Annotated in this window: 215 protein-coding genes and 2 tRNA genes (2 of these 217 cut by a window edge); 141 read left to right on the top strand and 76 right to left on the bottom strand. The window is 43.6% G+C overall.

From position 1 onward, the window contains the following. From F7R58_RS06260 to F7R58_RS06270, 3 genes are all read right to left on the bottom strand, one after another. On the bottom strand, positions 1–240 hold the beginning of the coding sequence (locus F7R58_RS06260; RefSeq protein ID WP_158064079.1) for a DUF3575 domain-containing protein. Its footprint begins 333 nt before the window's first position; the window shows 240 of its 573 coding nt (coding positions 1–240); the start codon lies at positions 238–240; the stop codon falls past the left edge of the window. A gap of 127 nt (positions 241–367) precedes the next feature. Continuing rightward, positions 368–874, bottom strand: a complete 507-nt coding sequence (locus tag F7R58_RS06265; protein ID WP_187695274.1) for an outer membrane beta-barrel protein — start codon at positions 872–874, stop codon at positions 368–370. A gap of 131 nt (positions 875–1005) precedes the next feature. Further along, a complete protein-coding gene (locus F7R58_RS06270) occupies positions 1006–1965 on the bottom strand; it encodes a PhoH family protein (RefSeq protein ID WP_158064081.1) in 960 nt (319 codons plus the stop codon). A 138-nt stretch (positions 1966–2103) separates the two neighbouring features. On the opposite strand from F7R58_RS06270, the gene F7R58_RS06275 reads away from it, so the two are divergent. The 7 genes from F7R58_RS06275 to F7R58_RS06305 all read left to right on the top strand — a co-directional run bounded on the left by F7R58_RS06275 (position 2104) and on the right by F7R58_RS06305 (position 8774). Further along, positions 2104–2925, top strand: coding sequence for an S-adenosyl-l-methionine hydroxide adenosyltransferase family protein (locus tag F7R58_RS06275; RefSeq protein ID WP_158064082.1), 822 nt, complete (start codon positions 2104–2106; stop codon positions 2923–2925). A 68-nt stretch (positions 2926–2993) separates the two neighbouring features. Further along, the gene (locus tag F7R58_RS06280) at positions 2994–4310 is read left to right on the top strand and encodes a dihydrolipoamide acetyltransferase family protein (RefSeq protein WP_158064083.1); all 1317 of its coding nucleotides are present in this window, start codon (positions 2994–2996) and stop codon (positions 4308–4310) included. 164 nt (positions 4311–4474) lie between these two features. Next, the gene (locus tag F7R58_RS06285; RefSeq protein WP_158064084.1) at positions 4475–5872 is read left to right on the top strand and encodes a chloride channel protein; all 1398 of its coding nucleotides are present in this window, start codon (positions 4475–4477) and stop codon (positions 5870–5872) included. Between the two features lie 67 nt (positions 5873–5939). Further along, positions 5940–6281: a 30S ribosomal protein S6 gene (gene rpsF, locus F7R58_RS06290; RefSeq protein WP_158064085.1), complete on the top strand. Its 342-nt coding sequence runs from the start codon at positions 5940–5942 to the stop codon at positions 6279–6281. Between the two features lie 25 nt (positions 6282–6306). Beyond that, entirely contained in the window at positions 6307–6609 is a 303-nt protein-coding gene (rpsR, locus tag F7R58_RS06295) for a 30S ribosomal protein S18 (RefSeq protein WP_158064086.1), read from the top strand. A 76-nt stretch (positions 6610–6685) separates the two neighbouring features. Beyond that, entirely contained in the window at positions 6686–7210 is a 525-nt protein-coding gene (gene rplI, locus F7R58_RS06300; RefSeq protein WP_158064087.1) for a 50S ribosomal protein L9, read from the top strand. 205 nt (positions 7211–7415) lie between these two features. After that, on the top strand, positions 7416–8774 hold the full coding sequence (locus tag F7R58_RS06305) for an aldehyde dehydrogenase (RefSeq protein WP_158064088.1): 1359 nt from the start codon (positions 7416–7418) through the stop codon (positions 8772–8774). An 11-nt stretch (positions 8775–8785) separates the two neighbouring features. Here F7R58_RS06305 and F7R58_RS06310 read toward each other — a convergent pair whose 3' ends face one another. Then, positions 8786–9526, bottom strand: coding sequence for a TrmH family RNA methyltransferase (locus tag F7R58_RS06310; protein WP_158064089.1), 741 nt, complete (start codon positions 9524–9526; stop codon positions 8786–8788). Between F7R58_RS06310 and F7R58_RS06315 the strand changes: the two genes are divergently transcribed. Beyond that, complete coding sequence (locus tag F7R58_RS06315) at positions 9512–12091, top strand: BamA/TamA family outer membrane protein (RefSeq protein ID WP_158064090.1); 2580 nt, start codon at positions 9512–9514, stop codon at positions 12089–12091. The genes F7R58_RS06310 and F7R58_RS06315 overlap by 15 nt on opposite strands. Positions 12092–12096: 5 nt before the next feature. On the opposite strand, the gene F7R58_RS06320 is transcribed toward F7R58_RS06315, so the two are convergent. Together F7R58_RS06320 and F7R58_RS06325 are read right to left on the bottom strand one after the other, a co-directional pair. Further along, the gene (locus tag F7R58_RS06320; protein ID WP_229723861.1) at positions 12097–12717 is read right to left on the bottom strand and encodes a vancomycin high temperature exclusion protein; all 621 of its coding nucleotides are present in this window, start codon (positions 12715–12717) and stop codon (positions 12097–12099) included. A 13-nt stretch (positions 12718–12730) separates the two neighbouring features. Then, positions 12731–13867, bottom strand: coding sequence for a 2Fe-2S iron-sulfur cluster-binding protein (locus tag F7R58_RS06325; protein WP_158064091.1), 1137 nt, complete (start codon positions 13865–13867; stop codon positions 12731–12733). 29 nt (positions 13868–13896) lie between these two features. On the opposite strand from F7R58_RS06325, the gene F7R58_RS06330 reads away from it, so the two are divergent. The 18 genes from F7R58_RS06330 to F7R58_RS06415 all read left to right on the top strand — a co-directional run bounded on the left by F7R58_RS06330 (position 13897) and on the right by F7R58_RS06415 (position 34240). Further along, positions 13897–14457, top strand: coding sequence for a TlpA family protein disulfide reductase (locus F7R58_RS06330; protein WP_158064092.1), 561 nt, complete (start codon positions 13897–13899; stop codon positions 14455–14457). A gap of 46 nt (positions 14458–14503) precedes the next feature. After that, positions 14504–15478, top strand: a complete 975-nt coding sequence (locus F7R58_RS06335; protein WP_158064093.1) for an iron ABC transporter permease — start codon at positions 14504–14506, stop codon at positions 15476–15478. 29 nt (positions 15479–15507) lie between these two features. After that, the gene (locus F7R58_RS06340; RefSeq protein ID WP_158064094.1) at positions 15508–16431 is read left to right on the top strand and encodes an ABC transporter ATP-binding protein; all 924 of its coding nucleotides are present in this window, start codon (positions 15508–15510) and stop codon (positions 16429–16431) included. Positions 16432–16595: 164 nt separating this feature from the next. After that, a complete protein-coding gene (locus tag F7R58_RS06345) occupies positions 16596–17054 on the top strand; it encodes a MarR family winged helix-turn-helix transcriptional regulator (RefSeq protein ID WP_158064095.1) in 459 nt (152 codons plus the stop codon). A 42-nt stretch (positions 17055–17096) separates the two neighbouring features. Continuing rightward, the gene (locus F7R58_RS06350) at positions 17097–19490 is read left to right on the top strand and encodes a 3-hydroxyacyl-CoA dehydrogenase/enoyl-CoA hydratase family protein (RefSeq protein ID WP_158064096.1); all 2394 of its coding nucleotides are present in this window, start codon (positions 17097–17099) and stop codon (positions 19488–19490) included. 51 nt (positions 19491–19541) lie between these two features. Next, positions 19542–19895, top strand: a complete 354-nt coding sequence (locus F7R58_RS06355) for a four helix bundle protein (RefSeq protein ID WP_158064097.1) — start codon at positions 19542–19544, stop codon at positions 19893–19895. A 37-nt stretch (positions 19896–19932) separates the two neighbouring features. Beyond that, on the top strand, positions 19933–21111 hold the full coding sequence (locus tag F7R58_RS06360) for an acetyl-CoA C-acyltransferase (RefSeq protein ID WP_158064098.1): 1179 nt from the start codon (positions 19933–19935) through the stop codon (positions 21109–21111). A 59-nt stretch (positions 21112–21170) separates the two neighbouring features. Next, positions 21171–21524 (top strand): four helix bundle protein, encoded by a 354-nt coding sequence (locus F7R58_RS06365; protein ID WP_158064099.1) that lies wholly within the window; start codon positions 21171–21173, stop codon positions 21522–21524. 60 nt (positions 21525–21584) lie between these two features. Beyond that, a complete protein-coding gene (locus tag F7R58_RS06370) occupies positions 21585–23363 on the top strand; it encodes an acyl-CoA dehydrogenase family protein (RefSeq protein ID WP_158064100.1) in 1779 nt (592 codons plus the stop codon). Between the two features lie 422 nt (positions 23364–23785). Beyond that, positions 23786–24796 carry a helix-turn-helix transcriptional regulator gene (locus tag F7R58_RS06375; protein WP_158064101.1) on the top strand — a complete coding sequence of 337 codons (1011 nt, stop codon included), beginning with the start codon at positions 23786–23788 and terminating at the stop codon, positions 24794–24796. 34 nt (positions 24797–24830) lie between these two features. Then, entirely contained in the window at positions 24831–25553 is a 723-nt protein-coding gene (locus F7R58_RS06380; RefSeq protein ID WP_158064102.1) for a hypothetical protein, read from the top strand. A gap of 232 nt (positions 25554–25785) precedes the next feature. Then, complete coding sequence (locus tag F7R58_RS06385) at positions 25786–28434, top strand: N-6 DNA methylase (RefSeq protein WP_158064103.1); 2649 nt, start codon at positions 25786–25788, stop codon at positions 28432–28434. Positions 28435–28446: 12 nt separating this feature from the next. Then, positions 28447–29658, top strand: coding sequence for a hypothetical protein (locus F7R58_RS06390; protein ID WP_158064104.1), 1212 nt, complete (start codon positions 28447–28449; stop codon positions 29656–29658). Positions 29659–29944: 286 nt separating this feature from the next. Then, entirely contained in the window at positions 29945–30643 is a 699-nt protein-coding gene (locus F7R58_RS06395) for an exodeoxyribonuclease VII large subunit (protein ID WP_158064105.1), read from the top strand. Continuing rightward, positions 30640–30933, top strand: coding sequence for a hypothetical protein (locus F7R58_RS06400; RefSeq protein ID WP_158064106.1), 294 nt, complete (start codon positions 30640–30642; stop codon positions 30931–30933). Before F7R58_RS06395 ends, F7R58_RS06400 begins: the two co-directional genes overlap by 4 nt. A gap of 59 nt (positions 30934–30992) precedes the next feature. Then, a complete protein-coding gene (locus F7R58_RS06405; protein WP_158064107.1) occupies positions 30993–32249 on the top strand; it encodes an NERD domain-containing protein/DEAD/DEAH box helicase in 1257 nt (418 codons plus the stop codon). Positions 32250–32414: 165 nt separating this feature from the next. Then, positions 32415–33197: an ATP-binding domain-containing protein gene (locus tag F7R58_RS06410; protein WP_158064108.1), complete on the top strand. Its 783-nt coding sequence runs from the start codon at positions 32415–32417 to the stop codon at positions 33195–33197. Between the two features lie 101 nt (positions 33198–33298). Then, positions 33299–34240, top strand: coding sequence for a hypothetical protein (locus F7R58_RS06415; RefSeq protein WP_158064109.1), 942 nt, complete (start codon positions 33299–33301; stop codon positions 34238–34240). A 904-nt stretch (positions 34241–35144) separates the two neighbouring features. Here the strand turns inward: F7R58_RS06415 and galE are convergent. The 4 genes from galE to F7R58_RS06435 all read right to left on the bottom strand — a co-directional run bounded on the left by galE (position 35145) and on the right by F7R58_RS06435 (position 42196). Next, positions 35145–36161: a UDP-glucose 4-epimerase GalE gene (galE, locus tag F7R58_RS06420; protein ID WP_158064110.1), complete on the bottom strand. Its 1017-nt coding sequence runs from the start codon at positions 36159–36161 to the stop codon at positions 35145–35147. A 201-nt stretch (positions 36162–36362) separates the two neighbouring features. Then, positions 36363–37022, bottom strand: a complete 660-nt coding sequence (locus F7R58_RS06425; RefSeq protein ID WP_158064111.1) for a response regulator transcription factor — start codon at positions 37020–37022, stop codon at positions 36363–36365. A 43-nt stretch (positions 37023–37065) separates the two neighbouring features. Further along, entirely contained in the window at positions 37066–39792 is a 2727-nt protein-coding gene (locus tag F7R58_RS06430; protein ID WP_158064112.1) for a two-component regulator propeller domain-containing protein, read from the bottom strand. A gap of 187 nt (positions 39793–39979) precedes the next feature. Beyond that, a complete protein-coding gene (locus F7R58_RS06435; RefSeq protein WP_158064113.1) occupies positions 39980–42196 on the bottom strand; it encodes a DUF4838 domain-containing protein in 2217 nt (738 codons plus the stop codon). 120 nt (positions 42197–42316) lie between these two features. Here F7R58_RS06435 and F7R58_RS06440 point away from each other — a divergent pair, with 120 nt between their 5' ends. After that, the gene (locus tag F7R58_RS06440) at positions 42317–43585 is read left to right on the top strand and encodes a YaiO family outer membrane beta-barrel protein (protein WP_158064114.1); all 1269 of its coding nucleotides are present in this window, start codon (positions 42317–42319) and stop codon (positions 43583–43585) included. A gap of 31 nt (positions 43586–43616) precedes the next feature. On the opposite strand, the gene F7R58_RS06445 is transcribed toward F7R58_RS06440, so the two are convergent. The 5 genes from F7R58_RS06445 to F7R58_RS06465 form a co-directional block, all read right to left on the bottom strand. Continuing rightward, positions 43617–47030, bottom strand: coding sequence for a sulfatase-like hydrolase/transferase (locus F7R58_RS06445; RefSeq protein WP_158064115.1), 3414 nt, complete (start codon positions 47028–47030; stop codon positions 43617–43619). Next, positions 47027–48088: a HEAT repeat domain-containing protein gene (locus tag F7R58_RS06450; RefSeq protein WP_158064116.1), complete on the bottom strand. Its 1062-nt coding sequence runs from the start codon at positions 48086–48088 to the stop codon at positions 47027–47029. Before F7R58_RS06450 ends, F7R58_RS06445 begins: the two co-directional genes overlap by 4 nt. 2 nt (positions 48089–48090) lie before the next feature. After that, the gene (locus F7R58_RS06455) at positions 48091–48447 is read right to left on the bottom strand and encodes a response regulator transcription factor (protein ID WP_158064117.1); all 357 of its coding nucleotides are present in this window, start codon (positions 48445–48447) and stop codon (positions 48091–48093) included. An 8-nt stretch (positions 48448–48455) separates the two neighbouring features. Continuing rightward, entirely contained in the window at positions 48456–52352 is a 3897-nt protein-coding gene (locus F7R58_RS06460; protein ID WP_158064118.1) for a response regulator, read from the bottom strand. 84 nt (positions 52353–52436) lie between these two features. Continuing rightward, positions 52437–53573 (bottom strand): DegT/DnrJ/EryC1/StrS family aminotransferase, encoded by a 1137-nt coding sequence (locus F7R58_RS06465; RefSeq protein ID WP_158064119.1) that lies wholly within the window; start codon positions 53571–53573, stop codon positions 52437–52439. Between the two features lie 53 nt (positions 53574–53626). On the opposite strand from F7R58_RS06465, the gene F7R58_RS06470 reads away from it, so the two are divergent. Further along, positions 53627–55231, top strand: coding sequence for a S8 family peptidase (locus tag F7R58_RS06470; RefSeq protein WP_158064120.1), 1605 nt, complete (start codon positions 53627–53629; stop codon positions 55229–55231). Here the strand turns inward: F7R58_RS06470 and F7R58_RS06475 are convergent, their stop codons facing one another. Both F7R58_RS06475 and rsmG read right to left on the bottom strand, forming a co-directional pair. Beyond that, entirely contained in the window at positions 55232–57943 is a 2712-nt protein-coding gene (locus F7R58_RS06475) for a PD-(D/E)XK nuclease family protein (protein WP_158064121.1), read from the bottom strand. Between the two features lie 17 nt (positions 57944–57960). Then, a complete protein-coding gene (gene rsmG, locus F7R58_RS06480) occupies positions 57961–58596 on the bottom strand; it encodes a 16S rRNA (guanine(527)-N(7))-methyltransferase RsmG (RefSeq protein ID WP_158064122.1) in 636 nt (211 codons plus the stop codon). 91 nt (positions 58597–58687) lie between these two features. On the opposite strand from rsmG, the gene F7R58_RS06485 reads away from it, so the two are divergent. From F7R58_RS06485 to F7R58_RS06500, 4 genes are all read left to right on the top strand, one after another. Further along, positions 58688–59911 (top strand): pyridoxal phosphate-dependent aminotransferase, encoded by a 1224-nt coding sequence (locus F7R58_RS06485; protein ID WP_158064123.1) that lies wholly within the window; start codon positions 58688–58690, stop codon positions 59909–59911. A 98-nt stretch (positions 59912–60009) separates the two neighbouring features. Beyond that, the gene (locus F7R58_RS06490) at positions 60010–60648 is read left to right on the top strand and encodes a peroxiredoxin (RefSeq protein ID WP_158064124.1); all 639 of its coding nucleotides are present in this window, start codon (positions 60010–60012) and stop codon (positions 60646–60648) included. A gap of 20 nt (positions 60649–60668) precedes the next feature. Continuing rightward, positions 60669–60977, top strand: a complete 309-nt coding sequence (locus tag F7R58_RS06495) for a thioredoxin family protein (RefSeq protein WP_158064125.1) — start codon at positions 60669–60671, stop codon at positions 60975–60977. Continuing rightward, positions 60977–61225, top strand: a complete 249-nt coding sequence (locus F7R58_RS06500; protein WP_158064126.1) for a DUF6952 family protein — start codon at positions 60977–60979, stop codon at positions 61223–61225. Before F7R58_RS06495 ends, F7R58_RS06500 begins: the two co-directional genes overlap by 1 nt. A 76-nt stretch (positions 61226–61301) precedes the next feature. Here F7R58_RS06500 and F7R58_RS06505 read toward each other — a convergent pair whose 3' ends face one another. Further along, positions 61302–62336, bottom strand: a complete 1035-nt coding sequence (locus F7R58_RS06505) for an acyl-CoA reductase (RefSeq protein WP_158064127.1) — start codon at positions 62334–62336, stop codon at positions 61302–61304. A 227-nt stretch (positions 62337–62563) separates the two neighbouring features. Here F7R58_RS06505 and F7R58_RS06510 point away from each other — a divergent pair, with 227 nt between their 5' ends. The 5 genes from F7R58_RS06510 (at position 62564) to F7R58_RS06530 (ending at position 67723) form a co-directional block, all read left to right on the top strand. Next, on the top strand, positions 62564–62914 hold the full coding sequence (locus F7R58_RS06510; protein ID WP_158064128.1) for a 4Fe-4S dicluster domain-containing protein: 351 nt from the start codon (positions 62564–62566) through the stop codon (positions 62912–62914). 86 nt (positions 62915–63000) lie between these two features. Further along, positions 63001–64059, top strand: coding sequence for a 3-phosphoserine/phosphohydroxythreonine transaminase (gene serC, locus F7R58_RS06515; RefSeq protein WP_187695280.1), 1059 nt, complete (start codon positions 63001–63003; stop codon positions 64057–64059). A gap of 40 nt (positions 64060–64099) precedes the next feature. Continuing rightward, entirely contained in the window at positions 64100–65062 is a 963-nt protein-coding gene (locus F7R58_RS06520) for a D-2-hydroxyacid dehydrogenase (RefSeq protein ID WP_158064130.1), read from the top strand. A gap of 2 nt (positions 65063–65064) precedes the next feature. Next, complete coding sequence (locus F7R58_RS06525; RefSeq protein WP_158064131.1) at positions 65065–66306, top strand: DUF1015 domain-containing protein; 1242 nt, start codon at positions 65065–65067, stop codon at positions 66304–66306. A gap of 34 nt (positions 66307–66340) precedes the next feature. Continuing rightward, positions 66341–67723, top strand: a complete 1383-nt coding sequence (locus F7R58_RS06530; RefSeq protein WP_158064132.1) for a M28 family peptidase — start codon at positions 66341–66343, stop codon at positions 67721–67723. Positions 67724–67810: 87 nt separating this feature from the next. Here the strand turns inward: F7R58_RS06530 and F7R58_RS06535 are convergent, their stop codons facing one another. Together F7R58_RS06535 and F7R58_RS06540 are read right to left on the bottom strand one after the other, a co-directional pair. Next, positions 67811–68848, bottom strand: a complete 1038-nt coding sequence (locus tag F7R58_RS06535; RefSeq protein ID WP_158064133.1) for a peptidylprolyl isomerase — start codon at positions 68846–68848, stop codon at positions 67811–67813. Positions 68849–69034: 186 nt separating this feature from the next. Beyond that, positions 69035–70108 (bottom strand): branched-chain amino acid aminotransferase, encoded by a 1074-nt coding sequence (locus F7R58_RS06540; RefSeq protein WP_158064134.1) that lies wholly within the window; start codon positions 70106–70108, stop codon positions 69035–69037. A gap of 84 nt (positions 70109–70192) precedes the next feature. Between F7R58_RS06540 and mnmD the strand changes: the two genes are divergently transcribed. Further along, entirely contained in the window at positions 70193–70882 is a 690-nt protein-coding gene (mnmD, locus tag F7R58_RS06545; protein WP_158065412.1) for a tRNA (5-methylaminomethyl-2-thiouridine)(34)-methyltransferase MnmD, read from the top strand. 26 nt (positions 70883–70908) lie between these two features. Beyond that, positions 70909–71343 (top strand): NUDIX hydrolase, encoded by a 435-nt coding sequence (locus F7R58_RS06550; protein WP_158064135.1) that lies wholly within the window; start codon positions 70909–70911, stop codon positions 71341–71343. On the opposite strand, the gene F7R58_RS06555 is transcribed toward F7R58_RS06550, so the two are convergent. Then, positions 71325–72026, bottom strand: a complete 702-nt coding sequence (locus F7R58_RS06555; protein ID WP_158064136.1) for a DUF4294 domain-containing protein — start codon at positions 72024–72026, stop codon at positions 71325–71327. The genes F7R58_RS06550 and F7R58_RS06555 overlap by 19 nt on opposite strands. A 53-nt stretch (positions 72027–72079) precedes the next feature. Here F7R58_RS06555 and F7R58_RS06560 point away from each other — a divergent pair, with 53 nt between their 5' ends. The 3 genes from F7R58_RS06560 to F7R58_RS06570 all read left to right on the top strand — a co-directional run bounded on the left by F7R58_RS06560 (position 72080) and on the right by F7R58_RS06570 (position 74193). Further along, entirely contained in the window at positions 72080–73162 is a 1083-nt protein-coding gene (locus F7R58_RS06560; RefSeq protein WP_158064137.1) for a M28 family peptidase, read from the top strand. Between the two features lie 6 nt (positions 73163–73168). Further along, entirely contained in the window at positions 73169–73819 is a 651-nt protein-coding gene (gene rpe, locus F7R58_RS06565; RefSeq protein ID WP_158064138.1) for a ribulose-phosphate 3-epimerase, read from the top strand. Positions 73820–73893: 74 nt separating this feature from the next. After that, positions 73894–74193 carry a hypothetical protein gene (locus tag F7R58_RS06570; RefSeq protein ID WP_158064139.1) on the top strand — a complete coding sequence of 100 codons (300 nt, stop codon included), beginning with the start codon at positions 73894–73896 and terminating at the stop codon, positions 74191–74193. Between the two features lie 100 nt (positions 74194–74293). Here the strand turns inward: F7R58_RS06570 and F7R58_RS06575 are convergent, their stop codons facing one another. The 6 genes from F7R58_RS06575 to F7R58_RS06600 all read right to left on the bottom strand — a co-directional run bounded on the left by F7R58_RS06575 (position 74294) and on the right by F7R58_RS06600 (position 78991). After that, positions 74294–74710, bottom strand: a complete 417-nt coding sequence (locus tag F7R58_RS06575) for a nucleoside-diphosphate kinase (protein WP_158064140.1) — start codon at positions 74708–74710, stop codon at positions 74294–74296. Between the two features lie 182 nt (positions 74711–74892). Continuing rightward, positions 74893–75825, bottom strand: coding sequence for a ribosome small subunit-dependent GTPase A (gene rsgA / locus F7R58_RS06580; RefSeq protein WP_158064141.1), 933 nt, complete (start codon positions 75823–75825; stop codon positions 74893–74895). Positions 75826–75834: 9 nt separating this feature from the next. Further along, positions 75835–76914 (bottom strand): chorismate mutase, encoded by a 1080-nt coding sequence (locus F7R58_RS06585; protein ID WP_158064142.1) that lies wholly within the window; start codon positions 76912–76914, stop codon positions 75835–75837. Positions 76915–76934: 20 nt separating this feature from the next. Beyond that, entirely contained in the window at positions 76935–77453 is a 519-nt protein-coding gene (locus F7R58_RS06590; RefSeq protein WP_158064143.1) for a hypothetical protein, read from the bottom strand. 65 nt (positions 77454–77518) lie between these two features. Continuing rightward, the gene (dnaX, locus tag F7R58_RS06595) at positions 77519–78604 is read right to left on the bottom strand and encodes a DNA polymerase III subunit gamma/tau (protein ID WP_158064144.1); all 1086 of its coding nucleotides are present in this window, start codon (positions 78602–78604) and stop codon (positions 77519–77521) included. 150 nt (positions 78605–78754) lie between these two features. Next, complete coding sequence (locus tag F7R58_RS06600; RefSeq protein ID WP_158064145.1) at positions 78755–78991, bottom strand: YdcH family protein; 237 nt, start codon at positions 78989–78991, stop codon at positions 78755–78757. A 266-nt stretch (positions 78992–79257) separates the two neighbouring features. Between F7R58_RS06600 and F7R58_RS06605 the strand changes: the two genes are divergently transcribed. Together F7R58_RS06605 and F7R58_RS06610 are read left to right on the top strand one after the other, a co-directional pair. Further along, the gene (locus tag F7R58_RS06605) at positions 79258–81516 is read left to right on the top strand and encodes a cation:proton antiporter (RefSeq protein WP_158064146.1); all 2259 of its coding nucleotides are present in this window, start codon (positions 79258–79260) and stop codon (positions 81514–81516) included. Positions 81517–81519: 3 nt separating this feature from the next. Further along, positions 81520–81963, top strand: coding sequence for a phosphohydrolase (locus F7R58_RS06610; RefSeq protein WP_158064147.1), 444 nt, complete (start codon positions 81520–81522; stop codon positions 81961–81963). A gap of 15 nt (positions 81964–81978) precedes the next feature. Here F7R58_RS06610 and F7R58_RS06615 read toward each other — a convergent pair whose 3' ends face one another. Further along, positions 81979–83787, bottom strand: a complete 1809-nt coding sequence (locus tag F7R58_RS06615; RefSeq protein ID WP_158064148.1) for a TonB-dependent receptor plug domain-containing protein — start codon at positions 83785–83787, stop codon at positions 81979–81981. 252 nt (positions 83788–84039) lie between these two features. Here F7R58_RS06615 and uvrA point away from each other — a divergent pair, with 252 nt between their 5' ends. From uvrA to F7R58_RS06630, 3 genes are all read left to right on the top strand, one after another. After that, complete coding sequence (uvrA, locus tag F7R58_RS06620) at positions 84040–86826, top strand: excinuclease ABC subunit UvrA (RefSeq protein WP_158064149.1); 2787 nt, start codon at positions 84040–84042, stop codon at positions 86824–86826. A 1-nt stretch (position 86827) separates the two neighbouring features. After that, positions 86828–87730 carry a CPBP family intramembrane glutamic endopeptidase gene (locus F7R58_RS06625; RefSeq protein ID WP_158064150.1) on the top strand — a complete coding sequence of 301 codons (903 nt, stop codon included), beginning with the start codon at positions 86828–86830 and terminating at the stop codon, positions 87728–87730. 355 nt (positions 87731–88085) lie between these two features. Then, positions 88086–88157 (top strand) — tRNA-Arg (locus F7R58_RS06630). Between the two features lie 61 nt (positions 88158–88218). On the opposite strand, the gene F7R58_RS06635 is transcribed toward F7R58_RS06630, so the two are convergent. After that, complete coding sequence (locus F7R58_RS06635) at positions 88219–89223, bottom strand: M28 family metallopeptidase (protein ID WP_158064151.1); 1005 nt, start codon at positions 89221–89223, stop codon at positions 88219–88221. Between the two features lie 154 nt (positions 89224–89377). On the opposite strand from F7R58_RS06635, the gene F7R58_RS06640 reads away from it, so the two are divergent. Together F7R58_RS06640 and F7R58_RS06645 are read left to right on the top strand one after the other, a co-directional pair. Further along, positions 89378–90562, top strand: a complete 1185-nt coding sequence (locus F7R58_RS06640; protein WP_158064152.1) for an aminotransferase class I/II-fold pyridoxal phosphate-dependent enzyme — start codon at positions 89378–89380, stop codon at positions 90560–90562. Between the two features lie 303 nt (positions 90563–90865). Beyond that, the gene (locus F7R58_RS06645) at positions 90866–91216 is read left to right on the top strand and encodes a hypothetical protein (RefSeq protein ID WP_158064153.1); all 351 of its coding nucleotides are present in this window, start codon (positions 90866–90868) and stop codon (positions 91214–91216) included. A 481-nt stretch (positions 91217–91697) separates the two neighbouring features. Here F7R58_RS06645 and F7R58_RS06650 read toward each other — a convergent pair whose 3' ends face one another. After that, a complete protein-coding gene (locus tag F7R58_RS06650) occupies positions 91698–92027 on the bottom strand; it encodes a hypothetical protein (RefSeq protein WP_187695211.1) in 330 nt (109 codons plus the stop codon). 401 nt (positions 92028–92428) lie between these two features. On the opposite strand from F7R58_RS06650, the gene F7R58_RS06655 reads away from it, so the two are divergent. Together F7R58_RS06655 and F7R58_RS06660 are read left to right on the top strand one after the other, a co-directional pair. Beyond that, entirely contained in the window at positions 92429–92713 is a 285-nt protein-coding gene (locus F7R58_RS06655; RefSeq protein WP_158064155.1) for a hypothetical protein, read from the top strand. Between the two features lie 6 nt (positions 92714–92719). Then, complete coding sequence (locus F7R58_RS06660; RefSeq protein ID WP_158064156.1) at positions 92720–93148, top strand: hypothetical protein; 429 nt, start codon at positions 92720–92722, stop codon at positions 93146–93148. Positions 93149–93531: 383 nt separating this feature from the next. On the opposite strand, the gene F7R58_RS06665 is transcribed toward F7R58_RS06660, so the two are convergent. From F7R58_RS06665 to pdhA, 9 genes are all read right to left on the bottom strand, one after another. Continuing rightward, complete coding sequence (locus F7R58_RS06665) at positions 93532–96288, bottom strand: sodium-translocating pyrophosphatase (protein ID WP_158065413.1); 2757 nt, start codon at positions 96286–96288, stop codon at positions 93532–93534. A 150-nt stretch (positions 96289–96438) separates the two neighbouring features. Continuing rightward, positions 96439–97050 carry an inorganic pyrophosphatase gene (locus F7R58_RS06670; protein ID WP_158064157.1) on the bottom strand — a complete coding sequence of 204 codons (612 nt, stop codon included), beginning with the start codon at positions 97048–97050 and terminating at the stop codon, positions 96439–96441. A gap of 22 nt (positions 97051–97072) precedes the next feature. Continuing rightward, on the bottom strand, positions 97073–97600 hold the full coding sequence (locus tag F7R58_RS06675; protein WP_158064158.1) for a hypothetical protein: 528 nt from the start codon (positions 97598–97600) through the stop codon (positions 97073–97075). Positions 97601–97703: 103 nt separating this feature from the next. Then, the gene (locus F7R58_RS06680; RefSeq protein WP_158064159.1) at positions 97704–98471 is read right to left on the bottom strand and encodes a class I SAM-dependent methyltransferase; all 768 of its coding nucleotides are present in this window, start codon (positions 98469–98471) and stop codon (positions 97704–97706) included. Between the two features lie 27 nt (positions 98472–98498). Continuing rightward, positions 98499–99386, bottom strand: coding sequence for a GNAT family N-acetyltransferase (locus F7R58_RS06685; protein WP_158064160.1), 888 nt, complete (start codon positions 99384–99386; stop codon positions 98499–98501). Further along, on the bottom strand, positions 99383–100060 hold the full coding sequence (radC, locus tag F7R58_RS06690) for a RadC family protein (protein ID WP_158064161.1): 678 nt from the start codon (positions 100058–100060) through the stop codon (positions 99383–99385). Before radC ends, F7R58_RS06685 begins: the two co-directional genes overlap by 4 nt. A 74-nt stretch (positions 100061–100134) precedes the next feature. Continuing rightward, on the bottom strand, positions 100135–100803 hold the full coding sequence (locus tag F7R58_RS06695; protein WP_158064162.1) for an ABC transporter ATP-binding protein: 669 nt from the start codon (positions 100801–100803) through the stop codon (positions 100135–100137). A 93-nt stretch (positions 100804–100896) separates the two neighbouring features. After that, entirely contained in the window at positions 100897–102588 is a 1692-nt protein-coding gene (locus F7R58_RS06700) for a pyruvate dehydrogenase complex dihydrolipoamide acetyltransferase (RefSeq protein ID WP_158064163.1), read from the bottom strand. A gap of 73 nt (positions 102589–102661) precedes the next feature. Next, a complete protein-coding gene (gene pdhA, locus F7R58_RS06705; RefSeq protein ID WP_158064164.1) occupies positions 102662–103666 on the bottom strand; it encodes a pyruvate dehydrogenase (acetyl-transferring) E1 component subunit alpha in 1005 nt (334 codons plus the stop codon). A gap of 70 nt (positions 103667–103736) precedes the next feature. On the opposite strand from pdhA, the gene F7R58_RS06710 reads away from it, so the two are divergent. The 11 genes from F7R58_RS06710 to F7R58_RS06760 all read left to right on the top strand — a co-directional run bounded on the left by F7R58_RS06710 (position 103737) and on the right by F7R58_RS06760 (position 114565). Beyond that, entirely contained in the window at positions 103737–104375 is a 639-nt protein-coding gene (locus F7R58_RS06710; RefSeq protein ID WP_229723785.1) for a phosphatase PAP2 family protein, read from the top strand. A gap of 1 nt (position 104376) precedes the next feature. After that, entirely contained in the window at positions 104377–104820 is a 444-nt protein-coding gene (locus tag F7R58_RS06715) for a BlaI/MecI/CopY family transcriptional regulator (RefSeq protein ID WP_158064165.1), read from the top strand. Between the two features lie 20 nt (positions 104821–104840). Then, entirely contained in the window at positions 104841–106634 is a 1794-nt protein-coding gene (locus F7R58_RS06720) for a DUF4153 domain-containing protein (protein ID WP_158064166.1), read from the top strand. 158 nt (positions 106635–106792) lie between these two features. Further along, on the top strand, positions 106793–108253 hold the full coding sequence (locus tag F7R58_RS06725; RefSeq protein ID WP_158064167.1) for a right-handed parallel beta-helix repeat-containing protein: 1461 nt from the start codon (positions 106793–106795) through the stop codon (positions 108251–108253). Positions 108254–108298: 45 nt separating this feature from the next. Next, positions 108299–108694 carry an acyl-CoA thioesterase gene (locus F7R58_RS06730; RefSeq protein WP_158064168.1) on the top strand — a complete coding sequence of 132 codons (396 nt, stop codon included), beginning with the start codon at positions 108299–108301 and terminating at the stop codon, positions 108692–108694. Next, positions 108694–109254, top strand: coding sequence for a helix-turn-helix domain-containing protein (locus F7R58_RS06735; protein ID WP_158064169.1), 561 nt, complete (start codon positions 108694–108696; stop codon positions 109252–109254). The genes F7R58_RS06730 and F7R58_RS06735 overlap by 1 nt, the downstream gene beginning before the upstream one ends. A 76-nt stretch (positions 109255–109330) precedes the next feature. Continuing rightward, a complete protein-coding gene (locus tag F7R58_RS06740; protein WP_158064170.1) occupies positions 109331–111907 on the top strand; it encodes a copper-transporting P-type ATPase in 2577 nt (858 codons plus the stop codon). Positions 111908–112011: 104 nt separating this feature from the next. Then, on the top strand, positions 112012–112548 hold the full coding sequence (locus tag F7R58_RS06745; protein WP_158064171.1) for a type 1 glutamine amidotransferase domain-containing protein: 537 nt from the start codon (positions 112012–112014) through the stop codon (positions 112546–112548). A 13-nt stretch (positions 112549–112561) separates the two neighbouring features. Continuing rightward, entirely contained in the window at positions 112562–113164 is a 603-nt protein-coding gene (locus tag F7R58_RS06750; protein WP_158064172.1) for a hypothetical protein, read from the top strand. Next, positions 113154–113879 carry a DUF72 domain-containing protein gene (locus tag F7R58_RS06755; RefSeq protein ID WP_158064173.1) on the top strand — a complete coding sequence of 242 codons (726 nt, stop codon included), beginning with the start codon at positions 113154–113156 and terminating at the stop codon, positions 113877–113879. The genes F7R58_RS06750 and F7R58_RS06755 overlap by 11 nt, the downstream gene beginning before the upstream one ends. Then, positions 113876–114565 carry a Sir2 family NAD-dependent protein deacetylase gene (locus F7R58_RS06760; RefSeq protein ID WP_158064174.1) on the top strand — a complete coding sequence of 230 codons (690 nt, stop codon included), beginning with the start codon at positions 113876–113878 and terminating at the stop codon, positions 114563–114565. Before F7R58_RS06755 ends, F7R58_RS06760 begins: the two co-directional genes overlap by 4 nt. Positions 114566–114685: 120 nt before the next feature. On the opposite strand, the gene F7R58_RS06765 is transcribed toward F7R58_RS06760, so the two are convergent. From F7R58_RS06765 to F7R58_RS06780, 4 genes are read right to left on the bottom strand one after another with little or no spacing between them, the layout of a single operon-like run. After that, positions 114686–115330 carry a response regulator transcription factor gene (locus tag F7R58_RS06765; protein ID WP_158064175.1) on the bottom strand — a complete coding sequence of 215 codons (645 nt, stop codon included), beginning with the start codon at positions 115328–115330 and terminating at the stop codon, positions 114686–114688. Between the two features lie 4 nt (positions 115331–115334). Next, positions 115335–116108, bottom strand: a complete 774-nt coding sequence (locus F7R58_RS06770; RefSeq protein ID WP_158064176.1) for a sensor histidine kinase — start codon at positions 116106–116108, stop codon at positions 115335–115337. A 4-nt stretch (positions 116109–116112) separates the two neighbouring features. Next, on the bottom strand, positions 116113–116781 hold the full coding sequence (locus F7R58_RS06775) for a hypothetical protein (RefSeq protein WP_158064177.1): 669 nt from the start codon (positions 116779–116781) through the stop codon (positions 116113–116115). Between the two features lie 10 nt (positions 116782–116791). After that, positions 116792–117178, bottom strand: a complete 387-nt coding sequence (locus F7R58_RS06780; RefSeq protein WP_158064178.1) for a hypothetical protein — start codon at positions 117176–117178, stop codon at positions 116792–116794. Positions 117179–117248: 70 nt separating this feature from the next. Between F7R58_RS06780 and F7R58_RS06785 the strand changes: the two genes are divergently transcribed. The 3 genes from F7R58_RS06785 (at position 117249) to F7R58_RS06795 (ending at position 120652) form a co-directional block, all read left to right on the top strand. Continuing rightward, a complete protein-coding gene (locus tag F7R58_RS06785; RefSeq protein ID WP_158064179.1) occupies positions 117249–117914 on the top strand; it encodes a YggS family pyridoxal phosphate-dependent enzyme in 666 nt (221 codons plus the stop codon). Positions 117915–118016: 102 nt separating this feature from the next. Continuing rightward, a complete protein-coding gene (locus F7R58_RS06790; RefSeq protein ID WP_158064180.1) occupies positions 118017–119201 on the top strand; it encodes a sigma-54-dependent transcriptional regulator in 1185 nt (394 codons plus the stop codon). A gap of 62 nt (positions 119202–119263) precedes the next feature. Further along, on the top strand, positions 119264–120652 hold the full coding sequence (locus F7R58_RS06795; protein WP_158064181.1) for an MATE family efflux transporter: 1389 nt from the start codon (positions 119264–119266) through the stop codon (positions 120650–120652). Here F7R58_RS06795 and F7R58_RS06800 read toward each other — a convergent pair. Beyond that, positions 120642–122507 (bottom strand): endonuclease, encoded by a 1866-nt coding sequence (locus F7R58_RS06800; protein WP_158064182.1) that lies wholly within the window; start codon positions 122505–122507, stop codon positions 120642–120644. The two genes, F7R58_RS06795 and F7R58_RS06800, sit on opposite strands and share 11 nt — an antisense overlap. A 193-nt stretch (positions 122508–122700) precedes the next feature. On the opposite strand from F7R58_RS06800, the gene F7R58_RS06805 reads away from it, so the two are divergent. The 8 genes from F7R58_RS06805 (at position 122701) to infC (ending at position 129132) form a co-directional block, all read left to right on the top strand. Continuing rightward, positions 122701–123828 (top strand): acyl-CoA dehydrogenase family protein, encoded by a 1128-nt coding sequence (locus F7R58_RS06805; RefSeq protein ID WP_158065417.1) that lies wholly within the window; start codon positions 122701–122703, stop codon positions 123826–123828. 170 nt (positions 123829–123998) lie between these two features. Continuing rightward, entirely contained in the window at positions 123999–124454 is a 456-nt protein-coding gene (locus F7R58_RS06810; protein WP_158064183.1) for a hypothetical protein, read from the top strand. Positions 124455–124556: 102 nt separating this feature from the next. Further along, complete coding sequence (locus F7R58_RS06815) at positions 124557–125024, top strand: nucleoside triphosphate pyrophosphohydrolase family protein (protein WP_158064184.1); 468 nt, start codon at positions 124557–124559, stop codon at positions 125022–125024. A gap of 1 nt (position 125025) precedes the next feature. Further along, positions 125026–125562: a thioredoxin family protein gene (locus F7R58_RS06820; RefSeq protein ID WP_158064185.1), complete on the top strand. Its 537-nt coding sequence runs from the start codon at positions 125026–125028 to the stop codon at positions 125560–125562. A gap of 16 nt (positions 125563–125578) precedes the next feature. Next, a complete protein-coding gene (locus tag F7R58_RS06825; RefSeq protein WP_158064186.1) occupies positions 125579–126193 on the top strand; it encodes a DUF4230 domain-containing protein in 615 nt (204 codons plus the stop codon). A gap of 67 nt (positions 126194–126260) precedes the next feature. Further along, on the top strand, positions 126261–126458 hold the full coding sequence (locus F7R58_RS06830) for a hypothetical protein (protein ID WP_158064187.1): 198 nt from the start codon (positions 126261–126263) through the stop codon (positions 126456–126458). Positions 126459–126589: 131 nt separating this feature from the next. Further along, the gene (gene thrS, locus F7R58_RS06835) at positions 126590–128527 is read left to right on the top strand and encodes a threonine--tRNA ligase (protein ID WP_158064188.1); all 1938 of its coding nucleotides are present in this window, start codon (positions 126590–126592) and stop codon (positions 128525–128527) included. A gap of 86 nt (positions 128528–128613) precedes the next feature. Beyond that, complete coding sequence (gene infC / locus F7R58_RS06840) at positions 128614–129132, top strand: translation initiation factor IF-3 (protein ID WP_158064189.1); 519 nt, start codon at positions 128614–128616, stop codon at positions 129130–129132. A gap of 512 nt (positions 129133–129644) precedes the next feature. On the opposite strand, the gene F7R58_RS06845 is transcribed toward infC, so the two are convergent. Next, positions 129645–130646: an alpha/beta hydrolase gene (locus F7R58_RS06845; protein WP_158064190.1), complete on the bottom strand. Its 1002-nt coding sequence runs from the start codon at positions 130644–130646 to the stop codon at positions 129645–129647. A 313-nt stretch (positions 130647–130959) separates the two neighbouring features. Continuing rightward, positions 130960–132030: a hypothetical protein gene (locus F7R58_RS06850; RefSeq protein WP_158064191.1), complete on the bottom strand. Its 1071-nt coding sequence runs from the start codon at positions 132028–132030 to the stop codon at positions 130960–130962. A 372-nt stretch (positions 132031–132402) separates the two neighbouring features. Here F7R58_RS06850 and rpmI point away from each other — a divergent pair, with 372 nt between their 5' ends. From rpmI to F7R58_RS06865, 3 genes are all read left to right on the top strand, one after another. Continuing rightward, the gene (gene rpmI, locus F7R58_RS06855) at positions 132403–132600 is read left to right on the top strand and encodes a 50S ribosomal protein L35 (protein WP_158064192.1); all 198 of its coding nucleotides are present in this window, start codon (positions 132403–132405) and stop codon (positions 132598–132600) included. A gap of 116 nt (positions 132601–132716) precedes the next feature. Then, positions 132717–133061 (top strand): 50S ribosomal protein L20, encoded by a 345-nt coding sequence (gene rplT, locus F7R58_RS06860; RefSeq protein WP_158064193.1) that lies wholly within the window; start codon positions 132717–132719, stop codon positions 133059–133061. 77 nt (positions 133062–133138) lie between these two features. Next, positions 133139–134323 (top strand): M28 family peptidase, encoded by a 1185-nt coding sequence (locus tag F7R58_RS06865; protein WP_158064194.1) that lies wholly within the window; start codon positions 133139–133141, stop codon positions 134321–134323. A gap of 21 nt (positions 134324–134344) precedes the next feature. On the opposite strand, the gene F7R58_RS06870 is transcribed toward F7R58_RS06865, so the two are convergent. The 7 genes from F7R58_RS06870 to F7R58_RS06900 all read right to left on the bottom strand — a co-directional run bounded on the left by F7R58_RS06870 (position 134345) and on the right by F7R58_RS06900 (position 140662). Next, complete coding sequence (locus F7R58_RS06870; protein WP_158064195.1) at positions 134345–135457, bottom strand: glycosyltransferase family 4 protein; 1113 nt, start codon at positions 135455–135457, stop codon at positions 134345–134347. Continuing rightward, positions 135454–136041 (bottom strand): glycosyltransferase family 32 protein, encoded by a 588-nt coding sequence (locus tag F7R58_RS06875; protein ID WP_229723786.1) that lies wholly within the window; start codon positions 136039–136041, stop codon positions 135454–135456. Before F7R58_RS06875 ends, F7R58_RS06870 begins: the two co-directional genes overlap by 4 nt. A 90-nt stretch (positions 136042–136131) precedes the next feature. Continuing rightward, positions 136132–136944: a 2,3,4,5-tetrahydropyridine-2,6-dicarboxylate N-succinyltransferase gene (locus F7R58_RS06880; RefSeq protein WP_158064197.1), complete on the bottom strand. Its 813-nt coding sequence runs from the start codon at positions 136942–136944 to the stop codon at positions 136132–136134. A 56-nt stretch (positions 136945–137000) separates the two neighbouring features. After that, on the bottom strand, positions 137001–137432 hold the full coding sequence (locus tag F7R58_RS06885; protein ID WP_158064198.1) for a PH domain-containing protein: 432 nt from the start codon (positions 137430–137432) through the stop codon (positions 137001–137003). Between the two features lie 12 nt (positions 137433–137444). Further along, complete coding sequence (locus F7R58_RS06890; RefSeq protein WP_158064199.1) at positions 137445–137984, bottom strand: C40 family peptidase; 540 nt, start codon at positions 137982–137984, stop codon at positions 137445–137447. Between the two features lie 48 nt (positions 137985–138032). Beyond that, positions 138033–139457, bottom strand: coding sequence for an APC family permease (locus tag F7R58_RS06895; protein ID WP_158064200.1), 1425 nt, complete (start codon positions 139455–139457; stop codon positions 138033–138035). A gap of 98 nt (positions 139458–139555) precedes the next feature. Further along, complete coding sequence (locus tag F7R58_RS06900) at positions 139556–140662, bottom strand: M14 family zinc carboxypeptidase (RefSeq protein WP_158064201.1); 1107 nt, start codon at positions 140660–140662, stop codon at positions 139556–139558. 352 nt (positions 140663–141014) lie between these two features. Here F7R58_RS06900 and F7R58_RS06905 point away from each other — a divergent pair, with 352 nt between their 5' ends. From F7R58_RS06905 to F7R58_RS06940, 8 genes are all read left to right on the top strand, one after another. Then, positions 141015–142106: a TerC/Alx family metal homeostasis membrane protein gene (locus tag F7R58_RS06905; RefSeq protein ID WP_158064202.1), complete on the top strand. Its 1092-nt coding sequence runs from the start codon at positions 141015–141017 to the stop codon at positions 142104–142106. A gap of 151 nt (positions 142107–142257) precedes the next feature. Then, positions 142258–142806: a helix-turn-helix transcriptional regulator gene (locus F7R58_RS06910; RefSeq protein WP_158064203.1), complete on the top strand. Its 549-nt coding sequence runs from the start codon at positions 142258–142260 to the stop codon at positions 142804–142806. A 101-nt stretch (positions 142807–142907) separates the two neighbouring features. Further along, the gene (locus tag F7R58_RS06915; protein WP_158064204.1) at positions 142908–144095 is read left to right on the top strand and encodes a homogentisate 1,2-dioxygenase; all 1188 of its coding nucleotides are present in this window, start codon (positions 142908–142910) and stop codon (positions 144093–144095) included. Between the two features lie 269 nt (positions 144096–144364). Beyond that, positions 144365–145642 (top strand): acetyl-CoA hydrolase/transferase family protein, encoded by a 1278-nt coding sequence (locus F7R58_RS06920; protein ID WP_158064205.1) that lies wholly within the window; start codon positions 144365–144367, stop codon positions 145640–145642. 140 nt (positions 145643–145782) lie between these two features. Then, on the top strand, positions 145783–146913 hold the full coding sequence (gene hppD / locus F7R58_RS06925) for a 4-hydroxyphenylpyruvate dioxygenase (RefSeq protein WP_158064206.1): 1131 nt from the start codon (positions 145783–145785) through the stop codon (positions 146911–146913). Between the two features lie 3 nt (positions 146914–146916). Next, complete coding sequence (locus tag F7R58_RS06930) at positions 146917–147399, top strand: hypothetical protein (RefSeq protein ID WP_229723787.1); 483 nt, start codon at positions 146917–146919, stop codon at positions 147397–147399. A 71-nt stretch (positions 147400–147470) separates the two neighbouring features. Beyond that, complete coding sequence (gene fahA / locus F7R58_RS06935; protein WP_158064207.1) at positions 147471–148718, top strand: fumarylacetoacetase; 1248 nt, start codon at positions 147471–147473, stop codon at positions 148716–148718. Between the two features lie 24 nt (positions 148719–148742). Next, positions 148743–149564 carry a flavin reductase family protein gene (locus F7R58_RS06940; RefSeq protein ID WP_158064208.1) on the top strand — a complete coding sequence of 274 codons (822 nt, stop codon included), beginning with the start codon at positions 148743–148745 and terminating at the stop codon, positions 149562–149564. A 57-nt stretch (positions 149565–149621) separates the two neighbouring features. On the opposite strand, the gene F7R58_RS06945 is transcribed toward F7R58_RS06940, so the two are convergent. Next, on the bottom strand, positions 149622–150449 hold the full coding sequence (locus F7R58_RS06945; protein WP_158064209.1) for a TerC family protein: 828 nt from the start codon (positions 150447–150449) through the stop codon (positions 149622–149624). A 43-nt stretch (positions 150450–150492) separates the two neighbouring features. Continuing rightward, entirely contained in the window at positions 150493–151350 is an 858-nt protein-coding gene (locus F7R58_RS06950; RefSeq protein ID WP_158064210.1) for an alpha/beta hydrolase family protein, read from the bottom strand. Positions 151351–151386: 36 nt separating this feature from the next. Between F7R58_RS06950 and F7R58_RS06955 the strand changes: the two genes are divergently transcribed. Next, a complete protein-coding gene (locus tag F7R58_RS06955) occupies positions 151387–151872 on the top strand; it encodes a DUF3575 domain-containing protein (protein WP_158064211.1) in 486 nt (161 codons plus the stop codon). Between the two features lie 418 nt (positions 151873–152290). Here F7R58_RS06955 and F7R58_RS06960 read toward each other — a convergent pair whose 3' ends face one another. Next, positions 152291–154375 carry a M13 family metallopeptidase gene (locus tag F7R58_RS06960; protein ID WP_158064212.1) on the bottom strand — a complete coding sequence of 695 codons (2085 nt, stop codon included), beginning with the start codon at positions 154373–154375 and terminating at the stop codon, positions 152291–152293. 137 nt (positions 154376–154512) lie between these two features. Between F7R58_RS06960 and F7R58_RS06965 the strand changes: the two genes are divergently transcribed. The 9 genes from F7R58_RS06965 (at position 154513) to F7R58_RS07005 (ending at position 164617) form a co-directional block, all read left to right on the top strand. Next, entirely contained in the window at positions 154513–155544 is a 1032-nt protein-coding gene (locus F7R58_RS06965; protein ID WP_158064213.1) for a ligase-associated DNA damage response exonuclease, read from the top strand. Continuing rightward, positions 155541–157121 carry an ATP-dependent DNA ligase gene (locus F7R58_RS06970; protein WP_158064214.1) on the top strand — a complete coding sequence of 527 codons (1581 nt, stop codon included), beginning with the start codon at positions 155541–155543 and terminating at the stop codon, positions 157119–157121. The genes F7R58_RS06965 and F7R58_RS06970 overlap by 4 nt, the downstream gene beginning before the upstream one ends. Before the next feature lie 25 nt (positions 157122–157146). Beyond that, complete coding sequence (locus F7R58_RS06975) at positions 157147–159600, top strand: ligase-associated DNA damage response DEXH box helicase (protein WP_158064215.1); 2454 nt, start codon at positions 157147–157149, stop codon at positions 159598–159600. Next, positions 159597–160241, top strand: coding sequence for a ligase-associated DNA damage response endonuclease PdeM (pdeM, locus tag F7R58_RS06980; protein WP_158064216.1), 645 nt, complete (start codon positions 159597–159599; stop codon positions 160239–160241). The genes F7R58_RS06975 and pdeM overlap by 4 nt, the downstream gene beginning before the upstream one ends. A gap of 120 nt (positions 160242–160361) precedes the next feature. Beyond that, positions 160362–160880 carry a pyridoxamine 5'-phosphate oxidase family protein gene (locus F7R58_RS06985; RefSeq protein ID WP_158064217.1) on the top strand — a complete coding sequence of 173 codons (519 nt, stop codon included), beginning with the start codon at positions 160362–160364 and terminating at the stop codon, positions 160878–160880. Positions 160881–160890: 10 nt separating this feature from the next. Further along, positions 160891–161424 carry a lipocalin family protein gene (locus F7R58_RS06990; protein ID WP_158064218.1) on the top strand — a complete coding sequence of 178 codons (534 nt, stop codon included), beginning with the start codon at positions 160891–160893 and terminating at the stop codon, positions 161422–161424. A 191-nt stretch (positions 161425–161615) separates the two neighbouring features. Continuing rightward, positions 161616–162722 (top strand): MBL fold metallo-hydrolase, encoded by a 1107-nt coding sequence (locus F7R58_RS06995; protein WP_229723788.1) that lies wholly within the window; start codon positions 161616–161618, stop codon positions 162720–162722. A 74-nt stretch (positions 162723–162796) separates the two neighbouring features. Then, a complete protein-coding gene (locus F7R58_RS07000; RefSeq protein ID WP_158064220.1) occupies positions 162797–163558 on the top strand; it encodes a tryptophan-rich sensory protein in 762 nt (253 codons plus the stop codon). A gap of 57 nt (positions 163559–163615) precedes the next feature. Then, positions 163616–164617: an alpha/beta fold hydrolase gene (locus F7R58_RS07005; RefSeq protein WP_158064221.1), complete on the top strand. Its 1002-nt coding sequence runs from the start codon at positions 163616–163618 to the stop codon at positions 164615–164617. Here F7R58_RS07005 and F7R58_RS07010 read toward each other — a convergent pair. Together F7R58_RS07010 and fbp are read right to left on the bottom strand one after the other, a co-directional pair. Continuing rightward, positions 164600–165634, bottom strand: a complete 1035-nt coding sequence (locus F7R58_RS07010; RefSeq protein WP_158064222.1) for an o-succinylbenzoate synthase — start codon at positions 165632–165634, stop codon at positions 164600–164602. The two genes, F7R58_RS07005 and F7R58_RS07010, sit on opposite strands and share 18 nt — an antisense overlap. A gap of 64 nt (positions 165635–165698) precedes the next feature. Beyond that, positions 165699–166718: a class 1 fructose-bisphosphatase gene (gene fbp, locus F7R58_RS07015; protein WP_158064223.1), complete on the bottom strand. Its 1020-nt coding sequence runs from the start codon at positions 166716–166718 to the stop codon at positions 165699–165701. Positions 166719–166926: 208 nt separating this feature from the next. Here fbp and F7R58_RS07020 point away from each other — a divergent pair, with 208 nt between their 5' ends. From F7R58_RS07020 to F7R58_RS07050, 7 genes are all read left to right on the top strand, one after another. Continuing rightward, complete coding sequence (locus tag F7R58_RS07020) at positions 166927–168165, top strand: aspartate kinase (protein ID WP_158064224.1); 1239 nt, start codon at positions 166927–166929, stop codon at positions 168163–168165. 20 nt (positions 168166–168185) lie between these two features. Beyond that, the gene (locus F7R58_RS07025) at positions 168186–170036 is read left to right on the top strand and encodes a lysophospholipid acyltransferase family protein (protein WP_158064225.1); all 1851 of its coding nucleotides are present in this window, start codon (positions 168186–168188) and stop codon (positions 170034–170036) included. Between the two features lie 86 nt (positions 170037–170122). Then, positions 170123–170195, top strand: a tRNA-Phe gene (locus F7R58_RS07030). A 479-nt stretch (positions 170196–170674) separates the two neighbouring features. Next, positions 170675–171313: a T9SS type A sorting domain-containing protein gene (locus tag F7R58_RS07035; RefSeq protein WP_158064226.1), complete on the top strand. Its 639-nt coding sequence runs from the start codon at positions 170675–170677 to the stop codon at positions 171311–171313. A gap of 350 nt (positions 171314–171663) precedes the next feature. Further along, positions 171664–172836, top strand: a complete 1173-nt coding sequence (locus tag F7R58_RS07040; RefSeq protein WP_158064227.1) for a thioredoxin family protein — start codon at positions 171664–171666, stop codon at positions 172834–172836. Between the two features lie 5 nt (positions 172837–172841). Continuing rightward, on the top strand, positions 172842–173450 hold the full coding sequence (locus tag F7R58_RS07045) for a DUF3575 domain-containing protein (RefSeq protein ID WP_158064228.1): 609 nt from the start codon (positions 172842–172844) through the stop codon (positions 173448–173450). Beyond that, the gene (locus F7R58_RS07050) at positions 173450–173659 is read left to right on the top strand and encodes a hypothetical protein (protein ID WP_158064229.1); all 210 of its coding nucleotides are present in this window, start codon (positions 173450–173452) and stop codon (positions 173657–173659) included. The genes F7R58_RS07045 and F7R58_RS07050 overlap by 1 nt, the downstream gene beginning before the upstream one ends. A gap of 13 nt (positions 173660–173672) precedes the next feature. Here the strand turns inward: F7R58_RS07050 and F7R58_RS07055 are convergent, their stop codons facing one another. Both F7R58_RS07055 and F7R58_RS07060 read right to left on the bottom strand, forming a co-directional pair. Next, positions 173673–174830 (bottom strand): hypothetical protein, encoded by a 1158-nt coding sequence (locus tag F7R58_RS07055; protein WP_158064230.1) that lies wholly within the window; start codon positions 174828–174830, stop codon positions 173673–173675. Positions 174831–174841: 11 nt separating this feature from the next. Beyond that, on the bottom strand, positions 174842–176029 hold the full coding sequence (locus F7R58_RS07060; protein ID WP_229723870.1) for an exo-beta-N-acetylmuramidase NamZ domain-containing protein: 1188 nt from the start codon (positions 176027–176029) through the stop codon (positions 174842–174844). A gap of 4 nt (positions 176030–176033) precedes the next feature. On the opposite strand from F7R58_RS07060, the gene F7R58_RS07065 reads away from it, so the two are divergent. Together F7R58_RS07065 and F7R58_RS07070 are read left to right on the top strand one after the other, a co-directional pair. Then, on the top strand, positions 176034–177263 hold the full coding sequence (locus tag F7R58_RS07065; protein ID WP_158064232.1) for an ABC transporter permease: 1230 nt from the start codon (positions 176034–176036) through the stop codon (positions 177261–177263). 17 nt (positions 177264–177280) lie between these two features. Beyond that, on the top strand, positions 177281–178264 hold the full coding sequence (locus tag F7R58_RS07070; protein WP_158064233.1) for a PLP-dependent cysteine synthase family protein: 984 nt from the start codon (positions 177281–177283) through the stop codon (positions 178262–178264). Between the two features lie 103 nt (positions 178265–178367). Here the strand turns inward: F7R58_RS07070 and F7R58_RS07075 are convergent, their stop codons facing one another. Continuing rightward, on the bottom strand, positions 178368–178673 hold the full coding sequence (locus F7R58_RS07075; RefSeq protein ID WP_158064234.1) for a chaperone modulator CbpM: 306 nt from the start codon (positions 178671–178673) through the stop codon (positions 178368–178370). Then, positions 178670–179593 (bottom strand): DnaJ C-terminal domain-containing protein, encoded by a 924-nt coding sequence (locus tag F7R58_RS07080; RefSeq protein ID WP_158064235.1) that lies wholly within the window; start codon positions 179591–179593, stop codon positions 178670–178672. The genes F7R58_RS07075 and F7R58_RS07080 overlap by 4 nt, the downstream gene beginning before the upstream one ends. A 71-nt stretch (positions 179594–179664) precedes the next feature. On the opposite strand from F7R58_RS07080, the gene F7R58_RS07085 reads away from it, so the two are divergent. The 4 genes from F7R58_RS07085 (at position 179665) to F7R58_RS07105 (ending at position 184970) form a co-directional block, all read left to right on the top strand. After that, positions 179665–180888, top strand: a complete 1224-nt coding sequence (locus F7R58_RS07085) for a dicarboxylate/amino acid:cation symporter (RefSeq protein WP_158064236.1) — start codon at positions 179665–179667, stop codon at positions 180886–180888. Between the two features lie 81 nt (positions 180889–180969). Continuing rightward, the gene (locus F7R58_RS07090) at positions 180970–182487 is read left to right on the top strand and encodes a bifunctional GNAT family N-acetyltransferase/carbon-nitrogen hydrolase family protein (RefSeq protein WP_158064237.1); all 1518 of its coding nucleotides are present in this window, start codon (positions 180970–180972) and stop codon (positions 182485–182487) included. 62 nt (positions 182488–182549) lie between these two features. Then, a complete protein-coding gene (locus F7R58_RS07095; RefSeq protein WP_158064238.1) occupies positions 182550–182993 on the top strand; it encodes a hypothetical protein in 444 nt (147 codons plus the stop codon). Between the two features lie 744 nt (positions 182994–183737). Next, positions 183738–184970, top strand: coding sequence for a cation:proton antiporter (locus F7R58_RS07105; protein WP_187695213.1), 1233 nt, complete (start codon positions 183738–183740; stop codon positions 184968–184970). A gap of 196 nt (positions 184971–185166) precedes the next feature. On the opposite strand, the gene F7R58_RS07110 is transcribed toward F7R58_RS07105, so the two are convergent. The 5 genes from F7R58_RS07110 to F7R58_RS07130 all read right to left on the bottom strand — a co-directional run bounded on the left by F7R58_RS07110 (position 185167) and on the right by F7R58_RS07130 (position 190705). Then, entirely contained in the window at positions 185167–187674 is a 2508-nt protein-coding gene (locus F7R58_RS07110) for a M1 family metallopeptidase (protein WP_158064240.1), read from the bottom strand. 16 nt (positions 187675–187690) lie between these two features. After that, positions 187691–187918: a hypothetical protein gene (locus tag F7R58_RS07115; RefSeq protein WP_158064241.1), complete on the bottom strand. Its 228-nt coding sequence runs from the start codon at positions 187916–187918 to the stop codon at positions 187691–187693. Beyond that, positions 187915–189234: a serine hydrolase domain-containing protein gene (locus F7R58_RS07120; RefSeq protein WP_158064242.1), complete on the bottom strand. Its 1320-nt coding sequence runs from the start codon at positions 189232–189234 to the stop codon at positions 187915–187917. The genes F7R58_RS07115 and F7R58_RS07120 overlap by 4 nt, the downstream gene beginning before the upstream one ends. Positions 189235–189420: 186 nt before the next feature. After that, entirely contained in the window at positions 189421–190215 is a 795-nt protein-coding gene (locus F7R58_RS07125) for a thymidylate synthase (protein WP_158064243.1), read from the bottom strand. A 49-nt stretch (positions 190216–190264) separates the two neighbouring features. After that, on the bottom strand, positions 190265–190705 hold the full coding sequence (locus F7R58_RS07130; RefSeq protein WP_158064244.1) for a hypothetical protein: 441 nt from the start codon (positions 190703–190705) through the stop codon (positions 190265–190267). A gap of 295 nt (positions 190706–191000) precedes the next feature. Between F7R58_RS07130 and F7R58_RS07135 the strand changes: the two genes are divergently transcribed. The 5 genes from F7R58_RS07135 (at position 191001) to F7R58_RS07155 (ending at position 195607) form a co-directional block, all read left to right on the top strand. Next, positions 191001–191612, top strand: a complete 612-nt coding sequence (locus F7R58_RS07135; RefSeq protein ID WP_158064245.1) for a hypothetical protein — start codon at positions 191001–191003, stop codon at positions 191610–191612. A gap of 675 nt (positions 191613–192287) precedes the next feature. Continuing rightward, positions 192288–192689, top strand: a complete 402-nt coding sequence (locus tag F7R58_RS07140) for a hypothetical protein (RefSeq protein ID WP_158064246.1) — start codon at positions 192288–192290, stop codon at positions 192687–192689. Between the two features lie 217 nt (positions 192690–192906). After that, positions 192907–193761 carry a T9SS type A sorting domain-containing protein gene (locus tag F7R58_RS07145; protein WP_158064247.1) on the top strand — a complete coding sequence of 285 codons (855 nt, stop codon included), beginning with the start codon at positions 192907–192909 and terminating at the stop codon, positions 193759–193761. Positions 193762–194275: 514 nt separating this feature from the next. Then, positions 194276–194797 (top strand): SLATT domain-containing protein, encoded by a 522-nt coding sequence (locus tag F7R58_RS07150; protein ID WP_158064248.1) that lies wholly within the window; start codon positions 194276–194278, stop codon positions 194795–194797. 3 nt (positions 194798–194800) lie between these two features. Further along, entirely contained in the window at positions 194801–195607 is an 807-nt protein-coding gene (locus tag F7R58_RS07155) for an SMODS domain-containing nucleotidyltransferase (RefSeq protein WP_158064249.1), read from the top strand. A 358-nt stretch (positions 195608–195965) separates the two neighbouring features. Here the strand turns inward: F7R58_RS07155 and F7R58_RS07160 are convergent, their stop codons facing one another. Continuing rightward, entirely contained in the window at positions 195966–196295 is a 330-nt protein-coding gene (locus F7R58_RS07160) for a transposase (protein WP_229723789.1), read from the bottom strand. 432 nt (positions 196296–196727) lie between these two features. On the opposite strand from F7R58_RS07160, the gene F7R58_RS07165 reads away from it, so the two are divergent. The 4 genes from F7R58_RS07165 to F7R58_RS07180 are packed head-to-tail and all read left to right on the top strand — an operon-like array spanning position 196728 to position 200558. Next, positions 196728–197816 (top strand): glycosyltransferase, encoded by a 1089-nt coding sequence (locus F7R58_RS07165; RefSeq protein ID WP_158064250.1) that lies wholly within the window; start codon positions 196728–196730, stop codon positions 197814–197816. Next, positions 197813–198937, top strand: a complete 1125-nt coding sequence (gene glf / locus F7R58_RS07170; RefSeq protein ID WP_158064251.1) for a UDP-galactopyranose mutase — start codon at positions 197813–197815, stop codon at positions 198935–198937. The genes F7R58_RS07165 and glf overlap by 4 nt, the downstream gene beginning before the upstream one ends. Then, entirely contained in the window at positions 198934–200061 is a 1128-nt protein-coding gene (locus F7R58_RS07175; RefSeq protein WP_187695214.1) for a hypothetical protein, read from the top strand. Before glf ends, F7R58_RS07175 begins: the two co-directional genes overlap by 4 nt. Before the next feature lie 14 nt (positions 200062–200075). Further along, the gene (locus F7R58_RS07180) at positions 200076–200558 is read left to right on the top strand and encodes an adenylyltransferase/cytidyltransferase family protein (protein WP_158064252.1); all 483 of its coding nucleotides are present in this window, start codon (positions 200076–200078) and stop codon (positions 200556–200558) included. Positions 200559–200591: 33 nt separating this feature from the next. Here F7R58_RS07180 and F7R58_RS07185 read toward each other — a convergent pair whose 3' ends face one another. After that, positions 200592–200984 carry a hypothetical protein gene (locus F7R58_RS07185; protein ID WP_158064253.1) on the bottom strand — a complete coding sequence of 131 codons (393 nt, stop codon included), beginning with the start codon at positions 200982–200984 and terminating at the stop codon, positions 200592–200594. 190 nt (positions 200985–201174) lie between these two features. Here F7R58_RS07185 and F7R58_RS07190 point away from each other — a divergent pair, with 190 nt between their 5' ends. After that, the gene (locus tag F7R58_RS07190) at positions 201175–201459 is read left to right on the top strand and encodes a hypothetical protein (RefSeq protein ID WP_158064254.1); all 285 of its coding nucleotides are present in this window, start codon (positions 201175–201177) and stop codon (positions 201457–201459) included. A 5-nt stretch (positions 201460–201464) separates the two neighbouring features. On the opposite strand, the gene F7R58_RS07195 is transcribed toward F7R58_RS07190, so the two are convergent. Beyond that, positions 201465–202145 carry a DedA family protein gene (locus F7R58_RS07195; protein ID WP_158064255.1) on the bottom strand — a complete coding sequence of 227 codons (681 nt, stop codon included), beginning with the start codon at positions 202143–202145 and terminating at the stop codon, positions 201465–201467. A gap of 493 nt (positions 202146–202638) precedes the next feature. On the opposite strand from F7R58_RS07195, the gene F7R58_RS07200 reads away from it, so the two are divergent. The 6 genes from F7R58_RS07200 to F7R58_RS07225 all read left to right on the top strand — a co-directional run bounded on the left by F7R58_RS07200 (position 202639) and on the right by F7R58_RS07225 (position 209232). Then, complete coding sequence (locus tag F7R58_RS07200; RefSeq protein WP_158064256.1) at positions 202639–203394, top strand: SDR family NAD(P)-dependent oxidoreductase; 756 nt, start codon at positions 202639–202641, stop codon at positions 203392–203394. A gap of 40 nt (positions 203395–203434) precedes the next feature. Then, entirely contained in the window at positions 203435–203980 is a 546-nt protein-coding gene (locus F7R58_RS07205; RefSeq protein ID WP_158064257.1) for an NADPH-dependent FMN reductase, read from the top strand. A gap of 121 nt (positions 203981–204101) precedes the next feature. Next, positions 204102–206750, top strand: coding sequence for a cation-translocating P-type ATPase (locus F7R58_RS07210; protein WP_158064258.1), 2649 nt, complete (start codon positions 204102–204104; stop codon positions 206748–206750). A 31-nt stretch (positions 206751–206781) separates the two neighbouring features. Then, on the top strand, positions 206782–207849 hold the full coding sequence (locus F7R58_RS07215; RefSeq protein ID WP_158064259.1) for an AI-2E family transporter: 1068 nt from the start codon (positions 206782–206784) through the stop codon (positions 207847–207849). A gap of 65 nt (positions 207850–207914) precedes the next feature. Beyond that, a complete protein-coding gene (locus F7R58_RS07220; protein WP_158064260.1) occupies positions 207915–208586 on the top strand; it encodes a YceI family protein in 672 nt (223 codons plus the stop codon). Between the two features lie 436 nt (positions 208587–209022). Next, positions 209023–209232, top strand: a complete 210-nt coding sequence (locus F7R58_RS07225) for a PLDc N-terminal domain-containing protein (protein ID WP_158064261.1) — start codon at positions 209023–209025, stop codon at positions 209230–209232. An 83-nt stretch (positions 209233–209315) separates the two neighbouring features. Here the strand turns inward: F7R58_RS07225 and F7R58_RS07230 are convergent, their stop codons facing one another. After that, complete coding sequence (locus F7R58_RS07230; protein WP_158064262.1) at positions 209316–209909, bottom strand: DUF4142 domain-containing protein; 594 nt, start codon at positions 209907–209909, stop codon at positions 209316–209318. A gap of 198 nt (positions 209910–210107) precedes the next feature. Between F7R58_RS07230 and F7R58_RS07235 the strand changes: the two genes are divergently transcribed. From F7R58_RS07235 to F7R58_RS07275, 9 genes are all read left to right on the top strand, one after another. Further along, positions 210108–210440, top strand: coding sequence for an ArsR/SmtB family transcription factor (locus tag F7R58_RS07235; protein ID WP_158064263.1), 333 nt, complete (start codon positions 210108–210110; stop codon positions 210438–210440). A gap of 28 nt (positions 210441–210468) precedes the next feature. Then, positions 210469–210933, top strand: a complete 465-nt coding sequence (locus F7R58_RS07240; protein ID WP_158064264.1) for a DUF6428 family protein — start codon at positions 210469–210471, stop codon at positions 210931–210933. 52 nt (positions 210934–210985) lie between these two features. Beyond that, the gene (locus tag F7R58_RS07245; RefSeq protein ID WP_158064265.1) at positions 210986–211624 is read left to right on the top strand and encodes a low molecular weight phosphatase family protein; all 639 of its coding nucleotides are present in this window, start codon (positions 210986–210988) and stop codon (positions 211622–211624) included. Further along, complete coding sequence (gene arsB / locus F7R58_RS07250) at positions 211611–212675, top strand: ACR3 family arsenite efflux transporter (RefSeq protein ID WP_158064266.1); 1065 nt, start codon at positions 211611–211613, stop codon at positions 212673–212675. Before F7R58_RS07245 ends, arsB begins: the two co-directional genes overlap by 14 nt. Positions 212676–212757: 82 nt before the next feature. Further along, positions 212758–213381 (top strand): Crp/Fnr family transcriptional regulator, encoded by a 624-nt coding sequence (locus F7R58_RS07255; RefSeq protein ID WP_158064267.1) that lies wholly within the window; start codon positions 212758–212760, stop codon positions 213379–213381. 58 nt (positions 213382–213439) lie between these two features. Next, positions 213440–214237, top strand: a complete 798-nt coding sequence (locus F7R58_RS07260) for a sulfite exporter TauE/SafE family protein (protein ID WP_158064268.1) — start codon at positions 213440–213442, stop codon at positions 214235–214237. Positions 214238–214259: 22 nt separating this feature from the next. After that, positions 214260–214580 carry a rhodanese-like domain-containing protein gene (locus F7R58_RS07265; RefSeq protein ID WP_158064269.1) on the top strand — a complete coding sequence of 107 codons (321 nt, stop codon included), beginning with the start codon at positions 214260–214262 and terminating at the stop codon, positions 214578–214580. Continuing rightward, the gene (locus F7R58_RS07270) at positions 214581–215144 is read left to right on the top strand and encodes a YeeE/YedE family protein (RefSeq protein WP_158064270.1); all 564 of its coding nucleotides are present in this window, start codon (positions 214581–214583) and stop codon (positions 215142–215144) included. It begins immediately after the preceding gene. A gap of 11 nt (positions 215145–215155) precedes the next feature. Further along, complete coding sequence (locus F7R58_RS07275; protein WP_158064271.1) at positions 215156–215656, top strand: DUF6691 family protein; 501 nt, start codon at positions 215156–215158, stop codon at positions 215654–215656. 107 nt (positions 215657–215763) lie between these two features. On the opposite strand, the gene F7R58_RS07280 is transcribed toward F7R58_RS07275, so the two are convergent. Together F7R58_RS07280 and F7R58_RS07285 are read right to left on the bottom strand one after the other, a co-directional pair. Continuing rightward, entirely contained in the window at positions 215764–217899 is a 2136-nt protein-coding gene (locus F7R58_RS07280) for a catalase (RefSeq protein WP_158064272.1), read from the bottom strand. 24 nt (positions 217900–217923) lie between these two features. Then, positions 217924–218490 (bottom strand): ferritin-like domain-containing protein, encoded by a 567-nt coding sequence (locus F7R58_RS07285; RefSeq protein ID WP_158064273.1) that lies wholly within the window; start codon positions 218488–218490, stop codon positions 217924–217926. 221 nt (positions 218491–218711) lie between these two features. Between F7R58_RS07285 and F7R58_RS07290 the strand changes: the two genes are divergently transcribed. Next, a complete protein-coding gene (locus F7R58_RS07290) occupies positions 218712–219224 on the top strand; it encodes a YcxB family protein (RefSeq protein ID WP_158064274.1) in 513 nt (170 codons plus the stop codon). A gap of 217 nt (positions 219225–219441) precedes the next feature. Here the strand turns inward: F7R58_RS07290 and F7R58_RS07295 are convergent, their stop codons facing one another. Further along, a complete protein-coding gene (locus tag F7R58_RS07295; RefSeq protein WP_158064275.1) occupies positions 219442–220659 on the bottom strand; it encodes an aminotransferase class I/II-fold pyridoxal phosphate-dependent enzyme in 1218 nt (405 codons plus the stop codon). 150 nt (positions 220660–220809) lie between these two features. Between F7R58_RS07295 and F7R58_RS07300 the strand changes: the two genes are divergently transcribed. The 7 genes from F7R58_RS07300 to F7R58_RS07330 all read left to right on the top strand — a co-directional run bounded on the left by F7R58_RS07300 (position 220810) and on the right by F7R58_RS07330 (position 228356). Beyond that, on the top strand, positions 220810–221271 hold the full coding sequence (locus F7R58_RS07300; RefSeq protein WP_158064276.1) for an Lrp/AsnC family transcriptional regulator: 462 nt from the start codon (positions 220810–220812) through the stop codon (positions 221269–221271). Between the two features lie 79 nt (positions 221272–221350). Continuing rightward, the gene (locus tag F7R58_RS07305) at positions 221351–222103 is read left to right on the top strand and encodes a hypothetical protein (RefSeq protein WP_158064277.1); all 753 of its coding nucleotides are present in this window, start codon (positions 221351–221353) and stop codon (positions 222101–222103) included. Between the two features lie 126 nt (positions 222104–222229). Further along, on the top strand, positions 222230–222787 hold the full coding sequence (locus tag F7R58_RS07310; RefSeq protein ID WP_158064278.1) for a YdeI/OmpD-associated family protein: 558 nt from the start codon (positions 222230–222232) through the stop codon (positions 222785–222787). 96 nt (positions 222788–222883) lie between these two features. Continuing rightward, entirely contained in the window at positions 222884–224215 is a 1332-nt protein-coding gene (locus F7R58_RS07315) for an alpha-amylase family glycosyl hydrolase (RefSeq protein WP_158064279.1), read from the top strand. Positions 224216–224407: 192 nt separating this feature from the next. Then, positions 224408–225400 carry a 23S rRNA (adenine(1618)-N(6))-methyltransferase RlmF gene (gene rlmF / locus F7R58_RS07320; RefSeq protein WP_158064280.1) on the top strand — a complete coding sequence of 331 codons (993 nt, stop codon included), beginning with the start codon at positions 224408–224410 and terminating at the stop codon, positions 225398–225400. A gap of 117 nt (positions 225401–225517) precedes the next feature. After that, complete coding sequence (locus F7R58_RS07325; RefSeq protein ID WP_158064281.1) at positions 225518–226657, top strand: vWA domain-containing protein; 1140 nt, start codon at positions 225518–225520, stop codon at positions 226655–226657. Between the two features lie 244 nt (positions 226658–226901). After that, entirely contained in the window at positions 226902–228356 is a 1455-nt protein-coding gene (locus F7R58_RS07330) for a sigma 54-interacting transcriptional regulator (RefSeq protein ID WP_158064282.1), read from the top strand. Positions 228357–228435: 79 nt separating this feature from the next. Here F7R58_RS07330 and F7R58_RS07335 read toward each other — a convergent pair whose 3' ends face one another. After that, positions 228436–228882 (bottom strand): KTSC domain-containing protein, encoded by a 447-nt coding sequence (locus F7R58_RS07335; protein ID WP_158064283.1) that lies wholly within the window; start codon positions 228880–228882, stop codon positions 228436–228438. Positions 228883–229096: 214 nt separating this feature from the next. On the opposite strand from F7R58_RS07335, the gene F7R58_RS07340 reads away from it, so the two are divergent. Further along, positions 229097–230548, top strand: a complete 1452-nt coding sequence (locus tag F7R58_RS07340) for an FAD-dependent oxidoreductase (protein ID WP_158064284.1) — start codon at positions 229097–229099, stop codon at positions 230546–230548. A 17-nt stretch (positions 230549–230565) separates the two neighbouring features. Here the strand turns inward: F7R58_RS07340 and F7R58_RS07345 are convergent, their stop codons facing one another. After that, positions 230566–230686, bottom strand: the 3' portion of a protein-coding gene (locus F7R58_RS07345) for an alpha-amylase family glycosyl hydrolase (RefSeq protein ID WP_158064285.1). 1157 nt of this gene lie beyond the right edge of the window; only the last 121 of its 1278 coding nucleotides appear in the window; its start codon lies off the right edge, out of view; the stop codon is at positions 230566–230568.

Here is a 230686-nt window from a genome sequence, read left to right on the forward strand (position 1 = left end):
CTCATCAAAATAGTAACGTCCCTGAAGACCACCACCTAAACTTTCGTACTTGTAGCCACCCAGTTTAAAACCACCGATTCCGGCTCCGATAACACCGGTAATGTTGTCAGAAAGTTTTCTTTCATAAGTTACAAGGTCAGAACCACCCAAAAGTGCAGCAGGGTTAGCCTTAATAGAATTTTCCTGAGCGCTTACCGCACCACAAAGTGCTATTGCACCCAAAAATAATAATTTTTTCATGTTTTTTAGTTTGTTTTTAACGGCGGTAAATTTATAACTATTATTGATATATCAACTGTTTTTTAGAAAAATTAAAAAAAAAAAAAACCACCCTGAGCAGGATGGTCTTATTAGTGGTGTTAAATTATCAGAATTTATAAGTGATACCGAATTTTCCCCCGTTAAACACATTACCTACATTAGCCTCGGCGTTGAGACCAAAGTTATTGTTGAAGAAGTACCGGCCACCAACCTGCGCCGACACTCCGGCTTCGGAACGGTAAGGTTCTCTCCAATCCTTGTCATTCGGATGATTATAGTCGAAGGTGTTAAATCCAATTGTTGCACCTGCATAGAAATCAAAATTATTAGGTATCTGCATAATCCGGTTAAAGTGGTAGTTCCCGTTGAAACCTAATCCGAACCAGCGGCCGTCTACACCGTAACCATAATCCTTGGCGCCAAACCGAGCTTCCATACCCAAAGTAATATCGTTATGAATCCCATAATCCAGTCCTGCATAAAGCCCTACATTGTCCGCATAGCGGTGTGGAAATGCGATCCCTGCATTCACCTGTAAATCCCCTTTTTGAGCTCTTTGCCCAAAAGCTGATGCCGAAACCGCGACAACAGCGCATAATAATAGCTTTTTCATTTTATCCATTGTTTATTATTGATGGGCAAATATAATAATTGCCGCCTGTTTTGTGAAGTATTTTCCCGCTGCCAGGGTCAATATATAATAAATAATGGGCAGGATATAAGGTTTATGGCCGTACCTGAAAATTACTCTTCCTTCACCCGCTTTTCTTCGGTGGTGTAAGCATTGATGATCTTGCGCACTACCGGATGGCGTACCACATCTTCTTCGGTGAGATGCACAAAACCGATTTCCTTTACTTCATTCAAAATCCTCATAGCCTCTTTAAGACCTGATTTCTGACGCAGCGGCAGGTCTACCTGACTAGGATCACCTGTAATGATGAATTTCGCATTCATCCCCATTCGCGTAAGGAACATTTTCATCTGCGAGTGTGTTGTGTTCTGTGCTTCATCCAAAATCACAAAGGCCTCGTCCAGTGTACGTCCGCGCATAAAAGCCAGCGGAGCTACTTCAATTACCCGTTTTTCTATAAAACCCTCCAGTTTTTCGTGCGGAATCATATCCCGAAGCGCATCGTACAAAGGCTGCAGATAAGGATCCAGCTTTTCTTTAAGGTCGCCGGGCAGAAACCCCAGGCTTTCTCCGGCCTCCACCGCCGGACGTGTAAGGATAATCCTCTTCACTTCCTTATCCCGCAGTGCTCTAACAGCCAGTGCTACCGAAGTATAGGTTTTCCCTGTTCCGGCAGGACCGATAGCGAAGATCATATCTTTCTTTTCGCTTTCGCGTACCAGTTTTTTCAGGTTGGTGGTTTTGGCCTTGATCACCTTGCCGTTTACGCCCTTCACTATAATGTCAGTGTCAAAGACAAGTTGCTTTTCACTGTCGTCTTTAATATTGAGAATATTCTCAACATCCTTAAGGGTAATGGAATGGTTTTGCGAGATGAAATTCACCAGATCATCCAGCTTCGTGCGGAAAACATCCAGCGCCTCCTGGTTGCCCATGGCAAATATATGATGGTCGCGGCCGGTAATTTTAAGTGTGGGAAAGGTTGATTTTATCAGGTTAAAGTATTGATTGTTTACCCCATAGAATATTTTTGCATCAATACCTTCTAGTTCATAGTTCAGTTCAAACATTCAGTATATGTTATTATGGTTAAGAATCTAAATTTAAAATTATTTTTTATATCCCACCGTATTATTGCAACAATAGGACCCTCTTTAGGTATTTTTTGGCTAAATTTGCCCTTCACCTGATTTTTTCCGTACAAACCAATGTCCTTAATTACATTAACATCTGATTATGGCTATACAGATTATCGTGTGGCTGCGATAAAAGGCAGAATTCTTTCCCTTAATCCTGAAGCACGGATTGTGGACATCTCCCACGACATGCAGGCTTATAACCTGCAGCAAACGGCATACACGGTGAGCAATGCCTATCCCTTTTTTCCCAAAGGCAGCATCCATATTATTTCCGTGGACAGTTTTTTCCATAAAGACCGGAAATGCATCATTTACAGGGCAGACGGTCACTATTTCATTGCCGCGGACAACGGTGTGCTGAGTCTGATTTTTTCCGATATCCAGCCTGAGGCTGTATATGAAATAACGTACAATACCCGCTTCGATGATGTGGTGAGCTTTACTACGCTTGATGTTTTCGCTCCGGCAGCGGTGCATCTCCAGAACGGTGGCCTGCCGGAAGTCATCGGACGAAAATATCTTACGCCAAAAGAGCTGTCCCTGCCCAAGGCCGGCACCACGGACAACCTTATTTTTGGCGAGGTTCTTTACATTGATAACTTCGGAAATATCATCTCTAATATCAGCCGGTCTTACTTTGACGAAAATATGAAAGGTTACGATAGCTTTACCATAAAATTCAGGAACCTTGCCCTCTCACGGATCTACAAGAGCTATACAGACATTGTAACAGACTGGAATCAGGAGACAGAATATCATGGGAAACCAGCCGCTATCTTTAACAGTGCAGGCCTCCTGGAACTTACCATATATAAGGGAAACAGCAGCAATGGCGCCAAAACCCTCTTTGGTCTGAAGGTAGGTGAACGCATCTATGTGGAATATCATTAAGAGGAAATTACCGATTTCTTAAAATATTTGAATAATTTTATATATTTGTAAAAATCTAAATTTGAAAGATGGCAGAATATAAGTTGTTACTCCCCTCTATGGGCGAAGGCGTGATGGAAGCTACAATCATCAGTTGGTTGTTCAATGAAGGAGACACTGTAAACGAAGATGATTCTGTAGTGGAAATCGCTACGGATAAGGTGGACTCCGATGTGCCGACACCGGTTTCAGGGAAAATTGTAAAGATTCTGAAGCAAAAGGATGAAGTTGCCAAGATTGGTGAAGCCATTGCAATTATGGAGGTTTCCGGCGCCGGCGAGGCTGCTCAGCAACCTCAGGAACCTAAATCCCGTGAGGAAGTGGCAACAGAAATTCCGGAGCTGACGGAGCAGGAGGTTAAGGAGCTGGAAAAACCTTTAACCGCATCTGCCCACGAGTTTTCGGGAGACCTTTATCTTTCGCCTCTGGTAAAAAATATTGCTCAGCAGGAGAATATTTCTGAAGGCGAACTTAAATCAATAAAAGGTAGTGGCCTGGAGTCCAGGATCACAAAAGAGGATATCCTGGCTTATGTTGCCAACAGAAGTTCTGCACAACCACAGCAAGCCGAGACTCCGAAGGCTGCAGCACCCGAGAAAGCCGCGGCTCCAATTGCCGTTCCTGTAGCGGTAGGTGCCGGCGACGAGGTAATCCAAATGGACCGTGTGCGCAAAATCATTGCGGACGCTATGGTGAACAGCAAAAGAATTTCACCGCACGTTACTTCATTTATAGAAACGGATGTAACCAATGTCGTGAAGTGGAGAACAAAGCATAAGGATATCTTTGAGAAAAGAGAGGGCGAAAAACTGACATACATGCCGATTTTCGTGAGAGCTATTGTAAAAGCCATTCAGGATTTCCCGCTGATCAACGTTTCTGTAGATGGTGATAAAATCATCAAAAAGAAAAACATCAATATCGGTATGGCTACTGCCCTGCCGGACGGTAACCTTATTGTACCTGTAATCAAGAATGCAGACCAACTTTCCCTTTCAGGACTTGCCAAGGCCATCAACGACCTGGCTTACCGCGCAAGAAACAAAAAACTGAGACCGGAGGACACTCAGGGCGCCACCTATACGATTTCAAATGTGGGCGGATTCGGTAACCTTATGGGAACACCTATTATTCCACAACCACAGGTTGCAATTCTTGCTGTTGGAGCTATTGTGAAAAAACCTGCAGTTCTTGAAACCAAGGACGGAGACGTAATAGCAATAAGAAGCCTTATGTTTATGTCTCATTCTTATGACCACCGCGTAGTAGACGGTTCGCTGGGTGGAATGTTCCTGAAACATGTTCACGATTACCTGCAGAACTGGGATTTGAACACTGAAATTTAATTCAGAAAGTTAGAGATACAGGCCTCCGGTTTCCCGGAGGTTTTTTGTTAATGAATGGCGGAAGATGTTCCCCGTCCAAACGTCACTGCGGGTAACCTTTTGTATTTTACACCTATTTTTATTGCTGATAACAGTTCAAATTATTAAAAATATTCTGGTCTTTTATGGTCAAAAAACTTATACGGTACAGCCGTGTCCGGCTTAAACATATTTTTGACAATATTGAAAACCAACGGTTGAAGAGAAGCATGCTTCAGGCGGTTCCGTTCTGGATAGCCTCATTTCTGACCGGTGTGGCTGCAGTGATGTACGCCAAAATTTTTGAATGGGCCGAACACCTCCTACAGTTAATGCTTAAATGGAATGCCCTGTCCATATTTGCAGCGGCACCTGCAGCCTTCGTACTGTCGTGGTGGCTCGTACAGAAATACGCACCCTATGCCAAAGGCAGCGGCATCCCACAGGTGATGGCAGCAGTAGATTTGGCCACACCGGGACAGCGGCATAAGCTGAGGTTTCTATTAAGCTTTAAAATTGTATTAATTAAAGTCCTTTCCAGTACGGTGCTGGTCCTTGGTGGCGGCGCGGTGGGCCGCGAGGGACCCACCATTCAGATTGCGGGCTCAGTTTTCCGGTTCGTTAACCAGCTGCTGCCTAACTGGTGGCCGCGGATTTCCATCCGAAACATGATCATGACCGGCGCGGCGGCCGGACTTGCGGCGGCTTTCAACACGCCTATGGGCGGAATCGTTTTCGCGGTGGAGGAACTCGCCAAAATCCATCTTAAATATTTCAAGACCGCGCTCTTTACCGCTGTAATTATTGCCGGACTCACGGCACAGTGGCTGGCCGGTTCCTATCTTTACCTTGGTTATCCGAAAACCGCGGGAGTAACCGTGTCAATCATCTTTCCGGTAATTGCGGTCTCTGTGGTCTGCGGCCTGCTGAGCAGTAACCTGTCGGTCGTGATGCTGCGTATCAACAGGTGGAAACGGAAACTGAAGACGCCAACTCAAAATATAATATTCCTTATCATCAGTGCCTGGATCATTGCAGCCCTCGCCTACTTTGTAAACTGGGAAGTCCTGGGTTCCGGAAAAGGTATTATGGACAGGGTGCTGTTCTCCGACAATAAATCTGAAGCCTGGTATGTACCTCTCCTACGGATGATAGGACCGGCGCTGTCCTTTACCTCAGGAGGTGCGGGCGGGATATTTGCACCCGCCTTAAGTGCGGGCGCCAGTTTCGGAGCGTTCTTCTCGGGGATAATGGATTTGCAGAGCAACGAGACCAATGTCGTAATCCTGGCCGGCATGGTGGCCTTTCTTACCGGTATCACCCGTGCACCCTTTACATCCGCAATCCTGGTTCTGGAAATGACCGACAGACATTCGCTTATTTTTTACCTTATGCTGGCAGGCATGGTATCATCATTGATTTCAATGCTTGTAAGCCGGAAATCACTATATGACAGCCTTAAAATCGCCTACCTGCAGGAACTGGACAGCGATCCGGGCATTGACTTACAAAATATGCGGCGGAAAAAGAGAAAAACATTATGAATCTTTGTGTATTCAATAAAATAAACTAATTTTGCACCTCGAAATAATTAACAATATTTTTAACATTATGAACAACTACGAGACTGTTTTCATTTTAACTCCCGTTCTATCTGACGCACAGGTGGAGGAAGCAGTGAAAAAATTTGAAGATCTTCTGACTTCACGGAATTGCGAAATTGTTGCCAAGGAAAATTGGGGACTTAAGAAACTGGCGTATCCAATCCAACTGAAAAAGAATGGATTTTATACTTTAATTGAATTTAAAGGCGAAGGAGATGTAGTAGCTGATCTGGAACTGGCGTTTAAGCGTGACGAGAGAGTAATCCGTTTCCTTACCACTAAGCTGGATAAGCATGCGATCGATTATGCAGTTACAAGAAGAACTAAAGTGAAAACTGCGAAAGCTTAATTTTTAACCCTCAAAATTACAGGACATGGCAATAGACGATATGGCTAAACAAGCCTCAGCAGGAGGAGAATCAGAAGTAAAATTCCTTACCCCGCTTGATATCAATACAAAATCTCAGAAAAAATACTGCAGATTTAAAAAATACGGAATTAAGCATGTTGATTACAAAGATGCAGATTTCCTTCTTCAGTTCGTAAACGAGCAGGGGAAAATCCTTCCAAGAAGATACACAGGAACTTCACTGAAGTACCAGAGAAAAGTTTCTTCTGCGATTAAAAGAGCAAGACACCTGGCTCTTATGCCTTACGTAGCAGATATGCTTAAGTAAGACAGATCTATAATTATTACAAAAAACAATTGTTGGTTGCAGCCAACTGCACCTAACTTAAATACAAAGGACAACAATGGATATTATTCTAAAACAGGACGTTGAGAACTTAGGACTTGAGTTTGATACTGTAAGTGTGAAACCGGGTTATGCAAGGAACTTCCTTTTACCAAAAGGATATGCACTTCTGGCAACTCCAAAAAACAAAGCAGCCCTTGCTGAGACTCTTGAGTCCAGAAAAGAAGAGGAAGCTAAACTGGTAGCCGATGCTACAGCTAAAATTGAACAGCTGAAGAAAACTCAGCTTACCATCGCTACCAAAGTAGGTGCCGGTGATAAACTTTTCGGTTCCATTAACAATGCAAACCTTGCTGAAGAATTGGCTAAGGCAGGTGTTGATATCGACAGAAAATACATCAAGATTCCTGGTAACAACATTAAGAGAACAGGTAAATTCGCCGCTCAGGTGAGACTGCACCGTGATGTTGAGTATACTTACGAGTTCGACGTTGTTTCTGATGCACCTCCAGCTCCGGCAGCTCCAAAAGCTGAGCCTAAGAAAGTTGAAGCAGCAGCTGAAGAAACTTCTGAAGAAGCATAAACTGTACTTCGGTATAAATTATAACCACAGCGTTCGCGTTGTGGTTTTTTTTTATCTGTATCCTTTTGCTTAAAGTATTAAAACGCAGTGATTCATCAGCAAAGAGGTTTTATTAGTAGTCAGAAGAATAACTTCTGCACTAACAGCCTCCAACTGGCAGAAAATTTGCCTCCTTGATCTTATCTCTACGCAAAAAAAATTGTCCATGTTTGAACAGATTATTTTAAAACAGCGGGAATTTTTCCGCACCCATAAGACAAAGGATCTTGGCTTCCGGCAACATAAACTGGAGCAACTTAAAAAGTTGATTCAGAAAAATGATGAACTCCTGTATGAAGCAATTGCGAAAGATTTTGGTAAATCACGATTCGATACCTACACCACAGAGATTTCCTTTGTCCTGAAGGATATTGATTATTACCTGAAAAACCTGAAGCGCTTTGCCGGTCCCCGCACCGCAGGTACCAACCTGGTGAACCAGATTGCCACCAGTAAGATATACAGCGAGCCCTTAGGGAATGTGCTTGTGATCGGTGCCTGGAACTATCCTTATCAGCTGTCACTCTCTCCTATGGTCGCCGCTATTGCTGCGGGAAATACCTGTATAGTGAAACCCAGCGAGATTGCCGCTAACACGATGTCGCTGATGGCAAGACTGGTCAATGAAGAGTTTCCGGAGGAATATCTTTTTGTCGCTGAAGGCGGTGTCGAGGAAACCACTGAAATCCTTAGGCATAAATTCGACAAAATATTCTTCACAGGAAGCACGCGTGTGGGAAAGATTGTTTATGAAGCAGCCGCAAAGCATCTGACTCCTGTTACACTTGAACTCGGCGGCAAGTCGCCGGCAATCGTAACTCCAAGTGCCGACTTTGACGTAGCTGCCAAACGAATTGTATGGGGAAAATTTCTGAATGCCGGCCAGACCTGCGTTGCGCCTGATTATATTCTTGTTGACGAAAAGGTAAAGGATAAATTCCTGGAATATCTGCGTAATTACATAAGCAAATTTAAGTACTTCCCGGACGCAGCGCACTATACACGCATCATTAACCGCCGAAATTTTGACCGGTTAACTGCAATGATTGAAGCGGAGAAGATCTATCACGGCGGCGCCACTGATGCCGAAAATCTATATATTGAGCCTACGGTCCTTACCAATATCTCCTGGAATGACCGTGTGATGCAGGAAGAGATATTCGGTCCTTTACTGCCTGTTTTGACTTTTAAATATTACCGCGAGGCTATCAACATGGTGCTGGAGCAGGAAAAACCGCTTGCGGCCTATCTTTTTAGCAGCCAAAAAGACGAAAAAAAACTTTTCACCTCCCTGCTTTCCTTCGGTGGCGGCTGTATCAATGATGTGATCATGCATCTGAGCAATGACAACCTGCCTTTTGGCGGCGTAGGAAATTCAGGCATAGGCAACTATCACGGGAAATATGGGTTTGATACATTCTCACATCAGAAAGCGGTGATGGATCGAGCCACGTGGGGAGAACCTAACCTGAAATATCCGCCCTACACTGAAGACAAATTGAAATGGATCAACAGGTTGATGTAGCGACCCAGAATTTATTTTAAACCTTCTTTTGCGGAAAAAATCTGCCCTAATATAATTCCGGCTGCCATGGATACATTGAGGCTTTCAGTAGCTTTCGCCGTTCCAAAACGCGGAATGGTGATCTGGTGCCGGATTAAGCTTTCGGTTTCAGGTCTCATACCGCTGCCTTCATTTCCAAGCACGATGTTCATCCTTTCCGGAAAGACAAAGGAGTAAATACTCTCCCCTTCCATATCAGTGCCCAGATTTACGTTGGGAGATTCAGACAGAAAAGCCTTAATATCGGTATAAACCACATTGACCCTGCTAAAAGATCCCATCGCAGACATTACAGCTTTTGGATTATATTGATCTACAGTATCATCCGAACAGACCACCTGTTCTATTCCGAACCAGTCGGCTAAACGGATAATGGTGCCGAAGTTGCCGGGATCCTGTATACCGTCCAGCACGAGCTGAAGGTTAATGTCCGGCAAGAACTGAGCTTCAGGAATTTCGACCAAAGCAACAGAATCCCGCGGATGCTGCAGAAAACTGATCTTCCTGAGTTCCTGTTCGCTTATGGTTTCTACAGCCTGACCAGCCCACAGCAGCTCACTTGGATTTATGGAAAATATTTCTCTAATTTTATAGCGTGAACTCTGCAGTTCACGTATATTTTTGTTACCTTCAACCACGAATAAACCGTGCTTCTGCCGGTACTTTTTTTTGTCGAGGGACTGTAATATCTTAATTGTATGAGCCGTAACCATTCAGGAAAATATCTCCAAAAATATCATATATTTCTATCTTCTGCAACCGTTGTCCTTTTTCTCTATGCCTGCAGCACTACGCGCAAAGTGCCGGATGGTGAATACCTTCTCACAAAAAACAACTTCCGGTACGACGGGCCGGAAGTCCTGGCAAATGAACTGCCGGACTATGTGACCCAAAAACCAAATAAAAAGCAGCTGCTTTTCTTTCCTGCGGGTTTGTGGATGTATAACCTGGCCGATCCTAAATACGATACCATCCTGAATGAATACATGACCTACCCTTCTGACATGAGGGATCAGAAACTCAGGGATTCCCTGTTCATCAAATATGGTCATCCGGAATATGTGGGACGAAACCTTTTTATGAACCGTTTCTTTCATAATGTCGGGCAGCCACCGGTTATCCTGGACCCCAGTAAAAGTGAAAGCAGTGCCAATTCCATACGCAAAAGGTTAGTGTACCGCGGTTACTGGGATGCTGAGACTGCCTACAGTCACGATTTGGATTCGGCTGCTAAAAAGGCACAGGTCAATTATCTGATCACTCCAAAAGATGCCACGAAGATCAGTGAATATTATTACGATATCCCGGACGCCAGGATAAAATCCATCTACGAAGAAAACCTTACCGCCAGCACTATACGGTCCCGGACTACCCTGGATCAGGAAAAACTGGAAGCCGAAGTAAAGAGGATTAACGATCTGATGCGCAGCCGCGGTTATTATCAGTTCAACAGTTCCGGCCAGGAGATTTTCTTTATGGCAGATACCCTGAGCAGCCGAAAAAATGTACCGGTTACCATGGAAATACATAAAGATTCCTTGGATACCCCCTATAAAACCGCGACCATCGGTAATATTGATGTTGCAGTGGTTGAAAATGCAAATGATTTCCCTCAGAATACCGTTAAAGATTCATTGCGGGGCATCCGTTTCCATATGCTTGACGATCAGTTTAAAAGCAGCGCCCTGTGGCGTGCTGTAATCCTGAGAAACGGTGACCTTTACGACCAGAAAAATCTGGACCTTACAAGACGGAACTTCCAGGCAATGAACAATTTCAGCCTCATCAAGGCCCGTGACTCCCTGCGCCGTGGCGGAACTGCAGCACCTAACGACAGCATTGTGGATGTCCTTTATCTCCTTAAACCACTGCCTAAATATGAACTGAAAGTAGCGGCTGACCTTAACTATTCCCAACTGCTTAATCTGGCTGCCTCGCCTTCTGTGGACCTTACTACGAGAAACCTTTTTGGTGGTGCTGAAAACCTGAACACTTCGGTGTCCTGGATTGCAGGCCGTGTGCGCAACTCCAAGGATCTGGATACCCGTGTGTGGGCGCACGAATTTTCCGCAAATGCTAATTTAAGTTTCCCCAGACTGCTTTTGCCCTTCAGTTATTATAAACTGATTCCGAAACGGTACTCACCGTCCACATCCGTCAGTTTGGGGGCCTCATTCCAGAAAAACATAGGTATGGACCGTGTAAACTTCAATACGGGCCTTAATTATTTTGCAAACGTCAATGACGTGATTTCACACCGCCTCACCATCTTCAATACGCAGCTCAGTCTTACCCGAAATAAAGATCGGTATTACGAATACTTCCCACGTGATGGTGATGTCAGAAACTTCGTGTTCCAGAAATATTCGCCCTCACTTTACACCCAGTTTGAGCAGGGTGAGATTTCATCAGATGAATTTTCAGCAATCATCCTGAACGATCAGGCCTTTGTAAATTCATTGTCGCCCGACGAACTGAACACTTATAACACTTTCAGACAATCACTTGTCAACAAGGACAGACAAACGCAGGATGTCCTCATTTCATCATTCATCTACAACTTCATTTATAATGAAATAGGGAAAAAGGAATTTGAAAATCCGTTCTACTTTAATGGGAAAGTCGAAGTTGCCGGAAATTTACTAAGTCTGGTTGCCGGAACCGAAGCCGAAAAAGGCATTACGACGGGACAGCAGAAAACGCTTTTCAAACTTCCTCTTTCTCAGTTTGTGAAATTTGATATAGATGTTCGTAAATACCTGACTTTTGGCAAGCAAACACTCGCCATGCGGCAGTTTGTGGGATTGGGAGTTCCTTATGGTAACTCCAACCAGATGCCGTTTGTAAGGTCTTACTTTAACGGTGGTTCCAACGACATCCGAGCGTGGCGTCCTTTCGGTGGTCTGGGACCCGCCGATTCACAGCTTGATGAGCGCATCCGTACTTTTGTAATGGGCAATGTAAAGCTTACCTCAAGCGTGGAGTACCGCCTGCCGCTTACCGAAATGTATGAGGTTGCTGTATTTACAGATGCAGGAAATATCTGGAGCCTGAAGAATACCGGATTTGGTGATCAGTTTAAATTCAGCAAATTCCTGAAGCAGATGGGTGTAGGAAGCGGCTTGGGTCTTAGGATCAATGTGGCGTATATCACAGCCCGCATCGATCTTGCATATAAAATCTATGACCCGAATAAGCCTGAAGGCGACCGCTGGAGATTCAACAAGATACAGCCGCTGAAACCTACGTTGAACTTTGCATTCGGTTATCCGTTCTAAGTGATTTATTCCGGAGAAATTCCCAGAATAAAGTAAACGACAGCCAAAACGCGTGCAAGCACCTCCCGGGACTGGTTCCGGTAATAGCTTTCGGGCCGGGAAACGTCCTGGGCATCAAACCCGAGCGCGTTAAGGTTGTTGTTTCGGGCAAAGAAAAGCGCCCTAAGGTTATGGAAACCCTGGGACACAATGATCACATCATTCACCTTGTAAACATCTTTGCATCTGATAATGCTTCGGTGTGTATTATAACCTTTCGGGTCTTCAGTGATAATCTTTTCCGGAACTCCGCCTTCGTAGACAAGAAACCGTTTCATTGCTGCCGGCTCATCATACCCTTTACTCTTTTCGCCGCTTACAATAATTTTTTTCACCTTACCGTGATGATAAAGGAGCGCTGTAGCATCCATACGTTTTAAAAAATATGGATTTGCGGCGCCCGATTTCATTTTGGGCGAAGTTCCCAGTACGAGGGCCGTTTCACGGGGCGGAACCTTTGAGATCCTGTTGAAAGTGCGTCCGTCCGTCACCGAGAATACCCAGATATTAGCCAGTATCATCAGCAGAATCCCAACCTCCACGAGGGAAAAGAAAGTTCGCAATATGTTCAGGATTCTGCTCAACATTCAGGTGCTAGGTCTATGCTAACGGGGTTTCAAAATCAAAATTGAGTGCTATTTTTCTGCTCAGTGGTACAGCCATACAGGCTAGAATTTTACCGGACTGCTCCTCCTTTTCTGTCAGATATTCATTTTCCAGCAAATCGACTTCCCCTTCTTCAAGTGAACAGATACAGCTGCCGCAGATTCCCGATTTGCAGGAATAAGGTACCGGAAAACCCTGTATGAGCAGCTGTTGCAGTATTCTTGTCCGGTTATCAGGCAAATGAGTACTGTAGGTACGCCGGTTCATACGGAATTGAAGGTCAATGTCTTCAACCAGCGGAAAATCCTTTTCCTGAGGATAAATATCCTCATTATACTCTTCGAAAAGTTCAAAATGAATATTTCTTTTCTGTATCCCGTTTTGGTAACAGGCGTTGGCAAGAGCTTTTATCATTTCTCCTTTACCGCAAATAAGGACTTCATCCACGGCGTCCCAAATGGTGCTTTCTTCATCGGTATCATCAAGATGTAAGATCTGGTTGATGATCAGTTTCAGTTTATGCTCATCCAGCCGGCCTTTAAAAAGATTGTCCGCCGTCTGTTCCTGCGAAAAGAAATAAAAGACCTGCAGCCTGCCGCCAGATTGTTTTGCAAGAGAATCAAGTTCGTCCCGAAAGGCAATTTCTTCCGTGCGTCGGTTACCGTAGAAAAGAAAAAGTCTTGTACGTGGTTCCGTATAGAGGATATTTTTAAAATGACTGAGTAAAGGTGTGATGCCAATGCCACCCGCAAATCCGATGACAGTACGGAACTCATGTGGTTTGGAAGTCAGGGTGAATCTCCCCATGGGTTCGGAGACTTCCATTTCGTCACCTTCTTCATACTGTTCAAAAAGATCTTTGGTAGAACTGTCTTCAGAGTTGATTTTTATGCCAAGTGCCAGATCTGGCTCGTGCGGTGCCGAAGTCATGGAAAAATCGTTGATGAAATCCTGCTCGTTATGCCGGTACTTCAGAGTTACATACTGACCGGACCGATAGCGGAAATTCTCCTTCAGATGGGCAGGAACTGTAAACTCCAGCGCAAAGACCGAATTGGTCAGTTGCCGCTTTTTCTTTATTTTTAGCCGGTGAAAATCATAGTGCCTGGCGTAAGGTGATTGGTTTTCCATAATCTATATCCAAAAATAGTAAAAAAATTATGAAGAAGTTAGTTGTGATGGTGGTTTTGGCAGTATCCGTTTCGTCCTGTAATAAAAAAGAGCCCGTAGCAGACAATATTGATTATTCTGAAGACAGCATTACTGTACCGGAGACCAACGAACCGGCATTAATCTATAATCCTGTTGAATATAGCCCTGCACAGATCTCAGACTTCCTGGCGGAAAAGGACAATGACACCCTCTATGTAACCAATTTCTTCGCTACCTGGTGCGCACCCTGCATGAGGGAAATGCCTCATTTCAAAGAAAAAATGCAGGAGTTGAAGGGACAGCCCGTAAAGTTCACCTTCGTGAGCCTAGACCAGAAGACCGACTGGCCTACGGACGTGAAGAATTTTGCTGAAGTGAACGGCCTTACCGAGAATGTAGTTCTGCTGGACGGCAGCCTGCTTCAGGAGGATTTTTTCAGCAGTAATTTCAAAAACTGGGACGGCAGCGGAATCCCTTTTACCTTTATGCGCAAGCGCGGCCAGACCGACGAGTATATGAGTATGATGACTAAAGAACAGCTGGATACCAAGATTAACTCATTTAAGTAAAGCAGATTCCGGGCATTGTTTCAGTTGCCCGGTTTTTTACAGATATATGTTCCGTTTCAGCAACCTTTGCATCATTATCATTTCGGGTATCCTGATTTCCGCCGTAATCAACCTGAACATCGGCTATATTGATCTGGAATTATCCGATTTTATTAATCCTGATGCTTCAAATGCGCAGATCGCGCAGTTACGCATCAACAGAGTAATAGCCATGCTGCTTGCCGGTATTTCCATTCCCACATCGGGATTCCTGCTGCAGGAATACTTTCAGAATCCGCTGGCCGGACCGTCAGTTTTGGGTATTACGTCAGTGGCCAGTTTAAGTGTAGCCTTCTATATATTTCTATCCCGGGATTACCTCATTCCGGAATTCCTGCAGAACAGTTTCATCAGTATCTCTGCAATTGGCGGAAGTTTACTGCTGATGTTTGTTCTTTTGGCATTCAGCACGCGCTTTACCGACAAATCTTTCCTTATTATTTTTGGATTTCTGATTTCCGCCCTCGCAGGTGCGGTGGTGTCCGTACTTCAGCTTTACGCTGAAAATGAAAGCCTGAAAAGTTATATCCTTTGGAGTTTTGGCGCCAACAGTCAGGTGTCATCGCAGCAACTATGGGTGCTGGCAGGAATTGTCCTAATTGGCCTGGCATTAAGCTTCCAGTCTGTAAAACCACTTATAGGCAATGCGCTGGGCAGTGCCTATGCAAAAAGTTTTGGCGTGAACCTTGGCAGGCTCAAACTGCTCATCATTGTAGGCTCTTCCCTGCTGTCGGCTTCGGTTACCGCCTTTTTGGGACCCATCCTTTTTATCGGCATTGTGGTTCCGCATTTCAGCCGGATGATCTATAACCCTTCCCGGCTTTGGCAGCAGTGGATCCTTAATATGATTTTGGGAATTTTGGTGATGTCCGTATTTTCAATCGCCTCAGAACTCACCCTTTTTCCGCTGAATGTAATCACCTCCCTGTTTGGAATTCCTGTTATTCTGCTGATGCTGATGAATAAAAAAATAACAAGTTAATCCGAACAACAAAAAACCAAAAATTATTTATGTTTCTTCAGCTCGATAACTGTACAGTAGGCTATAAAACCCCGTTACTAAATGAGGTAACTGCTGAACTTGAGCTGGGCGAAATCTGTCTGCTTATCGGCAATAACGGTGTGGGAAAAACCACACTTATTAAAAGCATTTTGAATCAGACTCCCTTACTTGGCGGAGACATTCTGCTGGACAAGAGGAGTGTCAGATCTTTTTCAAAGCGGGAGTTGGCTGAGAAGGTTGCCGTTGTATTCTCAAAATCCCGTGTGCCGTCAAATTTTACGCTATCTGATCTTATTGCATTTGGTAAATACATACACTACCCTTATTATTTTGAATTAACAAAAGAAGATCAAGCTGAAGTGAATCAAATCATTGACAGTCTCCAGTTGGCACAATACCGCAATTTTCCCTTGCAGAGACTTTCGGACGGCAACCTTCAGAAGGCTTTTATCGGGCGGGCGCTGGCACAGAATTCACCTATGATTATCCTGGACGAGCCCACCACGCACTTGGATGAGGAAAACAAGATCATCATCCTCAAACTGCTCAGGAATCTGGCGCGGGAGCATCGGAAACTCATCCTTTTCTCTTCGCATGACTGGCGGCTGGCGAAGGAGTTTGCCGATAAGATGTGGCTGGTACATGCAGGACACATGGACAGCGGAATTACCGAAGAAATCCTGCTGAAACATGATGAATTACTGAATCCACAGCTTTTCCATATGAGCTCAGGTTTTGTACCTCCCCAAATCATTGCGCCTGCACTTCAAAAGGAAATGCTGTATTCCTACCTTCAGAAAAACTTCAAGGCCGACCTTTCACAATTTCATTTTACATTCTCTGGCTCAATTTGGACTGTTTCACATTCAAATAGTCAGGAAAAATGCTCCTCATTTAGCGACATCTCAGCATTTTTAAGAAAACAGCTCTGATTTAATATCCTTAGCTTTCGAATTTTGCTGTTTTTAGCGCCATTAATATGTTTGTCATATAAATTAACATATTGATGTCCAGTTGATTACATATTTTACAAAAATTTACTATGCATGCATAGTATATTTTCTTTATATTTGTGTAAAACCACATAAAGGGAGATATGGAAAACAAGAATATGGAAAAAGTAGAAAATGTAGATCTTATCCTCAAATCTACGTGGCTGGCCGTTTCAAAAATGTATTCAGAGCTGGCCAATCTTCATGATGCCACCGCTGTGCAGGCGCTTACACTTCTTAAGATTGACCCTAAGGAAGGAACCCGCAGCACCAACCTGGGCCCAAAAATGGCCATTGAACCTACCTCGCTTACAAGAATTATTAAACTGCTGGAGGATAATGGGTACATTTATAAGGAAAAAACGTCCAATGACAAACGCGAAGTCATTATTAAACTCACCGAGAAAGGTCTTCTGAGCCGCAACCTTTCAAAGGAAGCTGTGGTGAACTTCAACAAGGCAGTGATGGACCGCATTTCACCCGAAAAGATGGATATCTTCAAGGAAGTCATGAGTGACATCCTGATGATTGCCAACAATCTGAATAACAAAAAGCAGCTGTAAAAACAGTTGAATCCAAACAGAAGTTACACAAAACAAATTAATATGAAAAGAAGGATCAAACATGTGACGGTTCTTGGTTCTGGAATCATGGGCTCCGGCATTGCAGCACATTTCGCCAACATAGGTGTACAGGTGTTGCTGCTGGATATTGTGCCCTTTGAACTGAGCGAAGCCGAGCAAAAGAAAGGCCTTACTAAAGAAGACAGGTCTGTAAGAAACAGGATTGCCACTGAAAGTTTTGAGAAACTTAAAAAAGCAAATCCGGCACTTCTCTATTCACCAAAGTTCGCAGAACGTATTACCGTAGGTAATTTTGACGATGATCTGCCGAAAATCAAAAACACCGACTGGATCATTGAAGTTGTAGTTGAAAGACTGGACATCAAGAAATCGGTTTATGAAAAAATCGAGCAGTTCCGTAAGCCTGGAACTTTGGTATCTTCCAATACTTCGGGTATTCCAATCCATCATCTGGTGGAAGGCAGAAGTGAGGATTTCAAGAAGCATTTTGCCGGAACCCACTTTTTCAATCCGGTAAGATATCTGCCGCTTCTGGAGGTCATCCCAACTCCGGAAACAGATCCGGAAATTGTGCAGTTCTATATGGATTTCGGTGCCAAATTCCTCGGAAAAACCACCGTTCTTGCCAAAGACACACCGGCTTTTATCGCCAACAGGATCGGGGTATTCTCCATGATGAACCTGCTTCATGAAGTGAAAGGTCTTGGCCTTTCGGTAACCGACGTCGATAAACTTACAGGCCCTGTGATTGGCAGACCAAAATCGGCTACATTCAGGACCGCAGACGTTGTAGGACTGGATACTCTTGTGATGGTAGCAAATGGTGTAAGCGCCAGCGGAACCGAAGCTTCCAACTCGAATGATGTATTTAAACTGCCTGAGTATATCCAGGAAATGGTTGACAATAAATGGCTTGGGTCTAAAACGCAACAGGGCTTCTACAAAAAAATCAAGAATGCGGAGGGCAAATCGGAAATCCAAGGTCTGAACCTGGAAACCATGGAGTATGAGCTTCAGGAAAAAAGCAACTTCCCCACTCTTGAGCTTACCAAAAACATTGACAAACCCATTGACCGTTTCAAGGTACTGATTACAGGAAAGGACAAAGCTGGTGAACTTTACAGAAAGTCTCTGGGCGCGCTCTTCGGTTATGTTTCACATAAGGTGCCCGAAATTTCGGATGAAGTCTACAAAATCGACGATGCCATGCGTGCCGGTTTTGGCTGGGAAAACGGACCGTTTGAAATCTGGGACGCTGTTGGCGTGCAGAAAGGGATTGAGCTGGCAAAAGAAGCGGGCTACGAAGTCTCGGACTGGGTGAAGAATGTGGAAACTTTCTATAAAGTTTATGATGAAGGCCTAAGTACTTATTTCGACCAAAACTCCGGCGATTACAGAAATACTCCCGGAAAAGAAGCCTTTATCATCCTGGACAATATCAGGAAAAACAAAACGCTCTGGAGTAATTCAGGATCGGCTATTCAGGATTTGGGTGACGGTATTATCAATTTTGAAATCCGTTCCAAGATGAATTCGCTTGGCGGGGAAGTTTTGGATGGTTTAAACAGAGCCATTGACCTGGCCGAAAAGGAATATGACGGTCTCGTGATCGGAAATCAGGGTGCTAATTTCTCGGTAGGTGCCAATCTGGCCATGATTCTTATGATGGCGATTGAGCAGGATTGGGATGACCTGAATATGGCTATCGCCTATTTCCAGAAATCCATGATGAGAGTCAGATACTCCTCAATTCCGGTAATTGTTGCCCCTCACGGTATGACATTAGGCGGCGGCTGTGAAATGACCATGCATGCGGACCGAGTAGTTGCGGCAGCTGAAACTTATATCGGTCTTGTAGAAACCGGCGTGGGTGTAATCCCGGGCGGCGGCGGCACCAAGGAATTTGCACTGCGCACATCCAGAGAATTCCAGAAAGACGATGTAAAAAACAACCGCCTTCGTGATATGTTCATGAATATCGCTATGGGTAAGGTGGCCACTTCAGCCCATGAAGCTTATGACATGGGTATTCTGGAAGAACATAAGGACATTGTTGTGGTTGATAAGAACCGTCAGATCAGGACGGCCAAGATGCTTGCACTGAGTCTTGCTGAGCACGGCTATACCCAACCGATTGAACAGAATGTAAAAGTCCTGGGTAAAGATGCACTTGGAATGTTCTATGTAGGTACCGACCAAATGCTGACGGGAAAGTACATATCGGAACACGACAAACTCATCGCTGATAAACTGGCCAACGTGCTTGTAGGCGGAAATCTTTCAGAACCAACGGTAGTAACCGAACAGTACCTGCTTAATCTTGAACGGGAAACCTTCCTCCAGCTTTGTGGCGAAAGAAAAACCCTCGAAAGAATACAGTACATGCTGCAGAAGGGAAAGCCGCTTAGGAATTAATTGTACAATGTAAAAAGTACAAAGTAGTTAAATGTCTTAAGAAAAAGCGCTATGCATAATTTCAGGGAATTAGATGTTTGGAAAAAAGCGGTTGAACTTACAACAGCGTATTATAAGGTTTCAAAAAATTTCCCGAAAGAAGAAATTTTCGGACTGACATCACAATCACGCAGAAGCTTAATTTCAATTTCTTCAAATATTGCGGAAGGTGCAGGCCGGGATTCCAGTAAACAGTTTTTACAGTTTCTCTCTATCTCTTTAGCTTCTTCCTTTGAGTTTGAAACACAGATTATCGTAGCCAAGAATTTAGAATATTTATCGCAAAACGAATTTGAAAAGATATTCAATGAATTAAGACACATCCAAAATATGTTGGTAAAGCTTATTAATAAATACAAATCTTAAAAATCATTGTACATAATACATTGTACATATTACAGATATGAAAACAGCATATATAATAAAAGGTTTCAGAACGGCTGTGGGCAAGGCGCCGAAAGGCTCCCTTCGTTTCACCCGTCCTGATGTGATGGCCGCAACGGTTATTGAAAAACTGATGGCCGCGGTACCGCAACTCGATAAGAACCGGATTGACGACCTTATCGTCGGTAACGCAATGCCGGAGGCCGAGCAAGGCCTGAACGTGGCACGTTTGATTTCTCTCATGGGCCTTCATACCGACAAAGTTCCCGGGGTAACGGTAAACAGATACTGTGCGTCCGGCTCAGAGGCGATCGCGATTGCCTCCGCGAAAATTCAGGCCGGTATGGCCGACTGTATTATCGCCGGCGGTACGGAATCCATGAGTTATATCCCGATGGGAGGTTACAAACCGGTGCCGGAGACCGATATTGCTAAAACCAACCCGGATTACTACTGGGGAATGGGCTATACAGCAGAAGAGGTGGCTAAACAGTATAAGATTTCACGTGAAGAGCAGGACCGGTTTGCTTATGAATCTCATATGAAGGCATTGAAAGCCAACGAAGAAGGCAGATTTAAAAATCAGATTGTGCCAATTCCCGTGGAATACAACTTTCTGGACGAAAACCAGAAGATGCAGACCAAAAAATTCGATTTCTCAGTGGATGAAGGTCCGAGAAAAGATACTTCACTGGAAGGCTTAGCCAAACTGCGCCCGGTGTTTGCCAACGGAGGTTCTGTAACTGCCGGAAATTCTTCTCAGATGTCAGACGGCGCGGCATTCGTGATCGTGATGAGCGAAGAAATGGTGAAGGAATTAGGCCTGGAACCTGAAGCAAGATTGGTTTCCTACGCAGCGGCCGGACTGAAACCCCGAATCATGGGCATGGGACCGGTATATGCTATCCCAAAAGCGCTGAAGCAGGCAGGTCTGGAACTGAAAGTCATCGAACTGATCGAATTGAATGAAGCATTCGCCTCCCAGTCGGTGGCAATTCAGAAAGAACTGGATCTGAATCCGGAAATACTGAACGTAAATGGCGGCGCCATCGCGCTTGGTCACCCCTTAGGCTGTACCGGTACCAAACTCACCGTTCAGCTTCTTGACGAAATGCGCAGGCGCGGCAATAAATACGGAATGGTCACCATGTGCGTAGGAACCGGACAGGGAGCCGCGAGTATATTTGAACTCCTTTAATTAAAATAAGAAGGAAGAAGAAAGAAGAAAGAGAAAAGAGATAGATTAATGAGGAGAACATGAAACATAATTTTAAGAATCTGAATATTTGGAAGCTGTCACTTAATCTTGCCGATGATGTTTACAGCCTGACCGATAGCTTCCCTAAAGGCGAAGAGTTTGGTTTGAAATCCCAGTTAAGAAGATGTGCGGTTTCAATTGCCTCTAATATTGCAGAAGGCTCAAGCCGAAGTTCAGATAAGGATTTTAACCGCTTTTTGGAAATAAGTCTAGGATCCCTTTTTGAATTGCAAACACAGATAATAATCTCCTACAACAGAAATTTTCTTGACCCAGCACAACTGGAGATGCTTGAACTTAAAATAACAGATTTGCAAAAAATGATATCGGGATTTCAGAAAACCCTTCTCTAAATCTTTTCTCTTTGTTCTTTCTTCTTTTCTCTAATATAAATTTAAAATAAATCTAAAAATATGAACCCCACACCAAAAACCCTAATCGGCGGTGATTTCCTTATCAAGGAAACACCTGCTGCGGAGATTTTCACTTTAGAAGATCTTTCTGACGAGCAAAAGATGATGCGCGATTCTGCAAAGGAATTTATCGACCGCGAAATCGTACCGCATCACGAGAGATTCGAAAATAAAGATTACGCTTTGACGGAAGAAAGCATGCGCAAACTGGGCGAGATGGGCTTCCTGGGCGTTACCGTACCGGAACAGTACGGCGGTCTCGGGATGGGCTTCGTAACTACTATGCTTGCCTGCGACTATCTTTCCGGCGGTAACGGATCTTTGGCTACAGCTTTCGGTGCACACACCGGAATCGGAACTTTACCAATCCTTCTTTACGGTACTGAAGAGCAAAAAAACAAATATCTGCCCGACTTGGCTACAGGCACTAAATTCGGGGCTTACTGTTTGACAGAGCCGGATGCAGGTTCAGATGCAAACTCTGGTAAAACCAAAGCAAAACTGTCTGAAGACGGCAAACATTACATCATCAACGGCCAGAAAATGTGGATTTCAAATGCAGGTTTTGCTGAAATTTTCATTGTTTTCGCTAAAATTGATGACGATAAAAACATCACGGGTTTCATCGTAGAAAAAGAAGGTACAGAAGGACTTTCTTTCGGCGAGGAAGAACACAAATTGGGCATCCGCTCCTCTTCTACCCGCCAGGTTTTCTTCAACGACATGAAGGTGCCGGTTGAAAATCTTTTAGGTGAAAGAAACAACGGTTTCAAAATCGCTTTGAATGCACTTAACGTAGGCCGTATCAAGCTTGCTGCAGCCAACCTCGACGGACAGCGCAGAATTGTGGCGCATGCTGTGAAATATGCAAACGAAAGAAAACAGTTTGGTGTTTCCATTTCAACATTTGGTGCAGTTCGCAAGAAAATCGCGGAAATGGCAACCGGAATTTTCGTTTCAGAAGCCGGCTCTTATCGTGCAGCAAAAGATGTACAGGATAAAATTGACGAACTGGTTGCAGGCGGAATGGATCACCAGCAGGCAGAACTGAAAGGCGTGGAAGAATTCGCAGTGGAAGCTTCTATCCTTAAAGTTTTTGTTTCAGATCTTACGCAGCAAACTGCAGACGAAGGTTTACAGATTTACGGAGGTATGGGCTTCAGCGAAGATGCCCCAATGGAAGCGGCCTGGAGAGATGCACGTATCGGCCGCATATACGAAGGAACCAACGAAATCAACCGCCTTCTTGCGGTAGGAATGTTGATCAAGCGCGCCATGAAAGGTCAGCCAGACCTGATGTCACCGGCGATGGCCATCAGTAAGGAACTGATGGGAATCCCGTCTTTCGAAGTGCCGGATTACTCTGAACTGTTAAGCGAAGAAAAAGCCGTAATCGCCAACCTGAAGAAGGTATTCCTGATGGTTTCCGGAGCTGCCCTGCAGAAGTACATGATGGATATTGAAAAACAGCAGCATCTGTTGCTGAACGCCTCAGAAATCCTGAACCAGATCTATATGGCAGAATCGGCGGTGTTGAGGGCCGAGAAACATTTCGATGCCGGGTCAGTGGAAGTGGCTATGGCCCAGCTGAACCTTTATAAAGCTGTGGAAAAGATCATTATGGCTGCTAAGGAAGGCATTGTCTCCTTCGCCGAAGGCGACGAACAGCGCATGATGCTTTCAGGTTTAAGAAGATTTACAAAATACACGAACCAGCCTAACGTAATCGCATTGACTGAAAAAATCGCTGCCCACTTTGTAGAGAAAGGTCACTATTAAAATGTGACGTCGACTAACATTGACACCTGATTTACATTGAACGCCACGGGATTTCGTGGCGTTTTTTTTTGAATTCCCCGATCTAAATTAAATTTTGCGTTAAACTCCTAACTTTGAATATATAAATCTTCAATATGGATGCACCAATGGTAAATAAATACCCTGTATAATAATATTAAAGACGAACAGCTGGATTTATTATCGTTTTTCTCAAACATGTAAAGTCCGGACAAAACAACCTGGAAACAAAATCTCCACCCTTTATTATTTGCTTTTAAAGTATTCGTATTAAGACCTTTACTCAAAACCAAAAAATAAAAAAATCTTTTGTCCAAATTCACTTACTTACTTACTCCCTTTACGGATTCCTCTTTTGCTTTCAATTGCATTTTGTATATTTGAGATTAACACCAATTTATTGAATGGCCCAGAACAAAAATGCGCAAATAAGATACAAAGCTTTGGACAAATGCTTTGCAAACCAGTACAGAAAATTCTACATCGATGATTTAATTGATTATTGTTCCGATATTCTTTCCGACCACTATGCACAGGAAACCACTGTTTCCCGTCGCCAGATTTTTGACGATATGGATTTCATGAAGAGTGAGGCGGGATACGACGCACCAATCGAAAGTGTGAAGGATGGCCGCATGGTTTTTTACCGATATTCAGACCCTGAATTTACAATTCTTAAAAAACCACTAAACCCTGCAGAGATGGATTCCCTGCAGGCAGCCTTGGAAACGCTGAGTCGTATGAATAATATACCGGGTTTCGACTGGGTAAATTCTCTGCTGACAAAACTGCAATCTGGTATTAGTGCAGAAAAGCAAAAACAGCAAATCATAAGTTTCGAAGATAATGAATTCTTAAAAGGGCTCGAATTTCTCAATCCATTATTTCAGTTTATCCTTAATAAGCAGTGCTTGGCAATTACCTATAAAGGTTTTAGCGCAGAAAAGGAAAATATTTTTACAGTTTCTCCTTATTACCTCAAACAATACAATAACCGTTGGTTTCTCTTTGGTCACAACCACCATGTAGAAAAAATTCAGAATCTTGCACTCGACAGAATTATAAAATTGGATTCCTGTAATGAGGTATATGAAGAATGCTCAATGAATTTTGCCGAATATTTCAAAAATATCATCGGAGTCAGCAATGATCTTACTAAAGATGTTGTTGAAGTTAAAATTAAATTGAGTGATAATATCCTTCCCTATATTAAGTCCAAACCAGTACATGGCTCACAGGATGTAAAAGAAAACATCCTCACACTGAAAGTGAGATTGAATTTTGAACTGGAATCCACGATTCTCTTTCATGGTGAAAATATGACCGTCCTGGAACCGCCTGAAATGGTTGAGAGAATTAAAAAAAGATTAGTCGAAATGAATAATAATTATCTGTGCACTTCCACTGCACAATAACGTATTATCATTGCACCAACAAGAACACAACATCATGCAAAATTCATTTTCACAAGCTTCTCTCGCTCAGGCAAACTGGTATGATTCCATCGAAGAAGCTCGGGCGTTCATATGTGCCGCCACACTTGGTATGGAAGTCATAAGCCCCAAGACCCTCTATATCAACTACCCTGGCAATGTGAAATTTGTGGAATCCCTGGCATTCATTGAGCTTACAAAATTGATGAAGCATGAGTTTGTCATTAATGTTAGCAATGGCATTTTTGAAGTAAAAGAAAGTCGGGAAAGGCTAAACCTTTTCGATGAATATTGTCGCTGGGGTCACTTTGAAAAGTTTAAAAGCGAACTTAAAAAACCGGGTAACTCCAGATTGCGCTTGCAGGGTTTCCTCTCCGCGATCTATGGCGACCAGGCAGAGATTGTTGCATATTTCATACAACATACATTATTTCCTGTGGAGCGTCTTTACAATTCACCTCTCTATGAGTGCGTGCGTATGGATAGTGTAAACTCTTTCCACTTTTTAGCACAGCACTTTCAGCCCCAGGAACAACTGCTTCCTTACATTCTGGAAAGGGACGCTCTGGCAATCCTGAAATACATTCTGGCAACTCCATCTTTAATGGATAAAATGACCCAAATTTCTCAGGAAGACCTTACCCGGATCCAGAGAGACATGACCAAGCCGCGTTTTGACAACCAAACCATGAAGCTTTTTAAAGAAAAATTTCGCAGTGCACTTGCACTGCATAATTAATTCTCTATTTTGCATTATAAACCAAGACACAAATGATTCTGAAGACGACCATAGCACTCCCCGACAACGCCATCAATTTCCCATGGAACAGATTCAAACTCCCAAAAATTTCCTGGCTCGCACCGGCGAAGAAGAAAAAAAGGAAGTTAAAAAAGAAATAGATTTTTGAGGTACAATGCTGGAATTGAATAAATTAAATCTAAGAACACAAAAATAGTCTGAAATAATAACTATGAAAAATAATGATATTTCCAATTTCTATAAAAAGACCCTTGCGAAAATTGCAAGAGGACAATCTTCTCTAGATGACTTTGAATTTAGGAGATTGTTATTATCAGTTATTTTTTATCGTTTTTCACTTGCAACAGTTGATACTAATAAAACAGTAACTTTCAACCAGCAACTGAATAATGGTACCGAATTAGAAATATTAAATAGGCCTGACAAAGCGCTTTCTTATTTACAAGAATTTTTTGCAGAATTGGAGCGAAATAATTCGCATTTCAGCGCAGTCGAATCAAGAAATTTTTTCCAAATATTGGAGAATAAAAATAAGGATGGTAATATTTCTAAGCTCGTCTATGAAATTATTTATAGTTTTAACCTTTTCCCTCAATTTTACGAAATAGAAGCTACAGCTTCGGTTTTGACGGAACTTTTTGCGTATGTCCTCTATCAAGACGTCACTTTTCAAAAACAAATGGCAGGCTACTTTGGAACTCCTACATCTTTATCCACTTTAATAAGTGAGCTTATACCTTTATCACTGGTTAATAAAAACATTTCATTGTATGACCCAACTATGGGAGTAGGGAAACTCCTATTATCGGTAGGGACGAAATTTAGTCAAAAAGTCTCCTATTATGGTCAGGAAGTTCTGAGTGATATTTTACCTCTATCCATTATGAATTTTATAATCCATGGTATTGAAGACTTTTCATTTCAAAGTGGAGATACACTTGTAAAACCCGCCTTTACTAAAAACAAAGGGGTGTCTAAATTTGATGTCTTGGTATCAGAACCACCATTTGGTATTAGAAATTGGCGTCATAAAAATGACTTATTTGATGTTTACGATCGTTGGAATGATCTAACAGGTATTCCTTCTAATTCATCAGCAGACGGTGCCTTTATACTTCATGCATTATCGGCATTAAAAGATGATGGTATCGCGCTTATTATTGTTCCGTCCGGGTTTGGTTTCAGATCCAATTCAGATATGAAAATTCGTAAGTATTTAATTGAAAGTGGATTCCTGACCGCTGTGATTTCTCTACCGGAAAAAATTTTCCCTTCTTCCATAATTAGAACAGATATTTTAATTCTGCAAAAAAATCATAACAATCATAATAAAGGGGTTTTTGTGATCAATGCCAAAGATGAATTTGAATCTACAAGATTTGCCAATTACTTTAATGATGCGAATATCGCGAAGATTGCAGAATCATTCCAAAATAAAAATTGTATCGATGGATTTTCCAAATGGGTCAATATAAAGGAATTTAGGGTAAATAAATACAGTTTTCAAACTTATAAATATTTTCCCGTGCTACCCTTAACAGAAATCCCTGCAGACTACGAACTCTTGTCACTTTCAAAGATGATTAAGGTGTTTAAATTGGATTCATCAAATGCTAAGTTGGGTCATTATCTGCCAATTAAAGATATGGCCAATGATCCGTTTGCTTATGTCAAAGAAATCAATAGTATTGCGATTCAGGAATTGCCTAGAGGAGTTAGGAAGTTAGACAAACCCGCTCTTCTGCTTTCCAGATTAGGAATAAAATTAAAGCCCACTTATGTGCCGGCCTCTGAAAATAGTCCTGTATATGTATCACCTGATGTAGTTGCTTTGGAATTATATTCCGAGGATATAAACTTATCTTATTTGGTTAGTCAACTACATTCAGATTTGGTAGCAAAGCAAATCAATGAAAGGGCTATCGGAGCAGCACTTGTACGGTTGCCTATTGAGGACCTGGGTGAGATTCAAGTGCTAATACCTTCTTTACACGCGCAAAATTCGTCTTTGATTCAAAGAACAGCAGTAGAAGCAGCCCGCAGACAGGCTGATCTTGATAAGATCAAGAACTTTCAGTTAGAAGAGACGATTAATAAATTACTGCAAGAAAGAACAAACGATTTTCAATGGCAGTTGCATGACTTACGTAATGGCGAACTTTATGGCGTAGGATCCCAACTGGCCCTCCTTAAGAAGTATTGCGAGAAAAATCCTGCAGAACTCGTCCAGCCCCTGATTCCTGGTGATAAGGATTCTCTTAGGGACATAATAATGTCCACCTACAAAAACTTTGTTGAGTTGAGAACCAAATTGAATGAACTGTATTCCTCAAATGAATCATTTGGTTTGGTTGAAAAAATAGAATTACTTGATTTTCTAAACGACTACTTTAAAATTTCGCAGGAAAAATATAAAAACCTTTTTTCTTTTGTATTTCCTAATCTGGGAAATTACAAAAGAGAGAACAATATTCAAGGGATAATGATCTCCGCTAACAGACGGGATATTGAAAGAGTCTTTGACAATATTGTAGAAAATGCAATTACCCACGGAAGATTTAGAGATAATATTGGTGACAATAAATTCTTGATCGATTTGAATCTTAACTCAAAAGATTTCACTGTTACTGTGGAGATTCTTAACAACGGCAATCGTTCTGAGATTTCGGAATCAGATTACTTTTCCGATGGCGGTAAACAGGGAGCGCATGCTAAAACAGGCAAAGGGGGTAAAATTGTGAAAGAATTAATTATTCGCAACGGCGGAACTCCTTTTCAGTATAGTTATGATACTCCACTAGATGACGAATATACTTTTGGCGTTGGTTTCACATTTCCTTTAGATTCCTTAACCCTGTAAATATATCGTCCTATGAATTATAAAGTACTTTGGATAGATGATAAATTCGATGATGCGAATTTAAAGCATTTCAAAACGTTAGCGAAAATGGAAGATATTGAACTTATTGAAGAGCGCTTCCATTTTGATGGAATGGAAACTCTTAAAAGAGATCATAATTATGAAATTCAAGCTGTGATTTTAGATGCGACAGGCTATAACAAAACAACAGAGGAAATAGGTGAATCAAATATAGGTTTAAAAAACTCACTTAAAGAACTTCTTGAGCTACGTAAAAAAAGAGTGATTCCTTGGTTTGTATATACTGGTGCACCCCGCAATATTGATAATTTTGAGTTTCGGGAAGAGTTGAAATTATATCAGCAGGATATTGCCTTTGGTTCTAGTCCCACAACTTATTATACAAAGGTGAACGATGATGATTTACTCCTTCAGGATATTAAATTCGAAATTAACAAACTCATTAATACTCAAACAGAATTCAGGCACAAAGCTGTTTTTGATGCCTGTCGCAGAATCAACTTACCGCAAGCCGATAGCCAAACATTTTTAAATATTTTGCGGTCTGTGGAAACAAACGATTTCAAAGTGGAGTCATCAATTTATTTTAACACAATGCGGATCTTATACGAATATGTATTGAGAGATGCCGCTAAAAATGGTTTACTACATGAAAAATGTATTGACAATAGAGGAAAGATTAACTTAACGGACAGCCGAAGATTTCTTGCAGGTCAACCGGCGAAAAACTGTAAAGTGATCTGTAAAAAGGCACATCTGCCTAAAATTCTTGCTGACAATCTTAATAATTTTTTGCAAACAACAGGTGCTGCTTCTCATACTTCCGATGTAGATCAGACTGTAAATTACGATTATCAATCTTATAGACAGTCTGTAAATACACCATACCTCCTTAATACACTGGTTTTTATACTATGTGACTTTTTAATTTGGTATGATACATATCTCAAACAAAATGCCGACATTGAATTGAATAAATTACTTTGGCAAGACCTACCTTCTGAAGAGTGGATTGAAGGTTTTGTTAGTGCCGTGAAAGACAATGGTTGGGGAACTTTTGTTTCAAAATCGCGTAATATTACAGTCGGCATTCACTTTAATGAAATGAATAAGAAGAACCTTAAAAAAGATGATCCAGTAAAAGTTATTTTAAAGGAGGAAAACAATAAGCATATTAAAGAATTGGAAAAGCTAAATCCGTAAATTCCTTTTCATTCCTGCGGTTTAAAATGATTTAATAAAACACCAAACAGTTAAACTAATTACTTTATCAGATAATGACAAACGAACAACTCAAAAAACTGGAAAAAGACCTTTGGGATTCCGCAAATTCGCTTCGTGCTTATGGTGGTTTAAAAGCTGCCGATTACGCAGTACCCGCCTAAAAGGCCGTTACACCGCCGGTCAGGGAAAATCGTATGCCGGATACTATTACGATCTTTTTTATTCAGAATCAGATACTACCAGCATCAGTGTAAAATTATCCGGTATGCTGCGCTCCAAATTGGCAAATGGTGAAATCTATATTCTCAAAGGCTTTATTGAAAAAACTGTCCGGAACTCAAGCATTGATCTGCGCTTTGCAGCAGAAGAAATTGTACAGCAGGAGGAAAGACAGTTTTCCGAAGAAGATTTAAAAAGGTACGACTTAATCCAGGCAAAACTCGAAAAAGGATCTCGCGATTTGGAAACATTCATTCGTGAAAAGAAACTGCGTAACGAACCAGTAAGAATTGCAAATATTTACGGACATTCCGCCATAGTCCAGCATGATTTTAACGAAGGATTAAACATTTCTTCCAGTGAATTTGAAATCACAGATTTCACCTGCAATATCACTTCCGCAACTTCCATCCTTCAAAAACTGCAGGCATTGAAACCAATGCAGTTTGATATCATTGCTTTAGTGCGTGGCGGTGGCGACCGCCAAAGTTTTGATGTATTCAGTGATGTGGATCTTGCCAATGAATTTATTAATCTCGACAGCATTACCATTACTGCCTTGGGGCACACCGTCGATGAAAGTCTGCTCGATAAACTGGCAGACCGCAGATTCCATGTTCCTCACGACTACGGCGATGGCCTTCATAAAATCATCGAAAAACTGAAGGAGGAAAAATCCAACTCCCGCGCTATCCTTATCGACGAAGTTAAAAAGACATCACCAAACAGTTCGATGAACAGGTGAAAACACTGATAGAACAGTTAGGAACCAAGAATAAAGAATTCGGGAAATTCCAGGAAGAAACTGCCCGGCATATTACCCAGATCAATGAAAATAATCAGAAGCAGTTGAAAGCCCAGGCAGCTGAAACAGCAAAACATAAAGCAGAAATTGCAGCTTTATACGAGAAAAACCTGAAAGCTGCGATAAATTCCGAGACCGCTTCGCTGAATGCAAAAATAGAATGGTCAAATAAAGAAAATCAGCGGTTGCGGTCTGAACTGGAGAAAAAGAAATCAAATTTCGCACTCTAGTTTATTTTGATTCTCATAGGAATTATTGTGGGCTTCATCCTAACCAAAATCTAGAAAAAATGGCTGTTTTTTATCCTTCTATACAAGATATTCTACGTGGTAAAGTTACACCTGAACCGGGCGAATTGCATTTGCTAAATTTTCTGGAAAAAACGCTTAATGATGATTATGAGGTGTTTTTTAATCCATATATGAATGGTGATAGACCGGATGTAATTATCATCAAGCCAAATCAGGGGATCTTGATAATCGAAGTAAAAGATTACAACCTGAAACATTATGAAATCGATGCGAAGACAAAAAATTGGAAAGTGCTCGCTAATAATGGCAAATACCTAATTAAATCACCGGTTCAGCAGGTATTGAAATATAAAGATAACTTGTTTGACTTGCATGTTAATGAACTGCTTAGCTTAAAAGTAAGTGACATTAGGAATGCAAATATGATATCCTGTGCAGTTTACTTTCACAATGCTAATGAAGATGCTTTAGATAAATTATTGGTCCGTCCCTTCGAAAAAGACTCTAAATATCTCACTTTTTTAAAGTATAACATTCTGCTTCTGGGGTCAGACTCTCTAAATGATCAAAAATTTCTTTCGCTATTGCGCCGGCGACATCTTGCCCCTGGTCAGTTGACGAGCTACTTTCCGGAGCATTTACATACAAAGATTAAGCGCTTTATGCTTCCTCCCTACCACCAAAAAACAGATGGTAAACACTTTACTTATAATGGCGAGCAGCAAAAGTTGATATATGACACTGAACGGAAAAACATTCGTATAAAAGGTGTCGTCGGATCAGGAAAAACAACGGTCCCCGCTGCCCGCGCTGTGGAACTTCACAAAAGAACTGAAGGAGAAATTCTGATTCTCTCCTACAATATTACGTTAAGAAACTACCTGAAAGATAAGCTAAGCCAGGTACGGGAAAATTTTTCCTGGACCGCTTTTACGATCTTAAACTACCACATTTTTATAAATAACGAATTAAACAATCTGCAGGTTGATGTTACGGTCCCCGCCGAATTTAATGAATGGCCGGACAGTAGGACAGAAAGATATTTTGAAGATACATACTATTCCAACACGCTCCTCTTTGAAGAACATAAAGATAAACTTAAAAAATTTTCTGTAATCTTGATCGATGAAATTCAGGATTATAAGTCAAAATGGATGGAAATCCTCAAAACTTACTTTTTAGAAGAAGGTGGCTATTATATGGTACTTGGTGATGACAAGCAGAATATCTATGGCAATCCTGTATTAGGCAAGGAAATGCCTGTAAATGTGCAGGGGCGTCCTTCATTACTGTAGACATCCTATCGTTCGCAAAGCATAGTCAAAGAATTAATCTTTGAATTTCAGAAAGTTTTCTTGTCCGAGAAATATACCGCTGATGATGAAAAGGATTTTAAAGGGGTAGAAAGTAAAGTAGGCTCATTGGGGTTCGAGGAGCAGCTGGATGGAAGCATTAAATATATGTATTTACCATCTTCCGACGCCATTCCCAGCCTCTATACAATCATTCATGAAAACAGTCTTAATAAAGGCATTCACCCGAATGACATTACGATTTTGGGAACAAAAATTAAACTATTGAAGGATTTTGATTCACATTACCGTCACCGTACTGGTGAAAAAACCAACACCATGTTTGAATCTCATGAAGATCTGCTTATAGCCGGTATGAATTACAGCCAAACGGAAATTAAATACAATAGAGAGCACTGGATAAATGTTGCGCTTTTATTGCTGAACCATAAGAATGAAAAAAGCTTTAGTGACGGATTTAAAAGACTTGCAGAATTACTGATATGCAAAACACAAGTGGTCCAGTGGCCTGAATTCTTTGAAACGAGGTATACGGCCCTTTGTCGGAAAAACAAAATTAATCCTTCTGATTTTGATGCATTCGTAAGCAGGTACGATCGCGATATAAAGAATTTTATGAAGAGATACAGCGAAAATGCATTATCTTCTGATGCAAAAAGAATTCGGGATAATAAGAAAATTCATTTTTGGGCCAACAGAGGTACGGTAAAATTATCAACAATCCACAGCTTTAAAGGATGGGAATCGGATCTGGTATATCTTATTATTGAGAATGTCCCAGAAAGCATGGCGGAAACCTTCTTTGAATTAATCTATACCGGTATCACCCGGGCAAGATATAACCTTATAATATTAAACTATGGAAACGAAATTTTCCATCAGCAATTTTTACCGGTATATAATAAAGCGCTAAAGAAATTAGAAAATTAAATTTAATATAGATATGAAAGCTGGAAACTTATCTCAAGCAATTAAACTATAGAAGTAACCTTATACCATTTTTCTAAAAGTATTTTTAACCAAACCTCCCCATGTCCAAAAAACTCCTCATACTCAAAGCATTTGAAGACCTGGACGCAGATATGCTTGACGTCCTGCTGAATGATGGTCAGTCTTACCAGGATGTCCACAAGGAAACCTTTGTGACAGAACTAAAATCCTACTTTGAAGATCTTCGGAACAATCGGGATTACAAAACAGACTTTAAAGCAGTGCAGGGAATGTGTACCAATTGCAACAAGGGTAAAAAAGGTTATTCTTTTGTAAATTCTGAAGGCGAAAGTTTTACGAGCATGGTATTCGAAGAATCGGATGATGATTATACTGACATTTACAAATGCAGCAGCTTCAAAACTTTTGACAGGGAAATCACAGAAGAGTGGATTGGTATTCACTTTTATGAGGAGGACAAGGTAAATTATAGGCCTACAGAACTCCACATCCGGCAGCAGAAGGAGTCCGGCCGTGCGGTTAAAGCACTCGAAATGGAAATCAAAGCTGAAGGTATTCTGTCAAAAAATTTCTATGTTCCGTGGGTCAGCACTTATCGTCACCTTCACTCCATAGGAGACATTTTCACCCACAAATCCTACCGGTATAAAAACGAGGTCTCCCGCTACCTCTGGATTCTCGAACCTATGGCAAAGGTTCTCGAAAAATCTAACCTTGCCCGCGAACTCTGGCAAGAGTTCATTGCCTTTTCTTTAATTGACCGCGAGACCGTCCAGGATTGGTTGATCAGGGCGGATTACCATTTTCCTAATTACAAATTTGGCACTGAATATCAAGCAGATTACCTACAGGACTTCTTCGTGAGTGGGAGTATTAAAATAAGACTTTCAGAACACTTTTACCTCCACAATATTGCGCTCATCCTTCACAAATATTCCGATTGGCTTCCCGATTATAATCCTTTGAAAGAAGTTGAGGATTTTGCCTCAAGTGAGGAAGATGATGAAATGTTTCCTTTCTGAATATAAATGCACATAATTCTCAGCCACTTTAGTACTCAATGCACTGTTTTTCTTTATTTTGTGGCAGTAAAGGCAGTAACCACTTTTTGACAAAAAACTTTTTTATATTCTTTCCCCAAAAAACATATGAATACGGTTACTTCCAACACAAACTAAAACACCCATTCCTTATTCTGCCTTCTGCTTCCTTAGATTAATAGAAGATTTTTAACTAAATAACAAAAATTTTCTTTTGATGAAATCTGCTTACGTCCTTACACCACTTTTTTTTACACTAATTTTCTCTATTTTTCGTATAACTTTTAAATGCTGATATTTATAACAAGTCAGTAAAAAACCCGCCGAAGGCCTGGTTGGTCGATTCGAAAAAAGATAAAATAAAAATGAGGCAAATACCCATCGTTCGAGTGGCGGCAATAATGCTGAGAAACAATTCTGTTACCGCCCGATACCGTTAACGGTTCGCCGCTTCCATTAAAAAAAAACAAAATAAATTGGAGGCCGTAATGGGGATTTTATGGTTTTTGTTTATTCTTAGTCGAGCTTCAAATCTTGATCTTTTGGTACTTTTGCATCAAGGCAAAAGTAAAGAGGGTTAAATAACGATAATATAAGGAATTACTGATAGTAAATTTGCCACAATCCCCATGTGCCTGCACTCCATAGCATGTTATAATATCGTTCCCTGAGCATCTTAAGATAAAACAAATAATTACGCATAAATTTTGACATAATTCTGATCTCTTTTTTACAGACTGCGGAAATTCTCAAAAACAATTTTACTCGCTACTGCATTAATCACAGTCAATTTAAGCTTTCCATCCTTAATTTTTCGGAGATAGTAATTTTTAAGTTGAGGGCTATGTTGCACCTATGATACTAAGAATATAAAAAAATCCCTTTTTTAGAGACGTGATTCCAGGTACTTCTGCCATTGCCACGTGGTGCGCAGGGCTTCTTCGAGGGCCGTATCGGCTTTCCAGCCCAGTTCACGCTCTGCTTTGTTGGCATTGGCATAGGCGATGGTGATGTCGCCGGCACGGCGGTCACAGATCTGGTAAGGGACTTCTACACTGTTGGCACGTTCGAAAGCCTGAACGACTTCCAGTACGGAGGAGCCTTTTCCCGTACCCAGATTGTAGATGTCAATCACCTTTTGCTCAGGGCTTGAGATAAGTTTCTGAAGAGCCTTTACATGGGCTTTGGCCAGATCAACCACATAAATATAATCGCGGATCGCGGTGCCGTCTTCGGTGGGATAATCATTGCCCCAGATATTCAGTTTTTCGCGAATGCCCGAGGCGGTTTGTGTTACGTACGGTACAAGGTTGTTCGGGATGCCCAGCGGCAGTTCACCCAGAAGTCCGGAAGGATGCGCACCAATCGGATTGAAATAGCGGAGAAGCGATACTTTCCGGTTATGGGCTTCAGCAAAATCTTTCAGGATCTCCTCGCCCATCTGTTTGGTTTTTCCATACGACGATTCCGGCGTCTTCATTGGTGTATTTTCGTCAATAGGCTGCACATCGGCCTGACCATAGACGGTACAGGAGGAACTGAAAATAAAGTTGGTGATATTGCGGACTTTGAATTCCTGAAGGATATTGATTAATGTGAAAAGGTTATTCTCGTAATAGTCAATCGGTTTTTCCTGGCTCTCACCTACAGCTTTGTACGCTGCGAAATTAATACAGCCGGCGATTTCGTGGGCCTCAAAAACTTGTGCGAGCAGTTCTTTTCTTTTTAGGTCGAAAGGATAAAAAGCAGGTTTCTTTCCGCTGATCTGCTCAATGTTATTAAGGATAAACCGTTCTGAGTTGGACATATCATCCACTATAACGACCTCAAAATTATTATTTAATAGTTCTACTACGGTATGCGAACCGATATAGCCAAGGCCGCCTGTTACAAGAATGGTCATAAAATCAGTGCTTTTGGCAAATATACAAAAAGAAGTGTCCCGAAAAATTCAGGACACTTCTCCAAAAATAAAAAAATTGAAAAAAAATTACTCACCCAATTGGGTATATTTATCTGATTGGTTAAACAAATGTATCACCTGCATTTATTTCCTCCAATACGCATAATTACGTAATTTTTTTATTTATTATTTCATCACTGCTTAAATCCATTTATTTTTATAGGCAAGATTGATAATCTGGCTTCTGGAATTGAGATGCAGCTTTTTGTAGATATTATTTACATGGGTCCTCACAGTGTTGGGGCTGATGAAGAGTTTCTCGGCGATCTGTACCGGCGAAAGTCCCTTTACAATTTCTGTCAGAATCTCAGTTTCGCGGTCACTTAACTGGTAATCTTTTGGTGACTGCAGCGACTGATCCGGCTGGCTGCCCTCGCTTAACAGCTTCATAGCCCGCCGCGCAATGGCCGGACTCATGGGTATGCCGTCATACTCCACCACATTTCGTATGGCTTCAATGATGTTCACGCCCTTATCTTCCTTAAGCAGATAACCGCTGGCGCCGGCCTTGATGGCCTCAAAAATCCTTTCATTATCTTCAAAGATAGTAAGCACGATAAACTTAATTCCAGGATAGCGGATCACTGCGCTTGATATGGCAGCAATGCCGTCCAGCACCGGCATTTCCAGGTCCATCAGCACTACCTGAGGATAATCTGATGACGGTATGCGTTCCAGATGACCGAAGAAGTCGTCGCCGTTTCGGGCTTCAAAATCAATGACAATATTGCTGTTTGTAATTTTTTCCCTGATGGTATTTCGGTTAAGTGCATTATCGTCAACAATTGCAACTTTTATCATATCTGTGTTTTTATACTGCTAATATACTGCTTGTCCCCGATTATTATTGCTCTACTATCGTAATTTCTGTGCCTTCAGGCCCTGTTTTCACTTTCAGCTCAAAACCTATCTCGTTAGCCCGGGCCTTCATATTGCTGAGTCCAAAACCGTTGGAATGTTCTCTTTCGTTGAATCCTGTTCCGTTGTCCTTTACCGTTAGCGACATTTTGTCCGTTGATTCAAAATATATGTCTACCCTGTCTGCACCCGAGTGTTTCACTATATTATGCAGAGCTTCCTGCACAATCCTGAACACACTGATGGATTTGGACGATTCCATGCTGCGGTTTACGGCGATATTTTCAGAAATATTGAGCTCAATGTGGGGCACAGTCTTAAAATAGCGTGTACTGTAGCTCAGTAAGCCTTCATAACAGTTTTCAACAGTTGTTTCGCGCATCTTAAGTACCCAGATGGTTTGGCGCAGTAAACTCATAATATGATAGGATATTTCGCGGATTTCCTGCAGGTCAGCACTCCTGTCGCCATGCTTTTGTTCCAGGTTCTCAATCCGCATAATAAGACTGGTCGTGTACGCACCGATATTATCATGAAGGTCACGGCTGATGCGCCGGCGCTCTTCCTCAATTTCTTCGTTTACCCTGGAGTCATGCAGTTTACGCTCGTATTTCGTTCGGTAGTATTGATAAACTAAAAAACTGCTCAGTCCAATCAGCATAGTCACCATAAGGAGGATAAACCACCATTTACGGTAAAAAGGAGGCTGAACGTGGATTTCGATTACTCCAGGGTAGATTTCCTCATAACCGTCCCGGTTGCGGCTTTTGATCTGAAGCTGATGCGGGCCGGCGTTCAGGTGTGTAAGCAAGAGTTTATTACCGTTTGAAAAGGGGAGCCACCCGCCCGCACCAAGTTTATAATAAAGGCCGGACTGATCCAGAAAATCTTTGTCCACCGTCCGGAAAGTGAAGACAGTCTGCATATTGTCCGGTTCAAGTTCCACTTTCTTAAAATAATTTATGATGCGGCCATCCGCTTCAATATATTCCAGAGAAGGGGGCTGAACTTTTTTGCTGGGAATCATTTCGCTCATGGCAAAGACGGAAAGCCTCAATCTGGTTGCGATCACAAGTTCATCTTTTTCCGGAATATATTTTGCGTAGCTTATGTATGGGCTTCTGCCACCATGCCCTCCAAAGGAACCAAAAGGCTTCAGGCCCGTCGCTGTCTTCTCCATTAACAACGTATTGGTAACTACCCATAAGCGTCCCTGCCTGCAGCGGAATATGCTTTTCACAGAATTTCCTGAAAATCCCTGTTTCCTGCCCAGATTCAGAACCTGCCTGTTATTCACCCTGGCTGTCAGTCCGGAGGGTGATCCAACCCACAAAGTATCTTTTTCACTATAAATATAGTTGATATTGTTGGACTCCAAGCCGTTTTTCCTGCTTACACTGCGCGCTGTCCGGATTGCACTGTCGAACTCAATGAATCCGGATTCATAAGATGTGGCAAAAAAATTTCCCCCGTAACTTTCAAAAACATTTTCAATATTGTTAAAGACTGGTAGCCTGATATTTTTAAAGCCGCGGCCGTTTTCTTTAAAAAGTCCGTTGCCATAAGTTGAAAAGACCAGCTTACCATCGGGAGTTTTAAAGATCTTAGAAATGCCGTCGGTAATGTGAAACATCCTTTCCAGCTTAAGTTTTCCGTTATTGATGACATACACCTGCAGCCCGTTGAACGTGCCTGCATATAATCTGTTTCCGTCCACGAACAGCGTAAGCGCGTCCCTTCCAACCTCAAACCTGGATTCTATTTTCTTACCGTCCAGCACCAACACCTCACCCCGTGAAAGTACATAATACTTATTATTGCTGAACACAACAGATCTGACTTTGCCGTTTGCCAGCGGATAGGCTTTTCGCTGACCTTCATTGCGGATATAGGAAAAACCACCGCCCAACGTAGAAAAGTATAAATGACCTTCGGCTGTCTGATGAATATCCGTTAACATATGACTTTCGAGTCCGTTTCTCTCATTTATGGTGTCCAGGACTTTATCATTAATAGAACGGATGATGCCTGTTCCAAAAAGCACACGGTAAGTAATACCTTTCTGTACTGCCGGAGCTTTTTCGGTGCGGAAACGGTCGGTAGCAACCAAAAGTTCTTGTCCTTTCACTACCGCAAAATACTTCTTACTGCCTCCATTTTGCCTAATGTATGCTGGAAGAATTTTGTAGATCTTTGTCAGGTCATTTCTGCTCACTGCATAAATAAAATCTTCACTCTCACTGGAACATATGACGAAATCCGGATTCACATCCGATGGGAAAAGCCCGTAGATCAAACCTTTTTTCCCAATATGACGGTAACGGTGCGTCACCCTATTTCTTTCGGTATTAAAAAAAACCAAATCCTTCCCTGATGCCCAAACAAACATGCCCGATTTTTGGTCCGGCAACACATGATGGATATAATTCCCGGGCAACCCTCCATTTTCTGCATCATAAATCAGAAATTTGCCATTGGAATATTTCACCAGACCCTTATCTGTACCAAACCACAAAAAGCCATTGTGATCTTCTGTAATATTAAAGATATAATTGGTGGGTAGACCTTCATTCTCGGTAATATTTTCAATTACCGAGGCATATTGGGCATGAAAAAGAGGCGGCCACAGCATGAAAAGCACCAGCATTACAGCTACGAAAAGTTGGCGTCCGGATAATTTATTTGAGGGAGTAGCAATATTGCCGCTTTGCATAATTAAATTTAACAAAAATTGCGGACAATTAATATAAATTAACGGAAATTTGCTGCTGTTTTAACTTTACGGATACTATTTTACTTAATCGCTGAATAGAAATGCGTCTAACGAACCGGTAATATCGTTATAATCTTTTATAAACAAACGAATACAGCTGAATTTCAGCACTATCTTTTTTACTTAATTATTCTACCCAAATCTCATCTATGGCAACCAACGGGCTCTTGCTTGGGTGGCTTTTCCACTCGGGCAATTGGGGCAACGGATCAATAGAAATTTTTATGTATTTTATTTTTTTACCTGCAGTAAAAGTGACAGGATAGGATGTAACACTCTTCTTTTGCGTTACCGAGGATTGAAAAGAGGACAACTCATTATAGTGCAGGCCGTCCGCCGAAACAGTTATCGAGACTTTTCTAGGAAGAAAAATCCAGTGTCTCTGGTCTTCCAGAAAATTCGGAGTAATGGAAGTAACATATGTTTCTTGCCGAAGATCAAGAGTGATTGTATTGCTGCCTTCAAAAAGAAGCCAGTTTAAGCTGAAATCATGCATACCGTACATTCCGTCCGTTAAAGTCCGAGTTCCTTTTGCAGGATAATCTTGAATCCAGGGTTTCTCAAAACTAACCGCCGCACCGGTGGCCAGGGTGACCGGGATTTCTTTTTGAAATATCTGTGACCATTCTTCGATATATGATTGAGCAGTCTGTCCACCTTCTGATAGTTGGGTAATACCTGCGGATTTTAGACTAAGACCAAAGTCGTGCACTTTCTTTTTCAGACCAGACCTTATTTCCCATTTTCTGGCGTGACTTTGAGAATAAATCCCGTGGGCATCTTTCCCGAAGAATTTTGCCTGCTGAAGTCTGGTGTAGTCCAGCGAGAGCCGAAGCTTGCGAATACGGGCACGAATGGTTTTACTGACCGAAGCACTTTCAGCACGATCGAGAAGTGCCTCATACTGCGCCAGTTGCTTTGACGAAAGGTAAGCATCATGTTCTTTAACAGGATTACCATATATATCAAGCTTCCGGCCGGACTTCTCCACATTTGACCTTAAATTCAGAAGATAATCTCTGACAAAAACAGAGACTTCACCATAATATCCTTTAACAAATTCTTCAAAAAGCATCTCATTATCCAGTTCTTCATTCCATAGTTTTCGAGCAAGGATGTACGATTTCAGTTCAACCTGATCTACGTAATTTTGGTCTCCCAGTTGCGCAAAAACTCCTTTGATTTTATTTTTTTTGTAGAAATGAACATTGGAACCGGCATTGGGAAAATCCGGGAAGGGCGCGAGATAGTTGGTGAACTGCGTATAGTAATCCCACACGTACACATGAGGAGTGATCTGAAGCCAGTCTTTGAGATTGTTCCTGAAAGCAGCCGCCGATTTCCCTGTTTCGACCGGTTCATTCCTGAAAATTTCAATATTACTGAGCAGAATAATGACATTAGGAAGTGGTTTGGTACGAAGTGGTGCACGCGCTGTAGCCCCGTAAGAAATAGTGGTGAAGGTTTTTTCCGGATACCGGGCAGCAATAATATTTACAAACTGAATGAGGGTACCTTGCGGCCCTCCCTCTACCCTGTTTACAGTACTGCACAGTCCGCATTCGCAGTGACTGCTGTTATCATTGGGACTTATGGACCAGAATTTTTTATCAGGATTTTCTTTGAACAGTATTTCAAGTTTCTCAAGGGTAAGCTGCAGGACTTTTGGATGTGACAAACATAATTGCTGCAAAGTCCTTTTGCCTCTGGATAAAGAAAAATAGTCGGGATGCTTTTTAAAAAATATGTTGGGTACCAGGGTAGAAAAGGAATGCCCCCACAGGCCCCAGTAATCATCCAGGCGGTGAAGCTTGTACCAGTCCATATATTCCTCGTCCGATTCCGCTGTTGAATAAACCTCGCGGTAGTCAAACGAAGCCTTTTCAATTATATCTACCGGAAGGTTGATACGGATATCCCGGATTTTTGGACATTCCGCAGGCTCATTTGGCGCCCATTTACGGCATTTTAGATAGTTTTCTATAAAATGGTAAACCGCAAACAAAATACCGCGGTGGCCATTCCCCTCCAAAATTATATTTTTGCCGTTATTCGAAATTGAAAATGTATCGGTGGATAAAACTTCAGACTGAGAAACCGTACTGCCAATACTGATCGCAGGCTTATCTCCCGCAACAGTAGAAACAGGCAGTAGTGCACCAGTCACCTTTTGAAAATAACGTTGCAATATTCGCGCAGCTTTCTTTTCATTTTCCGAAGCCTCTGCCGGAATAATAATAACATATTCAGATTTGCCCGCTTTCACCACGTTGAGTGAGAATTGCTGTGCGGCAGAATTACCCCGCATCAGAAACAGGAATATAATAACATACAGAATTTTCATTTAAAATGCTAAGGGGCAAAAATAATATTATAAATGTTACCGGGCGAGAATATCATCGTGCGATACCATAGCTTCTACTATCCTAAAAGTTCAATATATTTGTTTCCGCAAAACACGCCCATGAAGTCATCTTATTTTTCATTTATTTCAGCTCCCAAAAAAACAATCGCCGTTGCTTCATTTTGTATGTTGCCTTTAAGTGCATTGGCGCAGCAACAGCCAAGTTCAGACGAACTTTTTATTCAGGCCCGCACAGCCGCATTTGAAGATAAAGACTATCCGAAAGCCATCTCCCTGGCAAAACAGGCTTTGGAAATCTCACCGGATTACACCGATATTTCCGTCTTTGTAGGGAGGCTCTATACATGGAATAAGAACGTAGATCAAGCGCGGGCTGTTTTTGCCGAACTTGAGCGTAAGCAGGAAGATGATGCCGATTTCTTTCTGGCATATGCCTCTCTGGAATACTGGAATGACAGTAATGGCCGCGCACTGGAAATCCTGGAAAAGGCCACTGCACTTCATCCTGACTCAGAAACATTATGGCTGCTGCAATCGAAAGTATACTTCAGCGAAAATCAGTATCTGAAAGCAGAAGAAGCGGCAAATAAAGTTTTAACAATTAATCCAGTAAATACTGAAGCACGGGAAATGCTTGTAAAGCTAAGAGATCTTACTGCCAAAAATGCGATCGGAATAACTTACAGCTACACTCATTTTGATAAACAGTTTGCTGAAGACTGGCATTTAACAGGTCTTAGCTACAAAAGGGTAACACCTGTCGGCTCCGTTATTCTGAAAGGAAATTTGGCTAATAAATTTGGCGATACCGGCACTCAGCTTGAACTGGAAGCTTATCCACGACTTTCTAAAACATTTTACCTGTATGTAGGCGCAGGATATTCAAATGACGTCGGCATTTTTCCAAAATACAGAACCGGCTTATCTCTGAATGCAAATCTGCCCAAAAGTTTTGAGGCCGAAATTGGTTATCGCCAGCTTTATTTTTCAGATAATATCTGGCTTTATACGGCTGCAGTAGGTAAATACTATAAAAATTTCTGGTTTAACCTTCGAACGTACATTACTCCGGACGAAAAGAATATTTCACATTCCTACACAGGAACCGTAAGATATTACACAAAAGGTGCTGACGATTATATCTCCGTACAGGCCGGAACCGGAATAAGTCCCGACGACAGCCGCAATAATTTGCTCGAGAGCGAAAACTATAAACTGAAAACCTTTAAAATTGGTGCAGACTATAATTTTGTAATAAACAAAACCAACGTTTTTTCAGTAGGAGCTATGTATTTTAATCAGGAATACAGAGCCAATACCCGTGGGAATCAGTTTGATCTTTCTTTAGGATATACCAAAAGGTTTTAATTAAAAGGCCCCGTTAATTTACGGGGTGGAATTACCGGTTTCTGAAAAAATTAGTCACTGTGCTGTCCGGCATTAGTTTGTTTGATGAGGTGAAACTACTGTTCATAGCCCGGAAATTATTAAAATAACTCAATATTCTTTTACGCTCTTTTGCATCATATACAGGGTCCTCCTGCATCTTTGTTAAGTGAAAAACCTGCTTGTCCTGCAAGTGATAGTTTCCGAAAACAAAATTCTGGAGTTGGTCCTTACTTTTCATGATAGGAATCCCCGCCGCATTTGTACTCTGAGTACTTTTAAGACCTTCACCTACCCATGCGACGGTGGACGGCGTTTTCAGGTTATAATTTCTGCGGTAATAGGAAAGCAGTGAGGGTGCCACATCAAAATGACTTACAATGGTATTAAAACGTTTAGGTTCTTTGATTAAACTTGAATAAATAACCAATGGAACACGGAACCGGTCAATTTTAGACTGCAGCATAATCTCCGGCATACTGTGATCTCCGGTAATTACAAAAATGGTGTTTGCAAAATCTGCACGTTTCTGGTACTCTTCAAAAAAACCTTTCAATGCATCGTCTGCATTCAGAATTGCGGTTAACTGTTTTTTATGCTCAGTGGCAAGTTGTTTTTGCTGCGGATTCAATTTTCCGGAATTCAAAATCCTAAAGAATTGCTTTTCATAATAGCCCGCCTTGTTAATGAGGAAAGGACTGTGTGTTGAAAGTGTAAATAGCGTATTAAAATAGGGACGGTTTTGTTCTTCCTGAAAGTGAAGCATTTTAGAAAATACGGCCTGATCCTCATAACCCCAGCTTTGCCCATTTTTTGATGGCAGTTTTAAATAACCCCGTCCAAAGGACTTTTCATCAATAATATGTTCTACTTCGCTATATTTTAGGTACTGGTCCATCTTGTCAAAATGACTGTCACCCCCATAATAAAACCCTGTACTGAAACCGTTCCGCTGCAATACATTATAAAGGTTAAAGTGCGGCGGTATTCTCTCGAGTTCCAGAAAACCGTTCTGCGCGAAAGGAAGTGATCCCGTGAGCGTGGGCAAAGCCGCAAATGTACGCCCGGAAGAACTGAGGGCATTTTCCCAGGATAGCCCTTTAGAAGACAGCTTGTCTAGAAAAGGTGCAAAATTACCAATATAACCTTCCGGCGAGGTATATGCATGACCAAACCCCTCCATTACAATTAGAACGAGATTGGGAACTTTTTCTGACTTATTTAGCAGAGGTCCCAGGAAATCCTGTGTATCTTCTTTTTTCCAAAACGGATAATTTTCATCCAGCATTTCTGAATGCAAATTAAACTTACCTCCATTGCCTAAGAGTTCTGAAATTTCAGGACGGGCAAGCACATTGTTCATATTTGAACTGAAGAAATATTCCCATTTACTCTTTGCGGCGGCTTGTCCGAATTCGTTAATTTTATCCGTATCGATAAGATGTCTGGGGATGAGGAACGAAACAAGTCCTACGGACAGAATTACAATACCGGCAAGCGGCGATTTAAAAGCAGTTCTGCCTGCTAAGTAAAAAGGGATTACCGCGATTACAGTAAGAATTAGCATCAGCGCCATATTCTTCATAGTGAGCATTCCACTGGCATCCAACGTTTGCTTCATTTCAGCCTTGGTGTAATACTGTACATCGGCACCAAGCATGTTGCCGGATTCCGAAAAATAAATAAACAGGACGAACTGGAAAATAATCATGGCACTGAAAAGAATCAGCGCGAGATTACGGGCCCATCCGGTTTTTACAAAATTTAACAGCAGATAAATAATACCAGTACCAAACAAGATTTTGAAAAGGAACAGCGTATTATCCAAAAGAAGACTCAGTACGATAAGATGCGATTCAAAACTTTCTACTGCATACCTGTACCAGGCCCATTCGGCAGCCACTGAAATTAAAAACATGAGTACAAACACAGCAGCAGTTACCCCCCAGGACCTTAGTCCAAATTTCAGGATAGCCAGCATCCTTTTTCCCCACGGAAGGTTTTTTGTTTCCTGACTGAAACCCTGCCTGGTCATTTCGCCCCATGAATGTGATTTTTTAAAATAATCGATAAAACCTTTAACACCTGCCTTCACTACAATAGGATGAAAGTAAAATGGTTCCAGAAGGGCCGTCCCTATTAAGGAAAGAAAGTCCTTTCGCTTGGTGTAGACCTGCCTGCTCACCAGATCAACAAGAATGGCATAGAATGAATAGAGGAATCCGGCTGAGATAACGAGAGCACAGAGAATCAGAAAGAATGACCAGTTGATAATGCCGAGGATGAGGAAAAGGATGAAAAAGAAATATCCCGCAAATTCAATGATTGGTCCTAAAAATTCAAAACTGAACCAATACGGAAGGCTTACCGTGCCTAATTTGCCGTACTTGGGATTGAACATCATCCGGCGGTGCTTCCAAAGTGTTTCCATAGTCCCGCGCATCCATCGGTTACGCTGTTTTACAAGAATTTCTTTGGATTCCGGAGCTTCGGTCCAGCACAGGGGGTCCGGAATGGTAATCACTTCATAAGGTTCATTGCGCTCCTCCATATACTGACGCATGCGCACCACAAGTTCCATATCTTCGCCCACTGTGTTCTTATCATATCCTCCACAGGCCAGAACAATTTTCCTGTCGAAAACGCCGAAGGCGCCTGAAATCAGAATAAGTCCGGAGGCTCGGGACCACGCCATGCGTCCGAGAACGAAAGCACGGATGTATTCCAGGACCTGTGTTTTACCAAGCAAAGTTCTCGGCAGATTGACTTCCACCACTTTACCGTTCTCAATCCGGCAGTTGTTGGCCAGACGGATTACTCCGCCGCAGGCGATGAGTTTCTTATCAGTTTGCTGAAGAAAAGGTTTCGCCAGTTTAAGTATTGAGTCCTGCTCCAGAATACAGTCTACATCAATACAAACCAGGTAATCTCCGCTGGAAATATTTACACCTACATTCAGCGCATCGGCTTTACCTCCGTTTGCCTTATCCACGACTATGAGTTTATGAAATGCCGGGTTTTTACTTTTATAGATTCCGCGCACCTCCGCCGTAGGTATATTGCCCTGAATAAAAAAAGCCACAGACTCAAGTTCATAGGCATCGATGAGTTTCTGAATGGAATCGTCCTTACTGCCGTCATTAACGATAATAATCTCAAGATTATGATAATACAGGGACAGCAGGGAACGAACATTTTCCACAATCGTCATCCCCTCATTGTATGCCGGGGCAATTAAGCTGAAAACAGGGGCATTGGGATTGGATGCAATAATATTGTAATCTGTAAATGTGTTTTCCCTCTTATAGCGCAGGATAGCTCCAAGTGCATATATTCCCATCCAACTGTACACCAGCAGAACGCCACATGCATAAAGCAGGAAAAACCATATTACAACCTCATAAACAATGTGGGAAAACTCTGTCATATTTTTTCCTGTAAAACGTGTTTAATAATTGAAACCAATTCTGAAGGGGAACAGGACTTTGAAGCTAAGGACTGCAACTCTCCGGACAGATTAAGTCCGTGTAGACCTTTTGCGGCACCAATCCTTGCTGCTACAGAGTCATTACCCAATAGTTTTTGCCTGAAAAAGTCGGCCGCGCGAATGTCGGACATTTTACAAATTGAATTTATGATTTCAACTTTCACCTCATCAGGCTGGGTTTCGTATGATGAAAAATAATCCGACAGTGTTTCTGCATTCTCCAGTGTTTGCAGAGTTTCCACGGCCTGAAGCCGGATTTGTATGTTTGGATGACTGAAAAGGGCTAATACATCAGCATACATATTAAGCAATTGATATTTGCTGATGATCCGCAGTACAAAAACAGTCACAGATGGATTTGCACTTTGCAGCCACTCGCGCAGCATGCCTTCAGAATCCGGCGGAACCTCCGGTATGGAATTGAGCAGCCGCAACTGCTGCCATTCCGACAGTATTCCCTGAGCATCATTTAAAAAATTCAGACCTTCAAAACCATTGAAAGTCACTACAGAATACTGTGCCTCCTGATACACCTGAGGTGACGGGTGATGCAGCAGCCGTGAGATGGCCGGCAAAGCCTTTCCTACCCTCATTGCGGTAAGCTCCAGTATGCCACCCGCAATAAGATGCGTCCGCTTTTGGCCAAGTTTACTTAAACTTTCCTTTTCCAAACCATTTTCATTAAAAAGCGACCGTATGATGAGGCCTGCGCCGCCGGAAAACTTCTTTTCGGCGCTGATTAATTTTTCCAGCATGAGCCTCCGGTAGGCAGGACGCTGGGCAATTCCGGAATTATTGATTCGACCGGGGACCTCGCCTCCATTTACAATCGCCCCGGCAATTACAGCGTCAATCTCTGCAGACCACGATTCAATGCTAACCTGCTTTCGGTACTGCAGCAATCCATAAAGCAGTACAGCAAAAATAAGCAGCAACACCACAGCAAGCAGGCTGATGAGTACTATGACGAGAAAATGGAGGGAAATACTAAGCAACATAATCAGGATGCCGCTAATCTCTTCACCCTAAGCATCAGTTCGTTAGGGCTAAAAGGTTTTACAATGAAATCGGCTGCTCCCAAACCAAAAGCGTTCAGGATTACATCTTCCTGGCCCATGCTGGAGAGCATAATTACAGGAATGTTCTTACCTGCGGATTTTATAGCTGCAAGTATTTCAACCCCGGAAGCAAAAGGCATCATAATATCACTAATGACAAGGTCTACATTCCTCTCCATAACTGTATCAATTGCCTCCTTTCCGTTTCTGGTGAGAATCACTTCGTAACCTTCCTTCTGCAGTTTGTGTTCAATAGTTCTTAAAATAAGTTCATCATCCTCAGCTATTAAAATAGTCATAGTCTGGTTTATTTTATTAATCTTTTTATTGTTTCTAATCCCTTTGTTATTGCCTTTGCGATCTCACTGTCCAGAGCGATGAAATCCGGATTACGGTCTACGGTATTTTCCCATCTGGCAGCGGTATCAGCGAGACTGAACAATCCGGCAGTGCCCGCGGTGCCTTTTAGTTTATGGAGAATCTTTTTTACTTCATCTGCGTTTCCTGCCCTACAGGCCTCAGCAAGTGCCTTTCCCGAAGTTTCCGTTTCCTGAATTACCAGATTAAGAAACATTTCACGAAAGTCTTTGTCATCCCCTATTTGCTGTTCCAGATGATTCATATCCAGATAGAGGTCCGATTCTTCCCCATTTTGCCAGTCTGCAGCCTTATCATAAATATGTGTTTTCAGTGCTTCCAGAAGCTCTGCCTGTCTTAACGGTTTTGTCAGGAAATGATCCATACCCGCGTCCAGGCATTTTTCCTTTTCACCCAAAACGTTACCGGCTGTGACGCCTATTATTACTGGCTGTTGGCCCGGCAGTTGCCGAATCATCCTGGTTGCCTCAATTCCGTCCATCACCGGCATCTGCACATCCATCAGGATGAGGTCAAAGAACTGACTGTGGCAGAGCTCTAAGGCCTGCTTACCGTCGGTAGCCTCAGTAAAAACCGCTTCAGGCACCAGGGACTGCATCATTCGGTTGTTGAGGACCATGTTCACGGGGTTGTCATCTACCAACAGTACCTTCAGACCTGACAGAGTTACCTCATCCTTTTCGGTTTTTACATTTACAGCCTGTTGATCCAACTGATGTACAGCCTGTTTCAGCGTATGATAAAGATCCCGGGATTTTATGGGTTTAAGCAGGCAGAAACTGTTCTCATTCTTTCGGAAGGAGTTAATCACTTCATGTTCCTCCGAAGAAGTATGAAGCACTACCAATGGCGAAACTTCTTCCTTTTCTTTAAAGAGTTCACGAATCTTGTCGATGGTTTCAATGCCCGATATTACCGGCATATGATAATCCATCAATATGACATCAAACCGTTCGCCTGCCATTAGAATCTGAAGCGCTTCCATCCCGTTCGAGGCAAGTCGGGAATTAATACCTTTAAAAGCGAGCATGTGCTGAAGGATCATCCTGTTGTTTTCGTTGTCGTCTACAATAAGTACTCGCTCAATACCCAGGGCGGCTATATCCTCCTCATCATTGATATTACCTTCCTCATACGGCACTTCTATATCAAAATAAAACTCGGATCCCTCTCCCAGGGTGCTTCTTAGTGACAGCGAAGTTCCCATATACTTCAGTATATTATTGGAAATAGTAAGTCCCAGTCCGGTACCTCCATACTTCTTGCTTACAGAACTGTCTTCCTGGGTGAAAGCATCAAAGATACGCTGCTGCTTGTGTTCAGGAATTCCGATACCGGTATCACGGACAGAAAATCTTAGTTTAATGCGGTCCGGATCTTTGTCCAGTTGCTGTACCTTAAGTTCAATTTCGCCACGGTCTGTGAATTTCACTGCATTACCCAGCAGATTGATAAGAATCTGGCGCACACGGGATTCATCCATTAAAACTATTTGTGGCAGCCCGGGCTCAATATTTAACAGCAGTTCAAGATCCTTTTTCTGGGATTGGTACAGGATAACGTTCATCACCTGACTAACCAGGTCGTATAATTGAGTCCGGTCAATCATAAGTTCCAGTTTGCCCGATTCAATCTTAGAAAAATCCAGGATATCATTAATGATAGAAAGCAAACTTTCACCCGACTCATTAATATAATTGAGGTATTGGGTCTGCATTTCATTCAGGGGCGTGCGCAGCAGGAGGTCGGAGAATCCAATGACACCGTTGAGTGGCGTTCGGATTTCGTGGCTCATATTGGCCAGAAATTCAGATTTTGCTTTGTTGGCAAGAATAGCAGTTTCTTTGGCAGTTTTCAGTTCCTGCGTAGTTTTAACCCGCTGGGTGACATTCTGTACGGTGACTATGATACCTCCAATTACCTCATCAGACAGGTACCAGGGTCCAACCTGCAGATTGTAATTCTGAGGTTCCTCTTTATTGGACACGGGAACGGTTAAATTTTCATTACTGTAGGATTTTCCGACAAGGGCTTCCTTGTAGATCTGTACACGATCTTCAGGAATGTTCGGAGAAATTTGAAAAATATTTTTACCGATAATGAAATTGGGGTCCATGGAAAATTCATCTGTCCAGCACTTGCTAACTGAGAGGTAATTGAGGTCATTATCGAACATCGCAATGGCTACAGGAACATCGCTGATAAAAGACTGTAGCATCGCTTCCTTCTTCTCAAGCTCCATATAGGTTCTTTTAGCCTGGTCTATATCCTGAACAATCCCGAAAACTTTACGGCAAACGCCGTTTTCAAATTCCGGAATACCTATGGACCGAATCCAAATGCACCGGCCCTGAGGCAGCTGGAGTTGCAGTTCCTCATCATAGGGTTCTCCCATACCCACAGCGCGGTTGAAGAGCGTGGTTGCTCTTTCCCGGCTTTCCTCCGTATAAAAAGCAAGTGCCGAATCCAGGTCCGGCTCGTAATCCGGTGGTACCATATGAATCTCCCGCGTGGTGTCGGACCAATAAGTTTTCTGTGTAATAATATTGACTTCCCAGCCGCCTACTCTGGCCGCGGCACTGGTCTGTTCCAGAATTTTCTTGGTATAAACAAGATCTTTTTCCAGGGCCATTTTATCAGTCACGTTCAATGCAGTACTAAGCACGTAGGGCATCCCATTCTCATCAGTCTCTACCATATTGTGGTACATCCAGATAAATTCCTGTCCCTCCCGGGAATGTAAGACCATGTAACCGGAATCTTCGCCGTTTTTCTTTATCCTGTCCAGATATTCGGAGAGCTCAACCCACCGCGTTTCGGGTACAAGGTCACGCAGGTTGAGTTTTTTCGCCTCCTCTGAACTGTAGTTTAACATCTGACGTCCTTTTTCATTCACCGCCAGAATATTTCCTTCCATATCATGCATGCTCATCAGGCCAATGGCATTTTCAAAGAAACTCCGGAACTTCTTTTCCGATTTTTCCAAACGCTGTTTCTCCTGAACAAGCTGTGTGATATTCCTGCCAAAACAGAAAACTTCTGTGCCGCTGTTGTTACTTTTAATCAGCCATTCAATAATGGTTGTTTCCCCGGAATCGGAGCGCAGGTAACCCCTGAAGGAGTATTCGCCGTTATCGTTAAGCAGCAAATCTTCTGGTAGGGGCCTACTGCCGTGCGCCTTCAGAATATCCAGAAAATTTTGACCCTTAACGTCGGATTTAAGCTCCAAAGTGCGGGAAAATGCCGCATTTGCATCCTTCAAAATATAATCATTGTCGGTAACGCAAATAAGATTATTTGTTACTGAAAACAATTGCTCGAAATACTCTGCATTTGTCTGCTTACGCCTGGCCATCAGCTGTACGGCAGCCGCCTGGCCAATCTTCTCCAGTGCCGCAACCTGACGGGCAGTCAATGTCCTGGGTTCAAAGTCAATAACACAAAGCGTTCCCAGTACAAACCCCTCATCGTCCAGAAGTGGAGTTCCTGCGTAGAATCTGATGCCCCCTGCGACAATCAGTTCGTTTGAAGACGTCCGTTCGTCGGAAAGCGTGTCATTAATCACAAGTGTTTTTCCGCTTTCAACGGTATACTGACATACGGTGTTCCGGCGGTCTACACACTGGAATTCAAGACCGACACAACTCTGTATGGTTTGTGCATCCCGCTCCATCATTCCAATAAGTGATGCCGGACAATCAGTAACAAGGCAGGCAGCCTCGGAAAACACATCGAGATCCTGATCTTTTGCCATATTAAGCAGATCATAATAGGCCAGTTTATTCAACCTTGCCTCTTCGTTTTCAGTACGGGGAAAATTTTTCATTTAAAATGGTTTGATAAGGCTACGCGGCCTGATATGACAGCAATTATGTGTCCCTGATTTCAATTATTTTACTATTGAGTCTGCCTAATCCTGAGCGGTTGACAGAAACTCCAGTACTGAATCGGTGATGAATTTGAGTTGCTCTTCCTCCAACTCGGTATGCATAGGCAGTGATAAAACCTGATCCAAAAGCAGGTCGGTGTTCACGAAATCTTCCGGATTGCTTTCCTGATAATAGGCTTTCTGTTTCCTTAACGCAACAGGGTAATAGATCATGGCAGGTATTTCTCTTTCAGCCAGGAACTGCTGTAACGCATTCCTCTGTCCATTCAGTATCCGGAGCGTGTACTGATGAAATACATGTGTGGAGTAATCTGTCCTTTTGGGTATAAGAATCTGTGGATGGTTGCCGAAGGCTTCATCGTAATAGTCTGCTGCTTTTCTGCGGGCTTCATTATATCCATCCAAATGCGGCAGTTTTTTGCGCAGAATGGTTGCCTGAACGCTGTCAAGCCTTGAATTAACACCTACTTCATCATGATAATATCTTTCATACATTCCATGATTTACGATGCCGCGGAGCTTATGCGCCAGTTCGTCACTGTTGGTAAAAACAGCTCCTCCGTCGCCATAGCACCCTAAATTCTTAGACGGAAAAAAGGAGGTTGTTCCCATCGTTCCCATCGTTCCCGCCTTGCGTACGCTGCCATCAGAAAATGTAAATTCAGATCCGATTGCCTGGGCATTATCTTCAATCACCTCCAGTTTATGGGCTCTGGCCACTGAAAGGATTTCTTCCATATTGGCACATTGACCAAAAAGATGTACAGGAATGATTACTTTGGTGCGTGGTGTAACAGCCGCCCTGAGCTTTTCTGTGTCAATTGTAAAGGTGTCATAATCTACATCTACCAGAACAGCCTTAAGTTTCAGCAGATGGATCACTTCAACGGTTGCGGCAAATGTGAAATCTGCGGTAATCACTTCGTCACCTTCTTCCAGACCTAACGCCATCAAGGCAATCTGAAGGGCATCCGTACCGTTGGCACAGGGAATTACATGTTTTACATCCAGATAGTTTTCCAGTTCAGTCTGAAAGGATTTAACCTCCGGGCCGTTAATAAACGCGGCCGACTCCAGCACATTAAGGACTGCATTGTCTACGTCGCTTTTTATTTTAAAATACTGCGTTTGCAGATCTACCATCTGAATTTTCTTCATACTAAATACAATATGGCGTAAATTTACATATATTTAAATATCTAAAGAAATTTATGAAAAAGTTTAGCTGTACCCTTATTTTGCTCCTGTCTGTCAGCATTTATGCGCAGTCCGAACTTGTTTTTGTATACTTTGCGGACAAGCCCAACAAAGCAACATTTTATGCCAACCCGCTGTCTGAACTCACGCAGAAATCCTTGGACCGCCGGCTCGCCCAGGGTATTGTGCTTAACGACCAGGATGCACCCGTGGAGCCCGCTTACCTGCAGAACATCCAGAACCTCGGATTCCCGATTTCAGATTATTCCAAGTGGCTGAATGGCGTTGCCGTGCTGGCCACTCCGGCACAAATCGCACAGCTTCAAACCCTGCCTTTTGTACAGTCTGTACAAAGTTTTGCCAGAAATGCTCATGCCACGGTAAAAGGCCTGGTACCTCAGGATAAATTCGCGACAACAGCAAAAACACCTGCCTTCAATTTTAATTACGGTACTGCACTGGTCCAGACAGAACAGATCAACCTCAAGAATCTCCATTTGGCGGGCTATACGGGTGCCGGAATCACAATTGCGGTTCTGGATACCGGATTTCCCAGCGTTGATACAGGTACAGCCTACCAAAGGCTTTGGACCAACGGTCAAATAAAAGGCGGATATAACTTCATCAGCAAGACTACCGATATTTATAATACTGCCCTAAACTCACATGGTTCCTATGTACTGGGTGTAATAGGTGGATATCTGGATCAGGCGTTTGTGGGCGCCGCACCGGATGCCGACCTTTATCTGTATGCCACAGAAGATGCCTCAGTAGAAATTCCGCAGGAAGAAATTTACTGGATTATGGCTGCTGAAGAAGCCGACCGTAAAGGTGTTGATGTCATCAACTCTTCCCTGGGTTACACTACTTTTGACGACCCCAGATACAGCTATACCTACGCCGATATGAACGGAACCACTTCCTTCATTGCGCGCGGCGCACAGATCGCGGCCGAGAAGGGGATATTCGTGGTTTCGGCCGCCGGCAATTCCGGTTCACAGACATGGCATTACATTGGGACACCGGCCGACAATCCGAAAGTTTTCACCATTGGCTCTGTAGATGCGAGTGGCAACCCCTCTCCCTTCTCTTCCTACGGACCCAACGCGGCGGGCGTGGTGAAACCTGATGCAAGCGCCCGCGGAACGGCCACGGCAACCGTTTACAACAGCAGCACAACTGCCGCAAACGGAACCTCCCTGGCCTCGCCCCTGGCGGCAGGTGGTGTTGCATGTTTGCTGCAGGCAGTCGCACCCGGTACCTCCCGTGAGTACCTGCGCACGCTTCTGAGGCAGACGGCCTCTCTTTACCCAAATACGAATGTACAGATGGGTTACGGAATCTTAAATTTTGGAAATGCCTTTCAGCAGTACCTGGCTACATCATCAGCACATTTGAATACTGTGAAACTCTATCCAAATCCTGCAACGGACCGGATCTATTTCAGCACTTCTGAAAAATTGCTTAGCGTGCAGATTTACGATCCCGCCGGGCGTCTGGTAATGACCTCAAATCCTATCCACAAAATTATGGACGTCAGCAGCCTGCAGCCCGGAGTCTATTTAATTACCGTAAAAACCGACAAAAGTCACTTTACGGAGAAACTTATCAAAAAGTAATTAAATCTCAAAAGTTTCATGCACCGATTCGGTAAAGGGAATTTCCGGATTTAAGATTTCAAGGATGAGATTCCGTATGGAAACCATGGCGTCCTGAAGTTCCCCTTTCTCAAAATGAAGCGGAATAACACCCTTACCTACTTCCGCAAAACTCCAGATGCCTGTTTGAATACTGCGCCCAGCAAACTGCGGGAGCCGCTGCATGACATAATTATATATGCAAAGCTGGAGTGCCTGTTTTTTGGAGTCATTAAAGAAGAAATCCTCGCGGTTTTTGTCTTCTATTGAAACTTTAAGCTCCTTACTCTTCCCTGTTTTGTAGTCAATGATTCTCAGCACGCCGTCCAGCTCATCAATGCGGTCGATAAACCCGTAAAAGGAAACTTTATCTGTTCTGTCTTCGTCCAGGTAGAAATCCACATCCTGAAATTCATGTTCCAGAGCTATAATACGCAGTTGACGGCCGCTTCTTATCAGTTCAAGATCGTGCTGCACCACCTTTTTCACCGCACGCAGGGCCACATTCTTATGGATATAGTTCATCCCTTTGTCGTAGAATTCAGGCTGATGGTTCAGATTTTCGATGGAGATATTAATCACTTCAAGAAACTGATCGTCTGTCAATGCCAGATCCCCCTCGTGAAGCACCTCATTGCCTACACCTTCATAAATGACCTGCAGGGCATAATGCACAAGGTTTCCGTAATTCATGACAGAAAGTTCTTCCTCAATCTGGCTGGCCTCCCTGGTCTTCAGTATTTTGGTCAGGTAAAAGTCAAGTGGATTATACAGATAACCCGTAAGATGAGTTGCTGAGATGCGTGTTTTCCAGACTTCAAGCTGATCCAGCACCGCCTGCGTCTTTTCAATGATAACCGGCTGCTTGCTCATGGGATTAGAAGCGTTCTCGATCACTACATGCTCAATCTGATGGAAGTGATCTTCAAATTCTAGTTGGGTGATAAACCTGCTTTTTTCGCCGGTATTCACACCGGAACTCAGCGCATTATACAGAAGATGTACATTTTCCGCATCCTGAAGCAAACGGTAGAAGTGATAAGCGTAAATACTGTCGTTTTCCAGAAAGGTGTGAAGGTTAAAATGAGTCCTTACATCAAAAGGCAGATAGGAATTCTGAGTATTTCCCAGCGGCAGTTTGCCCTCATTCACGGAAAGCAGAATAATATTTCTAAAATTGAGCAGCCTCGTCTCCAAAAGCCCCATTACCTGCAAGCCCTGTAAGGGTTCTCCCTGAAAATCGATAGCTTCCGAATTCACCAACTGATTGACCAACACCTCCAATGTTTCCATCTTTACCGGAAAACGGTAGGGCGCCAACTGGTTGCGGATCACACGGAAAGACTTTTCAAAATGGGAGATGTTTTCATACTGAATATCGTCCAGTTCGTTAAATTTAAGTTTAAAGCAAAACTCAATAATCAGGTCCAGAAACGCATTCACATCGGATGCGGGAAGGAAAAGCCCGAAATAAGAAAGGTTTTTCAGATGTTCGCTAACGAGTCGTCCGGACAGATAAACAATATTCCGGGACTCTACAAATGATTTGAAATCTGAAATTATTCTGAGGTCACCGTCGGAATTGGGCAGTTCCTCCAGAATTGAGAACAGGTCGTTATAGTAGTAAGAACCCGGTTTTGATTCCAGTTGCTTATGCAGATGGAAAAGGTGTTTCACCGCGTTACTGAAACCTAAATTTCTGAGCGGAAAACCCATAGTAATATTCAGGATCTCCACTTCAGCGAGTGCGTCCAGGGTGGCGGGCAAAAGATTTTCATCCAGCAGAACAACGGCGGTATCGGAAAGGTCTGTTTCTCGGTCTTTTATCCCACGCAGAATTCCCGGAAGGATTTTGGTTTGAGAAACATTTCCGGAAACTTCGTAAACTTTAATTTTTTTGGACTCCCGGAAATCATTTTCAATCCAGCGGAAATCACGGTTGTTATTGAATTCCTTCCATTTACGGTGCTCCCTCAGGAATTTTCCCGCTTCCTGTTTCTCATCATCCACATAATAGGCATCACCCTGGAAAAATACCTGACCCCTGTCCCACTGAAGCAGGCTGCGCACAAGCTGCTCCTCAACTTTTGTAAATGCATTGAAGCCACAAAACACAAATACCTTTGACGTTTCCTGCGCAAAGGGTTCAATCTTACTTCTCACTGCCTCATGTATCATACCGGATGTCGCCCAGTTCCGTTCGCGAAGTTTCTGCTTCAAGACAGGAAGAAACACATTCATATTCCTCCAGAAGGTGAGGTATTTCTTACGCGGCAATTCTTCCTGCTCACCCAAATCCTGAGCCCAGGCTTTTATGCGTTCCTCATCAAACATATACTCAAGTACTGCGCTGTCACTGTCGGAGAACTTCAGGATATCATCCCAGTCCTTCAGTACAGTAGGAAACCACTTCACGAAGCCTGCAAAATCGTCCTTCGGACTAAGGTTAAGTTCACTGTACACCTCGTAGGCAAAGAGCCAAAGACCAATGCCCTGCAAACGCTGCATCCCCGATATTTCAAGAATCAGGTCTTCTATGGTATGGAAAGCAGGCAGAAATCCTGAATAGCCTTTTTCCATCAGGATCCTTTTGATGAAAACAATTGGCCTTTTACCCGGCAGGACAATATTAAACCCTGATAAATCAGGGTTTTGTTCCAGAAGCTCTGTTAATATTTTATCCAAAAAGCGCATGTCAATGTAATCTAAAATCAGGAAGCAAAATTGCCTTTGGATAAATATACCACTTTTTTGGTCTCAAAGAATTCTTCTTCAAAATGGTCTTTCAAAGAATGGACTTCGCAGCGCAAACCGGCCAGTTCCTCGCCCAAATCGCCGCCTTTCAGATACAGTACGCCATTGTGTTTTCTGTTAAACTGCTCTTTTTCGAATTTACCCCGCAACCAGCGAAGGAATTCGGGCATCTGAGTGACCGCCCGGCTCACCACGAAATGAAATTTTTCTTTCAGTTTTTCGGCACGTTCATGAACTGCCGTCACGTTCTCAAGTTGCAGGGCTTCAGCAACTGCGCGCACTACAGTGATTTTCTTACCGATGCTGTCTATAAGTGTAAACTGAGTTTCGGGGAACAGAATAGCCAGCGGGATGCCCGGAAACCCTCCCCCGGTGCCGATATCCAAGACTTTGGTACCCGGGGCAAACTCCATTATCTTGGCGATACCCAGTGAGTGCAGCACATGTTTCTCATACAGCGAGTCGGTATCTTTTCGGGAAATCACATTGATTTTTTCATTCCATTCGGCATATAGGCCTTCCAGCTTTTCAAACTGCTTAATCTGAGTGTCAGTGAGATCCGGGAAATATTTGATGATAAGGTCTGCAGGCATTATTTATATTCTTCGCACAAAAATACTTTTCCTTTTGCGGCCGGCAAAATAATTTACAAAACCTATCTTTGTATGAACCACAAAATTTCCAATGGACAGACTATCCAACCGGCTTAAACGCCTGGGCTATTCCCAAACATTTGTAATGAGTAATAAGGCACGCGAAATGCGTGCAAACGGTACGGACGTCATAAGCCTCACCCTGGGTGAACCCGATTTTGATGTGCCTGAAAATATAAAACAGGCTGCACACGACGCGATCGACCAGAATTTCAGCCATTATTCGCCGGTACCGGGTTTTCTGGAACTTAGGGAAGCTATTGCTGCAAAACTTAAGCGCGACAACAACCTGGACTACAAGCCTACTCAAATTTGTGTGTCCAATGGTGCCAAGCAAGCCATCCTGAATGTGCTTGCTGCGGTACTGAACGAGGGCGATGAAGTAATACTGCCTGCACCTTTTTGGGTGAGCTATGATGAGATGGTGAAAATGATGGACGGAACATCTGTGATCATCAATACAGCCTACGAAAACGATTTCAAGATTACGGCAGAGCAGCTTGAAGAAGCGATCACACCCCGCACTAAGGTCCTGCTGTACAGTTCACCGTGTAACCCTTCAGGAAGCTATTACACTTATGATGAGTTACGTTCGCTGGCTGAAGTAATAGCCAAACACCCGCAAATCACCGTGATTTCTGATGAGATTTATGAATACATCAACTACGAAACCAGCACCAAATCAATTGCAGCTTTTGACGAAATTTATGATCAGGTAGCGGTCATCAACGGCATGTCCAAAGGATTTGCCATGACGGGGTGGCGCATAGGTTACTCCGCATGTCCCGAATGGCTGGCCCGTGCATGTGAAAAGATACAGGGACAGATGACCAGCGGACCCAATACCGTAGCTCAGCGTGCAGCCATGACTGCCCTGAAGACGGATCCTGCCGAATACAAATATATGATTGACGAATTCCGCAAAAGAAGGGATCTTTTTTATGATTTGATGAAAGAAATTCCGGGTTTCAAAGTTCTGTTGCCCAAATCAGCTTTCTATCTGTTTCCCGATGTATCATATTATATCGGGAGAACACTGAACGGTCGGAAAATTGAAAATTCAGACGACCTTGCCATGTATCTCCTTGAAAACGCACATGTGGGTTCAGTGGGTGGCGTATCTTTTGGCAGCCCAGATTGTCTCAGATTTTCCTACGCGGCATCAGAGCAGGATCTTAGAGAAGCGATGCGCCGGATAAAAAGATGCCTGGAGGAAACAGTGATAAGTTCAGTAGAAGAAATAAATCCTTCCTAATCACCTTGATAGTTTTTATAAATGAATATCTATTGTTTTAATAGACAAAACTGTGTACATTTGTATTACGAAATTAACAACAATAAATAATTAAAATTATGTCATTAGTAGGAAAAAAATTTCCAAGCATCACTGTAGATGCGATGTCTGAGATGGGTGATGATCTGAAGATCAACATTTTTGAAGAAGCTACAAAAAACAATGAGAAGATCCTGCTTTTCTGGTATCCGAAAGATTTCACTTTCGTTTGCCCTACAGAATTACATGCATTCCAGGATGCGCTTGGCGAATTTGAAAAAAGGAATACAAGAGTGATCGGTGCTTCCTGCGATACCAATGAAGTTCACTTTGCCTGGCTGAACACAGCAAAGGAAAACGGAGGAATTGAAGGGGTAACCTACCCGATTCTGGCTGATACGCACCGTCAGCTGGCTAATACTCTTGGAATTGTGGATCAGGATTTTGAATACGATGAGGAAGGTAACGAAACTTTCACAGGCTCTAATGTAACCTACAGAGCAACATATCTTGTAGATGAAACCGGGAAAATTTTCCATGAGTCCGTAAACGATATGCCTCTTGGAAGAAACGTAAAGGAATACATCAGACTTATTGATGCTTACACGCACGTACAGAAACATGGTGAAGTTTGCCCTGCCAACTGGGAGGAAGGTAAAGAAGCAATGAACGCCAACCGCGAATCTACTGCAGAATACCTGGCAAAGCACCAGAACTAATATTTTAAATTTTTGAAGACATGTATACAGAACTAACTGAAGACATCCTTCAGGAAAAAATTGCAGAACACGATAAAGTAGTAGTGCAGTATGGTGCCACATGGTGCGGTAACTGCCGGATTATGAAGCCTAAGTTTAAGAAACTGGCTGCTGAAAACGAAGACATTCCGTTTTACTACGTAGATGCTGAAAAACTGCCGGAGAGCCGGAAATTAGCCAAGGTGGACAATCTGCCTACTTTTGCGGTGTTCAAAGCTGGAGAGCTCGTTAATCAGGTACAGACTAACCAGCAGGACAGCCTAATTAACCTTTTTAAAGAATTAGCGTAATGAAACTACCGGTAATAAGACAGTTCTACCAGAATCAGACTCCTGAAAAACTGGAGGCCACACTGGAAGTCCTGGAATCTTTTTCAGAATTCAGAGGTACTTCCGAGGAGGACCTTAATGTAGTTGGGGAACTGATCACCAATATCTGCGGGGCTCTGGAAGCACATGCCAATGTTAAGAACGGTATGAGCGAGAAAGATGCACTGAACAGTTTTGCCCAGAAAGTGATGGGCTCAATCGATAAATAATTCACTTAAATAACAGAAAGAAAGGACTTCAGCGTTTGCTGAGGTCCTTTTTTAAATTTTTCAAAAGTAATTTAGTTTAGATAACCTCCAGAAAGCGCATTGTATCCACATTATCCGCATAGGTATCCAAACCCGGACTCTGTGCTTCGCCAAAACCAATTGAGTTAAGTCCCAGTTCTGCCTTAGCCACCACGGTCTGAATATCCTGCTCATTAGCGGCCAGGAACTTTTTTACTTCATCCAGATCAGAATAGCGGGAAACATTGATCACAGAAAGTGGCGAGAACAGCTTGTCGTCTTCCTTCAGCATAACAAAATTGTTGTCCCAGAACTTTTCGAGATTCAGCAGATAAACTGCACGGTTGTACTCGTAATTATTAGCGTACTTGTTATGGTTAATTACGTCACTGAAACCTATGAAATTTTCAAAAAGCCTGTCTACCATAAAACCTTCAGGCATCAGGATACGTGTTACATTACGGCACCCCAGACCATAGTAGCGGAAAATATCCTCTGCCAGAAGCTGAAGTTCTTCATCACTTTCATCCCCTTTCAGAACAGCTACAGAAGTGCGGTTCTTTCGGATGATGCTGAGGTGGTCTCTGAAATAATATTCAAGATACCTTGCCGTATTGTTGCTGCCCGTGGCAATAACAGCATCAAAATCCTGTAGTTTTTCTACTGTTTCATATTGCACCTCACCACCGGACTTCTTATTCCACAAACGAAGCAGGAACGGTAGCATCTGTCTGTCTTTAGAGGATAATTTGATTACGGGAATATGATTACTCAGCACAACGGCCAGTACATCATGAAAGCCAACCATTGGTATATTTCCTGCCAGAATAAGACCTACTCTTTTGGGTTGCGCAGCAACACGGTATGCCGAGAGCCATGCCCTTAATTTTGCTTCGGTCAGCAGCAAACTCCACTGCTTCATTGCAAAACGCTGATTTTCCTGTGTAAACCACGGATTTTCATTTTCTGATTTGCTCAGTACGGTTTCAAATTCGAGATCTGTTTCGTTAAAGGAGGCCGGATCCTTTTCCAAAAAATCCTGAATATATTTACCCACGGCACACAGTCCTGCAATCTGCTTCTCTTGATTCATTTTGATATTATTGCGGGGCCAAATAGTTTCAACCCGTTCCGGCTGCAAAAATAACCAATTTGAAGCGAAACGTTCGGAATTATAGCTTCAGTTTCCATCACAGTTTATTAAGCCTTATTAAAGTTACTTTGAGTAATGGTGAAAAATCAGCTGCACACTTTGGTTTTCCCCCGCGGTATGCGCTATTTTTTCTTAACTTTGCACCAAATTTAAAATAAGTAATAGCTATGGCTATCAAAATAACTGATGAATGTATAAATTGTGGCGCCTGTGAACCGGAATGCCCTAATAATGCAATCTATGAAGGAGCGGTGGATTGGAAGGCTTCCGAAGGAACTTCCCTTTCCGGCCGAGTGGTATTGAAATCCGGTCTTACTGTAGACGCTGATGCGCCCCAGGAACCGGTAAGTGATGATGTTTACTTTATTGTGACTGACAAGTGCACCGAGTGTATAGGCTTCCACGAGGAGCCCCAGTGTGCTGCCGTTTGCCCTGTAGACTGCTGCATACCGGATGAGGATCATGTAGAGTCGGAAGAAAGTTTACTGGAGAAAAAAGCTTTCCTGCACGGAGAATAATTACAGGCCCGCTCATTTTTGGTGGGCTTTTTTTAGCCCGCTCCAGCATTAAAGAAACATAAATACACAACCAAAAATACTAAATGATGAAAAAACATAACTTCAGTGCAGGTCCCTGCATTTTACCTCAGGAAGTTTTCACCAAATCAGCAGAAGCCATTCTGGACTTTAACGGTATGGGGCTTTCACTCCTTGAAATCTCACACCGCAGCAAAGAATTTGTAGCGGTGATGGATGAAGCAAGGGCCATCGTAAAAAGACTGATGAATTTGGGCGACGATTATGAGGTTCTTTATCTGGGCGGTGGTGCCAGCCTGCAGTTTGCAATGGTACCCTTCAACCTGATGAAGGCTGAAAATGGTAGGGCTGCGTACTTGGATACCGGAACCTGGGCAGCTGGAGCCATTAAGGAGGCAAAGAAATTCGGAACTGTAGATGTCATCGGATCATCCAAAGAGTCCAATTATTCGTTTATTCCAAAAGACTATACTGCCGACAGCAGTTATGATTACTTTCACTGCACCTCCAACAATACCATTTACGGAACTCAGATGAAAGAATTCCCAAAAGTGGACACACTGATGGTTTGCGATATGAGTTCTGACATCTTCTCCCGTGTAGTAGATTATTCCCAATTTGACCTGATCTACGCAGGGGCTCAGAAAAATATGGGTCCTGCGGGTGTTACGCTCGTTGTGGTTAAGAAAAGCATCCTGGGTAAAAGTGGTCGCGATATTCCTTCAATTCTCGATTATGAGCAACATATCTCAAAGGAATCCATGTACAATACTCCACCGGTTTTCCCGGTATATGCTACCATGCTTACGCTTCAGCATTTGGAGAACAATGGTGGTATAGCTGCGGCTGAGGCCCGAAACAACGCTAAAGCCGAACTGCTTTACAGTGAAATTGACAGAAATCCGCTCTTTGAAACGTTCTGCGTACCTGAAGACCGTTCGGTGATGAATGTTTCATTCAAACTTGTGGACGAATCCAAAAAAGAACAGTTCGACAGTGCCTGGAAAGCAGCCGGCATCAGTGGACTGAACGGCCACCGCAGCCTGGGCGGATACCGTGCCAGCATGTATAATGCAATGTCTTTGGAAAGTGTGCAGGTGCTTGTTGATGTAATGAAAAGCCTGTAAACACGATAAATTTTAACTTACCCTCTAATTTCCAAGAATAATGATAGTTTTAGCTAACGACGGAATTTCCAAGGCAGGAGAAAATAAACTGAAGGAAAACGGTATTGAGCTCTTAGATGCCAGGGTTTCACAGGAACATCTTAGCGGTTTTATTAACGAGAATAACGTGGATGTGCTATTGGTGCGCAGTGCCACTAAAGTAAGACAGGATCTAATTGATGCCTGCCCGTCACTGAAGATTATTGGACGCGGCGGTGTAGGCATGGATAATATTGATGTTGAATACGCAATTGAAAAAGGTCTGTACGTAATCAATACGCCTAACGCGTCTTCGCGTTCCGTGGCCGAACTCGTTTTTGCTCACTTTTTCAGCCTTGCAAGATTTCTGCACGAATCCAACCGGATGATGCCGCTGGAAGGTGATACACAGTTTAATGCGCTCAAGAAATCATACAGCAACGCCAGCGAGCTTGAAGGGAAGACCCTGGGCGTAATCGGATTTGGCGGCATCGGTCAGGAAGTGGTTAAGATGGGAATTTCCCTGGGAATGAAGGTGAAGGTACTCACCAGAAAGCCGCGGACGGAAACACTCAGCCTGAGTTTTTTTGACGGTCAAACTGTAAAATTTGAAATAACTTCAACAACTGATTACAGCGGGTTCCTGAAAGATACCGATTTCATCAGCATCAATACGCCGAAAACAGAGGGCTATGTACTGGATACGCCTCAGTTTGAGATGATGAAAGACGGTGTTTATATCGTGAACACTGCCAGAGGTGGTGTAATTAATGAAGTAACGCTTCTGGATTTCATTGAATCCGGCAGGATTGCCGGTGCAGCCCTGGACGTTTTTGAAAACGAACCTACACCTGAACTGCCGTTACTGATGAATCCTAACCTTTCGCTTACACCGCACCTTGGAGGCAATACACTGGACGCACAGGAAAAAATTGGCACTGAACTGGCGCAGCAGATCATCGCAATTAAGAACTCAATTGTCTAACGATGCCGATATTTAAGCCTTTTCGCGGTATACGTCCGCACCAAGACTATCTGGATGTATTTCCAACGCATCCGCTGGACAATTTTACACAGGAAGAAATCAACAGAAAAGCGCAGGAAGACTTTTCCTACGTACAGATGATCAAACCCTATGTGGTGAGTAAATCCAAAGATATAGACCGCAACCTCAGGAAAATAAGGACCAATTTCGAGGAACTCCTGGAGGATAAGAAACTCATACAGGACGCCTCCTCTTATTATTTGTATGAGCAGATCAAACCCGACAAAACCGTCTTCCGCGGTCTGCTCGGCCTGGTCTCTGTAGAGGATTTCTGGGACGGGAAAATCAAGAGACACGAAAGCACCATTCCGCAAAAGAAAGAAAAACTTGCCCAATACCTGGACAAAGTGGGTCTGCAGGCGGAACCCGTACTCCTGACGTATCCGGCCAATTCGAAAGTTGAACTCCTGATGAATCATGAGGAAAAGAATGTTCCCCTGCTTAATTATTATGACAGCCGCGGCATTCGTCATAAGGTTTGGAAAATAGACAACCGCCTGAAAATGCAGCAGTTTAAGGAAGTACTGGAGCAGATAGACTCTTTCTACATTGCCGACGGGCATCACCGTATAGGTTCCACCGCTCTGAACGCCAGAAATCATAAGGAGAAAAATAAGAAGCATAAAGGTACAGAGCCCTACAACTATATTTTCAGCTTCATTGTTTCCAACCAGTCCATTAAAATTCATGATTACAACCGGGTCGTTAAAGACCGTAACGGACTTTCGTCAGAGGAGATTTTAGCGAAACTGGAACAGTGTTTTGATATTCATGTTAAAGGTGAAGAACCGTACTATCCTTCGCAGAAATTTCATATTTCAATGTATATGGACGGGCTGTTCTACTCCCTGCATGTGAAGCACAGTTTACGCAATCCCGAGATTTCCAAAGACAACCTGGACCACCATCTGCTGGACAAATATATATTAAGAGACATCCTCGGAATAGAAAATACCGACAGCTCGGAGCAGATAAGATATGTGAAAGGGAACTCCTCAGTTGAAGGCATATTAAAAATGAAAGCCGAAGTTGACTTACATGAAGGTCAGATCGGATTCGGGGTATATCCTGTCAGCTTTAATGAGATGCTTAAAATTTCGGACAACCGGATCAGCATGCCACCCAAATGCACTTACATTGAGCCCAAACTCATTACAGCGCTGGTCATGTATGACATGAAGTAAATTTCTTATTTTTGAGTCCTGAAAGGAAATAAAAATGAAGAAAACCCTAATAATCATTCCACTCTTTTTGGGTGGAATTTTATTTTCTCAGCGTAAGCCTTCATCCCAGCCAAAAACGGATTTCGCCGGCGAATTCCGCAGGATTTCCGATGAAATTATGCTGAACAGCAATGCGTATGAGAACCTGCGCGAACTTGTGAAAGGAATTGGCCCCCGCTTTGCCGCGACGCCCGCCTACGACAAAGCTGTTGTTTGGGCCGAAAAAAAATTTGCAGAGAACGGCGGTTCCAATATTCGCAGACAGGATGTGATGGTGCCTGTTTGGGAGCGCGGCCGCGAAAGCGTTCAGATAAAAACGGCGGGCGGGAACTGGAAAAGCATACCGGCACTGGCTTTGGGTACCTCTGAGGGTACGGGAGGAAAAGACTTAACCGGTGAAATCATTTTCGCCAAAGACCTGGCAGAATTTTCACAGATGTTTCCAAGCGATGTAAAGGACAAAATTGTTTTCTTTAATTACGCGTTCGACCAAACTATCATTAACCCAAATGAAGCCTATCTTATTGCAGGCAAGTACCGCTGGTCCACACCCTCTCTGGCCAGCCGCAAAGGAGCCAAAGCAGTACTTACCCGTTCGGCAACCTCCGCTTCAGACGATCTGCCCCATACCGGAAGTGTATATTACGACGTACTGGACAAGAACAGGATTCCGGCACTGTCAATTGGTGCACGCAGCGCCGATGAACTGGAACAGTTAGTTAAGAAACAGCCTGTCATGGTTAAGATTAACACCACCTCCGCTACAAAAGGCGAAAAGATTAATCATAACGTGATTGCTGAAATTCCGGGGAATAAGGACAACAGTGTCATCGTGATAGGTGCACATCTGGATTCCTGGGATATTTCCGAAGGAGCACATGACAATGGTGCAGGTGTGGTGCAGGTACTGGAAGTACTTCGCGTCTTTAAAAAACTTGATATCAAGAACAGACATACTTTACGTTTCGTTCTTTTTGCCAATGAAGAAAACGGCGTTCATGGCGGCGAGACATATGCTGCTGCCGTTAAGAAATCAGGCGAAAAACATATCTTTGCGATAGAGAGCGATGCCGGCGGATATTCTCCACGCGGGATTTCACTGGACATGATTCCGCAGCGGCGCAGGCTGGTCTTTGCCTGGAAAAACTTTTTCCTGCCTTACGGAGTGTACGATTTTACGCAGGAAACTTCCGGACAGGACATAGCGCCACTGAAAAAGCTGGGTATACCTTTGGCAGAACTGGTTCCGGATATGCAGCGCTATTTCGATATCCACCATACCAGTCAGGATACTTTTGATAAAGTAAACCGGCGTGAATTAAACCTCGGCGCCGTGGCTATGGCTCAAATGGTTTATATGATCGACCAGAACTGGTAGATTACACAACTTCATTATCTTTTCAAATAATCAACAAAAAAAGGCTGTCTCCTTGCGGGACAGCCTGTATGTATTATTCTGTTCTGATTACTTGATCTTCACCAGTTCCACATCGAAAACCAACCATGCATTTGGCGGAATTACACCACCTGCACCGTTCGGTCCGTAGGCAAGTTCCGAAGGAATAAGCAGAGTGGCGGTTTCACCCTCCTTTAGCATCAGGATACCTTCGTCCCAACCTTTTATTACACGTCCTGTTCCTACCGGAAATTCCAGTGGCTGATTTCTTTTGTAAGAGCTGTCGAATTCTGTTCCGTCCACCAGGCGGCCGGCGTAATGTACGGCTACCATATCACCTGCTTTTGGCTCCTTGCCCGCAGCAGTTTTAGTGATCTTATAGTAAAGACCGGAAGCAGTTTTTTGCATACCGGCTGCCATCTCATCAACCAGTCTTTGCTGATTGGCTTTGAACTCAGCTTCTTTTTTTGCCTTTTCCTCCTCCATTTTGCTAAGGTAGACCTTGTTATTTTCCTGAATTTTATCCTTACCAGTTTCAAAAAGTTTTGCTGCATCGTAGTTCTTATAGCTGTCGCCTTTGCTGAAGATGGAAACTTTCTCCAGTACAACGTCTGTTTTAGGCTTATCCTGTGGTCCTTTTTCTACAGCTGCTATTGTATCTATCACTTCAACACCGTTCACTACTTTCCCGAATATGGTATGTTTACCGTCCAGCCAGGGTGTTGGTACCTGAGTAATGAAAAATTGAGATCCGTTGGTATTCGGACCGGAGTTCGCCATTGAAAGAACACCCTTCACATCATGTTTCAGATCGTTCTTCTCATCAGCAAACTTATAGCCGGGGTCGCCCATTCCTGTTCCCTGCGGATCTCCGCCCTGGATCATAAAATCTGAAATTACGCGGTGAAAAATGGTACCGTCGTAGAAAGGTACCCCTTTTCCTTTGGACTTGTTGGGAATGCTACCTTCTGCAAGGCCAACAAAATTAGCAACTGTTACAGGCGATTTTTCATCCTCCAGTTTTACAATCATGTTCCCTTTTGTGGTTTGAAGGTGCGCATAAAGCCCGTCATTCAAACCTTCGTACGTTTGTTTGTCTACATTCATCTTTTTATATATTGGTGTACAGCTAAATAGCGTTAATCCTGCTATTGCTAAAATTGAGTATTTTCTGAACATTACTGGTTTATTATTGTTAATGCGGTGAGCATGGCGAAAATACGGAATTCGCCCCAAATAATAAAACAAAAAGTCAGGCAACTAAGCCTGACTCTAATCTGTAAATTATATGGATTATACTGTCTGAAGAACGTCTTTTTCAACCTTCTCTCTCCAGCCAAACGGATCTTCGGCCGCATTGGTCTGAATATCAACAAGGGCTTTCTTAAGAGAAAGAGCATAACTCTCTTGTTCTGAAAGTACAGGAAGTTCAAAATTCCGGCCCTGATAACCGAAGGATTTGAATGCAGTCGTTACGACAGCAGTACCTACTCCCCAGATTTCCTTAAGCGTTCCGTCTTTGTGAGCCGCCAGAACATCTTTCACAGCGATTGGCTCTACCCTAACGTCAATTCCTTTATGCTTAGCCAGAGTAATGAAACTGTCTCTTGTAACCCCATCCAGGATTTTTTCAGATGTTGGAGGTGTATAGATGGTATCACCAATCCTAACAAAAACATTCATGGTGCCACTTTCTTCAAAATACTCATGCGTACTGTCATCGGTCCAGATAATCTGCTCATAACCTTCCTCATTAGCCAGCTGGGTAGGATAGAAAGATGCCGCATAGTTACCGGCCGCTTTGGCAAATCCAACTCCGCCACTGGCAGCACGTGAATAATAATCCGAAATCTTCACCGACACCGGTGCGCTGTAATAGCTGGTAGCCGGTGCAGCCACAATTGCGAACATATATTTGTTGGAAACCCTTGCTTTCAATCCTTCTTCGGTAGCGAAGATCAGCGGACGGATGTACAGTGATTTACCTTCTCCGGTAGGAATCCAAGCTCTGTCTATGTCCATAAGTGCTTTCAGACCACCAACAAAAACCTCCTCAGGAATCTCGGGCATCGCCAGACGCTTGGCTGACTTGTTAATCCTTTCAAAATTTTTATTTACACGGAAAAGATAAACTTCGTCATTACTGTCTTTATATGCTTTCATACCCTCAAAACAGGCCTGACCGTAATTAAACGCCATATTGGAAGGTGAAAAAGGCAGCGGACCGTAAGGCATGAGCTTCGCCTCACCCCAGGCACCATTTTCATATTCACATATAATCATATGATCCGTGAAGTGGTCTCCGAATGAGTAATTTTCTGGATCAAAGGAAGAAATCCTTGAATTTTCGGTTTTTTGGATTATCATTTCTTAATTTTTTTAAACGTGTTTTACAACTCTAAATAATTTTTTAAATATACATATTTTAGTTTAAATTTGAAAAAAAATAAGTTGAAAAGAGAGGTTAAAGTCACATCTGACGGCAGTAAGACACTGTTTATCAATGAATTGAATGAAGGCTATCATTCACATCACGGTGCGCTTCAGGAAGCAAAACACGTATTTATTGATAATGGACTAAAATTAGTTAATGATTACGAAATTAATATTTTAGAACTGGGTTTTGGAACAGGATTGAACGTTTTAGTCACTATTGATGAGTTTTTAAAAACTGACAAAAATCATAAAATAAACTTTTATACCCTTGAAAAATATCCCATAACTGAAGCGGAGATTAAAGAGTTGGACTACAGTGACCTTTTTTCAAACAGTGAACTGCAGGAAATGTACCTTAAAATTCATGAATCCGACTGGGAAGTTCCTGTTGAAATTCTGCCGAATTTCAGTCTTCAGAAAATACAGGTTGATTTCCACGCTTTGCCTTCGGTTGAAATCCCTAAAATCAATTTAGTATATTACGACTGTTTCGGCGCACGTGTGCAGCCGGATCTTTGGGAGGAATCTCTATTTGCATCTGTGGCCGAAAAAATGTCTGAAGGCGGACTATTAACGACCTATTCCAGCAAAGGTTCTGTGCGCCGTATCTTAAAGGCCCTGGATTTTGAAGTGGAGAAGAAAGCCGGACCGCCGGGAAAACGTGAGATGCTCATCGCCTGGAAAAACTCATTAACAAAAAAATAATGTATTTTTAATCCAAACTTCTATACATGATCAACAAAACCAACGTCCGCATCTATGCCTGTGCAGTTAAAGACCGAAGTGTACTTGTACTACATGAAGAGTACGCAGGCCAACACCTGATGAAGTTCCCCGGCGGCGGACTGGAGTATGGCGAAGGCGTTCTGGACTGCCTTCACCGCGAATTTGAAGAGGAACTGAATGCGAAGATCCGGATCATAGAACACTTATATACCCAGGAAAACTTTGAGGTTTCGCGGTTCCGCGACAATGAGCAGCTGCTTACCATCTACTACATCGTGGAGATAGTGGACGAAACTGACTTTCTTATTCTGGATCCCTGTATTGAAAAAGTGGAATGGTTGTCTATAGACTCGGAGAATATCTTCCCCCTGCCTATCGATAGGATTGCCTTTGAAAAGTTAAGGGAGAAAATGACCAGCAATCATTTTCTGACCTTATAATGTAGAGCACCGGGATAGGGCTGCAGGTAGCCGTAATTCCAGTTGGAATGCAGCAGTGACTCTATATACAAATCGGTACGGTTGCGGTAAGGGTCATAAGGCTCCTTTATATCAACTTCGGCAATATTGCCCTTCACATTCCACCAGAAGGCGCTCCAACCCCCGCGAAGTTCCTTAATAATCTCAAAAACCGTTTTTCCCGTGCCACGGTGCATCAGCTTCGCAAAAACACGACCTTCAGTGGTTGTCAGATCGCGCAGCTGCTTTTCGTACTGGTTTGCAAGATTCGACTGGCGTTCCCGGATATATTTCTTCTGTGAGTTCCGGTCCATGTTCGCGATATCACTCTGGATTCCATTGTACTGCGCAAGTGCTGTAACAAAAAGAGGATAGACGCGGGCCAGTTTCTTATTCAGGAAAAAGTAATAATTACGGTCCAGTTGATTGTTAAATCCGGGCCCCTTTCTCAGGACCAGTTCATCCATGATCACCACAGTTTCGCCGTTGATTTCATAAATTTTAGCCTTCTGCTTTTCATCATAGAAGTATTTCTGTCCGAATTCATCTACCTTAAGCTGATCCTGGGGATATTCACTTAAAGGCTTTACCATAACCGTATCCTGCGCCTTCACCGATACGGTAACAAAGAGAAGAAAGACCAAAAGGGTCTGATATATTTTCATTATTTTTACTGTCTCAAAAATCCACAAACTAACGCAAATTTTATTCCCTTTCAATGAATTTCAGCAAGAAATCTCTTAAGTTTTTAGAATCTTACCTAAACCAATCATCCCCAACGGGTTACGAACATGACGGGCAAAAAATATGGATGGACTACATAAAGCCTTATGTTGATAAAATTGATTTTGACCATTACGGAACCTGCTATGGCATCGTAAATCCTGAAGCTCCCTTCAAAGTTGTGATTGAAGCCCATGCCGATGAAATTTCCTGGTACGTTAATTATATCACTGACGACGGACTTATCTATGTAATCCGCAACGGCGGGTCGGACCAGATGATTGCCCCCTCCAAAGTGGTACACATTCACGGTGAAAAGGGAATAGTGAAAGGGGTTTTCGGATGGCCGGCTATTCACACTAGAGGTATCAGCTCAGATGAGCCGGTTCCAAAACTTGAAAATATATTCATTGACTGTGGTGCTACTTCGAAAAAAGAAGTGGAAGAACTCGGTGTTTTTGTAGGCTGTATGATTACCTATCCGGATGAATTCTTTGAGCTTAATGACCGCTATTTCGTTTGCCGTGCCCTGGACAACAGGATTGGCGGCTTTATGATCGCGGAAGTTGCTCGCATGCTGAAGGAAAACGGAAACAAGTTGCCCTTCGGTCTTTACATCACCAATTCAGTACAGGAAGAAGTGGGACTGTACGGCGCACATATGATTGCGGAAACACTGAAGCCCAACATCGCCATTGTAACAGATGTGACGCACGACACCACCACGCCGATGATTGAGAAGAAGAAGGAAGGTGACCAAAAATGTGGTGACGGACCGGTGGTATTTTATGCGCCAAGTGTTCACCACAACATCCGCCAACTTATTGTGGATACCGCCAAACTGAAGGAAATACCGTTCCAGCGTGCCGCTGCCAGCCGTGCAACAGGAACCGATACCGACGCCTTTGCCCATTCTAACGGTGGTGTACCGTCGGCTTTGATTTCTTTACCGCTGCGCTATATGCATACCACGGTAGAGATGGTATCTAAAGAAGATGTAGCCAATGTGATACAGCTCATCTACGAAACCTTACTCCGCATAGAACCTGAAATGAACCTGAAATATCACGCTAAGTAAAATAAAATGAAAAACAAGATGATTGCCCCTTCCCTGCTGTCCGCAGATTTCGGAAATCTGGAAAGGGATATTAATATGCTGAACAATTCCCAGGCAGACTGGCTGCATATCGATATTATGGACGGCCGCTTTGTACCCAATATCTCCTTTGGTTTCCCGGTGATGAAGACGGTGCAGCAGCATGCAAAAAAGTTTGTGGATGTACACCTGATGATTGTTGAGCCGGAAAAATATGTTGAAGAATTCATTACACACGGCGCCGACCTGGTTTCAGTACATTATGAAGCATGCGTGCATTTGCACCGTACCATCAGACTTATCCAGGACAGCGGTGCCAAGGCGGGCGTAGTGCTGAATCCCTCAACACCCGTTCTGATGCTGGAAGATATTATCTCTGAAGTGGACCTGGTATTGCTGATGAGTGTGAATCCAGGATTCGGCGGTCAGAAATTCATAGAAAACACCTACAAGAAAATTTCTGAAACCAAAGACCTTATTCTTAACAACAATTCCACAGCTCTTATTCAGGTAGACGGCGGTGTAAACCTGGACAATGCATCCAGACTGTTTGACGCTGGTGCCGATGTGCTTGTGGCCGGTAACGCTGTTTTCAGCAGTGAAAACCCTGAAAAAACGATAGAACTTCTGAAGATTTAGGACATCCTGTCAATGTAATGTTTTACACTGTAACTTAAACATTTGAACAAGCGTATAATCTATAAACAGGTCTTATGTTTGCTAAATTCATTGAAAGTTACTCCTTCTTCAAAATCGTTCTTTCACCATTAATTGCCGGAACTGTTTTGGGATTCGCGCTGTACCAATACCTGGACCAAGGCCAGACTGGAGCTGTAGTCTTTGGAATCTGTATCATTTTAGGCTTGATTGGAGGTATCATCTGGGCCATACAGATCAGCGGTAAATATGGCGCGCACCATTTTATCTCGCGCACTGAGGCAAGCGAAGATATAAGCGAGGCCGTAAGAGCAGACTCGGAAAAGAGCGAAACTGAAGACACAGACAAGCAATAAAGCAGATTAATTTTTCAGCATTTTGCCTGAATTTTATTGTCAAAAAAAAGCCGTACTGTTGATGGAGAACAGTACGGCTTTTTATTTACCAATTATTTACTTAGAATATTTCTCTGCCTGAAAAATGGAACTGAGCTTCAATAAGTGCATTTTCATCAGAATCTGAACCATGTACCGCGTTCTCGCCTACACTTCTTGCGAACATTTTTCTGATGGTACCTTCTGCAGCATCAGCAGGGTTGGTAGCACCAATAAGCGTTCTGAAATCTTCAACCGCATTATCCTTCTCCAAAACCGCAGCAACAATAGGACCTGAACTCATAAATTCCACAAGTTCTCCGTAAAAAGGACGCTCGCTGTGAACTTCGTAAAATTTCTTAGCATCACTCAGAGTAAGCTGAGTAAGCTTCAATGCTTTTATTTTGAATCCGGCTTCAGCAATTTTTCCTAAAATTGCGCCTATGTGCCCGTCTGCAACTGCATCTGGCTTGATCATCGTAAATGTGATTCCTGACATATATCTATATATTTATTTTCGAGTGCAAATTTACGCTTTTAATTAATTCCTGAGAAGAAAAGTTTATTTAAACGTTTTTCAACTTTTGGCACGCGACTTGCTTACTAAAATCAGATTCTCATGTTTAATTTGAGTTTTCATGGTTATTAGTTTTTACCCAGCTTCGGCTGGGTTTTTTTGTGCTAAAAACCTTCCTGCTCCAGCGCATCTGCTTCCTCCATGAGTTTGAGATAGGTGGAATACCTGGTTTCTTCGATTTCACCAGTCTCAAGGCCTGCTAAAACCGCACATTTTGGTTCATTGATGTGCAGACAGTTATAGAACTTGCATTCATCCGACTTCCGGAAGATATCCGGAAAATAGTGCTGCACCTCCTCCTTAAGTACATCAATCATAGCGAACTCCCGTACACCGGGCGTATCGATTACGCTTCCGCCAAAATCCCAAAAATGCATCTGTGCGAAAGTGGTCGTATGTTTACCTTTCAGATGAGTTTCGGAAATTTCCGAGGTTTTAAGGTTCAAACCGGGCTGAAAAGCATTGACTAAAGTAGACTTTCCGGCACCTGAATGTCCGAAGAATACCGAAACCCTGTCTTTAAGCCTCTGCTGCAGCAAATCCAGATTCAGTTTGGTATAAGAGGACACCTGAAGCGTTTCGTAGCCAATATTGTGGTACATCTCTTCAATGTTCCGGATTATTTCCGCTTCATCTTCGTTCAGGGTATCCATCTTACTCATCAGGATGAGTGGCTCAATATTATACGCTTCGCAGCAAGCCAGGAAACGGTCCAGAAAACCCAGGGATGTCTCCGGAAACTTTAGCGTATAGATAAAACAGGCAATATCAATATTGGATGCAATGATATGTGCTTCTTTTGAAAGGTTTACAGACTTCCGGATCAGGTAATTGCGGCGGGTTTCAATTTTTGTGATCCAGGCTACACTGTCCTTTTCCAGCTGAAACTCCACATGGTCCCCCACGGCCAAAGGATTCGTTAATCGTGTTTTTATGAGTTTAAACTTACCTCTGATCCGCGCCTCGTACACCTGCCTGGTGTCATGCTCCATCACCTGATACCAGCTGCCGGTGGATTTTATCACAAGTCCTTTCATACAATGCGTTTATTTGCTTTTCATGATGTCATTCTGCACCACTACAGACTGCTCATGAATGGTCTTGAATATGCGTTCGATAAATTCCTGCGACATTCCCGTTTCTTCAGCTTTCCTTTTAGCGTATTCTGTAACGGCTTTCCAGCGGTCAGGCTGAAAAACGGTCAGGTTATTGTCACTCTTCAGCATTCCGATTTTTTCAGAAAGTTTCATCCGTTGCGAAAGTAGATCAATGACCTGATAATCTACGTCAGAAATAAGGGTGCGGTACCTTTCAAGTTCCTCGTCAAAACCCGCACACTCCTCATTCCTGACAATAAGTCCTTTCAACAGCGCGGCGAGGGTTTCCGGTGTAATCTGTTGCCTCGCGTCGCTCCAGGCTTCGTCCGGATTGCAGTGAGTCTCGATCATCACGCCCTGATATCCCAAATTCAGGGCTTCCTGAGCTACTGACGACAGTCCGGTACGGTTACCGCAAATGTGGGAGGGATCGATTATCAGCGGAATATTGGGCAACTGGTTTTTAAAATCAAGCGCAATCTGCCAGTTGGGAATATTGCGGTAGTTTGTTTTCCTGTACGTGGAGAATCCGCGGTGTATAGCCCCAAGATGTTGGATACCGGCACCGGCAAGGCGCTCCAGCGCGCCAACCCATAGAGCCAGGTCGGGATTTACGGGATTCTTAACCAGCACGATCCGGTCTGTACCTTTCAAAGCATCGGCAATTTCCTGCACAGCAAAAGGATTTACAGTGGTGCGTGCGCCAATCCAAAGAATATCTACATCCGCATTTACGGCTGCCTGTACATGATGCATATTGGCCACCTCGGTTGCAGTCTTGTAGCCGAATTCTTCCTTTACTTTCCTCAGCCAGCCCAAGCCAATGGTTCCCACGCCTTCAAAGCCGTTAGGTTTGGTACGCGGTTTCCAGATACCGGCACGAAATACAGAGACCGAAGCCCCGGATTCTTTCATCCGGCCGGCAGTTTCCAGCATTTGGGTCTCACTCTCGGCGCTGCAGGGCCCTGCGATGATTAGCGGATGATTGAACTGTGAAATCCAGTCGTTATTTATATCGGTTAACTGCATGGGTTTGTAAAATGGGGTTATCAACTAAGGTCAAGTTTAAAGAGGTCATCAAGTTCTTTCAGTACCGGGTTAATCTGTACATACTTTTCGAAGAGACTGCGTTTGGTCACGATTTCTTTCTTCAGGTTTACCGCATCCATCTTATATTCCACACGGAATGTATAATTGTGTACTTTGTGCCGAAAGTGGTTCAGGAAATCATGGGATACTTTATCAAATTCAGATTTGGCAGTATCTGAAGGATAGAAGATGCGGATCAGGTCTTCGTCCTCCTTATGGACTTTAAAACCGCTGATGGCATTGTAAATGACAATATCTTTTTGCTGAATCTGATTCAGGAAGGCTTTCCATTCAGTCTGCAGATCGGTTTCCGTAAAGTGGCTGTTGGGAAGTTCTTCCTTATCTGCCTGAATCACCGTATCTTTCTCCTCCTCTTCCTCAACGGTAAGCTTGCGCGCAATGCTGAACCGCGAGGGCGTAGCCGGTTTGGACTTCACTACAGGAGTTACCGCCTTTTGAACGACCGCTGCTTCCGGCACAGCCGGTATCTCTTTTGGTTTTTCAGACGCGGGAGGCGGAAGCTGCTCAAGCCGGGGGGCTAAAATCAGGAATTTTTTTTTTTGACGGAATTATTTGCTGCGGTTAGGCTGGCAAGCTGCATCAAAGCAATCTCCACCATCAGCCTGGGATTCTTCGAATTTTTATAGTTAATATCTGCATGGTTACAGATTTCAATGCCGTCAATAAGCTGCTGCGGCGTCCATTTCTGGCTCTGGGCGCCGAAACGTTCCTTCGTCTTCTCGCCTACTTCAATAAGTGAAAGCGTAACAGGATTCTGCGCCATCATAAGATCGCGGAAATGGCTGCCCAATCCGGCGATGAAAAGATGCGGGTCAAATCCCTTTTTTACAATTTCGTTAAAGGCGGTGAGAATCTCAGGAATCTTATTTTCGTGCGCAAGGTCGGCAACAGTAAGATACTGGTCATAATCCAGGATATTAAGGACTTCAGCCGCTTTCTGGAGCGTAATATTTTTCTGGGTAAAGGTGGAGAGCCTGTCAAAGATGGATAATGCATCACGCAGGGCACCATCGGCTTTTTGCGCTACCAGGTAAAGTGCGTCGTCATCATACCGGATGTTTTCAGCTTCAGCAATCTTGCGAAGGTGCTGCTGGATATCCTCAATGGTTATCCTTTTGAAATCATAAATCTGACATCTGGATAGAATCGTCGGTATGATTTTATGCTTCTCTGTGGTAGCCAGAATAAAGATCGCGTGCGCGGGCGGTTCCTCCAGGGTTTTTAGGAAGGCGTTAAAAGCGGCAGACGAAAGCATATGCACCTCGTCTATGATATACACCTTGTAGGTACCAACCTGTGGTGCGAAACGTACCTGGTCTATCAGCTCGCGAATATCATCTACCGAATTATTGGAAGCGGCATCAAGTTCATGGATATTGTAGGTAAAGCCATCTTCCGAAGTGGCACCATCTCTTTCGTTGATCTTGCGGGCCAGAATCCTGGCGCAAGTGGTCTTGCCCACCCCACGCGGACCGCAGAAAAGCAGTGCCTGGGCAAGCTGGTTTTCTTCTATGGCATGCTCCAGTGTGTCCGTAATATGCGTCTGCCCAACAACAGTATCAAACTCCTGCGGACGGTATTTTCGGGCTGAAACAACGAAGTTTTCCATGGGGTCAAAAATAAGCGAAATAATGTGAAATACAAAACCCCTGGTAAAAAAGCGGTTGCTGGGAATTTCATGGTACGAATGCTCCGCATAAGTATAGTCATAAAAAAAGCGGCCTATGAAAGCCGCCTGAAATAATTGTAATCCGGAAAATCAATTGGTGTGCAGATAAGAATAAATATCATCCTTCAGATACAGTCTTCTCTTGCGAAGTTCAGTCAGGTGTTCATCTGTAGTGTGATTTACTTCGCCGTCTTCATAATGCTGAATAAGGGCATTCACCTCCTCATAGTTGACGTACATTTTACGGAATGTATCGTCATTTGTTTTCAGCTCTGCGATTTTCTGCACATACTCAGGAAACTCGTTAATAAGAATGTGGTTTTCCATGGTGTAAACTATTTGTGGATTATTACAGACTAAAGTTAAACACTTTTTAGGCGTCAGTCAATATGAAACATATCATCAGGAAAAAATAGCTGAATTTTGGGAGGACTCCGTAAAGTGCAGACTTCATGTACCGGATAACTGGTGAACCGCACTTCAACCCGAAAGCGGCGGACTTTAATGAAGTACTATAATGCAATTTTGGTGAATTAATCCTTTGAAAAACTTAAGCATTTTCTTACTTTTGGGAAAATACACATTTACGCCAAATGGGACACCTACCGAAACTGATAGAGGATTTAGCATTGATATTGATAGTGGCAGCTTTTGTCGTTATTATTTTCAGGAAAATCAAGCAGCCTCTTGTACTGGGATATATCATTGCTGGTTTCCTGGTGAGCCCAAACCTGAACATTTTTCCGTCCGTGGTGGACAGTGCCAATATTAAAACCCTGGCGGAGATCGGGGTGATATTCCTCCTGTTCAGTCTCGGACTGGAATTCAGTTTCAAGAAACTGATGAACGTGGGAGGCTCGGCCTCAGTGACAGCCTTTGTGGAGATTATTTTCATAACCATAGCCGGTTACTATACGGGGCGCTGGCTGGGCTGGAGCATCATGGACAGTATGTTTCTGGGTGGTATGCTGGCCAGCTCGTCTACCACCATCATTATCAGGGCATTCGATGAGCTTGGAGTGAAGACCAGGAACTTCGCAAAGACGGTCTTTGGTGTTCTGGTGGTAGAAGATATCGTGGTGATCCTGCTTATGGTACTTCTCTCCACCATTGCGGTGACAAAAGAATTTGAAGGCACACAGATCCTGTTTACTGTTGTTAAATTGCTGTTCTTTCTCATTTTATGGTTTCTGTTGGGCATCTTCCTGGTGCCTACCCTGCTCAAGAAAATAAAACCTTTGGTTGATGATGAAATCCTGCTTATCCTTTCCATCGGTCTCTGTCTGGGCATGGTGCTTATCGCGGTGAACGTTGGTTTCTCGGCAGAGCTTGGCGCTTTTGTTATGGGATCCATCATCGCTGAAACTACCGTGGCTGAAAAAGTGGAGCATACGTTGAAATCTGTAAAAGATCTTTTTGCAGCCGTGTTCTTTGTCTCGGTAGGTATGATGATAGACTATGAAGCCATGATCACCTATGCCTGGCCCATCTTCATCGTAACCATATTGACCATAGTGGGTAAACTTTTCAGTTCTGCGTTAGGTGCGCTGATCTCCGGACAGCCACTGAAACAGTCTATTCAGGTCGGGATGAGTATGGCGCAGATCGGTGAATTTGCCTTTATTGTGGCTACGCTTGGACTCTCACTGGGTGTAATATCGGATTTCCTCTTTCCGGTGGCGGTGGGTGTTTCGGCCATCACTACGTTCACTACACCTTATCTTATCAAACTCTCGGAACCGTTTTATAGCTGGCTGGTACGCGTGGTTCCGCCCAAATATATTGAGAAAATCAACCGCTATTCCTCCAACACGCAGAACATACAGGCCGAAAACAGCTGGAAGACGATACTTACAAACTATGTTCGGATTATCGTGATCAACGGAATCATCATCATGGCCATTTATCTGCTTTTTGCAAACTTTATCATTCCCGCCATCAACGATAACCTGGAAAGCAACAGTCTGAAAAACATCATTGGCAATGCCTTACCGGTGCTTTTCATCCTTCCCTTCCTATGGGCGCTGATGGTAAAACGGCCAAATTCCGTGGCTTACCGCGAACTGTGGACCAAGACCAAATACAGCCGCGGTCCGCTGCTGATTATAGAAATTATCCGTTTTTCAATCGGTATCGGAATCTTAGGCTTTTTTCTGGACCGGTTCGCCTCCACAACGATCTCTTTCTTCATCACCATTCCGGTGGCAATCGTGCTGATGGTCATCTTCTCCAACAGGCTCAACAAGTTTTACAGCCGTATCGAGAGCAGGTTTATCACCAACCTCAACGACCGTGCTGAAATGGGCGATGCGCAGGCGGTAACCACCCTTGCAGGCACTTCCAATATTAAAGAAAGCCTGGCAGCCTGGGATGTACATATCATTGAACTGGAAGTAAAACCACTGGCGGAATATATTGGAAAGAGTCTGGTAGACCTTCAGTGGCGGGAGAAATACGGCATTAACATCGGATATATACGCCGCGGCGGCAAACTTATCCATACGCCGGACCGCTATCAGGTGCTGATGCCTTATGACAAGGTTGGCATCATTGCGACCGATGACCAGTTCCAGATCTTTAAAGAAGTATTTGACAGTCAGGAAGTCATAGAAGAGGAAAATATTGACCATATTAAACTCGGCAAGATCCTCATCAATCATCATTCACCTAAAAAAGGACTTACCATACAGGAATCGGGCATACGGGATAAAACGGACGGACTTGTGATCGCCATCCGGCGGGGAGATGAGCGCATCCTGAATCCTGAATCATCTGAAATCCTGCAGCTGGACGATATTGTTTGGGTGGTAGGTAACCGTAAGAAAATTGAAAAACTGAATGTGGAAATCTAAGTGATGACGAAAGAAGAACTTCTGAATAAGGCGGTCAGGATTGCCACCAAAGCCCACCGTAACCAAACCGATAAATTCGGTGCACCCTATGTGGGCCATGTTATGCGGGTGATGGATTACGGTAAGACCTATGATGAAAAAATTGTAGGAGTCCTGCATGATACCATAGAAGACTGTCCGGAAATTACGCTGGATTACCTTTTGCAGGAAGGCTTTCCCAATCACATCGTTTTCGCAGTTGAATGTCTGACGAAAAATCCGCCGGATCAGGATTACACCGAATTCATAAAACAAACTGAAAAGTCACACTTGGCAGTGGCGGTAAAGCTCAACGATCTGCGGGACAATATGGACCTGCGGCGGTTCACCAGACCAATGACGGACAAAGATATGAAGAGGCTCAACAAATACCTGAAAGCCTACCTTTACCTAAAGGAAAAATACTGAATCTTTGAAAGCTGCTTATAAACCAATGCGGTAGTTAAACCCCAGCTGAAACCACCGTCCGGGCATAGGCACACCAAAGGTCTCCGTATACTTAGTGGAAGTAAGGTTGTTGATGGCCAGGAATAAATGTAAATCACTATAACGGTATTTCAGCTTGAGATCTATTAACTGGTAGCTTCCCGTAGAAACCCGCTCATTATACCGGTATACCCATTGTGCTGTGATTCCCTTCAGCAACCTGTTTTCCATTTTAGCTACCAGTTGATGCTTTAGGTTTTCCATCACATAGCGTGATAACAGATTTGCCGGTTGTTCTGCCCTGCTGTTCAGAAAAGTGTACCCCAACGACCAGGACTGAATAAATGATTTAAGTTGCTGCCGCAACTCAAGTTCCATACCTTCCGTATAGATGCTTCCAATATTTTCGGCACGCCAGAGTTCGTTTTCGCCGGCTTTAATCCAGTCAATTGAATTGTCTGAATCCCGCAAAAATCCGCTGATTTTAAGGTCCACACCTTTCCGGTGATACCGGTATCCAATTTCCGCCGAAACCGCCTCTTCAGGTTGCAGAGATGGGTTGCCTGATTCTGTTTTACTCAGGTAATAAAGGTCTGTAAAGGTAGGGATGCGGCTTACTCTGGACACGTTTCCGTATATTTTATGGTTTGGGTCCAGGTCAAATCCCACATCAATGCCCGGATAATAAAAATTTCCTTCGCGGTCATAAGCAGACCATGAAATTCCGGGTGAAACATCCAGCCTGTCATTAAAAAAAGAAAAATGATGCTCCAGAAAAAGTTGGGTAATAAAACGTTCCCGGTGGCCAAGGTTATTGCTGGCCAGAAATTCCTTACGGATTTCAGCGCCAACACCTGTTGTTCCTAATACCGAAAATAAGGTAGTGTTAATCTCGCCGCCAATATTATTGCCGATGTGAATATTGCGGTACACTTCAGGCTTTCCGCGTACATATTCGTAAATGTCCTGCCCTCGGCGCCAGTAAATATTGGAGTTCAGGGTCCAGCGGTCCCATTTCCTGTCGGCACTTAAGCTTACAACAGAGGCCTGGGTTTCTTCATACTGGTCTTTAGCTGCGGCAGTGGCGTAAAAACCGTTGGCGCCGAATTTCTTTTCCTGGATCCCGGCCTGAAAGCGCATATTTACATTTGCCGCACGAAATTGATTCTGATAAAAAATATTATTGATCGAATAATCAGTGTTGTACCTGTAGCCTTCGGAAACGGAAGAATTAATCTGGACGAAATGGCCCACCTGCTCTGAATTCAGATGAGCGCCCAGGCCCAGTGAATAAGCGGCGAAATCGCCGCCGCTGGCAGAGACGGTAGCCGCATCCTCTGCAGCAGGTTTTGTGACGATGTTAATTACTCCTGCATACGCATTCTGGCCGAACCTTCTGGCGGCGGGACCTTTAATGACTTCTATTCTTTCTACAGATGCCAGATCAAAAGGAACACTCATGGAGTTATGCCCCGTTTGGGAATCGTTCATCCGCACACCATTTACGAGGATCAATACCTGTTCAAAGCTGCTGCCACGCAGTGAAATATCTGCCTGCACACCGTTACCGCCTCTCCTTCTGATATCGAAACCTGTGATTTGAGCCAGAACTTCTTCCACACTTGTAGCTGGAGAACTGCGTATTTCTTCTCTGTTAATTACAGTAATGTTCTCACTCACCTTTGTAACCGGCAGATCCAGGAACTTGCCGTGGATGAAAACTTCACTTATTTCAGATTCTCCGGTTTGGGCTGAAATCTGGCTTATCATACCGAGGCACAGAAATCCAAAATATTTTAACCTCATTTTACACCTGCATTTATAATATAGTGACAGATTCCGCATCTTTACCTGCGGAACAGCCCTGAATTGGAAGCGGCAAAGATAAATAAAGTTGGGTGATCCTGAATACAGGAAATACCGCAGATATAAATTTAACAGTACTAATTCCCACCGAATTGGATACCGTTCCTGCGACGGTTTACCCTTTTCTGTTGCCTAAAGTCAGGAACGTTTACACCTAAATTTTATGTAATTTTGTAGTCCTCAAATTCATACATGGATACATCCGAAAATATAGATATCAAGAAAGAGATTTTTGTTAAGAATGCACATCTCAACAACCTAAAGCATATTGATGTACGCATTCCTAAAAACAAACTTGTGGTTATTACCGGAGTCTCGGGCAGCGGGAAATCTTCACTGGCTTTTGACACCATCTATGCCGAAGGCCAGCGCCGTTATGTAGAGAGCCTGAGCTCCTACGCCCGGCAGTTCCTCGGCAAACTGGAGAAACCCAAGATTGACAGCATTAAAGGGCTGGCACCTTCCATCGCCATCCAGCAGAAGGTCATTTCATCCAATCCGCGGTCCACAGTAGGGACATCAACCGAAATTTACGATTATATAAAACTGCTCTTTGCCAGGATAGGACATACATTTTCGCCGGTTTCGGGCCGGGAAGTGCGCAAAGACAGCGTAACGGATGTCATCAACTTTATAAAACAGGCTAAAGGTACTGCTTTTCTGCTTCGGGCACCCCTGCAGTTCAGTCCGGACAGTTTTACTCAAACCCTGAACTCGCTGAAAGTAACGGGTTTTACAAGGCTTGAAGTAAACGGCAATGTGGCTGGTATTGAGGATCTGGAGAGTTTCGGCTTCACGCCTGAGAAAGACATGGAAATCCATCTGGTGATTGACCGGTTTGTGTATGAGGAAGACGAACATTTCCTGCAGAGACTTGCCGACTCCATACAGATGGCTTTTTACGAAGGTCACGGTTATTGTTCACTTAAAAATATTGATTCCGGCGACGTATACGACTTCTCCAACAAGTTTGAGCTGGACGGAATGGAGTTTATGGAACCCAATGTCCATTTCTTCAGTTTCAACAATCCCTACGGTGCCTGTCCGCAGTGTGAGGGTTATGGAAAAGTGATCGGCATTGACGAAGACCTGGTAATTCCAAATAAAAATCTGTCGGTTTTTGAGGATGCTGTGGCGGCCTGGAAAGGCGAGAGCATGGGCGAATGGAAGAAATCCTTCATAAAATGGGTGGGCGGAGATTTTCCTATTCACAAACCATATCACCAGCTGACTAAAGAACAGCGCAATTTGCTCTGGAAAGGCGACGGTTCTGCCAATTTCCCATCCATCAACGCCTTCTTTGCAATGGTGGAGGGCAACCTTTATAAAATACAGTACCGTGTCATGCTCTCCAGGTACCGCGGTAAAACGCTTTGCCCTACCTGTGAAGGTCTTAGGGTTCGTGAGGAAACGCAATGGGTGAAAATTGACGGACACAATATACAGTCCATGATTGAACTGCCGCTGGACGAACTTTTGCCGCTGGTAAAATCGCTGAAACTAAGTGCCCATGATGCGGAAATCGCAAAAAGGCTGCTTTATGAAATTACCACCCGTCTGGAGTTCCTGGATAAAGTGGGACTGGGTTATCTTACGCTGAACCGGACCTCCAATACGCTCTCGGGTGGTGAGAGCCAGCGTATTAACCTGGCCACCAGTCTGGGCAGTTCACTGGTGGGTTCCATCTATATCCTGGATGAGCCCTCCATCGGTTTGCACAGTAAGGACACTGAAAATTTGATCGGTGTACTTAAGAATTTAAGGGATTTGGGAAATACCGTCATCGTTGTGGAGCATGACGAAGATGTGATGCGCGCAGCGGATTATATCATTGACATCGGTCCCGAAGCAGGTTATCTGGGCGGTGAGTTGGTTTTTGCCGGTCATTTTGACGAACTGCAGACCTCAGATTCGCTTACCGCGCAATACCTTACCGGCAAGCTGGAGATTAAGACACCCGCTAAACGCCGTAATGCCAAGGAGTTTATTGAGATAAAAGGTGCGCGGGAAAACAACCTGAAGAACATTGATGTGAGTGTGCCGCTGGAAAGTCTGGTGGTAGTTTCGGGCGTTTCAGGTTCAGGAAAATCGACTCTGATGAAGGAAATCCTGACCAATGAGATCCAGATCCAGTTGGGCATGGGTGGCAAGAAAGGCGATTACGACAGTGTAGACTTCCCCAAAAAGCTGGTAAAGAATATTGAACTCATTGACCAAAATCCGATCGGTAAATCGTCACGCTCCAATCCTGTAACTTACCTGAAAGCCTATGATGACATCCGTGAGCTTTTCACGAAGCAGAAACTTGCCAAAATGATGGGTTATAAGGCGAAGCATTTCTCTTTTAATGTGGACGGAGGCCGCTGCGAGGAGTGTAAAGGTGAAGGTGTCATCAATGTATCGATGCAGTTTATGGCCGATATTGAGCTGGTTTGTGAAAGCTGCAACGGTACCCGTTTCCGAAGTGAGATCCTGGAAGTAAAGTTTGACGACAAGAATATCTCAGATATCCTGAACATGACTGTGGATGAGGCGCTGGAATTCTTTACAGATAATAAAGAAACAAAAATTGTAACCAAGATACAGCCGCTGCAGGATGTCGGCTTGGGCTATCTTCAGTTGGGACAGAGCTCTTCTACCCTTTCCGGTGGAGAGGCGCAGCGTATAAAACTGGCTTCGTTTCTGGTGAAAGGATTTACAACGGATAAAACCCTGTTCATTTTCGATGAACCTTCCACCGGACTTCATTTCCACGATATCAATAAACTGCTGGTTTCACTTCAGGCTTTAATTGAACTGGGACACTCAGTCATCGTCATTGAGCATCAGCCGGACATAATAAAGTCGGCAGATTATATCATTGACATTGGTCCCGATGCGGGAAAGCACGGTGGTGAGGTGGTTTTCGCAGGCACGCCGGAAGACCTTGTAAAAGATAAAAAATCCCATACGGCCAGGTTTCTGAAGGAAAAACTGTAGAATGATAAACGATATAACCAAAACAATTAAGGCTTTTTTACATTTTTTAAAAAGTCCCAGGGACCGCTTTTCAGAGCCGGTAAATGCCACCGACCGCTACAGGATCTTCACGGTGCTGTTTTTTGCCGCGATTCTATTCAACGTAATTGTAATACTGCCGGTGCTCAGTCTGGTTGATTACTATGTGCTTGATGTTGAACATAAGGGAAGGCTGCGTCCACAAACAATTTGGTTTATGCTGTTTCTGGCAGCCGTTGCAGCACCTCTTTGGGAGGAATTTGTCTTCAGATTTCCACTGAAAACAGAAAGGAACTATCTGGTGCTCTTGGCCGATAAGATAGCGCGCCGACCTTTGTTCTCTTCCTTCTGGCAAAGGAATTTTAAAATCATTTTCTATCTGGTTGCTGTTTTGTTCGGCTTGATTCATTCATTAAATTTTGAAAATGAATGGAACTGGCTGTTTATCTTGCTGCTGCCCATACTTATACTTTCGCAGTCGGTGACGGGCCTCTTTCTGGGTTATATCCGTCTGCGTCTGGGATTCATCTGGGCTGTCATTTTTCACGCATGTTTCAATTTTGTTCTAATTACTGTACCCTATCTTGTGTACCAGAACACTGAACTCATCAACATCAAGACCGCCAATTATGAACTGCGCATAGAGGGACTTTTTTGTATGGACAGTGATACATCTTCTATAACACATGATAAGCATAATGATAAAATCTTCATGATCAAATCCACTAATACTGATTTACAATTTCTTATAGAGGCAACTATTGGTCAAGGATATGATGTTAAAGATGATGAACTTGTGCATTTTTATTTCAAATCTGAAAAAGGTATGACAGAACAGGAACTGATTAACCTTCTGAAGAAGGAATTTGAAATTTCGGAAAAATAATGCCTGTCGAAAATACAGAGTTATCCACAAAAAGTTGTTAGTAAAATGTGAATTTTAACACTTTGTTCATATTCCGTATTGATTTAAATCCTACATTTACAATAAATTAATAGGAAGTAGGAGCACCAGGCACTTTTTGGATTGAAACTATTAAACTTAATATATTTTGAGAGAAGCACCGTCGGCTTCTCTTTTGTTGTTGTCTAATTAAAAAATGAGATGTCTTTATCTGCTGAATCCGTTCCTAAAGAGCGGATTCTTCTATTTTGATATAAAGTTGGAGACCGCTGGTCGCAAACTTTAACCCGGAATGACACCTGCGTTTTCAAAACTTTTGTAAATTTGCGCTCCACACGGCCTCATAGTTCAACGGATAGAATAGAAGTTTCCTAAACTTTAGATCCAGGTTCGATTCCTGGTGAGGCTACAAACACAGAAGCCGTTTCAGCAAATGAAACGGCTTTTGTTTTTGAAATTGATATGGGCTTTTATTTATCCACCACAATCCTGTCCTCACGGTTGGCCAGTTCCCAGGCGGTTGCATACACCAGTTGGGTACGTTTACGCAGCAGTTTGTAATCAATCTTGTCTGCATCATCAGTTGGCTGATGATAATCTGCATGCACTCCGTCAAAATAAAAGGCTACAGGAATACCGTTTTTTGCAAAATTATAATGGTCGGAGCGGTAATACAAACGCTGCGGGTCATTAGGGTCGTCATATTTATAGTTAAGTTCAAGTTTCTGCGTGGCATTGTTGGCGGCCTCGTTTATCACCTTCAGCTGAGTTGACAGCATTTCGGAGCCAATGACATACACATAATCCTTTCCCTCATTATCCGGATCGCTGCGACCGATCATATCAATATTGAGGTTCACTACTGTGTTTGCCAAAGGGTATACAGGATTGTCGGCATAATATTTTGAGCCCAGGAGACCATGCTCCTCGCCGGTAACATGCAGGAACAGGACAGACCGTTTCGGCGATTTACCCATTTTCTGCGCTTTTTTAAAGGCCTCAGCAATTTCCATTAAAGCCACTGTACCGCTGCCGTCGTCATCGGCACCGTTGTAAATCTGGCCGTTCTTGATTCCAACATGGTCATAATGTGCGGAGATCACGATGATCTCTTCCGGCTTTTCGCTGCCTTTTATAAATGCCAGTATATTTTCAGAATCGGGCAATGTGCTGCGGCGGCTGTTCAGTGCCTCCTTGGGAACTTTCTGGTAATAATCCTTCAGCACCTCCGGATGAGACACTCCCATTTTCCTGTACTCTGCTATCATATACCGCCCGGCTTTTTTTTGACCTTCAGATCCTGTTTCGCGGCCTTCCATCTCGTCTGATGCAATAACATAAAGATGTCTTTTCAGATCCGCCTCAGTAATGGTTTCCGAGCTGCTCCTGAAGGCGCGCCCTTCATAGCTAAGATTTGCCGTGGCGCAGGAGGTAAGCACAAATGCTGCAAAAATTGCCGGGTAAGCTTTATTCATTGTCTTTAAATTTTTCTAAAGATAAAAAAATATCAGAAATCACATACGATGCGCAGCATAACTTCTGTATTGAATTCCAGGCAATTAGATGACTATAAATCAATCCGATTGAGATTTTTAACTACCTTTATAAGTAATATGAAAAAAATTTACTGTGGCCATTGAATTTAAGGACCGGCATTCGGGCAATGATCTGAATATTTTCTCGGAGCTTGCCGCGAAAGCAGAACAGCACGGCGCCATTAATCTTGCGCAGGGTTCACCTGATTATGCGCCGGACAGCAGGCTGACTGAATTTTTGCAGCAGGCCATCCATCATGATATGAATGCCTATGCTTCAGCCTGCGTACTGCCCCTTATGCAGGAGAACCTGATCAGGTTTAATCTGAGCAGGCCCAAACCAATTTCTGTTACCGAAGATGAAGTAACGCTGGTTCCGGGAGCCACCTACGGAATGTATGTGGCCTTTGCAAGCTTTCTGGAACCCGGCGATGAGGTGATCATTATTGAGCCCTGTTACAATACCTACGTTCCGGCGGTGGAAATCAGGCGCGCGCAGCCGGTTTTTGTACAGATGCCCAATTCAGAAATTCCCTGGGAGCTTATACAGCAAGCCATCACTCCCCGTACAAAAGCCATCATCGTCAATTCACCTAATAATCCGACCGGTAAGGTTTGGGATCCGACCGACTGGGATCTCCTTTGGGAGCTCATTAAGGATACGGATATCATTGTAATTTCTGATGAAGTGTATGACCTCTTGTGCTATGACGGCCGCGAATTCCTGAGTGCCTGGCACCATCCTGAAATTTCAAAACGGTGCTTCAGCATTTACTCCTTTGAAAAGATGTTTCATATTTCCGGCTGGAAGGCCAGCTACATCATCGCACCGCCAGCGTATATAACAGCCTTCAGAAAGATTCACCAATACCTCACATTCACAGTGAATGCACATGCGCAGTATGCGCTGGGAAGTTTTCTGGTAGTTTTTGATGCAAATAAAAACAGGGAATTGTTCCTGGCAAAGCGTGATCTGTTTTGTGAACTGCTTACAGGATTACCTCTTGAAATTATACAAAAAGCCGAAGGCGGTTATTTTCAAACCGTAAGTTTCTGCCGGCAAAAGTTTCCTTATACCGACCGGGAGTTTGCGGAACTGCTGATCCGTGAGGCAAAGGTGGCCTGTGTACCCTACTCCGCTTTTTATCATGACGGCAGGGACACGGGACACTTAAGGTTTTGCTTTGCAAAGAATGATGAGACGCTGATCCAGGCAGCAGAACAGCTGAAAATTTTCTTTGTGAAATATTTAAGCGCCGCAGCGATTGTAAAGCAATAAAAAGTATCACCAAAAAATGTGAAGCTTCTGATAGCCTGCTGACTTCGCGCTTTTAATAAACTGAGTTTCTGTAAAACAGAAAGGATTGACTTTGGGGAATCTTCGATTTTGCTGGGCAGCGGGAGATTTGTAACATTGTAGCCACGCGATAGGAATCGCGCCGCAGCGGGGGGACAAGATTGCTACAAATATTCGAATTTGTATAAATACGATGTAAATTATCGCTTGTTTTATTTAAAATAATTCTGAAAAAGTCTATCTTAATTATGGCTTCACTTTTTATTTTTGTTAAAAAGTTCTCTTATGAAAAAACTAATCTATTTCCTTATTGCGCTTTCCGTATTGGTTTTAATGGGCTACAAACTCTTCAATCAAAAAGAGTTTTTACGGTCTGATGTAAGTCCCCATGGATTATTTCGAGCGGATTTATATATTGAAAAACCTTTTTTTGCACTGCCCGGTGGAGGAGGAATAACTAGTAAAAAAATTTATATCGAAGTTTTTGATAAAAATGACAATTTGATAGGTGAAACTAATAATAAATGTAGTGTTTTTCTCTCAGATGTTGAAATACGATGGGACTTGAAGCGTAATATTTTAAGATTTGCACCTGCAAGAACAATTAATCTAACCAATGGGCGATGTGATTTATGACAAATAGTTTTGCTCTATTTTTCCTAATTGGAAAAGGCTTACCTCCCCGCTGCGCAAAGTCTGACTTCGTCGAATCTTCGATTTCCTGACTTTGAGCCGTTCCAAATGTCTTCTCACTTCTATACCTCATAATTGTTAAAATTTCACACTCATACTGGCCTTCCACTACGTGAAAAAGTTACGGATAATCTTCGATTTCATGTCTTAACCACGCGATAGGGTTAGCTTCATCTAATCTTCTATTACGCTTGGCAGCGGGGCTGTGCTTTGATCAAAGATAAACCTTTATGAAATTTTAAGGAGAAGAAATTTGCGCAAAGTCAGGAGACTTTGCGCAGCGGGATAGCGGGGATTCTACACAAACTAAAGAGCATTTTAAAATGCAAAAAGAAAATGATACAATTAAAATAATAGCATATAGATTGGACTTTGATGTTGTTCCAAAAAAATAAGAGTAACCAAATCCAGTTACTGTTATTTTTCAGTCTTCATAGCAGTGCCATTCATGGCTTATTATAGTGTCTTGTTTGTGAATATTAAAGGTCAGCTCTCCTTCCTTTTTGACAATTGTATCTCCTACTGCAATCTCATTATTATATTGATTCCACCAATTACTTACACTTTCACACTTTATTGATTTTTGAGTTACAGGATCATATCCTGTAACCTCGAATAATTTCGTATTGGGGGTTGGAAGACCTTTAACCACAATGATACACTTCTCTTTAGCAATCCCTTTAGTAAACTCTTTGCAATTAACACATGATGTTACAGTTAAAAATATTAGTAAATAGAACATAATTTTTGCCATACCTAAGGAAATTGCGGATTGTGTCTAATCCATCTGAATTGTAAAAAACGATTGAATGCAGGGGTTAAATCTTTGGTATTACCTCTTGTCATTCCTCCTTCATAACCCGCATTTAGATTGATACTTCTAACCGTTGTCCCGCTGCGCAAAGTCTGACTTCGTCGAATCTTCGATTTCCCGACTTTGAGCCGTTCCAATATCTTCTTACTATCTATAGTTCCTAATTGTTGTATTTTCGCATTCATACTGGCCTTGCACTACGTGAAATGGTAACGAATAATCTTCGATTTCATGTCTTAACCACGCGATAGGGTTAGCTTCATCGAATCTTCTATTACGCTTGGCAACGGGGCTGTGCTTTGATCAAAGATATGGTTTTATGTAATATTAGGCGATAAAATTTGCTCAAAGTCAGGAGACTTTGCGCAACGGGGGTTGATCACCTTAATGTTTTTGATCCAAAAGATCCAGTCCAAACCAGCGGAGGTAATTCTATTGTCATTGGGACAGGAAAACAAATGCCTTATACCGGAGAATTCGGCAAAGCAAAAAGAGTTTATAACACACCAAATACCACCAATATTGAAGTAAACAATCCGCAAGGAATGACAGGTGATTTTCACAATAGCCACAATAGGACGAATGATTGGCAAAAAAAGGTAGAAAATATTAACCATAAAAAGTAAAGGGTTATGAAAATGGAATCAAACTTAATGTCACATTTAGTATTGCTGTTATTATTTTGTTTTTCCTGCAAATCAGAAGTGAATATCGAGAATTTCTCTCACCGTGAATTGAAATATACACAATTACCTGTAGAAATTAAGATATTAATTCGTGATATCTCCGAAGGAGAGAATAATTTAATAGATAATAATCTTATAGTACTTGGGGAAACGACGAATTATGAATTGGAGGTGGTTAAGACTGGACCTTGGGTTGCCCATTCTTTACTTCACAAAAAGGGTCAAAATTCAGCAATTAAAATACCAAGAGGTTTTCCACATCCGTATATAATATATAATAATAGGCTGTACTTTCCTACAAATTATAATATCATAAGCCGTAATAATTACGAAAATATTATAAGTTCATCATATTTAGAGTATATGTTAGAATAACCATAATTAAAAATGTAGCTTTCCCCGCTGCGCAAAGTCTCCTGACTTTGAGCAGTTCCCAATGTCTTCTCACTTATATACCTCATAATTGTTATATTTTCACACTCATACTGGCCTTCCACTACGTGAAAAAGTTACGGATAATCTTCGATTTCATGTCTTAACCACGCGATAGGGTTAGCTTCATCTAATCTTCTATTACGCTTGGCAGCGGGGCTGTGCTTTGATAAAGATAAACCTTTATGAAATTTTAAGGAGAAGAAATTTGCTCAAAGTCAGGAAATCGAAGATTCGACGAAGTCAGACTTTGCGCAGCGGGTGTCGCAACGGGTTAAAAAAAGCGTCACCAAAAGTGACGCTCCTTAAACAATATTCAGTTAATTTTAAAGTGCCAGTGCACGGATATCTACCCTGCGGTTCAGCGCCTTACATTCGTCGCTGTCGTCTGTGGAACAAACCGGGAACTGAGGTCCGTAACCTTCTGTTTCAATACGGTCGGCAGCAATACCTAATTCCATCAGCTTCAGCTTTGCAGTATCGGCTCGGAGTTTAGACAGTCTCATATTCGTGTCTTCATTGCCGGTATTGTCGGTATAGCCGCCCATCTTGATTTTCAGATTGGGGTACGCTTCCATGATCTTGAAGATATTCTCAATGGCCTCCTGAGATTCCGGTTTTAAATCACTGCTGCCGCTTACGAAATACAGGTTTTCTACGGTAAACCAACGGTTTTCATCCAGCAAGGTGCGGTCATTTTGCGCGAGTCCCTGAGCAAAATAGTTCAACCGGCTGTTTTCACCCAAATTAATTACTTGGCCATTTGGTAAGGTTACCGGTGTGATGTTACCCGTATCATAAACAAAATCACCATCGGCATTAAGCATTCCTGTAGGCTCAGGCATTACGGCAACTACGCCCGGCGCTCCGGGCACCGCAGGTGCCACCACATGTGCGCCGTTAACAGCAGTACCGTTGGTGGCCAGTTGCAGTGCCTGTAATTTAGCCGCACGGTTATCGCGGATCTGATCGGCATGCATGGTTGCAAGTGTTGGTGCGATAACCAGCGAAACAATGGACATCAGTTTGATCAGGATGTTCATGGACGGTCCGGAGGTGTCCTTAAACGGATCTCCTACAGTATCTCCTGTTACGGAAGCTTTGTGCGGTTCCGAACCTTTGTAGAAAGTCTTACCGTTGATGTCAACACCTTTTTCAAACGATTTCTTGGCATTGTCCCAGGCGCCACCGGCATTGTTCTGGAACATTCCCATAAGTACACCGGAAACGGTTGCTCCCGCCAGGAATCCTCCCAAAACTTCAGGTCCGAAAATAAACCCTACCAGTAGTGGTGAAACAATTGCAATAGCTCCGGGAAGCATCATCTTCTTAATGGATGCATCGGTGGAGATCGCTACGCACTTCTCATACTCAGGCTCACTGGTACCTTCCAGGATTCCCGGAATTTCGCGGAACTGACGGCGCACCTCCTCCACCATCGCCATGGCGGCCTGGCCTACGGCTGTAATGGCAAGCGAAGAGAATATAAAGGGAATCATAGCGCCTACAAACAGACCGGCCAGTACGTCTGCACGGTAAATATCAATGCCGTCAATTCCTGCAATACCTACAAAGGCTGCGAAAAGTGCAAGTGCTGTAAGCGCGGCAGAGGCTATGGCAAAACCTTTTCCGGTAGCCGCAGTTGTGTTCCCTACGGCATCCAGTATGTCAGTTCTCTCGCGGACTTCCTTCGGAAGGTCACTCATTTCGGCGATACCACCGGCATTATCGGCAATTGGACCGAACGCGTCAATGGCAAGCTGCATAGCTGTTGTGGCCATCATACCGGCAGCTGCAATAGCTACACCGTAAAGTCCGGCACAAAGGAAAGAGCCGTAAATACCACCGGCCAGCACAATGATGGGCAGCAGCGTACTTTCCATACCTACGCTAAGACCTCCTATGATATTGGTTGCATGTCCGGTGGAGGATTGCCTTACGATACTGCTCACCGGGCGCTTGCCCATGGCGGTATAATATTCTGTGATGATGCTCATCAGCGTACCTACCACCAAACCTACGATGATGGCACCGAAAACACCCATCTTTGTAAACTCATGTCCACGCAATACCATCGTGTCCGGTAGAAGATAATTTACAAGGAAATAAGAGGAAATAGCTGTTATGACGATACTTCCGTAGTTACCCAAATTAAGAGCGCTCTGAACGTTGGAGGTAGATGCGCCGTCGTTATCGTTAATCTTAACGAACAATGTTCCCAGCATTGAGAAGATGACACCGGTACCGGCGATAAGCATGGGCAGTAAGATCGGTGCAAAACCACCAAAAGCATCCTGAGAGAAGGTTTCGCGTCCGAGAACCATAGTCGCAAGCACCGTGGCAACGTAAGAACCGAAAAGGTCGGCACCCATACCGGCCACATCGCCTACATTATCACCTACGTTATCGGCAATCGTGGCCGGGTTACGCGGATCATCTTCAGGTATCCCGGCTTCTACCTTACCTACTAGGTCGGCGCCCACGTCGGCAGCTTTGGTGTAAATCCCACCGCCTACTCTGGCAAAAAGTGCAATACTTTCGGCACCCAGGGAGAAACCTGTCAGTATCTCGATGGTACGTTCCATCTCGTGGCTGTCGACACCGGAATCGGGCGCAAATATCTGTCTTAGTATAATAAAAAGAGTACCTAAACCTAAAACGGCAAGTCCGGCCACACCCATTCCCATTACCGAACCACCGGTAAAGGAAACTTTAAGAGCTTTGGCAAGGCTGGTTTTGGCAGCTTCGGCAGTCCTAACGTTGGCTTTGGTAGCGATCTTCATTCCTATGTATCCGGCGGCAGCACTGAGTATGGCGCCAATTATAAATGAGATCCCGATGGTCCAGTGGGAATTACTGTTGGAAAAACCCATCAGTGCCAGAAGAATGGCCACAATAATTACGAAATAGGTTAAGATCCTGTACTCGGCATGCAGAAATGCCATGGCCCCATCGGCGATGTGGCCGCTGATCGTTCGCATGCGCTCGTTACCGGCATCCTGCCTGCTCACCCAGGTGCTCTGAAGAAAAGTGTAAATCAGGGCAATGATGCCGAAAATAGGCACCAAATAAAACAAATCCATCATACTTATTATTTTTAATGTTTGGTTAATAAGATTAAAGATAATAAAAACATGATAACAGTGGTATAATTCGTAAAAGATATGTGACGGCCAACCAATAAAAAAGACAGGCATAACACCTGTCTACAACTTATTCTATATGGTTAAAAATTAACCGCCAAACTTGCTGGCATAATCTCTTCTGGAAGCTTCCACCACTTCTTTTGCGTGTGCGGCTCCGTATACTTCCTGAATCCTGCACTTTGCCGGCTCATCCGGAAGGTTCTTATATGTTAGGAAATAGTGCATCAAACGCTTTACCTCGGCCTGCGGCAACTCCGCAATATCGCGGAAGTGACCGAAGGCGTGATCGCCCACCATCACAGCTACAATCTTGTCATCCGCTTCACCTTTGTCAATCATCTTGAAACCACCGATCGGAATGGCCTCCATCAGCATACCTCCGGCATGAATATTATGGGAGCTCAATACACAGATGTCCAATGGGTCATGATCGCCCATGGTAACGTCTTCAGCACCACTTTCCAGCGCCAGTTTCAGTACCTCATTATGACAGTAGGTCCGTGGAACAAATCCGTAAAGCGCGGGAATAATGTTTGAAAACTGCTGCGGACGGTCAACCTTCAGGTAACCGCTGGCCTTATCGACCTCGTATTTTATGGTATCACTCGGAACAATCTCTACGAAAACGTTTACAACGTTTGGAGCGTCGGCACCGGCAGAGATGCCATGCCATGGATGTGCTTTAAAATTTGGTATCATTATTAATTATCTTAATGTAGTATCAGGTCACCAGAAGAACTTCTCTTCTCAGTGCGTCTATATTTTCAGAAATGAAATCGGGACCGTTCATGTAATTCATGAGGAATACGGTCTTAAAATCCGACAGGTCAGCATTTTCACCTAAACTTTCATAAGTGTCATGCAGCATTTTCAGTATAGCATTTTTCGATGCTACCGTGTCCTGCCAGGAGTTGGCGGTGATGTAAATCTGTTGTGATGTATTGTACTCAAACTCTTCGTTAATGGATTTTTCCAGCAGGTAAAGGTATTCGTGCCTGGCCAGGCCGCTGTCAAATTTCGTCACCAGATTTGCAGGTTTCAGTCTTTCCAGAAAGAGTACCATACGCTCGTAAGCCTGGCTTTTGTTCTGGGCATTGCCTTTTACTGAAAGCATCTTGAGTTCCTGGTTCTTCATCTTAATATACTCAAATACGAACTGCCTGAGCAGAACGAGAAAAGGTATAGCCAGCACCACCGTAAACAGATAGGGAAAGTACGGTGAATTAATATAACTGCCGAAGTTGAACATCCATTAAATTTGAGACTGCAAAAGTAAGAAATAAATGGTAGATTTTACCAGATGTAATCGGTGAAAATTCGCAGGAGTATTATAATAGACAGAGGGCCGGCAATCATTCTTTTGTAACCAGATAAATCACTTCCCGCTGTCCGTTACCCAGCGCCATATGCTGCCTTTCAGAACCGGCAAAATGAAGCCGGTAGTCAATCCTCTCCACTGTCACTTCTTCTGCTGCAATCCTTTCTGAAAAATCATTTCCGTACAGCCTCTCCAGGTCCTTTTCACCATAATGGCGAAGTTTCTTTTCCGGGGTTTTGAATTCCGGATTTTCCACGGTGAGCTGCGCATCAGGATCCATAAGTGACATCAGGTATAAGCTTCCCCCACTTTTAAGGACACGGTAGAGCTCGTGCAGTGCCTTCCGCTCGTTTGGAACATGACCTAAGACGTGCGAACAGATGATAAAATCAAAATGATTATCCGGAAACCTAATGTCCGTAATGTCCATCTGATGAGTGGCCAGATTGGGATTGAGGTCCGCGTCTGTATAATTGGGATTCGCTGCAAAATGCACTTTAAGGGCGTCTTCGGGCGCAAAATGTAAAATAGAGGGATCATTCAGAAAGATATTGGTTTTATCTTTCAGATATAAATAAAGCAAACGGCTGCGTTCCAGCGAACCACAGTGCGGACAGACCGCATTGCTGCGAACTTCAATGCCGTTCCCCTTCTCCAGGAAGCGTCTGGCCGACTTACCGCAACAGGGACAGTAAAAGTTGTTTCCTGAAAGAAAAAATGCTTTGGCTTTCCGAAGACTGATATGGAAATTATAGCGCGTCTTCTCCGAAAATATCCTTTGATATAAAGATTTAATCATCATTTAACAGGTCTTAATTTGGCCATAAAATTACCTCACCAGCGATTTTATACAGTTAAGTGCCAGTTCTTTTTTTGAAAATTGAATTACCGGATACTCCTGGAGGTCCGCACCGAAGCTGCTGTTAAAGATGCCGATACTGCGAACATTGCTTCCCATGAAACTGAAATTGCGGCTGCCAATATACTTTTCAAGAATTTTATCAACCAAAAAAGAAGTTGGATTCTCATTCCTGAATTTTTCATCGGTAACCAGCGCCAGCAAATATACTGATGTTCCGTCGTCAATTAGTGCCGAAACAGTAAGTAGCTGCCCTTCAAGGTACGCACCATACAGCCTAAGCATATTTTTTTTCTCCAGAAAATTCATAAAACTGATCATTGTCTCCAGATCCGACTGCTTGGCCAGCCCTTTGTGGAATTTCCTCACAAAATTAAGGGTTTCACTGTTTTGTTCAACCTGTTTAAACTTTAGGTGGCCCGCGGACTTAACTGCGGATTTTCTGCCTTTCGAATATTTCCGGCGCTGCCGTTCATACAGACCGATGGGGATAAAATAGTTTTTTCTAAAAGTTAAATTTTTGCGTAAAGTGTTTCCTGTGTTAAAGGAGTACAGATAGGTTTTGTAATTCTGTAGGGTATAATCAAAAAACTCTTCGTTTATTTCCGGATTGTCATCGGGACCGAAAATCCCAAGTTGCTGACAAAAAATGGGACATGTAATAAATTTCTGACCCAAACGGCTTTTCAGGGGCAAAGGCATTACATACTTATAATCATCATACACCAGCAGTTCCCAGCTTTCACATAAAAAATCCAGGACTTCTTTTTGCGCAAAAACATTGCTTTGCAAAGCATCTGCAAGACATTCAGCATATTTAACAAAATCAATTTCGGGGTATGTAAGCCGTTTTATCATAATATACCCTCGTCTGAAAAGCTGAAATACGAATTTTGGTTGATGATTAAATGATCGATCAGGTTTACATTCAGGAGCTTACCCGCCTCAGCAACCTGTTTGGTAATTTTCTTATCCTCCTCACTGGGTCTCAGATTGCCCGAGGGATGGTTATGTGCTATGAATATCCCTGTGGCAAACTGTTCCAAAGCCGTTTTGAAAAGGATCCGTACATCTACCACCGAATAATTGATGCCGCCACTCGTTAGTTGGCAGAAGTGCAGCACTTTGTTGTTTTGGTTCACGAAAACGGCCCAGAATTCCTCCGTTTGCAAATCGCCAAGGTAAGGTTTAAGAAAAAGGAAAGCCTCGTGGCTGCTGGCCAATTGCTTACGGTCCGGAACTTCCTGCGCGGCACGCCTTCGTCCTATTTCGAGCGCCGCAGAGATTGAAATGGCTTTAGCCTCACCCACCCCATTGAATTTGCAAAGGTCAGCAATGCTCAGTCGGCTCAGGTCGTGCCAGTTTTCACCCACCGATTTCAGGATGCGTCTGGCGAGGTCTACAGCGCTCTCATCGCGGTTGCCACTGCCCATGATGATGGCCAGAAGTTCGGCATCCGAAAGGGCATTTTTACCTTTCAGCAGAAATTTTTCGCGCGGCCGGTCGTCTTCAGCAAGGTGTTTAAGAGACATTTTGTTGAAACCTGTAACTTAATTAAAGATATAAAGTTATCAAATTAAATCAAGTTTTGCGCGGTGTTTCAGAATTAATACAGGATTTGTCCGTCCTTCATAAGCAGTTTACGGTCTGTTATTTCCGCCAGGTTCGGGTTGTGCGTAACAATCACAAAAGTCTGGTTGTACTTATCCCGAAGGTCAAAGAACAGTCGGTGCAGATCATCCGCATTTTTGGAGTCCAGGTTTCCTGTAGGCTCATCGGCAAAAATAATCTTAGGCGAATTGATAAGTGCCCTCGCCACCGCGGCACGCTGCGCTTCACCGCCGGACATTTCACTGGGCTTGTGGTGAATGCGGTCTGCAATATGGAGGTCTTCAAAAAGTCTGTATGCTTTTTCCAGGCTCTCCTTTTCATTACGGCCTGAAATGCGTGTAGGCAGCAGTACATTCTCCAGCGCCGTAAATTCCGGCAGGAGCTGGTGAAACTGAAAAACGAAACCGATGTTCTGATTCCGGAAGCGCGAAAGTTCGCGGTCATTCATATTGATGTAGGACTGACCGTCCAGAGCGATCTGAGTACCGTATTTATCTGGCGACGAAGGCATATCCAGTGTTCCCAGGATTTGCAGAAGCGTAGATTTTCCGGCACCGGATTCACCGACGATGGAAACTACTTCTCCTTCCTTAATATGAATGTCTACTCCCTTTAAAACCTCCAGGTCGCCGTAGGATTTATGAATATTCTTTGCTCTGATCATGGTTTCAAAAATACTTATATTTTTTGGAATGTTTGTAAAAAACCCTCCAGGATAAGGAACCAGGAGGGTTTATAAGTTTATCTAAAATTACTTTTACAGCAGTAGAGTTAGCGGCTGCTCCAGATAAGTTCTCAGCGTTTGCAGGAACTGAGCTCCGGTTGCACCGTCCACAACCCTATGGTCACATGCCAGTGAAAGCTTCATTGTGTTTCCTACAACGATCTGTCCATCCTTCACCACCGGTTTCTCAATAATTGCCCCCACGGAAAGAATCGCTGAGTTCGGCTGGTTGATGATGGAGGTAAAGGTTTCTATACCGAACATTCCGAGGTTGGATACAGAGAAGGTGGAACCTTCCATCTCATTAGCTTTCAGACCTTTGGATTTTGCTCTGGATGCCATATCCTTCACTGCGGAAGATATCTGCAGATAGTTCATATGATCCGTGTTACGGAGCACAGGTACCACAAGACCGTCCGGAATTGCCACTGCCACGCCAACGTTGATGTCGCCATGGTGAATGATCTTGTCGCCGGCCCAGGAAGAATTGACCTGCGGATGCTTACGCAATGCCATAGCCGTAGCTTTGATGATCATATCGTTAAACGAAATCTTTGTATCGGGAAGTGAATTGATTTCCTTACGGGCTTCAATCGCTTTATCCATATTGATCTCCACCATCAGGTAATAATGCGGCGCCGAGAATTTACTTTCTGACAGACGCTTGGCAATGATATTACGAACCTGTGAGTTTGGAGTTTCAGTGGTCTCGCCTGAAACGAACTCAGCAGCCACTCTCGCTGCAGGAGAAGCCTGAGGCGCCGCTTTTTCCTGACCAGACGTAGACGGCTGTTTTGAAGGAGTGAAGGATTCCACATCCTTTTTCACAATCCTGCCGTTTTCACCGGATCCCTGAAGCTGTTTAAGGTCTATACCTTTCTCGGCCGCCATTTTTCTGGCCAGAGGCGAAATAGCCAGTCGGCTGCCATCATTATTCTGCGCTACTTCCGCTTTTACGGTTTCCTCTTTAATTTCCTGTGGCTTTTCAGCAGTTGGTTTATTTTCTGCTTTAGCCTTTCCTCCGGAAAGAATTGCCGAAACATCCGTTCCCGCAGGCCCGATGATTGCCAGTACGGAATCCACAGGTCCACCATTGCCTTCAGCAACACCCTGGTGCAGCAGTGTGCCGTTAAATTCGGACTCGAAATCCTGAACGGCCTTGTCGGTTTCAATCTCAGCAAGGATGTCGCCTTCCTTTACCTCATCGCCTACATTTTTATGCCATTTGGCCACCTTCCCTTCAGTCATGGTGTCTGACAGGCGGGGTACGGTAATCACTTCCACACCTTCAGGTACGTCGGCAGATGCTGAAGAAGCTTGCTCATTTGATGATCCGCTTTCCTTCTCAACCGGTTCTGAAGTTTCCACAGCTGTATTTTCATTTTCAGTCCTGAAATCTTCCGATATTCCTGATGCAGAACCGGATTCAGCCTTTTCAGATGATGGGTTGCTGTTTCCTTTGCCGGTTAATGAGGAAATATCTTCGCCAGGCTCACCAATAATGGCAAGTACGGAATCTACAGGTGCAGCCTGTCCTTCCTCAACACCTATATAAAGAAGAACACCTTTCACTTCCGATTCAAAATCCTGAACCGCCTTATCTGTTTCAATTTCAGCCAAAACATCACCCTCGTTCACGGGATCGTTGAGTTTCAGGTTCCATTTTGCAACTTTACCTTCCGTCATAGTATCGGACAGACGGGGCATTGTAATTACTTCTGCCATAATTATTTATGTGATATTTGTTGAAAGTGAAGGCCTGCAGGAAAAGCTGCGGGCTCACTTTATAGTCTGATTACTAGTTATTTTCCACCTTGTCCAGGAAAGGATAATCTTCCTGAGCATAAACATACTCGTAGATTTTTTCAGGATCCGGGTACGGTGAATTCTCCATGAACTCTATGCAGTCTTCCACGAAAGCACGGGATTTGTTGTCAATATCTTCCAGTTCCGCTTCAGTAGCCCAGTTCTTTTCAAGAATTCTCTGTCTGATCAGCTGTATCGGGTCGTCCTGTTTGTGAAGTTCCACCTCATCCTTGCTTCTGTAATGCTCGGCATCAGACATGGAGTGACCTCTGAAACGGTAGGTACGTGCTTCAATAAAAGTTGGACCGTCGCCTCTTCTGGCTCTTTCAATAGCTTCGTAAGCGATCTCGGCCACCTTTTCAGGATCCATAGCGTCCACCGCCATACACGGCATTTCGTAGCCCAACCCAAGTTTATAAATGTCCTCGTGGTTAGCCGTCCTTTTTACTGAAGTACCCATGGCGTACTGGTTGTTCTCTACAACAAATACCACAGGCAGCTTCCAGTTCATTGCCATGTTAAAGGTTTCATGCAGCGAACCCTGTCTGGCCGCACCATCGCCAAAGAAACAGATATTTACAGCCTTACGGTCAAAATATTTATCGGCAAAAGCAATTCCGGCTCCCAAGGGGATCTGACCACCAACTATACCGTGTCCGCCATAAAAACGGTGCTCCTTACTGAAGATGTGCATAGAACCGCCCATACCGCCGGAGGTTCCTGTAGCCTTACCGCAAAGTTCGGCCATAATCCTTTTGGGATCCACACCCATGGCCATGGGGTGAATATGACATCTGTATGCGGTAATCATGCTGTCCTTGGTAAGGTCCATGGCATGTGCAAATCCGGCAGGAATAGCTTCCTGGCCATTGTATAGATGTAAAAATCCTCTGATTTTCTGTTTTAGATAGAGTGAGCGGCATTTGTCCTCAAACCTTCTCCACATGGTCATGTCATTGTACCACTGCAGGTAAACTTCTTTTGAAAATTCTTTCATTATAAGCGAAAATTATCAGGCAAAAATAGGAAAAATCTTTGGCTCGGCATAACATTAGATTCACCGTAAAATGGTTAGTTTTACCAAGCAGTTCCATCCTATGACGCCACCCAACGCAAATACCCCGCCGCTGATCCTCATTTCCAGGTTAATATCCAATTTTTTCAATCCGCTTACCTCGCTTTTCCTGTATTATGTATATTACAGTTACCTGCATTACGGTTGGCAGCAGGCCTTATTGGAGTTCATGCCCATCCTTTTTATATTGATCCTGCCTGTAAGCATCTGGATTTACTGGAATTATAAAAAAGGGAATTACAGCAATATGGACGTTTCCAACCGTGAACAGCGTAAGAGTCTCTATATGATGATTGCGCTGGCGCTTTTGGTTTATCTTGCCGTAAACTACCTTTTGGACGGTCAGGTAGACCTCACGGTCCTCTTTCTTTTTGTGCTTCTTATATTGATGCAGATCAGCAACTTTTACATTAAAAGTTCCATGCATACTGCCCTTAATTTCTACACTGCTGCGCTTTTCTATACCTTCGATCCGCTGGTAGGACTTGTCTGGTGTGGGATTGCTGTGCTGGTAGGCGTAACCAGAGTGATCCTGAAAAGACATACTCCCAATGAGGTGCTGATGGGCGCAGTGCTGGCTATCGCCGTATCTTTTGCCTATCTTTATACCGACAACCTGCTTAGTAACTGATATGAACATAAACAGCCTGACCACTGCCGAGGAAAAACTGATGACCGTACTCTGGAAACTGGACTCCTTTTATATGAAAAATGTGATGGAGGATCATCCGGAGCCCAAACCGCATCAAAATACCGTATCCACCTATCTTAAAATACTTGTGGAGAAAGGATTTCTTTCTACAAGCCGGGAGGGACGGATCTTTAAATACAAGGTGGTAATCCCCTATGAAGATTACCGCAGATTTCTGTTAAGGAATTTCCTGACTCAGTTCTGCAATAACTCACCTGAAGAATTACTGAACCTTCTCCAGAAGGAAAAAATTCTGCAGCCACAATCCGTGAAGCCAATCGAGAAAGCAGATGTAAAACCTAAGAAGGAGAAAAAGAAGCAACGCTTTAAAATTGCTGAAGAAATACTAAAAACGGGAAAGAAGAAAAAAAAGAAAAAGAAATAATCTTTAAGTAAAATACGGTCATGAAAGGGAAACTCAAGGAAATTTATGCTCTTGCCGATGACACTTTATTCCGCTATCCGCTGATTATAGCTATGGCGGTAACCGCTGCAGCTTCTGCGGCAACGGCTATTGAACTTGGAGGTTCAGCAAACAGTTTCCGGGTCACCAAACTTATGCTCGTTTCATGTTTGGGAATTTCACTGCTGTTCAGTGCCAGGATGTTATCTCAACGTATCGGAAAAGGTTCACTTCTTGAAATGGCAGCACTCGTCCTTCTTTCAGGTTATTATTTTATTCTGCCGGAAAAGGAAAAGGATTTCACAGAGATGTATGCCTTCATACTGATTCCTACATTCGTCTTGAGCCATTTGCTGGTTTCCTTTACTGCTTTTATGGGTAAGGCTGATGAAATTCAGTTCTGGCAGTTTAATAAGAACCTATTTATAAATCTGTTTCAGACAGCGGTTTTCACAGGTGTCCTGGCCGGCGGCGTTATGCTGGCAATACTGGCTGTAGATAAACTCTTTGATCTTGAACTTGATGAATTGCTGTACCCCAAAACCTTCGCTGTTTTAGCAATTTTCGGCAGCTGCTTTATCTTTCTGCTTTTTAGCGGACGAGGGCTTTCCCAACTTGAGCAGGATGCTAAATATCCTCAGATCCTGAAATTTTTTACACAATATGTTCTCATCCCGCTCCTTCTGATATACCTGGTAATCCTTTATTTTTACTCCGCAAAAATTGTTATCAACTGGGAGTTACCGCGCGGCTGGGTATCCTACCTGATCATCGCTTACGCGGTAGTTGGTATACTGGCACTGCTTCTGGTGTTCCCGCTTAAGAATGAAGGCGGGAAGTCGTGGGTGAAAACTTTCAGCAGTGTTTTCTATTATACCCTTGTACCTCTTATCGTGCTGCTTTTTACCGCCATCTTTACACGCATTCTGGAGTACGGTTACACGGAGCCACGCTATTATGTACTTCTTATAGCTGTTTGGCTTACATCCGTTGCCGTTTATTTCATTATCTTTAAAAAAGCCGGTATCCTGTTCATACCAATATCCCTTTTTGTACTCATTTTTCTGTCTCTCACTTTGCCCTATTTTAATGCTTTGGCTGTATCAAAAAGAAGTCAGCAAAATGAACTTGCGCAACTCCTGGCCTCCAATCAGTTGTTGGTGAAGGGTAAGATTGACTTCAGCAGGCAAATACCTTCCAAACAGGTAAGTGAGATAGCCGATAAATTCAATTTCCTTTACCAAAGAAATGATGAAACTGGCCTGAAAAAATATCTGGACAGTCCGCATCTCCGTATTTTAAATAAATCAGCCGCAGGTAAGTCCTACCGGGACATCAGCGGCCCGATTGCAGGATTTTTTAAAAATGTGAAACCGGAATTAAATACATTCAGACGCTGGGAAATTTACGCTCCTGCACAGCCCTATTCAACTGAAGGTTACCAGTATGTTGTCAAATTGAACAGCTTTGAAAATCAAAATGAAACCGAGGCGCTGCAAGTTAACGGAGACAGGATTTCCTTCATCAACCGCTGGGACAGAAAAAGACAGGTTTTAGAACTCAAAGTCAACAGTGACGAAAGCTATAACCTTCTTCCTTTTATTAAAGGTATGGTGGCGAGCCACACTGCTCAAAAGGAACGCATTCCCGTAGGCGATATCTCAACCGTCGCTGATTTCAATAACTACCGGATCAAAATCATTTTCGCAAGCATCATTTATGATGAAGCGAATCCAAACCAATATTATTTTTCTGATGGATTCCTGCTGATTAAGGAAAAAGAAAACAGTAAGTAATACACTTAACACATTATACAGCAGTAGCTCCCGTGTCCGGGAGACTTGTGCTAAAATTCCTTATCTTTATTACCTGAATTTCATCACTGACGCACAGACGGCAGAATCTGCGCTCCAGCTTATACACAATCCCATTTCGGTCATTAAAACTTATCGTTATGAAAAGAATATCTTTACTTTTTACTTTTTGCCTTTCGCTCATTCTTAATGGGCAGTTCACCAGTCCGGGCACAGGAATAACCTACACTTTAACAAGTCTTTCGGCCGCTGCACCCACGGTACTCGTAAATAACGGTACTTCGTACACGATGACGGCCAATGTAACCATAGCGGGTGGAGATACCCTCCTGATGGACGAAAATACCACGCTTACCATCAATCCCGGAATAAAATTAACAGTAGCCGGAACCTATAATACCACAGCAACAAGTTTAACAATAACTTCTGGAAATGCTTTATCGGTGTTCAACGGAATTCAGTTTGATGCCGGTTCCACTGTGGCCATGCGTAATACTACCCTTGAATACGGCGGCGGAATACGGGTTTCAACAGGTAATTTCCTGATGGATAACTGCATCGTGCGGGATTTCAAGGCGGGATTGGTTACCAGCGGAACCATGTCATTCTCCACTGGAAGTCCCATTGTGCAGAATTCGCAGTTCCTTCAGAATGATTATCCGGCATTTTCGTCGGCTGCCAATGCTACAGTTTCTGCAGTTTTCCAGAATAATTACCTTTTCGGAAATTCAAAACTCAATACCAACAGACCGCAGATCAATATGGGTCCCGGTGGTGCCGATTCGCTTAAGATTATAAATAATACGATTTTGGGTAACCGTGCGCTTACGATGGTGGGCGGTATTTCGGCTTCTGCACTGATTGGAGGCACCAACAGGGTGAAAATCCTTAACAATACAATTAAAGACAACCGTTATGGCATCACGATGGCAGGAAGTTCTTCCGCAGGAATTATCAAGGGAAATATCATTGAGGACAATGACTCCCAAAACCTGCCTAACAGCGGCGGAAGCGGCATTTCGCTGTCTGCGACCAGTGACCAGCTTTATGTTACCCAAAATCAGATCCGAAGGAATCTTTGGGGCATTACCCTGCTCTCCAATGCTCAGGTGAATCTGGGCAGTGATGCACCGGGGAACATCAATCCGGGACAGAACATCTTTAAGGATAACGGTAATGGTGGAAACCTTTACGCTCTTTTCAATAACACACCGAATACCATCCAGGCCAAGTTTAACTGTTGGCGTGAAACGGAGCTGTCCACAGATGCCATGGTCGAAAGTGTAATTTCACACCAGGCAGATGATCCGGCACTTGGTCCGGTGATTTATTCACCCTATAACTGTGCCGTCCTGAAAGTTGCTGAACCGGAAAATATCAGCACCGCCCTGTATCCAAATCCGAGCAACGGCGATTTTATTTTTGAATCTGCCAAAGCCGGAAACCTTAATATTACCGACCTTTCGGGCCGTCTTGTTTATTCGGCATTGGTGCAGAAAGGAAAAAACAGTTACCGGTTGAATGTGCCACAGGGTGTTTATATGATTGTTTTCATTTCAGAAAGGCAAAAGATTTCGAAGAAACTTATAATCAGACAATAACAGCACAGGAACAGAGTAATAACCGGATCAATAAAATTTAAGACTGTGAACTATCATACAAGAAAATGGATTAAACCCGAGGACCTTAATCCCAACCATACCCTTTTTGGTGGCAGACTGCTGCAGTGGATTGATGAAGAAGCAGCGCTATATGCTATTGTGCAGCTGGAAACGCCACGGTGTGTCACCAAATATATTTCTGAAATTAATTTTATAAGTTCCGCAAAGCAGGGAGACATTATTGAAATCGGAATTGAGGCCATAAGTTTTGGCCATACTTCTATCACCCTGGCTTGTCATGTACGCAATATGATGACCCGCCAAACCATTATTACGATAGACAGGATCACCTTTGTAGGTGTTAATGAGGAAGGGAAGCCTACACGCCACGGAAAAACAAAAATAGAATACATTTCCGACCGCCTGAAGCTAAAAGAGTAATGCAGATTAATATTAAAAATATGGTTTGCGAGCGTTGTATAGCAGCGGTGAGGAACATTTTTGATCTTCTTGATGTAAAGCTGGAGAAAGTACAGCTGGGAGTGGTGGAAACTGTTAATGAACTCAGTCATCAGGATCTGGACCGTTTGGAGCAGGGATTGAAGACACAGGGCTTCGAACTTCTCAGGTCGCAGGCGGAAATACTGACCGGTCAGGTGAAAAACGAAATCGTTCTGCTGATTGCCGGACTGGACATCGCCGAAGACTTTCTATTATCCGGGTTTCTGTCTGCGCGGTTTCATAAACACTATACCGCCATTTCAAAAACCTTTTCACAGCAGGAAAACACTACGCTGGAACAGTATTTCATCCACCAGAAAGTGGAGAAAGTGAAAGAACTCCTGCTGTATGGCGAGTTGACGCTCACTGAGATCTCAGGTAAACTGGGGTATAAAAGTGTTCAGCATCTTTCTTCGCAGTTCAGGAACATTACAGGCTCCAGCCCAACCGACTTTAAGTCACAAAACCGCTCCGGCCGCATCCCGCTGGATAAAATCTGAATTTTATAAGCATAATCTATGTACTTGTAACTGCTTCCCGTCCAGTTTCAGGACCTTTGGTTTTCAAATAAATAAAATGGAAAACCTACATCATAAACCACAGCAAGTACCCCCTTCCGAAAGGATTTCGCCAAGTTCTGTATATTTCTGTCCGATGGAATGCGAAGGCGAAAAAGTATATTTCAGTCCCGGCAAACGGTGCCCCGTCTGCAATATGTTCCTCGTCCCTATAGAGGAGCGCGCCGATTATCGGGATAAAGCGCCCACCTTCTCAAAAACAAACCTCCCGGAAAGCTTCAGCACCAAAGTGGGTCAGTATTTCTGTCCGATGTTCTGCGAATCCGACAGGACCTACACCACGGATGTGGGCTGCCCGGTTTGCCATATGCACCTGGAAGAAATCACACCCGAATTTATTGCAAATGCACAGCCTGTACCGCATGGTCATAGGCCAGAGGTCCCCGAGCCTGAAAACCTGAAGGCTCATGCGGGAAAATACTATTGCCCAATGTTCTGCGAAGGTGATAAGGTGTATGACAGTAATGTGGGCTGTCCGGTGTGCGGAATGAACCTTGTACAGATCCCGGGTAAATCAGGAGCTGGGGAGGATAAAACTTATGAAAATCTCAGGAGGAAGTTCTTCACCGCACTGGCTTTTACAATACCTGTCTTTATACTGTCCATGGGAGGCATGATTTTCAGCTTTCCGTTTTCACACCGGATCCAGGGCATACTTGAACTGTTACTGACAATCCCTGTTCTTTTCTATTCAGGTTGGTTCTTAATGAAGCGCGGCTGGATCTCTTTCCAAACATGGAACCTCAATATGTTCAGTCTCATTGCGCTGGGAGTGGCGGCCGCTTTCCTGTTCAGTCTCGCGGCTCTGCTCTTTCCTGATATCTTTCCGCATGAGATGAGTCACAGCGGAAGTATTCCCCTGTACTTTGAAGCAGTATGTGTCATACTGACCTTGGTCATATTGGGTCAGCTGTTGGAAGCGGCAGCGCACAGGAAAACGGGTGGCGCCATAAAGGAATTGTTGAGCCTGTCACCCGATGAGGCCACACTCCTTATAAACGGCGCGGAGAAACGTGTACCGCTCTCAGAGGTAAAAATAGGCGACCTGCTGAAAGTCAAGCCCGGTGAGAAAATTCCTGTGGACGGAAAAATCACCAACGGTAGCTCTGCGGTAGATGAAAGTATGATCACCGGTGAACCCATACCTGTACAAAAAAGCGCCGGTGACCGTGTAAGCTCCGGAACGATTAACGGTAACAGTGTCTTTACCATGCAGGCTGAAAAAGTAGGCGATGAGACACTGCTTGCACAAATAATAAAAATGGTCCATGAGGCCAGCCGCAGCAAGGCACCCATACAAAAAATCGCCGACAGAGTTTCAGGGATCTTTGTACCTACTGTGATTGCAGTATCAATACTGACCTTTGTTGGATGGCTGGTATTTGGCGGCGAAAACAGGATGACAATGGCATTCCTCAATTCCGTAGCAGTACTTATCGTTGCATGTCCATGTGCGCTGGGTCTGGCCACACCAATGAGCCTTATGGTAGGCATTGGCAAGGGCGCAAAAAATGGGGTTCTCATCAGAAATGCCGAGGCGCTGGAGCAAATGCATAAAGTAGACGTACTTATTACGGATAAAACGGGGACCTTGACGGAAGGAAAACCTGGCCTGGAAGATATTTTCATATTTAATGGAGCCGGCAGAACCCAGGTTCTTGAACTGGCGGCGGCACTCAACAGCAATTCGGAACACCCTCTCGCTGATGCCGTATTGACCGCATTCAGTGATCAAAATACAGACAAGCCTGTTGGTCCGCCAGCTGTTCATAATTTTGAAAATATTGCCGGAAAAGGGCTTAAAGCAGAGTTAAATGGTTCTGTACTCCTCCTGGGCAATCAGGCATTACTTGAACTGTTTGATGTTAATATACCGCAAGCCGCGGCCGAGCACGCTGCGCAGCAGCAGGGATTGGCAAAAACAGTTTCCTTCCTGGCCAAAGATGCCGGTGTTCTGGCTGTTCTCAGTTTCTCAGACCGGATAAAGCCTTCGTCAGATTCAGCGGTAAAACATCTTCGCCAACATGGAGTGGAAGTAATAATGATGTCGGGTGACAATGAACATACCGCCGGCGCCGTCGCAAAAAAACTTGGCATCACTGAATTCTACGGCGCACAGCTTCCGGCAGATAAACTTAATAAAATTAAGGAACTGCAGCAGAAAGGTAAAATCGTGGCAATGGCAGGCGACGGGATTAACGACGCACCTGCACTGGCTCAGGCAGACGTAGGAATCGCAATGGGCACCGGTACGGATGTGGCTATTGAAAGTGCAGAGATCACGCTGCTGAAAGGTGATATCACAGGCGTTGCAAAAGCCCGCATCCTGAGCGGCCAGCTGCTGAAAAATATCAAACAGAACCTTTTCTTCGCCTTTGTATACAATGTTTTTGGCATTCCGATTGCAGCTGGTTTGCTTTATCCTTTTTTCGGAATATTACTCAGCCCAATGATTGCGGCCGCGGCCATGAGCCTGAGCTCGGTATCTGTCATTCTGAACTCTTTGAGGTTAAATTCGGTGGATATCAATGTAAAGGACTTGCACCACACCACTCCCAAAGGACGCGATTGCTGATTGCTACGAAAAAGGAATTGGTGATTCGACTATGTAAAAGTAAAAGTATCAGCCATAAAAAATAACGAACAATTAAACACCAAATAATATAAAATAATAAACCTATGTCAAATCTGGAAAAAAAGAAAATTGCTGTACTTGCAGCAGACGGTTATGAACAGTCTGAACTCGACAAACCTGTAGAAGCGCTTAAATCGGCAGGTGCCGACGTGAAAATTATTTCACTGAAACCCGGTAGTATAAAGGCGATGAAAGACCACGAATGGAGTACTTCCGTAGAGGTGGACCATATCGTAAAAGAAGTTAAGGCTGATGACTTCGACGCACTGCTGCTTCCGGGCGGAGTAATCAATCCCGACACTCTGCGTGCTGATGAAGTTGCCGTTAAGTTTGTGAAGGATTTCTTCACTCAAAACAAACCTGTGGCGGCTATTTGCCATGGACCTCAAACTATTATTGATGCTGAGGAAATAAAGGGCCGTAAGATGACCTCCTTTAACGCGATTTCGAAAGACCTGATTAACGCAGGTGCCAACTGGGTGGATGAGGAAGTCGTGACCGACGGAAATCTTACAACCAGCCGGAAACCGGACGACATCCCGGCTTTTAATGAGCGTATACTGCAGGAATTCGGTAAATAGTCAAATCTTACAGATGCACGAGAAGATACCACCGCAGCAAAAAGGTGCGAAAACGGATACTAAATCAGAGGTAAGCTTTGAAAGTCCTGATTTGGCACGTACCCATTTTCAAACTGTTAAAAAACGTTTTCTCGATATAAATTCCTGGGAACTTTTTGCAGGTGAGGAAAAAGCGGAGTTTGCGCTTCGCGATTCAAAAGGCACCCTCCTCCTCAGGGAACCGCTGGTCGGCGATTATATTACAATTAAGGTTCCGGGACTGCATAATACCGGACCTGACGGTTATGACTGGGTGCAGATTGAGGAGATTGATAATGAAACATCAGATATGAAAGACTGTGCTTATATCCGTGTACGGCCCGTTGCAAATCCAACCGTACCTGAAGATTCAACCGCTCATTTTTTCGGTCCGGAAGCTACTTCTAATTTCCTGATCTGGCGGGAAGACAAAACCGTTGGCGCCGAGGTTCATGGCAGAAATGAGATTCCCAATACAGAGGATGTAAGTCTGCTGGAGAAAATCCGAAACGGACTGGTGGCCATTGGTGGGATGTTTATTGCCAGCGAATTTCAGTGGAGTTCCTTTACTGACGGTCTCCTGAAATATGAGAAATAAAATTTATATAGGATGTGCGGGATTTACAGGCAGGAACTGGAAAGGGATCTTCTTCCCGGACTGCCTTGCCTCTAAGGAAGAGCTTTCCTACTATTCCACACGGTTCAATGCGGTAGAAATCAATTCCACTTTCTACCGCAAACCGCGTGTAACTACGCTGGAGAACTGGTATACACGGTCAGCAGAAGATTTCAGGTTTTTCGTTAAGATGCCAAAAACCTTTACTCATATTCAAAAACTGCAAAATTCGGCTCAAGATATTTTGGAGTTCTGCTCATATATCCGGACAGGATTAAAAGAAAAGCTGGCCGGCTTTCTTTATCAGTTTCCGCCAGGTTTCCATTACAGTCCTGAAAATCTGGAGACAGTCCTGAAAAACATTCCGCCGGGTTTTACGAGTGTTACCGAATTCCGGCATGAGTCATGGTGGCGCAGTGACGCTGCAAAAGTTCTGGCAGACCGGAGTATTGTGTTCGCAGGAGTCAGTTATCCCGGCAGGATTCCCAATGAGATAATCACAGTTCACCCGAAGATTGCCTATTACAGGCTGCACGGCGTGCCGGTTATGTTTAAATCGGAATACAGCGACCAATTCCTTTCAGCAATTGCAGAAGAGATTGAGGAAAGCGGAAGAGACTTTTACGTTTTCTTCAATAATACCTGGGGGACGGCCGCCTTGAAAAATGGTCTTGATCTCATGAAAATCATCCAATGAAAAAAAATCTTGTAGTTCTATCCGGCGCAGGCATCTCTGCTGAGAGCGGTGTGCGTACTTTCCGCGACAGTAACGGTTTGTGGGAGAATCACAGAATTGAGGACGTTGCCACACCTGAAGGGTTTGCTAAAAATCCGCAGCTCGTGCTGAATTTTTATAATGAAAGACGCCGCCAACTGAACACCGTAAAGCCTAACGAAGCCCATAGGATTCTGGTGGAACTGGAAAAGGATTTTCATGTTCAAATCATCACCCAAAATGTAGATGATCTGCATGAACGGGCCGGTTCAAGCCAGGTACTGCATCTTCACGGCGAACTGAAAAAAGTGAGACCGGTAAATTCCCAAAGTGATGCCATATTATGGGAAGGAGACCTAAATTTTGGTGATACAGATGCTTATGGAAATCAGCTGCGCCCTCACATCGTATGGTTTGGAGAAGAAGTACCGGCTATAGAAGAGGCACAGCATATTGCTTCGGAAGCCGACATCTTTCTCATTATCGGAACCTCATTGCAGGTCTATCCGGCGGCGGGTCTTTTGCACAGTATTCCTGACGGTTGCGAACTTTTCGTAATAGACCCTCACCTTCTAAACAGTTTCGCCGCAGAGGAAAATTTCTTTAAAATGAATGCTACGGAAGGGATGCGTTTGCTGCTTCCGCGACTGAATGCGATTGGCAGCTAATGAAAAGAAGCCAGCAAAGCCGGCCTCCATTCATCATTTGTGTTTTGGTGTTCTGTTTTCAAATTTAAATGAACTTCAGTACTTAGAAAAGAGGTAAACCACCTTAATACACTTTACTTTTTAAATCATATTATGTTTAAGGGCAAAGAGTACAAGTCCTACCCTACTTTTAACATCCATTTTCGCAAATACGCTGTCCCGGTAACCGTCTATGGTCTTGGGGCTCATGCACATTTTGTCTGCAATTTCCTTATAGGTTATTTCCGTACAAGCCAAACGTAAGAATTCCTTTTCTTTAGCCTTGAGTTCGTCCAGAATATTTTTAGCCGTATCTTCTTCATTCTTCACCTTCATCAGACGCTGAGTCAGATAATCCGTATAAAAACTGCCTTTACTGTACACCGTCTCAATGGCTTCGAACAGCAGCTCAGGTGACATATCTTTCAAAAGGTAACCCTTGGCTCCGGCACGCATCATTCTGATAATCGTATGCTCATTATCCTCCATAGTAAGCGCAATCACTTTAACTTTCGGTTTTTCGCGGTGCAGCCAGGCGGTAGTTTCAACACCGTCGCGAAACGGCATGTTAATGTCCATCAGAACCACATCGGGATCCACCTTCTGGCTGTTTAAGCTGGCAATGAAATCATCTCCGTTGCAGCAGTTATAAACCACTTCATATTTGGGATTGGCAGAGATCATATCTTCAATAGCTTTTGAAACCATTTTATGGTCATCAACGATGGCAATCTTAATCCTGTACATACTTTCAGTTTTTGGGATAAACAATTTTCACTTCGGTGCCTTTGTCCTTTACCGAATCTATTGAAAAGGAGGCATTTATTACTTTTGCGCGGTTGGTAATATTACTTAGGCCGCTGCCGTCTTTGCCGGTATTTTCGGGCAGTCCTATGCCCTGGTCAATTATGCTTATTTCAAGTGTTTTGGTGCAGTCGTCCAGGATTATGTCAAGCTTCTTGGACCGTGAATGCTTCAGCACGTTATTCAGGCATTCCTGTATGATCCTGAACAGAATCAGTGAATGTTTAGGATCGATTTGGATTTCCTTCACATTATGGATGTAATTTACTTCCATGAAATCCAGCTTCCTGATGCGGCCTACCTCACGTTCGATTGACTCAATAAGTCCAACGTGCTCAATATGATGAGAAATAAACGTCTTGGAAAGGTTACGGATATCGCTGATGCACTCGCCCAGCAGTTCATTGATTTCTCTCAGAAATTCCCTGTCACCGTTCTGCAGCTGTGAACTGAGTTTGTTATTAAGCAGTTTTGCTACAGAGAGTTTCTGGCCAATATCATCATGAAGTTCCTGACCCACATACCGAAGCGTCTGCTCCCGCATCTCAATCTGGGAAAGGGCCAGTTCCTGTGCAAATTTCAACTCCTTTTCCTGCTCCTGCAGGATGAGCTGCGATTTTTTCCTGAGGAACCCAACGTAAATCAGGACCATCATGCTGAGGACCATCAGTATAATAAGAGAAGAAAAGATAATCAGCAGTTCTGCACCTTCAAATTTCATTCTATTAAATTATACTTTTTTTTTGATTTTTCGCAAAAAAAATTCCGGCAAGCATAATTGAATATCCAATGATATTGATGGAATACAGCATAATATAGAAAATGAGCTTTTCTGTGTCCAGATCTATCCTGTTACTGAAAAAAAGAATGGGTACCAGACCAACATAGATAAAAGTAAGGCTTACAGCTACAAAAAAAGGGTAAAACGCCTTAATAAGCAGGATTTTATCAGAGTTAAAGGTGTCATTCAGAAAGATAAACAGCGAGACCAGAATCAGAAAAATACTCGTGAAATTGGTAATGTCCGGAAATACGTAAAAGAAATTCTCCACCAATACGGCAGACAAAGCAAAGTTTATTAAATGTGCTGCTACAATTCCAAGCTGTATCCTCCTGAGTTGGGGATTCTGCATCAGTTTATAAAAATAGACCAGAAACAGCAGGTATACGATGCCTATAATCCCAATTACATAATAAATAGTGGTAACCTGAACAATATGAAGACGCTGCAGAACGATCGTCGTTACCTCTGTAATAAATGTAACGCTCATTGCCGCGATTACGATTTCAATATGTTTACCCAGATATTTGCGGTAAACTACCATCAGCAGAATAATGGCCAGGTACAGCAAATTAACCGTGGTGCTGCCTAAATCTTTTATTAGATCCATCATAACTGTCTGTTTAGTAAGGAGGGCAAATGTTTGAAAAATCCAGTGCAGACAGCCCGTCTATTGGTGTACAGCTTCCGTTGGTACCGTCGTCACCACGCAGAAAAACAGTTTGATGACCGGTATTGCCAGGCTTCATTCTGGGGCTGAAATAACCGCCTGGGTACTGCCCAAAGCATACAGTTATACTGACGTTTGTAATGCCCTGTGCTTCGGCGTGGGATTTCACATAATCCAGGAACTGCTGTACAATGTCCAGTTCAAAACTGCATTCCAGCGTATCGGGAGAATTCTCCGGACGGTTGGCATTTATCAACGCATAATTCCCCTCCTTATAAGTGCTCACAAGTTGCTGCTCCTCCTCATCCGTTAGGAGGTGATCGTTTAAGTTACCCATCATTTGTGTTTTAGTGTTCAAAACAAATTTATGGTATATTTGGCGTTTGGAAAACAGGAAAAACACCTTTTTTATGAATTCTGATTCAATTGGTGACCGTTACTACAATGTTCGGACACAATTACCACCGGAAGTACAGTTGGTTGTAGTTACAAAAACCCATCCTGCAGATACTGTGCGGGAAATATATAATTTAGGTCACCGCCATTTTGGTGAGAATAAGGTACAGGAAATGCTGACCAAACAGATGGAATTGCCCGCTGATATCAAATGGCATCTGATCGGACACCTGCAGACCAATAAAGTGAAGCATATTGCAGAATTTATCCATCTCATAGAAAGTGTGGACAGTGAAAAACTGCTTCAGGAAATAGACCGGCAGGCGCAAAAACACAACCGCACCATCAATGTACTGCTTCAGGTAAGAATTGCTACTGAGGAGACCAAATTTGGCCTGGAAATTTCCGAAACCAGGGAGCTTTTCAGCCAGTGGACTCAGGGCCTCTACCCTAATGTAAAAATCTGCGGGCTTATGGGTATGGCCACCTATACAGATGATCAGGAGCAGGTAAAACGGGAATTCAGCACCTTAAAGCGGCTTTTCGATCAGCTGGCGGTCCAGAAGGAAATTCAAATCTTATCCATGGGTATGAGCGGTGATTACAAACTGGCCATAGAGTGCGGATCCAACTCAGTGCGTGTGGGTTCGGCCATCTGCGGTGCACGCGATTATCAGTGATAGACCGGAGGTTGAATTATTCCTGTCAAATTTACCGGCCATTGGGAACGGTTTTTGTTACATATCCAAACTTAATAATAAAATTAATCCAATCCAGCTCTTATGCAGAAAATCCTTATCGTAGAAGATGAAACCGCTATCTCCAGCGTGCTTCAAAGTATTCTGTCAGATGAATTGCCAACGTATGAATTTACTATAGCCGCCGATGGGCTTGAAGGCTTTAAGTATATTGAGAAAGAGGATTTTGACCTGATTATATCAGATATTAAGATGCCGAAGCTTTCGGGAACAGAACTGCTGAAACAATCGCTGCAGGTAAAACCGGATTCCACATTTGTAATGATTTCCGGCCATGCCGACATTGATACAGCTGTGGACTGTCTGAAAGAGGGAGCCTACGATTTCATCTCCAAACCAATTGACATCAACCGTTTGATAACCAGTGTTAAAAATGCGCTGGATAAGGAAAAATTGGCTAAGGAAAATAAAAATCTTCAGAAAGAAAATTCAACATTAAAGAAGAAGGTTAACAAGAAGTACCAGATGATTGGTGAGAGTCCCGCGCTCAGGAAAATCCACGAAATGATTGCTAAAGTTGCCACGTCAGATGCCCGCGTACTCATAACAGGACCTAACGGTGCTGGTAAGGAACTGGTAGCACACGCCATACATTCACAAAGTGAAAGAAGCCGCGGACCAATGGTAGAGGTGAACTGCGCGGCTATTCCTTCAGAACTGATTGAAAGTGAGCTTTTTGGGCACGTAAAAGGTTCATTTACCGGAGCCATAAAAGATAAGCAGGGAAAATTTGAACTTGCGAACAATGGGACCATTTTCCTGGACGAGATTGGCGATATGAGTCTTATAGCTCAGGCTAAGGTGCTGCGCGCCCTTCAGGAGAGTAAAGTTTCACCGGTTGGTAGTGACAAGGAAATAAAAGTGGATGTGCGCGTACTTGCCGCAACCAACAAAAACATGCAGAAAGAAATTGAAGCCGGCAGATTCAGGGAAGACCTTTACCACCGTCTTTCTGTCATTGAAATCTATGTACCCCCTCTGGACGAAAGAAAGGAAGACATTAAACTGTTGGTTGAATATTTCGCCAAATCCTTGGCAGACGAACAGGGAACCGCACCAAAAGTCTTTGAAGAGGGTGCCCTGAAAAGCCTGGAAGCATTTTCGTGGACCGGGAATATCCGCGAGCTCCGCAATATTGTTGAGCGTCTTATCATTCTGGGCGGAAGTACGGTTACGGCTGATGATGTGGCCGCCTTCGTACGAAAATAATTAGCCGTTACAAATCACTTTATAAACATAGTTTGCAGTAATTTTGCTGCAAACTTTTTTTAATGCTCCTTAACCGAAAATACACCAGAGAAGCGCTTATCCTTGCAGTTCCCGTGATGCTCACCCAATTGGGGCAGGTTTCTGTGCAGCTTTTTGACAATATCATCGTAGGTAACCTTTTGGGTGCCAAAGCATTGGCCGCAGTGTCGTTGGGAAATGCTGTTTTTTTCTCTGTATTCGTATTCGGACTGGGAATTTCATTTGCTATTCCGCCGCTTGTTTCAGAAGCACACGCGCAAAAGAAACACCACCGCATCAATTCAGTTTTTCGCCACGGATTTGTGCTTAACATCGCTGTAGGACTGCTCCTTATGTTGCTGCTTTTTGGTTTTATTCCCCTTCTGCCCTTCCTGAACCAACCGGCCGAAATCATTCCCGATACCCAGGACTATCTCTTAATGATGGCACTGAGTGTTTTGCCCTTCATGGCTTTTCAAACTTTAAGGGAGGTATCTGAAGGTTTGGGTTACACCGTTGGAGTTACCGTGGCTACAATTATTGCAAACGTTGTTAATATTGCCCTGAACTATATTTTAATAAAAGGATTGTTCGGATTTCCACCTATGGGGGTAAAGGGATCGGCGATTGCTACACTAATAGCCCGTGTTTTTATGATGATTTTGCTCTATTTCATTCTGCGAAAGCACGAAACAACAAGACGTTATGTAATCGCTTTCACTCTTAAGCTGAATGAATTGCGGGGCAAAATGTTCAGCCGGATGCTCAAACTGGGCTTACCTACCGCTTTCCAGATGTTTTTTGAAGTTACAGCGTTTGCCGGCGCCGCGTTTATCTGTGGACTTGTAAGCGCAACAGATATCGCCTCTCATCAGATTGCACTCAGCATGGCCTCATTCACGTTCAACCTCTGTATTGGTTTCAGTGTTGCTTCTACAGTAATGGTTGGCCGTAAAATGGGCGAAAAGAACTTTGTGGAACTGCGTGCTCTGGGTATTAACAACCTTAAACTTTCATTTATCTATATGACGGTTTGTGGACTGTTCTTTATCTTCGGCCGCGATGTGCTGCCCACCTTCTTTACCCGGAAAGAAGATGTAGAAGTTATAATGCTGGCGTCCCAACTTCTGATCATCGCAGCACTGTTTCAGCTGTCAGACGGTGTACAGGTTACGGCACTGGGAATCCTGCGGGGGATCCAGGATGTAAAAATCCCGAGTATTCTCACCTTCATAGCCTACTGGGTCATTACCATTCCACTGGGTTACATCCTGTGCGTCACCCTGGAAATGGGTGCTTTCGGGATGTGGATAGCTCTTGGTCTGGGACTCACGATCTCCGCGGTGATGCTGGTGGTCAGGTTTTTCAGATTATCCGCCAAAAAAATCAGGGAGCAGGCAGCCAGGAGGGACAATGGACTTCCTATTGCTTGATGAACCGGAAAGATTTTGTGTTTACCCTGATAAAATAAACCCCTGACGGCAACTCTGAGACATCAACACTTTTCTCCTTCTGGTTTGAGAACTTTAAAGTCCTGATTAGTCTGCCGGAAAGGTCAAAAATCTGCGCATGTGTGGCTTTATCACCTACATCCCTCAGATAAAGCAGGTCCCGCACCGGATTCGGATAAATTCCTGCCTCAGAGTTGGTGACTAAATTATCAGCGACAGTCAGAGTACCTAAATTCTGGCAGTAATCGGTTGGATAATTCTGCCATTCAGCAGGATTGAAAAGCGTATTGGGTTGATTTGCGTACTGCCTGTAAAGGGAAATATCTCCCAGACTGTTGAACGTGTCTTTTGTGCCAACGACATCTACAGTAGTGTTACCCTTGTAGGCAAGTTCCACATATTGCGTACCGGTGAAGGTAAGCGGATCTGAAGCAGTGACAAATTTAGCCTGTTCGTTGCTGTAACAGTTAAAGGTTGCGCGCGGATTCCGCACTACAAATGTTTCACCTGCTGCTGCTTTTCCTTCCAGTTGAAATGATTCGGAAAAATAGTAATTGCCGTTCACCGAATTGTAGAACTGTATCCTTAAGTTATAATTGTTCAGGTTTACCTCATGCCCTTTATTGTTACTGATCTCTACGGCATTGTTAAAACCGCTGCCGTCAATGAATTTGGTGATCATCAGATCCTTCGCGTAGGAATCGCTGTAAAGTGTCGTTGCTGAAACCGGATTGGTGACAGCTGATTCCAGATAACCTTTGTCAAAGGACCGAACTGTAAATGTATAAGCGGTATCAGGAGTCAGGCGGTCTACAGTAACTGTATTACCCTTAACTGTGGTGAAAGGAATCGGATTGCCGTTGATATAAACATGATATCCCAAAACATCAGCATCCGCACTGGGTGTCCAGGTTAAAGTTACAAAGTGTGCACCGGTTGCTGTTACCGCCAGACCGGACGGCGCTTGAGGAGGCAGCGCATCCGGAGTTTCGGACCATATTAAATCTACCCAGCCGGGATTGTCAATAAAGGGGTTTCTGTTTTTCTGGATGCTGTACACCGCGTTGTTACGTTCTGTTTCGCGCGTAGATACAGGATCACTGCTGTGCCACATTTTCAGCATCTCAAGATACCCCGGATCAAAAGCATATTCTGCTGTACCGTTCAGGACGCTGGTATCATTTGCCGGTCCCGAGCCCGCTAAATAATTGAATGACCGTAGCTTGGATTCGTACCTTACTGCAAAGTACAGGATCATTCGTGCCACATCGCCCTTGTACTCATCTACAGGTTCATACACCCTGCCGCTGTAAGCATAGCCGAGGGTGTTGTCACTACGGATCTTGGATGTGTTTGTAAAAGTGTAGAAAGTTGAACCTCCACCAACAGCATGCGGATAATTACTTCTAAGTTGGTTAATGCGTGCATCTGTGGGAACCACAAAGTGCAGGTCCGAATACATCGGATAATAACTGTCAAAAGTGCTTTGCGGAATGATGTGTTCACGGTTGTAGCCCACTCCTTCTGTTGATGCTGAGCCCGTCAGCTGACTGACCGTATACTCATACGCATCCGGTGCACCGGGAATTTCAGAATAAATATCGAGCAGGATATCATTGTTGGCTGACCCATGGTCGTCATACCTGTCCAGATCGGTTATACCGTAATAAGCGGGCAAATCGGCATAATTCCAGTTATAATTGCGTGATATTATTTCGTGCACTTTGCTTTTTAATGCATAACCTGAAAGGCCGGCAGTTCCGTTATAATAACCCGCAGGAACCTGCGCGAAAAGTACCGCTGGCGCAAAACAGGCAAAAAAGACAATTTTTTTCATTGAAAATTTAAAGGGGTAAAATTACTCATTTCAGCGATATAGCAGCTAAAAGATAAGACCGCAACCTTACAGCTTACGCTAAACTGTTTTTCAGCTTTAATACAAAAGGATAATGATTATACGGCAAATATAATTTCCTACTCGGCTACTTTTTAAGTATATTTGGCGACAAAACAAATTTATGGATATCCAGATGCAAGACAACATCAAAATGGTAGCAGAAACTGCAAGAGATTTTGCTGAAAAAAATATTAGACCAAATATCATGGAGTGGGATGAAAGTCAGACTTTTCCTGTTGAACTTTTTCACCAGCTTGGCGAAATGGGCTTCATGGGAATCGTAATTCCTGAGGAATACGGTGGTTCCGGTCTTGGCTACCATGAATATGTAACCATACTGGACGAAATCTCGCAGGTAGATCCTTCTATCGGCCTGTCAGTTGCAGCTCATAACTCACTCTGCACCAATCATATTTATGAATTCGGTAATGAGGAACAAAGACACAGATGGCTGCCAAAACTGGCTTCCGGTCAGGTTATCGGTGCCTGGGGCCTTACCGAGCACAACACAGGCTCTGATTCCGGCGGAATGAGCACAACGGCAGTAAAAGACGGTGACGACTGGATCATCAACGGAGCTAAAAACTTCATCACCCACGCCATCTCCGGCGACATCGCAGTTGTCATGACCCGTACGGGTGAGAAAGGAGCAAAAAACAACTCCACGGCTTTTGTTCTGGAAAAAGGAATGGCCGGATTCACTTCAGGAAAAAAAGAGAATAAACTGGGTATGAGGGCTTCCGAAACAGCGGAACTTATATTTGACAATGTGCGAGTACCCGATGCGAACCGTCTTGGCGAAGTTGGTTCCGGATTTAAGCAGGCAATGAAAATTCTGGATGGCGGTCGTATCTCCATCGCAGCGTTAAGCCTTGGTATTGCACGTGGTGCCTACAAAGCAGCCCTGAAATATTCTCAGGAAAGACATCAGTTCGGAAAGCCGATCAACAGTTTCCAGTCCATCAATTTCATGCTCGCTGATATGGCTACGGAAATTGACGCAGCTGAACTTCTGATCCAGCGTGCTTCCAACCTTAAAAATGCCAAAAAGCCGATGACCAAGGAAGGCGCGATGGCAAAACTTTACGCTTCTGAGGCCTGTGTACGTATTGCGAACAATGCAGTGCAGATTTTTGGTGGCTATGGATATACTAAAGATTTCCCGGCAGAAAAATACTACAGGGACTCCAAACTCTGTACAATCGGCGAAGGAACTTCTGAAATCCAGAGACTGGTTATTGGAAGAGAGATCTCCAAATAATAAAATCAGCTAAAACAGATATAAACACTCCTTCTTTGGGGTGTTTTTTTATGTATTAAAGAAAAACGCTCCATTTAGATAGAGCCGCATTTGTTGTTTAGATCAACTCACTATTTTAAAGGTTTTGAATTTCAAATAATTATTACATTTATATAGTAAAAGTAAATGCCATGGCAACAGAAAATATTTCCGGCAAACCCTCTCTGGCAGCTACAATTACTGCTATTGCCACACTGGTAACCGCGGTAGGTGGTTTTATCTATACGCTCAGATCGGGAAATTTAGGGGCAGAAAACAGTAAGGACAAAGTACAACCTGCAGTTACCGTACACGTACAGAAGGTGGAAAAGATCATGAACGGTACCGTAGGGAAAATGCAGGCAGTATTTACATTAACTTTTAATCCAAATAGTAGCACGGTGACGGGAACTTACTACAATAATGCAAAGCCCCGGAATATCTACGACCTGCGTGGTAGCATCAGCGGCAATAACCTGCATTTGAATGAGTATACAAATGGGGTACTAAGTGCAAAATGTGTTTTAGAGGCCGACGGCCGCGGCTGTTATACAGGAACCATGTATAATACTGACGGCCGGATATTCCCAATGCAGTTCTGCGAATGATACGTCGTCCGGTGTTAATGTAACCGAAACAGACTTATTAAATGGCAGTCAAACTATTTCAGGTACCTGCCGGAATCTTTACCTTTGGGAAAATTTAATTGAATGGATAAAATTGACAGTCTGAATATGGTAGCTGAGTTTCATCAAACGTTTAACGCACCGGTGCTGGACAAACCACAGATTCCTGCAAGAGAGCGGGCAGATTTACGCGTGGCTCTGCTCCAGGAGGAACTGAACGAACTTAAGCAGGCGATTGAAGATAACGATATAGTGGAAGTGGCTGATGCGCTTTGCGACCTGCAATATGTACTTAGTGGCGCGGTTTTGGAATTTGGTCTGGGCGAAAAATTTCCGGAACTCTTTGCCGAGGTGCAGCGCTCAAACATGTCCAAGGCATGTGCAGATGAAACCCAGGCATTGGAAACCGTGGCTTTTTACACAGAGAAAGGGGAAGATAGTTTTTATGAGAAGTCCGGCGATAAGTTTAATGTTTACCGTAAATCGGACAATAAAGTACTGAAAAACGTACACTACTCCCCTGCTGACCTAAAACGAATTTTAGAAAATTAAGATGAAACAGTTTATCACCTCTCTTTTTATAACAGGTGCCGTAATGCTGAACATTCAGGCTTGCCGGGCACAAACCAACCCTAAGTTAAATGTAGAAACCGTTACCGAACGAGACGGCAAAATTCTGCTCGGACCGCAGATGTTAACACAGTTTGACAATGCACCCTATAACGAGTGGTTCGGTAAGGAATATCTGGAATACGCCGTAGATACAAAGTCTCTTGACGAGCTCCGTGCACAGAACTGGGACAATACCAGCATGACTGTTTTCGTGGGAACATGGTGCCCCGACAGTCACAGGGAGTTTCCAAGACTTATTAAGATTCTGAATGAAATTAATTTCCCCAATGAAAAACTGACGATCATTGCCGCCGACAGAAATAAACATACGCCCGGAGGTGAACATGCGACCTATAAGATTGAAAAAGTTCCGACCGTAATTGTAAAAAAAGGTTCTGCAGAACTCGGGAGAATCACCGAATCCCCGATTTCCGGCTGGCTGGAGCGTGACCTGCTGCAGATCATGAAAGGTAAATAGATTAACATTTTTTATATTGAAAAATAATAATATCATTAAAGGGATCCTGATCGGAGCTGCCGCCATGCTGGTGCTCTTTCTCATGTTCCGGCGTTTCAGTACCGTTGTGGAAGAAAAAACCCGCAACGATTACTATATACTGAAAAACCAGATTACAAAGATGAATAAGATGGTGGTTATGGAACAGGATTTCTCCACAATGCAGAAAACCAAGGTAGCCTATGAGGTATTTGGGCGTAAGATGTCGGAAAACCAGATTCTGGCTTTCACCAGGACCAATGCCCAGGTTTCCTATAATCTGAACAAGCTGGTGATGGAAGTCGATTCGGTAAACAGAAAGCTGGTCATCAAAGAAATTCCGCCTGCCGATATCCGCATCACCCCGGTGGTGGAAATACAGGCTATGGACGATTCCTTTTTTAACAGGATTGACGACGTACAGATTAAAAAGGTTACCAAAGCAGCCAAGGACGATGCATACAAACGCGTAGATCAGAACAGGCTTCGCAGCGAGGGCCGGAAACAGCTGATGGATAATCTTAACTCAATATTTGTGCTGGCAAAAGCGCTGGATTACAGCATTGAAGATGAAACCCAAACTCTGGATCTCTCGGATTTTTCAAAGTTATAACTGAAATTTACAGTCAAATCAAAGATTGGCACCGAATTTTCAGCTTTTCAAACTTAAATGTATAACTATGGAAAAAGATAAAAACAACAGCGTATCCAAAGACGGCAAGGCAGATGTTAAGAAGGAAAATCAGGATTACCAGAACGTGCCCGCCTCTTCGGAAAAAGTAGAAAGTGGTGAAAGCATGAAAAAAGAAGTACGGGAGACCTCAAAAACACATAAAGACGGGAAAACCCACAATAATGATGAGCACAGCGGAAGTTAGTTTCCGCTTTTTTTATTTCCGCAGCCTGGCACTGTAAGTCGGCCTGCCTAACTGTATCGAATTTATCTGACTTCGGCAATGCACATGATGCGGATTTTCGTATTTTTGCATCTTAATTTTGTCTAAAGTATATGGTAAAGATCACTCTTCCGGACGGAAGCATCAGAGAATTTGAGAATGCGGTAACACCGCTCGAGGTGGCAAAATCTATTTCGGAAGGTTTGGCCAGAAACACAATTTCCGCGGTGGTGAACGGTACACAGGTTGAAGTTTCAACAACCATCGATGCCGACGCCACGGTTCAGCTTCTAACCTGGAATGATGATCTTGGTAAAAAAGCCTTCTGGCACTCCTCTGCTCACCTGTTGGCGCAGGCCATCCTGGATTATTACCCAAACGCGAAACTTACCATTGGTCCGGCCATTGAAAACGGCTTCTACTACGACGTTGATTTTGGTGATGAAACCCTGAGTGAAAAGGATTTTGAGAAGATTGAGAAAAAAATGCTGGAGAACGCCAAAAAGAACTCCACCTTCAGCCTCTATCCGGTTTCCAAAGCCGACGCGCTGAAGGAATATGCGGACAATCCTTACAAAACAGAACTGATATCCAACCTGGAGGACGGTCAGATTACCTTCTGCAGCCATGACAACTTCACAGACCTTTGCCGTGGCGGTCATTTACCGTCCACCGGAATCGTTAAGGCCGTAAAAGTACTGAACGCCGCCGGAGCTTACTGGAGGGGTGATGAAAAGAATCCTCAACTTACGCGTGTTTACGGAATTTCCTTCCCGAAACAGAAAAACCTTACCGAATATATGGAGAGGCTGGAAGAGGCTAAGCGCCGCGACCACAGGAAACTTGGAAAAGAACTTGGTATTTTTGCTTTTTCTGAAAAAGTAGGTGCCGGCTTGCCGCTGTGGCTTCCAAAAGGTGCCGCACTCCGGAAAAAACTGGAAAATTTCCTTTCCGACGCGCAGAAAAAAGCAGGTTACGAATTTGTAATCTCACCACATATCGGTTCCAAGGAACTTTACGTAACCTCAGGTCACTGGGATAAATACGGCGCCGACAGTTTTCAGCCAATCAAGACGCCCAACGAAGGTGAAGAGTTTATGCTAAAGCCAATGAACTGCCCGCACCATTGCGAAATCTATAAAGTGGGTCAGTGGTCTTATCGTGACCTTCCCAAGCGTTTTGCAGAATTCGGAACCGTGTACCGTTACGAGCAGTCCGGCGAACTTCACGGTCTGACAAGAGTGCGCGGATTTACCCAGGACGATGCCCACCTTTTCTGTACCCCGGAACAGCTGATGAGCGAGTTTGAAGGCGTAATTGACCTTGTACTGTATGTTTTCCGCAACCTTGGTTTCGAAGATTTTGTAACCCAGGTTTCACTCAGGGATCCGGAGAACAGGGAAAAATACATCGGCAGCGATGAAAACTGGGAAAAAGCCGAGCAGGCCATCATTACAGCCGCAAAAAACAAAGGCCTTAAAACCGTTGTAGAATATGGTGAAGCCGCTTTCTACGGTCCGAAACTGGACTTTATGGTGAAGGACGCCCTGGGCAGAAAATGGCAGCTCGGAACCATTCAGGTGGATTATAACCTGCCGGAACGTTTCGACCTGACTTATATCGGAAATGATGGCGAAAAGCACAGACCGGTGATGATTCACCGTGCACCTTTCGGCTCCATGGAACGTTTCATTGCCATATTGCTGGAAAATACGGCGGGCGATTTCCCACTTTGGCTGGCACCCGATCAGTTTATTATTCTTCCGATTTCAGAAAAATATTTAGAATATTCTAAAAAAGTTTCCCATTTGTTGGAAAATCACGATATTAGCGGCTTAATTGACGACCGTAACGAAAAGACCGGAAAAAAGATCCGCGACGCGGAAATCAACAAATATCCGTTTATGCTTATCGTAGGAGAAAATGAGGAACAGTCCGGCACGGTATCTGTAAGAAAGCGTGGCGAAGGTGACCTGGGGACGATGACCACTGAAGAGTTCATCACTTATTTTAAGAAGGCCTCGGCACTCAACGCTGAGTTCGGAGCGTAATTCCGGATATTTGAATAAAGAATAACTTAAAATTTAAAACAATAGCACAGAAATTTAATTACCGAGGTAGAGGCCCACAAAGACGGGTGCAGGAAGATTTGCATCAGATCAACGAAAAAATCCGGGCTCGTGAAGTCCGTTTGGTGGGCGATAACGTGGAACCGGGGGTTTATCCGCTGGCAAAAGCACTGGAAATTGCTAAGGAACAGGAACTGGATCTTGTTGTAATTTCGGACAAGGCAGAACCGTATATCTCGCGGATTCTGGATTACAAGAAATTCCTTTACGAGCAGAAGAAAAAAACCAAGGAACTTAAAGCCAAGCAGGTAAAAGTGGTGGTTAAGGAAATCCGTTTCGGACCACAGACCGACGACCACGATTACGAATTCAAGAAAAAGCACGCCGAGAAGTTTCTGGAAGAAGGTTCCAAGCTGAAAACCTATGTTTTCTTCAAAGGACGTTCTATCATCTTCAAGGATCAGGGAGAAATCCTATTGCTTAAGCTGGCCCAGGAACTGGAGCACGTAGGCAAGGTAGACCAACTGCCCAAGCTTGAAGGCAAGCGTATGATTATGATGATGAGCCCTAAGAAGCCGGCGAAATAAATTGGCTGTTTGCGGTTGGCCTTTGGCTGATTGCTAAAAAATACTAAAGAGACTTGAAGGAGTCTCTTTTTTTGTTTAAATGGATAACAGCACGAAATGAATCGCGGATAAATCTAGTTCTTTAAATAGGACTTTGTTCCAATCTTGTCTGTCAGTACATTATCTTCCGAAAGATAGTCGTTCCCGAATCTTCCAGAAACCTCTGTCAAAAATGTGAATCAATGAAGGAATTCACTGGGAGCGGGTCGCTTAATCTTACTTATCCTTTTCCAGGGAATCAAGGTCTCGTAAAAAAAGAATCCAGGAGGACTGTTCGATATAATCAATCTCCTAATCAGCTCCTGAATCCTTATATAGTAAGTCGTCTATGTTATTAAACGTCTGTGTAAAATTGCTCATTAAAATGTTTGAATAGGTTTCTGTAACCTTTCAAAAGTAGGAAAAAGTTTTGGGGTGGTAAATTATAAATTAAATTGTTTAATTCTTCTTGAGACAGGTTTTGACGCACCGGATTAAGGATTATTTGTGCTGATATTATACTCATTTAGCATCTTTATAAAACCATCATGACTTAGATATTTACTAAAACTATGACTTTCCAAACCAGACACGTCAGTCATGGCAAGCACTGGATAGTGTGGCTTCAGCGCTAAAAAAGCTTTCTTGTTAGACCCCAATAGAGTAGAATTAAAAATCTCGGGCTTATTTAAATATTTATTAAGTGTTTTGTCTGTATTATTTACTGTAATATGCATAGCTTTAATTTGGCGGGAAAATTCTCTATATTTATTTGGATTGCGTGGAACTGTAAAATCGATTTCGCCGACCGCAGGTGCTAAGAATATTGTAGTGATGTTGTTATTATTCTCTAATAACGGCTCTACATTCCATACATCAATTGAGTAAAACTCATTTGTTTCAGTAGCAAATTTTTCATTGTATGGTGGATTACTAAGAGCACTTAATATGACTGATGCACCTCTACTGTGTGATATCAAATAAATCTGTTTATTTGATATCTGGTTTAGCACTTTTCGCAATCCAAATTGTCCCGCCATTTGGCTGTAGCCCACTGCATTAAACCATATCTTGGTACTGCCTAAATTCTTAGCAATTAAACCATCCCAGTGAAACTCAATGAATAAATCTTTAGTTGAATTATTTTGAATGATTTGCTGCAATTTTCTGTAATTATTTTGAGCATCGTTTTCGTCATTATTATATCCATGCACAAGGATAAATATTCTTTCTTTGTTAGCACTAATTTGTTTTATTTTATTCAACACGCTCTCTTCAGTATCGATTAGGGTGGTTCCTAAATTATTACTTGAGGCTCGTAAAGGATAGTATGGTAAGGTTTTCCAGTTCACTGGAAAAAAATCACCATTTTTATCTACAAATATTCTGGCGATATTGGGTGGCACATTTTCATTTGGAATTTCACTTAGTGGTTTATTGTATCTCCAACATGAAGTTAACAAAAATAACAGGATGATCAGTTTTAAAGTTTTCATTTTGAATAGTTTTAGTTATGTTTTAATTTTTCTTTGTAAATGGATTATTATTTAGATTGAATGCAATACCAACAAAAGGGTTTACCCTGTAATATTCCTTATTAAGTTTATCACTGCCCAGGGATGGATCAGTAGCCTGTCCCACAGTGAACTCGGAGCCAGGCCTTAGTTCTTTAATAATAAGTCGTTATTATATTTAAAAGTCTGCGTAAAATAACTCAGTGAAATGGTTGAATAGCTTTCACTCAGTCGCGAAATTCATTTACTCTTTTTTATACTAGGTGTGGATTTATGTGATCGTAAAAAGGCATTCTTATATTTCTTCAATGATTTTCCTAATTTCTCCTAAGGAAATTTCAAGTGGGTGATCATTAATATTTTTATTTAGTACATAAGTATTGAACTTAGAAAAAGCACTAGTACGACCAATACTTCCACTTGCATTAAGTGTTGAATTAACATTACCAAAAATAAAATTATACGCCCCACTACCTTTCAACTCTGCTTTTCCATTAAAACTGGAATCACCTTCGTTGGAAGTTAAAATAACTTCATAATTTGAGTCCACTAGTACTTGTGTGCTATCGTTATATGTTTTAGGAATTTTATTTATTATAGACGCCAGCACTTGTTTTCGCAACACTTTATTTCCATTGAAAATTCCCTCATTTTTCAACGCTTGATATAAGGGTGAATACAATAAACCCTTGATTACAACCAGAGATTTTGTTATTTTTGCAGCTTGCGCTGCAGATGTTTTCATTTCCGCACTATTGACTCCCACAACTACGCCGATCACACCAGCTAGGTAGCCACTACAATCCATGCTATAGTATAAATTATCGTAGCCTTCATTTAGAACAACTAGATGGTTTAGAGAGTTGTAATTTTCGATAGTAGGAGATAAATTATTAAAGAAATTATCAGAAATTGTTCCGGTATTATCTTTTAATTTAAAGCTATGAACTAACACGTTTGATCCAGTACCCGCAAGATGTGCACCTTCTAATGTAATTGGAATATTTTTCCGTATTTCACTTGGTAGATAACCATTATTTTCCATTTTACGGATTTTTTCTTTAAGTTTTGGGGTACATCCACAATCAAACTCGTTGGGATCAAAAAGTTTAAGCAATTCCCTTGTCACATTTATTTTTCGCGGCTCTTCGAGATCAATATCAGTAGGTACAACCGTTTTCGTAAACTGATCTGTAAACTGCTCTAAGGTAAAAACATCTGAATATGATTCTTCAATAATATCAACTTCGTCCGTAATCATAGCGCTATCTCGATAAAAGTCTTCATCATAGGGCAGTGAATCTGCAGTCTCTGTTTTCTTGCATGATACGGATACAAATAAAATGAAAAGCAATAAATTTCTCATGGTTTGTGTTTTTAGGGTTCATAATTATTAGTTAATAACCAAGTTATAAAGTTCTACACTTACAACATACAGGAAAAACACCCTATTTCAGTTGCCAAATGAAACTCAGCAGGTAAACAGAAGGCGTTAGGAACATAACACCTGAAAACTGTTAGAACGCAATTCATTAGTCCGATGGTTTTTGGCGCGGCCTGAGGCCGCGCCAAACATTTCAATTAACAACCCTCCCTAAATATCCCTCCTTATTACCAATACCCTTTCCCATTACAACTAATTGTTGTACTTTTGCATTCTGAAAACTATGCCCTGCCCCGGCAGACATGGGAAACAGACCAAACAGATATTGATAACAAACAGATAAAATTAAGCAAAATGCCAAAATTAAAAACTAAATCAGGTGCTAAGAAGCGTTTTAAGCTTACCGGAACCGGCAAGATTAAAAGAAAAGGTGCTTACAAAAGCCACATTCTGACCAAAAAAGAAACCAAGCAGAAGAGAAATCTTACGCAAACTTCTTACGTGGCCGAGGTGGACAAGAACAGCGTACTTCGCCAATTAGCGTTAAAGTAGTTTTTATAAATCAAAGCGGTTTATAAGAATTCAAAAATTCAACAAATTTAACCCTGAAACGGTGCACCAAAGATCCGCCGCGGCGGACGCCCTTTTCAAAAAAAACATTTTAAATTATGCCAAGATCAGTAAACGCGGTGGCTTCCAGAGCCCGCAGAAAAAAAGTAATGAAGTTGGCCAAAGGTTATTTCGGAAGAAGAAAGAACGTTTGGACTGTAGCTAAGAATGCCGTAGAAAAGGCGATGCAGTATGCATACCGCGGCAGAAAAGAGAAGAAAAGAAACTTCAGAGCACTTTGGATTACCAGAATTAACGCTGGTGCAAGAGAACACGGACTGACTTATTCTCAGTTTATGGGTGCTCTTAAGAAAAACAACATCGAACTGAACAGAAAAGTTTTAGCCGATTTAGCAATGAATCACCCTGAAGCGTTCAAAGCTGTTGTAGATCAAATTAAATAATGTAAAATCTTGTTATCAATATCTGATCCCGAACCCTGTTCGGGATTTTTTTATATTTTTGCCTCACAATTTCATTCATGAAAAAAATTCAGTATCTATTTGTAATTCTGTCCGTTACATGGGCACAGGCCCAGACTTTCATACCCGCTTACGGTGCGCGCGTGAGCCAGGTTTCACAAAGCAACATTAACTCCGGATTACAGGACTTTGTAAGCTTTGGAACCAAAACTACGGGAAGTGCCAATAATGCCAATGCACTGAACTGGCTGAAAAGTAAATATACCTCCTTCGGCTACTCCATTTCCCAGGTTGTGGAAGATCCCTTCACCGTGGGCAGTCTCGCTTCAAAAAATCTGGTGGTCACCAAAACCGGAACCCTTTACCCGAATACCTACGTCCTGGTTATCGCACACTTCGATACCATCAACGGTGTGGGCGCCAATGATAACGGCAGCGGCACCAACGCGCTCCTGGAAATGGCGCGTATCCTGAAAGACGTACCTACGGAATATTCCATCAGGTTCATTCACTTTTCCGGTGAAGAACAGGGCCTGTACGGCAGTCAGCACTACGTAAACAATGTAGTGAACGCTACCAGCCCCAAGATGAACATCAGGCTGGTTTTCAACCTGGATCAGGTAGGCGGCACTGCGGGTCAGACACACAACACGATTTTCTGTGAGCAGGATACCAACAATTCTCCTGTGGGAAACAACGCCTCTTCGGCTTCTGTGACCCAACAGCTTAAGAATTGTGTGGCGTTATACTCGCCTCTGCAAACCAATACCGGCGTGGCTCCGGCGTATTCTTCAGATTATATGCCTTTCCAGAACAACGGCGAAGTGATTACAGGTTTCTACGAAGGTTATGGCAATACTAATCCCTATCCTCATACTTCAGGCGACATTATTTCCAATATGGATCCCGTATTCCTGTTTAATGTAACCAAGGCCGCCCTAGGGGCAGTCCAGCATTTTGCAGTGGCTTCTACCTCACTTTCCGTAGCAGAATCCACTTCCGCGAACGCAGGTTCTGACTGGACCGCCTATCCAAATCCCGCAAAGGACTATTTTGAAATTAAAACTTCAGGTTCAGAATCCGGTAAGATGACCTTTGAACTTACTGATATGACTGGTAAGGCTGTGCTTCAGACAGAGGACACCAAGAAAATAGATGTCACCGCATTACCTACGGGCGTTTATATAGGAAAGCTGCAGACCAAAGGTCAGAGTTCTTCAAAAAAAATAATGATTAAAAGATAAATAAAGAATCCTGAGTCTTGCTCAGGATTTTTTGTTGAGGAGGCTTTCGTAAGCATTTATAAGATCTTCCGCTACACGGCTGTCGGCGAACCTCCCGGCATATTCCCTGCCCTTTTCCGCCCGTCTCTCACGCTCGGCTTCACTGTTCCACAGGAACAGAATCTTGGACTTCAGGTCAGGCACGCTTAGTGGGTCTACATACATGGAGTCCAGACCACCGGCTTCCGGTAGTGAGCTTGTATTGCTGGTTATAGCTGGTGTACCTGAAAAAAGCGCTTCAATCACCGGTATTCCAAAACCTTCGAATAAACTTGGATAAACAAAGATGTCGGCCATTTTATAGAGTTCAGCAAGTTGGGACATATCCAAAACTTCCAGAAACAGGATTTGCTTCTCCATTCTATTTTTCCTGATGAACTTCTCCACTTTTTTATAATAACCCGTTTTACGGCCCACCACCACCAACGGAATTTCAGTGTTCTGAACAGCCGCTACCGTATTAAGCAGGTTCTTCCTGGCCTCGATGGTACCGACACTCAGAATAAAACGTTCTGGCAGCTGATGTTTCCCTCTTAATGAGCTTTGTAAATCTTCATCAGGCTTCGACTTAAAAGCCTCGTGGCAACCCTGATAGACTACTTTGATTTTTTCCGCCGGAATTTTAAGGTAACTGATAATGTCGCGTTTGGTTTGTTCGGAAATCGCGATGACGAGGTCAGCATTTTCTGCCGCTTTTTTAAATTTCCAGAAATGGATCTTACGGTCCGTCCACGAATAATATTTTGGATATCGCAGAAATATAAGGTCATGTATGGTCACTACCTTTTTTATGGCTGAATCAGAGTTCCACTTGAGGGGCAATTCTCCCGAAAGCCCGTGAAAAATTTCCGCGCCGGCCTGCTGAGCTTCCAGACCCATCTTAAGCTGCCTGGAAAGAAAACTCTTTTGCGTCTGCACAACCGAAACTCCCTGTAAAGCGGTGATTTCACTTCCCTTTTCGCTTGGCGCTTTATCCAGAAGAAAATAACTGTTTTCGGGATGATGGGTGGCTAAAATCCGCACAAGGTCGCGGGAGTAATTCCCTAAACCCGACGAATTGTGAAAAAACCGTTTGGCGTCAAAGGCTATTTTCATTCGCCTGAGGGTTTAATGATGTCCTGAGACATCTGCTTTTTCTTCCAGTGTTCTGATTTCCTGCCATAAAGAAAAATCCGGCCGAGTTTATATTTGAATTTCAGGTGACCGTTAAAATCTGTTCCAAGAAGTCGGTGCGGGGTATCAGGATTTTCTGCCAGCACTTCATTAATGGCTTCGGTATAAACAGTGGGTCCAGTCGTCCGGTGAACATCGTTCGGATAACGGTGCGTTTCAATATTATCAACCACTTTCTCTAAGGTTCTCTTCAGAAAAGGATGGTCCCTGGCCGAAATCAGTCCCCACTGACAGTAAAGTCCGGGATTTCCTTCATGGGTGATGATGAACTCATCAGATTCCTGCAGAAACCTGTCGAAAGGAGTTTTCACATAACTGTCAATATCCAGATAAACTCCACCATAACGGTACAGTACCGCATAACGGAAGAAATCGGCTTTGGCGGCTCCAATGGTCAGGCTCTTATAGGCTTTCAGATATCTCGGCGGAAATTCCTCTTCAAAGAAATTAAGGATGCGCCGGTCATCATAAAAATGATAATTCCAGCCCGGATTTTTCTTCCTCATCCGGGAAATATAAAACCGTGTGATCCAGGGAAGATCACCGGTTTTAAAAGTTTGAAAAATATTTTTCGGAATCGGCATAGAAGCTTGCAGTTAAACGGCTACGCTGTTATCCCTTAGAGCGTCATTCAGAGAAGTTTTCTTATCTGTACTTTCCTTTCGCTGACCAATGATGAGCGCGCAGGGAACCTGATATTCGCCTGCAGGATACTGCTTCGTGTAGCTTCCGGGAATCACTACCGAGCGGGCAGGAACTCTTCCCTTAATCTCAACAGGTTCCGTGCCGGTAACATCGATTATTTTTGTTGATGCTGTAAGTACCACATTTGCACCCAGCACAGCTTCTTTTTCAACATGAACGCCCTCAACCACAATACAGCGGGAACCGATAAAACAGTCGTCTTCAATGATCACCGGCGCAGCCTGAAGCGGCTCCAGCACACCACCGATGCCCACGCCACCACTCAGGTGAACATTTTTCCCAATCTGTGCGCAGCTGCCCACTGTAGCCCAGGTATCCACCATGGTTCCCGAATCTACATACGCGCCTATATTAACATAAGAAGGCATCATAATTACGCCGCTGGCTACAAAACTGCCGTGTCTGGCAATGGCATGAGGTACCACGCGCACACCCTTTTCAGCATAATTGGTCTTCAGCGGGATTTTATCGTGAAACTCGAAAGGTCCTACCTCAATGGTTTCCATTTTCTGGATGGGAAAGTACATCACTACTGCCTTTTTCACCCATTCGTTCACCGTCCAGCCAGTGGCTGTAGGTTCAGCTACACGCAGCGTACCTGAGTCAAGCTGTGAAACGACCTCGTGGATGGCCGCTTTACTTTCATCTTTTTCCAGCAACTCCCTGTTCGCCCAAATCTCTTCTATCGTCTGTTGTAGTGACATATCTTCGTTTATTAATTATTGCTGCAAAAATACAAATTGAATCTGCATTATTGAATTTAAAGCGCAAGTTTTGAGAAGATGTTCCTCTTTGGTTTACGGATGATTTCAATATTTGGATTGCTTGCGAGCAGTTCCTTCATAAATTCTTCAGTACGCACCGGCGAAATTATGATGCTGTCGAATTTGTTGTAGAAAATCTCCAGCCTGTCCAGTGATCCGGCCGGTGAACTTAAAGGATTGTTGGTTTCCCTAATCTTCCGGATGGCGGAAACCGGAATCTCGGTGCGGCTAAAATGGGATGTGTGAACGGTCAGATTGTCAGGGCTAACCGAATATCTTATTCCCGACAGGATAAAGCCAATGAACAGCGATACAGCCGCAAGTATGACTACAATACCCCATTCCGCAACATCCCAGATAATAAATCCGAACATAATAATGAGGAAAATAATGAGTTCCATTCCGTATTTAGTTCTGTAGCTTTTCATTCTCTGACCTTTTTAAAAAACCCTGCGGGCAAAGAGGTACGCCTGATTCCAGTATTTCTCATTCAGTGAAGAAATAATAACCCCTTTTGACGTGGAAGAATGGATGAAGTTGATCTCGCCGTCACTCAGGATACGGTGCACAATTCCTACGTGAGAAATTCGGCTACCACCTGATGTAGCAAAAAATAAGAGGTCGCCGGGCTGTACCATAGAAATATCAACCTCCTTTCCCTCTTTCCCCTGATCTTCGGAACGTCTTGGCAGTTTCATCTGATTTTCGTCAAAGACCTTACATACCAAACCCGAACAGTCAAAGCCAGTTGAAGTGTTTCCGGCATATTTATATGGAGCTCCTAAATATTTTTCCGCATCCTTAAGAAGTTCAGTGGTCTCTTTGGTCATCTTTCCGTTGTATTTTGATACAAGTGAACGCAGTTCGGGAGATTTTGCGACCGGTTTAACATAAGGATCAGGCCTCTTCACAGGTTTTTTAGCCGTACCACAGGAGATGATTATGGTGAGCGCCATAAGCAAGGACAATATCTGCTTCATTATTCTTCAGTTTTCAGCTCAAAAATAGAAAATTTGAACTGAAAACTTTTAATATAACTGTTCGGTTTCCTTTTTTCCCCTGTTGATATACCAGTACACGGGAAGTCCAATCAGGATGAGCAGGAAGCCTGGCCAGGTATATTGCGGTTTATAAATTATAAGCAATAGACAGAACAACGTACCGATAAGGAGGTAAACCAAAGGTGTCACCGGGTACAGCCATGTTCTGTACGGCCGCTCGAGATCAGGTTGTTTGAATCTAAGCCAGATCACCCCAAAAACGGTAATCATATAAAAGAGTACGATTACAAAAGAAATCATATCCAGCAAATCTCCGTACTGTCCGGAAAGTGCCAACACAGAAGCCCAGACTCCCTGCATCCACAGTGACTTTGCGGGTACGTCGAAGCGGTTGTTTTCTATTGCACTTTTAAAGAACAGACCATCTCTGGCCATTGTCTGGTAAACTCGCGCGCCGGCCAGAACAAGTCCGTTGATACATCCAAAAGTGGAGATCATCACCAATACCGCCATGATTACAGTTCCTACATTTCCAAATATGACTTCAGAGGCGGCAACGGCAGGACGGTTTTTATCAGCAAAAGCAATCCCATCGCGGTCCAGTGCATTCAAATAAACGAAATTGACGAGCATATAGAGCACCATCACCGAAACGGTACCCAAAACCATGGACCTAACTACATTCTTTTTTGGATTTTCCATTTCGCCGGACATAAAAGTCACGTTTTCCCAGGCTACGGAGCTGAAAACAGATCCCACCATGGCCGCGGCGATACCGCCCATCAAAGCCATGCCTCCAATTTCTGTCCATCCGGTTGGAAGCAGGTTGTTACCTACTTCTGTACCTAAATCCTGAAATGCCGCCCAGCCGAAATTCATATTTTCTGTCCACTGAGAATCTTTTATCAGTAAAAATCCGAAGATAATAAGTCCCAGAAGGGCTAAGATTTTGGAACCTGTAAAGACATTCTGCAGCAACTTTCCGTTTTTCACCCCACGCGTATTAATATAGGTGAGGAGAATGATGATGATAATGGCCAGGATCTGAACCCAGGTTATCTTAAATCCACCGTTTTGAAAAATAGGTTCAGAATCATTGAGCCACGGCACGAGGTAGGCCGTGAACTTGCCGAACGCCATGGCCACCGCCGCAATGGTTCCTGTCTGGATAACTGTAAAAAGGCCCCAACCGTATAGAAATCCCGGCATCTTACCAAAGATCCTTGAAATATAGGTGTACTGACCCCCGGCTTTGGGATAAATGGCGGAAAGTTCACCATAGGACAGAGCTGCGGCTACCGTCATTACCCCGGTGATGACCCATACCGCGATCAGCCAGTATCCTGAGCCCAGATTACGCATCATGTCCGAACTTACGATAAATATACCGCTGCCAATCATGGAGCCCATTACAAGCATGATGCCGTCCCACAGTTTCAGTTTTTTCTTCATTTGGTTTCCAATGTTTACTAAGGTAAATATAGAATTAAATGAAACCCGCAGGCAGATTTTCTAAAAACTTATATGAAAAATTTTCTGCAGAAAGCATTTTACAGAATTTCAAACTGAACTTCCTCCTCAACTTTCGGGTAGACAGTGGATGAAAGAAACTTTTTTCCGGTACAGTCAATCTCCTTCCAGCCTTTGCGGTCATTACAGTCACCAACGGCTGCTACAACCGGCATAAATGAAATTTCCCGGTCACCACTCCGGTAAACTTCCCGGTATTGGACGGCAATATCAAGAACGCAGTCGAATTTGGTATTAAGACGGACATTCCTGTAAATAACATCATAATGTGTTTCGCGGTTTTCGGGAATTTCGAAATAAGATTCATACCCAGATTCGTCGCCCTTCAGTCCGGCAATGGCATGCAGGGCCTCATAGAGTGCGGCGGCATAGTACTTCCTGCTGACCATCCGCAGGGGATCATTGGGATAATAACCTCCTTCAAATAAAATGGTAGGTATTCCTGCCTTACTGAAGTTATCTCCCACTGATGTAGGGTAAAACTCATCAGTATACCGGCCGATTCCCGAGGGTAGTTCAGCTTTCAGCGTACTATAGACCGCCGATATAACGGCCATAGACTTGCGGCGCACCGTTGTAACCTCTCTTTCGGCGCTCACTGAAGGAGAGAGGAAGGAAAGTGTGGCAGGATGGACCCCGTCAGTAGTAAAAATGGTCCTCTGTTCATGGAGATTTAGCGCAAAACCGTAATTGCCCGTTAGAGCAATATGCTTTAAAAGAGGCAATTCCACAGTTTCTAGCTTCAGGAAGTCTCGGTTAAGGTCTAAATCCAGTGCGTTCCGCCTTTCCCATGTTTCGGAGCCATCGGGATTAAGCATAAAGATGAAATCCAGTGTGATATTATCAAAGATATTGCTGTGGAGTAGGGGATGTTGTTTAATGGTTTCCAGCAGGTCGAGCATGGCGTGGGTGGAGTTGCTTTCGTTGCCATGCATCTGCGACCAGGCAAGGACCTTCACAGGACCACTACCAATTGTTGTCATATATATTGGCTTACCAAGGGTGGATTTTCCTATTTCAGCAGTGTAATCGCTGAGGTTTGCCTGCAGATATTTTTCCAGGCTGGAGGGCGGAATATAACGGTTAGGAAAATCAGGATTTATCCGGTAAGCATCTAGAAATTTCATTCAATCAAAAATTTACAATTCTCAAAAATAACTATTTTAAGGTGGAATTATGAGCTTTACAATTGTAAATCCATTAAACACCACCTATTGACAGTTTGTCTGTTGGTAAAAATGTTAATTGAATAATTAATAATACAATATCGTAATAAGCTACATTTCAGATACTTATTAGATTTATATAAATAGTAACTATAGGTGTTGTTTAAGTACATTAATAGCGTATTTCAATGGTTAATGAGTAAAAATATCAAACATGTAAATTGTGGAAAACTTGTGTTTTATTCATGTTTATACAATTGTAAATTATACACAGATTCAGTTTTTCGCTATATTTGAGCCCTTAAATAACTATATGAGTAACGAAACTTTATTCCTTGCGGGATTTCTGGTATTTATCCTGATTATCCTGGCGATTGACCTGAGCCTGGGCCGAAAATCCGGCGGTGTGGTAACCATGAAAAAAGCCGGTTTGATGAGCTTTTTTGTGGTAGCCCTATCAATGTGTTTCTATTTTGTTCTGATTACATACGGTCATCTGCTGCACGGTATAGACAGTATGGAGAAACTTCAGTCTGTGATCAGCCGGCACAGCCATCCCGTGAAGGTAATTCCCCAGGATCTGGATCATTCTATTAAACTTTATAACCAGAATCTGGGCCTTGAATATCTCACAGGTTATATTGTGGAGTATGCGCTTTCTGTTGATAATATATTTGTAATCATACTCATATTCACCGCATTTGGTGTTTCACCAAAAAACTATCACCGAGTACTCTTCTGGGGTATCCTGGGAGCTATTGTAATGCGTTTCATATTCATATTTGTAGGCGCGGCACTTATCGCTAAATTCAGCTGGATAATGTACGTATTCGGAGCCTTTCTGATCATTACCGGTGTCAAGATGTTCCTGGAGAAAGATAAGGACGAACAGATGGATACGCAGAACCACCCTATCGTTAAGTTCGCTAACCGTTATTTTAAAGTTCATAACCAGTTCGCGGGAAACCGTTTTTGGGTTACAATAGACGGCGTCCGTAAGATGACTCCCCTCTTCATCGTATTGCTCATTGTAGAAGCAACCGATTTGATATTTGCGGTGGACAGTATACCGGCTATATTTTCTGTTACTAAAGACCCTTATATTGTTTTCTTTTCAAACATTTTTGCCATTATCGGACTCCGTTCCATGTTCTTCCTGCTGGCTGGTATCCTGGATAAATTCAGATTCCTTAAAATCGGTCTTGCAGCACTTCTGACCTTTATCGGACTTAAGATGATTTTCCACAGCTATCTGGAAGTTTGGGGCTTTGAGACCTCCCATTCCCTGCTTATAATCGTTTCCATCCTTGCTTTAAGTATTGGCGCTTCATTACTCTTCCCGGAGAAGAAGAAGGAAAGAAAACTAAAATATGACCCGGAACATGATGATCATCAGAGGCACTAATTTACATTTATAATTCCTTAATATACTGAAAGCCAACCGATATAAGGTTGGCTTTACTTTTGTAATCCAGAACGCAAAACTCTTGTTTACAATTGTATTTTATATTTGTAACAATTATTATTTACATTTGTAATTGTAAATAGAGTTGTTTATGAATGAACTGAACGAGAGAATTTCGAAAATTATTGAGTATTCGGGTTATACTGCTTCAGAGTTTGCTGAAACGGTTGACGTGCAGCGCTCATCCATTTCACATATTACAGCCGGACGGAATAAGCCCTCCCTTGATTTTTTGGTAAAGGTCAAAGACCGTTTTCCTGAATTGGAGTGGGACTGGATTATTAAAGGTGAAGGCGAAATGCTCCGTCAACTTGAAAGTGCAGTAGCTTCGGAGGCAGATACTAAACCACGCACCACTTCCCTACCGGATCTCTTTAATATGATCGAAGGTGAATACCTAGGATCAACAGAAAGTGAAGATACGATTTTGGCCGCACCCGTTACAGGTTCAATTTTGCAGAGCGCCTCAGAATCGCAGATTCCTGACCAAAGTTCAACCGCGTCTGTTTTAAACGATTCTCAGCGATTAGCGCAGAACGAAGCACAGCAATTTCCGGAAAATACTGGTACTGAGCAGGATAAGGTAAAACGTATCGTCCTCTTTTATGAAAGCGGGAAATTTGAAAGTTTTGAACCCTGACGGCTGCTCCGAAGTGCATATGTTTGACAGCACTCAACAACAATGCTGCAGATTCATATGATGAATAATTTGTAAATTTACGGAAACCAAAAAAAGCAGCAATGAGATATATTCAGTCCGGCAATATACCATCCAAGAGACATACGGTCTTTAAATCCGGTGAAGGGAAATTCTATTACGAGCAACTCTTCGGAACCGAAGGTTTTCATGGGATTTCTTCTTTATTATATCATATCCACAGACCCACTCAGATCAAGAGCATCGGTACTCCAATAGATGTAACCCCAAAAATTGCGGTACAGAAAAATGTGACGCCGCGGATGTTCAAGGGTATGAATGTAACCCCGGAAGATGATTTTCTGGAAAGCCGGAAAATCCTGATGCTGAATAACGACCTTAAGATGGGTCTTTCCAAGCCGCGTAAATCGACTGACTATTTTTATAAAAATGCTGAATGTGACGAGATGCTGTATGTTCACAATGGTACAGGTGTATTGAAAACATTCATAGGAAATATAAATTTTGAGACCGGCGATTATCTGATCATACCGCGGGGAACCATTTATCAGGTAGAACTGCAGTCTGAAGATACAGTATTTATGGTTGTTGAAAGCCACTCTCCTATTTACACTCCCAAAAGATACCGCAACGAGTTTGGTCAGCTGCTGGAACATTCTCCCTTCTGCGAACGTGATATCGTTGCGCCCACCTTTGTACCACCGACCGATCAGAAAGGTGAATTCCTGATCAAAGTAAAAAAAGAAAACCAAATCTGGGATTTCATATACGCCACGCACCCATTTGATGTCGTAGGTTGGGACGGTTATTTTTATCCTTATAAATTTAACATTAAAAACTTCGAACCCATTACTGGCAGAGTTCATCTTCCACCGCCGATTCACCAGAATTTTGAAGCGCATAATTTTGTGGTCTGCTCATTTGTGGCCAGGATGTATGACTACCATCCGCTGGCAGTACCTGCGCCCTACAACCACTCGAATATCGATTCGGACGAGGTGCTCTTTTACACTGAAGGCGACTTTATGAGCCGTAACCATATTGATCTGATGGATTTTACGCTTCACCCCGGTGGAGTAGTTCACGGACCGCATCCGGGTGCGATGGAGAGGAGCATTGGCAAAAAATTCACTGAAGAATATGCCGTGATGGTGGATCCATTCCGACCTTTACAGCTTACTGAAGAGGCTCTGAAAGTAGAAGACCCTTCCTATCTGACCTCATGGCTGGAGACGGAGGAAAATCATCTGGAAGACCGAAGCCAGGAATAACAGTACAGAAGGCCATCTGAAAGGATTTGGCCTTTTTTATTTCATGCTTTAATCTCTCTAACAGTGATTTACGCTGTAGTGGTGTGAACATCAGCTGGATATCTCATAGATCTTTGTGGAGGGAAACTTATTACAGAAAATGGTAGGTTTAGCATCATTTATTAACTGTAAAACTTTAAAAAATTACTGAAAAACTGAGTTTACTCATTTCTCCTTTGAAGTGAAAAGGGTAAATTTGAGAAATATTCACAGCAACATAACTTTATTGTATGGTTCAATATGTAAGCGCTGAAGAAGCGGTGTCACTCATCAAAAGCGGTGACAGGATTTTCTCGCACGGAAGTGCATGTACCCCCAATCTTCTTATCGATGAACTGGCCAGACAGTCTCCCAGGCTCAGGGATGTGGAATTTGTGTCCATTACTCAACAGGGAAAAGTGGAAATTGCAAAACCGGAGTATAAAGACAGTTTTTATATCAATTCACTCTTTGTGTCAACCCCTGTACGTCAAGCAGTAAATTCCGATCAGGGGGATTTTGTACCCGTTTTCCTCAGCGAAATACCCATCCTATTCAAGAATGGTCATCTTCCTATTGATGTAGCTATGGTAACAGTGTCCCCACCGGACCAGCATGGATACTGCACTTTGGGAACTTCAGTTGATGTGGCCAGAAGCGCTGTGGATACGGCCAAAACGATCATTGCGCAGGTTAATCCGCGCATGCCGCGTACACATGGCGACGGTATGATACACTTCAGCAAAATACATAAGATGGTTTTGCATGAAGAGGAACTGCTGACCGTAGATTATGGTGCGAAAGTTGGCAATGAGGAACTGCTGATCGGTAAGAATGTAGCTGAATTAATAGACGACCGTTCCACACTGCAGATGGGAATCGGAACCATTCCTGATGCTGTTTTAAAATGTCTGCACAATCATAAGGACCTAGGCGTGCACACGGAGATGATCAGTGACGGAATTGTAGATCTGGTGGCCAATGATGTCATCAATAATAAATACAAAGGAACCCACCTGAACAGGACGATTACCAGTTTCGCTTTCGGGACCCGTAAACTTTACGATTATATAGACGATAATCCTTCTTTCGCCTTCATGGATGTGGAACATGTGAACTACCCCATCAACATTATGAAGAACAAAAAAATGGTGGCCATCAACTCCGCTATTGAAATTGACCTCACCGGCCAGGTTTGTGCAGATTCAATTGGGACCTATCAGTTCAGCGGCATCGGCGGGCAAATGGATTTTATGCGGGGTGCAGCACTGTCGCCGGGAGGTAAACCTATCATCGCCATATCTTCCCGTACAAAAAAAGGGGTCCCGAGGATTGTTCCTTACCTGAAACAGGGAGCCGGTGTAGTTACCACAAGAGGACATATCCATTATGTGGTAACGGAATTCGGAACCGCTTATCTATACGGCAAGAGCCTGAGGCAGCGCGCGAAGGCATTAATTGAGATTTCCCATCCCGATGACCGGGAAATGCTTGAACGTGCTACATTTGAAAGATTTAAATGTCTTTAAAGATAATAAGAGGTCCCGTTTCGTGCGGGACTTCTGCATTTATTAGGCTTACTTTTTAAACCTTACGCATCACTTTAAAAAACTGTAATTTTTGTAGCGTTTTAAAATTTCGTAAATTGGCATTTCAAAAATCAGAAAACATGTCAACACTTACTTTTGCGGAGAAAATAGCGCAGGCAGAGAATTTCCTGCCCATTAACGGAACCGATTATATTGAATTTTATGTAGGAAATGCGAAGCAGGCAGCACATTTCTATAAAACAGCCTTCGGTTTTCAGTCGGTTGCTTATGCAGGTCCTGAAACCGGTGTCCGGGACAGAGCTTCTTACGTAATACAACAGGGAAAGATCCGTTTGGTGCTTACTTCCGGCCTTAGTTCTGAATCTCCGATTTGCGAACATCAGAAAAAACACGGCGACGGAGTTAAGGTACTTGCCCTTTGGGTAGATGACGCTTATTCAGCATTCGAAGAAACTACAAAAAGAGGCGCCAAACCTTATATGGAACCCCAAACTTTGACAGATGAATTCGGTGAGGTACGGATGTCCGGAATTTATACGTACGGCGAAACCGTTCATATGTTTGTAGAGCGCAAGAATTACACAGGCGCGTTCATGCCGGGTTATCAGAAATGGGAAAGTGTATATAATCCTTCTGAAGTAGGTCTGCTTTATGTGGATCACTGTGTGGGCAATGTGGACTGGAACCGTATGATCCCAACTGTGGAATGGTATGAGAAGGTGATGGGCTTTGTGAACATCCTTAGTTTTGATGACAAGCAAATCAACACTGAATATTCCGCACTTATGTCCAAGGTGATGAGTAACGGAAACGGTTTTGCCAAATTCCCTATCAATGAGCCGGCAGAAGGTAAAAGAAAGTCTCAGGTTGAGGAGTACCTTGATTTTTATGAAGGCGAAGGCGTACAGCATATTGCCGTGGCTACCAAAGATATCATTCACACGGTTACTGAGCTTAAGGCGCGCGGGATTGAATTTTTACCTGCACCACCAGATGCTTATTATGATATGGTACCGGAAAGAGTGGGCAAGATAGACGAGGACATCAAAAAACTGTCGGAATTAGGTATCCTTATTGACTGTGATGAGGAAGGTTATCTGCTTCAGATTTTCACTAAACCGGTAGAAGACCGCCCTACCCTGTTCTTTGAGATCATTGAGAGGCATGGAGCCCAAAGTTTTGGTGCCGGTAACTTTAAAGCCTTATTTGAAGCACTGGAGAAAGAGCAGGAAAGAAGAGGAAATCTTTAATTTATGTCAAAAAATAAAACTTCAGGTTTGTTGAGGCTGTTTGTGGTGATGGCAGTGCTTTTTACAGTATCTGTGCAGGCTCAGTTTGCCACCATGAATAAAATTCTGGACCGCACTGCCGAACGCCGGCAGGCCAATAAAGACCTGAGCAAAATCACGCTGGATGGTAAAAAGTTTTTACTGATCAGGGATTTTCCGGATCATACGGAACGCAATTTCATTTCAGTGAACGGCGACCAACTCACCTTTGTAGAAGTTTTTGATGACAAACAAACCGGTCAGTCCTCATCCAATGTATTCTCAGGCGATGTGGTACGTACCCGTCACAACATGATTTCACTGCGGGCAGATAAGCTTGAAGGTGAAAGAATTGGACTCCCGCTCACGAAGACACTGCAGTTGGTGGTTCGTGACAAAACTCTGTACCTTAAGGATATCCATACCGGAGATTACTGGACAGAAGAGAGCCCTGCTAAACAGAAATAACTAATTTAAAAACAAAGGTTCCGAAGAATGAAGAAATTTATTTCAGGAACCTTTTCTTTAACTGATACATTATGACATCTTTTATAAAATACGCTGAAAACTCAGACTTCTCCATCTATAACATTCCGTTTGGAGTTGCGGTTTTCGGCCAGGAATATATAGCCTGCGCAACCAGGATCGGCGACATGGTGATTGATTTGGCCACCCTTTATGATTTCGGATATCTGAATGATATTGACGGTCTTACAGACAATGTTTTTGAAGCTTATACTCTTAATGAGTTCATAGAACTGGGAAAACCGGTAACATCGGCAGTAAGGCTAAGGCTTCAGGAACTGTTGCTTGAAGGTTCTGCACTTTCAGCTGATAACAAAAGTATTGATGAATGCTTTTATGCTCTGGATCAGGTGAAGATGATGATGCCTGTTCATGTACCTAATTACACTGATTTTTACAGCAGCATAGAGCACGCCACCAATGTGGGTAAGATGTTCCGCGATCCTGCAAACGCCCTGCTGCCTAACTGGAAGCACCTGCCTGTAGGCTACCACGGCCGTGCCTCTTCTATCGTGGTTTCAGGTACAGACATTATCCGTCCTAAAGGTCAGATGAAACCAGCGGATGCCGATAAGCCGGTGTTTGGTCCCTGTAAGCAGCTGGATTTTGAGCTGGAGATGGCATTTATCGTAAATAAGAATACCGAAATGGGCGAAAGTATCACCACAGCTCAGGCCGAGGATGCTATTTTTGGTATGGTCATTTTCAATGACTGGTCAGCAAGAGACATCCAAAGTTGGGAATATGTTCCGCTGGGGCCTTTCCTGGGCAAGAATTTCGGTTCGTCGGTATCACCATGGGTAGTTACACTTGAAGCACTTAACCGGTTCCGCACCGTTTCACCGGTTCAGGAACCAGAGGTTCTGGATTACCTGAAATTTGACGGCGATAAGAATTATGACATCAATCTGGAAGTCTACATTCAACCGGAAAACGGAACTGAAACTCTGATTTCACAGAGTAACTATAAATACATGTACTGGAATATGGCCCAGCAACTCGCACATCACACCGTAAACGGCTGTAACGTGGAAGTTGGAGACATGTATGCCTCCGGCACTATTTCAGGCGAAAATCCACGTTCTTTCGGCTCCATGCTTGAACTTACATGGCGCGGACAAAACCCTCTTGAGCTGGATAATGACGGCGAAAGGAAGTTTATAGAGGATAATGATACCGTTATCATGCGCGGCTTTGCTGAGAAGGACGGCATTCGTGTTGGATTCGGCGAGGTGACCGGTAAAATTTTACCCGCAATTTAGGAGTTAAGCATCACAAATTTCAGTATGAAAAGCATTACTCCTAATGAGCTTAACGGCGTACAGCTGCAGACGCTGCTGCAAACTGCCATCGCACCACGTCCTATAGCTTTAGCGTCAACTATAGATTTGGAAGGGAATGTAAACCTCAGTCCTTTCAGTTTCTTTAATCTTTTCAGTTCCAACCCGCCGGTAGTTATTTTCTCGCCGGCCAGGAGGGTGCGCGATAATACAACCAAACATACGCTGGAAAATGTTCTGCAGGTTAAAGAGGTAGTTATCGGTATTGTAAACTTTAATATCGTGCAGCAGATCTCACTTGCTTCCACAGAATATGAAAAGGAGGTCAACGAGTTTGTAAAAGCTGGTCTGACCATGAAAGAGGCTGACCTTGTGAAACCAAAACTGATTCAAGAATGCCCTGTAAACCTGGAGTGTAAAGTAATTGAGGTAAAACACCTGGGTACTGAAGGCGGCGCCGGAAACCTGGTGATTTGCGAGGTGATAAAAATTCACGTACGTGAGGAGTACCTCAATGATGAAGGAAACCTGGACCAAATGAAGCTGGACCTGGTGGCACGATTAGGCGGAAACTGGTATTCGCGTAATAACGAAAGCAACCTTTTTGAGGTTCCAAAACCATTGGTAACCAAAGGTATTGGTTTCGACAGACTCCCGGACAATATAAAATTAAGCCGCATCTTCAGCGGTAATGACCTTGGAATGCTGGCAAATACGGAAGAGTTGGCGGAAGGTAGCTATTCTGCTAATGAAGAAGTTCATTTAAAAGCACAGAAGCTGCTGAAGGAAAGTAAAGTTTCCGAAGCCTGGGAACTTCTTAAACAATAAAAGCAAAGCCGTTTTCACTGAGAAAACGGCTTTTTTTAGCATTGCATTCTTTAGGATCTACTCAAGATCTTCCCGGATACTGAGATCTTTATTAAGATCAGGATTGAGTTTCAGATATTTCTTTTTCTGATTGTCCCTGAAGCGGATGTTCAGCATTTCCACGATGAGGCTGAATGCCAGACAGGAGTAGATGATATTCTTACTTACATGCTGATGGATTCCTTCGGCCACAAGCATAACCCCAATTACTACAAGGAATGAAAGTGCCAGCATCTGCAAACTGGGATATTTGTTGATAAGGGCAGAGATCGGACCGGCAAAAGCCATCATAATTCCGATAGAGATGACCACTGCAATTATCATCAGCATCACATTATCCACCAAACCGATCGCAGTCAGGATGGAATCCAGCGAGAAAACCATATCAATGAGAATAATCTGCAGGATGATCATGGTCATCAGACCTGAAGCACCGGATTTAGGCTTTGGAACATCATCATGACCCCGCATCTTGGCATGAATTTCCATGGTACTTTTTCCGATCAGGAAAATACCTCCTGCAAGGAGGATTATATCTTTCCAACTCAGAGCCAAGGGTAAATCGGTGCCGGGTTCATTAAACCAACCCAGGTTGAGTACCGGTTCCTTAAGGCCGATAATCCAGCTGATCATCAAAAGCAGGATGATACGGAAGATCATGGCAAAAGCCAAACCGAGGTTCCGTGCGAAACGCTGCTTTTCTTTGGGCAGCTTATCTGCAATAATAGAAATAAAGATAATATTGTCCACCCCCAGAACGATTTCAAGAAACGTTAATGTGAGTAAACTGATCCATATTTGCGGATCGGCAAAATTCGGTAATTCGAGCAGAGAGAATAATTCCATATTTTATTTGTTTGATGCAAAAATAACCATTGGGGCCGGCGATTTATAAATTATTTTTTAAAAATTCGATTATTTTATCTGTAGATTTTAAAAGGTCAGGTGGTAATGTTTCCTTTGGCCATGGCTCGGTCGCGCCCAGGGTATGATTGGCACCGTTCAGTATAAACAATTCCGAATCCCTGCACCATTCGTTCAGCAGGTAGGCTTCCTTATCCTTCACCGCCACATCTTCAGTACCCTGAATGATCAACATTGGCTTCCCCAGATGCTGTGCGCTGTACTGTACCGAAAAACGGTCTTCATTTGCCTTATAATCTTCGTAAAACTGATAATAATGTGGCATCTGCTGTTTGGTGCGTGCATTTTCGGAATACATGACACCTGACTCCTGCCAGTTTGTAAGCCGGTCGCCGGAGGGAAAACGGTAGCCGAAATGGCTTACACCGGCCAGCGAAACAAGCGCCTTTACGCGATCATCTTCAAAAGCTTTAATTACCGAGATGCCGGCTCCCCTACTGTGGCCTATAAGTGCAACTTTCTCAGTATTGATTTCGGGTTGAACGATGAAATGGTTGATTACGGCATCATAATCGAGCATTTCCCTGCTGAAATTATTGTTTGCAAAGGCTTCCAGATCGGCAAATTCAGAAGGGTTGTCCAGCGTGGTGCCGTTATGCGAAAAATTGAATTTCACGAAATAAAATCCGGCTTGCGCTATTTTTTCAGCCATCAAATCCCAGGCGCCCCAGTCTTTATATCCTTTGTAGCCGTGGGCAAAAATGACCAGCGGAAGTTGGCCGGAAGTTTCCGGAAAGTAGGCATCAGCAAGGAAATTTCGAGTTGAGGAGTTTTCAATGATGATATTTCTATCGCCAATCACCTTTGTATTTTGTGTTTGCATTTAAAATTGAGTTAAATTTAAGAAATATTAAAGGTTATGAGAACTGCTGTTTTACTGTTTTTGCTGTATTCTTCTGCAATTATCGCGCAAAAGAATGAACTTAAAATTAATTTGTTGAAAATCGGTGAGGTAAGTTATGAGCGCCGGCTAAATGATCGTTTCTCAACCGGCCTGCATGCCGGAACGGGCTTATTTAAAATTGGGGATGAACAGAACCGGTTTACTATCAAAGGCTTTGGGCGTTATTATATGAGTAAAGATCAGAATTTCAGCAAGTTCTTTCTGCAACTGTCTTTTGTCTACAACCGTCATGAATATTTTCCTTCTTCAGATCCGGACATATGGCATCGAGTGGGCATTTATGATGAAGCTGGAATTCTGGCCGGGGTTGGCTATAAAGTCCTGCTAAACGAAAAGTTTACAGTTGATCTCTATATCGACGTTGGTCCTGAATTCCTCAATAGGAGCGCACTATTACCCGTTATGGCTGATGCAGGAATTAATGCGGGTTACCGCTTCTAGTTTTCGTAGTTTTAGCTAATAAAAATAAGTTAATACGCTGTGATTTCTACTCCGGATTATTAATCTATAGCGATACAATAGGCGATTCGGCAGGAATCGTATCTGTGTAGCTGACTGAAAATCTGTGGCAGCGAGTTCCGTAGGGACGCTATCTGTAATCCTCAAATCAACCAAAACCTCATGCTGTTGACTTCATCAGTGACTTTGATATATGGTGCAAATTCTACGAAGGGGAATTCCCCATGCGTGAGCGATGGCAGCGGAAATCCTTTCTTTTTTTGGGCGGCGGCTCCGCCGCCGCCCAAAAAAAGAAAGATTGGAGCGGACGTAGCGACCCTGGCAGCGGCGGCGAAGCCGCCGCTGCCAGGGTCACGCCCAAAAAAAATCACCCAGAGTTAAACTGAGTGATTCTAATTATTTACCAGATCTTTATCCTTTCTTCCGGTGCCCTGTAAAGCTTGTCACCAGGTTTTACATCAAAAGCCTTGTAGAAGGAATCCTGATTCACCAAAGGTCCGAAGGCCCGGAAATAACCCGGTGAATGAGGGTCGGTCTTCACCTGGTTGATCATATACTGCTCCGTAGATTTCGTACGCCATACCGTAGCCCAACTCATGAAGAAACGCTGATCCTGGGTGAAACCGCTGATAAGTCCCGGATTGCCATGGTCTTTCAGGTACATCTGAAGCGCCGTATAAGCCACAGCTACTCCTCCAAGATCACCAATATTCTCCCCGCTGGTAAATTTACCGTTTATGAATGTCCCCTTTACAGGCTCGTATTTGCTGTACTGATCAGCCAGCTGATTTACCTTGTTTTCAAAATTCTTAAGGTCAGCGGCAGTCCACCAATTGTTCAGATTACCGTCGCCGTCGAACCTAGAACCGGAATCATCAAAACCATGAGAGATTTCATGTCCGATTACAGCACCAATACCGCCAAAATTGACGGCGGGATCGGCTTTGAAATTAAAGAAGGGCGGCTGCAGGATGGCTGCCGGGAATACGATTTCGTTATTGGAACCGCTGTAATAAGCGTTAACAGTCTGCGGAGCCATACCCCATTCCGTTTTATCCACCGGTTTGCCCACTTTATCCAAATTCTTCGCATAGTTCCATTCGGTTACCTTCTGAAGGTTTTCGTAATAACTTCCGCCCTCGCCTGCAGGGGTTAATTCAAGTTTGGAATAGTCCTTCCAGGTATCGGGATAAGCAATCTTAACCCCGAATTTAGACAGTTTTTCCTGTGCTTTTACCTTGGTTTCCGGAGACATCCAGTCCAGATTGCTGATGTGCTGCTGGAAAGCCTTTTTTAAATAGGAAATATAGGTTTCCATTTGGGCTTTGGCTTCTGCCGGGAAATATTTTTCCACATAAAGTTTACCAAAAGCTTCACCCAAAGTACCGTTTACTACACCTAAGCCGCGTTTATCCATGGAACGCTGCTCTTTCTGGCCCTGCAGATACTTGGAGTAGAAATTAAAATTGATGTCATCCAGTGTTTTGTTCAGGTTTCCGGCATTTCCGGCCACCATCCTGGCTTTCATGTATTCTTTGATTAAGGGCAGATTCTTCGCCGTCATCCAGGAATCCATATTCTGGTAGTATTTAAGCTCAGAAACAATCACCCTGTCGGTCTTCACACCTACCTTATTCAGATAATCGGCCAGATTAATATTTTTTACCAGTTGCGGAAGTTCGGCTACGGTCTTAGGATTATAGCGCAGGTTAGCATCCCGGTTCTGCTCGTTGGTCAGAAGATTTTGGGCAAGTTTCTTTTCAAAATCAACGACTTTACCCGCCGTTTGCACAGCGTTTTGATGTCCTGCTTCGGTAAGAAGCTGAGAAACGTAATTTTTATATTCAGCCAGTGTCTTTGTATTGGACTCGCTTTCTTTCTGGTAATAATCGCGCCCCAGTCCCAGGCTCGGTCCGCCAAAGTAGACCGCATTCATGTTCGAATTTTTCAAATCCGGTCCTACCCTCCAGGCATAAAACGGATTGTCGCCGGATTTAGTGGCTTCTATCAGGTATTTCTGCAGGTCAGCAATAGATTTAATAGCATCAATCTTTGCCAGATCACCTTTAATAGGATTAAGGCCGTCCGCATTCCTTTTGTCCCAGTCCATAAATGTCCCGTACAAAGCCTGAATTTTCTGTCCTTCCGAACCCGCAGCAAAGCTGTCATTCAGGATTTGTTTTAAGATGCCGAGCGAAGCAACATCAACATCTTCCCTAAGCGCATTGAAACTTCCCCAGCTGGCTTTATCAGAAGGAATTTCGGCTGTTTTCACCCAATTCCCGTTCACATAACTGAAGAAATCATCCTGCGGACGTACGGAGGTGTCCATATAGGAAAGATTAAGTCCTTCTTCCTTCACCGGTTCGGATTTTACAGCTGCGGTAGTTTCAGATGCAGGAGTCTCAGCGGTCTTCGCTGTGGTACAGGAATTAAGAAATACGACACCGGAGAGAGCTAAAAGGCCTATACTTATTTTTTTCATTTGATAATATCTTTGATTGAACCGTCCAAATATAACGAATATTTTTGGGCAGAAATTATTAGTGATTTTGTGAAGGGTTCAGATTTTGCTCATGCCTTTGCAATCTTTTAATTCATATTAAACATTTAATCTAACAGATGGCCAGGAAAACCTTCATCCGCTTTACCGACAAAGGAATATACTGTGTGCCCGGCAAATTTTACCTGGATCCGTGGAAGCCTGTAGACCTGGCCATAATTTCACACGGTCACGGCGACCATGCCAGATGGGGAATGAAAAAATACCTTTGCCATGATTACAGTAAACCCATTTTGAAACACCGCATCGGACAGGATATTGAGATCCAGAGCCTGGGTTATGGCGAAGAAATTAACATCAATGGAGTGAAAGTTTCCTTTCACCCTGCCGGGCATATCGTCGGTTCGGCACAGATCAGGATGGAATACAAGGGTTATGTAATTGTTTTTTCAGGCGATTACAAAACCGATGACGATGGTCTGTCTACCCCTTTCGAACTGGTGAAATGTAACGAATTCATTACGGAAAGCACCTTTGGTCTACCCATTTATAACTGGCTGCAGCCTGCGGACTATGCGGAGCTCATGCAAACCTGGGTGAACCAAAACAGACAGAACGGTAAAACTTCCGTTTTCATCGGTTATTCCTTGGGCAAAGCCCAGCGCATCATGAAATCTTTGGAAGGCAGCGGGAAAATCTTCGTTCATCAGTCTATCGCCAGGCTTAATGAAGCCATGGAATCGGTTAATATTAAATTGCCGGAGTATGAAACCCTTGATTTTTTGGAAGGAGCCAAAGCGGCCAAAGGTGAAATCGTAATCCTACCACCGGCTCTGCTGGACTCCAATGTCATTAAAAAAATACCGGACCGGGCTACTGCCATCTGTTCCGGCTGGATGCAGGTTCGCGGATCCCGAAGGTGGCGCTCTGCAGATGCCGGTTTTTCCATTTCCGATCATGCCGACTGGAATGGTTTGCTGAAGACCGTGAAAGCCACGGAAGCCGAAAAGGTATACGTCACTCACGGACAAACCGCTGTTTTCTCGAAATACCTGCGCGAACTAGGAATTGATGCAGTGGAACTGCAAACTATTTTTGGCGATGAGGAAATGGAGGAAAAGGAAATCATAACCAATGAAGAAAGCCGATGAAGGATTTTGCGCTTCTTATAAATACGCTGGACAGTACCAATAAAACCAATGCTAAGATCGACGCAATGGTGCATTACCTGCAAACCGCCGATTCCAGTGACAGACTGTGGTTTCTGGCACTTTTTACAGGTAAACGGCCCAAGCGACCCGTCAATACCAATTTTCTTCGGCAGTGGGCGCTGGAACTTACCGGTTTGCCGGAATGGCTTTTTGTGGAAGCCTACTCTTCCGTAGGTGACCTTGGCGAAACACTTTCGCTGATCCTTCCCAATCCTGCAGAAACAGTTGAAAAATCGCTGACACAGTGGATGGTAGAACTCATAGCGCTGAAAGATTTTACAGAGGAAGAAAAGAAAGCTTATGTAATTGAGTCCTGGAACGGGCTGAACCATCTGGAGCGTTTTATATTTAACAAACTGATTGGCGGAAGTTTCCGTATTGGTGTCTCAAAGAAACTGCTTATTAACGCCCTGGCAAAATATTCCGGTATCGAAGCAAATATCCTGATGCACAGCATTATGGGCAAGTGGAATATTGATGAAGTTGATTTCGAAAACCTTATACAGGGCACTGATATCAACCCGGACGAATCCAAACCCTATCCTTTCTGCCTGGCGTATCCACTGGAAAAAGAAGTCCAAGACCTGGGCGAACGCGAAAGATGGCAGGCAGAATATAAGTGGGACGGTATTCGCGGCCAGTTCATTAAACGGAACGATGAAATATTTATATGGTCCCGCGGCGAAGAACTGGTTACCGATCAATTTCCCGAAATAGTTTCCGCACTTCAGGAAATGTCCGGCAACTTTGTTATTGACGGAGAAATTCTGGTTGTGAAGGATGGCAAAGTACTTAACTTCAACGAACTTCAGAAAAGACTGAACCGTAAAACCATATCAAAAAAAATGCTGGAAGAACTTCCCGTGCAGATATTTGTCTATGATATACTGGAACTGGATTATGAAGACCTGCGTGAAAAACCTCTGGCAGACCGGCGCGTCCTGCTGGAAGGGCTTATTATGAATAGCCCCACCGCCAATATTCATCTTTCTGAAGTTTTAGAAGCAGCAAGCTGGGAGGAACTCGCCAATATCCGTGAAAGGTCACGGGACAACAACTCGGAAGGTTTGATGCTGAAGGAGAAGGAATCGCAATACCACGCCGGACGTAAGAAAGGGGATTGGTGGAAATGGAAAGTGAGTCCGCTCACCATCGATGCGGTTTTAATTTATGCTCAAAAGGGTTCCGGAAGACGGAGCAGTTACTATACTGATTATACTTTCGGTGTGAAGAGCGGCGATTCTATTGTGACGATTGCGAAAGCCTATTCCGGACTTACAGATAAGGAAATTATGGAAGTTTCCAAGTTCGTGAATAAAAATGCAGTTGAAAAATTTGGCCCCGTGAGGACGGTGAAGGCCGAACTTGTTTTTGAAATCGCTTTTGAAGGAATTGGATTCAGCAAAAGGCATAAAAGCGGAGTTGCACTCAGGTTCCCCAGAATTGTCCGGTGGCGCCGTGATAAGACGGTAGATGAGATTGATGATATTGAGGAAATTAAAAAACTGATCCAATAATTCCGGCCGGTAATCCAGAAAACAGATGACAGAAAAATTCAAAAGCAGCAACGGATACCAAATCATAAAACGGTGGATGGAATCCCGGGATATGGAACCGTTTACCTTTCAGGCAGAAACCTGGTACAGGTACTCGCTTAAATATTCCGGTATGGTGGTCGCGCCTACAGGCTTTGGAAAAACCTTTTCTGTATTCCTGGCTGTGGTCATTGACTTCATGAACCATCCGGAAAAATACAATTCCGGGATGAAACTGCTCTGGATCACACCCCTGCGCGCACTGGCGAAAGATATTGCTAAAGCAATGAGTGAAGCGCTGGAGGACATAGGTCTGGATTGGGAAGTGGATGTGCGCAATGGCGATACGCCCAAAGATGTCCGTGCCCGCCAGACAAAGAAGATGCCTGACGTACTGATAATCACGCCGGAAAGCCTGCATCTGCTTTTAGCTCAGAAGAATCATCCCAATTTTTTTAAAAACCTGAACTGCGTAGTCATAGACGAATGGCATGAGTTGCTGAGCTCCAAACGGGGAGTCATGACCGAGCTGGCCTTAAGCCGAATCACAGCTTACAGCCCAAAACTCAGGATTTGGGGAATTACGGCTACGATTGGGAATCTGGATCAGGCGATGGAAGTGCTCATTCCCTACAATCTTAAAAAAACCAGGGTGGTTGCCCGTGAAAAAAAGAAAATTGAAATTCATTCTGTATTCCCGGACGATGTGGAGGTACTTCCCTGGGCAGGTCATCTGGGTACCAAACTTGTGGATAAGATTATCCCGATTATCATGGCCAGCAAAACAACCCTGATCTTCACCAATACCCGAAGTCAGGCCGAAATGTGGTATCAGGTTTTGCTGTCCGCAAATCCGGAGTTTGCAGGACAGTTGGCTATCCATCACAGTTCGGTGGATCGTGACATTCGGATATGGATTGAAGAGAATCTCTCCTCAGGTTATCTGAAGGCAGCGATATCAACCTCCTCACTGGATTTAGGGGTCGATTTCAAGCCGGTGGACACTGTCATTCAGATTGGGTCCAGTAAAGGGATTGCCAGGTTTCTGCAGCGGGCCGGCCGTAGTGGGCACTCGCCCTTTGAAACTTCCAAAATCTATTTCGTTCCTACACATTCACTGGAACTTATTGAGGTAGCTGCACTTAAAGAAGCAGTGAAGCAGAAACAGGTAGAGCCGCGCGAACCGCTTGTCCTCTGTTATGATGTCCTGATTCAGTATGTAATGACCTTAGCAGTAGGTACCGGTTTTGAGGAAGAAGAAACGTACCGCCAAATCTCACAAACCCACGCTTTCCGCGAATTCAGTCCCGCAGACTGGTCCTGGCTTCTGTCCTTCATTACCGTAGGAGGCAAACTTAAAAACTATGAGGAATACCATAAAGTAGTTATTCAGGACGGACTGTATAAGGTGACTTCCAGAAGGATCGCCATGCTGCACCGGATAAACATTGGTGCCATCGTGAGCGATTCCATGATGAAGGTTAAGTTCTTCGGAGGTGGTTATATCGGGATGATTGAGGAATATTTCATTTCAAAACTCAACAAAAACGATAAATTCGTGCTGGCCGGCCGTGTTTTGGAAGTTTCGCACATTAAAGAAATGACAGTGTATGTAAAAAATTCGTCCGGTAAAGCAATTGTACCCAGCTATTTAGGCGGGAGATTGCCATTATCATCTAATTTAAGTGGATTTTTGCGGGAGAAACTGTCCGAATCACTGAATGCCAAATCATCCGAAAAGGAGCTTACTTTCCTGCACCCGCTTTTGGTAAGTCAGCAGGAAAATTCGCACATACCCAATGAACATGAATTTCTGGTTGAAAAAATAAAGACCCGGGAAGGATTTCACCTGTTTATGTATCCGTTTGAAGGCAGGCTAATGCACGAGATCATAAGTGCCCTCGTAGCTTACAGGATTTCAAAAATTTCCCCAATCTCATTTTCGATGGCCATGAACGATTATGGTTTTGAACTCTTTTCCAAACTTGAAATCCCGGTAGATGAGGACAATGTTAATGACATTTTAAGCAAAGAAAATCTGATTCAGGACGTGCTGAGTTCAGTAAATTCAACAGAGATGGCCAGACGGAAATTCCGCGACATCGCAGTAATTTCCGGCATGGTGGTACGCAATTATCCGGGGCAGCAAAAGAACAATAAGAACCTTCAGGCATCAGCGGGTCTGATATTCAACGTACTGGAAGATCACGACCCTCAAAACCTGCTCCTGAAGCAGGCTTATGCAGAGGTTTTTTTCCAGCAGATAGATGAAGCACGTCTGGCCACCGCGTTTAACCGGATCCATGACAGCCAGATCATTCTAAAGGAGTCCAATACCTTCACCCCACTCAGTTTTCCCATAAAAGTGGACAGTTTGCGCCAAAGTTTGAGCAGCGAGGATCTCTCGGCAAGAATTTTGAGGCTTAAGGCGGAAGCCATGAAAAAACGGATGAGGAAATGAAGCTGAAATCGCTCACAAAGAAAATTCACAGTCAGACACTGATATTTACCAATCAAAGGGCGCTCTACTGGGCAGAGCGTCAGGCACTGATCATCAGTGACCTGCATATCGGTAAAACTGCTTATTTCCGCAAGAACGGTATCGCAGTTCCTTCCGGCATCCTGACTGATGATCTCACACGGTTGGCCGCTTTACTTATTCACTATTCCGCCAAAGAACTTATTATTGTCGGTGATTTCCTGCATGTGGGACGCAACGCCGATTTCCGAATCTTCGAAGTCTGGCTGCAGGAATTTTCGCAGCTGAAAATAATAATAATCAAAGGAAACCACGATCAGATCAAGGCTGAATTAATGTCAGTCCTGCCCGCCGAAATCCATGAGGAGCAGCTGATAATTGAACCTTTTAAATTTATTCATGTTCCGGATGAAGAGAGCGATAATTTCACTGTTTCCGGTCACATTCATCCCGGGGTCAGTGTAAAACTGGAAAGAAATAAATACATAAGCCTTCCCTGTTTCAGGTATACCGAGAGGCAGTTGGTGCTTCCGGCTTTCAGCAAATTTACAGGTCTTGATACAAAAAGCTGTGGCGACTTTCACTGCATCCCGTTTAATGACGATCTTATATTTGAAATGTAGATGTTTCAGAATTTCACCGGTTATTTGCATTATTTTCATACGGCATGACCATATTTCTTATTGGGAATATTAATTGTTGAGCAAGCATCAACCAAATCATTAACAATAAAAATTTAGAGTATGTCTGATGCTATTTCACCAAAAGAGAATTTATCCAATGAGGAAGCGATTAAAAAATTAAAAGAACTGGCCGAAGGTGCCGGGAACTGCTTTTTCACGACGAAGATTAACGAATCTACGCCTCACACGCGTCCAATGGCTTTGCAGGAAGTATGCGACCAGGGAAATCTATGGTTTATAAGCTCATCCGAAAGTCACAAGAACGAAGAAATCTCTGATGATGCCAGGGTGCAGCTGTATTTTCAAAATAACAGCAGCTATGAATACCTGTATGTGCTTGGTACCGCATCTATCCATAAAGACAAAGAGCTTATTGACAAATACTGGACTTCATTTGCCAATGCCTGGTTCGATGGAAAAGATGACCCGCGCGTTACCATAATTAAAGTGAAACCTATAGATTCTTATTACTACGAAACCAAGGACAACAAGGTTGTTGCAATGGCAAAAATGCTTTTTGTAGCTGCTACGGGTGCCAAAATGGAAGATGGCGGTGTAGAAGGAAAGCTTGAGGTTTAATATAAAAATTATGAATTCAAAGAAAATATTGATTCCCCTTTCTCTTGGCTTGATTGGATTATTTGTCTTTAACTCATGCAAAGCTAAAATACCTGCAGGTGCGGAGCCTGTAAGGAACTTTGACAAAGAGCGGTATCTGGGTAAGTGGTACGAAATTGCCAGACTGGATTTTACGTGGGAAAAAAACCTGAATAATGTAACCGCTGAATATGGCACCAAAGACAACGGAAATATAAGTGTCCTTAACCGCGGATATGACTATAAAAAGGACAAGTGGAAAGAATCTGAAGGCGAAGCAAAGCCGGTTGGTGACGCTACGGTGGGCAGTCTTAAAGTAGCCTTCTTCAAACCATTCTGGGCTGGGTATAATGTGATTGACCTCGAAGATTACAGATATGCCCTGGTTATTGGTGACAGTCTGGATAATATGTGGATCCTCTCCAGAGAAAAAACCATTCCGGACGATATAAAACAGAGATTTCTGGCTAAAGCCAAAAGTATAGGGTACCAAACTGAAGATCTTATTTGGGTAAAACACGATTAAGAAACTGTTAAAGTTATTGAGCGGCGTGCAGCAAATTGCACCCGCTTTTTTTTGCAAAACCGTAATTAAGAAAGAGGTTGGATCAGTTAATGAATTGTTGGTCTGTTTGAATTACTTTTGCAGGTTCACAGTGTGACACTTGTCTCATTCCGGCAAACCAACTCAAATAAATGAAGACCCTAAGCAAAATCATGATAAGTATATTGGTAATAACCGCCGCTTTGGTAGCAGCAGCCTTCATCATTATTAATCAGCCGAAATTTGGAAAAGCACCTACCGGAGCACGTCTGGAGCGTATACAGCAGTCACCGCATTATAAAAACGGCAGATTCGATAATCTGAACAAAACCCCGCAGCTGGCTGAAGACACTTCTATGCCGGAGGTCATGTTCCGCTTCCTTTTCGGAAAAAAAGACCAATTGAAACCTGCCCAGGCTTTTCGAATGACCAAAACCGAACTGAAATCACTAAAGCCCGATGAAAACGTGTTTATCTGGATGGGACACTCGTCCTATTATATGCAGATTGACGGCCTGAAAATCCTGGTAGACCCGGTGCTGAGCGGCAACGCTTCACCATTCACTTTTACGACCAAAGCTTTTGAAGGAAGTGACCTGTACACTGCAGATGATATTCCAACATTGGATCTTCTCATCATAACGCATGATCACTGGGACCACCTGGACTATAAAACAGTTAAGGAACTGCAGCACAAAACGCGGAGAGTCGTTACCGGACTGGGTACGGGCGAACATCTGGAATATTGGGGCTACAGTCCGGACCTCATAACGGAACTGGACTGGTTTGAGAATTCTGATCTGGGCAATGGTTTCAGAATATATTGTGAGCCGGCTCGCCATTTTTCAGGCCGGGGACTCAAGCGCGACCAGGCCATCTGGGCAAGCTTTGTACTGGAATCGCCCACGCAGAGAATCTATATTGGCGGCGACAGTGGTTACGATGATCATTACAAAAAAATCGGCGAAAAGTACGGCAGTTTTGACCTCGCCATTCTTGAGAACGGACAGTACAACAGGGACTGGCGGTATATCCATTTCCTTCCCGGCGAAAATATTAAGGCGATGAAGGAACTTAACGCCGAGAGAATGATTCCGGTTCACAATTCAAAATTCGCACTTGCTGTACATTCCTGGAACGAACCCCTGAAAAAGATAACAGAACTTAACACTGAAAATCTCAGGATAATCACCCCTGCAATCGGACAGAAAGTCCCCTGGCTGGACGACTCCAAAATCTATAAAAAGTGGTGGGAAGACTATGACACTCATTTGGAATGATTTTTTCTGCGTGATGAAGGGCTGATGCATCGGTGCCGGATTTTCCCGGCCAAACAGCTTTCAAACTTCTGAGTATGAAAAGAACATTACAGATTGCCAACGGCGTGGCTTTAGTGGCCACCATCATCTTCAACTACCTGAGTAACACCGGAATCTTCGACGGTAAAACCATAGGCGATGTTTCGGACCAGTACCACACCTCCATTACGCCGGCGGGCTACGCTTTCTCTATCTGGGGCCTCATTTATCTCCTTCTATTTGTTTTCGTGATCTATACAGGACGCGGCTTATTCCGGACTGATATAGATGATGCCGATGAAATCGTAGAGCGAATTGGATGGTGGTTTGTAGTTTCGTGCTTCGCCAATTGTGCCTGGATCGTGGTCTGGCTGAACGGCTGGAGTGGGCTGTCTGTTTTGCTGTTGGTAATTGCCATGATTTCGCTGACCAAAATTCTGCTTGAAACCAAACAATTTGCAGATACAGCAGGTAAAAAATGGATGGTGAACGTACCTTTCCAAATTTATGCGGGCTGGATGAGCGTTGCGCTGATAGTTGCCACGGCCGCCTGGCTGGGCAAGATCGGTTGGGATGGTTGGGGAATTTCAGGTGAAATATGGACAGTTATCCTGATTACAACTGCAACTGTGATCCATTTACTGATGACCTGGCGCCGGGACTCACCAATATTTGCACTGGTGGGAACTTGGGCGTTTGTTGCAATAGCGCAGGCTAATATTGACAATTCTTCAACGATATACATTTTTGCCCTGATCTGTGCTGTGGTTCTGTTCGGCAGCAGCCTTATCAATATCATCCGAAGAAAATCTGTTTAATGCCTTCCGGGCAGATTATTAAACAGATATTTGCGTCTAATTTTTAAGAAATTTCAAATGAACATCAAAATAATTCTGTTTTTAATATTTTCTTTTCTATCGGTTTTCATGAATGCGCAGGAACCGAAAGCTCTAAAGCCTTTGGATGCAGAACTCAGCACAGTTGCATATCCGTTTCCGGTCCAGTTTAAAGAACTGAAAAACCAGGGACAGAAACTTAGGATGGCTTATATGGATGTAAAGCCAGCAAAACCCAATGGTAAAACAGTTGTCCTTCTGCACGGAAAAAATTTTAACGGTTACTATTTTGAAGAAACTGCACGAGCCCTGACGAAAGAGGGTTACCGTGTAATAATGCCGGACCAGATCGGATTCGGGAAATCATCAAAACCTAAGCAGTTCCAGTTCAGTTTTCAGCAGCTGGCTGAAAACACAAAAAGCATTATGGATGACCTCGAAATCAGCACTTTTGTGGTTTTGGGCCATTCCATGGGTGGCATGCTGGCTACGAAAATGGCGGTAATGTATCCAGAAAAGGTAGAGAAACTCATTCTTGCCAATCCAATAGGTCTGGAAGATTACCGTAAATTTTCACCTTACCAGAATATCGACAAACTGTACGCCTCCGAACTCAGGAACACCTACGATAGTTACAGGGACTATCAGCTGAAATTTTATTACGACGGTAAATGGAAGCCTGAGTATGATAAATGGCTGAATTTACTTGCCGGTTGGACGATCCATCCTGATTTTCCGGTTACAGCCTGGAATGCAGCGTTAACCACTGATATGATTTACACGCAACCAGTTGTCGCTGATTTCGAAAAAATCACTTCTCCTACCCTCCTTATCATAGGCACGCGGGACCGCACGGCCATCGGAAAGCCTAACGCACCTAAGGAATTGCAGCCTCTGATGGGTCTCTACCAAAATCTTGGCAAGGAAACCCAGAAGAAAATCAAAGGATCAACACTGGTTGAGCTGGAGAATGTAGGACATTCACCACACATCGAAGTTTTTGACCTCTTTATTGCCCCCCTTCTAAAATTCCTGAAGTAGAGTAACCTTATCCGGATTAAAGGTCAGTGATTCACCATTTAAGATTAATGCGCTTTCAAAATTATTGGTATAGAGTCCGCCTGTACCCAGGCCCTGAGGCAAAGGACTATTCTTTGTAAAAGTGTACTGCGCAATAGCGTTCAGGCCTATATTACTTTCGAGCGCAGATGTGATCCAGTAGCCTATTCCCAAATTTTCTGACAGTTCAATCCATTCGTCGCAACCCGAAAATCCTCCAACTAGCGATGGCTTCAGAATGATGTACTGGGGCATGACCGCCTTTAACAGTGTCTCCTTATCTTGTTTATTCAATACACCGATAAGTTCTTCATCCAACGCCACCGGTGTAGGAGTACTCCGGCACAATCCGGCCATTTGTGAAACATTTCCCGCCTTGATGGGCTGTTCTATGGAATGGATATTCAACTCTGCAAGTTCGGCCAAAACTGTCTGTGCTTCTTCAAAAGAAAAGGCGCCGTTGGCATCAACCCTGATTTCAAGTTGCTCCTGCGGAAAAGCCGATCTTAACTGTTTCAATATTACCTTCTCAGTGAGCCAGTCTACACCGATTTTCAGTTTCAAACATGTAAAGCCTTTCTCCAACTTGTCTGAAATCTGCTTTCGCATATGTTCTGCATTTCCCATCCATATCAAACCGTTGATCCGAATGGCACCTACGCCCTCAGTAAACTTCGACGGAAAGTAGATATTTCCGCCAAATTCCAGATTACGGATGGCCTGTTCATATCCAAACCACACCGATGGAAAAGCCAGCAGTTCCGCTTTCAGGATCTCTTCAGTTTCATTGATATGTTCACAAAGCCAATTCAGTTTCTCCTCATAACCGGGCACATCATCGTAGCTAAGGCCCCTGAAAATACCGCACTCACCTACTCCTGCCTGACCGCCTTCGGATATTTTCAGAATATAGGTTTCTTTAGTATTTAAAACCCCTCGGGAAGTACCGCCCGGTGTCTCAAATTCCAGGACATGTTTGAAATATTCCGCCGTTTTCATAAAATTCGCCTTAAAAAGAAAGACGCGAAAAATCGCGCCTTCCTGTATGTTACAAATCTGCTTATTAGTCTTTTACAACATCAATGCGCATAAATTCTTCTGCCTTTTCCACCATTTCGGTGTTACCGCAAAAGAAAGGTGTGCGTTGGTGAAGTTCCGTTGGCTCAAGCTCCATAATCCGGTTGAATCCATCGGAAGCCTTACCACCAGCCTGCTCGGCAAGGAACGCCATAGGGTTACATTCGTACAGCAAACGTAATTTACCATTGGGTGCGTTGGCATAAGAAGGATAGATATAGATTCCGCCTTTTATCATATTGCGGTGGAAATCCGACACCAAAGATCCGATATACCGCGAAGTATACGGTCTGTCGCCCTCCATCATCTGACAGTATTTCAGGTAATTTTTCACTCCCTGCGGAAACTTGGAATAATTCCCTTCGTTGATGGAATAAATTTTACCTTTTTCAGGGAACCTCATATTAGGATGGGACAGATAGTAGGTCCCTAAACTTGGATCGAGTGTAAATCCGTTTACTCCATTCCCGGTGGTATAAACTATCATCGTAGATGAACCATAAACCACATAACCGGCGGCCACCTGGTCCACTCCCCGCTGCAGGAAATCTTCCAGCTGCACAGGAGTTCCCGGTTCCGTTACCCGGCGGTAAATGGAGAAAATCGTCCCCACTGAAACATTCACATCAATATTTGATGAACCGTCCAGTGGATCGATCAGTACCACGTACTTACTTAAATGTCCGTTAGGACCGCATTTGATATCAATAAAATCATCATTTTCCTCTGATGCGATACCGCAAACGACCTCACGCTGAGACAGTGCGGTAATGAAAATCTCATTTGCCAGTACATCCAGTTTCTGCTGCTGCTCCCCCTGGACATTGGTCATACCTACGTGACCTACAATATCTGCGATACCGGCCTTGTTTACATCGCGGTTCACTACCTTGGAAGCTAACCGGATGGCACTTAAGAGGCGGGAAAATTCGCCCGTAGAATACTGAAAGTCGTCCTGTTTATCAATTATAAATTCACCTAGGGTCTGTAATGCGTTTTCTGACATTTGTGGGTTTTTGATTTTGCACAAATTTCGGAAAATTCTTTGAATATAGCAGGCTAATTCAGCAAAATGATTCAGACCGGCAGACGGCATAAAACCCTGTGTTCAGGCGTTTTCATTTATCAGCCAAAATCACTAATTTTGAAAATTATTCCCATCGTCGTACTGCACCACGGTATTTTAATTTTTCAACTGATTACCAATACGTTAAATGAAGGTATTTAAATTTGGAGGCGCATCTGTGAAGGATGCAGAAGGAGTAAGGAATGTTGCCACTGTGCTGCAGCGCCAGGATGTGCATCCGTGTCTTTTGGTAGTATCGGCCATGGGCAAAACGACAAATGCACTGGAAGAAGTCATAAAACTCTACTTTGAAAAAGGTGATTACTTCTCGGCGGTGGATAAGATCATAAACAGTCATCTGCAAACGGCTGCTGAACTTTTTACAAAGGATGCTCCCATTATGCGTGAACTGCAGGAAATAGCAGATGATTTGCTGAATTTCCTCAGGAAGAACAAATCACCAAACTACAGCTATGTATACGATCAGACCGTAAGCACAGGTGAACTGCTTTCTTCCAGAATTTTGAGCGAATACCTGAACTCTGCCGGGTATTCCAACCAGTGGCTGGACGCGCGGGAATATATCAAGACCGACGAAAATTACCGCGAAGGTAATGTTCAGTGGCAGATCACCCTTGGCAATATCGGTGACCTGAACCGGAGTCAGAGCTATGTTACCCAGGGTTTTATAGGCTCGGATCCCAATAATTTCACCACCACGCTGGGCCGCGAAGGTTCGGATTACAGTGCGGCTGTTTTTGCCTATGGCCTGGATGCCGAATCGCTGACTATCTGGAAGGATGTACCCGGCGTGATGACGGGCGACCCGCGTAAATTCTCAGACGTTCAGCTGCTGGACAGCATCTCTTACGAAGATGCCATTGAAATGGCCTATTTCGGTGCCTCGGTAATCCACCCGAAAACCCTGCAGCCGCTTCAGAAGAAAAATATACCCTTTTACGTTAAATCTTTCCTGGAACCGGACCAAGCCGGCACCCGTGTAAGCGGCTCCGGCAACAGCAGCAACCTGCCGTCCTATATCCTGAAAGAAAACCAGTTTCTGGTGCACATCGCTACCCGTGATTTTTCCTTCATTGCAGAAGAGCATATCAGCCAGATCTTCAACCTTCTCGCCAAATACCAGATCAAAGTGTCCCTTATGCAGAATACAGCCATATCACTGGCCTTGTGCCTGGAGGATAAATATGGCCACCTCGAGGATTTCAACAGAGATCTGAACGCCGGATTCACAACGGAGATGACGGCAGGAGTGTCACTTTTTACCGTACGCAACGCAGGACCTGAGGATGTCACCAGGTATTGCGCAGACAAGGAAATTCTGCTGGAACAGATTTCTCACAATACCGTGCAGATGGTGATCCGATAACTAATTCCCCTTCGATAAAAATGAGCTTAATTTCCAAACAGGATCTGATAAATGCATCGGGCATGAGCAGACTGGGTTTCATAAAAAACCCACTTTCCGCCGCCATTATGCGTCTGACCAATATAGACAGGGTAAATAATCTTTATGATAAGGTAAAGAATAAAGAAGGCAAGGAATTTTTTGATGCTTTTGTACGGGAGCGAAACCTTAAATACATCGTATTTGCTGAAGATTTGGCAAAAATTCCCAGAACCGGCCCCTTTATCCTGGTAGCCAACCACCCCCTGGGAGCTATAGACGGCATCCTGATGACCAAGATACTTTCTGAGATACGGCCGGATTTCAAGATCATGGGAAATTTTCTGCTGTCGCGCATCAAGCCAATGGAACCTTATGTCATTTCCGTAAATCCGTTTGAGAACCGCAAAGAACTTCACAGCAGTTCCGGTGGAATGCGCGACACATTGCGTCACCTGGCTGAAGGCGGCTGTGTAGGCATTTTTCCCGCCGGTGAGGTTTCAAACAGAAACAATGCATTCAATGAAATAATGGACAAGGAATGGCAAAAACCTGCCATTAAGCTGATTCGGAAGGCGAAAGTTCCGGTGGTTCCGATGTACTTCCATGCCAAGAACAGTAAAGCATTTTACAGGCTTGCAAAACTGCATCCCAATCTGCAGACCATGTTGCTGCCGTCTGAAATGATGCATCATCGTGAAAAACCCATCCGGATGCGAATTGGAAAGCCAATTTCTGTAAAAGTGATTGAGGAGCAGGAAGATGCGGAAGAACTCGGCGAATTCCTGAAACGCAAGGTTTATATGCTCAAATCCTATTATGAGCGTCGTAAGTCCCTGCCGGATATCCTGAAACTGCCCAACCTGAACATTAAGTTTCCGCTGCTACTGAAGGAGGAAAACATTATCCAGAATATTATTGATGAAACCCCCACGGAAGACATCGTAAAGGAGATCGCCACCCTGCGGGCCAACGACAAGATGTTTTTCAGCAACGGAAACTATGAAGTCTATTTTGCGGCTTACGACGAGATCCCGTCCATTATGCGGGAGATCGGGCGCCAGCGTGAGCTTACCTTCCGTGCTATTGGCGAGGGCAGCAACCTGCCTTATGACCTGGACGAATTTGACCAGCATTACTACCATCTTTTCCTCTGGGACAGTGAGGCGAAGAAAATCGCCGGTGCCTACCGCATGGGTCTGGGCCGGGAAATTATGAAGAAACACGGCGTGGGAGGCTTCTATACCAATTCGCTCTTTGAGTTTGACCAGGAAATCCATCCTTTCTTCCGGAAGGTTATAGAAATGGGCCGTGCCTACATCCTGCAGGAATATCAGATGAAGCCCCTGCCCCTTTTCCTGCTTTGGCGCGGCATTGTGCATGTATGCCTCCGCAATCCTGATCATAAGTTCCTAATGGGAGGTGTTAGCATCTCCGATAAATTCTCGGATTTCTCCAAATCACTGATCATTGAATTTATGCGCTCCAATTATTACGACTCGGCAGTGGCCCAGTACATTCATCCCAAACATGAGTTCAAGATCAAACTCAGGGACCGCGACAAGCACCTTTTTCTGGACGAAGTGGAATCGGACCTGAACAAGCTGGATAAAATCATCGACGACCTGGAGCCGGAGCTCAGGCTGCCCGTACTGATTAAGAAATATATTAAGCAGAACGCGAAGGTAGTTGCCTTTAATGTAGACCCGAAGTTTAATGATGCCATAGACGGACTGATGTACATCCGGATAAGCGACCTGCCGGAAAGCACCATAAAGCCGGTTCTGGAAGAGATGAGTGAAGAAATGCGCAAGGAACAGGAAAATAATAAATCTGAAAATCAGGCAGTTTAGAAAAAACACGATAAAAAGCGCGAAAATACTTGCGCCGCATGCAAAAAGATTCTATTTTTGCAGCACTTAAAACAACAGAAGTTAACGGTTTCTTAGCTCAGTTGGTAGAGCAACGGATTGAAAATCCGTGTGTCCCTGGTTCGATCCCTGGAGAAACCACAAACCACTTACAGCAATGTAGGTGGTTTTTTTTATGCAGTTTTTTTCACGCGGCGGGACATGAAAGCGGCGATGTTCAAAAGTTGTGAAATGTGTTTGTATTTGACTTTTTTAAAGTCGCAGAGGTTAGACCTAAGAGCCAGTTAACCCCGCGGCACAAGTGGAACCGACGGTGATTTTTTAACATTCGATGAAGTAGTCGGTATTACGATTTAGGATCCCAATGCAGTTTTTAGAGAGACTTTTCATTTTAACGGTTTTATTGTTTTTTTTACCAAAATTCTAAACAGAAGAGAGGCAAGGCCGCGGTTGGTATTATTTAACATGCTACTTCTTTTAGCGGGAATGAAGGTAAATAATACGGCGATTTTAGTTATTATCCTTTTTGTTATCTTTACAAACACCGCTATCATAACCTTCTATTACAAAAATACCCGGCAGTTAGCTGTCAACTCCCAAGAAATACAAAAATTAATGATATGAAAGACAAACTAATGATCCTGTTTTTATTTATGACCATTGATCTGTCCTTCGCTCAACTAAATTGCTATCAGCAGAATAATGGTTTGTATCAGTATTATGCAAAATTGGAAAATATCCCAAATTTGAATTCAAATTTTAATAAAACTGATTTTATGAATTATGTGACAACATATGGTAATATGACCACTGGAAATCTTTCAACATTAAACACAAGCGTAATATTGGTTTCAAAATCCTTTCCTACTTCTCAAACACCTTTCTTGCAAAATGTTGTTAGTATAGATTCAGATTCAGACATTTATCCAATTATTCTAAACTCTAATAATTCTGTTACTACAATTGAATGCAGAAACAATCCGATTTTATTAAATGTTCAAAATTTTGAGAAGAAGAACCTTAAACTAACTATTACAAAAAACCCAATTGATGAAACTTCAAAAATCGTAATCGATCCTAAAGTCAGGTTTTTTAAAATTGTAATAACCAATACTGCTGGTCAAATTATCTACGAAAATCAATTTAAAAGTGTAGACAGCATTTTTCTGAATGAAATAATACTAGATCGTGGATTGTACATTTTAACTGTAACTGATCTAGATGACAATCAAACAGAATCAACTAAATTAATCAAATAGAGAGACTACACCTTATAGCTAAGCTTTCATTGGGCTTGGCAGACCAACAATGAAAGCTCGTTAAAAGGAAGTTTCGGCAGCTTTTTGACCGTCTGTGAAAGTTTCGATTTTAGAATTAAACCTATAAAGCAGTCTTTCAGAAGGATTTCTTTCTTTATTAACTCCGGATGTTGAAAAATTTCGACGTCGCAGTCCAGTCCAAAGGGACAAATGTTCCCTTACGCAATTCCTAAAGAGAGCTAACTGGAAGTTTATGCTTTCATGCAGTTGCCAATGCAAACTCAAACAGTTCAACTTATTTTTCCAAAAAATATTAATTATCTTCGCTCTCCAAACCTTTAAATCAGAGAATGAAAAATATATTTGCAGCTCTTGCGCTGCTTCTGTCCCTCAGTTTTTCCGCACAGGACGGCATACAGTTCCGGAAAAACACCTTCAGTGAAATGCTGGCGCAGGCCAAAAAAGAAAACAAACTTATTTTTATCGATGCCATGGCCGTGTGGTGCGGTCCCTGTAAGCTCATGGACAAGAATGTCTTCAGCCAGAAAACGGTGGGCGATTACTATAACGCCAATTTCATTAACGGAAAATTTGATATGGAAAAGGGTGAAGGCCTGGAGCTGGCAGCCCGTTACGGTGTACGCTCCTACCCCACTTTTCTCTTCATCAATGGTGACGGACAGCTGGTATCGCGAAACATGGGGTATATGCCGGAATCTACTTTTCTGGAGTTAGGAAAGGAAGCCCATTCAGCCGTAAAAAATATGGGTTCCATGAAAGCCCGTTTTGAAAAAGGCGAAAAAGACCCGCAATTCCTCATCAACATCATCAAACTGCATGCTGAGACCGACTATGATTTTGCAAAGCAGGCGTCGGAAAGGTATTTTAAAAACAAGATGACCCCAGAATTTACCAAGGAGGAGGTTGGATACCTGATGTTCGCAATCAAAAGCGTGGATGACCCCAATTACAGTGTCTTCAAGAAAAACCAGAGTGCATTACTGCAGCATTTTCCGGCGCAGACCTTTAAGCAGTTCGATAATCAGCTGAAAATCCAGAAGTCCTGGGAAACTTCAGTTGACATGAAAACCAAAACCGTGAACACGAGGCAGTTTTTAAAGGAAACTGAACCCCTGGTTGGAAAGGAAGCTGCCGAAAGGGAGCTGAACCGCCGTAAACTGGACTTTTACGAACAAGCCGACAATTTCGCGGCCTATCAGGCAGCTGCCCTGGCTTACTTTCAGAACAATACAAAGGCAGATCCTACTGAGCAACTGAAGGCGGCCTGGATATTTTCTGCAAAAGCCACTGACCCGGCCGCTCTGAAAGCCGCACAGCAATGGGCCGAGCGTTCGGTGCAGATGCGTGAAACTCCGGAAAACAGCTATATCCTGGCCAAACTTTACCAGAAATCCGGCAAGAAGGCGGAAGCAAAAATGTATGCTGAGGCTGCTGTAAGGCTGGCAAAACAAAAAGGGGCCGACAGCAGCGCGGCTGAAAAATTACTAACCGAGCTAAACTGAATTATTTGAAAAAACTATACTCCGCACTCCTTGTGTGTACTGTGGTGCTGGCTGCGGCACAGGATTCCAGAACGCTTTACATTAAAGGAAATGCACTCTTGCTGCCTGTAGGCGTAGTGAATGTGGGCGCAGAATACCAGCTCAGCGGGAAGTTTACAGTACAGGCCGATGCCCTGGTCTCACCCTGGAAATCTTTTTCGGGTCATCAGGCACAACTTTACATGGCAGGACTGGAGGGCCGGTATTACTTCAAAGGCGCTTTCAGCAAGTGGTATGTAGGTGCCAACATCAGCGGAATACGTTTTATTGCTCAAAAATGGAACCATTGGGGCGAAGGACCTTATCAGCTTACACCGAGTTCACCTGTCTACAACAAGGCAGAACTTTACCAGGATGGATATGGAATACTTTTGGGAGCCACAATTGGATATCAGCTGCAACTGTCTGACAACTGGAATATTGATCTTTTTGCGGGAGGTGGGAATGCGCAGTCAGTCTACAAAGGCTATCACGAAAGCCTGGGGGTCAGATATGATGAAATTACAGGCTGGAACCGCAGCGGCGAATGGCTGCCCTACCGCGCCGGCGTAATGCTCTCTTATAAAATAAAATAATGAATATTAAAAGTTACAGATTCCTGATCGTTGCTGCGATAACCTTTATCATCCTTTTTATGATGAATTATATAGGCAATCCTGAAACCGACAGACTGCAACGGGCACTGATGACGGCTGGGGCAGGTGTGGCGGGTCTTACGATAGGTATGTGGTTTGTATACCGCAACCGCAACGACGGCGACAGGCCGCCGCATGATTTTGATTAGAAAGAGACTGCAGCTAGCGTATGGATAACTCGTACGTCTTGCCTGTCTTCTGGTTTACCGCCCGAATGAGCTTTACACCGGCAAACAATCCGTCGCGGTTTTTCAGTGAGGTACAGAGATCCATGGGCAGCACCTCCACCTGATCCAGTGCCACAACATCGTCACCCACCGAAGCCGTTTTCAGGAGAGGCCCCCATAGGGAAGCGATTTTCAGCTTTTTTCCGTCGGCGACCGTGGCTATATTTCTCTTTTCGGCATACATCTGCTGGGGAGTGGCCAGCAAATAGACTTCTTTTCTTTCAAAATCAAAAATAGGGTTCAGTTTTTCCATGATCTCATTGCCTATCTTACTGTCATTGTCTTTGGAGATGAAAACATAATCGTCATGACGGGAAAGGCCGGCAAAGGTGAGAGGATTCTTCAGCCGTACGCGCATCAGGTTCTGGTCATCATTCTGTCCGAACAAAGAATATGCAACCGTACCGCGACCGGTCTCAGTTTCAGCAATCGCGTCCTTCTTCTGCAGTTTCTTACGGTCTGCTTCAGCAAGATAGACGGCACCGGAAAAGCCACTGTCCAGCAGGTAGTTCACCTCTACCGACCCCGAACCCTGATGGCCAAAATAAACAAAAGGGAGCAGCTGCCTGCTCTTGCTGTTCATGCGGAACAGGTTGTGCCTGCTAAGGTCCAGTTTGCTGCGGTCATTGGTTACAATAATGAGCTTCCGGCCAAAATCAATCTGTACAGCGGACTTTGCAAATGAATTAGGCCCGATAATACCTTTCACGCCGAAACATTTGCTAAGGATATTTTCTTCAGGATAATGAATGAAAGTCATGCCGTCAAAATCCAGACTGCCGATCCTGAACTGCTGAGCGGTGATCATGCCCGCCTGAACCTGGTTATTATTAGAGTCACGAATTTTGACAGATGTGCCGGATGCGCTGACGCTGCTTTCACCAAAAAGCACATTGGCAGCTCCCGTATCAAACAGGAATTTTTCAGTATTGTCCCTGTAAAGCACCTCAATAATGATAAACCGGTTTTCATACTCAAAGGGAATTTCCTCGTAATAATTTTCCGCCGTAATTCTGCCCGCATTAAGTGAGGTTTGTGCACTCAGGGCAAACCACTGCATAAAGACAAAAGAAAAGACAATTAAACGGCGCATAAACGGAAATTTTAATTGGGGTATAGAAGGTATCGGGTCCTGATTTTCTCAAATTCAGCCAGGCCCTCCTTCCAGCTGGCCCTGATCTCTTCTTCAGATTTTCCTGCAATGATCTGCCTGCGCAGTTCGTCTGTACCGGCAAGTTTATCAAAAAAGAGATTCTTCAGGAAGAAATCCTGCTGTGGGCTCTTATACTCTTTGTAAGCCTTCAGCAACCACTCCAGATTAATCCTGCGCAAAATTTCACTGTTATCAGATAAGTTCTCACCGTAGCAAAGTTTTCCGTTCAGGAAAGGGTCTTTGGCACCTTCGGTTGGCCGGGGTGTGAACTGATAAGGTAAACTTCTGGTCCAGGGCGAGCCATAGATCTGAAACGGCAATGCTGTACCGCGACCCACAGAAACCTGTGTACCTTCAAAAAAGCAGAGACTTGGATAGAGGTTGACCGCTTTTTCATTTGGAAGGTTGGGCGAAGGTTTTTCCAGCATACCGTAACGCTGGGTCTTATGATACCCCAGCATCGGAATAACGGTATATTTTGCCTTAACTCCGTTTTTCAGCCATTTTTCACCATTCACCATATTTCCGTATTCACCCATAGTAAGTCCATATACCACCGGAACCTTATGCATACCTACAAAACTCGTGAACTTTTCCTTCAGCACAGGGCCATCGGTATAACCGTCGTGCGGGTTGGGCCTGTCCAGCACGATCACTTCCACATTGTTTTCAGCACCTGCTTCCATTACATAGGTCAGTGTGGAGATATACGTATAAAAGCGCACACCGACATCCTGGATGTCGAAAAGGATAACGTCCAGACCTTTCATCTGGTCGGGTGTGGGTTTTTTATTGTTACCGTAGAGGGAAACGATGCGGATACCTGTTCTGGTATCTACTCCGCTCTTTACATGTTCACCAGCATCTGCAGTTCCGCGAAAGCCGTGTTCCGGCGCAAAGATGGACTTGATTTTAATGTCATTCTTTACCAGGAAATCCACAAGGTGTGTGCGGTCTTTCAGCAGGCCTGTCTGGTTGGTTACTATTCCTACATTTTTATTTTTAAGAAGAGGAAGATAGAGCTCATGCCTGTCGGCAGCAGCCAGAAAACAGTCTGTCTTTTGGGCACTTAAGGGGTTTATTGCTAAAAATATTAGGCAAATAAGAACTAAATCTCTAATTTTGGCAGCTAAAATTATCTGCTTGAAGTTTCCGTTATATTTTTCCAAAAAAATAGCTTTTTCCAAAGATAACAAAAATAATCTCTCACGGATTATCATCTTTATCGGCAGGCTTTCTGTAGCTCTCGGCATCATTGTCTCCCTGCTCACAGTTTCTGTAGGATTCGGCTCCAAGGAAGCCATCAAACTGCGGATGGCCGATTTCAGCGGACATATTAACATAAAATCCAAGCGCTCCAATTCTTCTTACGATTCCTCGGTTCTGGACAAAAACGGTCTCGACCTCAAGAAAATAAGGGCCAATCCCGATGTAGCTACAGCGCAGAACTATGTAAGCGCAAGCGGCATTCTTCGGAATGAGCACAACTTTGCCGGCGTGGTAATGAAGGGCATTGGAAAAGATTTTGATCACGACCGCTTCAGGAAATTCATCATTAGCGGTACAACGCCAAAGGTCACCGAAGATGGCTATAATAACGGTGTGGTAATTTCTGAGAAGATTGCCAGTGACCTGCATTTAGGTGTGAAAGACAGCATAGTTGCTATATTTTCAAAACAGAACCAACAGCCCATTTACAGGAATTTTGAGGTGGTGGGCATTTACAAGACCGACATCAAGATGATTGACGACCAGTTTATCCTGGGCGACATCAACCATGCGCGCAAAATCCTGGATATGAAAAAGGATGACGTGGGCGGCATTGATATTTTCCTGAAAAATGTTGATGACATTGAAAACGCAGCGCCCGAAATTGAACGCAGTGTAGGCCTGAAGAACTATACCGAAAAAGCTACTGAAAAATACCCGCAAATCGTAGACTGGATCAATATCTTCGACAATAATATCGCGGTAATCATCGTCATCATGCTCATTGTAGTGATCATTAACATCGTAATGGTGCTGCTGATCCTGATTATTGAAAGGACGAATTCCATAGGTTTGCTTAAGACTTTGGGTGCCAGCAACGCTCAGATCCGGATGCTATTCATTTATTACACCTTGCTGATCATGGTACCGGGACTGGTGTTTGGCAATCTGATCGGTCTGGTCCTGCTTGGGCTACAGGAGGTTTTCGGAATTATTGAGCTTAATCCGGAGAACTATTATATCAGTACAGTTCCGGTGGACCTTAATCCGCTGATTCCCCTGGTTATTTCGGCAGGAATCCTTTTGGTGTCGGCATTCGCTATGATATTCCCGAGCTATCTGATCTCCAAGATATCGCCGGCCAAATCCATTAAATACACATAAAAATAAAAAGTTCAGATATGAAATTTGCAAATAATATATTAGAAACCATTGGCAATACACCTCTGGTAAAACTCAATAAAGTTTTGGGCGAAGATTTCCCGGCTTTGGTTTTGGCGAAAGTGGAGACCTTTAACCCCGGAAACTCCGTGAAAGACCGTATGGCCGTAAAGATGATTGAGGATGCGGAAAAAGACGGCCGTCTGAAACCCGGCGGAACGATCGTGGAAGGAACTTCCGGAAATACAGGAATGGGACTGGCCCTGGCAGCAATCGTAAAAGGTTATAAATGTATTTTCGTAACTAACGACAAGCAGTCCAAGGAGAAATGTGATATCCTTCGCGCCGTAGGTGCCGAGGTGATTGTTTGCCCTACTGATGTGACGCCGGATGATCCGCGTTCCTACTACTCTGTTTCCAAAAGTCTGGCAGAGCAGACAGAAAATGGCTGGTACGTGAACCAATATGACAACCTTTCCAACCGCGAGACCCATTATGAACAAACAGCACCGGAAATCTGGGAACAGACAGAAGGTAAACTGACGCATTTTGTGGCCGGCGCCGGAACAGGAGGTACCGTTACAGGCTGCGGCAGATTCTTTAAAGAGCGCAATCCCAATATCCACATTACTGGTGTGGATACTTACGGTTCCATACTGAAGGAAATTCACGAAACCGGTGAAATCCATCCGGAAAATGCTTATGCCTATATTACTGAAGGGATTGGTGAAGACATTCTGCCGGAAAACTACGACATGAGCGTCATTGACCATTTTGAAAAGGTGACGGACAAGGACGGTGCCGTCTATGCCAGGAAACTGGCTAAAGAAGAGGGTATTTTCTGCGGCTATTCAGCAGGAAGCGCCATCGCTGCACTGAAGCAGATGCAGGATAAATTCACGAAGGACGATATCATTGTAGTGCTGCTGCACGATCACGGCTCCCGTTATGTAGGCAAGATCTATAACGACGACTGGATGAAACAGATGGGCTGGCTGGATTAATTTTAAGAAAACAAGATTTCATAATAAACCCCTTTGGCTTTTGCTTAAGGGGTTTTATCTTATGTGGTGATCTTTAATTAGCTGCAACTTCAGATCGACTAAGCTATTCTTCTTCATTTCCGAAAATGAAATTGTGTCCTTTCCGGTAGAAAAGGTTTCTTTTCTCTGCCTGCAGCGTTTCAATCTGGTCCAGCAAATGGCTGATGACTTCCAGTCCCGGCAGGTTCACCTCCAGGTCATAATGCCAGTTTACAAAGCGTTCAAACGCCGGTAAATCGTCATAATACAGGTATTTCACCTCGTCTTCAGTTTCCGTTTTCAACAGTCCGGATTCTTCAAGCTCATCAAAAAAATTGATTTCTATATTGTAGAGCGTTACAAGCTCCTCACGTGATATTCTCTGGCTCATTTCCTAAGTTTTTGAAGTTCTGCAAACAGTTCCTTTTCCCGCGCCGTCAGATTTTTCGGCAACTCAATATTGTAGCTAACATATAGGTCACCATATTGACCCTCTTTTTTGTAGACCGGAAATCCTTTACCTTTCAGCCGGGCTTTTGTACAATTTTGGGTTTCGGGTTTCACCTTCAGGTTTACTTCACCATCCAGGGTTTTCACCTTTACGTCGCCTCCTAACATCGCGGTATAAAGATCGATTGTAACCACAGCGGCCAGGTCATCCCCGTTTCGTGTAAAATGGGGGTCTTCCGCTATGGCGAAAGTGATATAGAGGTCGCCGCTGGGTCCGCCGTTATATCCGGGATTTCCGTGCCCGGCAAGTTTTATCTTTTGCCCGTCATGAACTCCGGCCGGAATGGTGATCCTGACTTTCTTACCGTTGATTTCAAACGTTTGCTGATGCGTTCGTGCGGCATCTCTCAAATGAAGCTGCAGTTCTGCAGAAATATCCTGCCCCCTGAATTTCCCGGAGGCAGAGCCACGCGCATTCCTGAAGCCTCCTCCACCGCCACCAAACATGCTCTGAAAGAAATCTGAAAAGTCTTCGCCCTCACCAAAATCAGCACCTGAAAATCCACCGAAATCACCGGTGCCCTGTGCCTGCTTTTGCCTGCGTTGCTGTTGCTGTGCTCTTTCGTACTCTTCGCCGTGCTGCCAGTGCTCGCCGTATTTATCATATTTTGAACGGTTTTCAGCGTTGCTCAGGACTTCATTGGCCTCATTGATTTCCTTAAATTTTCTCTCGGCCTCTTTATCGCCCGGATTCACATCCGGGTGATACTTGCGGGCCAGTTTTCTGTAGGCCTTTTTTACCTCCTCGGGCGTGGCTGTTTTGGCTATTCCAAGTATTTTGTAGTAATCTATATATGCCATTTTATGTGGGGCTTTCTTCAAAATTACAGATTTTACAACATAATTTCAATTAACTTTGAAAAAAAGTCTTTATGAATTCAGTGCTGAAAAACTATTCAGGCCTTCTGCTTTTACTGGCCGGGATAATTGCGGGCAGTCTTTTGGGCATTTTCTGGCCGCAGGCAGTAGAATATCTTAAACCGCTGGGCGATATTTTCCTGAATCTCCTTTTCGTAAGTGTAGTACCGCTGGTATTTTTCGCGGTGGCCAATTCCATTGCGTCACTGGAGCAGCAGTCGCGTTTCGGCCGCATTATTTTCAGCATGGCCGGTACCTTTCTTTTTACCATCCTTATTGCGGCTATTTTTACAGTAGGTGTGGTTTACTTCTTCCCTACCGAAGCGCTGCCTTCAACTGGGGAAGCTTTACCTGCTTCAGACGACAGCTGGAGCGACCGATTGGTCAGGTTTTTCTCAGTGGGCGAATTCACAGAACTCTTTTCCAGGCGAAATATGCTGGCGCTGCTCATCTTTGCCTTTCTTACCGGAATGGCAGCGCGCAAAAGCGGCGCGGCAGGCCAACCTTTCAGCCTTTTTCTGGCTTCAGGGTACGAGGTGATGAAGGAACTGCTGTTAATGGTGATGAAAGCTGCGCCAATAGGTTTGGGTGCTTATTTCGCCTATCAGGTAGCAACTGTTGGTCCTCAGCTTTTTGGGTTCTATGCGAAGCCACTCGGACTTTATTATGCCGCCGGTACTGTTTATTTCATTGTCTTCTTCTCCCTTTATGCATTTATGGCTATGGGTCCGGATGGTATCCGCAGATTCTGGAAAAACAATATCTATCCGGGTCTTACTGCAATTTCCACCTGCAGCAGTTTTGCAACGATGCCGGCTAACCTGCAGGCAGCATCAAGGATAGGAGTACCGGCTACCATAGCGAATATTGTGATTCCACTGGGCAGCACCCTGCACAAAGACGGTTCGTCCATGTCGTCCATCATCAAGATCTATGTGGCGTTCCTGATTATCGGGCAGGATTTTTTTGACCCAATTAACTTACTCTTAGCCTTAGGAATTACTGTCTTTGTTAGCATTGTTGCCGGAGGTATACCCAATGGCGGATATGTAGGCGAAATGCTGATGATTTCAGTATACCAGCTGCCGGTAGAAGCCATTCCCGCGGTTATGATTTTGGGCACACTGGTAGATCCGCTGGCTACGCTTTTGAATTCAACCGGCGATACAGTGGCCTCCATGCTGGTAACCCGAATTACAGGCGAGAAATTCATTGAAGGTGAGGAAATACCTCTTTAATCTGAAACTTCTTACGGAATAATTTTTGAGTGTCGGTGCGCAACCGTAAACGGAACCTAATTACACAAAAATATTTTTTTTATGCAGATAGACATCAGACCCCTGGCAATTGAAGACTATGACGAGCTTCGCGAAACAATGAAGAAGGCTTATCCTACCATGTCCGAGAGCATCTGGTCCAAAAAGAGCATACAAAAGTTGCTGCGAATCTTCCCGGACGGACAGATCTGTATCACCGTAGACGGTAAAATTGCGGCAGTATCGCTGGCACTTATCGTTCAGTATAAAATGTTCGGCGACGATCATACTTATAAAGAAATTACCGGCAACTATACATTCAGCACTCACTCGGACACGGGTGATGTGCTTTACGGAATTGAAGTTTTTGTGGATCCTGAGTACCGGAAATTAAGGCTTGCACGCCGGCTGTACGATGCACGGAAGGAACTTTGCGAAACCCGCAACCTGAAATCTATTATGGTGGGCGGACGGATCCCGAACTACCACCTGCACAGTGCCGAACTTTCGCCTCGTGAGTACATTCAGCAGGTGCGGAAAAAAGAAATTTACGATCCGGTCCTGAGTTTTCAGCTGTCCAATAACTTCCTGCCGGTACGCATTCTGAAAAATTACCTGCCGGAAGATTTGCATTCCAAGGAAAACGCGGTACTTCTGCAATGGAATAATATATACTACAGCAACAAGCCCAATACAATGCAGGATTCCGTTATCCGTCTGGGACTTGTGCAGTGGCAGATGAGACATTTCAAAACAGTTGATGCCTTTTATGAGCAGGTTGAATTCTTTGTGAATGTAATGGCCGATTATAAATCGGACTTCATTATGTTTCCTGAGTTTTTCAACACGCCGCTGCTGGCTCCTTTCAATCATCTTTCGGAAAGGGAAAGTATGTTTAAACTGGCGGAACTGACAGAAGAAATAAAGAATAAGATCTCCGAACTGGCCATTGGCTATAATATCAACATTATCGCCGGCTCCATGCCGATTGTGGAAAATGATGACCTGTACAATATAAGCTATCTGCTGCACCGAGACGGTCGGATAGACGAGCACCGAAAAATCCACATTACCCCTAATGAGAAGAAATTTTATGGGATGAAAGGCGGTAACGAGATTAAAGTAATTGACACCGACTGCGGAAAAGTTGGTTTGGTGATCTGCTACGACGTAGAGTTTCCGGAACTGCCAAGAATCCTGGCCGACCAGGGCATGAAAATCCTTTTCGTTCCCTACCTCACCGACACGCAAAACGCCTATACACGGGTGCGGCACTGCGCTGCGGCACGGGCGATTGAAAATGAGTGTTATGTGGCAATAGCCGGTTGTGTGGGCAACCTTCCGGGGGTTAACAATATGGACATCCAGTTTGGTCAGGCAGCCGTCTTTACGCCTTCCGACTTTGCTTTTCCGTCTAATGCCATTAAAGGAGAAGCTACCCCAAACACGGAAACGACCCTGATTGTAGATGTAGACCTCAATTTACTTAAGGAACTTCACCACTACGGCGCCGTACGTACCATGAGCGACCGAAGGACAGATCTTTACGATACGGTGAATTTAAAGGGTGAGGTGGACTGAAATCCCGGGACCATATGAGGAAATTTATAAAGGTCTGAATGCTGAAAATCTGAAAAAGGGGTATGACACTCAAAAGGAAAGAGGAGCGAACAGTTGGTAATTACGCAGGTTCTTATTTTGAGGTTGATCATAACATAAACAACTTGATTTTCTCAAAACATGTACTTGTTTATGGCGATGACAAATTTACTGTTATGATTAATGGAATTTTTCCTAAAGATTCTGTTGAGCTTGGCTGGCAAATCCATAACAGCATATTTAGTATCACTATTGACTCTTCGATAAATGTTGATCCGAGATCAGATTTGGACTATTCGTTGGATGAAAGTGGTACAAATCTTAGGTTTAAGTCAGTTATGGGGAATGGCATGCTGTTTAATCGGGACGGTAAAACTCCCACTGAATGTTATGATAAAGCTACCGTAATTACGGACAGGTCATTTGCAAAAATGACAATTGCAGACAAAAAACTTTTTTCCATAACGCGGTTAAAGAAATATCCCTGAAGATTATTCCGTAATCGTTTCGAAAGGAATTAATAAAATAGAGATTGGTGGCTTAATTGGATACGAACTTTTTGCGAAGAATAATGATAAACCTGAACAAGAAATCTACCAGGTAATACTATTCACGGAAGAAGGTCAGTATTATGTCTTTCTCGCGTCCTTTCTCGCATACAGTAAAGATGCAATACAGGACGTTAAAAAATTAATACAGTCATTTAGAGGAAAAAATTAAAAAAATAAGAAGGTGACTCGTTAAGAATTTCCTTTCCTGAAGCCGGCATGCCGGCATGAACAAGCACCCAATCGGACCCAGGAAAGCCTGTCATCATTAGATTTACAATCTGGTTCGTGTCATAAGCAACATATGGTGTCACTTTACGAAACTTCCCACTGTCCACGGAGTCATATGGATTATTTTAGGATCTCAACTATGTCCATAACGCTGATTTTCAGATGCTACGGCAAAATTACTGCCATGGCACCCTCTTTCAAACCCTATAATGAAGAAGTAGAAACCTTTCGGAACAGATCTTTTCAAAATTATTACTTTCTTTAATCACGAGATAAAAGTTGTATGACGGTAAGACGACGGCACTTCGTTTAGACCCCTGTGTCTGCGGGACGTATCGCGGGGGCAAAATAAGAGTATGGCAAGAAAAAATGCATGGTTTTTGTTAAAAGAAAGGCTTTAGCAGGAGTGGCATCAGCCGTTTGATGCATAACCCTAATCAAATAAAACTAACCATGACTGACCTGTTTGTTCTGGAACCCTATAATTATTTCCTGCTGGCCGCAGGAGTCATAACGTTGCTTGCGGCATTAATTCCGAACGTTTTCCGAAAGACACACCTTACACCCCCTATTGTTTATCTGGTGGTCGGAGCTCTGATTGCTTTTACCGGAAGGGAGTACACCGATTTTGACGTCATGCAGCATTCGGACATTATCCGGAGGTTATCGGAATTTGTGGTAATTGTCGCATTAACCAATGCAGGATTAAAGATAAGAGAACCATTTTCCTGGAAGAGTTGGAAATATGCCTTTCGGTTGCTTGTCATTACCATGCCACTTACCATCATTGGCGCAGCATATGCGGGTTGGTGGTTCATGGGTCTTGCGCCCGCTGCCGCTGTTCTCTTTGGTGCATTGATCTCTCCCACTGATCCGGTACTGGCCGCTGATTTACAGACCAGCCGTCCCAGCAAAAAAGATCTTTCACCTATCCGTTTGGGGCTTACTTCGGAGGCAGGGCTGAACGATGGCCTGGCCTTCCCCTTCACCTATTTCGCTATTTTTATGGCAGCACAGGGACTGGACTACACCCAGTGGATTTCCGAGTGGTTCTATATAGAAGTTCTGTACAAAATTGTAGCCGGAACACTTATTGGCGGCATTACGGGGTGGCTTTTGTATATACTGATTTTCACAATGACTTCTGATAATCATCATTCGCACATCAGCCGGGGAATACTGTCGCTGGCCGTTACGCTTATCCCCTATGGGATTACGGAGCTTATGGGCGGCTACGGATTTATTGCCGTTTTCGTAGCTGCATGCGTTTTCAGTTATCGTGAGGAGAAGGTAAAGCACATGGATAACCTGCACGACTTTACCGAGGAAATTGAACGCATCTTCGTAGCCCTGCTTTTTGTTGTCATTGGAATTTACGTCTATGCCACCTTTGAGAACCTGTTGGTTTGGAAAACGATTGTGACTGCTTTGGCAGTACTGCTGTTCATAAGGCCACTTGCGGGATGGATTGCCCTGCGAGGAACCGACCTGTCTGCTTTTCAGAAATTTGTCCTTTCCTTCTACGGAATCCGTGGCGTCGGGTCAATTTTCTACCTCATGTATGCGTTTGGCCAAGCAGATTTCCCGAATTCTACGGAGCTTATTCAGGTTACTACGGTAGTAATTGTTTTATCAGTGCTTATTCACGGTCTCTCGGCTGCAGCCATCCAGAAAAGGCTCAGTTAACGGAGTTGTTTTATAAAAGTCGATGTTGAAACGAATGGACTGACTGATCTAACTCTTTATAAGGATAAATTTATTATAATCCTGCCGAAGCGGAAGTTACAGGTTTTCCGTATCAAGCGATGGAATTGTAAGAAAACTGAATACTAAAAAAGGCTGCTCCCTGGGGAACAGCCTTCTGCGTTTATCTATATTATAATTACTTATAGGCCTCAATGGCTTTATTGATAAGATCTACCTGCTGATTGATGGTTGGGCTTGCCGGATTGGCTTTCAGCACACCCATCTTTTTCTGCAGCCCGTCCTTCAGCATCTGGCTGATCATCATTTTAGCCTGCGGGTTCTGGCCGATCTGCCCCTTGGCCTGCATCAGAATCTTGGTCAGGTTTTCGGTAGCTTTCAGATTGTCGGAGGTCATGATCCAGTTGAATCCTTCCTCCGCGCTGGTGCCCAACTGTGGATTCTGGAATTTAATAAAAGGATAAAAGGCCACTGTAGAAGCGATGGCGTGCATCTGCTTTTCTATCTTATTCTTTACGATCAGTGGCAGAAGCTCGGTCATCAGATCTTCCCCTGCGCTCTCCAGGTCAATTTTGTCGGCCAGGGCACCTACACGCGAAGGATCGATTCCGGCGATTGCGGCCAGTGAACTGGCTTTAACCGAATTGGAAACAGCGCTTATGCCTTTCTCGAATACCGGCAGGTACTTCTTGTTCTTTGTCTTTGCCAATGCTGAAATGGCCGCAGCCTGTACCAGCGTCTTCGGATCGTTTGAGGCCAGCTTTTCAACTTCGCCCAATGCAGCTTTACAGTGATCAGCTTTAGAAAGGTCCAGACCGGCCAGAGCGCGCATCCGGATTCGGAAGTTGGGATCTTTAAGTGCCGCAGTTATGGTTTTTAAAGATGCCGCCTGTGCGGAATTCTCTGCAGCATTATCTACGGCTTTATAACGGCTTAAAAACTCTTTGGAGCCGGAATACTGCATGAAATACTGCTCCGGAGTTTTGTTCTCAGTAATTTCCGCCAGCAGCACACCGTCCGCATTCAGATTGATGAAATCCGGGTTTTTCGCTACAGGAAAGCTGAAGATATTACGTGATTTGGCATTCACCCATACATTGCGGCGCGTGGGCTTTCCGTTTTCGTAAACATCAACCGCCAGTGGAAATTCGAAAGCGTCGCCTGCCTGGTTTTGGCTTAAAGTGACCGTTACCTGCTTTTTAACAGGCTCATACGTGGTTGTATAAGACAGTTTTGGATGTCCGCTGCCATAAAACCACTGATTGAAGAACCAGTTCAGGTCCTTACCCGAAACTTTCTCCAGCGAAAGTCTTACCTGTGAGGCTTCGCCGGTGCCATATTCATTGGTTTTCAGGTAATCATTTAGTCCAGCGTAAAAAGCGTCATCACCCAGATAATTCCTGAGCATATGCAGGATGGAACCGCCTTTATTGTAAGAAACACCGTCGAACATATCCTCTTTGGAGTGATAGTTAAATCGGACAAGGTCTTTGGTAATGTTGGCAGGATCCGCATAATAACCCTGAGCAGCCTTCATCAGCGTATAATCGGCGTAATCCTTCCCGTACTTATGCTCATTCCAGAGGTATTCCGAATAATTGGCGAAAGATTCATTCACGGTCAGGTTGCTCCAGCTTTCTGTGGTCACGATATTTCCGAACCAATGATGGAACGCTTCATGGGCAATCACATCTTCCCAGCGGTTTTCATCAATAAGGTCGCCGGGCTTCTGCTGGGCAGCTTCCTGGTGCAGCACAGCTGTGGTGTTTTCCATGGCACCCGATACATAATCGCGGGCAGTGATCTGTGCATACTTTGACCAGGGATAGTCATATTTAAGTTTAGTGGAGAAAAATTCCAGCATTTCCGGCGTATTCCCGAAAATCTGTTTTGCATAAGGCTCGTATTCCTTCTCCACATAATAATCTACGGCAATATTTCTCCATTTGTCTTTCACAATGGCATAATCGCCTACCCCCATAAAGAAAAGGTAAGGCGCATGCTTTTTGTCCTGCACCCAATGGTCGGTACGCATTCCTTTGCCGTCCTTGACTGAAGATTTCATCAGGCCGTTGGAAAGGGTCACATACTTATCAGGAACTGTCATGTAAATTTCCTGCGTGGTTTTCTGGTTAGGTTTATCCACGGTTGGGAACCAGGCGGAGCTGGCTTCGGTTTCACCCTGGGTCCAGATCTGCACCGGTTTATCTGGGTCAGTACCCTGTGCATTTACAAAATAAAGCCCTTTTGCATCAGTAATCGCGGCACTGCCGGTCTGTGTAACCTCATTGGGTCTGGCCGTGTACTTTATGTACATCGTATAATCCTGGGTCCTGTTGTAGCTTTTATCCAGATTGATCTTCAGTATATCATTGCTGTAGGTATATTTAAGCGGAGATCTGGCACCGCTTTTTTCCAGCGCAACTTCGTGAATGAGCATGGCTTTCGCGTCCAGGACCAGGGAGTCGGAGTTGTAAAAATAAGGAGATGCCGTAATCCAGGCCTCGCCGTTCATTTGCTCCTTTGCATAGTCAAAGTTTACGCGCAGTTTGGTATGCTTAAGTTCTGTAGATTTGGTATGTGTGGCACGGTAGATTTCATTTCTGCCTGAAGTTTCGGTCTGCGCGCGCAGCTGTCCCGTAAACAGGATTCCGAGCAGCGAAACCGCTACAATTAATTTCTTCATATAAAAATTGGTTGGATTATTTTGATTTTGGATGAATGAGGATGTCGAAGATGTCATTCACAATATCCTCGTACTGCCCTTTCTTCAGTTGCTCCTTACTCTTGTTGAATGCTTTCTTCAATTCACTCTCAGGGTTTTCCTCATCGACCGTTTCCACAGTTGCGACCCCTTTAATGTTGAGCAGGATTTCCTGAAGTTTGTCTGTGTCGTAATCATCTTCAGGAACGATTTTCAGGTACTTCATTTCTTGTCTTTTGTAAAAGGGATTTTCATTCCGGACTGCAGCAGGGTCATTTCATTTTTGGAGGTATTGAAATGCAGCTCGATACCGGCAGATTCAAATTTGAAAACGGTCGCGCTTTCAGCATCCAGCGCAAATTCGCTTTGACCGGTAGCCTGCGCAAACAGTTTGCCGTCTCTGGAACGAACGTCAATTTTCAGCGGAATCTGCGTAGACGAATATGTACCTGTAAGTTTATTCAGGTCATCTGTTTTTACAGCAACTGATTTAAATGTTGGGATGTCAAAATCCTTTCCGGTGGCGGCACTTAAGGCGGCGATGGCAATCCTGTTACTGTCGAAGGCACTGCCATTCGAAAGCATGACATAAGTGGTCTTGTTTCCAGGAAAATGATACAGAGCCGAGGTGAACCCGTCAATGCCGCCTGTATGGCCGTAGCCGGTAAGACCGTTGAACGGCACAGAGAAAAGCCCGTAGCCATAACCATCCGTCATCTTCATCATTTTCTCAAGACTTGCTGCTGAAACAACTTTACCGCCGAAGAGCGCGTTGGCAAACTTCAACAGGTCACCGGTTGTGGACACTACGGCACCGGCACCTGTGGGCACCGACATGTCCGTTTCGGCATCTTTAACAAAATTTTCAGCAAAGACATAGGAATAGGCTTCTTTGTTGGCGGGATCAATCGCTTTACCAAAATAGGTATTGTTAAGACCCAGTGGTTTTGTTATTTTCTCCTCAAGCAGTTTAGCATAGGTTTTCCGGTATGCTGTTTCCAGGATATAATTGAGCAGGATGTAATTGGAATTACTGTAACTCATTGACTTACCGGGTTCGAAGTCACTGCCGGCTGCTGTAATTTTGGCCACCATATCTTTTGGTGTAATTGCTTTACTGTTCCAGGTCAGATAATCGGGCAGTGCGGTCACGTTGTGAATTCCGCTCCGGTGGTTCAGCAGATGTTCCAGCGTGATTTTATCGGCATTTTTTATTTGAGGAAAGTATTTGGAAAGCTTTTCGTCAAGTTTCAGTTTATTCTCCTCCACTGCCTTCATGACCAACACGGAGGTAAAGGTTTTAGTGATGGAACCGATCCTGAATCTGGTTTCAGGTGTATTTTTTATCTTATTCTCCACATCAGCATCCCCGAATGCGTTACTGTAAACCGTCTTTCCGTTCTCTGCTACAGCAACAGTTCCCATAAATTTGCGGTTCTGGTCCAGAGCCTGCATAAAACTGTTCATTTTTTGGGTATTGAAACTCTGTGCAAATACCGCCGAAAAAGCAAACACGGCCGAAAGTGTAGCAATTTTATTCATAATGTGGATTTTTGATGTAGAATATTAGTCTGCAAGATCAACTTTAAGTTACAAACGAAAATCCTGAAAAATAACTACAATGACACAATAAGGTGATGAATAAACAGGTCAAACCGCCACAAACTATATCAAACCTTATTCGGGCATGATATTTCAAACTTACACCCGCAGGTACTTTATAACTGATTAAATGGCCACCGGCGCCTTAATACCCGGATAAGGATCGTAATTCTCCAGAGTAAAATCCTCAAAATCAAAACTGAAGATATCCATAACCTCCGGATTAAGCTTCATGATAGGCAAAGCACGGGGCGTGCGCGAAAGCTGTTTATTTACCTGTTCAAAATGGTTGTTGTAGATGTGAACATCACCAAACGTGTGTACATATTCCCCTACTTCCAGGCCGCAGACCTGAGCCACCATCATCTGCAGCAGGGCGTAACTTGCGATATTGAAAGGAACCCCCAGAAACACATCGGCACTGCGCTGATAAAGCTGCAGCGATAGCTTACCGTCGGCCACATAAAACTGGAAAAGGGCGTGACAGGGCGCCAGCGCCATATTAGGGATTTCGGAAACATTCCAGGCGGAAACGATCAGCCTTCGTGAGTCCGGATTTTTCTTTATCTGGTCAATCACCTCGCTGATCTGGTCCACCACTTTACCGTCGGCACCTGTCCAGCTGCGCCACTGTGCGCCGTAAACGGGACCCAGATCGCCATTTTCATCCGCCCACTCGTTCCAGATGGTAACGCCGTTGTCCGTGAGGTATTTGATATTGGTATCACCTTTCAGGAACCAAAGCAATTCGTAGATAATTGATTTTAAGTGAACTTTCTTAGTTGTCACCAACGGGAAGCCTTCGCTAAGGTCATAACGGAGCTGATAACCGAAAACACTCCTTGTACCCGTACCGGTACGGTCGGTTTTGTCGGTTCCGTGGTCGATGATATGCTGAAGAAGATCCTGGTAGTTACGCATGAGGAGGAATAGAATATTAGACTGTAAAAAACCTCAAAAATACGGAATTTCAATCGATACCAACAACCTTTTGAGTGCTGTTATTGAGTGAAAATGTATCGCCGGACCTGCAACCCTGCATGGCTTTTATCAGTGGGGCTTCCGGCGAAACTGTCATAATCTTTCTCCCCTCCAGCTCCAGCTGACCTACAGGCGCGGAAACATAAAACAGCCCGGCGCCGGTTTCCACAAGGGCACCAAGCTCCGCCAATTGACACGGAGCATTGTTAAGCCTTGCAAGTGCATCCATCTGGTTCCGGACCTCGCTGAGTTGGCTCTGCAGGTTACGGATTTCCTGGGCAACCATTTCGCGGCTGGTCTCGTACTTATCACCCATTGAGCTTTTGGTCTCCGAGTTGGCTTCCTGGGTTTGCCGGATGAGTTCATCAAGGGTCCCTGCCTTGGCTGCCAGGCGTTCCTTAACAGTTTTCACGAGTTTTGTTTTATCCATTATTTTGGAAATGAATTCTATTGCCTGGCAATTTAAGGATTTTTAAAATCATTAGGAAAATCACCGTCATTCAACCATTAGATGCGCATTTTGGATATGTTAAAATTTCCAAAAAAACCGGGTTTATCAATCGGAACAATACAAAATGCGGACTTCAAATATAAGCATATAGCCTTAATAATCGGTTAGGTATTGAAGTTTAATAATTTTTTAACAAATAACATTACGACATCAGATAATATACATATATTTACGTGTTATCTGCAATGTTAGAAAAAAACATAAAATATTTGACATGAAAAAAATATTCAGATTTTTACAAATTACTGTATTGATGCACATTTTGATGTCAACTGATTGTGGAGGATTTCCTGAAAATCTCAACACACAGGTTGAAAGTGAAACGAAAATTTATATGAATAATTCTATAAACTTTAAGATAAACGATACAATCTGGATTAATGGTTTTCGCTCTATGAAAAATTATGACACAAGTATTAGTGACTCTATTATTCAAAATTTTACGCCATATACAAATATAGGCATTTCAAAACTTGTTCATAATACTAATTATAATTTAGTTAGAGCAGCAAACAAATTTGAAATTATCTCAATCCAAATGTCACCAGAAGATTTTTGTGAAAACAATTCAATCAGAATAATGTCTTCAAACGATGATCTAAATAAACTTTTTAGATATAAAATAGGACTAATTCCTACAGAAAAAGGTGACTTTGTTATAAGTTTAAATGATAAATTTCTATTCCAAAACATTAATAAAAGAAATGATATTTTAGTAGATTATCCTATAAACGATCCATATAAAATGGTTTGGGAAATATGTAATCAAACTGTCCCTCGAAGAGATTTACTTAAAGGAGATATTTTTGTGAAAATTATTGAATAAACACTGCAGATAACATTGTATTTATGTTATGCGGGGTTGAATACTAAATATGAACATTTGTCAAAATAATTCCGCAAAAAATGCTTTTTCTTTTCCTAAGTTTCGTATTTTAGCAAAAGAAAAAAGCATTTTTGCTAAGGTTGGAAATCACTGAAAACCCAGTCATAGAAAGCCCGCACAACAAAAATACTTTTTCCGTTGTAGGTAACGCCACTGACAGTCTTGCCGCCGATAGTAAATCCCAAAAACACCCTTCTTTTCTCCCGAAACCGACCTGAAATCGACCAACCTCATGAGCTTAAACTGGATAGTCATGCAGCGCACTTTGCAGCCGGATTCAAGATCCTGAAAAATAACGCTACCTACAACACGGCATTTCTGTAACCGGGGCTGAAGTTTACCTCATGAAGACTTTCGCCGACTGTTCTTTTTGTTATATTTACAAAAACTTACCTTAAAAGTCCCGGCTACAGAAATGCCCGGGACGTTATAGCCAATGGTAGAAAGACGACATAGCAAATTCGGACAGACACACGTAAAAATAATTCGATGTGACAGTCCTTGATTTGAATTCCACAACTTATGGATAAAAAGTGGATACCAGCAACCACTCGAAAAAAACGGGGCGTATCCGAAAAGCCATACGAGTAGGACAAACAATTAAAATTCAAAAAAATGAGAACAATTAAAAATTTAGCAATTATCGGAGTTGTTGCACTAATGACATCTTGTGCATCAACCGCAAAGTTTCCAATTTCAAGCACTGTTCCTGCTGCTGATATCACAGCAAAGAAAAAGCAAGACAAGAACAAAAATTATATGATTGAAGTAACTGCAAAGAATTTAGCAGAGGCAATTAGATTAAACCCTCCAAAAAACAATTACAGTGTTTGGATAGTTGCAGAAAACGGAACCACTAAAAATTTAGGTCAATTAGTTAATAAAAATGCAAAAGAAGCATCTTTAAAAACAACCACTCCATTTAATGTAAAAGAAATTTTCATCACTGCTGAGGAACAAGGAAATTTAAACTATCCTTCGGGTATTGAAATCTCTAGGACTACTTTCAAAAAGTAGAACTGAAGATAAGATAACCACTGGCTATAACAGGGGTTTTGCAAAAAAGCGGCTTCAGTGCTAACTTAAACATTAGGAAGTCTAATAAACATTTGTGCAAAATTGAACATTTGTGCTTCTAATTCCGCTTCTTCGCAAAGCCCCTAGCCGTTAGCTACAATTTTATGAAAAAATTGTTCAAATTAGAAAACTTTAATACATTTGAAAAAAATATTTTATGAATAAAATTTTATTTTTTGGGATTATTGCAATACCTTTTCTGGGATTTTCTCAAGTGACTTTGAATCAAAAAGATGATTTTGAAAGTTACACGACCGCCAATTGGACTAAAGTTGCGGGGAGTACTTTATCTAATCAAAATGTAACTACCGGTGGTCCTTTGGGAATCGATGATAACTTTTTAAGAGTTCAAGCCAATGGTGGAACTGGAGCAGATTCACAGCTATTAACTTTTAATAATGCTCAATGGATGGGCGATTACATTACAGCTGGAATTACCTACATATCTATGGACGTCAGAAATTCTGGTTCAAATATTATTACTTTGCGATTATCCTTTCGAACAGATTGGACAGACAATGCTCAGTATAGCTCTACAACTCCAATAGCAGTAGTTCCAGGTCAAGGATGGAAAACCATTATCTTTCCTATTGATCAAAATTCTTTAACTAGAATAGGCAATTTTAGTGGTCCTCCTTATTACAACCAAGTTCTTGGAGATGCAAGTGAAGTACGTATTTTACATAATGATGCACCTAGTTGGACAGGAGACCCAATTGTCGGAGTATTAGATATAGATAATATTCAAGCTAGAAATACAAACTTAGATGTTGTTGACTTGGAAAAACTAAAAAATGATATCCTTCTTCATCCAAACCCTTCTTCCGATTTTTTAATGATTCAAGGTATTTCAAAAGAAGAAGATTATAAAATTGTCGATTTAACTGGTAAAATTGTAAAAAAAGGTATAATTAAAAGTTCGGAAAAAATTGATATTAAAGATTTGGGAGAGGGAGTATATTTTTTAAGTTTAAACTCAGGCAGAAATATAAAGTTCATAAAAAAACTGTAGCTAACATAGTATTTATGTTATGCGGGGTTGAATACAAAATATAAACATTCGTCAAAATAATTCCGCAAAAAATGCTTTTTTCTTTTCCTAAGTTTTGTATTTTAGCAAAAGAAAAAAGCATTTTTGCTAAGGTTGGAAACCGCTGAAAACTCAGTCATAGAAAGCCCGCACAACAAAAATACTTTTCTCGTTGTAGGTAACGCCACTGGCAGTCTTGCCGCCGATAGTAAATCCCGAAAACCCCCTTCTTTTCTCCCGAAACCGACCTGAACTCGACCAAACTCATGAGCTTAAACTGGATAAGCATTGCAGCGCACTTTGCGGCCGGATTCAAGATCCTGGAAAAATGGCGCTACCTACAACACGGCATTTCTGTAACCGGGGTTGAGGTTTACCTCATGAAGACTTTCGCCGACTGTTCTTTTTGTTATATTTACAAAAACTTACCTTAAAAGTCCCGGCTACAGAAATGCCCAAAACGTTATACGACATTTATTAAAACATTCCTAACCAAATGACAAATACAATTGAAATTTTAAAAAAGATAAAAGTTGATGCAGTATATGGCAAAAAAAAGCATTTTAACGCTGCTGACAGAAAACATAATTATAATCTTTGCTTAGGTATTCCAAACTTAATTCTAAACATTATATCAGGTTCTATTCTTTTTTATGTACTAACTGACGGTATCGATTCTTGGATAAAATATATCCCATTGATCTTGACATTAATAATTGCAATATTAGGAGGAATCCAAACATTTAATAATTACGAAAAAAAAATTGAAGGACATAAAAGAGTTGGTAACAAATATTTAGCAATAATGAAAAAATGCATTAGACTAGATAGTTATATTAAAGACAATGCAATTTCGAATGATAAACTTATAGAAGAAATTGAAATACTTTCTAAACAAATAGACGAAACAAATGTTGAAGCTGAAGCTTTTCCTACTAATCAAAATGATTATTTAAAGGCAAAAAAAGGAATAGAAAATGGAGAAGAAAGTTATACTATAGAAGAATTAAGTATTTAATTTATGGCAAGTTCTCTTAATAATTATTTAAGACAATTATCTTCTGATTATTATCTTAAAAATGACTCTACAGAATTAGCAAAAATTAATAGTTCTGTTGCTAATTTGTTTCAAAAATTAGATAAAGATTTAGGTCTCTTAATAAAACGAAAATTCATATTTGGTTCATTCGAAAGAGATACTATCTTACCAAGAAAATTTGATTCTGATTCTGATATTGATATTATGGTTGTATTTAATCATACAGAATATGAAAGAACACCTAATACATATAGAGCTTGGTTGAAAAATTTTGCTGATAAACATTATAAAGATAGATATGGTTCAGAAGTTTACAAATCATTTCCAACAGTTACAATTAAACTTAATAATATAAAATATGATTTAGTTCCAGCTAAGGAAGAAACATTATTTTTTAGTCCTCAACTTTATATCCCGAACGATTATGGTTGGATTAGTACTAATCCAAATGATGTAAAAGATAACCTTCTAAACATTAATAAAAAATATAATTATATTGTTAAGCCAATAATTAGATTACTCAAAGCTTGGAATAGTAAGGCTGGAAATCCATTAGATTCTTATAATCTTGAATTGCAAATTGCTAAAATGAATTTTTCAGGAGATAATATTGAAAGTGGCTTCTATTGGGCAGCAAAAAGATTGACAATATCAAGCTTAGCAGCTCAGTGGAAAAAAGATAAAATTTCACAATTATCTAAATCAATATATTCAATCGAAGAATACTTAGCTAAAGATCAACTGTTTAGTGCAAAACTAGAACTTCATAAACTTCTACCTTACACCTAAACGTAGTATAACATTGGTAATCGTTGCGCAACCTCAGATTTCAGCGGCAAGGTCTGAAAATTCAATAAAAAACAGCCTCTTTTAAAGCGATTTAAAGGAGGTCTTTGTTTTAGTAATGAAAAATTTCCGGGATTTTAGGTGGCCTTAAACAAAGGATATTGAAGCCGTGGGAAAGAGGTTCTGCCAAAACCAAAACTTCCCTTTTCGAAGGTTCATGATTTGAGCATTTCGGTACGCTTTTCGGGTGATGAATTTCAAGTATTTTTCAGGTTATAAGTGAGCGCAGCCATTAATATCCCGTCCGGAACGGGACAGGCTATGTTTGTTGGCCTGAGCCATGCCGCGCGAGTTGATTATTTTACTCACTAGTTTTTATTTCTTTATTGGTGTTCGTGAATGCTTCGCATTTCATGTTGTGATGGTTGATGAGGGTTCCCAGAACCGGTTCTACGCGCGAACTCCGGCGTTTGGTGAGAAAACGGGTGTATTTCTTGTCCCGGTTTAGTTTCTTGTGCATGGCATCGTAGAGCGGTTTGTGGATGCTGTCATCCAGTTTCTTGAACCTGGTGACCTTTCCGCAGCATTCAGCCCGTAACGGACATTTGCCGCAATCTTTTTCGCTGCTTCTGTAGATGTTCTTCGAGTAGCCTTTGCTGTAAAACTGAAAACAGCGCCGGTTACACCACACAGATTACACAGATTTGCACAGAAAATAAGCGCGGAATCAGCGGAATCAGCGGGAGCTTAAACAGTTTTTCCGCCAAAACACAGATTTCACAACCATGACCGATAATACGCATTATAGTATTTTATACTTCTCTAAACCGAAATTATCTTTTTTGTACTATTTAGGATTTATACTAAAGCAGCTAATGGTTTTTGGTTATTTTAACTAAACATTTGTTATCATAATGACTTTCAATTACAACTAAATATAACTGGCACTTTAATTGCTGGATATTATTTAAAGTTCTACCGTCGTCCTGCGATTTCTAGATCCAATTTTAGTCGACTTCGGATTTCCAGGATCACCCATTTTCGGACCGGTGGTTTTTTTTGTGCCTGAATTTTTATTCGTGCACTAAGAAGCATTAAACATTAAAACACTAAATATATTATTATGGTTAATCATGACTATCCGAAACCGGCAAACTACGATATGATCGTCTTTTGTCATCTGCGCTGGGATTTTGTCTATCAGCGTCCTCAACACCTGATCAGCCGTTTGGCAAAGGACTATAAGGTGTTAGTAATTGAGGAGCCCGTACCTACACGTCTGAACGGAAAAGGACCCTTTGAAATAAAGGAAGTTTATCCAAATGTGCATGTGTGCCGTCCACCGGTAAACAGTATGAACGACATTGGGCGCTACCTTCGTAAGAAACTCCCGAAGAACAGCTTCCGGGTGGGCTGGTTTTACTCTCCCGCATTCGTATCAGTATTGGAAGAACTTGATTTTGACACTGTAGTTTACGACTGCATGGACGAACTCACCCTTTTCCGTGGCGCTTCTCCCGAACTTGTAGGTCAGGAAAAAGCGCTGATGTCAGCGGCAGACGTGGTGTATACGGGTGGAAAATCACTCTACGAATCCAAAGCAAAAAAGCATCATAACGTGCACTGCTTCCCAAGCTCTGTTGATATTGAGCACTTCTCCGGTAAAAATGGTGTCCAGGCTGAAAAACCGGCTGATATGTTGGGAATTCCCGGAACAGTTGTAGGATATTATGGCGTTATTGATGAGCGTATTGACCTTAATCTCCTAAAAAAAACGGCCGCGCTGGCGCCTGAAATTTCCTTCGTAATGGTTGGTCCACTCTGCAAGATCAGTGAAAATGACCTGCCAAAAGCGGAAAACATTTACTATCTGGGTATGAAGTCATACGAAGAATTACCTGCCTATCTGCACCATTTCGACATTGCAATGATGCCGTTTGCGCTTAATGATTCTACGAGGTTTATAAGTCCAACGAAAACCCTGGAGTATATGGCAGCAAACAAACCTATTATCTCCACCCGGATTAAGGATGTGGAGAGAGATTACAGCCATTGCATTATGCTCATAGATAACGAACAGGATTTTCTGAAAGCGATTACAAATCCGGAGCGTAATTTCAGTGGCAGCTACGCTGAAATTCTTATGAACACCTCCTGGGACCGTACCGCAAAAAAAATGGGCGCAATCATTGAAAAAACACTGGCGGTATGAAGGCAGATATCCTGATCATAGGGGCAGGCATCTCCGGTGCTACATTAGCAGAGCGATATGCCAATGCCGGCAAAAAAGTGCTCATTATTGAAAAAAGAGATCATATAGCAGGAAACTGTTATGATCATTACGATGAAAACGGAATTCTTGTATCCAAATATGGTGCCCACCTCTTTCACACCAACGATGCGGAGGTTTGGGAATATGTAAACCGGTTTGGCGAATGGTACCCCTGGGAACACCGCGTAGTAGCACGTGTTGACGATAAAACTGTTCCAATTCCTGTTAATATTTCAACTGTTAATATCCTCTTTGGCGAAAACCTGGAAACAGAAGAACAAATGAAGCAGTGGCTGGAAGCGAACCGCATTCCGTTTGAAACACCTGCCAATGGTGAGGAGGCCGTCCTGAACCGCGTAGGTCCGGTGCTGTATGATAAAATGTTTAAACATTATACAAAGAAACAGTGGGACAAATATCCGGCAGAACTGCACGCATCCGTACTGGAACGGATACCTGTACGTTCAAGTTATGACGACCGCTACTTTTCCGACACCTACCAGGCACTTCCGAAAGGTGGATATACCAAAGTTTTTGAAAATATGCTCAGCCATCCAAACATTACCGTACTTCTGAATACAGATTATTTTGATGTGAAGGACCAGTATGACGGCTATGAGAAACTGTTTTACACGGGTCCTATTGACCGATTTTTTGAGTTTGAGGAGGAACTGACCGAAAAACTGGAGTACAGGTCCATCAACTTTGTAACAGAGCAGGTAGATGCAGAATATTTTCAGGAGAACTCCGTGGTGAATTATCCCGGACGCGAGGTGGATTTTACACGTATTGTGGAATACAAGTATTTCGGAAATCAAAAATCCGCTAAAACCAGTATAGTGAAGGAATTTACCGTGGATGAAGGTGAACCCTACTATCCGGTTCCCAACGAGAAAAACCAACTGATTTACGAGAAGTATAAAGCCCGGGCAGACCAGCTTACAGATGTTTACTTCGTAGGACGCCTGGCGAACTATAAGTACTTCAATATGGACCAGGCATTTAAAAACGCACTGGACCTTTACCGGACACTTGAGCACGCAAAAGCTGACGCCTTATGAGAAGTCCGCAGATTTTCAAAAGTTATTGGCAGGGCGGCTTTGAATGCGCAGACCATATCAACCGGCATGGCGACCGTGTAAACCTGCTGCAGGAAACCCAGCACGACCTGCGGGTAGCTGAAGATTACCGGCTACTGACCGATCTGGAAATATACACCGTAAGGGAAGGTATTTGCTGGAGTAATGTTGAAAAAACACCCGGCATCTATGATTTTTCAGAAGTTCTAAGAAGGATGAGGGCGGCGCAGGACTTGGGAATCCAACAGGTTTGGGACCTTATTCATTTTGGATACCCGGACGGACTGTTCCCCACCCATCCCCATTTTGCTGCAAGATTTGAACAGCTTTGCCGGGCTTTTGCACGCTTTTATAAAGAACACAGCAACGACACGCTCTTCGTAGTACCGATCAACGAGATTAGTTTCCTTTCGTGGATGTCCGGCGAAAACAGAGGTACAGTTCCGTTTGCAGCACATAACGGCTGGGACATCAAGTATCATTTGTGCAACGCGGCCATCCGCGGAATCCGTGCATTGAAGGAAGAGGTGCCGGAATGCAGGATCGTGCTTGTGGAACCGCTTATTCGCATTCACAGTCATGGCGGCTGCGAGCTGGATCTACAGCGCAGGAATGAGTATCAGTTTGAGGCAATGGACATTATCGGAGGACGTATGTGTCCCGAACTGGGAGGTGAAGAAGGTTTCCTGGACATACTCGGTTTCAATTATTACTGGAACTGCCAGTGGCGCGGTGAAGGCGAAAGTCTGTGCTGGCCGGATCTGACTGATGAAAGAATTCCTCTTCATCAATTGCTCCTACAGGCCTATGGCCGGTATAAGAAACCAATATTTCTTTCGGAAACGGGGCATTTTGGTGAGGGCCGCGCTGAATGGATAAATGAAATTGCCAATGAAACCCGTATGGCAGCTGAGATGGGTGCCGATTTTCACGGAATATGCATTTATCCTGTAACCGACCGGCCGGACTGGGACAACCTCTCCAACTACAGCAATTGCGGCCTTTTCGATTTGGATGAACAATGTAACCGCATAGCCCACACGCAATCTATAGCTGAACTCCGGCAAATTATGGAATTACAGAACACCCCGGAACACGTTAACTAATAAACAAATCTACAATGGAAAATTCAAAAACTATAGGTATTACTTTCAGCTGTTTCGACCTGCTGCATGCGGGTCATGTACGGATGCTCGCCGAAGCGCGTGCTCAGTGCGATTACCTTATCGTAGGCCTGCAAACGGATCCCACCATAGACCGGCCGGAGAAAAACAAGCCCACACAGACAGTGGTTGAGCGCTATATACAGCTGAAAGGCTGCAGGTATGTAGATGAGATTATCCCCTACACCACCGAAAAGGACCTGGAAGATATACTTCAGCTGTACTCCATAGACGTACGGATTGTGGGCTCCGAATATAAGGACAAAGACTTTACCGGTAGGGATTATTGTGACGAAAACAACATCGTTCTCTACTTCAATGAAAGGCGGCACCGCTTTTCCAGCACGAATCTGCGGAAGGAAATCTACCGTATGGAAAACCAAAAAGTACAAGAAAATTTACCGGAACTGAACGGCGTACACCGCAAAGCCCTTTCATAAACCGGAGCGCAGGAATATTCCTGCGCTCCGATTTTATATAAAATGTTTCTGTTCAGAATCGTCTTCATCATCATCTTCATCATCAAGGTCTTCCAGATCCCATTCATCATAACCAAACTCATCATCTTCATCCAAAGTCCAGGAATCCTGTTCATTAGCCATATTTTCCATCACCAACTCATGAAACTCCTGAAAACGGAAGTTGTAAGTTTCGTCCAGTAAGGCCAGTTCATTTTCAACATCGATTAGGAGATCCTCGTCTTCGTCCGTTAATTCTTCAGGGGCGGCCACGTTATACAGCCAGATCTTATCTCGCTGGAGGATGCAGTATACTTTGTATATTACCTTTTCTGCCGTGGTACGGTCCGAGCCGATTAATTCATCAAATGCGGTGAGGTTTTCGAGATAAAAATTTCTGTCAATCATTTATTTTGGAATAACAAACATTGGGATGCATCAGTACCAACGGTGCATGAAATGTCTTTGCAAATATACTAAAGATTAAAGACAGCAGCACTTAGCAGCAGCTCAGTGATGGGTTTTATGAAAGGGTAAGACAATTCAGCGCGCGATGGTCACATTTTTGCATAATTTTCTCCAAATCAATTTACGAGTAATGAAAAGAAAATCCGTGCTTGTAGGCCTGGCCACAGCTACTCTATTGCTGGCTTCCTGCAAAGAAAATGAAGTGGACCGTTTACGCCAGGAGAATGAAGAACTGAAAGAAACGAAGGGACTTACGCGCTCCGATTCTGTGGAAATTTACAATGCCATACAGCATGACAGCAAGAGGCGTTTTGCCACAGGATTTCTGGACAGCATTAAAAAGCGCGACATCAAACTTTACGAGGCTTTCATAGAGGAAGCAGAATCACGCAACACGTTGCTTTTGCCGGATTAGTCGGTTTATTTATCCCCCTTTTTAAGGAATTTAGCATTCACATACTCCCACACCATGGGTAACAGAGAGATTCCTATAATTGCGAAGATTACTGTTTCAAAATTTTCCTGCACGACGGGAAGGTTGCCGAAGAAATAACCCATCAGCGTCAGGCTCCACACCCAAACAAAAGCCCCAATCACATTGTACTTGATAAAGGTTGAATAGTTCATGGATCCAATTCCGGCCACAAACGGTGCGAACGTCCGCACAATAGGTACAAACCGGGCAATGATGATTGTTTTTGGACCATTTTTGCTGTAAAACGCCTGTGTTTGCTCAATATACTTTGGGTTTACAAGCTGCTTATCTCCTAATTTAAAGCTCAGCATCCTGAGTCCCACATTTTTTCCAAGATAGTAATTCAGCGTATCCCCCAGGATGGCCGCTATAGTGAGCAAGGCCAGAATAAGCCAAAGGTTGAGACTGGCAGTTTCGCCTGTGGCTCCAATTACCCCCGCACAGAAGGTTCCGGCAGCGAAAAGCAGTGAATCGCCGGGAAGGAATGGCATCACTACCAGTCCGGTTTCCACAAAAATAATCAGGAAGAGGATGAGGTAAATCCATAATCCATAATCCAAAATCATGGTGTACAGATGCTTATCGAGGTTCAGGAAAAAATCAAGTACAGTTTGTAAAAACTCCATATTCAGTGCAGGTTTAGATGGCTGCAAAAATACGGTAAAGAATTGAAGGTAAAGATACTTCCGCACGACAAATATGCAGCTATTAATAATTTCCTATACCTTCCGGTCCGTTCGTGATGAAGGGCTGATTGCATTTTGCTACATTCCTTAAAGGCCGCCAACTTCCCTATTGTTTTGGGTTTCAAAAGTTGAATTAGATCCCCGCTTTGCTGAATTTCATTGAAGACACCGGCTCAAGCCGGTAAATTGCAACCGTAAAAGGTAATCCAAAACTTCACTGTTTATCCGGTTATCATTTGATATTGCAGTCCAATCGCATCAGCAAAATTATTACAGACTGAGAACTGTTGAATTTTATGCCGACTTCAGCACCTAAGTGGTAGGTCCCGGGAATCCGTTGCCAATTACTTGATCTAATCAAGATATTCCAGAGCTATTATTATTAAATTTGATACACCAACGAAATCAAAACCAATCAATAAAATTTAACAGAATGAAAAAATTAGAGAACAAAGTAGCAGTGATCACGGGCGCAGGATCCGGTATCGGAAAGTCAACTGCGCTTCTTTTTGCACGCGAAGGTGCCAGAGTAGTTGTAAGTGACATCAACGCTGAGCATGGCAATCAGGTCGTGTCAGAAATTGAAGGTATGGGCGGTGAAGCTTTTTTTGTAATGGCAGATTCGTCCAGCCCCGGAGACAATGAAAGGCTGGTATCGGAAACGGTGAAAAAATACGGCAGACTGGACATTGCGGTAAACAATGCGGGTATCGGCGGAGAAATAAACAAGGCCGGAGACATGACCGTTGAGGGTTGGAAAAAAGTGATTGACATCAACCTTTCCAGTGTATTTTACGGCGTAAAGTACCAGGCTCCCCAAATGGTGAAAGACGGTGGCGGCAGCATCATCAACATAGCCTCAATATTGGGTCAGGCGGGATTTGCTAGCTCCAGCGGATATGTGGCAGCCAAGCATGGCGTGGTGGGATTGACAAAAGCTGTAGCCTGGGAATATGCCAAGGAGAATGTCCGCATCAATGCGGTAGGTCCGGGTTTTGTATACAGTGGAATGGTGAACGAAGAATCCATGGGCAAAGAAGCACTCACTTTTCTGGAAACCAAGCATGCTTTCGGCAGATTAGGACAACCAGAAGAAATAGCGGCCATGCTGCTGTTCCTGGCCTCAGATGATGCCTCCTTTGTGACCGGATCCTATTATCCTGTAGACGGCGGCTATCTTGCTGTTTAAAAACAGGTGCAATCCTTAACTACTAATCAATCACTATATTATGGCAAAAAAAATCGCAGTAATTGTAGGTTCTCTCAGGAAAGAATCCTACAACAGAAAAATCGCTCAAGAAATGATCCGGCTTTCCGAAGGTAAACTGGAGATGAAGATCGTGGAGATCGCAGACTTACCGCTTTATACGGAGGACCTTGACCAGAATCCACCGGAAGCGTGGACTTCTTTTCGGGAGCAGATTAAGGGTGCAGACGGCCTGCTAATTGTCTCGCCGGAGTACAATCGTACCATTCCGGGAGCACTAAAAAATGCAGTTGATGTGGGCTCGCGCCCTTACGGCAGTTCCGTCTGGCCGGGAAAACCGGGAGCTGTAGTGACCTCATCTATAAGTTCGCTGGGTGGTCTGGCCGCCAACCATCATATCCGTCAGGCTTTTGTATTTGTAGATGTACCCTTGATGCAACAGCCCGAAGCCTATATCGGAAATGCAGCTGAAATATTTAAAGAAGACGGTAAAACGCTTGTTGCCGATACCGAAAAATTCCTCAGCGATTTTATTGATGCCTTCCATCAATGGGTTATGAAATTTTAACATCTTCATTCACGGTATTCAAGGCCTTATTCTTCGTAATAAGGCTTTTTTATGTCCGAACAACCATCGCTGTTTTCATAATTATGCCTAATTTTAAGGTGTCATCCCCGAACAGCAGAATATGTGGTTTACAAAATCAATTGATGAAACTTTAAATGAACTGAATGTAAATCCTGAATCCGGTCTCACCGGCGCTGAAGCTGAGGCCCGCCAAAAATCTTTCGGACCCAACCGCCTTGAGTCCAAAAAAAAGAAATCCATTCTTCAGATTTTCATTTCGCAACTCAATGACTGGCTGATTTATGTGCTCTTTGCCGCAGTGATAATTACTTTTATTATGGCGGAATATATTGACTCGGTAATCATCCTGCTCGTGATACTTATCAATGCAGCTATCGGTGTATTTCAGGAAGTTAAAGCGGGCCTGGCCATAGACGCCCTGAAACAACTTTCGGTACCCAAAGCCCTGGTAAAGCGCGATTCGCACGTTTCCGAAATCAGCAGTGTAGATCTTGTACCTGGTGATATTGTCATTCTGGAAGCAGGAAGAGTTGTTCCTGCCGACCTCAGACTTATAGAAGCGGTAAACCTGCAGACTGAAGAATCGGCACTTACCGGTGAATCTCTTCCCGTTACGAAAGATGCTGCCGCAGTTCACACAGATTCCGCAACTCCGCTGGGTGACAGGAATAATCAGGCTTTTATGTCGTCTACAGTAACGTATGGGCGCGGAACTGGAATTGCCGTAGCCACAGCAATGGATACAGAAGTAGGAAAGATCGCACACCTCATAGGAAATGAAGCTGAATCCAAAACGCCACTTGAAAAGAGGCTGAATGAGTTGGGGAAAATGCTGGGTAAAATTGCTGTCGCCGTTTGCGTTTTCATCTTTGTACTTTCGTGGCTGCAGGGCCGGAATCTGGGTGAGATGTTCCTGACGGCGGTTTCCCTGGCTGTAGCTTCCATCCCCGAAGGACTGGCTGCAATTGTGGCCGTCGTTCTTTCCATTGGTGTTACTGCAATGTCCCGGAAAAACGCGATCATCCGCAAGCTGCCGGCTGTTGAAACGCTGGGATCTGTAAATATCATCTGTTCCGACAAAACCGGCACATTGACCCACAACAAAATGACGGTTACACAGGTCTATACCTCAGAAGGTCTCTATGATTTGGAAAAGGACGGCACAGATGCTGCAAGCGACACAGTGAAGTTTGCAGCAACAGCAATGATCCTTTGTTCCGATGCCACGCTGCAGGACGGTGAGGCTACCGGTGACCCTACAGAAGTCGCCTTGCTTGCGCTGGGCGACAGTATCGGTATAGACCGGACGCACTTGGCTCATATTACATCCCGAAAAGATGAAAAAGGATTCGATAGTGACCGGAAAATGATGTCGGTACTCGTGCGCACTGAAGATGATTATAAAGTCTTCAGCAAGGGAGCGTTGGGAAGTCTGAAAAAACTGGTTACACATGTCTGGGCCAACGGGAAAAGCCGCGAAATTACTGATGATGACCTGCAGAGTTTCAGTGAGGCTGCACGGCAGATGTCAGATTTGGCACTCCGAACACTGGCAGTAGCCTATAAGCCTGCCAATTCCGGTACCGGCCAGGAGGAAATGGAGAAAGACTTGGTACTGCTGGGGCTTGTGGGGATGATGGATCCGGCACGGGACGAGGTAAAACCGTCCATAAAAACAGCTAAGGAAGCAGGCATAAAAACAGTGATGATTACCGGTGACCACAGGAATACCGCTTTGGCCATAGCCAAAGACCTTGATATTGCTACGGGGTCGGCGCAGGTTATTACAGGTCCCGAAATTGAAAAGCTGACCGGGGATGAGCTGGAAGCCATGGTAGACAATTACTCGGTTTTCGCCCGCGTTTCGCCTGAGCACAAAGTTCGGATCGTACATGCGCTGAAAGCCAAAGGAAACATCGTTTCAATGACCGGCGACGGCGTAAATGATGCCCCTTCTCTGCAGGCTGCAGATATTGGCGTGGCCATGGGAATCACGGGGACTGATGTAGCCAAAGGTGCTGCGGACATGATTCTTACCGACGATAATTTTTCCACCATCGTGAAAGCCATTGAACAAGGCCGGAACATCTACAACAATATCAGGAAATCGGTCATTTTTCTTTTAACCTGTAATCTCGGAGAGGTAGTCCTGATGGTGGCTGCATTGCTTGCAGGCTGGCCCTCCCCACTTATTGCAACGCAGCTGCTTTGGATTAACCTTCTTACAGACACCCTGCCCGCCATCGCTCTGGGCATGGACAAGGGCGATCCGGAAGTGATGAAGGAAAAGCCGCGCCCGGTAGATGAGAGTTTTTTCTCAGACGGTGCCGGCAAATCTGCCGTAATAGGTGGAATCTTCATTGGACTTATTACCACCTTTGGTTACTGGTATGGCTACCATGAACTCGGTTATATGCCTTGGGATGACCAGGTGCCGGATGAAGTGGTGAAAAATGCAAGAACGCTGGCCTTCATGATACTCGTATGTTCACAGCTTTTTTATTCACTGGGCATGAGAAACCGGAAAAAACTCCTTTTTAAGTCAGGAATTTTTGGCAATAAGTATCTGATTGGTGCCATCGGGCTGGGCCTGCTGTTACAGGTGATGGTCATTTTTATTCCGGCGCTGCGCGATGCTTTTAAATTACATATGCTGGATGCGAGGGGCTGGATCATGGCAGTTGCGTTGGGTCTTTTGCCTTTAGTTGCTCTCGAAATCAGCAAAATTATTCGGCATCTCAAAAAATAATTGTATTTCAATTTACCTAACTCACTTTTTTATGCAAAAACTGTTCAGCAAAATAAGCGTGCAGAAAGCGCTTCTCTTCATCTCACTCTTTCTTGTTGGGATTATCCTGTTTGAGTTAAAATACTTTGTGTCCGGAATTATGGGTGCGGTCACACTTTATATACTGACCCGGCGCTTTTACCTGAATCTTACCGAAAAAAAGAAATGGAACAGCAACCTTACCATAACACTTATCCTGTTTATGATAGTCATCTCCTTTGCAGTGCCGCTTTGGATCCTTATCGAAATCCTGATTCCTAAGATCAATGAACTGATTAACGACCATGATGCAATTATTGAAAACTACAATACCGTACGCAAATTCCTGGAAAACAACGAATTTCTGAAACGTTTTGACCTTCAATTCTCTGATCAAAGAATCCTGCAGCTCGTCAATAAGGTTATTTCCTACATTCCGTCTACATTAAACTGGGTAGGTCAGACATTTGGAAATATTTTCGTAGCTCTGTTCATTCTGTACTTTATGCTGAGGCAGTCCCGGGAAATGGAAGAGCGGCTGAAGGAACTGCTTCCACTTTCACGCGGGAGCAAAAAGTACCTCATCCGTCACACTGCAGCACTTATCAGGTCCAATGCGTATGGTGTTCCTATCCTGGGTTTCAGTCAGGGTGTCATAGCCATGGTGGGCTATTATATATTTGGTGTGGAGAATGCCATATTTTGGGGCCTTCTAACAGGTGCCGCCTCAATTGTACCGGTTCTGGGTACCATGCTCATCTATATGCCTGTCTGCATTTATCAGATTGCCACCGGCGATGTGCAAGGTGGACTTCTCCTTGCTTTGTACTGTCTTGTTTTGGTTGGCGGTATTGATAATGTGCTGCGTTTTACACTTTTAAAGAAGATGGCGGATATCCATCCGCTCATTACCGTATTTGGAGTAGTGCTGGGACTTCAGCTGTTTGGTGCAATGGGACTTGTCTTTGGGCCTGTCCTGCTTTCCCTGCCGGGAATACTGTACCGTGTTTTTGAAATGGAGCGGAGTTTAAAGGACCTGCAGGAACATGGCGGCCAGGATGCCGAAAATCACATTTCTTAACATAGGTCAAGCCGGTCCGAAGAGCTTCCACTATATCTTTGCCGAAAATTTAACAAGTAAAGACAATGAAAAATTTATCAATTCTCGCACTTAGCGCAGTTCTTACACTGGCAGCATGTAAGGAATCCAAGACAGACACCGCCACCACTTCCGGCGAACAAACCGTAGCTGCTGCTGTGGGTGACACTTTTACCGTAAATACAGCAGCCAGTACAGTGAAATGGACAGCTTACCACAAGGGAGGTCTGAACCCGCGTTTTGGAACTACGCAGGCTACCGGAACGTTTACCGTGGAAAACGGTGCACTTACGGCCGGTTCCCTTACTTCAGATATCAATACACTTACAACAGATCCAAAGGCTGTAGATCCTGCATTGAGTGATGGAAAAACATCCGCAGACCTGGATGCGCACCTGAAAAATGAGGATTTCTTCGATGTTGCGAAATATCCTTCGGTGAAATTTGACATCACGAAGGTAGAAGATTTAGCTGCCGGAACGGAAAGCAAAGTTGCCGGTGCCAATAAAACCGTGAGCGGCAATCTTACCATTAAGGACAAAACAGTGAACGTTTCTTTCCCGGCGAAAGTAGAGGTAACCGAAAACGGTCTCACAATGGTATCAAGCTTCACCATCAACCGCCAGGACTGGGGACTAACCTACGGTACTGAAGGTGATGCTAAAGACTGGATGATTTCCCAGGAAGTGGATCTGGAACTGAACATAGTTGCTTCATAGTAATCATACTTACTCACATACGAGACAGGCCGCAGTATTGCGGCCTTCTTTATCTTACAGATATATGACAATATCTCTTAAACACTTTAGCGTCCTTTAGTATACCTACAAAAATAAAAACCCCAAAGTAAAGTTACTTCGGGATTCCTATTAATATGGTTATTAGTTTCAATAGGTCTTCACGGTTATTGATCCTATACAAATGTACTTACATGCCTTTATTTGTACAACAGGAAAAACACCCTTTTTCAGTTGCAAATTTGAGTTAATTGAAAGCGGCATCAACTGAACTTCCAGCGTATGTTAAATTTTATCTAAGCCGCAGATTTCAGTTAAAATAATTAAAAATAGCAGACAGAATTTAGATTAATATCAATATTTAATCTTAAATTTGATACAGTACTGAACCCTTTGTGTAATAATAAAAACAGATGTGATGACTATTTCAGATTGGAGTACGGTTGTAATTTTCGGTTTACTGTTATTTATCTGGCTGTTGCCGTTCATTATCATCCTCTCATCAAACAGGACACATGGTAAGGAAAAACTTGCCTGGATTTTAGCGGTCATTTTTATCTCATGGTTTGCCTGGATCTTCTACCTGCTGCTTGCACCGGTCTCCAGACAAAGGACCCGTGTGGATTAAGTGACTTACCATGCTCAAACAATCCTGATAAAAAAAATCCCCGAAAGTATTTTCGGGAACCTGTGACCTGTAAAATAAAAGTCCTATTTTACTGCATCCATCGCAGCTTTTGATTCCTGAAGATGACGTTCCAGTGTTGGCAGCGTCTTTTCAGCAAAAGATTTGAGTGATGCATCACTGCCTCCTGAAATCTGCTGTTTGAATTTCTCAATCGATTGCGTGTGATGTTGGACCATCATGTCGGCATAGGAGCGGTCAAACTCAGCACCCGACTTTGCCTGCAGGTCATCATGCTGTTTCTTTTGATTATCATCAACCGCAGCAGGCAGAGTGAAGCCTGCACCCGTAGCCCATGATTTAAGTTCGTCACCGGCGGCGGTATGATCGCGCACCATCATATCGGCCAAAGCCTTAACCTTCGCATTCGTGGCCTTTCCAGCGGCCATATTTCCTAACATAACTTCCATCATACTTCCTTTTGCTGCATCGTTTGCAAATGTCCTGTCCTGTTCATTCATTTGCATACTTCCGGCCACCATTGCTGTATCCACCGTAACAGAATCTACAGGATAAGCCATATCCATACTGTCCGTGGACGTATCGGTTACAGTGGTTTCATTTTTTTTGCAGGCTGTTAAAGCCGCGACACAGAATAACGCTAAAACAGAATTCTTCATAATAAAATATTTTGTGGGATTAATGTTAGAGTGCTGATTTATAAGCACATCAACAATTCTGCCAAATAAAAAAGCAGTATATAGAGACAAATTTATCAGGTATAGACAGTAATTAATTGTAAACTTTTAAAAAAAAAGCCTGCAACTCATCCATTGTTTAAAATACATATCGTAATATTGCAATATTAAATATTGAAAATGGGAGTTACGAAAACGGAGCATTATACGGACGCACAAAATGAAACAGCCAACCTGCTTAAAGCCATTGCCCACCCCGCCAGAGTGGCAATCATTGAATTCCTGATCCAAACCAATTCCTGCATCTGCAACGATATCGTAGGCCATCTCCCTCTCTCGCAGGCCACGGTTTCGCAGCATTTAAGGGAATTAAAGAATGCCGGGATCATCCAGGGGACTGTGGAAGGTAAGGCGATTAACTATTGCATAAACAAAGAAGCGGTTCAGAAACTGGAACTCTATTTCAGCGGTATTTTTCGCGCAGCGGCCAAGCTGGAAAACCGTTGCTGTTAAAATTAACAACACTTTTAAACTAAATAAAATGAAACTTTCAGAAATCAAGGACATCCTAACAAACTTACAGGAACTGCATTTCGTACTGGAAAATGGCGAACAGGTTCCTGAACATTTCCATGTAACCGAAGTGGGCCAGATCAACAAGAGGTTCATTGACTGTGGCGGCGTTATACGCGACGAAAAGGCCATCAACTTCCAGCTTTGGTTTTCTACCGATAATGACCACCGCCTGGAGGCCGAGAAACTAAAAAAAATCATTGCCCTTTCCGAGGACCAGCTGGGCCTGGAAGATGCTGAAATTGAAGTTGAATACCAGCAGTCTACCATCGGTAAATTCGGTCTCGAGTTCAACGGAAGTGCCTTTGTTCTCACCAAGAAAACCACTGCCTGTCTGGCGCAGGATGCCTGTGGAGTGCCTCAGGAAAAACCTAGGGTAAAACTTTCCGATCTTCAATCCTCAAGCTGTGCTCCGGGATCCGGTTGCTGCTAGAGTTTCAGATCGCTGAAAACAGTATTAATCTGCTGATATTCTTAATAAAACCATGTTCAAAAAAATCAAGCTAAGCATTGAAGACATTGCCGTAATGCCCGTTTCCGAAGAGCGAAAGGAAATCCTGCAGCCTCTTGCTGAGTTTATAATGAAAAAAGCAGATGCGGGGGAAAGGATTAACCTGAACTTCATCTGTACCCACAATTCGCGAAGAAGTCATCTTTCCCAGATCTGGGCACAGGTGATGGCGGAACATTTTAGCCTTAAAAACGTATTCTGCTATTCCGGGGGAACCGAAGCCACTGCCATGTTTCCGAAAATAGCCGAGACCCTGCACACTCAGGGAATGGAAATCCAGAAACTCTCTGAAACTGATAATCCGGTATATGCTGTTAAATATTCAGAGAACGCCCATCCTGTGATTTGTTTTTCAAAAAGATATGATGATTCTTTTAATCCGGTTTCCGGTTTTGCCGCGGTGATGACCTGCTCGAACGCCGATGCAGGCTGCCCTTTCATAGCAGGTGCAGAAAAGCGCTTTGCCGTGAAATTTGATGATCCGAAATCCAGCGATGGCACCCATAAGATGGACCGTGTTTACTTTGAGCGAAGCCTGGAGATTGCGGCTGAAATGTATTTTGTTATGAATCTTGCGTCAGGCCCAAATCAGAATACCGATGGCAGCAAATAACTGCGCACCTCATGAAAGAAAAAAGCTTTCTTTCCTGGATAAAAACCTTACGCTCTGGATCTTCCTGGCCATGTTCCTGGGAGTGGCGATAGGATATCTTTTTCCTGATTCCTCTACCGTGATCAATACCTTTTCCTACGGTACTACAAATATTCCGCTGGCGATCGGTCTTATCCTCATGATGTATCCGCCCTTTACCAAAGTGCGGTACCGTGAGCTTCCGAAAGTCTTTAAAAACACGAAAATCCTGGGGATTTCCCTGCTGCTGAACTGGGTGATAGGTCCTGTTCTTATGTTTGCATTGGCCATCATTTTCCTGCACGATTATCCCGAATACATGATCGGATTAATTCTGATCGGCCTTGCCCGCTGCATCGCTATGGTAATGGTCTGGAACGAGCTGGCTGATGGTAACCGTGAATACGCCGCCGGCCTTGTAGCCATAAACAGTATTTTTCAGGTGGTTTTTTACAGTTTTTATGCCTATCTTTTCATTACAGTTTTGCCTCCGCTGTTCGGAATCACCGGCTCTGAAGTAGATATCACCATCGCTCAGATCGCCGAAAGTGTAGCAATTTATCTGGGTATTCCTTTCGCCCTGGGATTTCTGACCCGATATTTTCTGCTGAAAGCCAAAGGTGAGGAATGGTATAACGGTGTCTTCATTCCAAAGGTCTCTCCAGTTACTTTAATCGCGCTGTTGTTCACGATTGTTATCATGTTCAGCCTGAAAGGGGAAATGATCGTTCAGATTCCATTTGATGTGCTTCGCATCGCAGTGCCTCTGGTGATTTATTTTGCACTTATGTTTCTGCTGAGTTTCTTTGTGGGAAAAAAACTGGGCGCCGATTATTCCAGAAACGCAGCCGTTTCGTTCACCGCGGCGGGTAATAATTTTGAGCTGGCCATTGCCGTAGCCATTGGCGTTTACGGTATCAATTCCGGACAGGCATTTGCGGGTGTGATTGGCCCACTGGTCGAAGTTCCCGCATTAATTGCCCTGGTAAGCATCGCATTCTGGCTGAAAAAAAGGTGGTATAAAAACAGTTAGTTTCAGATGAACCCAATGCTTTTCCCGGAATTACGAAAAAGGAAGAATATCATAAGCTCCTGAAATTAGTTATCTTTGATGTATGCAATCACTGGAACAGATAACTGAACTTAAGAATTCCCCCGAACTAATTTCAAAACTGACACAGTACGGGGCAGTACGGCATTACAAAGCCGGCGAAATGATTCTGGACGAAAACTCACACATCCGCGCCATCCCGATTGTTATAAGCGGAACTCTGAAGGTGATGCGCACCGAAGAGGATGGCCGCGAAATTCTTCTTTACTATATCAAAGCGGGCGAAAGCTGCATTATGTCTTTCCTGGGCGGCCTGCACGACGAAACGAGTAAGGTACGTGCCGAGGTGGAGGAAGATGCAGAAATCCTTTTCCTCCCCGTGGAGAAGGTCTCGCTTTTCATCCGTGAATACCCGGAATGGCTGGACTATATTTTCAGGCTTTACCATAAACGATTCGAAGAACTGTTAGAGATCGTAAATGCCATCGCTTTCAGAAAAGTGGACGAGCGCTTATTGGATCTTCTTCAGAAAAAGAAACTGGTTTCGGGCAGCAACACCCTACAGGTCACTCATGAACAGCTGGCCAATGAATTGGGAACCGCACGTGTAGTGGTCTCCAGACTGCTCAAACAGCTGGAAGAAAGGGGCCAGCTGCAGCTGGGCCGGAACAGAATCACGCTATTGTAACCTAAGTAGCGGTGTGCGTTTCTCCTTTGATGCAATTTTGCAGCATCAAAAAATCATCATGGAAATACTGGGTTACGCAGCATCACTTCTTATCGGAATTTCATTAGGGCTTATCGGCGGAGGAGGCAGTATACTTACCGTACCGGTACTTGTCTATCTCTTCCGTGTGGATGCAGCCCTGGCTACTTTTTATTCCCTCTTTGTGGTAGGGATCACCAGTCTGGTGGGTTCGGTTTCATTTTTCCGGAAAGGCCAGATTGATCTCCGCACCGCAGTGATCTTCGGAATTCCCTCTGTCGTTACGGTGTACCTTACCCGGCTATATATTTTTCCCGCCGTACCGGACACAATCATCTCCGCCGGCAACTGGGTACTCAGTAAGGATATGTTCCTGATGGTCACTTTTGCCGTCTTAATGGTAGCAGCATCCTACAGCATGATAAAAAAATGTCGTGGCGCCAACTGTGACGAGGAGAAGACGATCACCAAAAAAACCTTACCTGTTCTGCTCTATGGTGCCGCTACAGGACTGATTACTGGCATGCTGGGTGCCGGTGGCGGCTTCATCATCATTCCAGCACTGGTTACGCTGCTGGGGCTGGACATCCGAAAAGCCATTGGCACTTCCCTTTTTATCATCGCCGTCAATTCGCTAATTGGATTCAGCGTCTCAATCACACAATTCAGCATAGAATGGGCCTTCATCATTAAAATCGCCTTACTGGCCGTAGCCGGACTTTTTGCGGGCATGTATATTTCGGCCAGAACTGACGGCAAAAAATTAAAACCTGCCTTTGGTTATTTTGTCCTGGTGATGGGCGTCTATATTCTCCTTAAAGAAATCTCAAACTTTTAACTAAAAAATAAATAATTAAGATATGTTCAATTTACTAAAAAACCTTTTTTCAGCACCGGATCAGACGGAGCTTTTGGAAATCATGAAAAACAAGCCTTTCCTTGTGGATGTACGGTCGCGCGAAGAATTTCAGGGCGGCTCTGTGCAGGGTGCAGTAAACATCCCGTTGAGTTCTGTTTCCCGGGATTTAAAGCGATTTGCCGGAAAGAATAACATCGTGGTATTTTGCCGCAGTGGCAATCGCAGCAGCCAGGCTAAAATGATCCTGGAACAGGCGGGCATTTCCAATGTCTATAATGGCGGCAGCCTTCAAAATGTTCAAAACACCTTAAACAAAATTTAAATGACGGAATTATTATCATCCCCCTGGCCCTGGTATGTAGCCGGACCGCTTATTGGACTTACAGTGCCTGCACTGCTTATACTGGGAAATAAATCATTCGGAATTTCCTCTTCATTGCGGCACATCTGTGCCTCCTGTATGCCGGCAGGCATCCCGTTCTTTAAATACAACTGGCAGAAGGAAATATGGAATCTGGTTTTTGTACTGGGTATCCTTATCGGCGGGATTATCTCGGTTACGTTATGGTCCAGCTCTCAGCCAGTGAATGTGCATCCGGATTTGGCTCAGGAACTCGCAGGTTACGGCATTACGGATTTCAGCAATCTGGTACCGCTTGAACTGATGAACTGGGAATCGCTGTTCACAGTCCGTGGTCTGATAATGATGGTGGGCGGCGGCCTTCTGGTAGGTTTCGGAACGCGTTACGCAGGCGGTTGCACCAGTGGGCATTCCATTATGGGTATTGCTAACCTTCAGTTGCCAAGCCTGATCGCTACCATATTCTTTATGATTGGTGGTTTCATTATGGCCAACTTCATTTTACCTCTCATTTTATCACTTTAAATTAAATGAAAATGCAAAAACCAACAGACAATAGTGCCGACCTGGAAGTGCGGTCGCTGGACACAATGTGCGTGAATGAAAGTGCCCTGGAACACCGCTGGTACCACAACCTAAAGTATTTGCTTGTAGGAATTTTCTTCGGCATTGTTTTTATTAAAGCTGAAGTGATCAGCTGGTTCCGTATTCAGGAGATGTTCAGGCTGCAGTCCTTCCATATGTACGGCATCATAGGCTCGGCGATACTTGTCGCCATGGCTTCAATATTTCTGATTAAGAAATTCAGGGTAAAAACCGTTTATGGTGAGGAAATCATATTTCACGATAAGAAATTCAATAAAGGACAGATTTATGGAGGATTGATTTTCGGATTTGGCTGGGCCCTTACCGGCGCCTGTCCCGGACCGCTCTTTGCGCAGATAGGCACCGGCGCTACTGCTGTCGCAGTAACCCTTTTAAGTGCCATTGCGGGAACATGGATTTACGGATATTTCCGCGATAAACTGCCGCATTAATCGGATTGCCGCAGATAAGAAAATCCGGGCACCATCTATTTTTACATTCAGTCAAAAAAATCCGCCTCACCTTACAGTGAGACGGATTTTTTTCATCAGTTTTCTTATCAAACCGGCAACGGATTCATCTCGCGGTCCCAGAATCTGTGTAGAATAATGTCACTCACAAATTCGTCCAGGTTTCCGTCTGTAACAATACCGTCTTCAGGATCATTAAGTCCGGGAATTGCCTTTTTAAGTAATTCGGCGCCGTTATCATCTGCGCCGATAGGCTTGCAGTGTTTATAGGCCTCAGCTACAAAATGAACCGCACCGGCATGCTCCATCAGGGTTTTCACACTGTCGCCACCTGCCACATAAACCGCATCAAATAAAACAGAATCTGCAGTAAGCAAACTGTCGTCAACAGGGTATTCATCACCTTTTTTAGTAGTTACAAAACCATGTCGTGGTGCAATTACGTGCACTACTGCACCCAATTCACATAGAACTTTCTGTGTTTTTGTAAATGCCTCATCGTTCACTCCGTTGGCGGTAAGCAAAGCGATGCGGCGTGCTTTTATATTAGTAGGAAGTTTATTGGCCATACTTACAGACGGTGCTTCTGAAATAGGAAGTTCCACTTCAATTGAGTGATAGTCCGCGGGGTTCCCATCAGCAGGAATAGCACCTGTAATAGGCTGTGGGAGTCTGCTGGGCACAAGTCCCAGATGCTCACCTACTTTCTTTGCCAGCTCCTCATCAATCTCAAGCAACATGTCTACCATACGCTGTCTGATTGCTACAACCTGTACCTTGCCAAGTTCAAATGAAAATGCGTTCTGGATATGCCGCTTTTCATGCATTGTCATACTGTTATAAAACAGCTTTGGCTGACTGAAATGATCGAAGAAACTCTTGCTTCTTCTACGAATTTTTCCGGCGTCAATGCGTTCTTCAAAAGAAGTAAAGCCGCCTTCTTTCATCATGGCCTGGAAGGGACACCCTTGCGCGAGTGTGTTCGGATTGTAAGAAACCCGTCCTTTTGGAATTTGCATACGGTGTATACCATCCCGCTGGTTATTGGTAACGTCCGGAATGGAGCGGTTAATCGGGATTTCATGGAAATTGGGTCCGCCAAGACGTGAAAGCTGGGTATCTGTGTATGAGAAAAGTCTGCCCTGAAGCAGAGGATCATTGGTAAAATCGATACCGGGCACAATATGACCGGGATGGAAGGCGATCTGTTCAGTTTCGGCGAAGAAATTGTCAGGATTCCTGTTCAGGGTCATCTTGCCAATAATTTCCACTGGAACAAGTTCTTCCGGAATCAGTTTTGTGGGATCCAACAGGTCAAACGGGAATTTATGCTCGTCTTCCTGCTTAACAATCTGTACACCCAATTCCCATTCAGGATAATGACCGTTGTCAATCGTTTCCCATAAGTCACGGCGGTGAAAATCGGTATCCTTACCCGCCAGCCTTTGCGCTTCGTCCCAGGCCAGGCCGAGGACGCCTTGAAGGGGCTTCCAGTGAAACTTAACAAAATGTGACTCACCTTCTTCGTTGATAAACCTGAAAGTGTGGATTCCGAATCCTTCCATAGACCGTAAAGTTCTTGGTATCCCGCGGTCACTCATTTTCCAGATCACGTTGTGCATGGTTTCCGGCATCAGGGAGACAAAATCCCAAAATGTGTCATGTGCAGAGGCCGCCTGTGGAATCTCGTTATGAGGCTCCGGCTTTACAGCATGCACCAAATCCGGAAACTTCATGGCATCCTGGATGAAAAATACCGGCATATTATTACCTACGAGGTCATAATTACCTTCCTGTGTGTAGAATTTCACTGCAAAACCGCGTACATCCCGTGGTAAGTCAGTAGACCCCCTGCTTCCCTGCACGGTAGAGAACCTTGCAAAAACCGGAGTTTTAACGGTGGTATCATTCAGGAATTTGGCCCTCGTATACTTGGCCATAGATTTATAGAGCTGGAATTCACCATGAGCCCCGGAACCTCTGGCATGTACAATTCTTTCCGGAATCCTTTCATGGTCAAAATGAGTCATCTTCTCACGGAAGATAAAGTCCTCCAGCAGGGAGGGACCTCGCTCACCCGCTTTCAGGGTATTCTGGTCGTCGTTGATCTTTACGCCATGGTCAGTGGTCATAAATTCGCCTTTGTCATCTACTGTATATTTACCCAACTGTTCGAGCTTGGGATTCGCACCATTCTCAAATGGTTCCTGTTCGTTCGCTTTCATAAGATCTGTAATTGGTTTTTATGGTTATACGGCGTTCAGGTCTTTGGACTGATGTTTACCTGCTGCAGCCTGCGAGTTGAGGTTGGTATCAGCAATTGATGACAGAAGGCAGTCGGATTTTTTCTCTTCGCCCAGGGTACGAAGAAGCAGATCCAGTGCAGGCCTTTCATTTAGTACTTTTGCATAGGCGCATAGTGTACCATAGCTGGCAATCTCGTAATGTTCCACTTTTTGTGAACTGCCTATAATTGCGGCATCGCGTACAGGACCCTCAGCAGCGCTAGCCACTGTTTCACGTCCTTCTTCCAGAATTCCCTCAATAGCCGGGCATTTCTTACCTTCGGCTTTCATATCCATTGAGGAAAACACTTCCTCCAGACGTGCAACCTGCTGCTGGGTCTGTAAAAGATGATCCTTGATGGCAGTTTTGAGTTTGTGGTTAGATGCTTTCTCATACATTTCCGGAAGTGCTTTTACAAGAGCATTTTCAGCATAATAGATGTCCTTCAGACCATCTGTGAAAAGATCGCGCAGCTGCATGGCATCAGCCTTCGCAGTCTCGTGTTCTGACTTTGTTTTTTTCTTGTCCATTGATTTAATATTTAGTTAATGTTGGTGTTCAGTTTATACGGAGCATCAGCCGGATTTCAGCAGAAAAGTCGCGTGCCCCAACCGCATCAATTATTAAACCAAAAAAACATCCCGAAAATCCTGCAAAACAATGTCATCATATCGATACCGGCAGGATCCAAATAACTGATTTTCTGCGGAACAATACTTGCAATAGGCAGGTGGACCACCATAAATTGAGCATGAAACTTAAAACCAACGTAACATTTAAGCAGTATCTGCAGCTGATGTTTAAACTCACCTATCAGAAAATCATGTTTCGCATTCTGGTGGGTATTGCCGCGCTTCTCTTTCTCTGGATTATCTTTTATCAGCTCGATCTCTTCGGACTCCCGCAGCCCATCATCTATCAGTATATCACGCTGGGTCTTATTGGATTGGTGCAGCCTGCTATCGTTTTCAGCACGGTGCACCGCAATTACTACTCCAGCAATCAGCTTAGGAAAACACTGGAAATGGAACTTACCGAAGACCGTATTAAAATACACGGCGAAACATTCTATATGGAAATCCTGTGGAAGCAGATTCACCGCTTCAGTGAACTTACCAGATGGTTTATGATCTATCAGAATAATCTTTCAGCCATTATCATCCCCAAAAGAAGTCTTACAACCGACCAGATCCATGAACTACGGATTGTTTTGGCTGAGGCTGAGGAAAACTGTACAAAATACCGCAGGGAAGTCGGGGTTTAACCTTAGAAGAAGACCTTGAAACGATTATAAGTTGACAATTTAGATAAAACGGGAAGTTCACGCTAACTAAGAATATTGCAAAAACTACCAAAAAAGTTTTACCATTTTACTGTATGGTTGATGTATTATATACCTGTCAATACAGAAAGGCTGTCCCACGGTTTTGAGGACAGCCTTTTCTTTGTACTTTATCGTGTTGCGCCGGGCGCGATAGGTATTAACTGTTTACGGCCTGCAGTACGCCGGTCTTCTCCATGCACCCGCGCATCTTCATATAAGTACGCTCAATATCCTGATCCAAACCAATGGAAAAACGGATAAGCCCCGGCGACAGCCCCATTTCTTTCTGCTCATCAGTAGGGATTTCGGACGAAGTTGATGTGCCCGAAGCACAGAAAAGCGTTTTGTAAAAGCCCAGACTTACGGCCAGATAGCCTATATTTTCCGCCTGCATAGCCTCCATCAGCTCATTGGCCTTCTCCACTGTTTCTACATCCAGAGCAATCAGTCCTCCGTAACCGAATTCATCATTCATCATTTCCGAAAACAGTGAATGCTGCGGATGACTTTCAAGACCCGGATATTTTACTTTTAGGCCGTCCTCCTGCCATCTTTCCGCCAGGTACTGTGCATTCTCACTGTGTTTTTTCATCCTTAAATGGAGGGTGCGCAGGTTTTTCAGGATACTTGCGGCACGCAGGCTGTCCATGGTGGGTCCCAAAAGCATGCAGGCACCACTGTTTACATCCTTCAGACTGTTGATGAAATCGGTGGTACCACAAATCACTCCACCTACGGCGTCGCTGCTGCCGTTGATGAATTTGGTAAGACTGTGAATGGTCACATCGGCTCCTAACCTTGTCGGAGAGACCATCAGTGGCGAAAAGGTATTATCTACCACCAGCTGTAAATTATGCTTTTTGGCAAGCTTAGAAAGTGCGGCGAGGTCGGCAACTTCAAGAAGAGGGTTGCTTACCGTTTCACAGTAAATCATACGTGTGTTTTCGGTTATAGCAGCCTCTACGGCGGCCAGGTCAGTGATATTCACAAAGGAACTACCGATCTTCAAACCGGGCAGAAAATTTTTCATAAAGGCATAGGTTCCACCGTAAATAGTTCGGCTGGAAACAATATGATCGCCCGACTTACAGATCTGAAGCAGAACTGAAGTGATGGCACCCATTCCCGAAGCAGTCACATTGGCACTTTCCGTTCCCTCCATCTGAGCCAGGGCTTCAGACAGATAAAGATTGCTGGGCGAGGTATGCCGTGAGTATAGATAATATCCTTCGGTCTGACCTTCAAAGGTGTCGGACATTGCTTTGGCGGTTAGGAAGGTGTAGGTGGAACTGTCGGAAATCGAAGGGTTTACACCACCAAATTCTCCAAAAAACTGCAGGTCCTGAATTTTGTTTGCTGCACTGAATTCTTTCATATCTTTTTATTTTCCATAAAAGTGCCGATAATCCGCCAAATAAACAATCAATGCGCTTTAATTCAGAAAATAACCACAACATACGGGCGTCTTATAAATTTTTATTCTATTTTTGAAAAAGATAGAGTAACAAATCCAAATTATTTTCTGATGAATCTGGATGTAAAGGACCGGCAACTCCTGAATTTACTGCAGGAAAATTCCAAAAGAACCACAAAAAGTCTGGCAGCCGAACTGAATCTGTCCGTCACTGCTGTTTTTGAGCGTATTAAAAAACTGGAAAAACAGCAGGTCATTGGCAGTTATGTGGCCATGGTAAACCGCCAGAAGGTAGACCGTGATTTTTTGGTCATCTGCCACGTAAAACTCATTCAGCACAGTAAGGAGTACATCACCCAGTTTGAGCGTGAAATTTGCCGGTTTCCGGAGGTGTTGGAATGTTTTCATGTAAGCGGCGATTACGACTACATCCTCAAAATCATAGTGAAAGACATTGCAGAATACCGAGATTTTATGGTGACCAAATTAACCAACCTGCAGCATATTGCCAGTACACAGAGCGCATTCATGATCAAGGAAGTGAAAAGCACCACAATTGTAGGCCTGGAATAAGGTATGCCTTCCTGTGCATTTCATAGTGCCTACCCAATATGAAATCTTATTTTTGCAGGCTTAAATACAAAACCAACAATTGACTAGATTTTTCTCCTCCCAGCTCTTCATCAACAGCAATCCCACCAGGTCCAATATGGCATTGGCCGGATGGCTGTTCCTGATACTTACCCCTCTGGTTCTCTGGCTGGATTCTGATTTTTTCCTGAATGATTACGGCTTCAACGGGCGCTGGCTGGCAAATGCATTTACAATAGCATATTTCCTGTGGCTTTTCTATGTGTCGGGCACTGAGCTTCGGAAGCTGATGTTTACAATGGTTATCATCTCCTATATCGGTGAACTTATTTTCTGCAGCCTTCTAGGCATGTATCATTACCGAACGGTGCACATACCGCTTTACGTGCCGCTGGGACATGCCATTGTGTATGCGTCGGGCTATATTTACGCCAATACGTTATGGGTGGTGAAAAACAAAACCGCGCTCAAAAAGGCATTCCCTGTCTTATTTATATTGATTTTCCTGATACCCGTTATTTTTTTCAATGACATGTTCACACTGATTTTCAGTGTATTTTTCTTAGCCATCCTGCGCAGAAAGAAAGGCGATCCGCTTTACTATTTTATTGCATTGTGTGTGATTTACATTGAACTGCTGGGTACGGGTTTCAACTGCTGGAAGTGGGTTCCTGAAACCTTCGGTCTCATCCCTGCTGCCAATCCGCCCATGGGTGCCGTATTTTTTTATGCGGGTGGCGATGTGATTATCGCTAAACTGGTTAGTATTTGGGAAAACAGAAAAACGAGCCCAATTACTGAAATCGCTGATTAACTGCTCGAAAGCAAATTCTCATCTTTCAGCTGAATCTGGAGAACCTGGCCTATTTAAAGACTTATTATCACATAATCCGGCCATCAGATCCTCTGTTTTTCCTTAGATTTGTCTGAAATCAGGCAAATGGAACCCGTATTTTTTGAAACTCCGGCTCTTTTCCGCGAATGGCTGGCTAAAAACCACGCTGCAGAAAACGAACTCCTGGTTGGATTCTACAAAGTGAACAGCGGCAGACAGTCCATCAGCTGGTCCGAATCAGTGGATCAGGCGCTCTGCTTTGGCTGGATAGACGGCGTCCGGAAATCACTGGACTCTGACAGCTATACGATACGCTTTACGCCGAGGCGGCCCAAAAGTATTTGGAGTGACATTAATGTTAAAAAAGTAAAAGAGCTGAAAGAAGCGGGTTTGATGGAGCCCGCAGGATTAGAAGCCTTCAGCAAAAGGACAGCAGGCCGCTCCGGTATCTATTCGCATGAAAAACCTGCTGAGCAGCTTGCACCTCAATATGAAAAAACATTCAGCTCCCATCCTGTTGCCTGGGAATTTTTCTGCAAACAACCACCCTCCTACCGTAAAGTCATCATTCATTGGATCATGTCGGCCAAACGGGAAAACACCCGCTATGACAGGCTTCAGAAAGTAATTGACAGCAGTTTAAATCAGGAAAGGCTGCAATAGAATTTACAATTTATTGCACTGTAATTTATCACACTGACATAACCTGATCATTTTTGCCCGAATTTTGATAGGTTAGATTGCCCCAGCCTGCTATATATGAACCAGTTACCACCGCATCCCTATCAGCCAAAAAAGTACGTCCAGATTGATAATCCGGACTGGGTGAAGAACGCCACTGTGTACGAGATGAATATCAGGCAGTTTTCCGCTGAGGGAACTTTTAGAGAAATAGAGAAACAGTTGCCGCGACTGAAGGAAATGGGGATTGATATAATATGGCTGATGCCCATACATCCAATAGGAGAACTGAACAGAAAAGGCAGTCTTGGCAGTCCTTACTCAGTGAAGAATTTTAAGGGAATAAATCCTGAATTTGGAACGGAAGCAGACTTCCGGAATCTGGTTCAGGCTGTTCATCGTCAGGGCATGTATGTAATTCTGGATTGGGTAGCCAACCACAGCAGTCTGGACTGTAATCTTGTGGCCGAACATCCGGAGTTTTACAAAAAGTCCCGCAATGGCAGGTTCCGGCCGACGCCCTGGCGCGATTATGATGATATTATTGAATTAGACTATGACCAGCCTGAACTACGGAAATACATGACGGAAGCGATGAAATATTGGGTCAGAGAATTTGACATTGATGGATTTCGCTGCGATATGGCCAGTTTTGTTCCGCGTGATTTCTGGGAAAATGTTCGCACAGAACTTGAAACCTTAAAACCTGTTTTCATGTTGGCTGAAGCAGAGGACCGCGACCTTCACAGCAAAGCTTTTGATGCCACCTACAACTGGGCCTTGTGGAACCAACTGCATGCCATTGCTCAGGGGCGCAGTAATGCCAAGACCCTGGCCGAAGCATATCTGGCGGAGCATGTTTCCATTTTTCCAAAGGAGGGCATCAGGATGAATTTCATTGACAACCATGACAAAAATTCCTGGGAAGGTAATCCGGTCTCCAATTTCGGCAACGCCCTGGAAGCTGCCACTGTCTTTACAGTATTGATAGACGGGATGCCGCTCGTGTACAACGGTCAGGAATCCGGACTGAGCCGTTCGCTCAAATTTTTTGACCGCGACCCCATTGAATGGAAAACACACCGCAACACCAACCTTTACACTACCCTGTTTAATTTAAAACATAGAAACCGCGGGCTTTGGAACGGCAGGTACGGCGGTGAAATGGAGCGTATGACCAACGACTGCATGGAGCATATCATTTCGCTTGTTCGGGAGAAAAAGGGCGACAAGGTGCTGGCGGTCTTTAACCTCAGCCCCAAAAAAGTGAATGTCACCCTGGACACTTCGGAGCACGCAGGCACCTATACCGAACTTTTCAGCGGTTCAGATAAGATTCTGCTAAAAAGTTGTCACCTTGAACTGGAGCCCTGGGGATATTTGGTCCTGTTCAGATCCAACTTACGGTAATAAACTATAATCTCTGTCTGATTTCTGACATCTGACATCTGACATCTGACATCTGACATCTGACGTCTGAAATCTGAAATCTTTAGATCTTACAAAATTCCACGAGCTATTAATCTTCCGATCGGAACCGCTGGGTCGGACAGTGTTTTTTAATTATTAAGCCTCATCTTTGCAGAATTAAATATTCAACCCATGTCTACAGAAAAAACAAGACTTCATATACGCAATAAAAACCGTGAACGTTACGACCTGAATGCCCTCAAAGAGGCTGAACCGGCACTCGGGAATTATATTAAACCCAATAAATACGGTGACGATTCGGTGGAATTTGCGAATCCTGAAGCGGTTAAGTTGCTCAACAAAGCATTGCTGAGCCATTATTACGGAATAAAGCACTGGGACTTCCCGGCCGATAATCTCTGCCCTCCCATTCCGGGCCGTGCCGATTATCTGCATTATATGGCAGATTTGTTGGGTCAGAGTAATTTTGGGAGTATTCCGGAAGGAGAAAAGATCACTGTACTCGATATTGGCGTGGGTGCCAACTGCATTTACCCCGCCCTAGGCGTGAGTGAGTATGGCTGGAAATTCGTAGGTTCGGATGCGGATCCAAACTCCGTAGCTTCCGCGGGCAAAATTGCGGAGTCCAACGAACAGTTAAAGGACAATGTTGAAATTCGCCTCCAGCCTGATGCTGATTCTGTATTTCATGGCATAATCGGCGATGGTGAGCGCTTCGACTTCACGCTTTGCAACCCTCCTTTCCATTCCTCGGAAGAGGAGGCAGAAAAGGGTACACAGCGGAAAGTCCGCAACCTCACCGGAAAAAAGGCTGCAGAAGCGGAACTGAATTTTTCCGGAATCAGTCAGGAACTTATCTATCCCGGGGGTGAAATAGCCTTTATACGCAAAATGATTAAGGAGAGCCGTGCCTTTGGCAAAAACTGCTACTGGTTTACGACGCTGGTTTCTAAAGAGTCCAACCTGAAAAAGGTGTACAGCGCACTGGAAGAAGCCCAAATCGTGTACAGAAAAACCATTCCGATGGGTACCGGCAATAAGGTGAGCCGCATTGTAGCCTGGACTTTCCTGACCCGGGAGGAGCAAATGCAGTGGCGCGAAGACAGATGGAAAGTAAAGACAACGGACGAAAAACAAAAACAGCAGCCGGATAGCAGGGTTTAGTTGGCCGCGGAATGCAATGGACCCACTAATCCATAACGGTGATACCTAGTATCTATATTTCTGCGGAAAAAATGGAATGAATTTTCCATACCTTGGCTGAAGATTAGCCATTAAGTAATGAACCTCAGCAACTTTAACAGGAAAGGATTTACTTTTAAAAATCATACTCCGGAAGAGGTGTCTCACTTCGAGCGGATTTTTGATGTGTTTAAGGATCTACTGACACACACTTCAGGTGATCTGGAAGAGGCTTTTGAGTGGCTGGAAATGCTGGATAAGGAGTATGATATCTTCACCGATGAGTATACAATTGCCGATTTCGAAGAAGATCTTAAAAAACGCGGCTACATTAAAGAAGAGATCAGACCCGAAGAAGGCAGTACGAGCAGCGGAAAGGGCCGGAATATTGTTACGCCCAAACTTGAGAAGGCACTCCGGGAATTTGCCCTGGACCAGATTTTCGGCAAACTGAAAAAGACGGGGATTGGCAACCACCGGACCTCCAAAGCGGGTGTGGGTGACGAAAGAGACGGCGAAAACCGCAGTTTTCAGTATGGCGATGAGCTATCGCACATCAACATGACTGAAAGCCTTAAAAATGCACAAATCAACAATGGTATCACAGACCTAAGGCTTACGGAAGATGATTTGATGGTGGAAGAAACGCACCACAAAGCCCAGATGAGTACCGTACTTATGATTGACATAAGCCATTCGATGATCCTCTACGGTGAGGACCGTATCACTCCGGCTAAAAAGGTGGCCATGGCGCTTGTTGAGCTTATTAAGCGGAAATACCCAAAAGACTCGATAGATATTATTGTTTTTGGAAATGAAGCCTGGCCCATCAAGATCAAAGATCTGCCCTACTTAAATGTTGGGCCCTACCATACAAATACAGTGGCCGGACTCGAGCTTGCCATGGATATCCTCCGGCGAAAGAGAAACACCAACAAACAGATATTTATGATCACCGACGGCAAACCAAGCTGTATGAAACTTGCAACGGGTGAGTTGTATATGAACAGCGTGGGCCTGGATGAGACTATAGTGAACCAATGTCTTAACAAAGCGGCTCAGGCGCGCCGTCTCAAAATTCCGATCACCACTTTCATGATTGCTCAGGATCCTTACTTACGGCGTTTTGTAGAAGCCTTCACGGCTCAGAACCAGGGCAAAGCATTCCTTACCGGACTCAGCAACCTGGGTGGGATGATTTTCGAGGATTATGAAAGGAACAGGATCAGAAGAATTTAGTTTAAGATGTCAGATGGCAGAGTTCAGATATCAGACAATAGGGGTAAGAGGTTAGAGGTTGGAAGTTATGAGTCAGAAGTGTAAAGATGAAAAAAAATTAAAACTCTGGGTTACCGGGAGGAAACAGTTGAATGTTTATGAATTGATTTTAAGATCTAAACTCAAAAGTCTGAAATCTGATATCTGACATCTTGGCTCTTGTCTCTACTGTACAGCATCTGCCCTCAAAAAACATTAAATAACAATGAAAGAAAGTACAACTTTTGGCGAACTGAAAAAATCAGGATATGCCCATAAAACCATTTCCAAGGAAATTCAGCAAAACCTTATCGCAAAAATCAGGGCGAAAGAGCCTGTATTTGAAGGCCTTTGGGGTTATGAAGACACTGTTATTCCTCAACTTAAAAAAGCATTGCTGGCGGGACATCACATTAATCTGCTGGGATTGCGCGGACAGGCAAAAACACGTATTGCGCGAAGTATGGTAAGTCTGCTGGACGAATATATGCCCATCGTGCAGGGGTCAGAAATCAACGACAGTCCCTTTCAGCCCATATCAAAGGTGGCGCGCGACCTTGTTGATGAGCTGGGTGATGAAACTCCAGTATCCTGGGTACACCGCAGCGACCGCTTCTTTGAAAAACTCGCTACTCCGGATGTGAATGTAGCCGATCTCATTGGCGATATCGATCCTATTAAGGCCGCCACGCTGAAACTGCCTTACTCCGATGAGCGGGTTTTGCATTATGGGATGATTCCAAGGGCCAACCGCTGTATTTTCGTACTGAATGAACTGCCGGACCTTCAGGCACGTATTCAGGTTTCACTGTTCAACATCCTGCAGGAAGGTGATATCCAGATTCGCGGTTTCCAGCTCAGGATGCCTTTGGATATCCAGTTTGTATTTACAGCAAATCCCGAAGATTACACCAACCGCGGAAGCATAGTTACCCCGCTGAAAGACCGTATAGGCTCTCAGATCTTCACCCATTATCCTCAAAACATTGCCCTGGCCCGGCAAATCACGGAGCAGGAAGCTCGCATTTCTGCTGAAGACAGCGCAGTAATTGAAGTTCCCGATTATGCAAAAAACCTGCTTGAAGAGATCGCTTTTGCTGCGCGGAACAGCGAATTTGTAGATACCAAAAGTGGTGTGAGCGCCAGGCTAACCATCAGCGCCATGGAAAATCTGATGGCTGCCGCCAAACTTCGCCTTATTGAATCTGATCTGGACCGTACAGCCGTTCGTTTACTTGATATTCTGTCCGTAATTCCGTCTATTACAGGAAAAATCGAACTCGTTTATGAAGGCGAACAGGAAGGTGCGGATCATGTGGCCAGAATCCTTATTGACCAGGCAGTAATGAATCAATTTGAAAATATATTCCCAAAGATTGGCAAACTGGAGAAAGAAGGCGTGAAAACTCCCTATACCGACATTGTCCGGTGGTTTGATGAAAACCAACTTCACCTGAATTATTTGGACAAAGATCTAGACTACCGCAATAAACTGAACAGCATAAAACCGTTGGTATCACTTGTAGATGAAAATACCGGCGATCTAGGCGACGGCGACCGCTACTTCTGTATGGAGCTGGTTCTGTGGGCACTTACCGTGAGCAGGAAATTGGATAAATCCGAAAACGAAAGTAGTTTCACCTATGATTCGCCCGGCATCGGCAAATACTACAGCAGATAAAAAAGGTAGCCCATTAAAAAAACAAACCTCTCCGGTATATTTCCGAAGAGGTTTTTAATTTTCATAAAAAGCATCAGGCCTAGTCAGCCATTGCCTCACCTGCCTTGCGGTGGATAAAATTACCATAGATATGGCGCCTGGCAAACCTGCTTGGCGAATCTGCATTTACCATCTTAATATAAGTGTTGCGCGGAACACCAATGTACTCGTACATTTTACCATTCACATGCTGTATTTTTAGGATCTGTTTTTCATAGTCAAAATCCTGAATATTGGATTTGGAAGTGGTTTCGCTGTATTCCTCTTTGTACTTCTCCTGCGTTTCGGGATTGATGCTCACCAGAAAATGATAGGCTTCAATCACCGATTTACTGGTGGCTTCAGCCTCGGTACGTCCCTCCTCGTCATTTACAAATTTATCCGGATGCGCTTCCTTCATTGTATTTCTGTAAATGGTTTTCAGTTCTTTCAGGGTCACCGTCTTGTCTACGCCCAGCAGTTTGCGGTGTTCGCCAATTCTTTTCATATAAAATAATATTTTGATTCAGGAAATAGAAAGGCATTCGGCTTAAAAAATAATAAGCATCATCCTGTCTGAATTTCGGGGTGCAAAATTAGGCTTTTAATTTTTAATATGAAGAGTGATAATTAATTACAGATTTATTTTCGCAGAATGAATACCTTTGCGCCCTGTTTTAACCTATAAAAGTGCAGGAAGGATGCGCTTCTTCAGATATTGAATGGATTCGGAATTAAGATGCCGGACCGCCTGTGGTGAGTGTGGCGGAATTGGAAAGAAAAAGCAGCGCCTTCGCAAAAGTGTGCGTCTCCGTTATGAAAAAGCTTTGAAGACATGGCATTCAGATGGTGCCATAGGTCCCGTACCCTTAAAACCAAAGCCTCATTACACCACTTGCAGTGTATGTTCCGGCAGTGGGCTGATACCTTCTGAAAACTATCCTGGACCCGATACCCAGAGATTCCCGCATCTGGCCATCATTGGTGGCGGCATTGGCGGAACTGCACTCGCGCTTGCCTGTCTGCACCGCGGCATCCCGTTCACTCTGTACGAAAAAGACAACAGTTTCAGTGATCGTGCCCAGGGTTATGGACTTACATTGCAGCAGGCCAGTAAAGCCATGGTAGGCTTCGGCATTAATAATCTCGAAGATGGCGTGGTTTCCACCAAACATATTGTACACACACCAGACGGTAAAATTGTGGGCGAATGGGGAATGCGGAAATGGCTGGGGAACAACAGTAAGGCCGGCAGCCGGCGAACCAATATTCATATTGCCAGACAGATATTACGGTCGGTACTTCTGAGACCACTGCAAAACAGCGGTTCTGTAAAATGGGGTTATGAACTTCTGCAATTTAACCATTGTGATGATCACAGCCTAAACCTGAAATTCCGGGTGAATGATGATGTGGTTGTGGAGAAAGCGGATTTGGTAATAGGCGCTGACGGTATAAGGAGTATTGTAAGGCGACAAATTTTAGGGGAAGAAACGCTCCCGCTCCGTTACCTGGGCTGCATGGTAATCCTGGGAATCTGCAGGCTCAGTGAAATTGGCGAATGCGACCGCTCCCTCCTGGATTCGGCTACTGTCTTTCAGACAGCCAACGGTCATGAACGCATCTATATAATGCCTTACGACGACGTATCGGTAATGTGGCAGCTTAGTTTCCCTATTCCACAGGAAGAGGCAATTGCTTTACGTAACAGAGGTAATGAAGCCTTAAAACAGGAAGCTATCCGAAGAACCCCCTGGCACGACCCCATTCCGCAAATTCTGAACGCTAGCGACCCATCAAAAATTTCCGGTTATCCGGTGTATGACCGTGACTTGCTCACTTCTGAGCTTCTGAATACCTCAGGCGCTTCCACACTGATTGGTGATGCGGCACATCCCATGAGTCCGTTTAAAGGTCAGGGAGCCAATCAGGCCCTGCTGGATGCACTGTCACTGGCGCGGGAAATAACAAAAGGATGTTCAAATCCAAACGACTGGCAGGATAAAGACATTAGGGAAATCATTCTAAACCGTTTTGAAGCAGAGATGTTGCAGCGCAGCGCCATCAAAGTGGAAGATTCGGCAGCGGCAGCGGAATACCTGCATTCGGAACTGGCACTGTTTGAAGCGGATGAACCTCGCGGTAAGGTCATCAAAAGAAAGCACAAAGAATAGAATTCGCGATAGTAGCTCTACTTTTGAAAAACCGCAAATCCTCCGGGTTCCAAAGAAAAATGGGCTCCGTTGGTGAAATCACGCGTTGAAAGTGTAAAAACACAGGTATAAACTCCGGATAGCGATTCTTCTGTAATC

The sequence above is a fragment of the Chryseobacterium sp. genome (assembly GCF_008831505.1).
In the GTDB taxonomy this organism is placed as follows: domain Bacteria; phylum Bacteroidota; class Bacteroidia; order Flavobacteriales; family Weeksellaceae; genus Marnyiella.

Excerpts from the sequence above, each read along its gene's own strand:
- hppD (WP_158064206.1), top strand. The coding sequence starts at position 145,783 with ATGTCAACACTTACTTTTGCGGAGAAAATAGCGCAGGCAGAGAATTTC.
- F7R58_RS06625 (WP_158064150.1), top strand. The coding sequence starts at position 86,828 with ATGATAAACGATATAACCAAAACAATTAAGGCTTTTTTACATTTTTTA.
- F7R58_RS06330 (WP_158064092.1), top strand. The coding sequence starts at position 13,897 with ATGAAGAAGTTAGTTGTGATGGTGGTTTTGGCAGTATCCGTTTCGTCC.
- F7R58_RS06320 (WP_229723861.1), bottom strand. The coding sequence starts at position 12,717 with ATGTTGAGCAGAATCCTGAACATATTGCGAACTTTCTTTTCCCTCGTG.
- F7R58_RS07325 (WP_158064281.1), top strand. The coding sequence starts at position 225,518 with ATGAACCTCAGCAACTTTAACAGGAAAGGATTTACTTTTAAAAATCAT.
- F7R58_RS06615 (WP_158064148.1), bottom strand. The coding sequence starts at position 83,787 with ATGAGGTTAAAATATTTTGGATTTCTGTGCCTCGGTATGATAAGCCAG.
- F7R58_RS06720 (WP_158064166.1), top strand. The coding sequence starts at position 104,841 with ATGAAAGGGAAACTCAAGGAAATTTATGCTCTTGCCGATGACACTTTA.
- F7R58_RS06785 (WP_158064179.1), top strand. The coding sequence starts at position 117,249 with ATGAATTCTGATTCAATTGGTGACCGTTACTACAATGTTCGGACACAA.
- F7R58_RS06475 (WP_158064121.1), bottom strand. The coding sequence starts at position 57,943 with ATGCGCTTTTTGGATAAAATATTAACAGAGCTTCTGGAACAAAACCCT.
- F7R58_RS07265 (WP_158064269.1), top strand. The coding sequence starts at position 214,260 with ATGTTCAATTTACTAAAAAACCTTTTTTCAGCACCGGATCAGACGGAG.
- rlmF (WP_158064280.1), top strand. The coding sequence starts at position 224,408 with ATGTCTACAGAAAAAACAAGACTTCATATACGCAATAAAAACCGTGAA.
- F7R58_RS07185 (WP_158064253.1), bottom strand. The coding sequence starts at position 200,984 with ATGATTGACAGAAATTTTTATCTCGAAAACCTCACCGCATTTGATGAA.
- F7R58_RS06700 (WP_158064163.1), bottom strand. The coding sequence starts at position 102,588 with ATGGCAGAAGTAATTACAATGCCCCGTCTGTCCGATACTATGACGGAA.
- F7R58_RS07270 (WP_158064270.1), top strand. The coding sequence starts at position 214,581 with ATGACGGAATTATTATCATCCCCCTGGCCCTGGTATGTAGCCGGACCG.
- F7R58_RS06540 (WP_158064134.1), bottom strand. The coding sequence starts at position 70,108 with ATGATAATCCAAAAAACCGAAAATTCAAGGATTTCTTCCTTTGATCCA.
- F7R58_RS06465 (WP_158064119.1), bottom strand. The coding sequence starts at position 53,573 with ATGAAGAAAATTCAGATGGTAGATCTGCAAACGCAGTATTTTAAAATA.
- F7R58_RS06385 (WP_158064103.1), top strand. The coding sequence starts at position 25,786 with ATGAAAAATAATGATATTTCCAATTTCTATAAAAAGACCCTTGCGAAA.
- F7R58_RS06535 (WP_158064133.1), bottom strand. The coding sequence starts at position 68,848 with ATGAATGTAGACAAACAAACGTACGAAGGTTTGAATGACGGGCTTTAT.
- F7R58_RS06845 (WP_158064190.1), bottom strand. The coding sequence starts at position 130,646 with ATGAAAACTTTAAAACTGATCATCCTGTTATTTTTGTTAACTTCATGT.
- F7R58_RS07145 (WP_158064247.1), top strand. The coding sequence starts at position 192,907 with ATGAATAAAATTTTATTTTTTGGGATTATTGCAATACCTTTTCTGGGA.
- F7R58_RS06875 (WP_229723786.1), bottom strand. The coding sequence starts at position 136,041 with ATGAGGAAGAAAAATCCGGGCTGGAATTATCATTTTTATGATGACCGG.
- rpsF (WP_158064085.1), top strand. The coding sequence starts at position 5,940 with ATGAACAACTACGAGACTGTTTTCATTTTAACTCCCGTTCTATCTGAC.
- F7R58_RS07130 (WP_158064244.1), bottom strand. The coding sequence starts at position 190,705 with ATGGATAAAACAAAACTCGTGAAAACTGTTAAGGAACGCCTGGCAGCC.
- F7R58_RS07070 (WP_158064233.1), top strand. The coding sequence starts at position 177,281 with ATGAAATTTGCAAATAATATATTAGAAACCATTGGCAATACACCTCTG.
- F7R58_RS06415 (WP_158064109.1), top strand. The coding sequence starts at position 33,299 with ATGTCCAAAAAACTCCTCATACTCAAAGCATTTGAAGACCTGGACGCA.
- F7R58_RS06800 (WP_158064182.1), bottom strand. The coding sequence starts at position 122,507 with ATGAAAAAAATTGTCTTTTTTGCCTGTTTTGCGCCAGCGGTACTTTTC.
- F7R58_RS06920 (WP_158064205.1), top strand. The coding sequence starts at position 144,365 with ATGGTTCAATATGTAAGCGCTGAAGAAGCGGTGTCACTCATCAAAAGC.
- rpe (WP_158064138.1), top strand. The coding sequence starts at position 73,169 with ATGAAAAACAAGATGATTGCCCCTTCCCTGCTGTCCGCAGATTTCGGA.
- F7R58_RS06680 (WP_158064159.1), bottom strand. The coding sequence starts at position 98,471 with ATGATGATTAAATCTTTATATCAAAGGATATTTTCGGAGAAGACGCGC.
- F7R58_RS06715 (WP_158064165.1), top strand. The coding sequence starts at position 104,377 with ATGAACATAAACAGCCTGACCACTGCCGAGGAAAAACTGATGACCGTA.
- F7R58_RS06775 (WP_158064177.1), bottom strand. The coding sequence starts at position 116,781 with ATGATGGATCTAATAAAAGATTTAGGCAGCACCACGGTTAATTTGCTG.
- F7R58_RS06930 (WP_229723787.1), top strand. The coding sequence starts at position 146,917 with ATGTCAAAAAATAAAACTTCAGGTTTGTTGAGGCTGTTTGTGGTGATG.
- F7R58_RS06695 (WP_158064162.1), bottom strand. The coding sequence starts at position 100,803 with ATGATCAGAGCAAAGAATATTCATAAATCCTACGGCGACCTGGAGGTT.
- F7R58_RS07180 (WP_158064252.1), top strand. The coding sequence starts at position 200,076 with ATGGAAAATTCAAAAACTATAGGTATTACTTTCAGCTGTTTCGACCTG.
- F7R58_RS06635 (WP_158064151.1), bottom strand. The coding sequence starts at position 89,223 with ATGAATAAAGCTTACCCGGCAATTTTTGCAGCATTTGTGCTTACCTCC.
- F7R58_RS06395 (WP_158064105.1), top strand. The coding sequence starts at position 29,945 with ATGCTGCGCTCCAAATTGGCAAATGGTGAAATCTATATTCTCAAAGGC.
- F7R58_RS06995 (WP_229723788.1), top strand. The coding sequence starts at position 161,616 with ATGATAAGTATATTGGTAATAACCGCCGCTTTGGTAGCAGCAGCCTTC.
- rsmG (WP_158064122.1), bottom strand. The coding sequence starts at position 58,596 with ATGCCTGCAGACCTTATCATCAAATATTTCCCGGATCTCACTGACACT.
- F7R58_RS07340 (WP_158064284.1), top strand. The coding sequence starts at position 229,097 with ATGGATTCGGAATTAAGATGCCGGACCGCCTGTGGTGAGTGTGGCGGA.
- F7R58_RS07115 (WP_158064241.1), bottom strand. The coding sequence starts at position 187,918 with ATGAAGTACCTGAAAATCGTTCCTGAAGATGATTACGACACAGACAAA.
- F7R58_RS07300 (WP_158064276.1), top strand. The coding sequence starts at position 220,810 with ATGAATCTGGATGTAAAGGACCGGCAACTCCTGAATTTACTGCAGGAA.
- F7R58_RS07235 (WP_158064263.1), top strand. The coding sequence starts at position 210,108 with ATGGGAGTTACGAAAACGGAGCATTATACGGACGCACAAAATGAAACA.
- F7R58_RS06725 (WP_158064167.1), top strand. The coding sequence starts at position 106,793 with ATGAAAAGAATATCTTTACTTTTTACTTTTTGCCTTTCGCTCATTCTT.
- F7R58_RS06990 (WP_158064218.1), top strand. The coding sequence starts at position 160,891 with ATGAATTCAAAGAAAATATTGATTCCCCTTTCTCTTGGCTTGATTGGA.
- F7R58_RS07290 (WP_158064274.1), top strand. The coding sequence starts at position 218,712 with ATGAAACTTAAAACCAACGTAACATTTAAGCAGTATCTGCAGCTGATG.
- F7R58_RS06365 (WP_158064099.1), top strand. The coding sequence starts at position 21,171 with ATGAAACATAATTTTAAGAATCTGAATATTTGGAAGCTGTCACTTAAT.
- F7R58_RS06505 (WP_158064127.1), bottom strand. The coding sequence starts at position 62,336 with ATGAATCAAGAGAAGCAGATTGCAGGACTGTGTGCCGTGGGTAAATAT.
- radC (WP_158064161.1), bottom strand. The coding sequence starts at position 100,060 with ATGTCTCTTAAACACCTTGCTGAAGACGACCGGCCGCGCGAAAAATTT.
- F7R58_RS06745 (WP_158064171.1), top strand. The coding sequence starts at position 112,012 with ATGTCAAATCTGGAAAAAAAGAAAATTGCTGTACTTGCAGCAGACGGT.
- F7R58_RS06770 (WP_158064176.1), bottom strand. The coding sequence starts at position 116,108 with ATGAAATTTGAAGGTGCAGAACTGCTGATTATCTTTTCTTCTCTTATT.
- F7R58_RS06270 (WP_158064081.1), bottom strand. The coding sequence starts at position 1,965 with ATGTTTGAACTGAACTATGAACTAGAAGGTATTGATGCAAAAATATTC.
- F7R58_RS06275 (WP_158064082.1), top strand. The coding sequence starts at position 2,104 with ATGTCCTTAATTACATTAACATCTGATTATGGCTATACAGATTATCGT.
- F7R58_RS06685 (WP_158064160.1), bottom strand. The coding sequence starts at position 99,386 with ATGATAAAACGGCTTACATACCCCGAAATTGATTTTGTTAAATATGCT.
- F7R58_RS06355 (WP_158064097.1), top strand. The coding sequence starts at position 19,542 with ATGCATAATTTCAGGGAATTAGATGTTTGGAAAAAAGCGGTTGAACTT.
- F7R58_RS07285 (WP_158064273.1), bottom strand. The coding sequence starts at position 218,490 with ATGGACAAGAAAAAAACAAAGTCAGAACACGAGACTGCGAAGGCTGAT.
- dnaX (WP_158064144.1), bottom strand. The coding sequence starts at position 78,604 with ATGGAAAACTTCGTTGTTTCAGCCCGAAAATACCGTCCGCAGGAGTTT.
- F7R58_RS07025 (WP_158064225.1), top strand. The coding sequence starts at position 168,186 with ATGAGCTTAATTTCCAAACAGGATCTGATAAATGCATCGGGCATGAGC.
- F7R58_RS06755 (WP_158064173.1), top strand. The coding sequence starts at position 113,154 with ATGAGAAATAAAATTTATATAGGATGTGCGGGATTTACAGGCAGGAAC.
- F7R58_RS07120 (WP_158064242.1), bottom strand. The coding sequence starts at position 189,234 with ATGAATAAAATTGCTACACTTTCGGCCGTGTTTGCTTTTTCGGCGGTA.
- serC (WP_187695280.1), top strand. The coding sequence starts at position 63,001 with ATGAAAAAACATAACTTCAGTGCAGGTCCCTGCATTTTACCTCAGGAA.
- F7R58_RS07135 (WP_158064245.1), top strand. The coding sequence starts at position 191,001 with ATGAAAAAAATATTCAGATTTTTACAAATTACTGTATTGATGCACATT.
- F7R58_RS07230 (WP_158064262.1), bottom strand. The coding sequence starts at position 209,909 with ATGAAGAATTCTGTTTTAGCGTTATTCTGTGTCGCGGCTTTAACAGCC.
- F7R58_RS06885 (WP_158064198.1), bottom strand. The coding sequence starts at position 137,432 with ATGAAAAGCTACAGAACTAAATACGGAATGGAACTCATTATTTTCCTC.
- F7R58_RS07040 (WP_158064227.1), top strand. The coding sequence starts at position 171,664 with ATGAAAAATATATTTGCAGCTCTTGCGCTGCTTCTGTCCCTCAGTTTT.
- F7R58_RS07330 (WP_158064282.1), top strand. The coding sequence starts at position 226,902 with ATGAAAGAAAGTACAACTTTTGGCGAACTGAAAAAATCAGGATATGCC.
- F7R58_RS06950 (WP_158064210.1), bottom strand. The coding sequence starts at position 151,350 with ATGCAAACACAAAATACAAAGGTGATTGGCGATAGAAATATCATCATT.
- galE (WP_158064110.1), bottom strand. The coding sequence starts at position 36,161 with ATGACCATTCTTGTAACAGGCGGCCTTGGCTATATCGGTTCGCATACC.
- rsgA (WP_158064141.1), bottom strand. The coding sequence starts at position 75,825 with ATGAAAGGACTTGTGATAAAATCCACCGGCAGCTGGTATCAGGTGATG.
- F7R58_RS07210 (WP_158064258.1), top strand. The coding sequence starts at position 204,102 with ATGTGGTTTACAAAATCAATTGATGAAACTTTAAATGAACTGAATGTA.
- F7R58_RS06525 (WP_158064131.1), top strand. The coding sequence starts at position 65,065 with ATGCCGATATTTAAGCCTTTTCGCGGTATACGTCCGCACCAAGACTAT.
- F7R58_RS06830 (WP_158064187.1), top strand. The coding sequence starts at position 126,261 with ATGGAAAAAGATAAAAACAACAGCGTATCCAAAGACGGCAAGGCAGAT.
- F7R58_RS06940 (WP_158064208.1), top strand. The coding sequence starts at position 148,743 with ATGAAAAGCATTACTCCTAATGAGCTTAACGGCGTACAGCTGCAGACG.
- F7R58_RS07125 (WP_158064243.1), bottom strand. The coding sequence starts at position 190,215 with ATGCGTAACTACCAGGATCTTCTTCAGCATATCATCGACCACGGAACC.
- F7R58_RS06675 (WP_158064158.1), bottom strand. The coding sequence starts at position 97,600 with ATGTTCAACTTCGGCAGTTATATTAATTCACCGTACTTTCCCTATCTG.
- F7R58_RS06905 (WP_158064202.1), top strand. The coding sequence starts at position 141,015 with ATGAGTAACGAAACTTTATTCCTTGCGGGATTTCTGGTATTTATCCTG.
- rpmI (WP_158064192.1), top strand. The coding sequence starts at position 132,403 with ATGCCAAAATTAAAAACTAAATCAGGTGCTAAGAAGCGTTTTAAGCTT.
- F7R58_RS06285 (WP_158064084.1), top strand. The coding sequence starts at position 4,475 with ATGGTCAAAAAACTTATACGGTACAGCCGTGTCCGGCTTAAACATATT.
- pdhA (WP_158064164.1), bottom strand. The coding sequence starts at position 103,666 with ATGAAAGAATTTTCAAAAGAAGTTTACCTGCAGTGGTACAATGACATG.
- F7R58_RS06975 (WP_158064215.1), top strand. The coding sequence starts at position 157,147 with ATGACAGAAAAATTCAAAAGCAGCAACGGATACCAAATCATAAAACGG.
- F7R58_RS06780 (WP_158064178.1), bottom strand. The coding sequence starts at position 117,178 with ATGATGGGTAACTTAAACGATCACCTCCTAACGGATGAGGAGGAGCAG.
- F7R58_RS06805 (WP_158065417.1), top strand. The coding sequence starts at position 122,701 with ATGCAAGACAACATCAAAATGGTAGCAGAAACTGCAAGAGATTTTGCT.
- F7R58_RS07315 (WP_158064279.1), top strand. The coding sequence starts at position 222,884 with ATGAACCAGTTACCACCGCATCCCTATCAGCCAAAAAAGTACGTCCAG.
- F7R58_RS07105 (WP_187695213.1), top strand. The coding sequence starts at position 183,738 with ATGACTGACCTGTTTGTTCTGGAACCCTATAATTATTTCCTGCTGGCC.
- F7R58_RS06750 (WP_158064172.1), top strand. The coding sequence starts at position 112,562 with ATGCACGAGAAGATACCACCGCAGCAAAAAGGTGCGAAAACGGATACT.
- F7R58_RS06340 (WP_158064094.1), top strand. The coding sequence starts at position 15,508 with ATGTTTCTTCAGCTCGATAACTGTACAGTAGGCTATAAAACCCCGTTA.
- F7R58_RS06310 (WP_158064089.1), bottom strand. The coding sequence starts at position 9,526 with ATGGTTACGGCTCATACAATTAAGATATTACAGTCCCTCGACAAAAAA.
- F7R58_RS06435 (WP_158064113.1), bottom strand. The coding sequence starts at position 42,196 with ATGAAAATTCTGTATGTTATTATATTCCTGTTTCTGATGCGGGGTAAT.
- F7R58_RS06880 (WP_158064197.1), bottom strand. The coding sequence starts at position 136,944 with ATGTCACTACAACAGACGATAGAAGAGATTTGGGCGAACAGGGAGTTG.
- F7R58_RS06645 (WP_158064153.1), top strand. The coding sequence starts at position 90,866 with ATGAAAAAACTAATCTATTTCCTTATTGCGCTTTCCGTATTGGTTTTA.
- F7R58_RS06440 (WP_158064114.1), top strand. The coding sequence starts at position 42,317 with ATGAAGTCATCTTATTTTTCATTTATTTCAGCTCCCAAAAAAACAATC.
- F7R58_RS07080 (WP_158064235.1), bottom strand. The coding sequence starts at position 179,593 with ATGGCATATATAGATTACTACAAAATACTTGGAATAGCCAAAACAGCC.
- F7R58_RS06510 (WP_158064128.1), top strand. The coding sequence starts at position 62,564 with ATGGCTATCAAAATAACTGATGAATGTATAAATTGTGGCGCCTGTGAA.
- glf (WP_158064251.1), top strand. The coding sequence starts at position 197,813 with ATGAAGGCAGATATCCTGATCATAGGGGCAGGCATCTCCGGTGCTACA.
- F7R58_RS06445 (WP_158064115.1), bottom strand. The coding sequence starts at position 47,030 with ATGACAGAGTTTTCCCACATTGTTTATGAGGTTGTAATATGGTTTTTC.
- F7R58_RS06575 (WP_158064140.1), bottom strand. The coding sequence starts at position 74,710 with ATGTCAGGAATCACATTTACGATGATCAAGCCAGATGCAGTTGCAGAC.
- F7R58_RS07255 (WP_158064267.1), top strand. The coding sequence starts at position 212,758 with ATGCAATCACTGGAACAGATAACTGAACTTAAGAATTCCCCCGAACTA.
- F7R58_RS06450 (WP_158064116.1), bottom strand. The coding sequence starts at position 48,088 with ATGTTGCTTAGTATTTCCCTCCATTTTCTCGTCATAGTACTCATCAGC.
- F7R58_RS07175 (WP_187695214.1), top strand. The coding sequence starts at position 198,934 with ATGAGAAGTCCGCAGATTTTCAAAAGTTATTGGCAGGGCGGCTTTGAA.
- F7R58_RS07280 (WP_158064272.1), bottom strand. The coding sequence starts at position 217,899 with ATGAAAGCGAACGAACAGGAACCATTTGAGAATGGTGCGAATCCCAAG.
- F7R58_RS06570 (WP_158064139.1), top strand. The coding sequence starts at position 73,894 with ATGTTTGCTAAATTCATTGAAAGTTACTCCTTCTTCAAAATCGTTCTT.
- F7R58_RS06870 (WP_158064195.1), bottom strand. The coding sequence starts at position 135,457 with ATGAAAATAGCCTTTGACGCCAAACGGTTTTTTCACAATTCGTCGGGT.
- uvrA (WP_158064149.1), top strand. The coding sequence starts at position 84,040 with ATGGATACATCCGAAAATATAGATATCAAGAAAGAGATTTTTGTTAAG.
- F7R58_RS06955 (WP_158064211.1), top strand. The coding sequence starts at position 151,387 with ATGAGAACTGCTGTTTTACTGTTTTTGCTGTATTCTTCTGCAATTATC.
- F7R58_RS06375 (WP_158064101.1), top strand. The coding sequence starts at position 23,786 with ATGGCCCAGAACAAAAATGCGCAAATAAGATACAAAGCTTTGGACAAA.
- F7R58_RS06265 (WP_187695274.1), bottom strand. The coding sequence starts at position 874 with ATGAAAAAGCTATTATTATGCGCTGTTGTCGCGGTTTCGGCATCAGCT.
- F7R58_RS06810 (WP_158064183.1), top strand. The coding sequence starts at position 123,999 with ATGGCAACAGAAAATATTTCCGGCAAACCCTCTCTGGCAGCTACAATT.
- F7R58_RS07205 (WP_158064257.1), top strand. The coding sequence starts at position 203,435 with ATGGCAAAAAAAATCGCAGTAATTGTAGGTTCTCTCAGGAAAGAATCC.
- F7R58_RS06765 (WP_158064175.1), bottom strand. The coding sequence starts at position 115,330 with ATGTACAGGATTAAGATTGCCATCGTTGATGACCATAAAATGGTTTCA.
- F7R58_RS06985 (WP_158064217.1), top strand. The coding sequence starts at position 160,362 with ATGTCTGATGCTATTTCACCAAAAGAGAATTTATCCAATGAGGAAGCG.
- F7R58_RS06485 (WP_158064123.1), top strand. The coding sequence starts at position 58,688 with ATGGACAGACTATCCAACCGGCTTAAACGCCTGGGCTATTCCCAAACA.
- F7R58_RS06550 (WP_158064135.1), top strand. The coding sequence starts at position 70,909 with ATGATCAACAAAACCAACGTCCGCATCTATGCCTGTGCAGTTAAAGAC.
- F7R58_RS07275 (WP_158064271.1), top strand. The coding sequence starts at position 215,156 with ATGCAAAAACCAACAGACAATAGTGCCGACCTGGAAGTGCGGTCGCTG.
- F7R58_RS06370 (WP_158064100.1), top strand. The coding sequence starts at position 21,585 with ATGAACCCCACACCAAAAACCCTAATCGGCGGTGATTTCCTTATCAAG.
- F7R58_RS06850 (WP_158064191.1), bottom strand. The coding sequence starts at position 132,030 with ATGAGAAATTTATTGCTTTTCATTTTATTTGTATCCGTATCATGCAAG.
- F7R58_RS07055 (WP_158064230.1), bottom strand. The coding sequence starts at position 174,830 with ATGCGCCGTTTAATTGTCTTTTCTTTTGTCTTTATGCAGTGGTTTGCC.
- F7R58_RS07110 (WP_158064240.1), bottom strand. The coding sequence starts at position 187,674 with ATGAAGAAATTAATTGTAGCGGTTTCGCTGCTCGGAATCCTGTTTACG.
- F7R58_RS07225 (WP_158064261.1), top strand. The coding sequence starts at position 209,023 with ATGACTATTTCAGATTGGAGTACGGTTGTAATTTTCGGTTTACTGTTA.
- F7R58_RS06325 (WP_158064091.1), bottom strand. The coding sequence starts at position 13,867 with ATGGAAAACCAATCACCTTACGCCAGGCACTATGATTTTCACCGGCTA.
- F7R58_RS07005 (WP_158064221.1), top strand. The coding sequence starts at position 163,616 with ATGAACATCAAAATAATTCTGTTTTTAATATTTTCTTTTCTATCGGTT.
- F7R58_RS06350 (WP_158064096.1), top strand. The coding sequence starts at position 17,097 with ATGAAAAGAAGGATCAAACATGTGACGGTTCTTGGTTCTGGAATCATG.
- F7R58_RS06520 (WP_158064130.1), top strand. The coding sequence starts at position 64,100 with ATGATAGTTTTAGCTAACGACGGAATTTCCAAGGCAGGAGAAAATAAA.
- F7R58_RS06430 (WP_158064112.1), bottom strand. The coding sequence starts at position 39,792 with ATGCAAAGCGGCAATATTGCTACTCCCTCAAATAAATTATCCGGACGC.
- F7R58_RS06965 (WP_158064213.1), top strand. The coding sequence starts at position 154,513 with ATGGCCAGGAAAACCTTCATCCGCTTTACCGACAAAGGAATATACTGT.
- F7R58_RS07090 (WP_158064237.1), top strand. The coding sequence starts at position 180,970 with ATGCAGATAGACATCAGACCCCTGGCAATTGAAGACTATGACGAGCTT.
- F7R58_RS06455 (WP_158064117.1), bottom strand. The coding sequence starts at position 48,447 with ATGACTATTTTAATAGCTGAGGATGATGAACTTATTTTAAGAACTATT.
- fahA (WP_158064207.1), top strand. The coding sequence starts at position 147,471 with ATGACATCTTTTATAAAATACGCTGAAAACTCAGACTTCTCCATCTAT.
- F7R58_RS07050 (WP_158064229.1), top strand. The coding sequence starts at position 173,450 with ATGAATATTAAAAGTTACAGATTCCTGATCGTTGCTGCGATAACCTTT.
- F7R58_RS07335 (WP_158064283.1), bottom strand. The coding sequence starts at position 228,882 with ATGAAAAGAATTGGCGAACACCGCAAACTGCTGGGCGTAGACAAGACG.
- F7R58_RS07215 (WP_158064259.1), top strand. The coding sequence starts at position 206,782 with ATGCAAAAACTGTTCAGCAAAATAAGCGTGCAGAAAGCGCTTCTCTTC.
- F7R58_RS06960 (WP_158064212.1), bottom strand. The coding sequence starts at position 154,375 with ATGAAAAAAATAAGTATAGGCCTTTTAGCTCTCTCCGGTGTCGTATTT.
- thrS (WP_158064188.1), top strand. The coding sequence starts at position 126,590 with ATGGTAAAGATCACTCTTCCGGACGGAAGCATCAGAGAATTTGAGAAT.
- F7R58_RS06460 (WP_158064118.1), bottom strand. The coding sequence starts at position 52,352 with ATGAAAAATTTTCCCCGTACTGAAAACGAAGAGGCAAGGTTGAATAAA.
- F7R58_RS06425 (WP_158064111.1), bottom strand. The coding sequence starts at position 37,022 with ATGATAAAAGTTGCAATTGTTGACGATAATGCACTTAACCGAAATACC.
- F7R58_RS07155 (WP_158064249.1), top strand. The coding sequence starts at position 194,801 with ATGGCAAGTTCTCTTAATAATTATTTAAGACAATTATCTTCTGATTAT.
- F7R58_RS06530 (WP_158064132.1), top strand. The coding sequence starts at position 66,341 with ATGAAGAAAACCCTAATAATCATTCCACTCTTTTTGGGTGGAATTTTA.
- F7R58_RS06735 (WP_158064169.1), top strand. The coding sequence starts at position 108,694 with ATGCAGATTAATATTAAAAATATGGTTTGCGAGCGTTGTATAGCAGCG.
- F7R58_RS06970 (WP_158064214.1), top strand. The coding sequence starts at position 155,541 with ATGAAGGATTTTGCGCTTCTTATAAATACGCTGGACAGTACCAATAAA.
- F7R58_RS06815 (WP_158064184.1), top strand. The coding sequence starts at position 124,557 with ATGGATAAAATTGACAGTCTGAATATGGTAGCTGAGTTTCATCAAACG.
- F7R58_RS06585 (WP_158064142.1), bottom strand. The coding sequence starts at position 76,914 with ATGCAGTTAACCGATATAAATAACGACTGGATTTCACAGTTCAATCAT.
- F7R58_RS06740 (WP_158064170.1), top strand. The coding sequence starts at position 109,331 with ATGGAAAACCTACATCATAAACCACAGCAAGTACCCCCTTCCGAAAGG.
- pdeM (WP_158064216.1), top strand. The coding sequence starts at position 159,597 with ATGAAGCTGAAATCGCTCACAAAGAAAATTCACAGTCAGACACTGATA.
- F7R58_RS06410 (WP_158064108.1), top strand. The coding sequence starts at position 32,415 with ATGTATTTACCATCTTCCGACGCCATTCCCAGCCTCTATACAATCATT.
- F7R58_RS06610 (WP_158064147.1), top strand. The coding sequence starts at position 81,520 with ATGACGAAAGAAGAACTTCTGAATAAGGCGGTCAGGATTGCCACCAAA.
- F7R58_RS06790 (WP_158064180.1), top strand. The coding sequence starts at position 118,017 with ATGCAGAAAATCCTTATCGTAGAAGATGAAACCGCTATCTCCAGCGTG.
- F7R58_RS06710 (WP_229723785.1), top strand. The coding sequence starts at position 103,737 with ATGGTTAGTTTTACCAAGCAGTTCCATCCTATGACGCCACCCAACGCA.
- F7R58_RS07200 (WP_158064256.1), top strand. The coding sequence starts at position 202,639 with ATGAAAAAATTAGAGAACAAAGTAGCAGTGATCACGGGCGCAGGATCC.
- F7R58_RS07020 (WP_158064224.1), top strand. The coding sequence starts at position 166,927 with ATGAAGGTATTTAAATTTGGAGGCGCATCTGTGAAGGATGCAGAAGGA.
- F7R58_RS06560 (WP_158064137.1), top strand. The coding sequence starts at position 72,080 with ATGAATTTCAGCAAGAAATCTCTTAAGTTTTTAGAATCTTACCTAAAC.
- F7R58_RS06605 (WP_158064146.1), top strand. The coding sequence starts at position 79,258 with ATGGGACACCTACCGAAACTGATAGAGGATTTAGCATTGATATTGATA.
- F7R58_RS06305 (WP_158064088.1), top strand. The coding sequence starts at position 7,416 with ATGTTTGAACAGATTATTTTAAAACAGCGGGAATTTTTCCGCACCCAT.
- F7R58_RS06390 (WP_158064104.1), top strand. The coding sequence starts at position 28,447 with ATGAATTATAAAGTACTTTGGATAGATGATAAATTCGATGATGCGAAT.
- F7R58_RS07310 (WP_158064278.1), top strand. The coding sequence starts at position 222,230 with ATGGAACCCGTATTTTTTGAAACTCCGGCTCTTTTCCGCGAATGGCTG.
- rplT (WP_158064193.1), top strand. The coding sequence starts at position 132,717 with ATGCCAAGATCAGTAAACGCGGTGGCTTCCAGAGCCCGCAGAAAAAAA.
- F7R58_RS07240 (WP_158064264.1), top strand. The coding sequence starts at position 210,469 with ATGAAACTTTCAGAAATCAAGGACATCCTAACAAACTTACAGGAACTG.
- F7R58_RS06665 (WP_158065413.1), bottom strand. The coding sequence starts at position 96,288 with ATGGATTTGTTTTATTTGGTGCCTATTTTCGGCATCATTGCCCTGATT.
- F7R58_RS06910 (WP_158064203.1), top strand. The coding sequence starts at position 142,258 with ATGAATGAACTGAACGAGAGAATTTCGAAAATTATTGAGTATTCGGGT.
- F7R58_RS06915 (WP_158064204.1), top strand. The coding sequence starts at position 142,908 with ATGAGATATATTCAGTCCGGCAATATACCATCCAAGAGACATACGGTC.
- F7R58_RS07165 (WP_158064250.1), top strand. The coding sequence starts at position 196,728 with ATGGTTAATCATGACTATCCGAAACCGGCAAACTACGATATGATCGTC.
- F7R58_RS07010 (WP_158064222.1), bottom strand. The coding sequence starts at position 165,634 with ATGAAAACGGCGGAATATTTCAAACATGTCCTGGAATTTGAGACACCG.
- F7R58_RS06380 (WP_158064102.1), top strand. The coding sequence starts at position 24,831 with ATGCAAAATTCATTTTCACAAGCTTCTCTCGCTCAGGCAAACTGGTAT.
- F7R58_RS06360 (WP_158064098.1), top strand. The coding sequence starts at position 19,933 with ATGAAAACAGCATATATAATAAAAGGTTTCAGAACGGCTGTGGGCAAG.
- F7R58_RS07085 (WP_158064236.1), top strand. The coding sequence starts at position 179,665 with ATGAATTCAGTGCTGAAAAACTATTCAGGCCTTCTGCTTTTACTGGCC.
- F7R58_RS07095 (WP_158064238.1), top strand. The coding sequence starts at position 182,550 with ATGACACTCAAAAGGAAAGAGGAGCGAACAGTTGGTAATTACGCAGGT.
- F7R58_RS06600 (WP_158064145.1), bottom strand. The coding sequence starts at position 78,991 with ATGGAAAACCACATTCTTATTAACGAGTTTCCTGAGTATGTGCAGAAA.
- F7R58_RS06555 (WP_158064136.1), bottom strand. The coding sequence starts at position 72,026 with ATGAAAATATATCAGACCCTTTTGGTCTTTCTTCTCTTTGTTACCGTA.
- F7R58_RS06670 (WP_158064157.1), bottom strand. The coding sequence starts at position 97,050 with ATGATACCAAATTTTAAAGCACATCCATGGCATGGCATCTCTGCCGGT.
- F7R58_RS07195 (WP_158064255.1), bottom strand. The coding sequence starts at position 202,145 with ATGGAGTTTTTACAAACTGTACTTGATTTTTTCCTGAACCTCGATAAG.
- F7R58_RS06890 (WP_158064199.1), bottom strand. The coding sequence starts at position 137,984 with ATGAAGCAGATATTGTCCTTGCTTATGGCGCTCACCATAATCATCTCC.
- fbp (WP_158064223.1), bottom strand. The coding sequence starts at position 166,718 with ATGTCAGAAAACGCATTACAGACCCTAGGTGAATTTATAATTGATAAA.
- F7R58_RS07035 (WP_158064226.1), top strand. The coding sequence starts at position 170,675 with ATGAAAGACAAACTAATGATCCTGTTTTTATTTATGACCATTGATCTG.
- F7R58_RS06760 (WP_158064174.1), top strand. The coding sequence starts at position 113,876 with ATGAAAAAAAATCTTGTAGTTCTATCCGGCGCAGGCATCTCTGCTGAG.
- F7R58_RS07075 (WP_158064234.1), bottom strand. The coding sequence starts at position 178,673 with ATGAGCCAGAGAATATCACGTGAGGAGCTTGTAACGCTCTACAATATA.
- F7R58_RS07245 (WP_158064265.1), top strand. The coding sequence starts at position 210,986 with ATGTTCAAAAAAATCAAGCTAAGCATTGAAGACATTGCCGTAATGCCC.
- F7R58_RS06945 (WP_158064209.1), bottom strand. The coding sequence starts at position 150,449 with ATGGAATTATTCTCTCTGCTCGAATTACCGAATTTTGCCGATCCGCAA.
- F7R58_RS07190 (WP_158064254.1), top strand. The coding sequence starts at position 201,175 with ATGAAAAGAAAATCCGTGCTTGTAGGCCTGGCCACAGCTACTCTATTG.
- rpsR (WP_158064086.1), top strand. The coding sequence starts at position 6,307 with ATGGCAATAGACGATATGGCTAAACAAGCCTCAGCAGGAGGAGAATCA.
- F7R58_RS07150 (WP_158064248.1), top strand. The coding sequence starts at position 194,276 with ATGACAAATACAATTGAAATTTTAAAAAAGATAAAAGTTGATGCAGTA.
- arsB (WP_158064266.1), top strand. The coding sequence starts at position 211,611 with ATGGCAGCAAATAACTGCGCACCTCATGAAAGAAAAAAGCTTTCTTTC.
- F7R58_RS06405 (WP_158064107.1), top strand. The coding sequence starts at position 30,993 with ATGGCTGTTTTTTATCCTTCTATACAAGATATTCTACGTGGTAAAGTT.
- F7R58_RS07260 (WP_158064268.1), top strand. The coding sequence starts at position 213,440 with ATGGAAATACTGGGTTACGCAGCATCACTTCTTATCGGAATTTCATTA.
- F7R58_RS06345 (WP_158064095.1), top strand. The coding sequence starts at position 16,596 with ATGGAAAACAAGAATATGGAAAAAGTAGAAAATGTAGATCTTATCCTC.
- F7R58_RS06900 (WP_158064201.1), bottom strand. The coding sequence starts at position 140,662 with ATGAAATTTCTAGATGCTTACCGGATAAATCCTGATTTTCCTAACCGT.
- rplI (WP_158064087.1), top strand. The coding sequence starts at position 6,686 with ATGGATATTATTCTAAAACAGGACGTTGAGAACTTAGGACTTGAGTTT.
- F7R58_RS07000 (WP_158064220.1), top strand. The coding sequence starts at position 162,797 with ATGAAAAGAACATTACAGATTGCCAACGGCGTGGCTTTAGTGGCCACC.
- F7R58_RS06865 (WP_158064194.1), top strand. The coding sequence starts at position 133,139 with ATGAAAAAAATTCAGTATCTATTTGTAATTCTGTCCGTTACATGGGCA.
- F7R58_RS06490 (WP_158064124.1), top strand. The coding sequence starts at position 60,010 with ATGTCATTAGTAGGAAAAAAATTTCCAAGCATCACTGTAGATGCGATG.
- F7R58_RS06660 (WP_158064156.1), top strand. The coding sequence starts at position 92,720 with ATGAAAATGGAATCAAACTTAATGTCACATTTAGTATTGCTGTTATTA.
- F7R58_RS07220 (WP_158064260.1), top strand. The coding sequence starts at position 207,915 with ATGAAAAATTTATCAATTCTCGCACTTAGCGCAGTTCTTACACTGGCA.
- F7R58_RS06820 (WP_158064185.1), top strand. The coding sequence starts at position 125,026 with ATGAAACAGTTTATCACCTCTCTTTTTATAACAGGTGCCGTAATGCTG.
- F7R58_RS06470 (WP_158064120.1), top strand. The coding sequence starts at position 53,627 with ATGAAAAAGTTTAGCTGTACCCTTATTTTGCTCCTGTCTGTCAGCATT.
- F7R58_RS06280 (WP_158064083.1), top strand. The coding sequence starts at position 2,994 with ATGGCAGAATATAAGTTGTTACTCCCCTCTATGGGCGAAGGCGTGATG.
- F7R58_RS06895 (WP_158064200.1), bottom strand. The coding sequence starts at position 139,457 with ATGAAGAAAAAACTGAAACTGTGGGACGGCATCATGCTTGTAATGGGC.
- F7R58_RS07295 (WP_158064275.1), bottom strand. The coding sequence starts at position 220,659 with ATGAAAGAATTCAGTGCAGCAAACAAAATTCAGGACCTGCAGTTTTTT.
- F7R58_RS06500 (WP_158064126.1), top strand. The coding sequence starts at position 60,977 with ATGAAACTACCGGTAATAAGACAGTTCTACCAGAATCAGACTCCTGAA.
- F7R58_RS06315 (WP_158064090.1), top strand. The coding sequence starts at position 9,512 with ATGAGCCGTAACCATTCAGGAAAATATCTCCAAAAATATCATATATTT.
- F7R58_RS06335 (WP_158064093.1), top strand. The coding sequence starts at position 14,504 with ATGTTCCGTTTCAGCAACCTTTGCATCATTATCATTTCGGGTATCCTG.
- F7R58_RS06495 (WP_158064125.1), top strand. The coding sequence starts at position 60,669 with ATGTATACAGAACTAACTGAAGACATCCTTCAGGAAAAAATTGCAGAA.
- F7R58_RS07140 (WP_158064246.1), top strand. The coding sequence starts at position 192,288 with ATGAGAACAATTAAAAATTTAGCAATTATCGGAGTTGTTGCACTAATG.
- F7R58_RS06650 (WP_187695211.1), bottom strand. The coding sequence starts at position 92,027 with ATGGCAAAAATTATGTTCTATTTACTAATATTTTTAACTGTAACATCA.
- F7R58_RS06795 (WP_158064181.1), top strand. The coding sequence starts at position 119,264 with ATGCTCCTTAACCGAAAATACACCAGAGAAGCGCTTATCCTTGCAGTT.